Source organism: Sulfitobacter noctilucae, from assembly GCF_000622365.1.
Taxonomy (GTDB): Bacteria; Pseudomonadota; Alphaproteobacteria; order Rhodobacterales; family Rhodobacteraceae; genus Sulfitobacter; species Sulfitobacter noctilucae.
In genome coordinates, this window is sequence record NZ_JASC01000003.1 from 53,656 (window position 1) to 278,164 (window position 224,509).

At 58.6% G+C, this 224,509-nt stretch carries 233 protein-coding genes and 1 pseudogene (2 of these 234 running past the window's edge); 129 read left to right on the forward strand and 105 right to left on the reverse strand.

What is annotated here, in order from left to right; genetic code table 11:
• Positions 1-175: the 5' end (the start) of a glycosyltransferase family 2 protein gene (locus Z945_RS19950; RefSeq protein ID WP_025050559.1), read on the reverse strand. It extends 2,054 nt beyond the left edge of the window; the window shows 175 of its 2,229 coding nt (coding positions 1-175); its start codon is at positions 173-175; the stop codon falls past the left edge of the window.
• A gap of 193 nt (positions 176-368) precedes the next feature.
• On the opposite strand from Z945_RS19950, the gene Z945_RS0102605 reads away from it, so the two are divergent.
• Positions 369-1,379, forward strand: coding sequence for an SDR family NAD(P)-dependent oxidoreductase (locus tag Z945_RS0102605; RefSeq protein WP_025050560.1), 1,011 nt, complete (start codon positions 369-371; stop codon positions 1,377-1,379).
• Between the two features lie 125 nt (positions 1,380-1,504).
• Here Z945_RS0102605 and Z945_RS20435 read toward each other — a convergent pair.
• A pseudogene (locus Z945_RS20435) lies at positions 1,505-1,778 on the reverse strand (IS3 family transposase); the annotation flags it as partial.
• A gap of 425 nt (positions 1,779-2,203) precedes the next feature.
• Here Z945_RS20435 and Z945_RS0102615 point away from each other — a divergent pair.
• The 7 genes from Z945_RS0102615 to Z945_RS0102645 all read left to right on the forward strand — a co-directional run bounded on the left by Z945_RS0102615 (position 2,204) and on the right by Z945_RS0102645 (position 9,421).
• Positions 2,204-2,416, forward strand: a complete 213-nt coding sequence (locus Z945_RS0102615) for a Flp family type IVb pilin (protein WP_037970385.1) — start codon at positions 2,204-2,206, stop codon at positions 2,414-2,416.
• Between the two features lie 70 nt (positions 2,417-2,486).
• Complete coding sequence (locus Z945_RS0102620) at positions 2,487-3,698, forward strand: CpaE/TadZ family protein (protein WP_152541038.1); 1,212 nt, start codon at positions 2,487-2,489, stop codon at positions 3,696-3,698.
• Positions 3,695-5,302, forward strand: coding sequence for a TadA family conjugal transfer-associated ATPase (locus Z945_RS0102625; protein ID WP_241434453.1), 1,608 nt, complete (start codon positions 3,695-3,697; stop codon positions 5,300-5,302). Before Z945_RS0102620 ends, Z945_RS0102625 begins: the two co-directional genes overlap by 4 nt.
• Before the next feature lie 3 nt (positions 5,303-5,305).
• Positions 5,306-6,259, forward strand: a complete 954-nt coding sequence (locus Z945_RS0102630) for a type II secretion system F family protein (RefSeq protein ID WP_025050565.1) — start codon at positions 5,306-5,308, stop codon at positions 6,257-6,259.
• Position 6,260: 1 nt separating this feature from the next.
• Positions 6,261-7,211 (forward strand): type II secretion system F family protein, encoded by a 951-nt coding sequence (locus Z945_RS0102635; RefSeq protein WP_025050566.1) that lies wholly within the window; start codon positions 6,261-6,263, stop codon positions 7,209-7,211.
• Between the two features lie 4 nt (positions 7,212-7,215).
• Positions 7,216-7,650: a TadE/TadG family type IV pilus assembly protein gene (locus Z945_RS0102640; RefSeq protein WP_025050567.1), complete on the forward strand. Its 435-nt coding sequence runs from the start codon at positions 7,216-7,218 to the stop codon at positions 7,648-7,650.
• On the forward strand, positions 7,640-9,421 hold the full coding sequence (locus tag Z945_RS0102645) for a TadG family pilus assembly protein (RefSeq protein ID WP_025050568.1): 1,782 nt from the start codon (positions 7,640-7,642) through the stop codon (positions 9,419-9,421). The genes Z945_RS0102640 and Z945_RS0102645 overlap by 11 nt, the downstream gene beginning before the upstream one ends.
• Positions 9,422-9,434: 13 nt before the next feature.
• Here Z945_RS0102645 and Z945_RS19955 read toward each other — a convergent pair whose 3' ends face one another.
• Positions 9,435-10,055 carry a helix-turn-helix transcriptional regulator gene (locus Z945_RS19955; protein WP_025050569.1) on the reverse strand — a complete coding sequence of 207 codons (621 nt, stop codon included), beginning with the start codon at positions 10,053-10,055 and terminating at the stop codon, positions 9,435-9,437.
• A gap of 365 nt (positions 10,056-10,420) precedes the next feature.
• On the opposite strand from Z945_RS19955, the gene Z945_RS0102655 reads away from it, so the two are divergent.
• The 4 genes from Z945_RS0102655 (at position 10,421) to Z945_RS0102670 (ending at position 15,260) form a co-directional block, all read left to right on the forward strand.
• Positions 10,421-11,515, forward strand: coding sequence for an ABC transporter ATP-binding protein (locus Z945_RS0102655; protein ID WP_025050570.1), 1,095 nt, complete (start codon positions 10,421-10,423; stop codon positions 11,513-11,515).
• 92 nt (positions 11,516-11,607) lie between these two features.
• Positions 11,608-12,720 carry an extracellular solute-binding protein gene (locus Z945_RS0102660; protein ID WP_025050571.1) on the forward strand — a complete coding sequence of 371 codons (1,113 nt, stop codon included), beginning with the start codon at positions 11,608-11,610 and terminating at the stop codon, positions 12,718-12,720.
• 125 nt (positions 12,721-12,845) lie between these two features.
• Positions 12,846-14,363 (forward strand): ABC transporter permease, encoded by a 1,518-nt coding sequence (locus Z945_RS0102665; protein WP_025050572.1) that lies wholly within the window; start codon positions 12,846-12,848, stop codon positions 14,361-14,363.
• Positions 14,364-14,366: 3 nt separating this feature from the next.
• A complete protein-coding gene (locus Z945_RS0102670) occupies positions 14,367-15,260 on the forward strand; it encodes an ABC transporter permease (RefSeq protein WP_025050573.1) in 894 nt (297 codons plus the stop codon).
• Positions 15,261-15,600: 340 nt separating this feature from the next.
• On the opposite strand, the gene Z945_RS0102675 is transcribed toward Z945_RS0102670, so the two are convergent.
• Complete coding sequence (locus Z945_RS0102675; RefSeq protein WP_025050574.1) at positions 15,601-16,023, reverse strand: response regulator; 423 nt, start codon at positions 16,021-16,023, stop codon at positions 15,601-15,603.
• Positions 16,020-17,180: a sensor histidine kinase gene (locus tag Z945_RS0102680; protein WP_025050575.1), complete on the reverse strand. Its 1,161-nt coding sequence runs from the start codon at positions 17,178-17,180 to the stop codon at positions 16,020-16,022. The genes Z945_RS0102675 and Z945_RS0102680 overlap by 4 nt, the downstream gene beginning before the upstream one ends.
• Before the next feature lie 134 nt (positions 17,181-17,314).
• On the opposite strand from Z945_RS0102680, the gene Z945_RS19270 reads away from it, so the two are divergent.
• The 4 genes from Z945_RS19270 (at position 17,315) to Z945_RS0102700 (ending at position 21,887) form a co-directional block, all read left to right on the forward strand.
• Positions 17,315-18,193, forward strand: coding sequence for an alpha/beta hydrolase (locus Z945_RS19270; protein ID WP_025050576.1), 879 nt, complete (start codon positions 17,315-17,317; stop codon positions 18,191-18,193).
• Positions 18,194-18,256: 63 nt separating this feature from the next.
• A complete protein-coding gene (locus tag Z945_RS0102690; protein ID WP_025050577.1) occupies positions 18,257-19,579 on the forward strand; it encodes an aromatic ring-hydroxylating dioxygenase subunit alpha in 1,323 nt (440 codons plus the stop codon).
• Positions 19,561-21,033, forward strand: a complete 1,473-nt coding sequence (locus Z945_RS0102695) for a glutamine synthetase family protein (RefSeq protein WP_241434454.1) — start codon at positions 19,561-19,563, stop codon at positions 21,031-21,033. Before Z945_RS0102690 ends, Z945_RS0102695 begins: the two co-directional genes overlap by 19 nt.
• 86 nt (positions 21,034-21,119) lie before the next feature.
• Positions 21,120-21,887 carry an SDR family NAD(P)-dependent oxidoreductase gene (locus Z945_RS0102700; protein WP_025050579.1) on the forward strand — a complete coding sequence of 256 codons (768 nt, stop codon included), beginning with the start codon at positions 21,120-21,122 and terminating at the stop codon, positions 21,885-21,887.
• An 18-nt stretch (positions 21,888-21,905) separates the two neighbouring features.
• On the opposite strand, the gene mnhG is transcribed toward Z945_RS0102700, so the two are convergent.
• The 8 genes from mnhG to Z945_RS0102740 form a co-directional block, all read right to left on the reverse strand.
• On the reverse strand, positions 21,906-22,295 hold the full coding sequence (gene mnhG / locus Z945_RS0102705) for a monovalent cation/H(+) antiporter subunit G (protein WP_025050580.1): 390 nt from the start codon (positions 22,293-22,295) through the stop codon (positions 21,906-21,908).
• Positions 22,292-22,558 (reverse strand): K+/H+ antiporter subunit F, encoded by a 267-nt coding sequence (locus Z945_RS0102710; protein WP_420911446.1) that lies wholly within the window; start codon positions 22,556-22,558, stop codon positions 22,292-22,294. The genes mnhG and Z945_RS0102710 overlap by 4 nt, the downstream gene beginning before the upstream one ends.
• Before the next feature lie 17 nt (positions 22,559-22,575).
• Complete coding sequence (locus Z945_RS0102715; RefSeq protein ID WP_025050582.1) at positions 22,576-23,076, reverse strand: Na+/H+ antiporter subunit E; 501 nt, start codon at positions 23,074-23,076, stop codon at positions 22,576-22,578.
• A gap of 1 nt (position 23,077) precedes the next feature.
• The gene (locus tag Z945_RS0102720; RefSeq protein WP_025050583.1) at positions 23,078-24,634 is read right to left on the reverse strand and encodes a monovalent cation/H+ antiporter subunit D; all 1,557 of its coding nucleotides are present in this window, start codon (positions 24,632-24,634) and stop codon (positions 23,078-23,080) included.
• Positions 24,631-24,990 carry a Na+/H+ antiporter subunit C gene (locus Z945_RS0102725; protein WP_025050584.1) on the reverse strand — a complete coding sequence of 120 codons (360 nt, stop codon included), beginning with the start codon at positions 24,988-24,990 and terminating at the stop codon, positions 24,631-24,633. The genes Z945_RS0102720 and Z945_RS0102725 overlap by 4 nt, the downstream gene beginning before the upstream one ends.
• A gap of 1 nt (position 24,991) precedes the next feature.
• Positions 24,992-27,874, reverse strand: a complete 2,883-nt coding sequence (locus tag Z945_RS0102730; protein ID WP_025050585.1) for a monovalent cation/H+ antiporter subunit A — start codon at positions 27,872-27,874, stop codon at positions 24,992-24,994.
• A 181-nt stretch (positions 27,875-28,055) separates the two neighbouring features.
• Positions 28,056-28,232 carry a hypothetical protein gene (locus tag Z945_RS20670; RefSeq protein WP_025050586.1) on the reverse strand — a complete coding sequence of 59 codons (177 nt, stop codon included), beginning with the start codon at positions 28,230-28,232 and terminating at the stop codon, positions 28,056-28,058.
• Positions 28,233-28,363: 131 nt separating this feature from the next.
• The gene (locus tag Z945_RS0102740) at positions 28,364-29,476 is read right to left on the reverse strand and encodes a Do family serine endopeptidase (protein ID WP_025050587.1); all 1,113 of its coding nucleotides are present in this window, start codon (positions 29,474-29,476) and stop codon (positions 28,364-28,366) included.
• Between the two features lie 150 nt (positions 29,477-29,626).
• Here Z945_RS0102740 and Z945_RS0102745 point away from each other — a divergent pair, with 150 nt between their 5' ends.
• The 13 genes from Z945_RS0102745 (at position 29,627) to Z945_RS0102805 (ending at position 41,418) form a co-directional block, all read left to right on the forward strand.
• Positions 29,627-30,298, forward strand: coding sequence for a winged helix-turn-helix domain-containing protein (locus tag Z945_RS0102745; protein WP_025050588.1), 672 nt, complete (start codon positions 29,627-29,629; stop codon positions 30,296-30,298).
• Positions 30,298-31,644, forward strand: coding sequence for a sensor histidine kinase (locus Z945_RS0102750; RefSeq protein ID WP_025050589.1), 1,347 nt, complete (start codon positions 30,298-30,300; stop codon positions 31,642-31,644). The genes Z945_RS0102745 and Z945_RS0102750 overlap by 1 nt, the downstream gene beginning before the upstream one ends.
• Positions 31,645-31,728: 84 nt before the next feature.
• Positions 31,729-32,691: an NADPH:quinone oxidoreductase family protein gene (locus Z945_RS0102755; protein WP_025050590.1), complete on the forward strand. Its 963-nt coding sequence runs from the start codon at positions 31,729-31,731 to the stop codon at positions 32,689-32,691.
• 66 nt (positions 32,692-32,757) lie between these two features.
• Positions 32,758-33,270: an SRPBCC family protein gene (locus Z945_RS0102760; RefSeq protein ID WP_025050591.1), complete on the forward strand. Its 513-nt coding sequence runs from the start codon at positions 32,758-32,760 to the stop codon at positions 33,268-33,270.
• A 59-nt stretch (positions 33,271-33,329) separates the two neighbouring features.
• A complete protein-coding gene (locus tag Z945_RS0102765) occupies positions 33,330-34,283 on the forward strand; it encodes an ABC transporter ATP-binding protein (RefSeq protein ID WP_025050592.1) in 954 nt (317 codons plus the stop codon).
• A complete protein-coding gene (locus tag Z945_RS0102770; RefSeq protein ID WP_025050593.1) occupies positions 34,280-35,041 on the forward strand; it encodes an ABC transporter permease in 762 nt (253 codons plus the stop codon). Before Z945_RS0102765 ends, Z945_RS0102770 begins: the two co-directional genes overlap by 4 nt.
• Positions 35,042-35,090: 49 nt before the next feature.
• Positions 35,091-35,888, forward strand: coding sequence for a S49 family peptidase (locus Z945_RS0102775; protein ID WP_025050594.1), 798 nt, complete (start codon positions 35,091-35,093; stop codon positions 35,886-35,888).
• A 173-nt stretch (positions 35,889-36,061) separates the two neighbouring features.
• Positions 36,062-37,000: a calcium/sodium antiporter gene (locus tag Z945_RS0102780; protein WP_037970388.1), complete on the forward strand. Its 939-nt coding sequence runs from the start codon at positions 36,062-36,064 to the stop codon at positions 36,998-37,000.
• Positions 37,001-37,010: 10 nt separating this feature from the next.
• A complete protein-coding gene (locus Z945_RS0102785; RefSeq protein ID WP_025050596.1) occupies positions 37,011-37,790 on the forward strand; it encodes an SDR family oxidoreductase in 780 nt (259 codons plus the stop codon).
• A gap of 287 nt (positions 37,791-38,077) precedes the next feature.
• Positions 38,078-39,943: an excinuclease ABC subunit UvrC gene (uvrC, locus tag Z945_RS0102790; RefSeq protein ID WP_025050597.1), complete on the forward strand. Its 1,866-nt coding sequence runs from the start codon at positions 38,078-38,080 to the stop codon at positions 39,941-39,943.
• Positions 39,944-40,059: 116 nt separating this feature from the next.
• A complete protein-coding gene (gene pgsA / locus Z945_RS0102795; RefSeq protein ID WP_025050598.1) occupies positions 40,060-40,725 on the forward strand; it encodes a CDP-diacylglycerol--glycerol-3-phosphate 3-phosphatidyltransferase in 666 nt (221 codons plus the stop codon).
• On the forward strand, positions 40,725-40,970 hold the full coding sequence (moaD, locus tag Z945_RS0102800) for a molybdopterin converting factor subunit 1 (protein ID WP_025050599.1): 246 nt from the start codon (positions 40,725-40,727) through the stop codon (positions 40,968-40,970). Before pgsA ends, moaD begins: the two co-directional genes overlap by 1 nt.
• A gap of 4 nt (positions 40,971-40,974) precedes the next feature.
• The gene (locus Z945_RS0102805; protein ID WP_025050600.1) at positions 40,975-41,418 is read left to right on the forward strand and encodes a molybdenum cofactor biosynthesis protein MoaE; all 444 of its coding nucleotides are present in this window, start codon (positions 40,975-40,977) and stop codon (positions 41,416-41,418) included.
• 3 nt (positions 41,419-41,421) lie between these two features.
• Here Z945_RS0102805 and Z945_RS0102810 read toward each other — a convergent pair whose 3' ends face one another.
• From Z945_RS0102810 to ubiA, 3 genes are read right to left on the reverse strand one after another with little or no spacing between them, the layout of a single operon-like run.
• Entirely contained in the window at positions 41,422-41,784 is a 363-nt protein-coding gene (locus Z945_RS0102810) for a hypothetical protein (RefSeq protein WP_025050601.1), read from the reverse strand.
• The gene (locus Z945_RS0102815) at positions 41,771-43,678 is read right to left on the reverse strand and encodes an OmpA family protein (RefSeq protein ID WP_025050602.1); all 1,908 of its coding nucleotides are present in this window, start codon (positions 43,676-43,678) and stop codon (positions 41,771-41,773) included. The genes Z945_RS0102810 and Z945_RS0102815 overlap by 14 nt, the downstream gene beginning before the upstream one ends.
• A gap of 59 nt (positions 43,679-43,737) precedes the next feature.
• Positions 43,738-44,700 carry a 4-hydroxybenzoate octaprenyltransferase gene (gene ubiA, locus Z945_RS0102820; protein ID WP_025050603.1) on the reverse strand — a complete coding sequence of 321 codons (963 nt, stop codon included), beginning with the start codon at positions 44,698-44,700 and terminating at the stop codon, positions 43,738-43,740.
• Between the two features lie 11 nt (positions 44,701-44,711).
• On the opposite strand from ubiA, the gene Z945_RS0102825 reads away from it, so the two are divergent.
• The 3 genes from Z945_RS0102825 to Z945_RS0102835 all read left to right on the forward strand — a co-directional run bounded on the left by Z945_RS0102825 (position 44,712) and on the right by Z945_RS0102835 (position 47,460).
• Entirely contained in the window at positions 44,712-45,431 is a 720-nt protein-coding gene (locus Z945_RS0102825; protein ID WP_025050604.1) for a 16S rRNA (uracil(1498)-N(3))-methyltransferase, read from the forward strand.
• Positions 45,432-45,498: 67 nt separating this feature from the next.
• The gene (locus Z945_RS0102830; protein WP_025050605.1) at positions 45,499-46,029 is read left to right on the forward strand and encodes a hypothetical protein; all 531 of its coding nucleotides are present in this window, start codon (positions 45,499-45,501) and stop codon (positions 46,027-46,029) included.
• Positions 46,030-46,089: 60 nt separating this feature from the next.
• Entirely contained in the window at positions 46,090-47,460 is a 1,371-nt protein-coding gene (locus Z945_RS0102835; RefSeq protein ID WP_025050606.1) for a glutamate--cysteine ligase, read from the forward strand.
• Between the two features lie 61 nt (positions 47,461-47,521).
• On the opposite strand, the gene Z945_RS0102840 is transcribed toward Z945_RS0102835, so the two are convergent.
• The 7 genes from Z945_RS0102840 to Z945_RS0102875 all read right to left on the reverse strand — a co-directional run bounded on the left by Z945_RS0102840 (position 47,522) and on the right by Z945_RS0102875 (position 52,819).
• Entirely contained in the window at positions 47,522-48,418 is an 897-nt protein-coding gene (locus Z945_RS0102840) for a DUF805 domain-containing protein (RefSeq protein WP_025050607.1), read from the reverse strand.
• 126 nt (positions 48,419-48,544) lie between these two features.
• Positions 48,545-48,817, reverse strand: a complete 273-nt coding sequence (locus Z945_RS0102845) for a hypothetical protein (RefSeq protein WP_241434455.1) — start codon at positions 48,815-48,817, stop codon at positions 48,545-48,547.
• On the reverse strand, positions 48,814-49,422 hold the full coding sequence (gene plsY / locus Z945_RS0102850; RefSeq protein ID WP_025050609.1) for a glycerol-3-phosphate 1-O-acyltransferase PlsY: 609 nt from the start codon (positions 49,420-49,422) through the stop codon (positions 48,814-48,816). Before plsY ends, Z945_RS0102845 begins: the two co-directional genes overlap by 4 nt.
• The gene (pyrC, locus tag Z945_RS0102855; RefSeq protein ID WP_025050610.1) at positions 49,422-50,702 is read right to left on the reverse strand and encodes a dihydroorotase; all 1,281 of its coding nucleotides are present in this window, start codon (positions 50,700-50,702) and stop codon (positions 49,422-49,424) included. The genes plsY and pyrC overlap by 1 nt, the downstream gene beginning before the upstream one ends.
• Positions 50,703-50,774: 72 nt before the next feature.
• Positions 50,775-51,152, reverse strand: a complete 378-nt coding sequence (locus Z945_RS0102860; RefSeq protein WP_152541040.1) for a hypothetical protein — start codon at positions 51,150-51,152, stop codon at positions 50,775-50,777.
• Positions 51,153-51,330: 178 nt separating this feature from the next.
• Entirely contained in the window at positions 51,331-51,864 is a 534-nt protein-coding gene (locus Z945_RS0102870) for a hypothetical protein (protein ID WP_025050612.1), read from the reverse strand.
• Between the two features lies 1 nt (position 51,865).
• The gene (locus Z945_RS0102875) at positions 51,866-52,819 is read right to left on the reverse strand and encodes an aspartate carbamoyltransferase catalytic subunit (protein ID WP_025050613.1); all 954 of its coding nucleotides are present in this window, start codon (positions 52,817-52,819) and stop codon (positions 51,866-51,868) included.
• Positions 52,820-52,953: 134 nt separating this feature from the next.
• Between Z945_RS0102875 and Z945_RS0102880 the strand changes: the two genes are divergently transcribed.
• From Z945_RS0102880 to Z945_RS0102900, 5 genes are all read left to right on the forward strand, one after another.
• Positions 52,954-53,724: a uracil-DNA glycosylase gene (locus tag Z945_RS0102880; protein WP_025050614.1), complete on the forward strand. Its 771-nt coding sequence runs from the start codon at positions 52,954-52,956 to the stop codon at positions 53,722-53,724.
• Positions 53,717-54,331: a LysE family translocator gene (locus tag Z945_RS0102885; protein ID WP_025050615.1), complete on the forward strand. Its 615-nt coding sequence runs from the start codon at positions 53,717-53,719 to the stop codon at positions 54,329-54,331. Before Z945_RS0102880 ends, Z945_RS0102885 begins: the two co-directional genes overlap by 8 nt.
• Entirely contained in the window at positions 54,328-54,870 is a 543-nt protein-coding gene (gene moaB / locus Z945_RS0102890) for a molybdenum cofactor biosynthesis protein B (RefSeq protein ID WP_025050616.1), read from the forward strand. Before Z945_RS0102885 ends, moaB begins: the two co-directional genes overlap by 4 nt.
• 115 nt (positions 54,871-54,985) lie before the next feature.
• On the forward strand, positions 54,986-56,443 hold the full coding sequence (locus Z945_RS0102895; RefSeq protein WP_025050617.1) for an efflux RND transporter periplasmic adaptor subunit: 1,458 nt from the start codon (positions 54,986-54,988) through the stop codon (positions 56,441-56,443).
• A 3-nt stretch (positions 56,444-56,446) separates the two neighbouring features.
• Positions 56,447-59,845 carry an efflux RND transporter permease subunit gene (locus tag Z945_RS0102900; RefSeq protein ID WP_025050618.1) on the forward strand — a complete coding sequence of 1,133 codons (3,399 nt, stop codon included), beginning with the start codon at positions 56,447-56,449 and terminating at the stop codon, positions 59,843-59,845.
• A 13-nt stretch (positions 59,846-59,858) separates the two neighbouring features.
• Here the strand turns inward: Z945_RS0102900 and Z945_RS0102905 are convergent, their stop codons facing one another.
• Entirely contained in the window at positions 59,859-60,665 is an 807-nt protein-coding gene (locus tag Z945_RS0102905) for a protein-disulfide reductase DsbD domain-containing protein (protein ID WP_241434456.1), read from the reverse strand.
• A gap of 156 nt (positions 60,666-60,821) precedes the next feature.
• On the opposite strand from Z945_RS0102905, the gene Z945_RS0102910 reads away from it, so the two are divergent.
• On the forward strand, positions 60,822-61,391 hold the full coding sequence (locus tag Z945_RS0102910) for a YqgE/AlgH family protein (RefSeq protein WP_025050620.1): 570 nt from the start codon (positions 60,822-60,824) through the stop codon (positions 61,389-61,391).
• Here the strand turns inward: Z945_RS0102910 and Z945_RS0102915 are convergent.
• A complete protein-coding gene (locus Z945_RS0102915; RefSeq protein ID WP_025050621.1) occupies positions 61,388-62,329 on the reverse strand; it encodes an L-threonylcarbamoyladenylate synthase in 942 nt (313 codons plus the stop codon). The two genes, Z945_RS0102910 and Z945_RS0102915, sit on opposite strands and share 4 nt — an antisense overlap.
• 134 nt (positions 62,330-62,463) lie before the next feature.
• Between Z945_RS0102915 and Z945_RS0102920 the strand changes: the two genes are divergently transcribed.
• The 5 genes from Z945_RS0102920 (at position 62,464) to Z945_RS0102940 (ending at position 66,550) form a co-directional block, all read left to right on the forward strand.
• Positions 62,464-64,176: an acyl-CoA dehydrogenase gene (locus tag Z945_RS0102920; RefSeq protein WP_025050622.1), complete on the forward strand. Its 1,713-nt coding sequence runs from the start codon at positions 62,464-62,466 to the stop codon at positions 64,174-64,176.
• Positions 64,176-65,228 carry an MBL fold metallo-hydrolase gene (locus tag Z945_RS0102925; RefSeq protein WP_025050623.1) on the forward strand — a complete coding sequence of 351 codons (1,053 nt, stop codon included), beginning with the start codon at positions 64,176-64,178 and terminating at the stop codon, positions 65,226-65,228. Before Z945_RS0102920 ends, Z945_RS0102925 begins: the two co-directional genes overlap by 1 nt.
• A gap of 6 nt (positions 65,229-65,234) precedes the next feature.
• Complete coding sequence (locus tag Z945_RS0102930) at positions 65,235-65,708, forward strand: DUF6173 family protein (RefSeq protein WP_025050624.1); 474 nt, start codon at positions 65,235-65,237, stop codon at positions 65,706-65,708.
• An 89-nt stretch (positions 65,709-65,797) separates the two neighbouring features.
• On the forward strand, positions 65,798-65,932 hold the full coding sequence (locus Z945_RS0102935; RefSeq protein WP_025050625.1) for an aa3-type cytochrome c oxidase subunit IV: 135 nt from the start codon (positions 65,798-65,800) through the stop codon (positions 65,930-65,932).
• 3 nt (positions 65,933-65,935) lie between these two features.
• The gene (locus Z945_RS0102940; protein ID WP_025050626.1) at positions 65,936-66,550 is read left to right on the forward strand and encodes a hypothetical protein; all 615 of its coding nucleotides are present in this window, start codon (positions 65,936-65,938) and stop codon (positions 66,548-66,550) included.
• On the opposite strand, the gene Z945_RS0102945 is transcribed toward Z945_RS0102940, so the two are convergent.
• Both Z945_RS0102945 and Z945_RS0102950 read right to left on the reverse strand, forming a co-directional pair.
• Positions 66,539-66,865 (reverse strand): AzlD domain-containing protein, encoded by a 327-nt coding sequence (locus Z945_RS0102945; protein ID WP_025050627.1) that lies wholly within the window; start codon positions 66,863-66,865, stop codon positions 66,539-66,541. The genes Z945_RS0102940 and Z945_RS0102945 overlap by 12 nt on opposite strands.
• On the reverse strand, positions 66,862-67,581 hold the full coding sequence (locus Z945_RS0102950) for an AzlC family ABC transporter permease (protein WP_025050628.1): 720 nt from the start codon (positions 67,579-67,581) through the stop codon (positions 66,862-66,864). The genes Z945_RS0102945 and Z945_RS0102950 overlap by 4 nt, the downstream gene beginning before the upstream one ends.
• A 53-nt stretch (positions 67,582-67,634) precedes the next feature.
• Here Z945_RS0102950 and Z945_RS0102955 point away from each other — a divergent pair, with 53 nt between their 5' ends.
• Genes Z945_RS0102955 through Z945_RS0102970 form a run of 4 tightly spaced genes read left to right on the forward strand, consistent with a single transcriptional unit; the run spans position 67,635 to position 71,663 of the window.
• The gene (locus Z945_RS0102955; protein WP_025050629.1) at positions 67,635-68,516 is read left to right on the forward strand and encodes a formate dehydrogenase accessory sulfurtransferase FdhD; all 882 of its coding nucleotides are present in this window, start codon (positions 67,635-67,637) and stop codon (positions 68,514-68,516) included.
• The gene (gene mobA, locus Z945_RS0102960) at positions 68,516-69,118 is read left to right on the forward strand and encodes a molybdenum cofactor guanylyltransferase MobA (protein ID WP_025050630.1); all 603 of its coding nucleotides are present in this window, start codon (positions 68,516-68,518) and stop codon (positions 69,116-69,118) included. The genes Z945_RS0102955 and mobA overlap by 1 nt, the downstream gene beginning before the upstream one ends.
• The gene (mobB, locus tag Z945_RS0102965) at positions 69,115-69,606 is read left to right on the forward strand and encodes a molybdopterin-guanine dinucleotide biosynthesis protein B (RefSeq protein WP_025050631.1); all 492 of its coding nucleotides are present in this window, start codon (positions 69,115-69,117) and stop codon (positions 69,604-69,606) included. Before mobA ends, mobB begins: the two co-directional genes overlap by 4 nt.
• A complete protein-coding gene (locus tag Z945_RS0102970) occupies positions 69,603-71,663 on the forward strand; it encodes a molybdenum cofactor synthesis domain-containing protein (protein ID WP_025050632.1) in 2,061 nt (686 codons plus the stop codon). The genes mobB and Z945_RS0102970 overlap by 4 nt, the downstream gene beginning before the upstream one ends.
• Here Z945_RS0102970 and Z945_RS0102975 read toward each other — a convergent pair.
• Both Z945_RS0102975 and greA read right to left on the reverse strand, forming a co-directional pair.
• Positions 71,660-72,718, reverse strand: a complete 1,059-nt coding sequence (locus Z945_RS0102975; protein ID WP_025050633.1) for a hypothetical protein — start codon at positions 72,716-72,718, stop codon at positions 71,660-71,662. The two genes, Z945_RS0102970 and Z945_RS0102975, sit on opposite strands and share 4 nt — an antisense overlap.
• 14 nt (positions 72,719-72,732) lie before the next feature.
• A complete protein-coding gene (gene greA / locus Z945_RS0102980; protein ID WP_025050634.1) occupies positions 72,733-73,203 on the reverse strand; it encodes a transcription elongation factor GreA in 471 nt (156 codons plus the stop codon).
• A 390-nt stretch (positions 73,204-73,593) separates the two neighbouring features.
• On the opposite strand from greA, the gene Z945_RS0102985 reads away from it, so the two are divergent.
• The 4 genes from Z945_RS0102985 to Z945_RS0103000 all read left to right on the forward strand — a co-directional run bounded on the left by Z945_RS0102985 (position 73,594) and on the right by Z945_RS0103000 (position 78,697).
• A complete protein-coding gene (locus tag Z945_RS0102985) occupies positions 73,594-74,229 on the forward strand; it encodes a DUF998 domain-containing protein (RefSeq protein WP_025050635.1) in 636 nt (211 codons plus the stop codon).
• 86 nt (positions 74,230-74,315) lie between these two features.
• The gene (locus Z945_RS0102990) at positions 74,316-75,965 is read left to right on the forward strand and encodes an electron transfer flavoprotein-ubiquinone oxidoreductase (protein WP_025050636.1); all 1,650 of its coding nucleotides are present in this window, start codon (positions 74,316-74,318) and stop codon (positions 75,963-75,965) included.
• Between the two features lie 157 nt (positions 75,966-76,122).
• A complete protein-coding gene (locus Z945_RS0102995; protein ID WP_025050637.1) occupies positions 76,123-77,841 on the forward strand; it encodes a tetratricopeptide repeat protein in 1,719 nt (572 codons plus the stop codon).
• On the forward strand, positions 77,831-78,697 hold the full coding sequence (locus Z945_RS0103000; protein ID WP_025050638.1) for a 4-(cytidine 5'-diphospho)-2-C-methyl-D-erythritol kinase: 867 nt from the start codon (positions 77,831-77,833) through the stop codon (positions 78,695-78,697). The genes Z945_RS0102995 and Z945_RS0103000 overlap by 11 nt, the downstream gene beginning before the upstream one ends.
• Here Z945_RS0103000 and Z945_RS0103005 read toward each other — a convergent pair.
• The gene (locus Z945_RS0103005; protein ID WP_025050639.1) at positions 78,690-79,688 is read right to left on the reverse strand and encodes a polyprenyl synthetase family protein; all 999 of its coding nucleotides are present in this window, start codon (positions 79,686-79,688) and stop codon (positions 78,690-78,692) included. The two genes, Z945_RS0103000 and Z945_RS0103005, sit on opposite strands and share 8 nt — an antisense overlap.
• Positions 79,689-79,757: 69 nt before the next feature.
• Between Z945_RS0103005 and Z945_RS0103010 the strand changes: the two genes are divergently transcribed.
• From Z945_RS0103010 to Z945_RS20210, 3 genes are all read left to right on the forward strand, one after another.
• On the forward strand, positions 79,758-79,973 hold the full coding sequence (locus tag Z945_RS0103010) for a putative signal transducing protein (RefSeq protein ID WP_025050640.1): 216 nt from the start codon (positions 79,758-79,760) through the stop codon (positions 79,971-79,973).
• Entirely contained in the window at positions 79,970-80,722 is a 753-nt protein-coding gene (locus Z945_RS0103015; RefSeq protein ID WP_025050641.1) for a tRNA1(Val) (adenine(37)-N6)-methyltransferase, read from the forward strand. The genes Z945_RS0103010 and Z945_RS0103015 overlap by 4 nt, the downstream gene beginning before the upstream one ends.
• Before the next feature lie 110 nt (positions 80,723-80,832).
• Positions 80,833-80,997: a YdcH family protein gene (locus Z945_RS20210; RefSeq protein WP_081780940.1), complete on the forward strand. Its 165-nt coding sequence runs from the start codon at positions 80,833-80,835 to the stop codon at positions 80,995-80,997.
• Here Z945_RS20210 and yddG read toward each other — a convergent pair.
• The 5 genes from yddG to Z945_RS0103050 form a co-directional block, all read right to left on the reverse strand.
• A complete protein-coding gene (gene yddG / locus Z945_RS0103025) occupies positions 80,994-81,869 on the reverse strand; it encodes an aromatic amino acid exporter YddG (protein ID WP_025050642.1) in 876 nt (291 codons plus the stop codon). The genes Z945_RS20210 and yddG overlap by 4 nt on opposite strands.
• Before the next feature lie 5 nt (positions 81,870-81,874).
• The gene (gene gcvA / locus Z945_RS0103030; RefSeq protein WP_025050643.1) at positions 81,875-82,807 is read right to left on the reverse strand and encodes a transcriptional regulator GcvA; all 933 of its coding nucleotides are present in this window, start codon (positions 82,805-82,807) and stop codon (positions 81,875-81,877) included.
• A gap of 310 nt (positions 82,808-83,117) precedes the next feature.
• Complete coding sequence (phbB, locus tag Z945_RS0103040; protein WP_025050644.1) at positions 83,118-83,840, reverse strand: acetoacetyl-CoA reductase; 723 nt, start codon at positions 83,838-83,840, stop codon at positions 83,118-83,120.
• A 73-nt stretch (positions 83,841-83,913) separates the two neighbouring features.
• Entirely contained in the window at positions 83,914-85,089 is a 1,176-nt protein-coding gene (locus Z945_RS0103045; protein WP_025050645.1) for an acetyl-CoA C-acetyltransferase, read from the reverse strand.
• 140 nt (positions 85,090-85,229) lie between these two features.
• Positions 85,230-86,069, reverse strand: coding sequence for an EAL domain-containing protein (locus Z945_RS0103050; RefSeq protein WP_025050646.1), 840 nt, complete (start codon positions 86,067-86,069; stop codon positions 85,230-85,232).
• Positions 86,070-86,197: 128 nt separating this feature from the next.
• Between Z945_RS0103050 and Z945_RS0103055 the strand changes: the two genes are divergently transcribed.
• The 6 genes from Z945_RS0103055 to Z945_RS0103080 all read left to right on the forward strand — a co-directional run bounded on the left by Z945_RS0103055 (position 86,198) and on the right by Z945_RS0103080 (position 90,898).
• Positions 86,198-86,782, forward strand: coding sequence for a DNA-3-methyladenine glycosylase I (locus tag Z945_RS0103055; protein ID WP_025050647.1), 585 nt, complete (start codon positions 86,198-86,200; stop codon positions 86,780-86,782).
• On the forward strand, positions 86,779-87,165 hold the full coding sequence (locus Z945_RS0103060) for a nuclear transport factor 2 family protein (protein WP_025050648.1): 387 nt from the start codon (positions 86,779-86,781) through the stop codon (positions 87,163-87,165). The genes Z945_RS0103055 and Z945_RS0103060 overlap by 4 nt, the downstream gene beginning before the upstream one ends.
• A gap of 178 nt (positions 87,166-87,343) precedes the next feature.
• Positions 87,344-87,964, forward strand: coding sequence for a 30S ribosomal protein S4 (rpsD, locus tag Z945_RS0103065; protein WP_025050649.1), 621 nt, complete (start codon positions 87,344-87,346; stop codon positions 87,962-87,964).
• A gap of 132 nt (positions 87,965-88,096) precedes the next feature.
• Positions 88,097-89,197 carry a histidinol-phosphate transaminase gene (hisC, locus tag Z945_RS0103070; protein WP_025050650.1) on the forward strand — a complete coding sequence of 367 codons (1,101 nt, stop codon included), beginning with the start codon at positions 88,097-88,099 and terminating at the stop codon, positions 89,195-89,197.
• Positions 89,181-90,104 (forward strand): prephenate/arogenate dehydrogenase family protein, encoded by a 924-nt coding sequence (locus tag Z945_RS0103075; RefSeq protein ID WP_025050651.1) that lies wholly within the window; start codon positions 89,181-89,183, stop codon positions 90,102-90,104. Before hisC ends, Z945_RS0103075 begins: the two co-directional genes overlap by 17 nt.
• Positions 90,101-90,898 (forward strand): extensin-like domain-containing protein, encoded by a 798-nt coding sequence (locus tag Z945_RS0103080; RefSeq protein ID WP_025050652.1) that lies wholly within the window; start codon positions 90,101-90,103, stop codon positions 90,896-90,898. Before Z945_RS0103075 ends, Z945_RS0103080 begins: the two co-directional genes overlap by 4 nt.
• Here the strand turns inward: Z945_RS0103080 and Z945_RS0103085 are convergent, their stop codons facing one another.
• Positions 90,899-91,903: a DUF2125 domain-containing protein gene (locus tag Z945_RS0103085; RefSeq protein WP_025050653.1), complete on the reverse strand. Its 1,005-nt coding sequence runs from the start codon at positions 91,901-91,903 to the stop codon at positions 90,899-90,901.
• A 67-nt stretch (positions 91,904-91,970) separates the two neighbouring features.
• Here Z945_RS0103085 and Z945_RS0103090 point away from each other — a divergent pair, with 67 nt between their 5' ends.
• The 3 genes from Z945_RS0103090 (at position 91,971) to Z945_RS0103100 (ending at position 95,693) form a co-directional block, all read left to right on the forward strand.
• On the forward strand, positions 91,971-92,501 hold the full coding sequence (locus Z945_RS0103090; RefSeq protein ID WP_025050654.1) for a gamma-glutamylcyclotransferase: 531 nt from the start codon (positions 91,971-91,973) through the stop codon (positions 92,499-92,501).
• Positions 92,502-92,576: 75 nt separating this feature from the next.
• Positions 92,577-93,809: a biopolymer transporter ExbB gene (locus tag Z945_RS0103095; protein ID WP_025050655.1), complete on the forward strand. Its 1,233-nt coding sequence runs from the start codon at positions 92,577-92,579 to the stop codon at positions 93,807-93,809.
• Positions 93,810-95,693, forward strand: coding sequence for a peptidoglycan -binding protein (locus Z945_RS0103100; protein ID WP_025050656.1), 1,884 nt, complete (start codon positions 93,810-93,812; stop codon positions 95,691-95,693).
• A gap of 6 nt (positions 95,694-95,699) precedes the next feature.
• On the opposite strand, the gene Z945_RS0103105 is transcribed toward Z945_RS0103100, so the two are convergent.
• The 3 genes from Z945_RS0103105 to gloB form a co-directional block, all read right to left on the reverse strand.
• Positions 95,700-96,671 carry a M23 family metallopeptidase gene (locus Z945_RS0103105; RefSeq protein ID WP_025050657.1) on the reverse strand — a complete coding sequence of 324 codons (972 nt, stop codon included), beginning with the start codon at positions 96,669-96,671 and terminating at the stop codon, positions 95,700-95,702.
• Complete coding sequence (gene clpA, locus Z945_RS0103110) at positions 96,668-98,989, reverse strand: ATP-dependent Clp protease ATP-binding subunit ClpA (protein ID WP_025050658.1); 2,322 nt, start codon at positions 98,987-98,989, stop codon at positions 96,668-96,670. The genes Z945_RS0103105 and clpA overlap by 4 nt, the downstream gene beginning before the upstream one ends.
• Before the next feature lie 174 nt (positions 98,990-99,163).
• On the reverse strand, positions 99,164-99,931 hold the full coding sequence (gene gloB / locus Z945_RS0103115) for a hydroxyacylglutathione hydrolase (RefSeq protein WP_025050659.1): 768 nt from the start codon (positions 99,929-99,931) through the stop codon (positions 99,164-99,166).
• Between the two features lie 61 nt (positions 99,932-99,992).
• Between gloB and Z945_RS0103120 the strand changes: the two genes are divergently transcribed.
• Both Z945_RS0103120 and Z945_RS0103125 read left to right on the forward strand, forming a co-directional pair.
• On the forward strand, positions 99,993-100,733 hold the full coding sequence (locus Z945_RS0103120) for a methyltransferase domain-containing protein (protein ID WP_025050660.1): 741 nt from the start codon (positions 99,993-99,995) through the stop codon (positions 100,731-100,733).
• A gap of 199 nt (positions 100,734-100,932) precedes the next feature.
• The gene (locus tag Z945_RS0103125; protein ID WP_081780925.1) at positions 100,933-101,757 is read left to right on the forward strand and encodes a class II aldolase/adducin family protein; all 825 of its coding nucleotides are present in this window, start codon (positions 100,933-100,935) and stop codon (positions 101,755-101,757) included.
• An 18-nt stretch (positions 101,758-101,775) separates the two neighbouring features.
• Here Z945_RS0103125 and Z945_RS0103130 read toward each other — a convergent pair whose 3' ends face one another.
• On the reverse strand, positions 101,776-102,687 hold the full coding sequence (locus tag Z945_RS0103130; RefSeq protein WP_025050662.1) for a hypothetical protein: 912 nt from the start codon (positions 102,685-102,687) through the stop codon (positions 101,776-101,778).
• 63 nt (positions 102,688-102,750) lie between these two features.
• A complete protein-coding gene (locus tag Z945_RS0103135; RefSeq protein WP_025050663.1) occupies positions 102,751-104,439 on the reverse strand; it encodes a hypothetical protein in 1,689 nt (562 codons plus the stop codon).
• Between the two features lie 368 nt (positions 104,440-104,807).
• On the opposite strand from Z945_RS0103135, the gene Z945_RS0103140 reads away from it, so the two are divergent.
• The 8 genes from Z945_RS0103140 to Z945_RS0103175 all read left to right on the forward strand — a co-directional run bounded on the left by Z945_RS0103140 (position 104,808) and on the right by Z945_RS0103175 (position 111,191).
• Positions 104,808-105,368 (forward strand): F0F1 ATP synthase subunit delta, encoded by a 561-nt coding sequence (locus Z945_RS0103140; protein ID WP_174412323.1) that lies wholly within the window; start codon positions 104,808-104,810, stop codon positions 105,366-105,368.
• Complete coding sequence (gene atpA, locus Z945_RS0103145) at positions 105,369-106,907, forward strand: F0F1 ATP synthase subunit alpha (protein ID WP_025050665.1); 1,539 nt, start codon at positions 105,369-105,371, stop codon at positions 106,905-106,907. It abuts the gene before it with no gap.
• A gap of 14 nt (positions 106,908-106,921) precedes the next feature.
• Positions 106,922-107,800: a F0F1 ATP synthase subunit gamma gene (locus tag Z945_RS0103150; RefSeq protein WP_025050666.1), complete on the forward strand. Its 879-nt coding sequence runs from the start codon at positions 106,922-106,924 to the stop codon at positions 107,798-107,800.
• Between the two features lie 18 nt (positions 107,801-107,818).
• Entirely contained in the window at positions 107,819-109,243 is a 1,425-nt protein-coding gene (gene atpD, locus Z945_RS0103155; RefSeq protein ID WP_025050667.1) for a F0F1 ATP synthase subunit beta, read from the forward strand.
• A 14-nt stretch (positions 109,244-109,257) separates the two neighbouring features.
• A complete protein-coding gene (locus Z945_RS0103160; protein WP_025050668.1) occupies positions 109,258-109,695 on the forward strand; it encodes a F0F1 ATP synthase subunit epsilon in 438 nt (145 codons plus the stop codon).
• 217 nt (positions 109,696-109,912) lie between these two features.
• Positions 109,913-110,272 carry a hypothetical protein gene (locus Z945_RS0103165; protein WP_025050669.1) on the forward strand — a complete coding sequence of 120 codons (360 nt, stop codon included), beginning with the start codon at positions 109,913-109,915 and terminating at the stop codon, positions 110,270-110,272.
• Between the two features lie 91 nt (positions 110,273-110,363).
• The gene (locus Z945_RS0103170; protein ID WP_025050670.1) at positions 110,364-110,714 is read left to right on the forward strand and encodes an H-type lectin domain-containing protein; all 351 of its coding nucleotides are present in this window, start codon (positions 110,364-110,366) and stop codon (positions 110,712-110,714) included.
• A gap of 147 nt (positions 110,715-110,861) precedes the next feature.
• A complete protein-coding gene (locus tag Z945_RS0103175; protein ID WP_025050671.1) occupies positions 110,862-111,191 on the forward strand; it encodes a hypothetical protein in 330 nt (109 codons plus the stop codon).
• A 6-nt stretch (positions 111,192-111,197) separates the two neighbouring features.
• Here Z945_RS0103175 and Z945_RS0103180 read toward each other — a convergent pair whose 3' ends face one another.
• Entirely contained in the window at positions 111,198-112,217 is a 1,020-nt protein-coding gene (locus Z945_RS0103180) for a ribose-phosphate pyrophosphokinase (RefSeq protein WP_025050672.1), read from the reverse strand.
• 91 nt (positions 112,218-112,308) lie between these two features.
• Between Z945_RS0103180 and Z945_RS0103185 the strand changes: the two genes are divergently transcribed.
• The gene (locus Z945_RS0103185; protein WP_025050673.1) at positions 112,309-112,905 is read left to right on the forward strand and encodes a 2-hydroxychromene-2-carboxylate isomerase; all 597 of its coding nucleotides are present in this window, start codon (positions 112,309-112,311) and stop codon (positions 112,903-112,905) included.
• Complete coding sequence (locus Z945_RS0103190) at positions 112,902-113,708, forward strand: alpha/beta fold hydrolase (RefSeq protein ID WP_025050674.1); 807 nt, start codon at positions 112,902-112,904, stop codon at positions 113,706-113,708. Before Z945_RS0103185 ends, Z945_RS0103190 begins: the two co-directional genes overlap by 4 nt.
• Positions 113,709-113,746: 38 nt before the next feature.
• On the opposite strand, the gene Z945_RS0103195 is transcribed toward Z945_RS0103190, so the two are convergent.
• From Z945_RS0103195 to Z945_RS0103225, 7 genes are all read right to left on the reverse strand, one after another.
• Entirely contained in the window at positions 113,747-114,781 is a 1,035-nt protein-coding gene (locus Z945_RS0103195; protein ID WP_025050675.1) for a threonine aldolase family protein, read from the reverse strand.
• Positions 114,782-115,252, reverse strand: a complete 471-nt coding sequence (locus tag Z945_RS0103200; RefSeq protein WP_025050676.1) for a YcgN family cysteine cluster protein — start codon at positions 115,250-115,252, stop codon at positions 114,782-114,784. It abuts the gene before it with no gap.
• Positions 115,249-116,181 carry a bifunctional riboflavin kinase/FAD synthetase gene (locus Z945_RS0103205; protein WP_025050677.1) on the reverse strand — a complete coding sequence of 311 codons (933 nt, stop codon included), beginning with the start codon at positions 116,179-116,181 and terminating at the stop codon, positions 115,249-115,251. Before Z945_RS0103205 ends, Z945_RS0103200 begins: the two co-directional genes overlap by 4 nt.
• Positions 116,182-116,272: 91 nt before the next feature.
• A complete protein-coding gene (locus Z945_RS0103210; RefSeq protein ID WP_025050678.1) occupies positions 116,273-116,716 on the reverse strand; it encodes a MaoC family dehydratase in 444 nt (147 codons plus the stop codon).
• Between the two features lie 89 nt (positions 116,717-116,805).
• A complete protein-coding gene (locus tag Z945_RS0103215; RefSeq protein WP_025050679.1) occupies positions 116,806-117,678 on the reverse strand; it encodes a TIGR01459 family HAD-type hydrolase in 873 nt (290 codons plus the stop codon).
• Positions 117,679-117,764: 86 nt separating this feature from the next.
• On the reverse strand, positions 117,765-118,685 hold the full coding sequence (locus Z945_RS0103220) for a manganese-dependent inorganic pyrophosphatase (RefSeq protein ID WP_025050680.1): 921 nt from the start codon (positions 118,683-118,685) through the stop codon (positions 117,765-117,767).
• A gap of 74 nt (positions 118,686-118,759) precedes the next feature.
• Positions 118,760-119,113, reverse strand: a complete 354-nt coding sequence (locus tag Z945_RS0103225) for an MmcQ/YjbR family DNA-binding protein (RefSeq protein WP_025050681.1) — start codon at positions 119,111-119,113, stop codon at positions 118,760-118,762.
• Positions 119,114-119,166: 53 nt separating this feature from the next.
• Between Z945_RS0103225 and Z945_RS0103230 the strand changes: the two genes are divergently transcribed.
• Positions 119,167-119,847, forward strand: a complete 681-nt coding sequence (locus tag Z945_RS0103230; protein WP_025050682.1) for a DUF2161 domain-containing phosphodiesterase — start codon at positions 119,167-119,169, stop codon at positions 119,845-119,847.
• Here Z945_RS0103230 and Z945_RS19960 read toward each other — a convergent pair.
• Entirely contained in the window at positions 119,781-121,439 is a 1,659-nt protein-coding gene (locus tag Z945_RS19960) for a Hint domain-containing protein (protein WP_025050683.1), read from the reverse strand. The genes Z945_RS0103230 and Z945_RS19960 overlap by 67 nt on opposite strands.
• A gap of 244 nt (positions 121,440-121,683) precedes the next feature.
• Between Z945_RS19960 and groES the strand changes: the two genes are divergently transcribed.
• The 5 genes from groES (at position 121,684) to Z945_RS0103260 (ending at position 126,395) form a co-directional block, all read left to right on the forward strand.
• Positions 121,684-121,971 carry a co-chaperone GroES gene (gene groES / locus Z945_RS0103240; RefSeq protein ID WP_025050684.1) on the forward strand — a complete coding sequence of 96 codons (288 nt, stop codon included), beginning with the start codon at positions 121,684-121,686 and terminating at the stop codon, positions 121,969-121,971.
• Positions 121,972-122,044: 73 nt separating this feature from the next.
• Positions 122,045-123,697 carry a chaperonin GroEL gene (groL, locus tag Z945_RS0103245; RefSeq protein WP_025050685.1) on the forward strand — a complete coding sequence of 551 codons (1,653 nt, stop codon included), beginning with the start codon at positions 122,045-122,047 and terminating at the stop codon, positions 123,695-123,697.
• A gap of 207 nt (positions 123,698-123,904) precedes the next feature.
• A complete protein-coding gene (locus Z945_RS19280; protein WP_025050686.1) occupies positions 123,905-124,627 on the forward strand; it encodes a sensor histidine kinase in 723 nt (240 codons plus the stop codon).
• Positions 124,628-124,760: 133 nt separating this feature from the next.
• Positions 124,761-125,426 carry a response regulator gene (locus Z945_RS0103255; RefSeq protein ID WP_025050687.1) on the forward strand — a complete coding sequence of 222 codons (666 nt, stop codon included), beginning with the start codon at positions 124,761-124,763 and terminating at the stop codon, positions 125,424-125,426.
• Between the two features lie 120 nt (positions 125,427-125,546).
• Positions 125,547-126,395, forward strand: coding sequence for a DMT family transporter (locus Z945_RS0103260; RefSeq protein ID WP_025050688.1), 849 nt, complete (start codon positions 125,547-125,549; stop codon positions 126,393-126,395).
• Here the strand turns inward: Z945_RS0103260 and Z945_RS0103265 are convergent.
• Positions 126,361-126,816 carry an NUDIX domain-containing protein gene (locus tag Z945_RS0103265; RefSeq protein ID WP_025050689.1) on the reverse strand — a complete coding sequence of 152 codons (456 nt, stop codon included), beginning with the start codon at positions 126,814-126,816 and terminating at the stop codon, positions 126,361-126,363. The two genes, Z945_RS0103260 and Z945_RS0103265, sit on opposite strands and share 35 nt — an antisense overlap.
• Positions 126,817-126,901: 85 nt before the next feature.
• Between Z945_RS0103265 and Z945_RS0103270 the strand changes: the two genes are divergently transcribed.
• A complete protein-coding gene (locus tag Z945_RS0103270) occupies positions 126,902-127,675 on the forward strand; it encodes an alpha/beta hydrolase (protein WP_052862599.1) in 774 nt (257 codons plus the stop codon).
• Positions 127,662-128,804, forward strand: coding sequence for an alpha-D-ribose 1-methylphosphonate 5-triphosphate diphosphatase (locus Z945_RS0103275; protein WP_025050691.1), 1,143 nt, complete (start codon positions 127,662-127,664; stop codon positions 128,802-128,804). Before Z945_RS0103270 ends, Z945_RS0103275 begins: the two co-directional genes overlap by 14 nt.
• Here Z945_RS0103275 and Z945_RS0103280 read toward each other — a convergent pair.
• The 3 genes from Z945_RS0103280 to Z945_RS0103290 form a co-directional block, all read right to left on the reverse strand.
• Positions 128,794-129,861 (reverse strand): 5-(carboxyamino)imidazole ribonucleotide synthase, encoded by a 1,068-nt coding sequence (locus tag Z945_RS0103280; protein ID WP_025050692.1) that lies wholly within the window; start codon positions 129,859-129,861, stop codon positions 128,794-128,796. The genes Z945_RS0103275 and Z945_RS0103280 overlap by 11 nt on opposite strands.
• On the reverse strand, positions 129,854-130,342 hold the full coding sequence (purE, locus tag Z945_RS0103285) for a 5-(carboxyamino)imidazole ribonucleotide mutase (RefSeq protein WP_025050693.1): 489 nt from the start codon (positions 130,340-130,342) through the stop codon (positions 129,854-129,856). Before purE ends, Z945_RS0103280 begins: the two co-directional genes overlap by 8 nt.
• A gap of 81 nt (positions 130,343-130,423) precedes the next feature.
• Entirely contained in the window at positions 130,424-130,648 is a 225-nt protein-coding gene (locus tag Z945_RS0103290) for a YdcH family protein (protein WP_025050694.1), read from the reverse strand.
• A gap of 157 nt (positions 130,649-130,805) precedes the next feature.
• Here Z945_RS0103290 and Z945_RS0103295 point away from each other — a divergent pair, with 157 nt between their 5' ends.
• A complete protein-coding gene (locus tag Z945_RS0103295; RefSeq protein WP_025050695.1) occupies positions 130,806-131,219 on the forward strand; it encodes an Hsp20 family protein in 414 nt (137 codons plus the stop codon).
• A gap of 13 nt (positions 131,220-131,232) precedes the next feature.
• Positions 131,233-131,442: a DUF1150 family protein gene (locus tag Z945_RS0103300; RefSeq protein ID WP_420911445.1), complete on the forward strand. Its 210-nt coding sequence runs from the start codon at positions 131,233-131,235 to the stop codon at positions 131,440-131,442.
• Between the two features lie 114 nt (positions 131,443-131,556).
• Here Z945_RS0103300 and Z945_RS0103305 read toward each other — a convergent pair whose 3' ends face one another.
• The 3 genes from Z945_RS0103305 to trxB all read right to left on the reverse strand — a co-directional run bounded on the left by Z945_RS0103305 (position 131,557) and on the right by trxB (position 136,178).
• Positions 131,557-133,272 (reverse strand): bifunctional sulfate adenylyltransferase/adenylylsulfate kinase, encoded by a 1,716-nt coding sequence (locus tag Z945_RS0103305; RefSeq protein WP_025050697.1) that lies wholly within the window; start codon positions 133,270-133,272, stop codon positions 131,557-131,559.
• 143 nt (positions 133,273-133,415) lie between these two features.
• Complete coding sequence (locus Z945_RS0103310) at positions 133,416-135,107, reverse strand: adenylate/guanylate cyclase domain-containing protein (protein WP_025050698.1); 1,692 nt, start codon at positions 135,105-135,107, stop codon at positions 133,416-133,418.
• A gap of 60 nt (positions 135,108-135,167) precedes the next feature.
• A complete protein-coding gene (gene trxB / locus Z945_RS0103315; protein WP_025050699.1) occupies positions 135,168-136,178 on the reverse strand; it encodes a thioredoxin-disulfide reductase in 1,011 nt (336 codons plus the stop codon).
• Between the two features lie 192 nt (positions 136,179-136,370).
• Between trxB and Z945_RS0103320 the strand changes: the two genes are divergently transcribed.
• A complete protein-coding gene (locus Z945_RS0103320) occupies positions 136,371-136,871 on the forward strand; it encodes an Lrp/AsnC family transcriptional regulator (protein ID WP_025050700.1) in 501 nt (166 codons plus the stop codon).
• 25 nt (positions 136,872-136,896) lie between these two features.
• On the opposite strand, the gene Z945_RS0103325 is transcribed toward Z945_RS0103320, so the two are convergent.
• From Z945_RS0103325 to lgt, 5 genes are all read right to left on the reverse strand, one after another.
• Complete coding sequence (locus Z945_RS0103325) at positions 136,897-137,691, reverse strand: Hint domain-containing protein (RefSeq protein WP_025050701.1); 795 nt, start codon at positions 137,689-137,691, stop codon at positions 136,897-136,899.
• Positions 137,692-138,028: 337 nt separating this feature from the next.
• Entirely contained in the window at positions 138,029-138,172 is a 144-nt protein-coding gene (locus tag Z945_RS20675) for a hypothetical protein (protein WP_169736944.1), read from the reverse strand.
• A 288-nt stretch (positions 138,173-138,460) separates the two neighbouring features.
• Complete coding sequence (gene pgeF / locus Z945_RS0103335) at positions 138,461-139,216, reverse strand: peptidoglycan editing factor PgeF (protein ID WP_025050702.1); 756 nt, start codon at positions 139,214-139,216, stop codon at positions 138,461-138,463.
• Positions 139,213-140,262 carry a class I SAM-dependent methyltransferase gene (locus tag Z945_RS0103340; protein ID WP_025050703.1) on the reverse strand — a complete coding sequence of 350 codons (1,050 nt, stop codon included), beginning with the start codon at positions 140,260-140,262 and terminating at the stop codon, positions 139,213-139,215. Before Z945_RS0103340 ends, pgeF begins: the two co-directional genes overlap by 4 nt.
• Positions 140,259-141,143 carry a prolipoprotein diacylglyceryl transferase gene (gene lgt, locus Z945_RS0103345; protein ID WP_025050704.1) on the reverse strand — a complete coding sequence of 295 codons (885 nt, stop codon included), beginning with the start codon at positions 141,141-141,143 and terminating at the stop codon, positions 140,259-140,261. The genes Z945_RS0103340 and lgt overlap by 4 nt, the downstream gene beginning before the upstream one ends.
• A gap of 94 nt (positions 141,144-141,237) precedes the next feature.
• On the opposite strand from lgt, the gene Z945_RS0103350 reads away from it, so the two are divergent.
• The 4 genes from Z945_RS0103350 to Z945_RS0103365 all read left to right on the forward strand — a co-directional run bounded on the left by Z945_RS0103350 (position 141,238) and on the right by Z945_RS0103365 (position 143,680).
• The gene (locus Z945_RS0103350) at positions 141,238-141,477 is read left to right on the forward strand and encodes an accessory factor UbiK family protein (RefSeq protein ID WP_025050705.1); all 240 of its coding nucleotides are present in this window, start codon (positions 141,238-141,240) and stop codon (positions 141,475-141,477) included.
• Positions 141,478-142,001: 524 nt separating this feature from the next.
• Complete coding sequence (locus tag Z945_RS0103355) at positions 142,002-142,502, forward strand: type III secretion system chaperone family protein (protein ID WP_025050706.1); 501 nt, start codon at positions 142,002-142,004, stop codon at positions 142,500-142,502.
• 31 nt (positions 142,503-142,533) lie between these two features.
• Positions 142,534-143,349 (forward strand): pyrroline-5-carboxylate reductase, encoded by an 816-nt coding sequence (gene proC / locus Z945_RS0103360; protein WP_025050707.1) that lies wholly within the window; start codon positions 142,534-142,536, stop codon positions 143,347-143,349.
• Entirely contained in the window at positions 143,342-143,680 is a 339-nt protein-coding gene (locus Z945_RS0103365; protein WP_025050708.1) for a tRNA-binding protein, read from the forward strand. The genes proC and Z945_RS0103365 overlap by 8 nt, the downstream gene beginning before the upstream one ends.
• Before the next feature lie 14 nt (positions 143,681-143,694).
• On the opposite strand, the gene Z945_RS0103370 is transcribed toward Z945_RS0103365, so the two are convergent.
• Positions 143,695-144,282, reverse strand: coding sequence for a thymidine kinase (locus tag Z945_RS0103370; RefSeq protein ID WP_025050709.1), 588 nt, complete (start codon positions 144,280-144,282; stop codon positions 143,695-143,697).
• Positions 144,283-144,558: 276 nt separating this feature from the next.
• Here Z945_RS0103370 and Z945_RS0103375 point away from each other — a divergent pair, with 276 nt between their 5' ends.
• Both Z945_RS0103375 and arsH read left to right on the forward strand, forming a co-directional pair.
• Positions 144,559-145,020: a hypothetical protein gene (locus tag Z945_RS0103375; protein ID WP_025050710.1), complete on the forward strand. Its 462-nt coding sequence runs from the start codon at positions 144,559-144,561 to the stop codon at positions 145,018-145,020.
• The gene (gene arsH / locus Z945_RS0103380) at positions 145,004-145,726 is read left to right on the forward strand and encodes an arsenical resistance protein ArsH (RefSeq protein WP_025050711.1); all 723 of its coding nucleotides are present in this window, start codon (positions 145,004-145,006) and stop codon (positions 145,724-145,726) included. The genes Z945_RS0103375 and arsH overlap by 17 nt, the downstream gene beginning before the upstream one ends.
• 7 nt (positions 145,727-145,733) lie before the next feature.
• Here arsH and Z945_RS0103385 read toward each other — a convergent pair whose 3' ends face one another.
• The 3 genes from Z945_RS0103385 to Z945_RS0103395 form a co-directional block, all read right to left on the reverse strand.
• Entirely contained in the window at positions 145,734-146,858 is a 1,125-nt protein-coding gene (locus tag Z945_RS0103385; RefSeq protein WP_025050712.1) for a beta-ketoacyl-ACP synthase III, read from the reverse strand.
• 320 nt (positions 146,859-147,178) lie between these two features.
• On the reverse strand, positions 147,179-150,538 hold the full coding sequence (gene carB / locus Z945_RS0103390; protein WP_025050713.1) for a carbamoyl-phosphate synthase large subunit: 3,360 nt from the start codon (positions 150,536-150,538) through the stop codon (positions 147,179-147,181).
• Between the two features lie 211 nt (positions 150,539-150,749).
• Complete coding sequence (locus Z945_RS0103395) at positions 150,750-151,514, reverse strand: alpha/beta fold hydrolase (protein WP_025050714.1); 765 nt, start codon at positions 151,512-151,514, stop codon at positions 150,750-150,752.
• 53 nt (positions 151,515-151,567) lie between these two features.
• Between Z945_RS0103395 and Z945_RS0103400 the strand changes: the two genes are divergently transcribed.
• On the forward strand, positions 151,568-151,942 hold the full coding sequence (locus Z945_RS0103400) for a hypothetical protein (RefSeq protein ID WP_025050715.1): 375 nt from the start codon (positions 151,568-151,570) through the stop codon (positions 151,940-151,942).
• A gap of 3 nt (positions 151,943-151,945) precedes the next feature.
• Here Z945_RS0103400 and Z945_RS0103405 read toward each other — a convergent pair whose 3' ends face one another.
• Complete coding sequence (locus Z945_RS0103405; protein WP_025050716.1) at positions 151,946-152,341, reverse strand: (R)-mandelonitrile lyase; 396 nt, start codon at positions 152,339-152,341, stop codon at positions 151,946-151,948.
• Between the two features lie 102 nt (positions 152,342-152,443).
• Between Z945_RS0103405 and Z945_RS0103410 the strand changes: the two genes are divergently transcribed.
• Together Z945_RS0103410 and Z945_RS0103415 are read left to right on the forward strand one after the other, a co-directional pair.
• Complete coding sequence (locus Z945_RS0103410; RefSeq protein WP_025050717.1) at positions 152,444-153,220, forward strand: SDR family NAD(P)-dependent oxidoreductase; 777 nt, start codon at positions 152,444-152,446, stop codon at positions 153,218-153,220.
• Positions 153,221-153,405: 185 nt separating this feature from the next.
• Positions 153,406-154,455: a fatty acid desaturase gene (locus Z945_RS0103415; protein ID WP_025050718.1), complete on the forward strand. Its 1,050-nt coding sequence runs from the start codon at positions 153,406-153,408 to the stop codon at positions 154,453-154,455.
• 98 nt (positions 154,456-154,553) lie between these two features.
• Here the strand turns inward: Z945_RS0103415 and glyA are convergent, their stop codons facing one another.
• Positions 154,554-155,831, reverse strand: coding sequence for a serine hydroxymethyltransferase (gene glyA, locus Z945_RS0103420; RefSeq protein WP_037970467.1), 1,278 nt, complete (start codon positions 155,829-155,831; stop codon positions 154,554-154,556).
• A 181-nt stretch (positions 155,832-156,012) separates the two neighbouring features.
• On the opposite strand from glyA, the gene Z945_RS0103425 reads away from it, so the two are divergent.
• Entirely contained in the window at positions 156,013-156,774 is a 762-nt protein-coding gene (locus Z945_RS0103425; RefSeq protein ID WP_025050720.1) for an NAD kinase, read from the forward strand.
• 211 nt (positions 156,775-156,985) lie between these two features.
• Positions 156,986-157,183, forward strand: coding sequence for a CsbD family protein (locus Z945_RS0103430; RefSeq protein ID WP_025050721.1), 198 nt, complete (start codon positions 156,986-156,988; stop codon positions 157,181-157,183).
• 57 nt (positions 157,184-157,240) lie between these two features.
• On the opposite strand, the gene Z945_RS0103435 is transcribed toward Z945_RS0103430, so the two are convergent.
• Positions 157,241-158,473: an adenylate/guanylate cyclase domain-containing protein gene (locus Z945_RS0103435; protein WP_025050722.1), complete on the reverse strand. Its 1,233-nt coding sequence runs from the start codon at positions 158,471-158,473 to the stop codon at positions 157,241-157,243.
• A 21-nt stretch (positions 158,474-158,494) separates the two neighbouring features.
• The gene (locus Z945_RS0103440; RefSeq protein ID WP_025050723.1) at positions 158,495-160,390 is read right to left on the reverse strand and encodes a propionyl-CoA synthetase; all 1,896 of its coding nucleotides are present in this window, start codon (positions 160,388-160,390) and stop codon (positions 158,495-158,497) included.
• A 213-nt stretch (positions 160,391-160,603) separates the two neighbouring features.
• Here Z945_RS0103440 and Z945_RS0103445 point away from each other — a divergent pair, with 213 nt between their 5' ends.
• Positions 160,604-161,374: a MipA/OmpV family protein gene (locus tag Z945_RS0103445; protein WP_037970400.1), complete on the forward strand. Its 771-nt coding sequence runs from the start codon at positions 160,604-160,606 to the stop codon at positions 161,372-161,374.
• A gap of 170 nt (positions 161,375-161,544) precedes the next feature.
• Entirely contained in the window at positions 161,545-161,655 is a 111-nt protein-coding gene (locus Z945_RS0103450) for a hypothetical protein (RefSeq protein ID WP_025050725.1), read from the forward strand.
• Positions 161,656-161,703: 48 nt separating this feature from the next.
• Here the strand turns inward: Z945_RS0103450 and Z945_RS0103455 are convergent, their stop codons facing one another.
• On the reverse strand, positions 161,704-163,977 hold the full coding sequence (locus Z945_RS0103455; protein ID WP_025050726.1) for an NADP-dependent malic enzyme: 2,274 nt from the start codon (positions 163,975-163,977) through the stop codon (positions 161,704-161,706).
• A gap of 210 nt (positions 163,978-164,187) precedes the next feature.
• Here Z945_RS0103455 and Z945_RS0103460 point away from each other — a divergent pair, with 210 nt between their 5' ends.
• The 5 genes from Z945_RS0103460 (at position 164,188) to Z945_RS0103480 (ending at position 169,306) form a co-directional block, all read left to right on the forward strand.
• Entirely contained in the window at positions 164,188-164,583 is a 396-nt protein-coding gene (locus Z945_RS0103460) for a cytidine deaminase (RefSeq protein WP_025050727.1), read from the forward strand.
• A gap of 3 nt (positions 164,584-164,586) precedes the next feature.
• Positions 164,587-165,891 carry a thymidine phosphorylase gene (locus Z945_RS0103465; RefSeq protein WP_025050728.1) on the forward strand — a complete coding sequence of 435 codons (1,305 nt, stop codon included), beginning with the start codon at positions 164,587-164,589 and terminating at the stop codon, positions 165,889-165,891.
• A complete protein-coding gene (locus Z945_RS0103470) occupies positions 165,891-167,072 on the forward strand; it encodes a phosphopentomutase (protein ID WP_025050729.1) in 1,182 nt (393 codons plus the stop codon). Before Z945_RS0103465 ends, Z945_RS0103470 begins: the two co-directional genes overlap by 1 nt.
• Positions 167,073-167,205: 133 nt before the next feature.
• Positions 167,206-167,847 (forward strand): uracil phosphoribosyltransferase, encoded by a 642-nt coding sequence (upp, locus tag Z945_RS0103475; RefSeq protein ID WP_025050730.1) that lies wholly within the window; start codon positions 167,206-167,208, stop codon positions 167,845-167,847.
• Positions 167,848-167,938: 91 nt separating this feature from the next.
• Positions 167,939-169,306: an SPOR domain-containing protein gene (locus Z945_RS0103480; protein ID WP_025050731.1), complete on the forward strand. Its 1,368-nt coding sequence runs from the start codon at positions 167,939-167,941 to the stop codon at positions 169,304-169,306.
• Positions 169,307-169,320: 14 nt separating this feature from the next.
• Here Z945_RS0103480 and Z945_RS0103485 read toward each other — a convergent pair whose 3' ends face one another.
• Together Z945_RS0103485 and Z945_RS0103490 are read right to left on the reverse strand one after the other, a co-directional pair.
• Positions 169,321-170,034, reverse strand: coding sequence for an SGNH/GDSL hydrolase family protein (locus Z945_RS0103485; RefSeq protein ID WP_052862593.1), 714 nt, complete (start codon positions 170,032-170,034; stop codon positions 169,321-169,323).
• A gap of 2 nt (positions 170,035-170,036) precedes the next feature.
• Positions 170,037-171,050: a hypothetical protein gene (locus Z945_RS0103490; RefSeq protein ID WP_025050733.1), complete on the reverse strand. Its 1,014-nt coding sequence runs from the start codon at positions 171,048-171,050 to the stop codon at positions 170,037-170,039.
• Positions 171,051-171,140: 90 nt separating this feature from the next.
• Between Z945_RS0103490 and Z945_RS0103495 the strand changes: the two genes are divergently transcribed.
• On the forward strand, positions 171,141-171,608 hold the full coding sequence (locus Z945_RS0103495; RefSeq protein ID WP_025050734.1) for a GNAT family N-acetyltransferase: 468 nt from the start codon (positions 171,141-171,143) through the stop codon (positions 171,606-171,608).
• Here Z945_RS0103495 and Z945_RS0103500 read toward each other — a convergent pair.
• Positions 171,605-173,227, reverse strand: coding sequence for an AMP-binding protein (locus Z945_RS0103500; RefSeq protein ID WP_025050735.1), 1,623 nt, complete (start codon positions 173,225-173,227; stop codon positions 171,605-171,607). The two genes, Z945_RS0103495 and Z945_RS0103500, sit on opposite strands and share 4 nt — an antisense overlap.
• Positions 173,228-173,323: 96 nt before the next feature.
• Between Z945_RS0103500 and Z945_RS0103505 the strand changes: the two genes are divergently transcribed.
• From Z945_RS0103505 to Z945_RS0103530, 6 genes are all read left to right on the forward strand, one after another.
• Complete coding sequence (locus tag Z945_RS0103505; protein WP_025050736.1) at positions 173,324-174,259, forward strand: DMT family transporter; 936 nt, start codon at positions 173,324-173,326, stop codon at positions 174,257-174,259.
• The gene (locus tag Z945_RS0103510; protein ID WP_025050737.1) at positions 174,256-174,903 is read left to right on the forward strand and encodes a sulfotransferase family 2 domain-containing protein; all 648 of its coding nucleotides are present in this window, start codon (positions 174,256-174,258) and stop codon (positions 174,901-174,903) included. Before Z945_RS0103505 ends, Z945_RS0103510 begins: the two co-directional genes overlap by 4 nt.
• A gap of 211 nt (positions 174,904-175,114) precedes the next feature.
• Positions 175,115-175,792, forward strand: a complete 678-nt coding sequence (locus tag Z945_RS19965; protein ID WP_161634069.1) for a Hint domain-containing protein — start codon at positions 175,115-175,117, stop codon at positions 175,790-175,792.
• Between the two features lie 232 nt (positions 175,793-176,024).
• Positions 176,025-176,423 carry a hypothetical protein gene (locus tag Z945_RS0103520; RefSeq protein WP_025050739.1) on the forward strand — a complete coding sequence of 133 codons (399 nt, stop codon included), beginning with the start codon at positions 176,025-176,027 and terminating at the stop codon, positions 176,421-176,423.
• A gap of 275 nt (positions 176,424-176,698) precedes the next feature.
• Positions 176,699-177,370, forward strand: a complete 672-nt coding sequence (locus tag Z945_RS19970; protein WP_161634070.1) for a VRR-NUC domain-containing protein — start codon at positions 176,699-176,701, stop codon at positions 177,368-177,370.
• Between the two features lies 1 nt (position 177,371).
• Positions 177,372-178,409: a type VI immunity family protein gene (locus Z945_RS0103530; protein ID WP_025050741.1), complete on the forward strand. Its 1,038-nt coding sequence runs from the start codon at positions 177,372-177,374 to the stop codon at positions 178,407-178,409.
• A gap of 94 nt (positions 178,410-178,503) precedes the next feature.
• On the opposite strand, the gene Z945_RS0103535 is transcribed toward Z945_RS0103530, so the two are convergent.
• The 8 genes from Z945_RS0103535 to Z945_RS0103570 form a co-directional block, all read right to left on the reverse strand.
• Complete coding sequence (locus Z945_RS0103535; RefSeq protein WP_025050742.1) at positions 178,504-180,705, reverse strand: 3-hydroxyacyl-CoA dehydrogenase NAD-binding domain-containing protein; 2,202 nt, start codon at positions 180,703-180,705, stop codon at positions 178,504-178,506.
• Complete coding sequence (locus Z945_RS0103540; protein ID WP_025050743.1) at positions 180,702-181,205, reverse strand: hypothetical protein; 504 nt, start codon at positions 181,203-181,205, stop codon at positions 180,702-180,704. The genes Z945_RS0103535 and Z945_RS0103540 overlap by 4 nt, the downstream gene beginning before the upstream one ends.
• A gap of 11 nt (positions 181,206-181,216) precedes the next feature.
• Positions 181,217-182,428, reverse strand: a complete 1,212-nt coding sequence (locus Z945_RS0103545; protein WP_025050744.1) for an acetyl-CoA C-acetyltransferase — start codon at positions 182,426-182,428, stop codon at positions 181,217-181,219.
• Between the two features lie 25 nt (positions 182,429-182,453).
• Positions 182,454-183,092, reverse strand: coding sequence for a glutathione S-transferase family protein (locus Z945_RS0103550; protein ID WP_025050745.1), 639 nt, complete (start codon positions 183,090-183,092; stop codon positions 182,454-182,456).
• Between the two features lie 118 nt (positions 183,093-183,210).
• The gene (locus tag Z945_RS0103555) at positions 183,211-184,359 is read right to left on the reverse strand and encodes an acyl-CoA dehydrogenase family protein (protein ID WP_025050746.1); all 1,149 of its coding nucleotides are present in this window, start codon (positions 184,357-184,359) and stop codon (positions 183,211-183,213) included.
• 30 nt (positions 184,360-184,389) lie between these two features.
• Positions 184,390-184,602: a hypothetical protein gene (locus tag Z945_RS0103560; RefSeq protein ID WP_025050747.1), complete on the reverse strand. Its 213-nt coding sequence runs from the start codon at positions 184,600-184,602 to the stop codon at positions 184,390-184,392.
• A 48-nt stretch (positions 184,603-184,650) separates the two neighbouring features.
• Positions 184,651-186,432, reverse strand: a complete 1,782-nt coding sequence (locus Z945_RS0103565) for an acyl-CoA dehydrogenase C-terminal domain-containing protein (RefSeq protein WP_025050748.1) — start codon at positions 186,430-186,432, stop codon at positions 184,651-184,653.
• A 43-nt stretch (positions 186,433-186,475) separates the two neighbouring features.
• The gene (locus Z945_RS0103570; RefSeq protein WP_025050749.1) at positions 186,476-186,877 is read right to left on the reverse strand and encodes a MerR family transcriptional regulator; all 402 of its coding nucleotides are present in this window, start codon (positions 186,875-186,877) and stop codon (positions 186,476-186,478) included.
• Between the two features lie 322 nt (positions 186,878-187,199).
• On the opposite strand from Z945_RS0103570, the gene Z945_RS0103575 reads away from it, so the two are divergent.
• Both Z945_RS0103575 and Z945_RS0103580 read left to right on the forward strand, forming a co-directional pair.
• The gene (locus Z945_RS0103575; protein ID WP_025050750.1) at positions 187,200-187,940 is read left to right on the forward strand and encodes a helix-turn-helix transcriptional regulator; all 741 of its coding nucleotides are present in this window, start codon (positions 187,200-187,202) and stop codon (positions 187,938-187,940) included.
• Positions 187,941-188,058: 118 nt separating this feature from the next.
• Positions 188,059-188,271, forward strand: a complete 213-nt coding sequence (locus Z945_RS0103580) for a hypothetical protein (protein ID WP_025050751.1) — start codon at positions 188,059-188,061, stop codon at positions 188,269-188,271.
• An 18-nt stretch (positions 188,272-188,289) separates the two neighbouring features.
• Here the strand turns inward: Z945_RS0103580 and Z945_RS0103585 are convergent, their stop codons facing one another.
• Positions 188,290-188,685 (reverse strand): MerR family transcriptional regulator, encoded by a 396-nt coding sequence (locus Z945_RS0103585; RefSeq protein WP_025050752.1) that lies wholly within the window; start codon positions 188,683-188,685, stop codon positions 188,290-188,292.
• A 118-nt stretch (positions 188,686-188,803) separates the two neighbouring features.
• On the opposite strand from Z945_RS0103585, the gene Z945_RS0103590 reads away from it, so the two are divergent.
• From Z945_RS0103590 to Z945_RS0103600, 3 genes are read left to right on the forward strand one after another with little or no spacing between them, the layout of a single operon-like run.
• Positions 188,804-189,226, forward strand: a complete 423-nt coding sequence (locus tag Z945_RS0103590; protein ID WP_025050753.1) for a PaaI family thioesterase — start codon at positions 188,804-188,806, stop codon at positions 189,224-189,226.
• On the forward strand, positions 189,223-189,729 hold the full coding sequence (locus Z945_RS0103595; RefSeq protein WP_025050754.1) for a PaaI family thioesterase: 507 nt from the start codon (positions 189,223-189,225) through the stop codon (positions 189,727-189,729). The genes Z945_RS0103590 and Z945_RS0103595 overlap by 4 nt, the downstream gene beginning before the upstream one ends.
• Positions 189,730-191,079, forward strand: a complete 1,350-nt coding sequence (locus tag Z945_RS0103600) for an MATE family efflux transporter (protein WP_025050755.1) — start codon at positions 189,730-189,732, stop codon at positions 191,077-191,079. It begins immediately after the preceding gene.
• Positions 191,080-191,129: 50 nt separating this feature from the next.
• Here Z945_RS0103600 and arsC read toward each other — a convergent pair whose 3' ends face one another.
• Genes arsC through Z945_RS0103620 form a run of 4 tightly spaced genes read right to left on the reverse strand, consistent with a single transcriptional unit; the run spans position 191,130 to position 193,289 of the window.
• Positions 191,130-191,474 (reverse strand): arsenate reductase (glutaredoxin), encoded by a 345-nt coding sequence (arsC, locus tag Z945_RS0103605; protein WP_025050756.1) that lies wholly within the window; start codon positions 191,472-191,474, stop codon positions 191,130-191,132.
• Positions 191,471-192,514 carry a quinone-dependent dihydroorotate dehydrogenase gene (locus Z945_RS0103610; RefSeq protein WP_025050757.1) on the reverse strand — a complete coding sequence of 348 codons (1,044 nt, stop codon included), beginning with the start codon at positions 192,512-192,514 and terminating at the stop codon, positions 191,471-191,473. Before Z945_RS0103610 ends, arsC begins: the two co-directional genes overlap by 4 nt.
• Entirely contained in the window at positions 192,511-192,942 is a 432-nt protein-coding gene (locus Z945_RS0103615; protein ID WP_025050758.1) for a DUF1330 domain-containing protein, read from the reverse strand. Before Z945_RS0103615 ends, Z945_RS0103610 begins: the two co-directional genes overlap by 4 nt.
• Complete coding sequence (locus Z945_RS0103620; protein ID WP_025050759.1) at positions 192,939-193,289, reverse strand: DUF952 domain-containing protein; 351 nt, start codon at positions 193,287-193,289, stop codon at positions 192,939-192,941. Before Z945_RS0103620 ends, Z945_RS0103615 begins: the two co-directional genes overlap by 4 nt.
• A 182-nt stretch (positions 193,290-193,471) precedes the next feature.
• Between Z945_RS0103620 and Z945_RS0103625 the strand changes: the two genes are divergently transcribed.
• Positions 193,472-195,028, forward strand: a complete 1,557-nt coding sequence (locus Z945_RS0103625) for a bifunctional metallophosphatase/5'-nucleotidase (RefSeq protein ID WP_025050760.1) — start codon at positions 193,472-193,474, stop codon at positions 195,026-195,028.
• Positions 195,029-195,497: 469 nt separating this feature from the next.
• Positions 195,498-196,217, forward strand: coding sequence for an SOS response-associated peptidase (locus tag Z945_RS0103630; protein ID WP_025050761.1), 720 nt, complete (start codon positions 195,498-195,500; stop codon positions 196,215-196,217).
• Positions 196,218-196,219: 2 nt separating this feature from the next.
• On the opposite strand, the gene Z945_RS0103635 is transcribed toward Z945_RS0103630, so the two are convergent.
• Together Z945_RS0103635 and Z945_RS0103640 are read right to left on the reverse strand one after the other, a co-directional pair.
• Positions 196,220-196,570: a cupredoxin domain-containing protein gene (locus tag Z945_RS0103635; protein WP_025050762.1), complete on the reverse strand. Its 351-nt coding sequence runs from the start codon at positions 196,568-196,570 to the stop codon at positions 196,220-196,222.
• 118 nt (positions 196,571-196,688) lie between these two features.
• Positions 196,689-197,579: a LysR substrate-binding domain-containing protein gene (locus Z945_RS0103640; protein ID WP_025050763.1), complete on the reverse strand. Its 891-nt coding sequence runs from the start codon at positions 197,577-197,579 to the stop codon at positions 196,689-196,691.
• 98 nt (positions 197,580-197,677) lie between these two features.
• Here Z945_RS0103640 and Z945_RS0103645 point away from each other — a divergent pair, with 98 nt between their 5' ends.
• Positions 197,678-198,901: an acyl-CoA dehydrogenase gene (locus Z945_RS0103645; RefSeq protein WP_025050764.1), complete on the forward strand. Its 1,224-nt coding sequence runs from the start codon at positions 197,678-197,680 to the stop codon at positions 198,899-198,901.
• Positions 198,902-199,011: 110 nt separating this feature from the next.
• A complete protein-coding gene (locus Z945_RS0103650) occupies positions 199,012-201,186 on the forward strand; it encodes a thiamine pyrophosphate-dependent enzyme (protein WP_025050765.1) in 2,175 nt (724 codons plus the stop codon).
• A 50-nt stretch (positions 201,187-201,236) separates the two neighbouring features.
• Here Z945_RS0103650 and Z945_RS0103655 read toward each other — a convergent pair whose 3' ends face one another.
• The 9 genes from Z945_RS0103655 to Z945_RS0103695 all read right to left on the reverse strand — a co-directional run bounded on the left by Z945_RS0103655 (position 201,237) and on the right by Z945_RS0103695 (position 210,002).
• Entirely contained in the window at positions 201,237-202,469 is a 1,233-nt protein-coding gene (locus Z945_RS0103655; protein ID WP_025050766.1) for a mandelate racemase/muconate lactonizing enzyme family protein, read from the reverse strand.
• Positions 202,470-202,622: 153 nt separating this feature from the next.
• Positions 202,623-203,714 (reverse strand): zinc-binding dehydrogenase, encoded by a 1,092-nt coding sequence (locus Z945_RS0103660; protein ID WP_025050767.1) that lies wholly within the window; start codon positions 203,712-203,714, stop codon positions 202,623-202,625.
• Positions 203,715-203,787: 73 nt separating this feature from the next.
• Positions 203,788-205,005 (reverse strand): TCR/Tet family MFS transporter, encoded by a 1,218-nt coding sequence (locus tag Z945_RS0103665; protein ID WP_025050768.1) that lies wholly within the window; start codon positions 205,003-205,005, stop codon positions 203,788-203,790.
• A 4-nt stretch (positions 205,006-205,009) separates the two neighbouring features.
• Positions 205,010-206,335: a lyase family protein gene (locus Z945_RS0103670; protein ID WP_025050769.1), complete on the reverse strand. Its 1,326-nt coding sequence runs from the start codon at positions 206,333-206,335 to the stop codon at positions 205,010-205,012.
• Positions 206,336-206,337: 2 nt separating this feature from the next.
• Positions 206,338-206,721 (reverse strand): 4-carboxymuconolactone decarboxylase, encoded by a 384-nt coding sequence (gene pcaC, locus Z945_RS0103675; protein ID WP_025050770.1) that lies wholly within the window; start codon positions 206,719-206,721, stop codon positions 206,338-206,340.
• Positions 206,714-207,502 (reverse strand): 3-oxoadipate enol-lactonase, encoded by a 789-nt coding sequence (pcaD, locus tag Z945_RS0103680; RefSeq protein ID WP_025050771.1) that lies wholly within the window; start codon positions 207,500-207,502, stop codon positions 206,714-206,716. The genes pcaC and pcaD overlap by 8 nt, the downstream gene beginning before the upstream one ends.
• Positions 207,503-207,523: 21 nt before the next feature.
• A complete protein-coding gene (locus Z945_RS0103685; protein ID WP_025050772.1) occupies positions 207,524-208,495 on the reverse strand; it encodes a threonine ammonia-lyase in 972 nt (323 codons plus the stop codon).
• Entirely contained in the window at positions 208,492-209,316 is an 825-nt protein-coding gene (locus Z945_RS0103690) for an alpha/beta fold hydrolase (RefSeq protein ID WP_025050773.1), read from the reverse strand. Before Z945_RS0103690 ends, Z945_RS0103685 begins: the two co-directional genes overlap by 4 nt.
• Positions 209,316-210,002 (reverse strand): haloacid dehalogenase type II, encoded by a 687-nt coding sequence (locus Z945_RS0103695; RefSeq protein WP_025050774.1) that lies wholly within the window; start codon positions 210,000-210,002, stop codon positions 209,316-209,318. Before Z945_RS0103695 ends, Z945_RS0103690 begins: the two co-directional genes overlap by 1 nt.
• Before the next feature lie 179 nt (positions 210,003-210,181).
• Between Z945_RS0103695 and Z945_RS0103700 the strand changes: the two genes are divergently transcribed.
• On the forward strand, positions 210,182-210,610 hold the full coding sequence (locus Z945_RS0103700) for an FKBP-type peptidyl-prolyl cis-trans isomerase (protein ID WP_025050775.1): 429 nt from the start codon (positions 210,182-210,184) through the stop codon (positions 210,608-210,610).
• Positions 210,611-210,621: 11 nt separating this feature from the next.
• On the opposite strand, the gene Z945_RS0103705 is transcribed toward Z945_RS0103700, so the two are convergent.
• Positions 210,622-211,149: a hypothetical protein gene (locus tag Z945_RS0103705; RefSeq protein ID WP_025050776.1), complete on the reverse strand. Its 528-nt coding sequence runs from the start codon at positions 211,147-211,149 to the stop codon at positions 210,622-210,624.
• A 97-nt stretch (positions 211,150-211,246) separates the two neighbouring features.
• Between Z945_RS0103705 and Z945_RS0103710 the strand changes: the two genes are divergently transcribed.
• Positions 211,247-212,365, forward strand: coding sequence for a THUMP domain-containing class I SAM-dependent RNA methyltransferase (locus Z945_RS0103710; protein ID WP_025050777.1), 1,119 nt, complete (start codon positions 211,247-211,249; stop codon positions 212,363-212,365).
• Positions 212,366-212,495: 130 nt separating this feature from the next.
• On the opposite strand, the gene Z945_RS0103715 is transcribed toward Z945_RS0103710, so the two are convergent.
• The 3 genes from Z945_RS0103715 to Z945_RS0103725 form a co-directional block, all read right to left on the reverse strand.
• Positions 212,496-213,287, reverse strand: a complete 792-nt coding sequence (locus tag Z945_RS0103715; protein ID WP_025050778.1) for an enoyl-ACP reductase FabI — start codon at positions 213,285-213,287, stop codon at positions 212,496-212,498.
• Positions 213,288-213,296: 9 nt separating this feature from the next.
• On the reverse strand, positions 213,297-214,526 hold the full coding sequence (gene fabB, locus Z945_RS0103720; RefSeq protein ID WP_025050779.1) for a beta-ketoacyl-ACP synthase I: 1,230 nt from the start codon (positions 214,524-214,526) through the stop codon (positions 213,297-213,299).
• A 110-nt stretch (positions 214,527-214,636) separates the two neighbouring features.
• Positions 214,637-215,521, reverse strand: coding sequence for an adenylate/guanylate cyclase domain-containing protein (locus Z945_RS0103725; protein WP_025050780.1), 885 nt, complete (start codon positions 215,519-215,521; stop codon positions 214,637-214,639).
• A gap of 206 nt (positions 215,522-215,727) precedes the next feature.
• Here Z945_RS0103725 and Z945_RS0103730 point away from each other — a divergent pair, with 206 nt between their 5' ends.
• Together Z945_RS0103730 and Z945_RS0103735 are read left to right on the forward strand one after the other, a co-directional pair.
• Positions 215,728-217,104, forward strand: a complete 1,377-nt coding sequence (locus tag Z945_RS0103730) for an NAD-dependent succinate-semialdehyde dehydrogenase (RefSeq protein ID WP_025050781.1) — start codon at positions 215,728-215,730, stop codon at positions 217,102-217,104.
• An 86-nt stretch (positions 217,105-217,190) separates the two neighbouring features.
• Positions 217,191-217,787: an SDR family oxidoreductase gene (locus Z945_RS0103735; RefSeq protein ID WP_025050782.1), complete on the forward strand. Its 597-nt coding sequence runs from the start codon at positions 217,191-217,193 to the stop codon at positions 217,785-217,787.
• On the opposite strand, the gene fabA is transcribed toward Z945_RS0103735, so the two are convergent.
• Positions 217,784-218,293, reverse strand: a complete 510-nt coding sequence (gene fabA / locus Z945_RS0103740; RefSeq protein ID WP_025050783.1) for a bifunctional 3-hydroxydecanoyl-ACP dehydratase/trans-2-decenoyl-ACP isomerase — start codon at positions 218,291-218,293, stop codon at positions 217,784-217,786. The genes Z945_RS0103735 and fabA overlap by 4 nt on opposite strands.
• Before the next feature lie 191 nt (positions 218,294-218,484).
• Between fabA and irrA the strand changes: the two genes are divergently transcribed.
• The 3 genes from irrA to Z945_RS0103755 all read left to right on the forward strand — a co-directional run bounded on the left by irrA (position 218,485) and on the right by Z945_RS0103755 (position 220,758).
• Positions 218,485-218,913: an iron response transcriptional regulator IrrA gene (gene irrA / locus Z945_RS0103745; RefSeq protein ID WP_025050784.1), complete on the forward strand. Its 429-nt coding sequence runs from the start codon at positions 218,485-218,487 to the stop codon at positions 218,911-218,913.
• A gap of 15 nt (positions 218,914-218,928) precedes the next feature.
• Positions 218,929-219,723, forward strand: a complete 795-nt coding sequence (locus Z945_RS0103750) for a phytanoyl-CoA dioxygenase family protein (protein WP_025050785.1) — start codon at positions 218,929-218,931, stop codon at positions 219,721-219,723.
• Positions 219,724-219,849: 126 nt separating this feature from the next.
• Entirely contained in the window at positions 219,850-220,758 is a 909-nt protein-coding gene (locus Z945_RS0103755; protein WP_025050786.1) for a hypothetical protein, read from the forward strand.
• Between the two features lie 23 nt (positions 220,759-220,781).
• Here the strand turns inward: Z945_RS0103755 and Z945_RS0103760 are convergent, their stop codons facing one another.
• Complete coding sequence (locus tag Z945_RS0103760) at positions 220,782-221,651, reverse strand: hypothetical protein (protein WP_025050787.1); 870 nt, start codon at positions 221,649-221,651, stop codon at positions 220,782-220,784.
• A 114-nt stretch (positions 221,652-221,765) separates the two neighbouring features.
• On the opposite strand from Z945_RS0103760, the gene miaB reads away from it, so the two are divergent.
• Positions 221,766-223,073: a tRNA (N6-isopentenyl adenosine(37)-C2)-methylthiotransferase MiaB gene (gene miaB, locus Z945_RS0103765; RefSeq protein ID WP_025050788.1), complete on the forward strand. Its 1,308-nt coding sequence runs from the start codon at positions 221,766-221,768 to the stop codon at positions 223,071-223,073.
• Positions 223,074-223,076: 3 nt separating this feature from the next.
• Here the strand turns inward: miaB and Z945_RS0103770 are convergent, their stop codons facing one another.
• Positions 223,077-223,430, reverse strand: coding sequence for a hypothetical protein (locus tag Z945_RS0103770; protein ID WP_152541042.1), 354 nt, complete (start codon positions 223,428-223,430; stop codon positions 223,077-223,079).
• A gap of 549 nt (positions 223,431-223,979) precedes the next feature.
• On the opposite strand from Z945_RS0103770, the gene Z945_RS0103775 reads away from it, so the two are divergent.
• Positions 223,980-224,509, forward strand: partial view of an OmpA family protein gene (locus Z945_RS0103775; protein ID WP_025050790.1) — the 5' portion only. 46 nt of this gene lie beyond the right edge of the window; the window shows 530 of its 576 coding nt (coding positions 1-530); it begins with the start codon at positions 223,980-223,982; its stop codon lies beyond the right edge, outside the window.

The following is a 224,509-nucleotide window of genomic DNA, read 5'->3' on the forward strand; positions in this document are numbered from 1 at the left end:
CGCCATTGACCGCGCCGATCTTCTTGCCACCAAAAGCCGCTCTCACATCACTGGCATCGGTCTTCCGAGTGAAAAAAGCAGTGAATTTTTTTCCTGCCGCGACCGCATCAAGGACCTTAAAGCCGCTCAGATTTCCGTTTTTCAAGACGCGAACCGCAAGTGTCGCTTCTACCATCCTAGGGCCTTTCGGAGTGCAGTCGTTCGTCGAAGTTCTTATAAACTGCGCCTGAAATAACAGACCCACCATGGACCGTCCAGACCGAGGGGGACGGGCCGCCGGTAGCTGGTAATCCTGTAACGGTGCTGACATTAATGTAGGGAAAGCAGTTTAATGCCGCTCCTTTGACAAAGCCAAAATGGGAACCCCTATGACACGCACCGCTCTCGTCACCGGCTCTGCTGGTTTCATTGGTTACTTCACCGCAAAAGCACTTTTGGACCAAGGTTGGCGCGTCATCGGATTGGATGCTTTGAGCGATTATTATGATGTGCAACTCAAAGAAAAACGTCTTGCTATGCTTCAGGAATACGCAGGTTTCACGGCTATCACTGAACGCCTTGAAACGCCAAACGTACTAAGGGATCTCTTTCAAAAACATCAATTCGATGCTGTGATCCACTTGGCCGCGCAAGCCGGCGTGCGTCATTCAATTGATGCGCCGCGCACCTACGTTGAGGCGAATTTGGTTGGCACCTTTGAGCTCCTCGAAGCTGCGCGCGCATTCCCACCCACACATATGTTGCTCGCTTCAACGTCGAGCATCTATGGAGCCAACACCGCGATGCCCTACAAGGAAACTGATAAAGTTGATTTGCAGATGTCGTTCTACGCAGCAACCAAAAAAGCGACCGAGGCGATGGCCCATTCCTATGCCCATCTTTATAGCCTTCCGATAACGATGTTCCGGTTTTTTACAGTGTATGGTCCCTGGGGGCGCCCTGACATGGCGCATTTCAAATTCACCAAAGCGATCTTGAATGGCGATCCCATTGAAATTTACAACCACGGCAACATGAAACGCGACTTTACCTACATAGATGACCTTGTCCGCAGCATTTTGGTGCTTATCAACGTCGTCCCTCCCATGCCCGGGGCAGAGCCGATAGAGGGTGACAGTCTGTCTCCGGTTGCACCATACCGTGTGGTCAACATCGGGACCGGATCACCTTTGCAATTGATGGATTTTATCAAAGCGATCGAAACCGCCGTGGGTATAGAGGCTCAGAAGATATACAAGGACATGCAGCCTGGCGATGTACCCGCTACCTGGGCCGACGCAACTTTGTTGAACACCCTTACAGGTCAAGTAGAAAGCACACCAGTATCGATAGGTATAACGGCTTTTGTAGATTGGTATCGGGAGTACTACGAAGTATAACCGGCTCGCTAGTTTTCCTCGAACGGCGCAATCGTGATAAAGCCTCAAAAAGGCTTGCGATGACCTGCTGAGCAAAATCAACGGAACTGGACCTGTCCCGCTTTAGTGCCGCCCCAAGTGCTCGTTTAAGCCACCTTGCGTTCGAAAGCGACCGGGCTTTTCCAACCCAATGCTGAGTGTCGGCGACGCGGATTGTAGAAGCCATTTATATATTCGAAGATCGCCATCTCGGCTTTCCGTCGCGTTTCCCAAGGATGCCGCCAGATCAGTTCTGCTCTGATGGATTTGAAGAGGTCTCGACAACAGCAGTGTTATAGCAATTGCCATCTTCAGCGCTCGAGTGGCCAAGTCCCGTTTCATCCGATTTGAGAAAGCCCAGCCGATCACGCGACGTGAATGGGGGGCCAAGCCAGCCCCGGCTAAATATGGATAGCGAACAGACGTTGGCTTGGCCCAGAGGTCTGCAGGTATCATGCTTTGCGCAGACAGCGACGGCAGTCCAAATCTTGATTCGTATCTGCCTCGATTTGCGTCTCCGAACCATCGTTTTACTGATCACCCTGGCACACTTTGCGGGCAAAAATAGCTCGGCAATTCTGCGTGCTCTTCGCGCCATTTCATCCCGCCACACTGATGCCGCAAAGCTGACAGAGGGCCACCACACAGAGGTACCGGATCCATACGACTTTGGTATGAAGGACCTAAAACCAAGGGGTGGGACGCGCAGGTTCAGACCATGGGTGGATTTCATAGATCAGGAGTGCATGAGAGCTTCGGGGCAGTACCGGGTTACTTCCGACCCTCCAAACTGAAAGAGACGCACCATGACACTGATACGTACAACACTGAGCAAATCGATCCGCCTTTTCGTGAAAGACGAAGACGGTGCAACCGCGATCGAATACGGTCTGTTCGCCGCGCTGGTCGGCGCTGTGATCGTCGGCACCATCGCGACATTGGGTTCGCAAACCAATGTCGGCTTTGAGAAAATGAGCGACGAGTTGGATACAGCGGGCATTTCTGCACCGACGTCCTAATCGCAAAGGGGTGCGCGGTTTCTCCCTCGCGCACCCTTTGTCGGACATTTCAAACGCAAGGCCTGAGTTCATGACCCTTTCCACCGCCGCATCTTCTCAATCTCCATCTATGGCCGCCTACGTTTGCACAGAGCAGGGGGCTACATTGGCCCGCGCCGTTGCAGAACTGACGGCCTCTGGCGATGGGGCATTGCGTGGCGGCGGGTTGGGCGGGGCAGCGCGGCTCAGTGGCGGCGCGCCGATCGCGCAGATGTTGTTGACAGAGATCGGGAATATGCCGCTCGATGCCGCCTGCGAGAGCGTGACCGAGATTTGCCGCAGCGGTGCCGATGTGATCGTTCTGGGTGACCGGGATGATTTGAGCACCTACCGTGCCCTGCGCCAGGCAGGCGCACTTGAATATTTTGCCTTTCCCATCTCTGCCGCAGAGGTACTGCAGGCGCAGCGGGTCACCCCCGCCAACGATCCTTCACCCATCGCACCGCCCGCGCCGAAACCTGCCTTGAGCATCGGCGTGATAGGCAGCAATGGCGGGGTGGGTGCCAGTACGCTGGCACAAAACCTCGCGTTTCTTGCGGCGGCGCCAAAGGGCGCGAACGGTCGCACTGCTTTGATCGACGCTGACCTGCGCTTCGGCACGCAGGCGGTCGATCTGGACTGCGACGATACGCCGGGCCTGCAAGAAGCGCTGGCAGCACCCGACCGTATCGACGCTACTTTCCTGAGCGCAACAATGCAGCGTGTGTCGGACAACCTGTCCTTTTACTCCCATCAAAGCCACGGCACGCAAGACATCACAGCGATGGAGACAGCATTGCCGCAGCTTATCAAGCCGCTGGGCAATACCTTCGACACGGTAGTTTTCGATCTGCCCCGCAGTTTCGCAGCGCAGTCGACTGCGCTCATGGCGGAGCTGGATGCATTGATCATGGTGATCCCTGCTGGCTATGCCGGTGTGAACGGTGCCAGCCGAATGATCGCGCGGATCAAGGCGCAAGTCCCGGACCTGCGTATTCTGCCCGTCTTGTCGGAACTGCGGTCTGATGCCGGATTGTCCCGCAAAGACATTGCTGCAGGTATCGGACGGGACGTGGTTGCTGTGCTGCCCCGCAGCGATGCGGCGATGAAACGCGCGCAGCGGGCTGCAAAGCCGATGCTGACCGCTCAGCCCCGCAGCCCTTATGCACGCGCACTCGCTCCGCTTTGGGCGCAGGCCAGTACAAAGCCCAGCGCGGCGGATGACAAAGCGAAGCGATCCTTCTTCAAACGGCTCTTCGCATGACCCTACATATGCCCCAGCCCTCCATGCGTGAGGGACTTGCCGAAGTCCTGCGCATCGCCAAACTCATTGATGCTGAGGGATTGACGGATGAGGATCGCGCCAATGCCGCGATTTCTTATGTCATCGAAAACTCTGATAACGCCTGGCCGCTGGCCCTTCAGCGCCAGATCTTGTCGCAAGCTTGCGCGGCGTTGGCGGGAGATGATCAACGAAACGGTGGCGCGCCAAAGGCCGTGACGGCACCGCCGCCCGCGCCTCAAACGCCCGTACCTGTCTCTGCGCCGAAACCGACACCAGCGCCAGCGCAGCCCCAGGCTGCCGCCCGGGTGCAATCGGACGCGCCGGAAAAGCTTCTGGCCCTAGCTAATGAAGTCGTCCGCGGTCTGTCAGAAATTCTCGATTTCTCCGAGCTTGTCTCGAAACCTCGTGGCGAACAGGAAACGCTGATCCGCGAAAGCATCAGCACCCTGTCAGAGGAGCGGAAACTACATCTGAACAGCCGTGAAGTGGCCGATCTGGTCGGCGCTGTCTTGGCGGATATGCTGGGCCTCGGCCCTTTGGAAGCGCTGCTGTCCGACGACAGCATTACCGATATCATGGTGAACGGGCCACATCAGGTCTATGTGGAGCGCGGCGGGAAGCTGGAGCTGACCGGCGTGCGGTTTCGCGACAACGACCACGTCTTTGCCGTGGCCAGCCGGATCGTCGCCGCCGTTGGTCGCAGAATCGACGAATCCCAGCCAGTGGTCGATGCCCGTCTGAAGGATGGCAGCCGGGTAAACGTGGCCGTGCCGCCGCTGGCAATTGATGGGCCGACCATCACCATTCGTAAATTCCCATCCGCCCCTGTGCGGTTGGAAAGACTGGTGGAAGGCGGCAGCCTCTCTGTCCAGATGAGCCGCTTTCTGGCGCTGGCCGCCTATCTGCGGCTTAATGTGCTGATTTCGGGGGGTACGGGGTCGGGCAAAACGACACTGATGAATGCCATGTCGCAGTTCATTCCTGATGGCGAACGACTGGTCACCATCGAAGACGCGGCAGAGCTGCGGTTTCAGCAGCCTCACGTGGTCCGCTTTGAAACCCGCCCGCCGAATGTCGAAGGCACGGGCGAGGTCAACATGCGCGCGCTTGTGCGTAACGCGCTGCGGATGCGACCAGACCGGATCATCATCGGCGAAATTCGCGGGGACGAGGTGCTGGACCTGTTGCAGGCGATGAATACCGGTCACGACGGATCAATGAGCACCCTACACGCCAACTCTCCGCATGAGGCGCTGACCCGCGTTGAAAGCATGGCTGCGATGGCGGGATTTACATCAGGGGGCGCCGTGGTGCGGCGGCAGCTAGTGGATGCCGTTCATCTGATCGTTCAGGTCTCGCGCATGCGTGACGGCAAACGGCGCATCACCTCGATTTCCGAAATAGCCGGTCTGGCGGGTGACACGATTACTTTGCAGGAATTGTTTAGTTTTCGTACCGATCCGGGCAGTACCCGCACGCAAGTGACGGGAGATTATGTGTTTTCCGGCTACCGCCCCAAATTCGCCAGCCGTGCCGCCGACTACGGTGTAACGGACGAGCTTGATGCGATTCTGGGGGGCTAAGCCATGTCCATGACCATCATGATTTGGGGGCTCGGTCTTGCGCTGAACATCGGCCTAATCCTCTTTGGCTTGATCCTCGCAGACCGTCAGCGTCGCTATCATATGGCGCGGTTGCAGCGGGCGCAGGGTCGTACAACGGCCGCGGCGGAAAAACCGGGAAAGGTGCAGAAAAGGGTCTCCTATGCCGAGTTGAGCTTTATGGGCCGGGTGCTTGCGCGGCTTGATGACCAATTGGCACAGACCAGCCTGACCTTGGGCGCCCGCGCGCTTTTGGTGCAGGCCGGGTTGGGTGTGCTGACAATTTTCGCCGGTGGCGTGTTGGGTCTCGGGATGCATCCTGTGACGGCTCTGGTGCTCGCCTTGCTGCTGCCTTGGGGCATTGTGACGATGATACTCAAATCGGCACAAGCGCGGTATCGCCTGACATTCACCGAAGGGTTGCCAGAGGCGCTTGATATCTTTGCGCGGGGGTTGCGAGCGGGCCGACCAGTGTCGGACTCGCTGTCGATCGTTGTAAAAAGCTCCAAAGGGCCACTGGCGCACGAATTCACCCGCTGCCATGACGCCATCTGCATGGGAACTGCATTGCCTGACAGCCTCGACCGTTTGGCGCAGCGCGTCCCCACGCCAGAGGTCTGTTTCTTCTCTGTTGCAACCGCGCTTCAGGCGGAAACCGGCGGCAATCTGATCGAGACAATGGAAAACCTTGCCATGCAGCTGCGCGAGCGTCGCAAGCTGCGCAAAAAGGCGCGTGCGCTGTCGTCCGAGGCGCGGGCAAGTGCAGCAATTCTGGCTTCCCTGCCTTTTGCCGTCTGCCTGCTGATTGCCTTCCTGAACCTTGGCTATCTTGAACCGCTCTATGCCGATGCGCGGGGGCAGGTGATGTCTCTGGTGGCAGTCACAAGCGTGTCGATGGGCGTCTTCATCATGGCACGGATGGGTAAACTAGATGTTTAGCATGGCGCCCGATATCTTCTGGATGGCCTTTTTAGGGTTGGTCGCGGCGATGACGGGTTGTGTTGCCCTATTCGAAATGGAGCGTCAGCGCAGCTTGACCCAAGCGCGCCTGAGCCGCGCGAACGGCACGGCCCAAACGCGGCGCAGCCAGAAGGGCAAGCAAGACCAGCGCAAGTTTCTGGCCGGTTTACGCCATGCTGTAGCGCAGATTGGTGAGCGGCTGGCTGTGGTGTTGGGGGGCGAGGCGCGTGAAACCGCTGCGGATCTGGCATCGGCCGGCTTTCGAAGCCGGGATGCGTTGCTCATCTATGCATTCCTCAAGACGATCCTTCCCTTGATCGCTGTGATCGCGGGGCTGATCTGGTTGTTGCTTAGCTACCCTATCGGGATCGAGATGGTCTTACCGGGGGCTGCGGTGATCGCCACAGCATTGGGCCTGTCCAAGGGTGTCGACTTTGTCCTTGACCATATGCGCAGCAAACGGCTTGACCAGATCCGTCGTGGCTTTCCTGATATGCTTGAGCTTTTAGTGATCTCGTCCGAGGCGGGACTTGGCCCGCAACCTGCTTTGCACCGGGTGGCGTCAGAACTGACGCTCACGCACCCCGCCTTGGCGCTGGAAGTTTTGCAAATGGTGTCCGAGATGCGTTTGACCAATGATCGTCGCGCGGCTTATGCCAAGCTGAATGCTCGTATTCCGTTGCCAGAGATTGGCGTTTTCACCCAAACGCTGGATCAATCCGACACCTACGGTACGCCATTTTCAAGCGCCATGCGCACCCTGATCGCCGAACAGCGCAGCAACCGGTTGATGTGGATCGAGGAAAAGGCCGCACGTCTGCCTGTCTTGATGACCTTGCCGCTGATCTTTTGCATCATGCCTGCGGTTTTTGTTGTGCTTGTGGGCCCGGCTGCGCTGAGCGTCTTCGACAATATCCTGAGCGGAGGCTGATCCGATGCACCTTTCCACTTCCCGTCACAATCTACGCCGGTTTCGCCGCGACCAGTCCGGCGCGGTGGCCGTAGAATTTGTGTTGATCGGCCCAATCCTGTTTGCGCTGCTCTTTGGCATCATCGTGATCGCCTATTTCATGGGGCTCAGCCATTCGGTCAGCCAATTGGCCACAGGTGCCGCCCGCGCTTCTGTGTCAGGGCTGGACGCAGAAGAACGGCAAGATTTTGCGGAAAGCTATCTTGCAGAAGGAAGCAGCCGCTACCCTTTACTGGCGCAGACCGCCATTACCCCACAGGTCACGATTGCACCGGGGCATCCCTCGAACATCACAGTTCAGGTGACCTATGACCTCGATGGATCCATTCTTGATCTGGCGAACGGATTCCTGGGGTTGGATCTGGCGAACATCAAAGGGAGTGCATTCCTTGAATATTGATGCAGTTTTCCTACGCCAGTTCCACCGTGACGAATCCGGTGCTGTTGCCGTCATCGTGGCGCTGCTGCTGGTCGTGCTCTTGGGCTTTACCGCGCTGGGCGTTGATGTGGCCTCGCTTTATCGGGATCGTGCGCGGCTTCAGGCGGTGGGTGACCTGACCGCGATGAGCGCCGTTGCCGCCCCGGATGACGCAACGGCGCGGGCAAGCAAGGCAATGGCACGCAATGGCGGGGAAAAGCCCGAATTGAATAGGCTTCAACTGGGCCGCTTCTTGCGCAATCCCGAAATCCCGCCACAAGACCGTTTCCTGCCCTTGTCCGCAGGGACGCCAGGCATCAATGCGGTTGCCGTCACGTTGGGCGAACGTGCACCGCTGCACTTCGCCAAAATTTTCAGTGATGAGACTGACGTCGGCCTCACCCGCCGGTCGCTTGCGATCCGGACAGGCGCCGTAAGTTTCTCGCTTGGCAGCCATATCGCACGGTTGGACGCCGCGAACCTGAGCGAGGCATTGTCCGGCAGCTTTGGCACTTCCGTGTCGCTAAGCGCCGGCGATGTTGATGTGCTTGCTGATGCAGAGTTTGACATGGGCGATCTTCTCGTGGCGCTGGACAATCTGACCGGGATCGGATCACGCAATCCGGCGGCGATCCTTGAGGCCGAGACGACAGCAGCTGATGTTCTGACCGCCTTGCAAAGCGTTCTTCCCTCCGGTGCTGCCGGGATCCTGGGACCAATCGTTTCTGCTGCGCCGGACACCTCCGTGCCGGTTGCGTCACTCGTTGGCGGGATCGACGTCGATCTGGGCCTGACAGCGGCCGAATTCGCCTCCGAAATTGAAATCTCGCCCGTGGATGTCTTGCGCTCGCTCTTGGGTGCCAATCCTGTCAATCATGGTCTGAACCTTGGTCTTGCTGTTCAAGTGCCCGGCGTTCTGGACACCTCTGTGCAACTTTCCGTAGGAGAGCCTCCGGCGCAGTCAGGCTGGATCGCACTCGGTGAAGAAGGCGTGCAGTTGCATCGCGCTGCGGTACGCCTGCATTCCAACACAGAGCTTTCTGTCAGTCTTTTAGGTGATCTGGGTCTGGGTGTGACAGCCACGGCCCTGCATCTGCCAATCTATCTCGAAGCTGCAGGTGCCACGGCCACGCTCGAGCAGATGACCTGTGCTGGAACAGACCCTGCCGACGTGGTCGCGCGCTTTCGGACAGGGCCAACACCGCTGCACCCGCTGAACGGCACTTCTGTAGCAGCGCTTTATCTGGGTGAATTGCCGGGCAATCAAATGGCAGGTGGGGCGATTGACCCGTCCACGCTGGATTTTGCTGACTTTCTGAACCTTTCGATCCGGGTCAACTTGCTCTTGGTCAATATCGAAATTGACGGACTTACCTTACAGGCGCGTTCGCATGTGGCGTTGGGGCAGTCACAAGAGCAAACCGTGGACTACACCCGCGATGACATTGCGAATGGTCGCATGACACGGCACTTCGCATCGGGTGACCTGCTTAGCACAGGGGTGCAAAGCCTGCTTTCACCCCAGAATACAGAGCTGCGGGTCAAGCCCGGTCAGCAGGGTCTGCTTGGTGAAGTGGTAGGGCCGTTGATCGCGAATGTGCTGGCAATCCTGCCTGAACGTTTGCTGGCATCGGTTGCTGGTCCATTGGATTCAGTGCTGAACGGCACGCTGAATGCAGCCGGTCTGCGATTGGGAGAAGGTGAGCTGACCTTGACCGGACATCACTGCGAACGGGTGCAGCTTGTCCGGTAAAGCAAGGATCAGCTTAATGGGAAGCGCGGACCAGATGCGCAGAATGGGCAGCCGCCGCAGCATTCGGCGCGCGACGCGCGGAACGTCCGACCAAAGGAAGAATCGAACGGGTCAGGATCGGAGTCGGAGCGGCGGCGTCCTCAACCGAAGCACCGGTTTCCTTTGCCATCGCGCAGACTTCGTCGGTGACAAAAGCAATCAGCTGATAACGGGATTCGAGGCCGGATTTGTTATAAATGCTGCCCAACTGCGATTTCACAGTGGCAATCGCACAGCCACGCATTTCCGCGACTTCGCTGTTGGAGAACCCTTTCGCAACAAAAATCGCGACATCCGCTTCTGCCTGCGACAAGCCCCAAACGGGCGCATGACGCGCGATGACAGTCTCTTTTGCGATAGGTTCCTGTGCGCCGGGGGCAAGGCGCATCTTGCGTTGCCCGGTAGTGTAGGACCGCAACCCGATGAAGGAGAGGTAGGCCACACCGGTGGTCAGCACAAAAAACAAGGTAAACAAGGCGACGATACCCGCGAGGTCGACCTGTACTGGGTTCATCACGAAACGTGCAATCAGTAGTGTTTTCATCGCCGCGATAACTGAAATCGTTCCGATGCCCAGTATCAAATAACGTGTCATTTTCACTCTCTCTCATTTGTTGGTTTGGTTCGCACATTTTCTTTAAACAATATGGCAAAATTAAGTTGAATGAGGCAGGGTAACCCTGGCGGGAAAGGCGTTTATTTCTAACGTTTTATGCGTGTGTTCGGCCTTGGTGTCGCTGTCAGTGAACACAGCCAATCGGTCTTGATCGTTCGATTTTTGTTCTCACCGGTGCGCCGATAAATTAGGCAAATTTCGCCATTATCCTCAAGATATTAGAGGCCAGTACGCCCTCTGGAAATTTCGCGTTGTAGAATCTTGGAGGGACGTCCAAGATAGATTCCAATAAATAAACCGCTCCTGCCTCAAGGCAGCGTGGGGTAACAACGGGGAAAAACTTGATGACTTCAACCGACGGGGCTTTTGTTGCCTTTGATCGTGTCCAAAAGAGCTATGACGGCGAAACGCTCGTGGTCAAAGATCTTAACCTGTCCATGCCGAAAGGCGAATTTCTGACAATGCTTGGGCCTTCGGGGTCCGGCAAAACAACCTGCCTCATGATGCTTGCCGGGTTTGAAACAGCGACCCACGGCGACATTCTGTTGGATGGGGTATCTATCAACAATATTCCGCCCCACAAGCGTGGCATCGGCATGGTTTTTCAGAACTACGCGTTGTTTCCGCACATGTCGGTTGCTGAAAACCTCTCTTTTCCTCTGGAAGTGCGCAAGATCGGCAAATCCGAGCGTGAAGAGAAGATAAAGCGCGCGCTGGATATGGTTCAAATGGGCGATTTTGCGGGCCGGCGGCCTGCGCAATTGTCAGGTGGTCAGCAACAGCGGATTGCGCTAGCGCGGGCCTTGGTGTTCGAACCCGAACTGGTCCTGATGGACGAGCCCTTGGGCGCCTTGGACAAACAGCTGCGCGAGACGTTGCAATTCGAGATTACCAATCTGGCGCACGAGCTGGGCATCACCACCGTCTACGTTACACACGACCAGACAGAAGCCTTGACGATGTCCGATAGGGTCGCCGTTTTCGACGATGGCCGCATTCAGCAACTCGCCCCGCCGGACGAGCTTTATGAGCTGCCAGAGAACAGTTTTGTCGCGCAATTTATTGGCGAAAACAACACCTTGGAAGGTGTCGTTCAAGAAATCAAAGGCGAGACCTGCGTGGTCAAGCTCGACAGTGGCGAGATCATCGACGCTGTACCTGTGAACGTCAGCAAAGTCGGCGAGCGTACCAAGGTGTCGATCCGCCCTGAGCGGGTAGAGATCGGGCGCGACCGTTTGGAAGCTGACGCCCATATGCTCAAGGCCGAGGTGCTGGAGTTCATCTATATGGGTGATATTTTCCGCACGCGGCTTCGGGTTGCGGGCATTGATAATTTCATCATCAAAACGCGTAATTCCCCCGACCAGACACGCCTCAAACCGGGTGAGATCGTTGAAATCGGGTGGATGCCTCGAGACTGTCGCGCGCTGGACGCCTAAGCGGCGCTGCGTTCGACACGAGTTAGAGAGTGCGGCCGCCCGGGCTGCGGTCTTGAAAGAACTAACCGGGTAATAATAAACGGGAGATACCAATGAAAACGACTATCACACTGATGGCCACAACATGCCTGACGCTGACGGCCGCAATGGCCAATGCCGACGGTCACATGGCGGGCGAAATGACCATCGTCAGCTGGGGCGGGGCCTATTCTTCGTCACAGCAGAATGCTTATCACGACCCCTATATGGAAAAGACGGGCATCAGCATCATCAACGATGAATCCTCGTCCGAAGCCGTGGCCAAGCTGCGTGCAATGAACGAAGCGGGTAATGTTACCTGGGATCTGGTCGATGTAGAAGCCGCAGATGCGATCCGCCTGTGTGACGAAGGTCTCGCGGTCGAGATCGACGCCGATGAAGTGCTGGCAGCTGCGCCAGATGGAACCTCTGCATCCGATGATTTCGGCGACTCGCTGATCTCCGACTGCTTTATCCCGCAGATCGTCTTTTCGACCACCTTCGGCTATCGCACAGACATGGTGCCAGAGGGCGTTGAACCGCCAAAGGGCGCATGTGACGTGTTCGATCTGGAAACATATCCAGGCAAGCGCGCTCTGAACCGCAACCCGATTGCGAACATGGAATGGGCGCTGCTCTGTGACGGCGTTGCCTACGAAGATGTCTACGACACGCTTGAGACCGAAGAGGGTCAGGCAAAGGCATTCGCCAAGCTCGACACCATCAAGGACCAGACCATCTGGTGGACTGCCGGAGCGGAAACACCACAGCTGCTGGCCGATGGCGAGATCTTCATGGGTTCCACATATAATGGTCGTTTGTTCAGCGTGATTGCAGAACAGGACCAGCCTGTTGGTATGGCGTGGGATTGGCAGATGTTCGATCTGGACGGTTGGGTGATCCCGACTGGCCTGTCCGACGAGCGTATGGCCCGCGTAATGGACTACCTCGAGTTCGCGACAGACACGCAGCGCCTTGCCGATCAGGCCAAGTACATCTCCTACGGTCCCGCCCGTGCGTCTTCCGCGCCGCTGGTCGGTGATCACGCGACACTGGGTATTCCAATGGCCGAGCATATGCCAACGGACCCGGCAAATGCGACCAACACCTTCTACAACAACTACCTGTGGTGGGCAGATTACCGCGATGATCTGGATGCAAAATTCCAGGCATGGTTGTCACAGTAAGCTATTGATTTGTCAGGGCGCAGCATCGGCTGCGCCCTGACCTTCCGTTCCGGAAAACTTACAGACGATACGACAAAACAACGCCGATCCAATCGGCGGACCAGAACCCAACAGGGGACATCTCCATGGCAGAAGACATGCTGGCCGCCGATGGCCGCCCGCTCAAGGCATCTTTGAACCGCGCACTGCGCCGCCAGAAGCTGCGTGCGCTGATGCTGATCGCGCCTCTGTTACTCTTTATCATGGTGTCATTTGTGATGCCGATTTTCGACATGCTGTTCCGCTCTGTCGAGAACCAGATCGTGAGCGAGACCTTGCCGCGTACAACGCTGGCATTGCAGGATTGGGACGCAACCGCCGCACAACTGCCCGATGATCCGGTGTTCGAGGCGATGTATACCGACCTTGTACTGGCCGCTGAATACAAGTCGCACACCCGTCTGGGCAGCCGCCTGAACTATGAAATGACAGGTATTTCATCCCTGTTTCGCAAATCAGGCCGCGCCGTCGGGCGTTTTGATACCGACCGCTACACCGATGCTTTTCAGGAAGCTGACCCCGCTTATGCCGATCCGGCGCAATGGGCAGAATGGATGGCGGATGATGAAATTCGGGCTGAACTGCCGCGCACGGCAGATGCTTATGATGGCTGGGCAAAGATGCTCGTCTCCGTCGAAGACGAACTGCCTGTAGAAGAAGAGCCATGGGATTTCGTTTATACTGCTCTCTATGCAGATGCGCAGGCGGGGGCGGATTTGCCGATCTCTGTCGATCTGTCCGGCGTTGAACCTGTATCTCTGCAGGCGCAATTCGAAGACATAGACGAAGATTGGCTGGATCCGGATGTCTGGCTGACGATCAAACGCTATTCGCCGGATTACACCAGCGGCTATTTCCTGAACTCCGTCGACCTGACAAAAGGTGCTGACGGGATCGAGGCCCGCCCCGAGAATGAACAAATCTACATCACGCTTTTCATCCGTACGATGATCATGTCGATGTCGATTATGGGCATGTGCGTCTTGCTGGGGTATCCGATTGCGTGGCTTCTGGCCAACCTGACGGATCGCACAGCTAACATGTTGATGATACTCGTCCTTTTGCCCTTCTGGACTTCACTACTGGTCCGTACTTCGGCCTGGAAAGTTCTGTTGCAGCAAGAGGGGGTGATCAATGACATCCTCGTTTGGATCGGCCTAGTAGCCGACAATGACCGACTGCAGATGATCAACAACCAGACGGGTACGATCATTGCGATGACGCATATCTTGCTGCCCTTTATGATCCTGCCGCTTTATTCGGTGATGAAGACGATCCCGCCCAGCTATCTGCGCGCGGCCAAATCGCTGGGGGCAACCAACTGGACCGCCTTCTGGCGTGTCTATTTCCCGCAGTCGGTGCCGGGCATCGGGGCGGGGTGTATCCTCGTCTTCATTCTCGCCATTGGCTATTACATCACGCCGGAACTGGTGGGCGGCACCAAGGGGGTCTTCATCTCCAACCGGATCGCCTACCACATTTCCAGCTCGCTGAACTGGGGGCTCGCGGCGGCGCTTGGGACAATCCTGCTGGTGGTCGTGATGCTGCTCTATTGGGTGTACGACAAGATCGTCGGCATCGATAACGTGAAACTGGGGGGCTAATCCATGTCAGGCGTGCCAATATATGCAACCACCGGGCAACGGATCTGGTACTACGGTTTCCGCGTAATCTGCGGGTTGATCTTTTTCTTCCTGATCGCACCCATTCTGGTCATCATCCCGCTCAGCTTCAATGCGCAGGATTTCTTTACATTCACCCCCGAAATGCTGGCTTTCGATCCCGAAGGCTACTCGACCAAGCATTACGAAGACTTTTTCTCCAATTCGGATTGGCAACTCGCGCTCAGAAACTCCCTTAAAATCGCGCCGGTTGCGACGTTGATTTCGGTTTCGCTGGGCACATTGGCGGCTATCGGGCTGAGCCAAAGTCATGTGCCGTTCCGCCGGGGGATCATGGCCATTCTGATTTCACCGATGATCGTACCGCTGATTATCTCGGCTACGGGGATGTATTTTTTCTATTCCAACCCCTATATCCCGACGCCTTTTGGCAAAATCGAACTGCCGTTTACCCTGACCGGGACGTACATTGGTGTGGTGCTTGCGCACGCGGCGCTGGGCATTCCTTTTGTGATCATCACCGTGACGGCGACGCTTGTCGGCTTTGACCGATCCTTGACGCGTGCAGCGGCGAACATGGGGGCCGGGCCGGTAACGACCTTCTTCAAAGTGCAGATGCCATTGATCCTGCCTGGTGTGGTCTCGGGCGGCTTGTTCGCCTTCATCACATCGTTCGATGAAGTTGTCGTGGTTTTGTTTGTTGGTTCCGCAGGGCAAAAAACGCTGCCTTGGCAGATGTTTACCGGTTTGCGCGAACAGATCAGCCCTACCATTCTGGCGGTGGCGACGATATTGATCGCTGTCTCTGTCGTGCTGCTTTTCGTTGTTGAGTTGTTGCGGCGTCGTTCTGAACGTTTGCGGGGTATCACGCCGAGCTAAAGCGCGTGAAATGTGGCGGGGGACAAACCCGTCCCAAGCCGCACCTAGGGCTTTGCAGCTGCCCAAGCCCATTCGTTCAGGTTCATCTTTCAAAAGCACTTACGCCACACCGGCGCGCCTGGCCAAGCTTGGAGGCACAACAAGCACCGTCTTCTCAGCTGCGGGACAGCGATGTCAAAGCGCAGCAGGCCAGTGTGCATCACTGCTCGACCACGATATGTCTGTCCGATAGTCGACAACAGATTGGTCCAAACCTAGCAACGGAAAGAGGCATCTCATTCTTTCCTGCTAGCATGCGGTCTCATCGGCCTAGACTAATTGCGTCATGACCGGCACAGGTTTAGTCAGCTTTCTCCGCGACAAGCGCAGCAAGCTCTATCAGTTGCTCTTGCGTCAGCGGCTTGTTGAGGAAGTCATGCACGATCTTGTAACTTCTCGCGCGTTGCTCATCCTTGGGATAGAGCGACGTTGTCAGCATTACGACGATCGGACAAAGGTTGACGCCAAAGCGCTTGGTCGCCTCTTCCAAAAACTCGAAGCCGTCCATTTTCGGCATGTTTATATCAAGAAGGATCAGATCGGGATTGGGCGTTTCCGGATCGGAGAGATAGGCCAGCGCCTCTGTCGCGTCGACATATTGTAATAAATTGCGCACTAGGCCGGATTTTTGTGCGATGCGTTTATAGATCATCTGATCGAAACTGCTGTCGTCGATCAGCATCAGAGTCTGAAGGGGAAAGTGTTCGCTTTTGGTGTCTTTCATACTTGCGTTAACCTTATTGTAAAGGATGTTCCCTGCGCAGGTCCGGAGGCTACGGCAATATGACTGTCATGGTTCGCCGCAATTCGTTGGCATATGGCCAACCCCAATCCCCGGCCGGAGTATTCAGTCTCCATGTTCAAGCGCTTGAATATGGTAAATATCTCTTCGTGTTTGTTGGGTTCAATGCCGATGCCGTGGTCCCTGATAGTGAGCGCAATCCTGTTGGTGTCCGGCTCTGGAACAGCGGAAATCGACACATCGGGTGCGGAGCCAGTACGGTAAAACTTCAGCGCGTTGTCGATCAGCTGGTTCAATAGCGTATGCAACTGGGCTCTATCCCCAAGAACCGTCGGCATGTCAGACACGGCAATACGTGCGGCACTTGCGCGAATGCGATCCGCGTTCGTGTCGAGGATACTGTGCACAATGTCACCAAGCGCCACAGGTTCGGGGACAACGTCATCATCGACGACCTGCGTATACTTAAGCAGGCTATCCACCAGATCACCCATTTGACCCAGCGTGATATGCGCCATCCTCAGCAGTTCCATCGCATCTTCATCCAGGGACGGTCCATGCGACGCGGTCAGCTCGCTCAGCAGGAGGTTCAGTGTGTTTGATGGTGTTTTCATGTCGTGGGACATTGAATAGGAAAAGGCACGCAGCTCTTTGTTGATGGTAACCGCACGCTGATGCTCAAACCGTGCGCTTTCTTCTGCGGTCTTCTGCAAGGTGATGTCTGTAGCGACACCGATATGGCGGATGACTTGCCCTCTTCGATCACGCTCGAACACCGCATCGTTGGACAAAAGCCAGACCCAACTGCCCTGCTTATGCTTAACTCGGTATTCCAGTTGCAGCACCTCACCATCGTGGAGGCTTTGCAAATGGCCGAAATGCGCAAAAACCCTTTCAAGGTCATCGGGATGACAGAGCATTGGCATCATATCAGCACCCATTGCCTGAACTTCACCAGTGGAATAGCCAAGGGCAGCGCCAATGGAATGGTTCGAATATTCGTTCGACTGGGTTTGATGGTTATAGACGTAGACAATGTTGGGCAGAATATCAGTGACCTTTTGCAGGAAGGGCGCCGCATCCCAAGCGTATATTCCGGCCTGGGCTACTTCTTGCAACATGTGAATATTGTTCGGCATCGCGGTTTTCCCTACAGATTTATTCACATCTAGGCAGATCCTATTAACGCAAAGTGAATGCGACACGGTCTGCGTTCAGATTGTTTAGAAAACCCATTAACATGCTGAATACACGGTTATCGAGGACGCGACCTATGGATGAGAAACTGCGAAACAGCTTGGCTTTGGCGAAAGAAGAACTGGATTTCCAGCTGTCGCCCAGCAAGTCGGCCAAGGATGCCATCGGCGTGCTGAACTGGATGGTCGATCAGACCAGTCTCGCCCTGCAGGACGCGGCGATCCTTGTGCAGAAGGATGCTCCCTACGGCGCTGCAGCACGTCAAAAGCTGGATGTGTTTGCGCCGCACGGTGGCGGCGCGGCACCTTGTTTTGTCTTTTTGCATGGCGGGTTCTGGCAGGAAGGGGACACTTCTGTTTCCGGCTTTGCTGCGGCTAACTTCCTGCAGATGGGGTGGTCCTATGTTTCGGTCGGCTACACATTAACCCCTGAAGCGCGGCTCACTGATATCGTGCAAGAGGTACATGATGCGCTGTCGTATCTGCACACGCACGCGGCCGCTTTGGGCATCGACAAGGCCCGCATCATTTTGGCAGGGCATTCGGCGGGCGGGCATCTGGCTGCTGCAGTGCTGGCCGATGTGCTTGGTCTTGGCGCACATCGTCATCTGGCCGGAGCGGTCGTTATCAGCGGGGTGTTCGAACTTGCCCCGATCGCGCGCTCTTATGTCAATGATTTGGCGCAGATCACGGCAGAGGAAGTCGAGGCGCTGTCGCCAGTCCGATTTGCACCCGCGGCTTCAATCCCGGTGCATATAGAGGTAGGCGCGGATGAACCCGAAGCGTTCCGTTTGCAATCGCAAGTACTGATCGAGACTTGGGCCGCTTATTTGCCGCGTCTGACACATAGCGTTGCAACAGGCCGCGATCACTTTGATGTTTTGATGCCGCTCGCTGATCCCCAATCGGCGCTTGTTCATCGCATTAAATCTATGGTTGTGCCGCCAAATGATTGATTGATTTCAACCGTGTGGCTGCGCAGGATGCCGGACATCAAAGTTAGATGCGGCAGGGACGACATGATCAGTCAAGAGTTGAACGATACCATCACGCGAACAGGGCCGGGCAGCGATGCGGGTGCGGTCTTGCGCCGTTACTGGCAACCCGCCGCACTTCTGGATGAATTGCAGGGCGAGCGCCCTTTGGTACCTGTCACGCTACTGGGCGAAAGGCTGGTTCTGTTTCGCGATAATGAGGGGAAGCTGGGCCTAATCGACCGTCATTGCCCCCATCGGGGCGCTGATCTGTGCCACGGTCGGCTGGAAGACAACGGGCTTCGCTGTCCGTTCCACGGATGGCACTTTGACCGCAGCGGCCAGTGCCTGGAACAACCCGGAGAGCCAGAGGGCAGCCGGATGCACGAAAGCATCCGCACTACGTCTTATCCAGTGGAGGAACGTAACGGCATCATCTTCGCCTACCTAGGACCGGGTGATCCGCCGCCTTTTCCCAACTTCGACTGCTTTCGGGCACCTGACACCCATGTTTTTGCGTTCAAGGGCCTTTGGGAATGTAACTGGCTTCAGGCGATGGAGGTCGGGATCGATCCGGCGCACGCATCGTTTCTGCACCGCTTTCTCAAGGATGAAGATACCGCCGACAGCTATGGCAAGCAATTCCGCGATGCAGCCACTGCCGACACCAACATCCCGATGACCCGGCTTCTGCGCGAGTATACCAATCCCGAAATTACGGTAGAAGAAACCGATTATGGCCTGCGCCTGATTGCCCTACGCCATCTGGACGACACACAAAGCCATATCCGCATCACCAACCAGATCTTTCCGCAGGCGATCTCCATTCCGATGAGTCGCGAGATGATCATTACCCAGTGGCACGTGCCGGTCGATGATGAGCATTGCTATTGGTATTCGATGTTCACCAGCTTTACCGCGCCGGTGGACAAAGAAAAGATGCGGGCCCAGCGGCTGAAGGAACACCGCCTGCCGGATTACGCACCGCTTAAGAACAAGCGCAACAATTACGGGTTCAATCCGGAAGAACAGCGCACGGAAACCTATACGGGCATGGGTATGGACATCAACGTCCATGACCAGTGGGCGGTGGAAAGCCCCGGGCCGATTTTTGACCGCACCAAAGAGCATCTGGGCAAGACCGATGTGGCGATCATCAAATACCGGCGCATGTTGCGTGCGGCGATTGCTGCGGTGAAGGACGGCAAGGAGGACGCTTTGCCGATGCGCGGGGCGGTGGACCCAACCACGATCCAGGGACCAATTTCCAATGATACGATCGGAGATAAGGCGCAGTGGCGCGACGTCTCTTCCCAAAGTGACACCTCGCGGCGGGCAGCTTGTAGCGATTGGGACGCTACCCTGTGACGGACGGGGTCAAGGACCGCATCGCGGGTGGCGCAATCGCCCGTGCAGGGTTGCTCGATAGCGCGGACATTGACCGTTCTGCGGCGTTGGTTGCAGAGGCGGAAGCAGCGGGGCTAGAAACCATCCGTGTGCTTTTTACCGACCAAAACGGCATCCTGCGCGGCAAAACCGTTGTCGCCTCTGCTTTGACCTCGGTCTTGGCTGACGGCCTCGCCGCTCCCTCAACACTTTTGCTGAAGGACACCTCGCACCGAACCGTCTTTCCCGTCTGGCAGGCGGATGGCGATGTGGCTGGGGGCATGCGTGGTGCAGGCGATGTGCTGATGGTGCCGGACCCTGCGACGTTTCGCGTTCTTCCTTGGGCACCGCATTCCGCGTGGCTTCTGTGTGATCTGCGCTACCGCGATGGGGCAGAGATGCCGATGTGCACTCGCGGTATCCTGCGCAACGCGACGGCGCGTTTGGCAGATCAGGCCAAAGCGCTGGTCGTGGGTCTGGAGGTCGAGTTTCACGTCTTTCGCGTCCTTGATCCCCGGTTGGAGCATACCGATGCGACCATGCCGGCCCAACCGCCCATCACCCAGAACATCGCACAGGGCTATCAGTTTCTGACCGAACAAAACTACGATGCGTTGGAGCCGGTGATGGACAGCCTGCGCCGCGCTTTGCAAGGCCTAGGACTACCGATCAGGTCGATGGAGGTCGAGATGGGGCCAAGTCAGATCGAGTTTACCTTCGATCCGGCAGATCCGATGACCCACGCCGATAACATGGTGATGCTGCGCACGGCCGTCAAAGAGATATGCCAGCGGCAGGGCCTTCATGCGACGTTCATGTGCAAACCGGCGCTTCCGAATGCAGCGGCGAGCGGATGGCATCTGCATCAGTCGTTGGTGGACGTGGCCACAGGTGCCAATCTGTTTATGCCTGAGGGACAGGGCATCACAAATACGGCTTCAGCCTGGATCGCTGGGCTTTTAGCGCATGCAGCGGCGGGCTGTCTGCTCAGCACACCTACGGTCAACGGCTACAAACGGTATCAGCCGCATCAGCTTGCGCCGAACCGCATTGTATGGGGGCGCGACAATCGGGGTGCCATGATCCGTGGGCTGATGTCACAGGGTGATCTCGCAAGCAGGATCGAGAACCGGGTCGCCGAACCCACAGCCAACCCCTATTTGCTCTTCGCCAGCCAGATCATCGCCGGTATGGATGGTTTGGCACAAGGTATGCAGGCACCGATGGCGGTCGAAGACCCCTATGATGCGGCGGCGACCGCTTTGCCGGAAAGCCTGTTGGCGGCGATTGAGGCCTTCGGTGCATCGGCTTTGTATCGACAGGCTTTGGGCGGCGATTTTGTCGAGTACCTGTGCCGCATTCGTCGCGCGGAGTGGGACCGCTATCATCTGACGGTCTCGGCCTGGGAGCAGCAAGAGTATTTCAGCCTGTACTGACATCCGCCGTGTTTGCGCCACTGCTTGCGCAGGCTTGGCGTTCATAGTCTAACTCGCATCAGATTTTTGAGAACGGGAGAAACGGGATGGAAATGTGGGCAGGTAGTGTGGCTGTGGTCACAGGCGGGTCGTCTGGCCTCGGGGCTGCAAGTGCCGAAGCTTTGGCGCAGGCAGGGTTCAAGGTGGCGCTGTTCGATCTGAATGAAGAGGCGGGCAAAGCCAAGGCCGCAGAGTTGAGTGGTGGCTTTTACAGCGTCGATGTATCGGATGCCGCCAGCGTCAAAGCCGCGATGGATAAGGTTGTGAGTGACATGGGCATGCCGCGTGTCCTGGTGAATTGTGCGGGCATCGGCCCTGCTGCCAAAACCGTATCGCGTGGAGAACCGCACGATCCGGCGATGTTCGCCAAGGTCATCGGGATCAATCTCGTAGGCTCTTTCATTTGCGGATCAGAGGCGGCAGCGCGCATGGTTGGTGCCGATCCGATGGCCCCTGATGGCGCGCGCGGTGTGATCATCAACACCGCATCCGTGGCCGCATATGAGGGACAAGTGGGTCAGGTGGCCTATGCCGCATCAAAGGGCGGGATTGTCGGTATGACACTACCGATGGCCCGTGACCTTGCAGACAAAGGCGTGCGCGTCTGTACCATCGCACCGGGGTTATTCTTGACACCTTTGTTGCAGGGCCTACCGGAGGATGTGCAAACATCGTTGGGCGCTCAGGTGCCGTTCCCATCGCGGTTGGGCGATCCGGCGGAGTACGGCAAACTTGTTTGCCATATCGTGGACAATCCGATGCTGAACGGAGAGGTGATCCGCCTTGACGGGGCCATCCGCATGGCACCCCGGTAAATCAATCGTGGCGCAGGATTATTCCTGCGCCTTGGTTTCCAGCGCACGATCGGCGAGGGGGACATTCAACGTTGACCATGTATCGTCACGCGGTGGCATTGGAGGCGTGTCACACGAACGTTTGTGGATGTTCACCTTGGCAATGAAATTTGCAGATATGGGTGCCGTCACAAACAGGAACCCCATGATAAGCAACTCGTGAAACGAGCCTTCCGAGAAGACATAGGAATGGATCATCGAGGCCAGCAAGAATGACCCGATCCCGATGGTGCCGACTTTGGTTGGGGCGTGCAGGCGGGTCATAGAGTCATTGAACTTGAGCAAACCGATGGTGCCCACAAGCGCAAACCCTGCACCCAGCAGCAGGCATACCGCCACTGCATATGTTCCGATAATTTGCATACTCATTCGATGATATCCCCCCGCAGTACAAACCGCGCATAGGCAACGGTCGATACAAAACCGAGCATCGCGATGATTAGTGTTACTTCAAAATAGATGCGGCTGCCTTGGGCGATGCCAAGCAAAACGATGAGCCCTATGGCATTCACCACCATCGTATCCAGTGCCAGAATTCGGTCGCCAACACTCGGTCCGATGACCAGACGGATCATTGACATGATCTGTGCTGCGGCCGCCGCGACAAAGGCAATGATAAACGTAATGTTCATGAACTCGGTTGCGGCGCTCATACGAAAATCTCCTTCAGGCGGCGCTCGTAGCGGTGTTTGATATCATCGCGCACCGCATCCGGATCGTCGGTGTGCAGCACATGCACCAAAAGGCTATGGCCTTCGTCCGACAGATCGGCCGATACCGTGCCGGGTGTCAGGGTGATGGTACCCGCCAGCACGGTGATCGCTTCGGGCTGCACCAGATCAAGCGGCACGACAATCCATGCGGGCCGCAGTTTGCTGTTGGGTTTGGTCAGCACGATCCACGCAACTTCGACATTGGCAACCATAATGTCCCAAAGCACGATCAGACAGTAGACCACCATGCGGCCGACCCGGATATTGCCCGGACGTTCGGGCCACCAAACCGCCGTGGTTTTGGTGATCACGATACCAAGAATGATACCGAAAACCACCATTCCGGCGGAAAGCTCGTTTTGCAGCAGCATCCAGATGACAGCCAGCAGCACGGTCAAAAGGGGGTGGGGGAAAAGCCAGCGGAAGGCGCGGGTCATATCAGTGCTCCTCCTCTTTGGTGGCATCGCTCAGTTTGCCGGGGGTGGTCAGCACCTTTTCATCGTAAGGCGCGGGGTCGAACAGATCCGCAGAGGTGCGCTCCATATAGCTGTAGGCCGGACCAGCAAAGATCGTATGCGCGACGAGCAGACATAGCAATCCGCCAACGGCCACATAGGACAGCGCTGCCGGTGCGGGGTCAGCGGGTGCATCGGGTGCATCAGGATCAACGGGAATGCTTTTTGCCTTCCAGAACAGGGTCGATCCGGCACGGGCAAAACCCACAATGCTGATCAGGCTGGAACACAGGACAACAGCCCAGATCCACGTGGCATTCGGCGTCTCAAATCCGGCATCCAGAACCATCAGTTTACCCAGGAAACCCGATAGCGGCGGCAAACCTGTCATCGCAATGGCCGCGACGAAGAACAGTGCCGAAGTAAGCGCCGCCCCGGCGACCGGAGGCATCGCGACAAGGCTCAAGTCTGCCCGGCCAGAACGGACCAGATCGGCAATCAGGAACAGTGCAGCAGCAGCCAGAGTCGAGTGAATAATATAGTAAAGAGCCGCAGTAATCCCCGCCGGGGTGAACATGGCGATGGCCACCATAACCATGCCCATTGATCCGATGACTGAAAAGGCAACCAGCCGGTCCAGTTTGCGGGCGGCCAGCACGCCGATCATGCCAACAGCTAGCGAGGCGAGTGCGGCGGGCATGAGCCAGGTGGTGTGCAGGCCCGAAGTGACGGCGAGGTCTGGTGGAAAGATCATCGTGTAGACCCGGATGATCGCATAGGCACCGACCTTGGTCATGATGGCGAAAAGGGCTGCAACCGGCGCAGGCGCTTCTGCATAGCTGGAGGGCAGCCAGAAGTGCAGTGGCACAATAGCCGCCTTGATTGCAAAGACCAGCAAAAGGAGCACTGCGGCCAGGCGGATGCCCACGGTATCGCCGGCATCAATCAACGCAACCCGTGCCGCCAGGTCAGCCATATTCAGTGTACCTGTCTGGGCATAGATTGCACCCAGCGCGAACAGAAAGAGCGTAGAGCCGATCAGGTTGAACAGCACATACTGCACGCCCGCCCGCAGCCGCACGTCCCCGCCCGAATGGATCATCAAGCCATAGGAGGCGATCAGTAGGACTTCGAAGAACACGAAAAGGTTGAAGAGGTCGCCGGTCAGAAAGGCCCCCATGATCCCCATCAGCTGGAACTGGAACAGCGCGTGGAAATGCCAGCCGCGTTCGTCCCATTTTGATCCGATGGCATAGAGCAAGACAAAGAAAGCCAGAACCGCCGTCAGCAGGACCATAATCGTAGACAGTCTGTCGCCAACCAGAACGATTCCGAAGGGGGCTGCCCAATCGCTCAATTGATAAAGCATGATGGTGCCGTCAGATGTTTCCCACGCCAGTCCGGCGGCGACAGCGATCATAGCCAGAACACCGACAACGGAGAAAGCGCGTTGAATCACGATATGATGGCGCGCGGCCAACACGATAAAGGGGGCCAGCAGGGCGGGCAGAATAATGGGCGCGATGAGCCAGTGGGTCATATGCTGCGCTCCGTCGTGTCTTCATCGTTTATTTCTGGGTCATTCACCCGGTCTTCACCAGCACCAAGATAGGCTCCAAGCGCTATCATCACGACCACCGCTGTCATGCCAAAGGAGATCACAATCGCCGTTAGTACCAACGCTTGCGGCAGGGGATCGGTATATGTCGCCGCATCGGTCAGGATCGGGGGTGCCCCCACGGTCAGGCGACCCGATGCAAAGAGAAACACATTCACCGCATAGGTCAGCAGGGAAATCCCCATGATCACCGGAAACGTGCGCAACCGAAGCGTCAGGTACATGCCCGCTGCGGTCAGGATGCCGATGGCAGAGGCGACAAGCAGTTCAAGTCCCATCTTATGCGCCCTCCATTCTTGGGTTGCTGGGGTCGGCGGGATCCACCTCGTCACGGGACGGGTCGATGTCCATCGGGTGTTCGCTGTCCTTGACATGGGCACGCCGCGCCAACCGCGAGAAGCTTTCGAGGGACAGCATGACTGCGCCAACAACGGCAAGGAAAACCCCGAGGTCAAAGAGCGCAGCAGTGGCCAGCTCGAATTTCTCGAACGGCGGAATGCGGACATAGGTGAAATCGGATGTGAGGAACGGTTTGCCTGCAAACCACGATCCGATGCCCGTCAGACCCGCGATCAACACACCTGCGCCAATAATCCCGTGGTAGGGATACCGCAGCCGCGCAGAGGTCCAGCTGAAACCGCTGGCCATATATTGCATGACCACACCGATTGAGACGACAAGACCTGCAATAAACCCGCCGCCCGGTTCGTTGTGGCCGCGCAGGAAGATATAGAAACCGACCAGCAGAACCACAGGCATGATCACGCGTGTCAGCACGACCATCATCATCGGGTGCCTGTCACCGGCCCGTGGCTGGTCAGGCTTGCGGTTCAGCAACCGCGCACGCACGGGTCCATCTAACAACGACTCTGTCAGCGCATAGATCAGCAGGGCGGCGATGCCGAGCACGATGATCTCGCCAAAGGTGTCAAAGCCGCGGAAGTCGACGAGGATCACATTGACCACATTGGTACCGCCGCCGCCTTTGTAGGAATTGGCCAAGTGGAATTCGGAGATTGGGTTCGCTACCGCGTCCCGCAGCAGAAAGTGATAGGCCATTGCAAAAGTCGCCAGTCCTGCGCCAACCGCGAGCACGCCGTCGCGGGCCCGTTTGAGGACGGAGCTTTCGATTGGTGTCCGGTTCGGCAAGAAGTTCAGGGCGAGCAGCAGGAGGATGATCGTCACCACCTCGACGGTGATTTGTGTCATGGCGAGGTCAGGGGCGCTGAAGAACACAAAACCGACCGAAACCATCAGGCCGACGATGCCGATCAGGATTAGTGACAGCAAGCGGTTGCGATGCAAGAATACCAACCCAGCGGTGGCGGCGACCAGCATGACCCAGCCTGCGATCTCTACCGGCCCTGCGGGTTGAAGGGCGCGGGTCGGGGCACCGCTGATACCTGTAACCCAAGCGTAGTAGCCTGCGACTGTGATCGTGACCGCAGCAATCCCCGCATAGCGAGAGAATGCGCCCGTGTGGATGCCGTGAATAGCCTTTTGTGCCACTGCCACGACCGAGGCGATCAGCGCATCAAAGATCGTCTTGGCTTCGGGGCGCGGTGTGGCGTCCCATAGGCGGAGCAGCGGGTTGAAAAGCGCAACCACGATCAGGCCGCCAACTACCGCCGCAATGGACATGTAAAGCGCGGGCACCAGCCCGTGCCAGATCTTGATGTATTTCACTTCAAGTTCGGCCGTGCCGCCGATCACCGCGTCCGCCACGAGGAAGACGAAGTTCTGCACCAGAAAGGGCGCACAGCCGATCACGACAACGGGCACGATCAGCAAGGCTGGGGGCAACCACATGCCCGCACCGGGATCATGCGGTTTGGCGGGGTAGTCATCGCGCTTGGGGCCAAGAAAGGTATGGCCGATCAACCGGAAGCAGTAGGCCGCAGAAAAGAGGGACCCCAGAACAGCCAGCGCAGGCACCAGCCATGTGGGGCCAAAGAGGGTGGTGTGATACACTTCCTCGAGCATCATTTCTTTGGAAAGAAAACCGTTCAGGAAGGGAATACCCGCCATCGACAGCGCGGCAAGGGTCACAATGCCGAAGGTGATCGGCATCAGATGCCGCAGCCCGCCGAGGCGGCGAATGTCTCGGGTATGCGTCTCGTGATCCACGATGCCCGCCGACATGAAAAGCGCGGCTTTGAACGTCGCGTGGTTGAGGATGTGGAACACTGCCGCCATCGCGCCAAAGGCAGTGCCCGTGCCCAAGAGCATGGTGATCAGGCCCAGATGGCTGACAGTAGAGAAAGCCAGCAAGGCCTTGAGATCATGTTTAAACAGCGCAATCACCGCGCCAAGGACCATGGTGATCAGCCCGGCGGTGGTAACGATGTAGAACCATTCTGACGTCCCCGACAGGACCGGCCAAAGCCGCGCCATCAAGAATATGCCTGCCTTCACCATCGTGGCAGAGTGCAGGTAGGCCGACACCGGCGTGGGCGCGGCCATCGCGTGCGGCAACCAGAAGTGGAAAGGGAACTGTGCGGATTTGGTGAAACAACCCAGCAGGATCAGGATGAGAGCGGGCAGATACAGCGGGCTTTCCTGAATGATATCGCGGTTTTGCAAGATGACGCTCAGATCATAGCTGCCCGCGATATTACCCAAAATCAGCATGCCACCGATTAGGGCAAGGCCGCCCATGCCTGTCACTGCCAACGCCATCCGCGCCCCTTGGCGGCCTTCGGGCAGGTGTTTCCAATAGCCGATCAGCAGGAAGGACGACAGCGAGGTAAGCTCCCAGAAGATGAGCAAAAGCAGGATGTTGTCGGACAGAACGATACCAACCATCGCGCCCTGAAACAGCAGCAGGTAGGTAAAGAATTCGCCCATGTTGTCTTCACGTGACAGATAAAAACGCGCGTAAGTGATGATCAGCAAGCCAATCCCGAGGATCAGCAGAGCAAAGAAAAACCCAAGCGGGTCCAGCATCAGATTGACGTTCAGACCAATCGCGGGAAGCCAGGAAACCCCGGTTTGCACGACCTCTCCGGCCAGAATAGCAGGCAGGTTGGTCAATAGACCAACAAATGCGGCCAACGTGATGGTGAACGTCACACCCGCACAAGCTTGTCTGCCTGCGTTGTTCATCAAACCGGGCAGTAATGCGCCCAGGAAGGGCAGGGCGACGATAAGGAAGAGGGACACGCGAACTCCTGATCTGGGGCCTGAGAGGTTCGGGTATATCTGGGTTACTTGTTGAGGTTTCTCAAGCAAAACCGGACGCAAAACCGAAATTATCGTATTCGCCGGGCTGTCTGGTCAGAATTTACGGGCGAAAGCTCGCAATTTTCCGGCGCTTCAAATCGACCATTGCGCGAAATACGCTCTACTTTTTATCCCGTGCTGCTTTTTCTTCGCGGGTCAGCTTGTTGTTCCATTGATTGTTGCTGAGACCCAGCTCGGCTTTGGGTGGTTTGGTCTTGCCAACGCTTACCTTGCCGCCCTTTTTCAGAAATTCTTCGATCAGGGCTTCATCGGTGGTGGGCTTGGGAACATGTTTCATGACCAAAGCCTAGCGGATGGTCCTCAGGGTGGCAACCAAAGCTGCTGCTTAGAAACAAAAAGACCCCGCGCAAGGCGCTGCGCGGGGTCGAACCCTAGACCGGGGGGGACCGGCGGGTGGGGTCGGCGGTGCTAGGCCGCCTCAGGGGCACGGGTGCCAACTGTTACGTCGACCGTGATCTGCTTGCCTTTTCGGAGCAGCGTAAAGGTCGCATCGGTGTCCGGTGCCATCATGGCAACACTGCGGGTCAGATCGCGCAGATCCTCGACAGCTGTCTCGCCCACAGACAAAATGATATCGCCTTTTTTCAATCCCGCTTTGGCGGCGGGGCTGTCTTCGCTCACAGCCTCGACCACGGCCCCACGGGGCGCGTCATAGCCCAGCACAGTTGCGACTTCTTCGGTCATCGGGCGGATATTCACACCTAGCCAGCCGCGTGCAATCACGCCGTCATCGACCAAATCGGCGACGACCGTTTGCACCAGATCCGACGGCACGGCAAAACCGATACCGACCGACCCGCCGCCGGGCGACAGGATCGCGGTGTTCACGCCGACAACAGCGCCGTCATTGTCAAACAACGGTCCGCCCGAGTTACCTCGGTTGATGGCTGCATCGGTCTGGATGAAATCATCAAACGGGCCCGAGCGGATGTCGCGTGACAGGGCCGAGACGATTCCCGAGGTTACTGTGCCACCCAAGCCAAATGGATTGCCAACAGCGACGACTTCGTCACCGACGCGCAGGTCGCCCGAGGTGCCAAAGGCAACGGTCGGCAGGTCAACGTCAGCGGTGATTTTCAGCACGGCAATATCGGTCATCGGATCGCTGCCCAACACTTCGGCGTCAAAACTGCGTCCGTCGGCCAGCTTGACCTTGACCGTTTCGGCACCGTTCACCACATGATGGTTTGTCACGATCTGGCCGTCAGCCGAGATGATAAATCCCGAACCAAGACCCTGCGCCGGTGCGTTCTGGCCGGGGGCGTCGGGGATCATGTTTTTGAACCGTTCGCGCAGCTGCGGCGGCAGATTGTCTGGCAGGGTTGCGTTTGCTGGTGTGGCCTTGCCGGTCACTTCGATGAACACCACGGCTGGTGACACCTGCTCGACCAGATCGGCATAGCCGCCTGCGGGGACTGCGCCTGCGGTGGAAGGCAGGGCGGTGAGGGTGGCACCTGACAACAGTACAGCTGTGAGGGCGGCGGTTGCGGTGCGCGAGGTGGAGGAAAGAAAGGATTGCATGAAGGATGCCTCTTTTGGTTTGTGACCCCACGCATATGGACGCTCCGCGTTACAGAGGTCTGGGATGTCTTATACAATTTTGTAACGGGGGCTCCTGCTGCGACCGCGAAGTCTATATAGCTTGAACGAAGCAAGAGAACGGCGGCGGCCATGAAGCTATTGGTGATCGAAGACGATGAGACCACAGGATCCTACATCGCGCGGGGTTTGCGCGAGGAGGGGCATGTGGTTGATCTGATCGCTGATGGCAAAGAGGGGCTGATCGCGGCGACCTCTGGTACATATGATGTGCTGGTGCTGGACCGCATGCTGCCTGTGGTCGACGGTCTGACGGTCCTGAAAACCTTGCGGGGTGCAGGCAACCGCGTGCCTGTCTTGTTGCTGACCGCACTTGGCGATGTGGAGGATCGGATCGAAGGGCTCCAATCCGGCGCGGATGATTACCTGTCCAAACCCTTCGCCTTTGGCGAGTTGTCCGCGCGCGTGAATGCTCTGGCGCGGCGCCCGCAAGCGCTTGAGGCTGAAACTGTGCTGCGGGCGGGAGACCTTGAGATGAACCTGATCACCCGTAAGGTCACGCGCGGGGATACCGTGATTGATCTGCTGCCCCGCGAATTTGCGCTGCTGGAACATTTGCTGCGGCGCAAGGGTCGGGTGCAGACCCGGACCATGCTGCTGGAACACGTCTGGGACATCGGTTTTGATCCCGGAACAAATGTGGTGGAAACCCATGTCAGCCGCCTGCGGGCCAAGGTGGATAAACCCTTTGACCGGGAGTTGATCGAAACCGTGCGCGGTGCGGGTTACAGGATCGCCACGTAATGCCCCGTCTGGCGCAACTCTGGCGGTCGATGCCCCTGCGACTGGCTGTGCTGCTGGTGGCCTTGTTCGCCACGGTCAGCCTGCTGAGCCTTGCGGCGAGTTACGCGGTCACACAATCTTCGTTCGAGCAGAGCATCCGTGCGGATCTGCGGCAGGATCTGGCAGGCTTTCGCGCCGCCCCGAACGCCCGTGCCGTGGCCCTGCTGGTCGAAGCCGAGTCGCGTGAGGCAGATCCGAACCGCCTGATCCTGAGCTATATCGCCCCGGGGGGGCGTATCTATGGCAACGGGGCGATTGCCCGCGACGACGCCGGCTTTCAGATATTGTCACTGGACCCCGAGCGTGCCGGTTTCGTCGGCGACTATCTGGCTTTGACGGATACGCTTTATGGCGGATTGATCACTGTCGCTCGCAGTCGGGCAGAAATCGTGGCGCTGCGGGCGGTATTCGTGAATATCCTCTGGATCAGCCTGCTGCCCACGGTTCTGATTGCCTTGTCGGGCGGGCTGATCCTTGCACGGCGGTCAAAACGGCATGTGGAGGTGGTCAGTACGGCGCTGGACCGGATGACCAGCGGCGATTTGGCTGCACGGGTTCAGATCGGGCCGCGTTGGTCGGATGATCTGATGCATCTTGGCGGCAAGCTGAACCAGATGGCGGGCGCCCAGGAAGCGCAGATGAAGGCACTGCGCGGCGTTTCTTCGGATATTGCGCACGATCTTCGCACACCGTTGCAGCGGGTGGCGCTCTATCTGGAAGATCTGTCTGCTCAAGTGCCAAAAGACAGCGAAAGCGCGGATTTGACCGACAAGATCGCGACGGAGATCGACGGCATGACCCATGTGTTTCAGGCGCTGCTGCAACTGGCACAGCTTGAAGCCGGATCAGCACGCGGGCGGTTTGCACCCGTTGATCTCACGGCACTGTGCCACAAGGTTGCGGAGATGTTTGAAGCCAGCGCAGAGGCCGCAGACCACAGGATGGTGCTGGACGTGCCACGCGATAGCGTCACGGTACAGGGTGATGCGGCCCTTCTGGGACAGGTGCTGTCCAACCTCTTCGAAAATGCCCTGCGCCACACGCCTGCGGGCAGCTCCATCACTATTGCACTGACACAGGATGAGCAGGGGACAACCTTGAGCGTGACCGATGACGGACCGGGCATACCTGAGAGTGAACGCGAAAAAGTGCTGCAACGGCTCTACCGGCTGGACCGCAGCCGCAGCACGCCGGGGCATGGTCTGGGCCTGAGTTTGGTCGAAGCGGTGGCCGCTTTGCATGACGCCGAATTTACCCTTGCTGACGCTGCTCCGGGGTTGCGGGCGACATTGCGCTTCGGAGCGTGACGCAGCGAAAACCGGCGGGCCCGACTTGTCATTCTCGCGGCACTCTGACCTTTTGGCGTCTAGCATCTGCCAAGGAGACCGCCAATGCGTGCCATGCAAGTCACCGCTTATGACACCCCTATGATCCTGACCGATATTGACGTGCCGGTGCCTGGCGGGGGCGAGGTTCTGGTGCGGATTGACACCTGCGGTCTAAACTTTGGCGACACGCTGATGATCAAAGGCAGCTATCAGGAAAAACCGCCCTTGCCCTTCACCATCGGGATGGAATTGGCGGGTACGGTGGTGGGCCTTGGTGCAGATGTTCAGGGAATGACAGAGGGTCAGCGCATCGCGGCCTATGCCGGCGCGGGCGGGCTGGCGGAATACGCGGTTCTGCCCGCGCAGGTCTGCGTGCCGATCCCCAATGCGATGACATCGGTCGATGCGGCGGCCTTTCTGGTGGCCTACGGCACCAGCCATGTTGCGCTTGACTACAAGGCCCGCCTGCAACCGGGCGAGCGGTTGCTGGTGCTGGGTGCGGCGGGCGGTGTTGGGCTGACGGCAGTCGAGCTGGGCAAATTGATGGGGGCTGAGGTGATCGCCTGCGCACGCGGCAGTGACAAGCTGGAGATTTGCCGCACGGCTGGCGCCGAACATCTGATCGATTCCGATACGCAGGACATCCGCGAAGTGGTCAAGGCGCTGGGCGGCGCGGATGTGGTCTATGACCCGATTGGCGGTGATCAGTTCAAAGCTGCATTCCGTGCCTGCAATCCCGAAGGACGGCTATTGCCGCTTGGTTTCGCGTCCGGTGACGTGCCGCAGATCCCGGCGAATATCTTGCTGGTCAAGAATATCTCGGTCATGGGGTTCTATCTTGGCGGCTTTGCCAAGCTGAAACCGGGCATTCTGACCGACAGTTTCAAGACGCTGGTAGAATGGTACGTCGCCGCCAAAATCAAACCGCACGTCAGTACGGTCATGCCGCTGGAACAGGCCAACGAGGCGCTTGATTTGTTGCGCAGTCGCAAAGCGACAGGCAAGGTTGTTGTGCAGGTGTCTTGATAGACCGCTTGCCGCTGCCTTGATTGGCAGGTTAATTAGCCCAATCCAACCGACAGGAGTAATCCCATGCAGATGTCCGATACCCGCCAGATCAACGTCCCGCCCGCGCAAGTTTATGCAGCGCTGCTTGATCCCGGGATGTTGCAGCAATGTGTGCCCGGCGCGCAGGACGTTACCGGATCGGTCGAGGATGGGTTCGAGGCAACAGTTGTACAAAAGGTCGGCCCTGTGAAAGCGACCTTCAAGGGCGAGGTGACGATCTCTGATCTGGTTGAAAACAGCTCGCTCAAGATCGACGGTTCCGGCAAAGGCGGCGCTGCGGGCTTTGCCAAGGGCGGTGCCGAGGTGCGGCTGGTGGAGAAAGACGGCGGCACCGAGCTGAGCTATGACGTTGAAGCAAAGGTGGGCGGCAAGCTGGCGCAGCTGGGCAGCCGGATCATCGACGGATTTGCCAAAAAGATGGCCGATCAGTTTTTCCAGAACCTCCAGACCTTGCTTGAAGGCCCTGCCGATGAGGCGGAGCCGGACGCGGACGAATCAGCAGCCAAGAAAGGGTGGTTCGGGCGCTCTAAATCCTGAACCGCTTCGGGCTCATGCGCCGGACCGGATGTTCTTAACCTGCGCTAAAGAGGGCCAGTATGACTACTATCGTCGATATTCAAGACCTGCGGAAGTCCTATAAGGACGGGTTTCAGGCGCTCAAAGGCGTAAGCCTCGAAATTCGCGAGGGCGAAATCCTTGCGCTGCTGGGCCCCAATGGCGCGGGCAAGACCACGCTGATTTCGACCGTCTGCGGGATCACCACGGCGAGCTCTGGCACTGTGACCGTGGGCGGGCACGACATCATCACCGACTACCGTGCAGCGCGTTCGATGATCGGGTTGGTGCCGCAGGAAATCAACCTCGAACCCTTCGAGCGGGTGATCAATGTCGTGCGCTTTTCACGGGGGTTGTTTGGCAAGCGCAGTGATGATGCGATGATCGAAAAGGTTTTGAAGCAACTGTCGCTTTGGGACAAGAAAGACAATCAAATCAGGGAACTATCTGGCGGAATGAAGCGCCGCGTTCTGATCGCGAAAGCGCTCGCCCATGATCCGCGTGTGTTGTTCTTGGATGAGCCCACCGCCGGGGTCGACGTCGAATTGCGCAAAGAGATGTGGGAGGTGGTTGCGGGCCTGAAGGCCGATGGTGTGACCATCATCCTGACCACCCACTATATCGAAGAGGCCGAGGCCATTGCCGATCGTGTGGGCGTGATCGCCAAGGGCGAATTGATGCTGGTGGAAGACAAAGACAAGCTGATGGCGCGCATGGGCCAGAAAGAGCTGGAGGTGCAATTGACCGCGCCCCTGTCTGAAATCCCCGCCGCGCTGGATCCCCACGCGCTGCGCCTGTCGGACAGCGGCGATGCGCTGATCTATACCTATGACACCCGCGCCGAGCGGACCGGCATCACCAAGCTATTGTCCGACGTGGCCCAAGCGGGGCTGACGCTGCGTGACCTGGTCACCCGACAGTCGAGTCTTGAGGAGATATTCGTCACCCTTGTCCACGAGGATAGTGACACAGCCGCCAAAGGAGAGCGCGCATGAACTGGACCGCCATCCGCGCCATCTTTACCTTCGAGATGTTTCGGTTTTTCCGAACCATCGCGCAGAGTTTTCTGGCACCTGTTATCTCGACTTCACTCTATTTCGTGGTCTTCGGTGCCGCCATCGGCAGCCGGATCCAGGAGGTTGAAGGCGTCAGCTATGGCGCGTTCATCGTGCCGGGACTGGTCATGTTGACAGTCATCACACAGTCGATCTCGAATGCGTCCTTTGGTATCTATTTTCCGAAATTCATCGGCACGTTCTCGGAACTGCTGGCAGCACCCATCAGCTTTCTCGAGATTGTTCTCGGCTACGTGGGGGCGGCGGCGACCAAAGCCTTGATCATCGGGATCATCATCCTGCTGACGGCGTTTTTCTTTGTGGATTTCACCATCCAGCACCCGCTGGCGATGCTGGCGTTTTTGCTGCTGACCACCATCAGCTTTGCGCTTTTCGGTTTTATCATCGGCATTTGGGCCGGCAATTTCGAGCAGTTGCAGATTGTACCGTTGCTGATCGTCACGCCCCTGGTGTTCCTCGGTGGGTCGTTCTATTCCATTTCGATGCTGCCGCCGGTCTGGCAAACGATTTCCATGTTTAATCCGGTGGTCTATCTGATCTCGGGTTTTCGCTGGGCCTTCTTTGGTACTGCGGATGTGCCAATCATCACCAGCCTGTTGGCGATCGGGGTGTTCACGGCACTGGCTCTTGGCGTGATCTGGTGGATCTTCCGCACCGGATGGCGCATCCGCGAATAATGCCGGCTGCGCCTTGTTTGCTGCGAACCTGCACTCTACATGTGATTTCATGAGAAACTGGCTGCCCTTCATTAAATCCAATCCGACCGTTGCCGTGATCCGCCTGTCCGGTGCGATCGGTGGGCAGGGGCGTGCGACGCTGAATGACGCCGCCCTTGGACCGGTACTGGAAAAGGCTTTCGCCAAGGGCAAGCCCGCGGCGGTGGCGCTTGAGATCAACTCGCCCGGCGGAAGCCCCGTGCAGTCTTCTTTGATCGGGTCGCGCATCCGGCGTTTGGCAGAAGAAAAAGACATACCTGTCATCGCCTTTGTCGAAGACGTTGCGGCATCGGGCGGCTATTGGCTGGCAGCAGCAGCAGACGAAATCTATGCAGACCCGTCATCGGTTGTAGGGTCCATCGGCGTGATCTCGGCGTCTTTCGGTCTGGACGAGTTTATCAATTCCTACGGGATCAAACGCCGCGTCTATACGGCGGGCCAAAGCAAAAGCATGCTCGACCCCTTCCAACCTGAAAAGGAAGAGGACGTCGCACGGTTGAAGACCTTGCTCGAAGACATTCACAGTAATTTCAAGGATCACATCACCGCGCGGCGTGGTGATCGGCTGGAGAAAGACATCGACTTTTTCACAGGCGAGATCTGGCTGGCCAAACGCGCGGCGGAGCTGGGCCTAATCGATGGTATCGGGCATCTGCGCCCGATGATGAAAGAGCGGTTTGGCGACAAGGTGCAATTCCGGCGCTACGGCGTGCGGCGCGGGTTCCTGTCTCGATTTGGTGCGCAGGTGGTGGAAGACGCCGCTGCCGGCATTGAGGAACGCGCTGCTTTCGCGCGGTTTGGCCTCTGATTCATGGTCGCCAAGATTGTCCTTCTGTTTCTGGTCTTTATGGGTCTGCTTGCTTGGTTTGGCAAAATGCACTGGCTGGGAACAGACAAACTAAGACAGACAAAATGCAGCAGTTGCGGGCGCTACCGGATCGGTAAGGGCCCCTGCAGCTGCGGGAGTAAAAGTTGATGGTTATGCCGTGGATTCTGTCGGGCCTTGGTCTGGTGATCCTGCTTTTGGCGGGGGATGCGCTGGTCAAAGGCGCAGTCAACCTGTCACTACGCCTGGGAATCCCGGCCCTGATCGTCAGCTTGACCATTGTGGCCTTTGGTACATCTGCACCTGAATTGCTGATCTCTGTCAAAGCTGTGGTGGACGGTGTCCCCGGGCTGGCTTTGGGTAATGTGGTGGGGTCAAACACCGCCAATATTCTGCTGGTGCTGGGTATTCCGGCGCTGCTGGCAACGATGCACACATCCGAATGCGACACGCGCAAAACCTTTGCATTTATGATCGCAGCCTCGGTTCTATTCATCGCCCTGGCATTCCGTGGTGTGTTCGATTGGATCGCGGCCGTCGTGCTGTTGGGCGCACTGGCTTTGATGCTGGGCGATCAGTTGCGCGACGCGCGCAATCACCGCAGGTGCGAAGCCTCCGAAGAGGAACCCGAGGGGGCCGATCCTGACATGCCGAAGTGGCAGATTGCGGTATTCCTGTTCTTGGGGTTGATCGGTTTGCCTGTGGGGGCCAGTCTGTTGGTCGACAATGCCACCGTGATCGCCAAGGCTTATGGCGTGAGCGATACGGTGATCGGCCTGACACTTGTGGCCATTGGTACATCACTGCCCGAATTGGCTACCACCGTGATGGCCGCGCTGCGCCGTCAGGCGGACGTGGCGCTTGGCAATGTCATCGGTTCGAACATGTTCAACCTGCTGGCCATCATCGGCATTGCAAGCCTGGTCGGGCCGATACGGGTCGATCCTGAATTCCTGCGCTTTGATCTGTGGGTCATGCTGGCCGCCTCCCTTTTGTTGATCCCCTTCGTCTATATGCACAAAGATATTACGCGTGTCTGGGGGATCGTGCTGAGCGCCCTATATGCTGCCTATCTGATAGTTGTGCTGATCTAAGGAGACACCGATGGGGCGTGCATTGATAACCGGGGCGGGGCGACGTCTTGGTGCCGAAATGGCGGTGTATCTGGCGCGGCGTGGGCATGACATCGCTGTGCACTACGCAAGTTCAGATGATGGGGCGGAACAGACCGCAGCCAAAGTTCGCGCACTGGGACGACAAGCCGCCACGCTGCAAGCTGATTTGTTGGACGAAGCCGAAGCGCAGGCGCTCTTTGGCCGGGCCGTTCAGGCCCTCGGCGGGCCGATTACCTGCCTTATCAATAACGCCTCGGTTTTCGAACATGACACGATTCAGACCGCGACCCGCGAAAGTTGGGACAGGCACATGGGCAGTAATCTGCGCGCGCCGTTTGTGTTGACACAGGCCATGGCTGCGCAAAAGCTGCCAGCCGCGATCGATGAACAGGGTGAGCCGATGGCGCAGGGACTGATCGTCAATATGATTGACCAGCGCGTGCGGAAACTGACACCGGAATTTATGACCTACACGCTCGCCAAAATGGGTCTTTGGGCGCTGACCCAAACCAGCGCACAGGCCCTTGCGCCCGCAATCCGGGTGAATGCCATCGGGCCGGGGCCAACCCTGCAGGGCGCGCGTCAATCGGATGCGCATTTTGCCGATCAACGTGCCAACACGGTTTTGCAGCGCGGGGCGAACCCCAGCGATATTACCGCAGCCTTAGGCTATTTTCTGGATGCACCGGGCGTCACCGGGCAATTGCTTTGTGTTGACGGTGGACAGCATTTGGCATGGGAAACGCCGGACGTTCTGGGTGTCGAGTAGGTAAGTCCGCAAGGAGTTTTGCACGCCGTCGTAAAGGTGTTACATTTCTTCAGCGGTTTCCCTTATAATTCAGGGGCTTGGCAGCTTTCGTAAAAATTTCTTCACCGAAAACAATTGGTTACGTAAGTGCCTAAAAAATAGGCAGTTCAGGGAAGTCAGCCGAATGAAACGGTTTTTCGCCTACCACTCAAACTTACCCGCAGAGTTATCCACAGCTTTCGTGGACAGGTTAACACTTGTTACTGAAGGCGGCATAGTGCAGCAAAACCACAGAATCAGGCCGCTACATGAGCGATGACAGACCACAACAGCCTCTTGGGCATCAGGTAATCCAGAGCTACCTCAAGACGATCGCCACCTCACCTGGCGTCTACCGGATGCTAGATGCCGAAAGCCGTGTTCTGTATGTGGGGAAGGCGCGAAATCTCCGGGCGCGGGTCAGCAATTACGCACGGCGCTCCGGTCACAGTGCGCGGATTTCGCGGATGATCGCGAATACGGCGTCGATGATGTTCCTGACCACCAAGACCGAGACTGAAGCACTGCTTTTGGAGCAGAATCTGATCAAGCAGTTGAAGCCGAAGTTCAACGTGCTTTTGCGCGACGACAAGAGCTTTCCCAACATCCTTGTGACGGCCGATCATGACTATCCCCAGATCAAAAACCATCGGGGCGCGAAGAAGGAGAAGGGGGCGTATTATGGCCCCTTCGCCAGCGCCGGCGCGGTGAACCGCACCCTTAACCAGTTGCAACGGGTATTCCTGCTGCGCGATTGTTCGAACGCCATGTTTGAAAGTCGCACCCGACCCTGTTTGCAACACCAGATCAAACGCTGTTCGGCCCCTTGTGTGGGCAAGATCAGCTCCGAAGACTATCGTCAGACGGTCAAAGACGCAGAGCGGTTCCTGTGTGGCAAGACGACCGACATTCAATCCCGCTTGGCGGGCGAGATGGACGCGGCATCAGAGGCGATGGAGTTTGAACGCGCCGCTGCACTGCGCGACCGGATCAAAGCGTTGACACAGGTGCAGACCGCGCAGGGCATTAACCCCAAGGGGGTGGCCGAGGCCGACATCATCGCGCTGCATCTCGAAGACGGGCAAGCCTGCGTGCAAGTGTTCTTTATCCGCGCCAACCAGAATTGGGGAAACCGCGATTATTATCCGCGCGTGGGTGCTGATGTGGATGCGGCCGAGGTTCTGGAAGCCTTTATCGGCCAGTTCTACGATCAACGCGATCCCCCGCGCCAGTTGATTCTGAGCCATGAGATCGAGAACCCCGACCTTATGGCTGAAGCGTTGACCGGCAAGCTGGGGCGCAAGGTTGAATTGCTGGTGCCACAACGGGGTGAGAAGGCCGAACTGGTCGACGGCGCGTTGCGCAACGCCCGCGAGAGCCTTGCCCGCAAGATGGCGGAAACGGCAACGCAGACCAAACTCTTGAAAGGTTTGGCAGAAGCGTTCGACCTGCCGGCGCCGCCGGGCCGGATCGAAGTTTATGACAACAGTCATATCCAAGGCACCAATGCCGTGGGCGCGATGATCGTTGCAGGCGCGGACGGGTTGATGAAGAACCAGTACCGCAAATTCAATATCCGGGGCGAAGAGCTGACCCCCGGTGACGACTTTGGCATGATGAAAGAGGTACTGACGCGCCGTTTCAAGCGGTTGCTGAAGGAAGACCCCGACCGCAAGGAAGGCCATTGGCCGGATCTGTTGTTGATCGACGGTGGCGCGGGTCAGGTTTCAGCGGTGCGCGAGATCATGCGCGACTATGGGGTCGAAGACATTCCGATGGTGGGGGTGGCCAAGGGGCTGGACCGAGACGCCGGTAAGGAAGAATTCCATCGCACTGGCAAACGCCCGATGGCCCTGCGGCACAATGATCCGGTGCTCTATTTCGTGCAGCGCTTGCGCGATGAGGCGCACCGGTTTGCCATCGGCACCCACCGCGCCAAGCGTGCGAAAGCCGTGGGTGCAACGCCACTTGACGATGTGCCGGGCGTTGGCGCGGGCCGCAAGCGGGCGCTTTTGGCACATTTCGGGTCGGCCAAGGCGGTGGCACGGGCTAATTTGAGCGATCTAAAGGCCGTGGACGGCATTTCGGATTCGCTGGCAGAAACGATTTATGCCTTTTTTCATGAACGCGGCTAGGTGCGGTCACGACATGCGGGCGAGGGGCGCAGGATGAGAGTGCGGACGGTATATAAGGCCAAAAAGAGAAAGGGTTGGTGCTTTTACACCAGCGAGGCGCACTGTAGGGTGGCGCTATGAAGTGGAACCTGCCCAATATCCTTACGCTGTTGCGTCTGATCGCAGCCCCGATGGTGGCAGTCATGTTTCTCTATTTTACGCGGCCTTATGCGGATTGGTTTGCCTTACTGTTGTTCGTCTCTGCCGCTGTGACCGATTGGTTTGATGGCTATCTGGCGCGGGCCTGGAAGCAGGAAACCAAGCTGGGGGCCATGTTGGATCCGATTGCGGACAAAGCCATGGTGGTGATTGCGCTGATGGTGATCATCGGCTTTTCCAGCTGGTCGCCCTGGTTGGTCCTGCCCGCGACTGTCATCCTGTTTCGCGAGGTTTTCGTTTCAGGGCTGCGCGAATTTCTAGGCGATGTGGCAGGCACGTTGAAAGTGACAGCTTTGGCCAAGTGGAAGACCACCTTCCAGATGACGGCAATTGCCGTCTTGTTCAGTCACGGGGTGTTCGAGCATTATCTGGGTATGTCAGTATTTGGAATGGACGAAGAGTTGATCGGCGCGATCCTGAGCGGGGCGGAGGAGGATGTTCTCGGTCTGGGGTGGAAGCTGACGGGCATGGAATGGGCCGGACGTATCGGGCTTGCGCTGTTGTGGATTGCAGCGGCTTTGACTGCGATCACCGGTCTGGATTACTGGTTCAAGGCATTGCCGCATGTGCGGGAGGGGCGTTGATGGATATTCTTTATTTCGCATGGGTACGGGAACGCATCGGCCTGCCGCGCGAAACGGTTGAAACGCAGGCCGGAACCGTTGCTGATCTGGTGGCGGAATTACGGAAACGGGAAGATCGTTATGATCTGGCGTTCTCCGATCTGAGCGCCCTGCGCGTGGCGGTCGATCAAAAGCTCACCGATTTCGATGCGTCCTTGGCCGGTGCGCGCGAGGTGGCGTTCTTTCCACCGATGACAGGCGGATAGGTTCTTGCGGATCTCGGTTCAGGAGAGCCCCTTTGATTTGGGCAAGGAAACCGCGGGTTTCTCTGCCGGGCGTAAGGATATGGGTGCCTTGGTGACCTTTACGGGCGTTGTGCGGGATTTGCCCGGCGACCCCTTGCAGGCGTTGGAAATCGAACATTACCCCGGCATGACCGAAGCCGCCCTGACCGAGATCGCCGAACAGGCGATGGCACGTTTCTCGCTGGGGGATGCATTGGTTATTCATCGCTACGGGCGGTTGGTACCGGGCGAGATGATCATGATGGTTGCCACAGCGGCCCCCCATCGCAACGATGCTTTTGACGGCGCGGAATTCCTGATGGACTACCTGAAATCACGCGCACCATTCTGGAAGCGCGAAATTACGGCGACGGGAGCAGATTGGGTTGCCTCGAAAGCCGAAGACGAAGCCGCGTTGGACCGCTGGTAGCGCTCAGCGTTTGCTTGAGAACGCTTCGCCCGCGGGGGCTGAGGTGTTTGACATGCTCTCGATATAGGCGCGCATTTCTTCGGCCTCGTGGCGCGCATCGCGCAGGCCTTCCATGGCGGCACCCAATTCGGCTTCGGTCTGGGACAGCTGATTGGTCAACTCTGCTTCGCGTTGCTGCAAATAGGTGATCGCCTGATCGCGGGTCTCTTCGGCCTCGTGCAATTCCTGGCTCATCCGGTCCAGTTGGGCCACATCATCCGCAGCCACGCGGGTGAACCTGTGCAAAAGCCAGTTCGCGAACCATCCCAGACAGAAAGCCACAAACAGGATGATCGCTGTAGCGAGGACGAATTCAGTTCTGCTCATCTGACGCACCTTCTTGGGTCGATTCTTCCGTGGTATCGCTGGTTTGCGTCACCGATTCCAGCGTTGTTTGCCCCGGTTCCGATACGGTATCTGGCCGGATCAGGCGAAATTCGATGCGGCGGTTGGCTTCGCGCCCGGCTTCGGTATCGTTGCTGGCAATCGGGTTGTCTTCGCCATAGCCCTGGGCGGTAAATGTGCCGGTCAGAACCCGGCGGGCGCGTAGCTCGTTCAGGACCGATTCCGCACGGCTTTGGCTGAGGGCGAGGTTCATTGTTTCGCGGCCCTGGCTGTCGGTATAGCCTTGGATTTCCAAAGGAAGATCGCCGCAGCGTTTCAGGATTTCCGCGATATCATCCATAATCGAAAGTGCAGAAGAATCTATGGTCGCAGACCCCGGTTCAAAGTTGATCTTGCCTGTGGTCAGGATCGCGCCGATTTCTGCCTCGCATTCGTCAGGCGTGGGCAGGCCGAGCACGGGATCAAGCTTTTCAAGATAGCTGACGTCGATATTATAATCCGCACCGTCGCCCAGTTTGCCGGCCAGAAGGGCCGCAATTTCAGTGCCTGCGTTGGGGTTGCCGGTGTTCCCTGTCACTGACATCGTGTCGGGGGTCATTCGAACGGTCCCATTGCTCAGCGCAGAGAGGGCCTCGAGCCCTGCAAGCACGCGGCCTGCCCAATCCGAAGGCAGCCCTTCGGCGATCCGGGCGGCGGTATAGACATTGTCCGAGCCAAAGCGCGCCTTGGCGTAGCTGCTGGCCAATTCCCGCAGGCCCACGTCGCTGACGCGGCCACGCAATTGCACCTGTCCTTCGGGGCTGAGGGTCGCGGTGAATTCCGGCGGCCCTTCGTTCGGATCCTGAACCTTGGGCAAGGTGGAGCGTAGGGCGAAGACATCCGGCAGCGCGTTTTCAAGTTCGCCCACAACGCGGTCGAACAGCGCCTGGTCCGTGCCCGGCATGGCAGTGAGTGAAATGTCAGCATCGGCAAAGCTGACAGAGCCGCCCTCCAGATCCTTAATCGCAGTGATGGCTTGGGCGACAGCCTCTGACCATGTGGGGCTCGGGACACCCATGCCGACCACGCAGGGCGGCGTGCCCGTGACACCTGCACGAGTTGCTGCGGCGAGAATACGCACACGGGCCTCTTCGGTATCAGCAGAACAGGCATCAAAGCGCGCGCCCTCGTCGTCGATCTCGAAGCGCAGGGTGAAAGGTGTAATGACGGGGCGCGGTGCGGCGATGTCCAGAACCAGTGAGACGGTTGGCGGTGTCGCCCTATTCAGCTTGCGCTCCATCTCGGCCTTTTCTTCGGCACTGTCGGCGTTGGCGGTGATCGACACGCGGCCCGCTTCAACGGAAGCTTTGGCGCTGGGTAGCTGCGCCATCGCGGAAATGGCAAAGGCCAGCGCCTCTTCCCAGCCGTCAGGGGCGGGATAATCGGCTTTCTCCAAGAGATCGGCTACGTTTGTTTCACCCGCCATCTGAGAGAACCGTTCAATCGCTTTCTCGCGGTCGGTGCTGGTGGGGATCAGGCCGATGATAGAAATACCGCTGGCATTGCGCAAAATCTCTGCGGAAAAACGGGGCGGGGCGATGGCGGCTTGCGCTTCGACATCCATTTCATCAATCACACGCGCCGCGTCGACGATAGAGCCTGCGGTGGTCAGCGCCTTAAAGCGGACAGCTTCGGTCGGAGCGATCCCTGCGAGGGTGACTTGGAGGCCGTCGGCTTCGACTTCGGCCCATGTCATGCCTTCCTCGTCAAGCGCATCGCGGACGCCAATTTCGGATGTTTCCTCAATCAGTTGCACGCTGAAGTTCGCGGCCACCAAAGAAACAACGGCGGCGGCAAAGAACGTCATGGCGATGATCAGCAAGGAAGACAGACGCATGAGCGATTAAGATCCTGTTTAGTTTTGTCGTTGATACGCTCCACCGGACCTCGGTGCAATCACGCCAGCAAGGCTGCGGCGAAAAACAACAGCGGTATCATGCCGGTATCACGGTTAACCCGGAACAATTGCAGCATTTTTGCGGGATTGTTGACGTCGATCCCCCGTAGTTGCCACGCCATATGCCAACCCATTGCCCAGGGGCCGCCGAGTGCGAGGACCAGCGCGAGGATAGAGGCATTTGGCATCGCGCTAAAGATTACAGCAAGGCCCATCAGGCTGACAGTCGCCACCAAGAACCAGCGCAACCATTGCGGAGAGTTGTCTCCAAAAAGTCGGGCGGTGGATTTGACCCCGATCAGGGCATCGTCTTCGGTATCTTGGTGGGCATAGATTGTATCGTAGTAGAGCGTCCATGCGATGCCCGCAGCATAAAGGAACACTGCAGGGAAATTCAACGCGCCGGTATGGGCGGTCCAAACCAGCAAGGCACCCCAGTTGAAGGCGAGGCCGAGAAAGACCTGGGGCCACCATGTGAAGCGCTTGGCAAACGGATAGATCGTAACAAGCAAAAGCGACAACACTCCAAGGCCAACCGCCGCCCAATTGAAAGTGAATAGAATCGCCGCGGCCAGTAGACACTGGATGACCATCCATGCGATTGCTCTCACTATGGAAACCTGACCGGAGGGGATCGGCCGCGAACGGGTACGGGCCACTTGCGCGTCAATGTGGCGGTCAGTGATGTCATTCCAGGTACACCCCGCGCCACGCATCAAAAAAGCGCCGATGCCGCAGCCGGCAAAAATCCACAAGTCTTCCCAACGCGGGCTTTGGTCATAGAGGATCGCTAATGCCAGCCCCCACCAGCATGGCAACAACAAAAGCCATGTGCCAATGGGCCTGTCAGCCCGGCTAAGCCGCAGATAGGGGCGGAAGGAGGCCGGCGCATAGCGGTCCACCCAATTGTCCGATGGAGCATCCGCGACCGGGGCATCTGGTGATGGGGGCGTGACTTGCATATATCGGTCCCATGAATGCGAAAATCAGACTTTATGTAGAGCACCCTTTGGGTGCGGGGCAATCGGTTCCTTTGGGCAAGGGACAGGCGCATTACCTTTTTGGGGTCATGCGGCAGACGGTCGGCGGTGCGGTCTTGCTGTTCAACGGGCAAGACGGTGAATGGCGTGCCGAGATTGCGGAGGCGGGCAAGCGCGGTGGCGTGTTGGCCTGCACCGAGCGAACGCGCCCGCTGCAGATGCCGCCCGATCTGTGGTTGATGTTCGCGCCGATCAAAAAGGCGCGTACGGACTTTATCGTCGAAAAGGCGGCGGAAATGGGTGCGGCGCGGATCGTGCCGGTGATGACGGAGTTCACCAATGCAGGCCGCGTGCAGCGCGACCGTTTGCAGGCCCATGCCGTGGAGGCAGCAGAGCAATGCGGTGGCACCTATGTGCCCGAAGTCGCCGAACCAGTGAAATTTCGCGCCCTGCTGGATCGCTGGCAAGCACCGCGTCAGATTATGTTTTGCGACGAGGCACTCGCGGGTGACTCCGCCATCCTGCCGGATGTTATCGGACCCTGGGCGGTGCTGATCGGGCCCGAGGGTGGGTTTTCGGAAGCGGAGCGCACACGACTGCATCGGTTCGACCATGCTCATCCCGTAACCCTTGGCCCAAGAATTTTGCGAGCGGACACCGCGGCAGTGGCGGCGCTGACGGTCTGGCAGCAGCGGTTGGGGGATTGGACATGAGTGGCGTGCGTGTTTTTCAGGCGGTGTCGGGTATTTTCAAAAGGGTGAAGCAGGGGGGCGGCGCATCATGACCTTCTTCTGTCCTGAGGCGCAGGCCGCTGTCTGGCGCTGGCGCGAGGCGATTGCCGGTGGTGTGCTGGCACTATTGGGGTTCTGGCTGGTGTCGGGGCCGGGGTTTTTGCTGGCCGTGCCGGGCTATGCGGCGCTGGGCTGTGGCGTGATGCTGGGCTGGCTGGGCGTGCAGCGCGGGCGGTTTCGCGGTGCAGATGGGGGCGTGGGTGCCGTACAGGTGGACGAAGGACAAGTGAGTTATTTCGGTCCGTTGACAGGCGGCACTGTGGCTTTGCGCGAGCTGGAGAGTCTGACGCTTGATGGTAGGATGTTTCCTGCGCACTGGCGGCTGGTGCAGCGCGGGGGGGACGCGCCGCTGTTGATCCCTGTAAATGCGGCCGGTGCAGAGGCGCTGTTCGATGCTTTCGCCACCCTGCCGGGACTGCGCACCGAACGGATGTTGACCACTCTCAAAGCCGATCCACAAAGTGCTGTCGTTATCTGGCAACGGGATCCGACGCAAAGTTCGCATGCTTTGCTGCATTGACACCTTCACGAATTCCGCCCATCCCTGAGCGTTCAATTCCAAGCTTTCGAGGTCACCTTTATGTCTATTCCTCAATCCGGCGGTGGCCCCATTGAACGCCGCGAGCAACTTGCTGAATTCCTCGCCGAGGGATGCAAGCCGCGCGAAGACTGGCGGATCGGGACCGAGCACGAGAAGTTCGGCTATTGCAAAGATACGTTCAAGCCGCTGCCCTATGAAGGTGAGCGCTCGATCCGGGTGATGCTGGAAGGATTGCGGGACAAACACGGCTGGAGCCCTGTCGAAGAGGGCGGCAAGCTGATCGGATTGGAAAAGGGCGGGGCTAACGTCTCGCTCGAGCCCGGGGGCCAACTGGAATTGTCAGGCGCTCCGCTGGAGACCATCCACGAGACCTGCGATGAGGTGAACGCGCATCTGCGCGAGGTCAAGGATGTGGCCGATGGCATTGGCGCGGGCTTTATCGGCTTGGGGGCTGCGCCCGAATGGACCCATGACCAAATGGATCTGATGCCCAAGGGCCGCTACAAATTGATGAACGACTATATGGGCCGCGTGGGTACCATGGGCCGCGTAATGATGCGCCGGACCTGTACTGTGCAGGTCAATCTTGATTTCGGGTCCGAGGCAGACATGGTGCAAAAGATGCGCGTGTCCTTGGCGTTGCAGCCTGTTGCCACAGCCCTGTTTGCCAATTCACCGTTTTTCGAGGGTAAGCCAAACGGCTATAAATCACTGCGCTCCATGGTCTGGCGCAATCTGGATGCGGCGCGCACAGGCATGCTGCCGTTCGTTTTTGACGAAGGGTTCGGGTTCGAAGCCTGGGTCGAATATGCACTCGATGTGCCGATGTACTTTGTCTACCGCGACGGGAAATATGTAAACGCGCTGGGCATGTCGTTCCATGATTTTCTGGACGGCAAACTGCCCGCGCTACCCGGCGAGACACCGACGCTGAGCGATTGGGCCGACCACCTGACCACCGCTTTCCCGGAAGCGCGTATGAAGAAATACATCGAGATGCGCGGCGCGGATGGCGGGCCGTGGCGCCGGCTGTGCGCCCTGCCTGCATTCTGGGTTGGTCTGATGTACGATCAGACCGCGCTTGATGGGGCGTGGGATCTGGTCAAGAACTGGACGCCTGCGCAGCATGACGCATTGCGCGTTGCCGCTTCGGTCGATGGGCTGCAGGCACAGGTCACCGGCATCAACATGCACGAGATCGCGCGCGAGGCGCTGGCGCTGTCAGAAGCCGGGCTGAAGGCGCGCGCCAAGACGGGCGCGGGGGGCATGGTGCCGGATGAGACACATTTCCTGAACACGCTCAAGGAAAGCGTCGAGAGTGGCAAAGTGCCTGCCGATGAAATGCTCGAAGACTATCATGGCAAATGGCAGGGCGAACTAAGCCGGATCTACGGCGATTACAGCTATTGACGCTAGCCGCTTGCCGGTTGGTAGGGCTGCTATAGTCCGCACCAGTGATTGGGTGCAGAGCTTAGGGGTTCTGCCCCAGAACACGCTGGCGGTATAGGGCTTTGACCTCTTCCGCGCCCGCCTCTCTGCGCCGGGTCTGTTCCTCTGCCGTCTCTTCGAACAGATGCGCATAGCCGGCAAAGGGGTTGTTCTTGTTGTCTTTCTTCTTTTTGTACTGAAGCGCAGACACTACGGCAGGGCCATAGATGTTATCCTGGGTATAGGACGGCAGGATGTTGATGAGCGTGTGCAGGGCCGCTGTCAGGAAAGGCGTGATCACGAGCGTACCGGCCACGAAGACAAAGCCGAAGGTATGACCGCTTTCGCCCTCGATCTCGGTTGTGACACTGCGGACCTCGCGGCGCACATCGACGGCACCGCTATGGGCATAAATTTCGGCCAGCAGACTCGAGACTGCTTCGCTGCCCATGGTTTGAAAGGCCTGCGCAATGGCGAACATTTCCTGCCAGAAAGCTTCGGGTGCGAAAAGGAACAGCATGACGGGATGGATGATATTGCCGATCTCATCGGGGCCATCGCTGATGCCTGTCAGGCTCGATTGCATCATCGCGCCCAGCAAGCCGCACATCAGAACCAGCCCGGAAATCATTGAAATGGCGGGCAAGAGCACCAGAAAGCCTGTTTTGTTCCGGTCATGCAGGCGGCGCATGTTCAGCGAAAGGCGCGGGATCAGCGTGATCAGAAAAATGATGGCGGATTCGTAATAGAGCGGGCTCAGCGGCGGGATGGTTCGGTTGACGAGAAACCCGTAGACCTCCTGCACGTCGCCTTTGAGAGTGATAAAGATGAAAAACCAGATGACTGGTACGACCGCCCAATATTCAAACAGCGTTGCCCGCGACTGGAATTTGAACGCGCGAAACGCAAAGTTCTCATAGTTGGAGAAAAACTCTTTCATCAAAATAGCCCCGTATATGCCAATCTGATTTGAGGGGTAGATCGGGTTCAAGACCTTATTGAGGCAGACGTGTGGTTTTTTCAGTCACTCCCGTTCTGATTGCGCTCGGCAATTCTCTGAACCGAGTCACGCAGACTTTTGGGGTACAAATGCGCGGACGAAAGCAACCACCTTTGCGCTGGGCATTTCGCAGGGGTACAGCTGCGCGCCTTTCGACAGCTCGTACAGGTTCAGGCTGATATAATCACTGCCGCCCAGTTCTTCCGCGACCAGTTTTGTCGCCCGACCCGCGCTGAACAGGCTTTTCGTTGCGATGTAGCGTTTGCCGGATGCCGTGCCGATTGTTGACCCTTCGCGCCATGACGCCAGACGGGCCACCACATCTGCGGGGGGTGTCACCCCTTTTGGCCGATCTTCGGCTCGATGCCTGCCTTGATGCGTTCGATGTTTGCGCGGTGCCGGACATAGAGCAGTACAGTCAGGGCGATGCCAAGGATCAGCATATAGCCATAGCCGGTCAGGACCATCAGGATCGTAGACAGCGAGGCCGCCGCAAGCGCACCCATGGAGGACACGCGTGTCACGGCCACTGCAACCAGCCAGCACAGGCAGCATCCGATGCCAACAGGCCAGGCCAAGGCCAGCATGATGCCGAGGAAAGTGGCGACACCTTTGCCGCCATTGAACTTGAGCCAGATCGGAAAGCAATGGCCCAGCATAGCGGTCAGTGCGGCCAGTTGCGCCGCGTCTTCGCCCGCCATTGCGCGGGCCAGCAGCACGATCACCGCCCCCTTCGCGCCATCCAGTACAAGCGTCAGTGCGGCAGCGGCTTTGCTTCCGGTGCGCAGCACATTGGTGGCCCCTATGTTGCCAGACCCGATTTCGCGCAGGTTGCCCAGCCCCATGAAGCGGGTCAAAATCATGCCAAAGGGGATCGAGCCGGCAAGGTAGCCCAAGACCGCCCAAAGGATCAGAACGGTCAGAGAAGATTCAATCGGTGGCATCACTCGACCTCAAATACAGAACGCCCTGCGACGTAGGTTGACAGCACCTTACCCTGCATGCGTGTCCCGTCAAAAGGGGTGTTGCGCGATTTTGAGCGGAGTGTTGCACGGTCCATGACAAAGGGCGCATTGGCATCGAAAAGCACCAGATCAGCCGGGGCCCCTGCGCTGAGCCGCCCGCCGGGCAGGCCCAGACGGCGGGCAGGATTGAACGAAAGCGCACGCCAGAGTGTGGCGAGATCCATCAGGTCGGCATGGACCAGACGTAGGGCGGCAGGCAGCAGAGTTTCAAGCCCCACGGCTCCGGATGCCGCTTCCTCGAAGGGCAGGCGTTTGGATTCCTCGTCTTGCGGTGTGTGCATCGAACAGATGATGTCGATCAGGCCGCTGGCGACGGCTTCGGCCACTGCAAGGCGGTCTTCCTCGTCACGCAGGGGGGGCTTGAGCTTGAAGAACGTGCGGTAGTCCGCCACGTCCAGTGCGTTCAACGTAAGGTGATGGATGCCAACACCAGCGGTGATATCCAGCCCGTTGGCTTTGGCGCGCGCCAGCGCAGGAAGGGCGCGGGCGGTGGTGATCTGGTCGGCGTGGTACTTGGCACCGGTCATCTCGATCAGCGCGATATCACGGTCGAGGCCCATACGCTCGGCCATGGGCGACACGGCAGGCAACCCGCGCAGCGAGGCGAACTTGCCAGACGTCGCCGCGGCCCCCTTGCTCAGCGTCGGTTCCTGCGGGTGCGCGATGACCAGTGCACCCAGACTTCGGGCATAGGTCAGGGCACGGGCGAAGACCTTGGTATTGCTGATAACATGATCGCAATCGGTAAAGGCCGCGGCCCCTGCATCCATCAGGAAACCGATTTCGGTCATCTCATGGCCCGCGCGCCCCTTGGTCAGGGCGGCCATCGGGATGACATTGACCGGAGCGGCCTCATTGGCGCGGCGGGTCACAAATTCGAGCACTTCGGGGCTGTCGATGGGGGGATCTGTATCGGGCCGCGTGATCATTGTGGTGATTCCGCCAGCCGCCGCCGCCATGCCGGCACTGCGGTAGCTTTCCTTGTGCCGCTCCCCCGGTTCGCAAACCTTCACGCCCAGATCAACGATACCCGGTGCGAGGTATTTTCCCTGACAGTCGATGATTTCGGCGTTATCGGGCAGAACTTCCAGACCCTGCGAAACATCCGTGATCCGGCCGTCCTGAACGCTGAGCGCCCCGTCAAATACATTGCCTGCTTCGGGGTCGATCAACTTGGCATTGATGAAATGCAACGTCATGGCATGCCTTCGGGTTATATCGGTTCGCGCTGTCTTGCCTTAAATGGCGCAGCAAACCAAGAGGGTTTCGTGCTAATGAGGGTCAGGCATCCGGGCCGCGTCAATTTGGGCAGCAGCCTCTGCCGGATAGGCGAGATCGCGCATCACCATGCGCTGACCTGACTGTAGTTTGATGATCACATGGCTGCCAAAGTGCAGACGCACATCAGCCACCTCGGACAAAGAGATCTGCGCACGCCCGTCGATGCTATCATGGATCAGATAGCCTTGGGCGACCTGCCACATATCGGTCCGCATCTGCCGCCAGCGCGTCACGTCTTCCAGAAAAAAACCAGCGGTCAGCACCAGTGCGACCAGGATTCCCCAACTACGGGGCAAATCGAACCAGATCGAAAACGCCAAAGCGACCGCGAGCAGGGCGGCAAAGGTCAGGCCTGCATTGAGCATCACGCGGCGCAAGAACCTTTGCCGCGAGGGAACCCAGCTGAGACCATCAGGGGCTAGGCGATCCAATACATCATTCCAGCAATGCCAAAGGCAACCAGCAGAGCGATCATGGCGATCCGACCGGACATTTTGGGATCAGGCTTGGGTTCTTGCATCAGGGTTCCTTTGGTTTCAGAAGCGATTAGGCCAGCGCCCACCACAGAACGAGCAGCACCAGCAGGATCAGCGCCCCTACGATCAGCGATCCGCCCCGGCTTCGGTCGGACGTTTTGGCGGGCATCACTCTTGCCTTCCCTGTATAGGGTTGCGCGGCGTCTGCTTCCAGCGCGATAGGGGGCGTATCGTCTGCTTCCTGGGCGTAAGTTCCGATCAGCGTGAGAGGGGCCGCAGGTGTCAGGGTCGTAGCATTGCCGCCGAAGGACAGCGAATGGACCAGCATGACCCAGCCATCCAAAGCAGCAAGTCTGCTACTGTCGCGCTGCAGGTCCGCATCGGGTGCGTCGGTGCCTTCACGCAGGTATCCGGCCAACCCCAAATCGCCCAAGTCGCTTACGGCAAAGACTTCGATGCCAGCGGGGTTCAACCCTTTGGCGCCCAGCAACGCCATCTGCGCATCCGGGTCCTTGCTCAGCTTGCGTGCTTCCGAAGCTGGCATCGACAGCGAAAAGACACGGGTGGTGCCCAGTTCGCCTGATTTTACGGGAATGGCTGCCATGTCAGACTTCCTCCAATGCGGGTCGGTTGCTGCGCAGGTTTGCCGCCAGCAAGTCCATCGCAGCCATTCGAACGGCCACACCCATTTCGACCTGATCCTGAATAACGCTGCGGTTGATGTCGTCGGCCAGCGTGCCGTCAATCTCGACGCCGCGGTTCATCGGGCCGGGGTGCATCACAATGGCGTCGGGTTTGGCGTGGGCGAGCTTTTCGGCGTCCAACCCGTAGCGGTGATAATATTCCCGCTCGGAGGGGATGAACCCGCCGTCCATACGTTCCTTCTGGAGGCGCAGCATCATCACCACATCCACATCGCGCAGCCCTTCGGCCATATCGTCAAAGACTTCGACACCGAAGTCCGCGATTCCCGAGGGCATCAGCGTGGGCGGGCCGATCAGGCGGATGCGGTTCTCCATCTTGCCCAGCAGCATGATGTTGGAGCGGGCGACGCGACTGTGCGCAATATCGCCGCAAATGGCGATGGACAGCCGGTGCAGACGCCCCTTGGCCCGCCGGATTGTCAGCGCATCCAGCAGCGCCTGTGTTGGATGTTCGTGCCGCCCGTCGCCTGCGTTCAGCACGGCGCAGTTCACCTTTTGCGCCAGCAAATCCACCGCGCCTGACTGCGGGTGGCGCACCACCAGCAAATCGGGGTGCATCGCATTCAGCGTCATGGCGGTGTCAATCAGCGTTTCGCCCTTTTTGATGGACGACGCCTGCATCGCCATGTTCATCACGTCCGCGCCAAGGCGTTTGCCCGCGATCTCGAAACTGGCTTGCGTGCGGGTGGAGTTTTCAAAGAACATGTTGATCTGCGTGAGCCCGGCCAGCGCGTCGCTGTGTTTGGCAGGTTGTCGATTCAACTCGGCATAGCTGTCGGCCAGATCGAGGATGGTGATGATGTCGGTCTGTGACAGATGTTCGATGCCAAGCAGATGACGGTGGGGATAGGACATATGCGCGCTGACCTCTGGCTGCTGTTGCCTGTCTTATAGAGGGCGCGGCGTCCCGGCGGCAAGGCATGCGCTTGCAATCGGCGGGCCTTGTCTTTGTCATTTAGGTTGCTCCGTTCTCGCGATAAGCTGGGTGCATGGAATCAAGCAGCTTTCAACACGACCGCGCTTTGCTGGACTGGCAGATCGAACTTGGTGCGACCGAGGCGATCTGCGATGCGCCGGTGAACCGCTACGAAGTGCCCGCCGCTGTACCAAAGCCTGCTGCTCCTCAAGCGCCCACAAGCCCTATGGTGCGAACCGCCGCCGCCGATCCAGTAGCGGTGGCCGAAAGCATGGCGGCAGCCGCGCAATCTTTGGCCGATTTGCGCGATGCTCTGGCTGCCTTTGACCATTGCGCCCTGAAAAAAGGCGCGCGCAATCTGGTGTTTTCTGACGGTGTGCCGGGGGCCAAGGTGATGCTGGTGGGCGAAGCACCGGGACGCGATGAAGACCGCGAGGGTCGTCCATTTGTAGGCCGCGCGGGCCAGTTGCTCGACCGGATGCTGGGTGCCATCGACATGGGTCGCACCGACGCGAAAGCGCCGGTCTATATTACCAATGTCCTGCCGTGGCGCCCGCCACAGAACCGCGATCCCAAGCCCGATGAAATCGCCATGATGAAGCCATTCCTCATGCGTCATATCGAGCTTGCTGCCCCGCAGGTGCTGGTGATCGTGGGCAATTGGTCCTGTCAAGCACTTTTGGGCAAGAAAGGCATCACCCGCCTTCGCGGGGAGTGGACGCAAGCCGCAGGACTGCCTGCGCTGCCGATGTTCCACCCTGCATATCTGCTGCGCTCGCCCGAATTCAAACGCGAGGCTTGGGCCGATCTGCTGAGCCTCAAGGCGCGGCTCAGGGATGGTTGATCCGCTCACCCTTGCGGCCTTTGTGCCCGCCGCGCTGATCATGAACCTGACGCCGGGGGCCGATATGATGTTCTGTCTGGGGCAGGGGCTGCGCTCTGGTCCCAAGGCCGCCGTTATGGCCAGTGCGGGTATCTCTGCGGGCGCATTTGTGCATGTGACGCTTGCGGGGTTGGGCCTTGGCGCGGTGATCGCGGCGCACCCCTGGACCTTTGATGTGATCCGCTGGCTCGGTGTGGCCTATCTGCTTTGGCTCGCGGTGCAGGCCTTACGCAATACCGGCCAAGCGCGCGCATCGGGGCCGGGGCTGTCTGTTTGGCGGGCCTTTGGAACCGGTTTGATGGTTAACCTCACCAACCCCAAAATTATCTTTTTCGTGCTTGCCTTTATCCCGCAGTTTGTCGTGCCGGAAGCAGGCAGCGTGGTAGGGCAATTTTTATTGTTCGGGGCGGTGCTGGCCTTGGGTGGTTTCGTGATCAATGCTATCGTCGGAGCTTTCGCCGCGCGGATCGGCCAGACGCCGGGTCGCTTTGCCGCTGCCTTCTCTTGGGTATCCGCTGGAATTTTCGTAACACTTGCCGCCCGACTTGCAGTATTGGAACGCGCATGAGCCGTATTGACGAGACCGCCGAATTTATTCCCGTCCGCATTGCCGTGCTGACCGTGTCTGATACCCGCGATCTATCGCAGGACCGCTCGGGCGAAGTGCTGGTCCAGCGTATCGCAGAGGCGGGGCACGAATTGGCAGAGCGGCATATCCTGCCCGACGAGCGCGACCAGATCGCCGACCAACTGCGCCTGTGGTGTGCGGATGATGCCATTGATGTGGTGATCAGCGCTGGCGGCACGGGGTTAACGGGCCGCGATGTCACGGTCGAGGCACACCGCGATGTTTATGAAAAAGAGATCGACGCCTTCGGTACAGTGTTCACCATCGTGTCGATGCGAAAGATTGGCACCTCTGCGGTACAAAGCCGCGCCACGGGCGGGGTGTGCAACGGAACCTACCTCTTTGCGCTGCCCGGATCGCCCGGCGCGTGCAAGGATGCCTGGGACGAAATCCTGCTGAAACAACTGGATTACCGCCATAAGCCCTGCAATTTTGTGGAAATCCTGCCACGGCTGGACGAACATCACCGTCGAAAATAGAGCCTCGCGATTTTGTGCGACGGAAATTTGCCGCGCCTGCGTATAACAGTTGTCGCTTGGTATTTAATGCCAACCGATTAAATACTTGTGTGACAAAGTCTTGGGACGGATAGAAATGCGGTTCTTGCGGCAAAGCATGATTGGCCTTTTCCTTGCGGCGGCAACGCTGGGACTGCTGGTGTTCTCCGTGAGTTTGATCAGCGGCGCGGTGCAGGAACGCATGGCCGAAGAACCCAAGGCACCGCCCGCACGCGAGCGGGTATTCACAGTCAACGTTGTTACGGCGCAGGCAGAGACAGTGGTGCCGGTCCTCGAAAGCTTTGGCGAAGTGCAAAGTCGGCGGTTACTGGAACTGAGGGCCGCTGACGGAGGTCGCGTCGTCGAACTGGCCGAGGGGTTCGAGGATGGTGGCAAGGTGCGCAAGGGGCAGGTGCTGGTTCGCCTTGATCCCGCAGATGCGCAATCAGCGGTCGACCGTGCGCAAAGCGATGTGGCTGATGCCCTGGCCGAAGGGCGCGATGCAGCGCGGTCGCTGACGCTGGCACAAGCTGAGTTGGACGCCACGCAAGACCAGGCGGTTTTGCGTGAACGCGCGTTCGAGCGGCAGCGGGGTTTAGCAGATCGCGGCGTGGGCACGGCTGCTTTGACCGAAACCGCCGAACTTGCGGCTTCTGCCGCGCGGCAGGCGGTTGTCTCGCGCAGGCAGGCCGTGGCGCAGGCGGAGGCGCGGTTGGACCAAACCGAAACCCTTCTGGCGCGTGCCCGCATTGCACTGGCAGAGGCGGAACGGCGCTTGAAAGATACAACCCTGACTGCGCCGTTTGACGGTACTTTGTCAGCGACAGATGTGGTCGAAGGGCGGCTGGTTTCAGCCAACGAGCGTTTGGCTGAGTTGATTGATCCTCAGGATCTTGAAGTATCGTTTCGCCTGTCCACCGCGCAATATGCGCGGCTGCTGGATGACACGGGCGCGTTGATCCGCGCTGATGTAAGCGCGACGCTTGATGTGGCCGGTGTCGATCTGGAGGCCAAGGGCCGTATCAGCCGTGCCAGCGCAGCGGCGGGCGAAGGTGCGTCAGGGCGTCTGATCTTTGCAGCCCTTAGCGATGCAGTAGGCTTCAAGCCTGGCGATTTTGTGACCGGGCAGGTGCAGGAACCTGCGTTGGACAATGTCGTGCGCCTGATGGCTTCGGCAGTTGATGCGAGCGGCGAGGTTCTGGTGTTAGATAACGAGAACCGACTGGAAGCAGTCGCCGTGTCGGTACTGCGGCGGATCGGTGATGAAGTCCTGGTGCGTGGCCCGATACTCGGTCGGCAGGTGGTCGAGGCGCGTTCGCCGCTGTTAGGCGCGGGCATTTCGGTGAAACCTATCCAACGCGACGCCGCGGACACCGCCCCCACCGAGCCTGAGATGCTGGAACTTACAGAAGAGCGGCGTGCCCGCCTTGTGGCCTTTGTCGAAGGCAACAACCGCATGCCCGACGAAGCGAAAGCCCGCGTACTGGCGCGTTTGGCAGAGCCGCGGGTCCCCGCCAACATGGTTGCGCGGATCGAAAGCCGGATGGGGGGCTAAGGGATGGCACGTGCGATGCCCAAGGCGGCAGGGGGTATCCTGTCCTATTTTGTCCGGCACCGCACAGCGGCCAATCTATTACTGGTCCTGCTGCTGGTTTCCGGCATCGTGGCGACGCCCAACATGCGTGCGCAGTTTTTTCCCGACGTGATCGTTGATAACGTGACCGTCACGACCATCTGGGACGGCGCTGGCGCTGATGATGTAGACACTGCCATTGTACAAGTGCTGGAACCCGCGCTTCTGGCGCTTGAGGGGGTTGAGGGCTCTAACAGTACATCACGCGAAGGCCGTGCTACGGTCAGTCTGGACTTCGAACCGGACTGGGACATGTCCCGCGCCGCAGCGGATGTGCAGACTGCCGTGGATGCCATCACCACCCTACCGGAAGAGGCCGAAGAACCGACTGTGCGGCGCGGTGCCTGGCGCGACAGGGTAACGGATGTGGTGATCACCGGCCCTGTCGCACCCGAGCAATTGGGCCGTTTCGCTGATGAATTTGTAACCCGGCTTTTTGCCGCCGGAGTGACGCGTACCACGATACAAGGGGTCGCCGCGCCACAGACCTTGGTCGAGGTGCCGTCGTCGAAACTGATCGCCTATGATGTAACGATGGGCCAGATCGCCGCTGCGATTGCGGCCGAAGTCGATGCAGACCCGGCAGGCGATGTGACGGGCGCGAATGCCCGTGTACGCACAGGCACCGCCAAACGAAGCGCGCAGGAAATATCAGGCATTGTGCTGCGCTCGAACCCTGATGGGTCCAAACTGACAGTAGGCGATGTGGCGATTGTCCGCTCCGAAGGGGTGGACCGCAATCAGAAGTTCTTTGTCGGGCCGAACCCCGCAATGTCGGTGCGCGTGGACCGTTCTGACAAGGGTGATGCCATCGGCATTCAGGAATCGGTCGAAGAGGTCGCGGCTCAGTTGCAAGCCAGCTTGCCCGCGTCGGTTACGCTTGAACTGATCCGTACCCGATCAGAGGCGATCACCGGGCGTTTGAACCTTCTGATCGACAATGGATTGATGGGGCTCGCCCTTGTTGTTGGGCTGTTGTTCTTGTTTCTCAATGCCCGCACGGCATTCTGGGTTGCTGCAGGTATTCCCGTCGCGATGGGGGCCGCGATTGCCCTAATGTATTTGGGCGGGATCACGCTGAATATGATCTCACTGTTCGGTCTGATCATAACGCTGGGGATCGTGGTCGACGATGCCATTGTGGTGGGCGAACACGCAGATCACAGGTACCGGCAATATGGCGAAAGTCCGATGGAAGCCGCCGAAAATGCAGCGGCGCGTATGGCGATGCCGGTCTTTGCGGCGACGCTGACCACGGTGATTGCCTTTTTCGGGCTGGTCGTCGTGGGCGGGCGCTTTGGTGATCTGATCCGCGACATTCCTTTTACCGTGATTGCGGTGCTGACCGCCTCGCTGGTGGAGTGTTTCCTGATCCTGCCCAATCACATGGCCCATGCAATTGCTTCGGCAAACAAGGACCATTGGTACGATCTGCCCAGCCGTGTGGTGAACAGTGGCTTTGTCTGGATGCGCGAGACCCTGTTTCGGCCCTTGATGGCCGGGGTGATCCGGGCGCGGTATGTGGTGCTGGCTGGCGTGCTTGCGGTGCTGGCCTCACAGGTTGCCCTGTTTATCTCGGGCGATGTGCAGTGGCGCTTTTTCAATGCGCCGGAGCGGGGATCAGTCACCGGCAACTTCATGATGACCGAAGGAGCGACCCGCGAAGACACGCTTGAGATGATGCGCGAAATGCAGCGGGCGACCGAAGAGCTTGGTGCTGAATACGCCGAGCGCTATGGTGCCAATCCGCTGGATTATGTGATCGCGCAGATCGGCGGCAACACCGGCTATGGTCTGGCCGGGGCGGATGCCAAAGACGCCGATCTACTGGGCGGCATTTCGATCGAGCTCATTGACGCTGATCTGCGCCCCTATTCCAGCTTTGCCTTTGTGGGCGAGTTGCAGGATCGTGTGGTCAATCACCCGATGGCCGAAACTGTCAGCTTTCGCGGCTGGCGCTCTGGCCCCGGCGGTGATGCGTTAGACGTGCAGTTTTACGGTGCGGATACAGATACGCTCAAGGCCGCGTCAGAAGACCTACAAGATGCGTTGCGCCAATTCCCCGAAGTCAGCGCTGTGCAGGACAATTTGGCCTATGACAAGGAAGAGTTGATCCTTGATCTGACCCCTCAAGGGCAGGCGCTTGGCTTTACCATCGACGCGCTGGGCACGACCCTGCGGCACCGCTTGGGCGGGATCGAGGCGGCGACCTATCCCGACGGGCCGCGTTCTGCCACGATACGCGTTGAACTGCCCGAGGGCGAGTTGACGGCAGACTTCCTGGACCGCACGCAGATGCGCACGCCTGAGGGGCAATATGTGCCGCTGGCCGATATCGTCAGTGTCGAGCGGCGCACCGGTTTTTCGACGGTCCGGCGCGAGAATGGCATCCGGCTGATCTCGGTCACGGGCGACATATCAGAGGATGATCCCGCCCGCGCCACCGCGATCGGGGAAGCGCTGGAAGGCGATATACTGCCGCGCATCGCTTCCGAGCGGCAGGTTGAGTTTCGCATCGCAGGCCTGAGCGAACAGGAGGATGAATTCCTCAGCGATGCGCTGACGGGTCTGATCCTGTGTCTGACGGGCATCTATCTGGTACTGGCGTGGATATTTGGCAGTTGGTCACGGCCCACGGTCGTCATGGCAATCATTCCCTTCGGATTGGTCGGGACAATCTATGGCCATCATCTATGGGATGTACCGCTGAGCATGTTTACAGTGGTGGGTCTGCTGGGCATGACCGGGATCATCATCAACGATTCTATCGTGCTTGTCCGAACCATTGACGAATATGCCGAAACCCGGGGCCTTGTGCCGTCAATCATTGACGGGGCAGCGGACCGTTTGCGGCCCGTACTTCTGACCACGCTGACCACCGTATTAGGTATGGCACCGCTGCTTTATGAACAAAGCCAGCAAGCACAGTTTCTGAAGCCTACCGTGATCACGCTCGTTTACGGACTGGGCTTTGGCATGCTGTTGGTCCTGCTCGTAGTGCCCGCATTGATCGCGGCGCAGCATGATGTGGCGCGCCAGATCGGGGCGATGCGCCGGGGGTTGCGCGCGCCTGTGCGCTCGATGCGGATAGGGTTACTGGCGCTATGGGCGGTGTTGTTGGGATGGGGCGCACTGACGCTGGGCTGGGCCGCTTGGTTCGGAACATTACATCCTTGGGCAGCGCAGACCTTCCCGATGTTTGGCACCATGTCACCAGTCGTCGCCGGACTCTTGCTCTTTGTTCTGGGTGCGGCTGTGGTGGCTTTTCTGGGCTACGGGGTCGCGGGCATCACCTTTGCGGCGCGCCGGAAACGGGCCGCCTGAGAACCGCGTAGCTTCAGCCTGCTGTGCAGCCCTTGATATCGACTGCATGTTTTGACCCAAGTACTGTGAATCGGATCGCCGAACGGTCAAGCGCCATCGTCGTACCTGCGCCGGGGATCATTTCCCCGACGGCGATCAGACTGTTGCCGTTGCGGGTCACATCTGTTTCGCTCATCCACATGCCCGATTGGCCGGGCTCAATGATCACGACTTCGCCGCGCCCAGCAGAGGACATATCCAACCGCGCCGTAATCTCGAAGCCTGCTTCAGTCGGGCGCAGACTGCAGGTCGCACCACGTACACCGGCCTCCTTCGCGCTCAGCGGTCGGGAGGCAAGCGCACCGGCGATAGCGGCGGTCGGTTTGCCATTTGTGCTGCGCAACTCAAGGTTCAGCTGCATCTGATGCGGCACGCAGATGTCACTGCAAACACCCAGTTCAAGATCAAGTGCAAGGGTCATCGGTGCGCCCGCTGTGTGGGGCGCAAGTGCGAGTGGAAGCACGACCTGATCGGAATAGCCAATCGTGCGCATGCCGGCGGTGGCAAAGACCTCGGGCCGGGGCCAGGTGATACCCACAGCACGCAGGTTGTCAGAGCCGGACCAGTCGAATGACGGCGGGATACCAGCATCACCGGGTGCACGCCAATAGGTTTTCCACCCCGGTGCCAGCGTCAGCTTGATCGCGGCAACCCGCGTGCCGTCAGGTTGTTGCCAACCTTCAAGGATCTGGCCTGTGATCGGCACAGTAAATGTGTCGCTGGCTTGAAGCGGCAAAGCGCTTGCACAAGCGAGGGTGAGGGCAGTGGCGAGCATTTTCATCATCGCGCTTTGATGCGTCAAAGCGAGACCGGTGCCAAGTCACGAATGCTTTAACGATGTTTCGTCGCAAAGGCGATTTCCCTTCGACGCGCCCTTGTCAGTCCTGCGTTGCCCATGCATCCTTTAGGTCACATCTAACCCGGAGACTGTCTTTCTATGACCTCACCCGCACTTGATCTGACTGGTAAATTACTGATCGCGATGCCGGGCATGGGGGATCCGCGCTTTGCGCATACGGTCATCTTCATGACGTCCCATACCAAAGAGGGCGCGATGGGGTTGGTGATAAATAGACCTGCCGACGGGATGCGGTTCAAAGACGTGATGGATCAGCTTTCATCCGATGTTGGTCCGTCGACCCCTGCAATGGCGGTGCATCTGGGCGGTCCGGTCGAAACCGGGCGCGGCTTTGTGCTGCATTCGGATGACTATCTTTCGGCGCTGAATACCCTCGGGGTCAGGGGCGGTTTCGCGCTGACGGCGACGCTGGATATTCTGGAGGACATCGCGCAGGGCAACGGACCAAAGAAAGCCATCCTTGCCATGGGCTATTCCGGCTGGGGGGTAGAGCAGTTGGAGGGTGAATTGGCGCAGAACGGCTGGCTGACGGCGGATGCCACGCCGGAACTGGTGTTCGATTTACCGGATACAGAGAAATGGTCCGGCGCGCTGCAGTCACTCGGGGTGGACCCTCTTTTGCTGTCTGCGGATGCGGGGCGGGCCTAGCGCGGGGCGGCAGCTCGTGCCAGCCGATCATTGATCGCGCGGCCAAGTCCTTGCATTGGGATCGGAGCAACAGCAATCGGGAGCGCCCGCGCATCGAGTTGGTGGAGGTGATCGAACAGGTTGGCAGCCGCCTCAACCAGATCACCCGTAGGTGAGAGGTTTAAGGCACCATTGACATCACCGAACCCCAACATGAGTTCGCCAGGTTGAGCCTCCAAGGCGTTCAGGCGTACGGTAGCAGCAGGCGCATAGTGCGATGTCATCTGACCGGGCGCTGTGATCGCGTCGCTATCCGCAGAAGAGGCTAAAGTCCGGCCCAAAATCTGCTCGATCGCTTCATGGGCCAATCCGCCGGCCCGAAAGAGGGTAGGGCCTTCTGTAAGACCGATGATGGTGCTTTCCATCCCGACCGCACAGGCGCCGCCGTCTACCACGGCGGAGATACGTCCCGACAGGCCGCTGATCACATGCTGTGCTGTTGTCGGGCTGATCCGGCCTGAAGGATTTGCGGACGGGGCCGCGATTGGCCCGCCGAAGGCTTGTAACAAGGCTTGCGCCGTGGGGTCGGCAGGCACGCGCAGGGCTACGCTGTCCAGTCCAGCGGTCACGAGCGAGGACAGCCCATGATTTGTTGCAAGCGGCAGGACCATTGTCAAAGGGCCGGGCCAAAAGGCATCGGCCAATGCCTGCGCCGTATCCGACCAAAGCACAAAGTCCTGCGCTTGCGAAACCCTTGCCACATGCACAATCAGCGGATTGAAACTTGGCCTGCCTTTTGCCTCGTAAACCCGTGCAACGGCCTCTCCGTTGCGCGCGTCTGCACCAAGCCCGTAAACAGTCTCTGTGGGGAACGACACCAGCGCACCCTCGCGCAGCAGGTCAGCAGCGCGGACAATGCCTGTGGCATCGGGAAGCAGTGTTTCGGTCTGGATTGTCATATGGTCGACTTGGGCCCCGTGACGCGGCGTTTGGATTGCTTGAAGGGGCTTGCCCCTTATGGTTTGAATGACGAGCCATTAACAGGGCTGCGTCCGGCGTGCCAGCCGCGACCGCCCTTTGGAGGAGACAATATATGACCTACCGGGCTGCCGTAAATGACTACCGCTTCTTGATTGATCATCTGCTGGACGCCGATGCGCTGCGCCAGACCGAGCTTTTCTCAGAAGCGACGGAAGACGTAACTGCCGCGATCCTGTCAGAAGCGGGCAAGATGTGTGACGAGGTATTGGCCCCGCTGCAACGCCCCGGTGATCTGCATCCCGCGCGGCTGGAAAACGGCGTGGTTCGGACGTCGCCCGGGTTTAACGAAGGGTTCAGAGCGATTGCAGATGGCGGTTGGATCGGAATGTCGGCAGATCCCGAATATGGCGGCATGGGGCTGCCGATGATCCTGACCAGTGCGGTTAACGAGATGATGAGCGGTGCCTGCCTGTCGCTGCAACTGGCCCCGATGCTGACCCAAGGCCAGATCGAGGCGCTGGAGCATCACGCTTCGGACGCGCTGAAGGCGATGTATCTGCCAAAGCTGACGTCTGGCGAATGGACCGGCACGATGAACCTGACAGAACCGCAGGCGGGGTCGGATGTGGGCGCGTTGAAGTCCAAGGCCGTGGACAATGGGGATGGCACCTATGCTGTGACGGGGCAAAAGATCTATATCACCTGGGGCGATCATGATGTGGCCGAGAATATCTGCCATCTGGTGCTGGCGCGGATACCCGGCGCGCCCGAAGGCACGAAGGGCATCAGCCTGTTTCTGGTGCCCAAGTTCATTCCCAACGAGGATGGTACGGTTGGCCCCCGCAACGGTGTGAGCACCGTCAGCCTCGAGCATAAGCTGGGTCTACACGGATCCCCCACCGCCGTGATGCAATATGACGATGCAACCGGATGGCTGGTCGGGCCGGAGCAGGGCGGCATGGCTGCGATGTTCTCGATGATGAATAACGCGCGGCTGGGCGTCGGGACGCAAGGCATCGGCGTGGCCGAGGCGGCGTTCCAGCACGCGCTCAGCTATGCGCTGGACCGCAAGCAGGGGCGTACTCCGAATGAACCGTCTGGCAGCATCATCGGCCATGCGGATGTGCGCCGGATGCTGTCGACGATGAAAGCTGAAATCTTTGCGGCGCGGGCCATTGCGATCAATTGTGCCTATGCCATCGACCGCGCAAACGCCGAAAAGGATGCGGCGTGGTCGGCCCGTGCCGCGCTGCTGACCCCCATTGCCAAGGCCTTTGGCACGGATGTCGGTATCAAAATGGCCGATATGGGCGTGCAGGTGCATGGCGGCATGGGCTTTGTCGAAGAAACCGGTGCCGCGCAATTCTTGCGTGATGTGCGCGTGACCTCGATCTACGAAGGCACCAACGGCATTCAGGCGATGGACCTTGTAGCCCGTAAAATGATGGACGGGGGTGAGGCGGCGATGGCCCTATTTGACGAAATGGAAGAGGAAGTCGAGGCCGCCCGCGCGCGTTTTCCCCGCATGTCGGAGGCGGTCTGGCAATCTATCGAGAGCATGCGCGAGGCGACCGAATGGCTGGTGGCGCAAAGCGATATGAACGACCGTTTTGCTGGCGCGGTGCCCTACCTGATGGGCTTTGCCCGCGTGCTGGGCGGTCAATTGCATCTCAAGGCGGCGATGGCTGACCCCGATGGGCCGCGGGCCCATCTCGCGCGGTTCTATATCCACTGGCTGCTGCCTGAACATGAAGGCATGTTGGTACAAGCTCAAACCGGTGATGAGACTCTATATGCCATCACACCAGAGGCATTGTCCGCCTGATGCCTGATATTGCCCCCGCCGGTCTGCGCTATCCCTGGGATACTCCGCCTGCGCATGGAACCGAAGCCATCGAAGTCGCTCCCGGTGTGCTCTGGCTGCGGATGCCGCTGCCAATGAAGCTCGATCACGTCAATATCTATGCCTTTGACGAGGGCGACCACTGGACGGTGATCGACACCGGCTTTGCGTCGAAGACGTCCAAAGGGATTTGGGCGCAAGCGATGGCCGGCCCCTTGGGCGGCAAGCCTGTGGGCCGGGTTGTGGTCACCCACCACCATCCCGATCATATCGGGCTGGCAGGCTGGTTTCAGACCGAACACGGGGCCGAACTGGTGACCACCCGCACCGCATGGCTGACGGCACGGATGCTGACCCTGGATGAACAGACAGTCGCCCCTGTCGAAACGCTCGATTTCTACCGGTTGTCCGGCATGGCTCGGGAAATGCTTGATAAACGCGCCACGGACCGGCCTTTCAACTTTTCCGATATTGTGGCTCCTCTGCCGTTGGGTTTCACCCGGATCAAACAAGATGACACCATTCGTATCGGCGGGCGTACATTTGACGTGCATATGGGCAATGGCCACGCCCCCGAACACGCAACGTTCTGGAGCCAGGACGACAACCTTGTGATCGCCGGAGATCAAATTCTGTCCTCGATCAGTCCTAATGTGGGCGTCTATTCAACCGAGCCTATGGCTGACCCGATCGGGGAGTGGTTGGAAGCCTGCGAACGGCTTGCGCCCCTGGCGCGTGCAGATCATCTTGTGCTGGGTGGGCACAAACTGCCCTTTACCGGGTTGCCCAAACGCATGGAGCAGTTGATCGAGAATCACCACAGCGCATTGCGCCGGTTGCTCGACTCGATCGCCGAGCCGAAAGCGGCATCCGAATGTTTCGGCACGCTGTTCAAGCGCAAGATCGGTGAGCCGGAATATGGGTTGGCGCTGGTTGAATCGGTGGCGCATCTAAGCCACCTTCACCAGACAGGCCTTGCCACCCGCAGCCTGCGGGACGCAGATGGTGCATGGGTCTATCAGCGCAAGGGATGATGCGGCATGGATGATCAGATCAAGACAGCGGCCGAAGCGGCAGAGGCCGATGCATTGCCGCGTTTGTATGAAACCCATACCGACCCGGACCAGCGGTGTGCCAGCACCGACCAGATGCCGAAGAGTGTTAAAGACAAGCCGGTGAGCCAGAAAAGCCCGGCGCAATGGGCTTACGAGCGTACGGTGCTCTACCTCAAGAACTTCGAGGAACAGCTTGATAACGAACACGAAGTTGCAATGGGTTTTACCGGAGGCAATGCAGGTGTGCTGCGGATCGAGGGCATGGGATATTTCGACCCCGACATCGTAACTTTTTATGGTAGTGATCCTGCGGGCGGACGTACCCAGCTTGTGCAGCATGTCAGCCAGCTGAATGTGTTGTTACGTGCACTTCCCAAAGCGGTTGAGGGGAAGGCCCCGAACCGGATCGGTTTTCGACTGGTTCAGGATCTGGAAGACGCGTCCAAGCCAACAACCTGATTCCATGAAAATGGGACGTTTTGACAGCGTGACAGGGGCCACAAAGTAGGGTACTCAGCACGAAATTCGATAGCGTAAGGGACAAGACTATGGCCGATCACGAACATGGCAGCATGGACACCAAAGTGCAGGAAAAGACGTTTGATGACTTCATGTCATTCGTTACCAAAACCACCATTGTCATCGTGGCCTTGCTGGTTCTGATGGCGTTGTTCATCCGCTAATCCATGTCCATTGCAAAAGGGATCGCCGCCGGACTGGCGGCGTTGCTTCTGTTGGGGGCATGCGGGGCGGATAATAATCCCGACAGCCCGCCACAAGAGGTCGCTGCGGCGGCTTTCCGCAGTGCAGCACCCCCATCATTGACCATCTTTACAATGGTGAACAACCGCACCGGCGATGGCGGGCATACGTCCCTTTTGATCAATGGCTCGCAGCAGGTCATCTTTGATCCGGCAGGCTCGTTCCGCGATGATCGCCTTGCCGAGCGGGGGGACGTGCTTTTCGGTATGACGCCCGGCTGGGTGCAGGCCTATAAGTCAGCCCATGCGCGCGCCGCGTTTCATGTGGTCGAACAGAAGATCCCGGTCACCGGAGCACAGGCCGAACAGGCCCTGCAACTGGCGCTTGCGAACGGGTCTGTTCCAGGCGGATTCTGCGCCAGCTCGATCGGCAGGATCCTGCGGCAAATTGATGGCTTCCAAAGCATCGACAGCACGTTTTTCCCCGTGCGTCTGATGGAACAGATCGAAACCCTGCCCAATGTCACCACCACTCGGCTTTATGAGAACGACAGTGGTCAGGTGATCGACGCGTTGCGCGCGTCACAGCTAGCCCAGTAAATACAGCATCGCGTACAGGGTCAGCCCGCCCGAGATCATTGCGCCGAGCACGTTCTTGGTGATGAGCCCTACTGCCAGCGCGACCGCAGCAGCGGCAAGGCGGGCGGGGTCAGGTTCACCACCCGTGGCGCTTGGCCAGAGCACCTGAGGTGCGATCAAGGCCGGCAACACAGCCACCGCCGTATAGCGCAGATGTCGCAACAGCCAGGGCGGCATGGCGCGTTCTCCGACCATGCCGGTAAAGACAAAGCGGAGCATAAAGCTGCCCAAGCCCAGCCCGATGATCACGATCCAAAGTGTTGTCTTGTCGATCATGGTGCTGTTTGTCCTTTGGTTTCCAAGCGCTTTTCCAAACGCGCTCCGGCGATCATTCCCGCCAGCCCCGCGATGATGATACCCAGTGAATAGGGCACGCTTGCGCACAACAGGCTGACCACAACCGCGACAAAAGCCGCGACTACATGGGGCAGGGTTCGGAACATCGGTGCAATCATCGCCAGAAATGTGATCGGAATGGCAAAATCCAGCGCCCAGCTGTCTGGTACCTGCGCCCCCAGCAGCGCACCGACGCCTGTGAATATATACCAAAGTGGCACCACAGGTGTGACCGCGCCCAAGAAATAGCCAACCCGCTCTGGCACTGTCATTTGCGGCTCTTTCTCGAATTTGGCAATGCCTACGATATAGGATTGGTCAACCGTGAGATATGCGGCCAACGCCCGCTGCCAGATAGGGGCCGCGCCGATGTAAGGGGTCAGCGATGCCGAATACATCGCCATGCGCAGGTTCACCGCCAGCGCAGAGGCCAGCACAACAATGGTCGGCGCGTTTTCCTGCATCAGTTGAAGGGCGGTGAATTGCGCGGCCCCTGCGATGACGACGATGGAAAAGGCCAGGGTCTCGAACACGGACAACCCCGCTTCGACAGCCAGCAAGCCAAAGAGCGTGGCGAAGGGGATGATCACCAGAATGAATGGTGAGCCGTCGATTACGCCCCTGACATAGGCTGATTTTGCTGTGGTGGTGCGCATATGAAAACCCTAGATTGCTCCCATGTCGTAGCGGCTAGCCAAGGGGGTTACAATTGGCACAAGATCCCGATGTGAGCGATTTTCTCATTGCACCCGACCCGCAGGCGCCCCGGTTGACCCGGGCGGTAAGCGGGCAGGACGAGAATGGCAATGAAACGCAACTGCGCGTGGTCGAAGAACGGCCGCTGACCATCTTCCTCAACAGTCAGGAAATTGTCACCGCAATGACCATTGGGGACTATCCGGCCTATCTGGCGCTTGGCTTTCTGCGCAATCAGGGGATGTTGCGCGCGGATGATGATGTAACAGGCGTGGACTACGATGAAGAGCTTAAGACAGTTGTGGTGCGCACTGCCCGCGCCACCGACTATGAAGACAAGATGAAGCGCAAGACGCGGACCTCCGGCTGTGCGGTCGGGACGGTCTTTGGCGATATGATGGAGGGGTTGGAAGGGCTGACCCTCCCGAATACGCCGGTGCACAGTTCTTGGCTTTATGCGCTGTCCGCGCGGATCAACCGCACGCCCTCTCTCTATCTAGAAGCAGGGGCCATTCATGGGACCATTCTGTGCCAAGGCGACCGTGCTCTGGTCTATATGGAGGACGTAGGACGCCACAATGCAGTTGATAAAATCGCGGGCTGGCTGCTTTCCGAGGGTGTCTCGGCTGATGATAAAATTCTCTATACCACGGGCCGACTGACCTCTGAGATGGTGATCAAAACGGCAATGATGGGCATCCCCGTGTTGGCGTCACGCTCGGGGTTCACGGCATGGGGCGTCGAAATAGCCCAGCAAGTGGGTCTGACGCTGATCGGGCGAATGAAGGGCAAACGCTTTGTCTGTTTGAGCGGTGAGCAACGGTTGGTCCGCGATGCCGATCCCACACAGGTCGCGGATGAACCACGTCGCGCCGGGCGCAAGGGGGCGGTCTGATGCAGCAGCCTTTAGGCGTCATTCTGGCCGGAGGGCAGGCCACGCGCATGGGCGGCGGCGACAAGGGGCTGTTGCAGCTTGGCGGCGAAACCCTGCTGCACCGCGTGATTGACCGGCTTGAACCGCAGGTGGCCGGGCTGGCCCTGAACGCCAATGGCGATGCGGCACGGTTCGAAGATTTTGGTCTGCCCGTGCTGCCAGATTCGATTGAGGGGTTTGCCGGACCGTTGGCAGGGGTATTGGCGGGGCTTGATTGGGCCGCGTCTCAAGGGGCCGAGAGTATTGTCACTGCGGCGGCGGACACCCCGTTTTTCCCTTGCGATCTGGTGCCGCAACTGCTGCTTGCAGGCGAAGTCATGACGCACCCGCTGGTCCTTGCCGCCACACCAGACACGGTGAGTGGCACAGCGCGGCACCCGACATTCGGACTGTGGCCGGTGGCACTGCGTGATGATCTGCGCGAAGCATTGCAGCACGGTTTGCGCAAGGTGGTGATGTGGACGCAACAGCACGGCGGGCGCGAAGCCTTGTTTCCGCAAGAAGCAGCGTTTTTCAATGTGAACACCCCAGATGATCTGGCGCAAGCCGAGGGGATGTTATGAAGATTTACGGTGTCGTAGGCTGGAAGAATGCCGGGAAAACAGGCTTGATGGAGCGTTTGGTGACAGAGATCACCGGTCGTGGCATCACCGTGTCGACGATCAAACATGCGCATCACACCTTTGATGTGGATCAGCCCGGCAAAGACAGCTTTCGCCACCGTACTGCCGGTGCGACCGAGGTTCTGCTGGCTTCCAAAACCCGCTTTGCCCTGATGCACGAACTGCGGGACGAGGAAGAGCCAGCGCTTGCTGATCTGTTGCAAAGGTTATCTCCCGTCGATCTGGTGCTGATTGAAGGTTATAAACGCGATGCGCATCCCAAGATCGAAGCGCATCGTGCGGTGACCGGCAATCCGCTGCTGGCCCCGGATGATCCATCGGTGCGGGCGGTGGCCAGTGATGTGCCGCTTGATTTGGACCGTCCGGTCTTGGATTTGAACAACACAGAACAAGTGGCTGGTTTCATTCTATCCGAGGTCGGGCTGTGAGGGGCTTTGACACCATCGTTATGGTTGATTGGTCAAGCGGCAATGATACCGGTCCGCGTCCGCGGAAAGATGCGATCTGGGCCGCAGTAAACCGCAACGGCGCCGCGGAGGCACCGGTGTATCTGCGCAATCGATTGATGGCAGAGGAATGGCTGACCGCGCTTTTTGACCAGGAACGCGCGGCGGGACGGCGGGTGCTGGCGGGTTTCGATTTTCCTTTTGGATATCCCAAAGGATTTGCCGCTGCGCTGACCGGATCAGCGGACCCGCTGACTGTTTGGGACTGGTTTGAAGCGCGGGTGGAAGACACGCCCAAACACAACAACCGGTTTGATTTGGCTGGACAGGTCAATCTGGCGCTGGGAGGAGGCAAAGGCCCCTTTTGGTTCAATGGTTTGCAGCGCGATATAAACGGGCTGGCGCGGCGCAAGGACGAATATAGCAACCCTTTCCCAGACAAACGACAAAGTGAGCAGCGTACCAAAGGCGCGTTTACCTGTTGGCAGATGGGGGGCGCGGGTGCCGTTGGGGGGCAGGTCTTTACAGGTTTGCCGATTTTAGCCCGGCTTCGGCGCAAATATGACGCGGCGGTTTGGCCATTCATGGCTTTGGACAAAGACATCGCGCTGGTGGAAATATGGCCATCACTGACGGTGGGGCCGGCACCGGACGATCAAATCAAGGACGCCTGGCAGGTGCAGGAAGTTGCGCGACAAATTGCAGCTCTTCCTGAGGACCGGCTGGCTGAAATGCTCACGGTGGACGCCCCGGAAGAAGGCTGGATTTTCGGCTTGGGCTATGAGGCAGAACTGAAAGCACCCGTCTTGCAGAACGATTGTTTCGCCCTGCCGCCCGGTGTGCATTGGACCCCGGTAGATGAAGCATTGGCGCTTTTGCAGGGTCGTCTGGCGCCGGTTTGCGGGGTAGAGACTTTGCCGCTTGGTCAGGCTGCTGGCCGTCTTCTGGCCGAAGACGTGGAGGCGCAGCGCGCCAATCCGCCGCTGCCCAATACGGCAGTGGATGGCTACGGCTTTGCCGGTGGGCGGGGCGCGGGTGCGCATGATCTCCCACTGGTCAAAGGCCGTGCTGCAGCCGGGGATGCGCCTGTCGTGGTGCCGTCGGACCATGCCATCCGCGTCCTGACGGGGGCTGCTCTGCCCGAGGGAGTGGACACCGTCATCTTGCAAGAAGATGTGAAGGTCGACGCTGATCGTTTGCTATTTACGGGCCCGATCAAGCAGGGGGCCAACACGCGCAAGGCTGGTGAGGATGTCGATGCGGGGGAGGTCTTGTTGCATGCGGGGCGAAGGCTGACACCGGCGGATCTCGCCCTCGGTGCGGCCACGGGGAATGACCATATTAGTGTGCGCAAGCATCTGCGGGTTGGTGTGCTGTCAACAGGGGATGAGCTTGTTGATCCGGGGACGCCTGCCAAAGATGGTCAGATTTACGATGCCAACCGCCCGATGCTGTTATCGTTGATTGCCCAGTTCGGTCATGCCCCTGTCGATCTGGGCCGTGTCCAAGATGACCGGTCCGCGCTGCGCGATGTATTGGATCAGGCTGTGCCACAAGCCGATGTCATCCTGACCAGTGGCGGCGCATCGGCGGGGGATGAAGATCACGTCTCGGCCTTGCTGCAAGAGGCAGGAGCAATGGACTTATGGCGGATTGCGGTCAAACCGGGGCGGCCTTTGGCGCTTGGGATGTGGCAGGGAAAGCCGGTCTTCGGGCTGCCGGGTAACCCTGTTGCCGCGCTCGTATGCGCTTTGATCTTTGCGCGACCGGCGCTTGAGGTGCTGGCGGGAGGGCACTGGCGCGCGCCGCAAGCGTTCAATGTACCAGCGGCATTCACCAAGTCCAAGAAGGCCGGGCGGCGCGAATATCTGCGCGCAAGGATGAAAGACGGCGCGGCAGAAGTGTTCGGCTCTGAAGGGTCGGGCAGGATCAGCGGGCTATCCTGGGCCGAAGGGCTGGTCGAATTGCCCGAACCGGCCATGCAGGTTGCACCCGGCGATCCGGTCCGGTTCATTCCTTACGCGAGCTTCGGACTTTAGTCGAAGGTACCAGCGCAGCGGCCAAGTAGCATGAAAGCGCGGGCGGTCCTTGTGTCCGCCATTGCTGAAATCTCGCTGTCTGATGCGTTCTGTTCAAATTCCGCAAAGGTCTTGTCAAACCGGCGCAGGAAATGATGTGCGGCGTCGCGGAAAATTGGGTCTTGCTTCATACGGGCGTTTGTCAGCGCCAACGATGATCGGTCGCGGATGCCGCCCAAGGGCGCAATTGCGCGCCCCCGAGCGCCCTGTGCGAAGTGGCGCCAAATCTCGGGGCGGGCGCGGTCGGGGCGCAGGTCGTCCATATAGATGCCGTCTTGGCTCATCAGCGTCAGGATATCCTGTGCGGCCTGTACCAGTTGCGAGGTCAGCCGGTCCTTGAGCGCTCGACGCAGGGCAGTGAAACCCTCTGTGTCATCGGCGGTTTCTGGGAAGTTCAGGGCACGGATGAAATCGTCATTCGACAGGATCGGGGCCATGTCGATGGCTTGTGTGCCCAATTCCAGCGCGGGTTGATCGTCTGTAAGGCTTTGCGTCGGGGCCGGCTTCGCGCGCGCTGGCTCGTCGCGGCGCGACTGGAAGGTTGCGAGCGCGGTTTCGGTTTTGCGAGCGGCGGCGGCGATCTCGTCGAGCTTGCGCGAGACGGAGGGTTCCGAGCGCAGGTGATTGCCCTGTTGCTGGCTCAGGTACGCCTGCCGGATCGCATCAATAGCGGATTGCAGCCGCTGGCTCTCTTCACGCATTACGCGGCTCGCTTTGGCAGCTGTCGCAGCGACCCAGATCATGGCGACTGGCATGAAAATCGCCAACATGGTCATCAAAAAGCGCAGGGAGTCCGACCCGTTCTCGGATGTGCCTTCTTCGCGCAGGATCAGGAAAAAGAACGCAGCCCCCAAGAGCCAAATGGCACTAAGCACCAAGGCCACCACTTCGATGGAGGTGATGGTTTCGGGGCGCTGATTGTCATAGATGCCGAGTGGTGTGGCGCGCGCGACAGAAGGGCCCGCCGTGGACGAGGCGGGTTGATCTTCCGGTGCGGGTTGCGATGGGTCAACCACGTCTCAATTCCTTGTCAGGCATATACGATTTTGAGAACCTCATAGGATCTCACACCTCCGGGTGTGCGGACTTCGACAGAATCGCCTTCTTCCTTGCCGATCAACGCCCGCGCTATGGGGGATTTGATGTTCAGAAGACCGTCCTCGATCTTGGCCTCATATTCGCCCACGATCTGATAGGTTTTTTCTTCATCGGTGTCTTCATCGACCAGCGTCACCTTGGCCCCGAATTTAATCGCCCCGGACAGCTTGGCAGGGTCGATCACATCGGCCAGTGAAATGGCACCTTCCAACTCTTTCACGCGACCTTCGATGAAGGACTGCTTTTCCTTGGCGGAATGGTATTCGGCGTTCTCGGACAGGTCGCCGTGCTCGCGTGCTTCTGCGATCGCCTTGATGATTGCAGGGCGTTCCACTGTTTTGAGTTGCTTAAGCTCGGTTTCCAGGGCCGAGTGTCCGGCCCGTGTCATCGGTATCTTTTCCATCGCCGTCTATCCAAGTGATCGGGGGCCGTCGCGCATTTTCACGCCGCATGGCCATTACAGTCAGGTTGACGATTACCTGACCCAAAGTGCCATGCAATTGCAAGTGCCATCGGGGGCTTGGGCAAGGACAGGCCGTATGGTGTCTTTCACAGGCCAAAATGAGGTTCAGGGGGATGGGGGGCACCATATAGATTTTTATGTTCGACGAAAGTTGCGAATTTAAGCGCCTCTTATGACTTTCATTGCTGCCGTTCCTCCATCACCAGATTGGCAAGGACCCCGCCGAAATAGATGCACTATCGCCAAGGGGAATGACCGTAAGGCGCGTCTCCTACGGAACCTTTGCTGCAAAGCTGACGTTGGGTTCGCATCAGACACATCGGAGATTTTATGCTGTCCTCGGACCACCAAAACCTCGCGCCGGGGTTCCTGAATTCGCTTGTCTGGATCATCTTTCTGGGCGCGATAGGTTTGATTGGTGGCAACATCATCGGATCAATTGTTGTGCCCGATCACGACTGGGTCGCGGATACGGTCAGCGATCTGGCCGCCGGACGGTACGAGATCATCCAAGACATATCCCTCTATGGATTCGCGGCGACGCTTACGGCACTGGCACTCGCTTGTGCACATCTGCATAATGGTTCGGCGCGGTGGAGCTTGCTGACCTTTGCACTGGTCTTGTTAGCGCTTTGCGTTGTGATCATCGGGGCGCGGAACGAGTATGGCGACGGTGACAACGACGGGATCGTGATACACATCTATGTGGTTTACGCCTTGGGTATCCTTTTCGCCGCAGCATTCGCGCTAATGGCGGTTGAAGGCGCAAGGATAGCGCCCTTTATGGTTCCTTTGTCGTGGGTCTGTCTTATTCTCTGGGCGATCGGTGCGCCGGTGTTCTTTATGCTATCGACTGCTTTTGATGGTGCATGGGAACGCGGGCTTGGTGTCATCACGGTCGTTTGGGCGCTGGGCTTTGCCTTTGCCCTGCGGCAATTTGCGCGTAAAAACAGTGCTGATGCTTGACAAATATCACCCCACGTCCCGATTGCATTGCGGTCCGCCGTGGTTTAGCTGCAACTGGATGATTTTGCTCTGAGGGAATTTCAATCATGGCCGAGACCGAACGCGAAGCAATGGAATACGATGTCGTCATCGTCGGAGCTGGCCCTGCCGGTTTGTCCGCCGCGATCCGGCTTAAACAGTTGGACGCTGATTGCAATGTGGTGGTGCTTGAAAAAGGATCCGAAGTGGGCGCGCACATCCTGTCGGGTGCGGTGCTGGACCCGATCGGCATCGACCGGTTGATTCCTGACTGGAAAGAGCGCGGCGCGCCGATCACCGTGCCTGTGAAAGAAGACAACTTTTATTTGTTGGGCGAGGCTGGACAGTTGCGTGTGCCTAACTTCCCGATGCCCCCACTGATGAACAACCACGGCAATTACATTGTCTCGATGGGGAATGTGTGTCGTTGGATGGCGGAACAGGCCGAAGAACTGGGTGTCGAGATTTTCCCCGGCATGGCCTGTTCCGAGATTGTCTATGGCGAGAATGGTGAAGTCAAAGGTGTCGTTGCAGGTGAGTTCGGCAAGAACCCCGATGGGACTAAAGGTGACGGTTACGAGCCTGGCATGGAGTTGCACGGTAAATATGTGTTCCTTTCAGAAGGCGTGCGCGGCAGCCTGTCCAAGCAGGTGATCGAAAAGTTCGATCTGGGGAAGGACAAAGAGCCGCAGAAATACGGCCTTGGAATGAAGGAAATCTGGGAGATTGACCCGGCCAAGCATAAAGAAGGCACTGTGACCCACACGATGGGCTGGCCTTTGGAGAAGAAAGCGGGCGGCGGTTCGTTCATTTACCACCTTGATAACAATCAGGTCTATGTCGGTTTTGTGGTCCACCTTGGCTACAAAAACCCGCATGTCTTCCCCTACATGGAATTCCAGCAGTTCAAACATCATCCAATGGTGGCGGAGTTGCTGAAGGGCGGCAAGCGTGTCGCCTATGGCGCACGGGCCATCACTGAAGGGGGGTGGCAGTCGATGCCGAAAATGACGGCCCCCGGTGTGGCTTTGCTGGGCTGTTCGGTCGGTATGGTGAATGTGCCACGCATCAAGGGCAACCATAACGCCATGCTGTCCGGTATGATCGCGGCGGAAACCGCGCATGAAGCGATCAAGGCGGGCCGTTCGGGCGATGAATTGCCAGAGTACGAAGCAGAGGTGCGCGCGGGTGCCATTGGTCGCGACCTTAAAAAAGTCCGTAACGTCAAGCCGTTGTGGTCAAAGTTCGGGCTGACCGCGTCGCTCGCCATCGGCGGGTTCGACATGTGGTTCCAAACGCTGTTCGGCGCGTCGCTCTTAGGTTCGATGAGCCATGGGAAGTCCGATGCTGAGGCGACAGAGCCTGCCGCCAAGCACAAAGAGATTACCTATCCCAAGCCTGACGGCAAGCTGAGCTTTGACCGGCTGACCAATGTGGCATTCTCCTTTACCAATCATGAAGAGAACCAGCCGGCGCATTTGAAGCTGAAGGATGAGTCCCTGCCGGTTGAAGTAAACCTGCCCGTCTATGCCGGTCCATCAGCACGGTATTGTCCTGCGGGCGTCTATGAATACGTTGGAGAAGGCGCTGACACCAAGTTCCAGATCAACTTCCAGAACTGCGTGCATTGCAAAACCTGCGATATCAAAGACCCCAAGCAGAACATCGTGTGGACGACGCCACAAGGTGGCGATGGGCCGAATTACCCAAACATGTGATCGCGTTCGCGGCACGGGTTTAAAAGGCGGGGCAGGTCCCCGCCTTTTTCGTGTCTGGCGCAGCGTTCCGCTCACATAGATGTCATGCCCCCCACGTCCCATTGCGCTTGGGCCAAGACATGTTAGCTTTGCGCAAAAGCAGATGAGGCGGTTTACGATGTATAAAAGAATGCTCACCGGCGTGGCCGCTGCCTTGTTGATCAGCACGGCCATTGTTCCCCGAGCCGCCGCACAGTCCGAAGCGGGTGGATATCTGGCGGGTCGGCATGCCGCGGTCAACAGCGACTTTCGCGAGGCTGCACGCTTCTACACCCAGGCACTTGCGCAAGACAGTGGCAACGTCGAACTGCTGGAAAGCACGGTGCTGTCGCTGATCTCGCTTGGTGAGTTGGAGAAAGCGGCACCTTTGGCGCGGATGCTTGAGGAAAAAAACCAGACCTCGCAGGTCGCGCGGTTGGCAATGATCGCGGATATGGCGCAATCCGAAGACTTTGCAGCTCTGATCTCAAGTGAGACCACAACAGACGGGATCGGCCCTTGGGTTGACGGGCTTGTCAAAGCCTGGGCGCAGGTCGGTGCGGGCGATGTCACCTCTGCGCTGGCATCTTTCGATGCGTTAAGCGAAGAAGCGGGTCTGGAAGGCTTTGTGATGTACCACAAGGCATTGGCGCTGGCGAGCGTCGGTGATTACGAAGGGGCCGAGGCGATCTTTGCCGCGACAGGGGCTGGTGCTGCGGGCCAGACACGCCGGGGGGTGATGGCGCATGTCGAAGTGCTGGCACAGCTTGAGCGATACGAGGATGCGCTGGAAGTCCTAAGCACAAGTTTCGGTGACGCCACGGATCCCGAGCTGGAGCGTATGATCAGGATCCTTGAAGCGCGTGAACCGATGCCCTTTACCCATGTCGAGGATGCAAAATCCGGCATTGCCGAGGTTTTCTTTACTTTCGCGGCGGTGCTGCGTGCTGAATCAGCGGCAGATAACTATGTCCTGCTCTACGCCCGCATCGCGCGCTATCTACGCCCGGATCATGTGGATGCGCTTTTGCTGACGGCAGGGTTGTTGGAAACGCTTGATCAGAATGCATTGGCGATCGAGGAATACGGCTCTGTCTCCGCCGATGACCCTGCCTTTCATGTTGCTGAATTAGGTCGGGCAGATGCCCTGCGTCGAAGCGGCAAAGACGATCAGGCTATCGAGGTTCTTCAACAGCTGGCCCGTACCCATGGTGATCTGGCAGTGGTGCATTCCACCTTGGGCGATATGTTGCGGGGACAAGACGATTATGACGCGGCCATCGCCGCCTATGACCGTGCGATCGAACGCGCCCCGGAGACAGCACCTGTACGATGGGTGCTCCACTATTCGCGTGGTATCGCGAACGAACGCGCTGGCAATGACATCGAAATGGAAGCCGATTTCCGTGCCGCACTCGCACTGAACCCCGAACAGCCGCAGGTTTTGAACTATCTCGGCTATTCGATGGTCGAACAGAACCGCAATCTCGAAGAAGCGCTGAACATGATCGAACGCGCGGTCGCTGCCAGCCCCAGCAGCGGATACATCGTCGACTCGCTGGGCTGGGTGTTCTATCGGCTCGGCCGCTATGAGGAAGCTGTGGTCCAAATGGAACGCGCGGTCGAGCTTTTGGCAGTCGATCCGGTGGTGAATGACCATTTGGGTGACGTCTATTGGGCGGTGGGCCGAAACCGCGAGGCCGAGTTCCAGTGGAGCCGCGCATTGTCCTTTATCGAAGAGGACGACGCGGATGGCGAAGCGGACCCCCTACGCATCCGGCGCAAGCTCGAGATCGGATTGGACGCGGTGTTGGAAGAAGAAGGCGCGCCACCCCTGAAGCTGAGCAATGACATCTAGAGGCTTTGCACCGGCCAAGATCAATTTGGCGCTGCATCTGACGGGTCTGCGGGACGATGGCTATCATCTGCTCGACTCGCTTGTGGTATTTGCCGATGTCGGTGACCGCATTGAGGCCGTGCCGGATGACACCCTATCCCTGACCGTCGCTGGCCCTTTTGCCAAGGGTGTGCCTGTAGATGGCAGCAATCTGGTTTTGAAAGCGGCACAGCGGTTGCGCGATCTGCGCGGCCTGACCAGAGGGGCGGCGCTTCACCTTGATAAGTATCTGCCGCATGGTGGCGGTATTGGCGGCGGTTCTTCCGATGCGGCGGCCACCATTCGCGTTTTGGCGGACCTATGGGATGTGCACCCGCTGACAGCGCAGGAAGCGCTGCCCTTGGGCGCTGACATTCCGGTCTGTCTTGCCGCGCCCCGGCCCATGTTCATGCGCGGCATCGGTGATGTTCTTGAGCCGGCGAATGGTGTGCCCGAAGGTTGGCTGGTCCTCGTCAATCCCGGTGTTCCAGTTTCGACGCAGGATGCGTTCAAGGTGCATGATGCGTTGTATCCAGTGGAAAATCCGCCGTTAGCAGACTTCTGGTTCGATAAGGATTTGGTCAAATTTGAAACCTGGCTTTTGGGGGAGCGCAATGATCTGACCAAGGTCGCGTGTGACGACCAGATTGCGCCAGTTATAAGCAAGGTTCTGGAGTCGCTACAAAGCTACACAACCATCGCGGAAATGTCGGGGTCGGGCAGCACATGCTGGGGGTGGTTCCGCACACGCAAAGCCGCCGAAGATGCTGCTGATGGCTTGTCTCGCCAGCACCCTGAATGGTGGGTGCAGGCCGCGGGGATCACCGGGTCTAGCTGATCCGGCTCACCACATAATCGGCCAGATCAATCAGCATGTCCTTGATGTCGTGGGCGGGCAGGGGGGCGAGTGCTGCCTTGGCCTTGTCCGCCCAAGCCAGTGCATCCTGTCGCGTCGCAGCCAATGTGCCGTGCTTGTCGAGCAGCACCAAGGCGTGATCAAGATCGCCATCTTCCTGACGGCCTTTTTCAATGGTGCGCACCCAGAAAGCGCGCTCTTCGGCATCGGCTTTTGCAACGGCTTTGATCACTGGCAGTGTCAGCTTGCGCTCGCGGAAGTCATCGCCCACATTCTTGCCCGTCGCACCAGTATTGCCCTGATAATCCAGAAGATCATCAACAATCTGGAACGCGATCCCAAGCGCATCTCCATAATCGAACAGTGCTTGCACCTGAGCATCCGGCGCTTCGGCGATGACACCGCCGACCTCTGTCGCTGCGGAGAAGAGCGCGGCGGTCTTGCCACGCACCACTTGCAGGTAAACGCTTTCATCCGTTGCCAGATTGCGCGCCGCCGTCAGTTGCAGCACCTCACCTTCGGCAATGGTCGCCGCGGCGTTTGACAAAATCTGCATCACCCGCATCGACCCCGGTTCAGTCATCAGCTGAAAAGATCGTGCAAAGAGGTAATCGCCCACCAGCACCGAAGACTGGTTGTCCCACAACAGGTTCGCCGTCGGCCGCCCGCGCCGCTGTTCGCTTTCGTCTACCACGTCGTCGTGTAGCAGTGTCGCAGTGTGGATAAACTCAACGGTGGCAGCCAGGTGCACATGGTAAGGGCCGTCATAGCCGCACATCCGCGCCGCTGCCAATGTCATCAGGGGGCGCAGACGCTTGCCTCCGGCCTCAACCAGATGCGCGGTCACTTCGGGGATGCGCGGCGCGTGTTTTGACGCCATCCGCTCGCGGATCAACGCAGTCACCTTGTCCATGTCGTCGGTCAGATGCGCGGCGAGGCGATCATGGGGTTTGGCGATTGTGTCCGTGTTCATCCAGATGACCCTATCTGTTGCTTACTGCTGTGGCTCGACAAAACGGGCAATATGGCCCACACCGTTGATATGAAGGAACTATTACGCACCACAGACATGACGATTATTGCCTTTGCCCAAGCGCTTCTTCGGGGGGAGGATATAGACTGCTTCGAGATGGACGTAAACATGAGCGTCCTTGAGGGCGGCATCGGAATTTTTCCGCGCCGATTGATGGTGCACCCCGATCAACATGATGCGGCGACACGTGTGTTGCGTGACAACGACATCCCGTTAGGCCTGTGACCGAATTGGACGAAGGCGATCTGACCCACGATGCCTTTCTGGGTGGGCTGCTGCACCTCTACCAGTCCCGTCAGGGGTATCGCGCCGGAATTGATGCGGTTCTCCTAAGTGCTTGTGTTCAAGCGAAAAAAGGTCAGCGCGTGTTGGAGCTGGGCTGCGGTGTCGGTGCGGCGGTGCTGTGCCTCGGGGCCCGCGTGCCGGGGCTTGTGCTAACAGGGGTCGAGCGGGATCCGCGTTTTGCAGCCCTTGCACGTCGTAATGGCAAGGAAGGGCTGGAGGTCGTTGAAGCGGATCTTGCCGCGTTGCCTGCCGATCTTCGCCAGCGACAATTTGACCACGTTCTGGCCAATCCGCCCTATTATGACAGAGCGGCCTCTGTTGCATCGGACGATGCAGCGCGCGAGGCTGCACATGGCGCAGAAACGCCGCTTGCGGTTTGGGTCCGCACGGCGGCCAGGCGGTTGGCCCCGAAAGGCCAGATGCATTTTATCCATCTGACAGAGCGCTTACCGGACCTTCTGGCGGCTTTGCCTTCGGGGATGGGCAGTGTCGAAGTACAGCCTTTCGCATCGCGAGAAGGCCGCGCACCCGATCGCATCATTTTGCGGGCGCGTAAGAACGGGCGTGCGGCCTTTAAGCTGCACCCCACAAAGGTACTGCATAACGGGAATCATCATATAGGTGGGCCTGACAGCTATGAGCCGGAGATTGCGGCGGTCCTTCGTGACGGGGCCGCGCTGGATTTTTAAGCGGCGTTAAGCGGATAGTAACCAACTACCGGCCTATGCTGCACAGCGGCGTGACAGAAGCGCCCGTTTATGATTCACTCAAGATCTAAACATTCATCATGGAGGATTATATGGCTCTTACTGCACATCTGGAGACCCTCAAGCGGAAGCACCAGGCGATGAGCGAGGCCGTCGAGACGGCACAACGCGCCCCCGGTGTCGATGATCTGGAAGTTGCAACCATGAAGAAAGAAAAGCTGCGGTTGAAAGAGGAAATCAGTCGGCTTTCGAGTTAGGTTAAAGTTTTCTGACGACGGCTGGCGCGTGCAGCGATCAAAGCACCGCCAGTGATTAACAGCGTCGCCCAAAGCAAATTCATGCTTGGGGCGGCCACTCCAGCCAGTACCAGCACCAGCGTCGAGAGCAACGGTGCCGCATAAGAGCTTGTTCCAAGCAGTTGGATATCGCCCTGCTTGACCCCTATATCCCAGACGAAAAATGCCAGCCCGACGGGGCCAAGGCCCAAACCCAGCACTGACGCCCAGCCAAGCGCTGTATCAGGCAGGACCGTCTGCTCGAACATCAGATGCAGCGGCAATGACAGCGCGGCGGTGGCAAGACAGAACACCGCAACAGTGGCCGTCGGCGCGTCACCCAAACGGCGTGACAACACGGAATACCCGGACCAGGTCAGCGCACAGAGAAACGCGAGCGCGTAGCCGCCGGCGTATTGCGAGGCAAAGCCCGCGTCACCGCCGAGCAAAAGCACCCCTGCACCGATAAACCCGATAGCCGCGCCAATCAAATGCCCGGACCGCAGACGTTCCCCCGGCAGCAGACCAGAGAAGATGACGATCAGTAGCGGCCAGAGATAGGCAATCAAGCCCGCTTCAGCAGCGGGTGCCAGACGCAACGCCGAGAAGTACAGCGCATGGTAGCCGAAAAGTCCAATGGTCCCAAAGAGGTATACCTTGAACGGTATCCGCCGCAGATTTGGTAGTGCACCGGTCGCGCCTGCCCAGATCAGCCCCAGCGTTCCGCCGATCGCAAAGCAGAGCGTGTTCAGTAACAGGGGCGGCACGGGGGCAGAGCCAACAGTAAAAAGCGCGAGCAGCGCCCAAAGCAGCACAGCGATAAAGCCGATGGCGGTGGCGCGGTTCTGTGTCATGTGGGTTATTTCCTGTCCAGCATGCGCATGGCGTTCGAGATATGCGCGGTCTTGTCTATTTCACGGAAAATCCATTGACGAAAGGCTTCGATTTGGGGGCGTGTCTCGCTGCCTTCGGGACAGAGAAACCGGAACCGGGCACCCGTTCCCAGGGCGGTGCCGTAAGGGGCCACCAACCGCCCCTCTGCTAGGTCCTTAATCACCAAAGCGCGGCGGCCAAGGGCAACGCCGGTACCGGCGAGGGCTGCGTCAAGGGCGTGATCTGCCTGTGAGAACTTTGGCCCGTTTGGGATCAAAGGCGGGATACCCATCGCCTTTGACCATGCGGCCCAATCGGTAGGCGGGTCTAGAAAATCCATCGATTCGTCCGTCAGCAGCACCGCAGAGGAAAGACTGGCGGGAGTGGGGTATTTGCTGGCCAGTTCCGGCAGCATCACAGGCGTGACCCATTCTTCTGCAAGCGGGATCGAATAAAGCCCCGGATCGGGTCCGTAGCCAAAGCGGATCGCCACATCGACATTGTCCCGCGCCAGGTCCATCGCCCGTAGCGAAGCCGCAAAGCGCAGTTCGATCTCGGGATGTTCCTGCGCGAATTCAAACAAGCGCGGGGCCAGCCATTTGGCGGTAAAGGCTGGGCCTGCCGTCACCGTCAGCGATTGGTGGTCTTGTGTGCGCTGCGCCGCACGCCAGCCGCGGGTCAGCAACTCGAAGGCCTCTTTGGCATCAGGTGCCAGGGCGCGGCCCGCATCCGTCAACTCTACTGCGCGGTTGAGGCGATTAAAGAGAGAGGCCCCCAAATGATCCTCCAGCGATTTCATTTGGAAGCTGAGGGCGGCGGGTGTCACGTTCAATTCTTCGGCTGCTTTGGCAAAGGACATATGCCGCGCTGCAGCGTCAAAGGCGCGAAGGGCGGTGAGGGGGGGCAAGTGTGCAGGCATGTCAGTTAAGTACAGCTTAACTTAATCGTTGGAAAGTCTCGTTTGTCAGATGGCAGGCATAGGCGCATATATATCTCAATTGAGAAACACTGATGCCACAGCGCAAAGGATTTGAGCCATGACCGAGGCGACGACAAACCGAATAACCCGCAACGCAATGTTGAACGCACATGAAGAACGTGCCGCCGCGATGAAGGCCGCATGGGCTTGGTTCCGGGGCAAAGCTTCCCGCTGAAGTCTGCAGGCTTCTTACGGGATAAAAAAAGGGCGGCTCGTTCAGAGCCGCCCTTTTTATTGGCAGTGCGCCAGATCAGACAAAGAATTGCGCACCGTTGGCCGAGATGGTCGAGCCGTTGATAAAGCCCGCGTCATCGGCCACGAGAAATTTCACCGCACGCGCGATTTCTTCGGGTTCGCCAAGACGGCCCGCAGGGATCTGTGCGATGATGCTTTCACGCACTTTTTCAGGGACGGCCATTACCATATCCGTGCCGATATAGCCGGGGCAGATTGCATTGGCGGTGATGTTGGCGCGTGCGCCTTCCTGGGCCAGGGATTTGACGATACCCAGATCGCCTGCTTTGGTCGCGGCATAGTTCACCTGGGCGAATTGACCCTTCTGACCGTTGATCGAGGAAATCACAACGATCCGACCGAACTTGCGCTCGCGCATGCCGGGCCAGACGGGGTGCACAGTGTTGAACACGCCGGTAAGGTTCGTGTCGACCACCTCGTGCCATTGTTCGGGCGTCATCTTGTGGAAAGGGGCGTCGCGGGTGATGCCCGCATTTGCAACGACCACTTCGATCGGGCCAAGGTCGGCCTCTACTTTGGCAATACCTTCTTTGGAGCTGTCATAGTCAGCCACATTCCACTTGTATGTCTTGATGCCCGTCTCTTCGGTAAAGGCGGCGGCGGCATCGTCGTTGCCCGCATAGGTCGCAGCAACGGAATAACCTGCTTCTTTCAATTCTTTGGAGATGGCGGCACCGATACCTCGGCTGCCTCCGGTTACAAGTGCGACGCGGGACATAGGTTTCCTCCGGTTGGTAATGTTATTGCTTCTTGTATGTTGAGCGCGCAACTATGTTGCGCGCTCAATCTGTTTAGGGGCGCTCAAGGCACATGGCAACACCCATACCGCCACCGATGCACAAAGTGGCCAGACCTTTTTTGGCATCGCGACGCTTCATCTCAAACAGAAGGGTATTTAGGATGCGCGCACCGGAGGCGCCGATGGGGTGCCCGATGGCAATCGCACCACCGTTGACGTTGACGATTGAAGGGTCCCAGCCCATGTCTTTGTTCACGGCACAGGCCTGTGCGGCAAAGGCTTCATTCGCCTCGACCAGATCAAGGTCTTCGGGCTTCCAGCCGGCTTTTTCCAGCGCTTTGCGGGAGGCATAGATCGGGCCAACGCCCATGATCGACGGGTCCAGACCCGCAGTGGCATAAGAGGCAATTCGCGCCAGCGGTTCGATGCCGCGCTTTTCGGCTTCATCAACGCTCATGAGCAAGGCGCCCGCGGCACCGTCGTTCAGGCCCGACGCATTTGCTGCGGTTACGGAGCCATCCTTGGTGAAAGCGGGGCGCAGTTTCTGCATTGCTTCCATAGTGGCACCGTGGCGGATGTATTCGTCCTGATCCACAACGATATCGGCTTTGCGCCCGGGCACGGTATAGGCGACAATCTCGTCGGCAAAACGGCCAGCCTTTTGCGCGGCTTCGGCCTTGTTCTGTGAAGCGACAGCGAATTCATCTTGCTGGTCGCGGCTGATTTGCCATTTCTCGGCAACGTTTTCGGCTGTTTGGCCCATGTGGTAGCCATTGAACGCGTCCCAAAGGCCGTCTTTGATCATCGTGTCGATCAGCTTCATGTCGCCCATCTTTTGTCCGGCGCGCATGGATTGTGCATGAGGGGACATGGTCATGTTTTCCTGACCACCAGCTGCGACAATGTTGGCATCGCCCAACTGGATATGCTGGGCACCCAAAGCAACAGCACGCAGGCCGGATCCGCAAACCTGGTTGATTGACCACGCAGCAGCTTCCTGCGGCAGACCGGCGTTGATGTGCGCCTGACGTGCGGGGTTCTGCCCCTGCGCGGCGGTCAGCACCTGACCCAAAATGGTTTCCGAGACATCTGCGGCATCAACACCGGCGCGGGCGATGAGTTCTTTTAGCACGGCAGCACCCAGATCATGGGCGGGGGTGTTGGCGAAGGCCCCCCCAAAACTGCCGACGGCGGTGCGTGCGGCGGATGCGATGACGACATTAGTCATAGATGTGCGTTCCTCTTTGCTTGGCAGAGGAACAAGTGACCCGCCGTGCAACTTTGGCACTGCGCGACTCCCCCACCTTCTGCGGGAAAGTCTACATGATGCGCTTCTGACCGGCAACAACGCCGGTTTGCCGTTGGGGGTCAGCCGGCCTGCGCATGCGCTTTGGGCAACCACGCAGGCTGCGTTGTTGGAGCGCTGAAAAAATACCCTTGTAGACAGTCGACGCCCATTTCTGTCAGCAGTGCCGCATCAGCGGCGGATTCGACGTTTTCCGCCACCGTCAGCATGTCGAAATGTACAGCGATGGACAGGAGCGCTGCGGTGATGGCGCGGTTGTCGGGATTGCCAGCAATGCCTCGTACGAATTGGCCGTCAATCTTGAGGATGTCGAAGTAGAAGTCCTTGAAATAACGGATTGCGGTATACCCGGCACCGAAATCATCCAAGGCAAAACAGACACCATGGGGCTGAAGTTCGTCCATAAAATCGACGACAAGCTCCGGCACCTGCATGGCAGACCCTTCCGTAATCTCCAAGATCAGGCGTTCACCCAAAGTAGGGTCTTGTTTCAGATGGCGGTGCAGCATTTTGTTCCATGCGCTGAATCCGATGGACCGGGCGGACATGTTGATTGCCAAGCGCAGGCCGGGGTTCTGGCGCAAAGACTGAAGCCCCATGCGCAGGGCCAGCACGTCAATTTCACGGCCCAACTCTGTATCTTCAATTGCAGGCATGAATTCGCGTGCCGGAATCACGCGTCCGGTGGGGTCGAGAACGCGAATCAATCCTTCGTAAAAGGCAACTTTGCTATGGTTGCTGGCGCGCATAACCGGCTGGTAGGCCAAAAGGGTCTGCCGGTGGGCAACAGCCTCGGACACCATTGAAATCGTGTCGTTGTCTCGCTGGGAAACAGCAAAGCTAAGCGGATTATCCGCCCCCGGCGGGACATCGGCACGAAGACGTTTGAAACGGCTGACCACGGTGATTTACTTTCGATTGTTGCGCAGCCAACATGGCGGCGAAGTGATAATTCGGTGTTAAAGCCGGAATTTGTGATGATTTGTAACCGTCCCGACATGGACCGGTTCTGACACAGCGGAGAGCGATGATGGAGCGATGCGGCTGGGCAGGGCCTGAAGAGATTTACGAACGTTATCATGACACTGAATGGGGCGTGCCCGAATATGACAGTCGCGCCTTGTGGGAAAAGCTGATCCTTGACGGATTCCAGGCGGGGCTAAGCTGGATCACGATTCTGAAGAAACGCGAAAACTTTCGGTCAGCATTTAAGGGTTTCGATCCGAATGTGATCGCCGGCTGGGGAGAGCCGGAAGTGCAGCGTTTGCTGGGCGACGCGGGGATCATTCGCCACCGGGGCAAGATCGAGGCTACGATCACCAATGCCCGTGCCTGGCAGCGGGTTGAGCAGCGCGTGGGGTTTGACCGTTTCATGTGGGGTTATGTCGGCGGCACCCCGTTGCAGAACGCCTGGCCGACGTTGGCAGATGTCCCTGCCAAGACGGCGTTGACCGAAAAAATTTCAAGGGATTTGAAGAAAGAGGGGTTTAAATTCTGCGGCCCGACAATTGTCTATGCGTGGATGCAGGCTTGCGGGTTGATCAACGACCATCTGGTAACCTGCCCGCAGCGCGCCACCTGTGCGACACTCGCCAGACAGGAGCCTGTATTATGACCCAAAACCCCGATGCCAATACAGCCACTGCCAAGGCATTCTACGAGATGATGTTCAATGAGCGTCGGCCGCGTGCAGCCATCGAGCAGTTTGCGGGCGATGTCTATATCCAGCACAACACCCATGTGGGCGACGGCAAGGAGGCGTTCATCGCCTATTTCGAACGGATGGCCGCCGACTATCCCGGCAAACATGTCCGCTTTGTGCGAACGGTTGCCCAGGATGATCTGGTCGTATTGCATTGCCATCAGACCTGGCCGGGTTCAGATGATTATGCCGGTATGGATATCTTTCGGTTCGACGGGCATGGTAAAGTGGTAGAGCATTGGGATGTGTTGCAGGTCATTCCGGATCATTCCGTGAACGATAACGGGATGTTCTAAGGCCTGCCTGATCGTTACCCCTTCAGCATCTCGGTTTGGCCCATTGACTCCTCACCGTACCGCCGTATAAGCGCGACTTCATTGGTGTTGGTGGGCCTCGCAAGAGGACTCCTGTCGGGCTTCGGCCAGAGGACAACGCCCTTTACCGTCCCTCGGGACACTTTAAAGGAGAACAGCCGTGACCAAACGCACCGCTGCCAAGCACAAACTCGATCGCCGCATGGGCGAAAACATCTGGGGCCGTCCAAAGTCACCAGTCAACCGCCGCGAATACGGCCCCGGCCAGCACGGCCAGCGCCGCAAGGGCAAGATTTCCGACTTCGGTATCCAGTTGCGCGCCAAGCAGAAGCTCAAGGGCTACTACGGCGACCTGACCGAAAAGCAGTTCCGCCGCATCTACGGTGAAGCCGAGCGTGTCAAAGGCGATACCGGTGAGAACCTGATCGGTTTGCTGGAGCGTCGCCTGGACGCGGTTGTCTACCGCGCGAAGTTCGTGGCGACAGTTTTCGCCGCACGCCAGTTCGTGAACCACGGCCACGTCCGTGTGAACGGCAAAAAGGTGAACATCCCTTCCTACCGCGTTAAAGAAGGCGACGTTGTAGAAGTGCGCGACCGTTCCAAGCAGATGGTTGCCCTGCTCGAAGCCACACAGCTGGCCGAGCGTGATGTGCCCGATTATATCGACGCAGACCATTCCAAAATGACCGCGACCTTCGTGCGCACGCCTGCGCTGGGCGATGTGCCATATCCGGTCATGATGGAACCCAACCTCGTCGTGGAATTCTACGCGAAGAACTAAGCTTCGCCGAACACTTCCAAGCCAAAACGAAAGGCTGCGACGGGAAACCGCCGCAGCCTTTTGCGTTTCATGCTGGCAGCAGGCGTACCGTCCCGCTAAAACACAACCAAACCGCATAAAAGGTGCAGGGAAATGAACCAGATCACACCGCAACCGGGCATCTTGGATATCACGCTTTACCAAGGCGGGGCAGCGCATGTGGCGGGGCTGGACAATGTGGTCAAGCTGTCGTCGAACGAAAATCCGCTGGGGCCGAGCGAAGCCGCGGTTGAAGCCTACCGTCGTGCAGCCTTCTCTCTGCACCGGTATCCTTCGTCGGATCATGCTGGTCTGCGTGGTGCGATTGCCGGAATTTACGATCTGGATGCTGATCGCATCATCTGTGGTGCCGGGTCGGACGAGATCATTGCCTTTTTGTGCCAGGCCTATGCCGGGCCGGGGCGCGAGGTGATCCACACCGAACACGGGTTTGGCATGTACAAGATCAGCGCCCTGGCCGCAGGGGCCACGCCGGTCGAAGTAAAAGAACGCGAGCGCGTCACGGATGTTGACGCTATCCTTGCCGCCTGCACGGATAAAACCGCGCTGGTTTTCATGGCCAATCCGAACAACCCTACTGGCACAATGATCGGTGCGGCAGAGGTTGCGCGATTGGCGGATGGTTTGCCACCTCAAGCCATTCTGGTGCTTGATGGTGCCTATGCCGAATATGTTGAGGGCTACGATGGCGGTGCCGCACTGGTAGATTCCCGCCAGAATGTCGTGATGACGCGGACATTCTCCAAAATATACGGGCTGGGCGGTCTGCGGATCGGGTGGGGCTATGCGCCTCAAGAGATCATTGATGTGCTCAACCGCGTGCGGGGCCCCTTTAACCTAAGCCAGGCGGCGTTGGATGCGGCGGAAGCAGCGGTGCGTGATACGGCCTATGTCGCCCATTGCCGGACCGAAAACGCCCGCTGGCGGGGATGGTTGGCCGATGCTTTGGCCGAGATGGGTATCCCGTCGGATGTCTCATGCGCCAATTTCGTGCTGGCACGGTTGTCATCGCGCGATGAAGCAGAAGCATGCGATGCCTATCTGAAAACCCAAGGCCTGATTGTGCGGCTGGTGGCGGGGTACAACCTGCCCAATTGTCTGCGGATCACTGTGGGCGACGAATCCAGTTGCCGCCGCGTGGTCCATGCCGTGCGCCAGTTCAAAGAAGGGCCGGGCGATGTCACAAATATATGACCGCGTTGCGCTGATCGGGCTGGGGCTGATTGCTTCCTCAATGTTCTGGGCGATGAAACGCGACGGGCTGGCAGGTGAAGTCTCCGGTTTCGCCCGCTCGGCTGAAACAAGAGACACCGCCCGCGAAATCGGGCTGTGCGACCGGGTCTGCGACACCCTAGGCGAAGCCGTGGCAGATGCGGACCTGATCATCCTCTGCGTCCCGGTGGGCGTGATGGGCGCGGTTGCAGCCGAGATTTCGCCATTTTTGAAAAAGGGGGCGACAGTCACGGACGTAGGGTCGGTGAAGTCTGATGTGATAGCAAAGGTCGGCCCGCACATCCCTGAAGGTGTTCACTTTATTCCCGGCCATCCCTTGGCCGGAACGGAACACTCTGGTCCGCGCTCTGGCTTTGCAGAACTGTTTGAAAACCGCTGGACCCTGCTGGTGCCGGTCAAAGATACCGATCCTGCCGCAACTGCAAAACTGCGCAGCCTTTGGGAAGGTATGGGCGCGCTTGTCGATGAGATGGATGCCGAACACCACGACCTTGTGCTGGCCGTGACCAGCCATGCGCCGCATCTGATCGCCTACACTATGGTCGGCGTGGCCGATGACCTGCAGCGCGTAACGGATGAAGAAGTGATTCAGTATTCCGCCACGGGTTTCCGCGATTTCACCCGGATTGCGGCCTCTGACCCCACCATGTGGCGCGATGTCTTCCTGAGTAACAAGGACGCGACGCTGGAAATCTTAGGCCGCTTTACCGAAGAGCTGTTCGCGCTTCAACGGGCGATCCGGCAGGGCGATGGCGATCACCTGCATGCCTATTTCACACGCACGCGGGCCATCCGGCGAAGCATTATCGAAGCGGGACAGGACACCGCAGCGCCTGATTTCGGGCGCGGCGGGACGCCCAAGCGATGATCCGTTTGGCGGCTTTCGCCATTGCGCTTTGCGCAGCGCAGACGGCGATGGCCGGCGATCCGGCGACTTCACTCCGTCCCATGCCGCGTGGTGGAAAGCCGGCACAACTGTCGGTGACTTTGGCACCCGCGGGGGCTATTACCCAGCCCGAACAGTCCACCGCGCAGGAAAACGCCAAGAAGCGAGGTGGATTGTTTTCGTCGCTGCGTCCTTTGTTCCGAACCAAGAAGGTTGCGCGGGAGGGGCGTGTTCAGAAAGAGCTGTTGCGCAAAGGCGCGGTGTGCGGCGATCCGGCCATTCAAGGCGAGGTGGTCGGTCGTGTGACAGGCAAGATCCGCGGCTGTGTGATCGAAAATGCAATACGGGTGCGGTCTGTCTCGGGTGTGGCGTTGAGCCAGAAGTCGGTGATGGATTGCCGCACTGCTGATGCCTTGAAGACCTGGCTCGACGGCTCCGCTAAACCCGCGCTGGCGAAAAGCGGTGGAGGGCTGAAGTCCTTGCGGGTTGCGGCGCATTACGCCTGCCGAACCCGGAACAACCAGAAGGGTGCAAAGCTGTCCGAACACGGCAAGGGCCGCGCCATTGATATCTCGGCCTTTCGCCTGCATGACGGGACGGATGTGACCGTGCTGAAACACTGGAACACCCAGCGCTTTGCATCTGCGATGCGGCGAATGCACAAGGGGGCCTGCGGACCATTCGGTACGGTCCTTGGCCCCAATGCCAACCGCTATCACCTCGATCATTTCCACTTCGATACAGCACGCTACCGCTCCGGTAGCTACTGCAAGTGATCAGCGCAGAATGAACTTGGGCGCAGGGCCAAGGTTGATGGGGCCAAGGAACAAGCGGCCTTCACGAAAGCTGAAGGCAAGATCAAGGTCGGCGGGGTTGTCCGAGTTGCTGGCGATTGCCTGAATGACAAACTCTGCCTGACCGGTTTCTTCAGAGCGTATAATCTCTGTTTTCTTCAGAAGTTCAAGTGCTTGCCGCCAGTTCTTAATGCTTAACATGAGGTCTCCGTCGGGCGTTCCTTCGGTGTCTATCTGCACATCTCCGACAAGGGCGATCCTAAATTCGCCCCAGCTGAAATCAAAGTCGTTTACAGTGATCTGGCGCGGCTGAGGTCGTCGCGATTCGAGCGCCATGCGGTCAATGGGCCGGTCAAAGCGGGCTGTAATGTTGGCGGTAAATGTCTCGAAGGTGAGCGACCAATCATCCGGCAAGTCCAGCCCTGCACGCAATAGACCGCCGGGAGAAAAGTCAGCGGCGTTCAGAGCAAATTCATAGACAGTATGGTCGTCTTTATCCTGCGTGACATTGGCGGTAAAATCATCAGCGCTCAGCAGATTGCCCTGACGCGTGTTCACTTGCCAAGGCCCACTTTGCGCGGTCAATCGTTCCAGTTCCAAGGCAGTGCCGGGGTGCAGGTTCAGGTCGGCCGCGGTGTCCTGCGCACGCAAGATATAGGTCGTATCACCCACTCCGAAATCAATCGGCGCACCGGATAGGACAAGTGTCATATCACCGGGCCAATAGGCGGGCATTGATACGCGCAGATCGGGGGCGTCAACGTGCAGGCCGGTCGCGGAGTCTGTCAACGACACTGCTGTCAGATCGGTTTGGAGCGCCAGCGGAAATCCTGTCACATCAACTGCGGCGGCCTGTGCCTCCCACCCTTCGGTGCGGCGGTCTTCCAACCAGCGGACCACACCGCGCTCCAATGCCGTCGCTGCCGCAAACCACCATCCACACCACAACAGAGCCAGAACAACGATGATCTTCACAAGTCGGCTCACCCGCAATACCCCTTTAACTCAACGCGCAGATACGGTTTACGCAGACCAACAGCAAAGGACCAGTGCGATGGCGATGTGGGTATTCGGATACGGATCACTTTTGTGGAACCCCGGTTTTCCCGTGGCCGAAAGCGTGATCGGCACACTGCCGGGCTATGCGCGGTCCTTCTGCATGCGGTCGATCCACCATCGCGGGACCGAAGAGGACCCCGGGCTGGTGCTGGCATTGGATGAACAACCTGATCATGCGTGTAGCGGCATGGCGCTGCGGGTGGCCGAGGGGGAAGAAGAGAAGACGCTGGCGTATCTACGCGAGCGGGAGCTTGTTTCTGCCGCCTATCTTGAGAAAAATCTCGATGTCATGCTGGAAGACGGGCGCATCGTGACGGCGGTCGTCTATGTGATCGACGAAAGTCACGGGCAATATTGCGGGGGGCTGCCCTTGGAAGATCAGGCGCAGATCATCGCCCATGCGGTAGGCGGGCGCGGGCCGAACACGGAATACCTCTACAACACGGCAGAGCATCTACAGCAGGTAGGCCTGCAGGATCCGGATCTTGATTGGCTACACGCACGGGTGAAAAGCCTTGTTTCATAAATCCTTGGCGCATAGCGTCAAAAAAAGTGTAATCTTTATCCAGAGCAGTAAATTCGGGTCAGGAGCAACGACCTAATGGCGCAAACAGAGCGCACAACACGACCGCAGTTTTCCCAGCCCGTACGTCAGATTTCTCTGATGCTAATTGTGCTCGGGCTGACCGGCTTTGGTGCCTTTCTGGCGTTGCCCTCGGTCTATCCGATATTCGCGGCTAACCCCTATTTGAACGGCGTGATCGTGCTGGTGTTCTTCATCGGTGTGTTGGCTTGTTTCTATCAGGTTTATCAGTTGATCGGATCGGTCCGCTGGATTGAAAACTTCGCCTCTGACGCGCCGAACCCGGAGACTGTCGCGCCGCAGCTTTTGGCCCCCTTGGCTTCGCTTCTGCGGACGCGAGGCGCACGCATGCAGGTGTCTGCGACCTCGACACGTTCAATCCTCGATTCCGTTTCCACGCGGATCGACGAGGCGCGCGAAATTACGCGTTATATCGTCAACATGCTGATTTTCCTCGGTCTTCTGGGAACGTTCTACGGCCTTGCCACCACCGTTCCTGCCGTGGTCGACACCATCCGCAGCCTTGCCCCCTCCGAAGGCGAAGATGGCGTGGATGTGTTTTCCAAACTGATGACCGGGCTTGAAGCACAGTTGGGTGGCATGGGCGTGGCCTTTGGGTCCTCGCTTTTGGGCCTGGCCGGATCACTGGTTGTCGGTCTGCTGGAGCTCTTTGCGGGCCACGGGCAAAACCGCTTTTATCAAGAGCTTGAGGATTGGTTGAGCTCGATCACACGCGTGGGCTTTAGTGCGGGCGAGGACGCCACGGGGGAGCAGGCTGCGATGGCCGGCGTGGTCGATCACATGGCCGAGCAAATGACAGAACAAATGGCAGGGTTGCGCGATCTTTTTGGCGGTTCCGATGCCAGCCGTGCGGCGATGGATGAGAAGGTCGGGAAACTGGCTGATGCCGTTGATCGCATGACAGAGCGCATGGAAAAGGCCGAACGGCCCGCTGACGGCGCGGCAATGGCGGCTGCGTTGGAGCGAATTGCAACTGGGCAGGACCGTCTGATCGGTGCCATAGAAGAACAGGGCGGCGAGGGGATGGATGCAGAGAGCCGGATGCGCCTGCGCTCCATCGACGTCCAAATGCTGCGCATTCTTGAAGAGATTTCAGCCGGACGGCAGGAAACCATGTCCGAGTTGCGGCATGATATTTCATTGTTGGCCAAAGCCATGTCGGCACCGCGCCCCGTCGCGCCGCCGCGCCGGGTGCGCACGCCGGATCGTTCAGGCGGAGAGGAGGGCTAAATGGCTCTCTCACGTCGGACGGGGGCGCGATTCCAAAGTTCGATCTGGCCGGGGTTTGTCGATGCGATGACCGGCCTTTTGCTGGTTCTGATGTTCGTGTTGACCATCTTTATGGTGGTGCAGTTTGTTCTGACCGAACGGATCACCGGGCAGGAAACCGAGCTTGACGTGCTGTCCGGAGAAGTAGCGGCGCTGGCCCGTGCCTTGGGACTGGAAGAGCAGCAAACAGCCCAGTTGCAGGCACGGATGGGGGCGCTGAATGCATCCTTGAATACTGCGCAAGATCAGTTGAGCCAGCAAGAGGCCCTGATCGCGTCGCTGACGGCCCAGCGTGAGGAACAGGCGGCGGCGCTGGACGCGGCACAGGGGCAAATTACAGAGTTCGAGGCGCAGGTTGCGGGGCTTTTGGCGGCGCAGTCGGCGGATGCCGATCGCATTGCCGGGCTGGAGAACCGGGAAGCGGAGCTGCTGAGCGCGCAGGAGGCGCTCAATTTGGCACTGGCGACTGCGCGGTCCGAAGTGGATGCTCAGGCCGAGGCCGCACGGCTTGCCGCTGCGCGGCGCGAGGCGCTGGACGCGCTTGTGCTGGACTTGCGCAGCAGAGCGGCAGAAGCCGAAGGGCAGGTCGCTGAACTGCAAGGGGAGCTGGCTGAGGGGGCGGAGGCATTGAGCGAGACCGAAGCCGCCCGTTTGGCCGAAGCCGCCGCGGCGGAAGCTTTGCGGGCCCGGCTCGAGGATGCAGATGCAGAACTTACAGCCATGACGCTCAGGCTGGAAGCGCAGCGCAAAGAGGCGGAAGAGACGCTGACCCTGCTGGCCTCAGCACGGGCTGCCGAGGGGGATTTGGATGCACAGTTGTCGCAAGCCTTGATCCGGCTCCAAACGGCTGAGGCACAGGCGCAAGAAGGCGAGACCGCGCAACAGAGTTTGGCATCGGCTGAGGAACAGCTTGCCGCATTGCGGGCAGCCGTAGCCGAGCAGGAGGCTGCAGCGGCTGACCTGGCCGCTGACCGTGAGGCTTTGCAAGCGCGACTTGAAGCAGCAGTTGCGGCACGGCTGGCCGCAGAAGAAACGGCAACCGACGAAAGCACGCAGGCGGAGAAGCAGGCCGCTTTGCTCGCAACGGCGCGAGACGCCTTGGCGCAGGAAGAAGAGACAAGCGCCGCTGCCCAGCGACAAACCGAGCTTCTGAACCAACAGGTTGCGGCATTGCGCACCCAGTTGGGCAACCTACAATCCTTGCTGGATGATGCCGTGGCACGGGATGCGGCACAGTCGGTCGAGCTTCAGTCTTTGGGCAGTGAATTGAACACGGCGCTTGCTCGTGTTGCCGCAGAGGAACGTCGCCGTGCAGAACTGGAAGCGGCAGAGCGCGCCCGGTTAGAGGCCGAAGCGTTAGCCTTGCGGAATCAGACCAAAGACCTTGAGCAATACCGGTCTGAATTCTTCGGTCGCCTGCGTGACGTGCTGGGCGCGCAAGAGGGCGTGCGGATTGAGGGCGATCGCTTTGTCTTCTCGTCCGAGGTTCTTTTTCCACCCGGCGGTGCCGTGCTGTCCCGCGAGGGGCGCCAGGAAATTGCGAAAGTCGCCGATATATTGCGCAGCGTCGCGGGTGATATTCCGCCCGAGATTGATTGGGTGATCCGGGTGGATGGCCACACGGATGACGTGCCGCTGTCCGGTGTTGGTGCTTTTGCGGACAATTGGGAGTTAAGCCAGGGGCGCGCTCTCTCTGTGGTCAAATATATGATTAATTTTCTGGGGATACCGCCGGAGCGTTTGGCTGCAAATGGCTTTGGCCAATACCAGCCGATTGCGACGGGCGACAGTGATGCCGCGCGGGCGCAGAACCGCAGGATCGAGCTCAAATTTACTGAAAAGTAATGCGGTTTACCTGATCTCGATCATGGTGTCGGCGGTGCTGATTGCGATGCCGTCGCGCAGTAGTATCGCGCGACCGGTATAGGTGCCTGTAGGCCAGATCGCGCTGCCGCGTCTGCGTTTGCCAATGGCGCGAAATGCCTGCGCGTGATTGCGTTTCAACCGGGTATCGCGGCTAATGACCTCACCATCGGGCCCGCTGATTTCCAAACGTACAACATCGTCCTCTAGCGTACCGAAGCTGAAGCCAAAGACCACAAGCGCCGGAGCATCGGGTGCAAGGCTGGCGGCACCGGCTGTGCCTGCTTTGACATCAGCATAGTCGGGAATCGCCTGCGCCAGCCCGACCTCCAGTATGCCGCCGGGGGTATAGGCGGGGGTGTCTGCCCATAGAGTACTGTCCCCGGGGGTGGCGCAGGTCAGCGTGCCATCGGGATCGAACGGATCGACCGGCTTCCCGCCCTGCCGGACTGATAGATGCAAGTGTGGGAATTCAGCGCGGCCGGATTGCCCGATCTGGCCCAGCACTTCGCCTGCTTTGACCTCTTGCCCGTTGCGGATCGCGATAGAGCCTTGTTTGAGGTGGCAATATTGGGTTTCCCAACCGCCGGGGTGCACCAGAACGACGCCGTTGCCACATTCTTTTCCTTCGATCCCGTCTGCAGTGTCTGCGCTGTAGCCCGCATCGGACATACCGTCGCGGAACCCGCGCACGCGCCCGTCAGCGGCGGCGATCACATCGACGCCTTCCGCCATATCTGCGCGGGTGGGGAGGGCGAAATCGGTGCCTTTATGCCCATCGTAGCTGAGGCCACGGCACTGGAAATCCGTGAACCCTTTACCGGGATCGCGGTCCATGTATTGCTGAATATAGCAGGTGTCGCCCAGCGTGCAGTCCACAGGGAGCTGCAGGGTCAAACCCTCCGCCGTGGCGATGCCGGCGAAGGGAAGGGACAGGGCCAAAAGGCCCCGTTTGATCATTCTGCAGTCAGAAGCGGTGGCTTGTCACCGGACAGCTGGCGCTTTTCGGGATCGAGGATAGTCAGATCCAGCTCGCCCTTCTTTACGCCAACCTTGACCACACCGCCTTTGGCCAGTTTGCCGAACAACAGCTCTTCGGCCAAAGGCTTCTTGATGTACTCCTGAATAACGCGGCCCAGGGGGCGCGCACCCATTTTGTCATCATAGCCCTTGTCCGCGATCCACTCTGCTGCCTTCGCGCTCAGTTCAAACGTCACATTGCGATCCATCAACTGGGCCTCAAGCTGCAGCACAAACTTCTCGACCACTTTCAGGATCACCTCTTTCGGCAGAGCCGAGAAGCTGATCACCGCATCCAGACGGTTGCGGAACTCCGGCGTGAATGTCCGCTCGATCGCGGCTTTATCCTCGCCTGTGCGGCGGTCGCGGCCAAAGCCGACGGCTTCTTTTGCCTGTTCGGATGCACCGGCGTTCGACGTCATGATGATCACGACATTGCGGAAATCAACGGTGCGTCCGTTGTGATCTGTGAGCTTACCGTGGTCCATGACCTGCAGCAGGATGTTGTAGACATCCGGATGCGCCTTTTCCATTTCGTCCAGCAGCAGAACACAATGTGGATGCTGATCCACACCATCGGTCAGCATGCCACCCTGATCAAAGCCAACATAGCCGGGAGGGGCACCGATCAGACGTGAAACGGCGTGTTTCTCCATGTATTCCGACATATCAAAGCGCAGCAATTCGACACCCAGCGTATCGGCAAGCTGTTTGGCAACTTCGGTTTTACCCACGCCAGTAGGACCGGCGAAGAGGTAGTTGCCGATGGGCTTTTCAGGCTCACGCAGGCCCGCGCGCGCCAGCTTGATCGCTGAAGACAGGGCATCGATTGCATCATCCTGGCCAAACACCACCCGCTTCAGCGACGCTTCAAGATCTTTCAGCACGACAACGTCGTCCTTGCTGACCGTCTTGGGCGGAATACGTGCGATCTTGGCGACCACAGCTTCGACCTCTTTGGTGCCGATCGTCTTGCGACGCTTGGACGCGGCGATCAGGTGCTGCGCAGCACCGGCTTCATCAATCACGTCAATCGCGCTGTCAGGCAGTTTGCGGTCGTTGATATAGCGCGAGGCCAGTTCGACAGAGGTCTTGATTGCATCGGAGGTATATTTCACCCCGTGATGTTCCTCAAAGTAAGGCTTCAGACCTTTCAGGATCTTCTGTGCGTCTTCCACCGAAGGCTCGTTCACGTCGATCTTCTGGAACCGGCGGCTAAGTGCACGGTCCTTTTCGAAATGCTGACGGAATTCTTTGTAGGTGGTAGAGCCCATGGTGCGCAGCTTGCCGCCCGCAAGAGCGGGTTTCAGCAGGTTTGACGCATCCATTGCGCCACCGGAAGTCGCGCCAGCACCGATCACTGTGTGAATCTCGTCGATGAAGAGAACCGCATCTTCGTGGTCTTCCAGTTCGGTGACCACAGCTTTCAGCCGCTCTTCGAAATCGCCACGGTAGCGTGTGCCAGCCAGCAGAGCACCCATGTCGAGCGAGAAAATTGTCGTATTTTCCAGCACTTCTGGCGTTTCGCCGGCGACGATCTTGCGTGCCAAGCCCTCTGCGATGGCGGTCTTCCCGACACCCGGATCGCCAACCAACAGCGGATTGTTCTTGCGGCGGCGGCACAGCACTTGAATGCACCGCTCCACTTCGCTGTCGCGGCCGATCAGGGGGTCAATGTCGCCTTCGCGGGATTTGGCGTTCAAGTCCACGCAGTATTTCTCAAGCGCGGTCTCTTTCTTGTCGCCTTCTGTAACGCCTTGCGCTTCTTCTTCATGCTCCGGGGCACCGGCCACGGGCCGCGCTTCGCCATAGGCAGGATCTTTGGCAACGCCATGCGCGATATAGTTGACCGCGTCGTAACGGGTCATTTCCTGCTCTTGCAGGAAGTAGGCCGCGTTGCTTTCGCGTTCTGCAAAGATGGCGACAAGCACGTTGGCACCGGTCACTTCGGTCCGGCCGGACGATTGCACATGGATCGCCGCGCGCTGGATCACGCGCTGGAAGGCCGCCGTGGGCACAGCTTCGGATCCGTCGACGTCAGTCACCAGATTACTAAGGTCTTCGTCGACGAATTCGGCGAGCGTGTCACGCAGCTCGTCCACATCGACAGAGCAGGCTTTCATCACCTGCACCGCGTCGGGTTCGTCAATCAGTGCCAGAAGCAGATGTTCCAGCGTTGCGAATTCATGTCTGCGTGCATTGGCCAGCGCCAATGCGGAATGAATTGCCTGCTCAAGTGTGGTCGAGAATGAAGGCACGCTCGTGCTCCTTATCCTTGGGGCCGGTGAGGGGGCTGCGGGATAACAGTGCCCTCGACCAGCTATGGCCTCTTATCGTTAGAGTTTGGTTGATACGGGGCAGTCTTCAAGCATTTTCTTAAAAAAGATGATCACAATTCCCAGTATCGCCGTGTTTTGCCACATATGTCGCAGTCAGAAGTTGTCCTTGCGCTTGCGGATTTCTGCAAAGACGTCTGCGTCGGTGGCGGTTTGCATCCCTAGGTTGCTGCGGATGCCCGTATCGCCGGGGCGCAAGAAGGGATTTGTGTCAAGCTCGGTTGAGAGTGTCGATGGCACGGTCGGCTGGCCCTTTTCGCGGGCGGCGCTGATCGCCTTGGACCTTGATATAAGAGCAGGATTATCCGGATCAATGGTCAGGGCGAATTTCGCGTTGGATGCCGTATACTCATGGCCAGAGCAAATCACTGTCTCCGCCGGCAGGGCCATCAATTTTTGCATGCTGTCCCACATCTGGGCCGGTGTGCCTTCGAACAGGCGACCACACCCCAGCGCCATCAGGCTATCCGCAGTGAAACAAACCTCTGCGTCAGGTACATAAAAGGCGATGTGGTTGATCGTATGGCCGGAGACGTCAAAGATTTCCGCCTTCAACGCGCCGAGGGTCACGGTATCGCCCTCTGACACAGCAATATCAAGGTCGGGCAAGCGACCTGCGTCGGCCTTCGCACCAACAACCTCAGCTGGGTATTCGGCAAGTACCTCGTCCAGACCCTGTACGTGATCGGGGTGGTGATGGGTCAGCCATACTTGTGTGAGCGTCCACCCTTGTTTGGCCAGTTCCGCTTTGATCGGTGCCGCTTCGGGCACGTCAATCAGAGCGACCGCCCCGCTGGCATGATCGCGCAGCAGAAAGGCATAGTTGTCGGACAAGCAGGGGATGGTGATCAGATCAAAGGGCATGGCGCAATCCTGTGGTGTTGATATGCTGCCATCAGAGTGACACCGCAAAGGCTGGGCTGCAATGCACCTTGATGTGCAGGATCTGCGTAATTTCTATTACCGCAACGCGCTGGGTCGTGCCGCGCAGAAAAGCCTGCGGGGCCGGCTGCTTGAGTTGTGGCCGGAAGCCAAAGGGCAAACTGTGGTGGGCTTTGGCTTTGCCGCACCTTTGCTGCGGCCCTACCTTAAGGACGCACGCCGTGTGATTACCCTGATGCCGGGGCCGCAAGGGGTGATGCCCTGGCCTGCAGGCATGCCGAATACCTCCGTGCTGACCGAAGAAACACTCTGGCCGATCGAGACAGGCCATGTCGACAAGCTTGTGCTGCTGCACGGGCTTGAAACCTGCGAACGGCAGGCCGATCTGCTTGAGGAATGTTGGCGGGTGCTGGGGCCGGGGGGCAAGGCTCTCTTTATCGTGCCCAACCGCGCGGGTCTTTGGGCGCGGCGGGACAAGACGCCCTTCGGCTATGGCCGACCCTATTCACCGGGGCAATTGGATATGCAGCTGAAAAAGCACCAGTTTTTACCCGAGCGTCATGTCGGAGCGCTTTACCAATGGCCTTCCAACCATCGCATCTGGATGAAATCGGCGGGCCTGTTCGAGCGGGTGGGCCGCAGCGTTCCCGCAATCTCGGCCGGGGGGGCGTTCATGGTGGAGGCGACCAAGTTGGTCTATCCGCCCAAAGGCACGCGCGCCCGTGAACGCAAGCGCGTCAGCATATTGGACGGGCTGTCCGAGCCGGCGGTAGGACGGGCGTAGCGGGGCGGTCGCAGGGGGGGGCCGAACGTCGAGGTATCCGGTTACTTGCCCAATGCGTGATCATCAGTTCGAAAACCTCAGAAGAATTGCATCTAGGATCATGGGGACACGCCAATGCAAAAGTCCGCTTCTCCTTTCAAACCTACTGGCCTTCCGGCGTTTATCCTTTACGCTCTTATTGGAAAAGGGAGGATTTACCATGAACGATCAATCACAAAAGGGACTGGGGAGCGGCTTTCACATTCCGGATCCCACCAATCTGCCGACGCTCAAGGGTAGTGTATCGGATGCGGAATGGGATCTGCGGGTACAACTTGCTGCGACCTACCGGCTTTGTGCGTTGCATGGCTGGACGGATTTGGTGTTCACCCATATCTCCGCGCGGTTGCCGGATGAGGAAGGGGAAGAGCGTTTCCTGATCAATCCCTACGGCATCATGTTCGATGAGATGACTGCGTCTTGTCTTGTCAAAATCGACCTGGAGGGCAACATTTGTCAGGACACGCCGTATTTCATCAATCCTGCGGGCTTTACCATTCATTCGGCAATCCATGCGGCGCGTGAGAACGCAGGCTGTGTGATCCACGTGCACACGCCTTACGGAGTCGCGGTTTCTGTGCAGAACGAAGGGTTGCGGCGCTATACGCAGTTTTCGATGATCGTGAACAACGATCTGGCCTATCACGACTACGAAGGTATCGCGTTGGAACTGGATGAACGCGAGCGGATTGTGAACGATCTGGGCGACAAAAACCTTTTGATGTTGCGCAACCACGGCACACTGACCGTCGGTCCGAATTGTGCAATCGCGTTTCTGCGGATGTACTTCCTGGAAAACGCCTGCAAGACGCAGATTTTTGCGCAGTCGGCAGGCACGGATAATCTGCACGAAGAATCGCAGGCGATGGCCGATACGGTCCAGGCGCAATCGGCGGGGGCATTTCAGCCGGGATCGGGCGACAATTTGGTCTGGCCGGGGTTGATGCGCAAACTCAACCGCAACAATCCGGGCTATGACCAGTAGAAGCTGCCGCGTCTAAGGTCAGCCGGCAAGCACAGCACTTGTCACGCTGAGGATCTCGCGGTTCGACGCGATCATGGGTTCTTCGTTCAGGTCATCGAGCCGGGATAAGGTGGAGCCGTCGAATTCAGTGAAGCGTGTGCCCTGATCCAGTAGGGCCAACCGCTCCACGTCGACATCGGTGTCTACACCTTCGGCGATGGCCTGCGCTTGTGCGGCTGTCAGCCCCATAACGTCCGGCCCTGCGAGCAGCACCAGCGTATAACGCGAGATGAAGTCGGTCGCGCCGCCGCCGGCTCCGCTTTCGACTTGGATCAAATGGAGATTGCCCTCAACCGATGGGTCCACTTCGATCACCACAGCATCATCAGTGTCTGACACGTCAATCTGGCTTCCGGGACGCGATCCTGCTGGTAGGTTGTCGATACCTGCTTGGGTCACTTGCAGCGTCACTTCGTCAGCATCAATGTCTTCAGTATCGGTTTCCTCAAAGATGATGTCAGGAACGGCATCACCGGCTAAATTAGGGCGGGTCTCGACCAGATCGCCAAAAACGGGATCGCCCATGGATACATCGCTGTTCAGGCCAATGGTGATTACATCCGCGCCTGCACCGGGGGTGATTTCATAGCGGTCCTCTGTCTGCGCCACCGTGATCGTGTCGTCCTGGCTGGACCCCGCAACCGCGAACACGCCCGCGTTTTCGGTTTCCGTCACATCAGGGCTGGTGATAACGCCGTCCGTTTCCATGCTGACTGCCTCTGCGGCATCGAGCACAGGGGTTTCATCCTCTGACGGTGCATCGGTGATCGGCGTTTCCGGTAATAGCCCGTCATCATCGGGTGCTACATCGTCCACGTCGTCCAGATCATTCGCAATCGGAATGGCAATCAGGCCAAGGGCCAAGAGCGGCACAAGCAGCATTTCCAGCATTTCAGTCCCTTTCCGGATAGCAGATCAGTGACCGATCTAGGTTAACAAAGCCCTAGCGTCTGACTAGAAGCCAAAGAACGCGGGGTTCAGGCCTGCGTTGGAGATGATGGTGTTTATGTCATCTTCTTCCGCATCAGGGTCAGAGCCATTGCCTCCGGTGGTTGTCATACCGCTGCCCGCGCCTTGGTCCGCGGTGTCATCATGCGATGAAATAGATGCCCATTCGATATTAGCAGTGATCTGCGGGTTGTCGTTGATGAAATTCTTGAGCCATATCTCATTCCCGTCGCCCGTTGAGGTGCTTTCGACCAAGTCGTCGCCAAGATAGATCTCCGCAAGGACGTTCGCTGTGGAAATGCGAGCTAGTCCCTGGTTCGCGATCTGGTCAACTTCAGTTGCAGAGAGGCCCGTCTGTGTCGATGCGGTCTGGACAATAAACGCACGTTTCGTAGAGACACTATCGCTGCCGTCTACATCGTCGCCCTCATGGAAGAACAAGTGGAAAGCACCGTTTGCGTTTTGGTTGAACTCGAAATGCAAAGTATCATTTGGGTTCGTCAAACCGACCTCGGCTACATGCATGCCGACATCATTGCCGTTGACTTCGATGGTGATGTCAGTGCTGTTGTCGAAGGCTCTGGTCAACAGGTGTTCGGTCACGAACGTACCATCCGCGGCTTCGAATGTCTGTGTGTCAATTGAGTTCAACCCCATTGCGGTGCTCTCAATCTGGCTGTTCAGTCCTGCTGTCACGGTGATAGTCTGGACGTTGTATTCGATCGCAAAGGTGTGCTCATCATCATAGCCAACGTCGATCGCATTCGGTGCGTCTGGTGCAGTAACCGTGAAAGCCGGGCTTTCGCCGGAGGCGCTTTGATCTTGCTCAGACAGGACCAGATTATCGGATATTTCGGTTCCATCCTCGCCTCGCACCGTTACCAGATTGACCGGCTGACGGGCCTCTTCGGCCGCGATTTCATCCAGAATACGCTGCGCTTCCAACTCGTCGGCAATCACTAGCGGATCGCGGAATTCTTCGCCCATCGGGGGACCAGGCACATCGTCGTCGGACCCGTCTTCAGCGTAGCCGTTGCCAAATGTCTCAATGCCCAGCCCGGTCACAAAGTCACGATACACAGCAGAGGCCTCGTCGATGGGCTGTGCGGTATCCAATCCCTCGAGGAATTCCGCAATCTGCGCGTTGGTCTCTTCATCAACCTCGCCAATCGGCACATAGGCCCGGATCAGATTGTTACGCGTGGTTGTGTCGTATTCCTTCTCCTCCTCCGGCTCATCGGCATCGGCAGGCTCATCCGCACCAGCATCGGCATCGGCGATGGACTCGGGCGTCTCGGCTGATGTGTTCTCAAGCGAGAGGATTTCGATGCCGAGTCCCGTCACAAAGTCTCGGTAAGCACTTGCAGCTTCATCAATGGGCTGCCCCGGATCCAATGCATCAAGGAAATCAGCAATCTGTGCGTCGGTCTCTTCATCAAGCTCGCCAGTCGGCACGTATCCCTGAATCAGTGAGTTGCGCGTCGTGTTATCGTACTCTTGCACTTCGTCCTCGGCAAGATCGTCAGAGAACCCGCTGGCCGCATCAAGAAAATCAGCACCTTGGAGATCAAGATCTGTCGTGATCTCTTGGTCCTGGCCATCATCGATCTGATCCGGATCAACGTCGTCATCACCACCGGTGAAAGCGACGGCCAGGCCGACCGAAAACAGAGACAACAATCCTATGGCAAACATGCTGCACATCCTCATCTGAACGGCCCGGTACGAACGAGGGCCCCTTGCTTAATTTTTATGTGTTCTGACGGGGAAAAGGGGCCTGAGTAGGGCGAATACGGGCAACGATAAGGCAAGAATCGTATCTTTGTTTCGCATAAACATCGTAGGGTGCCACAATTCAGGTGGTTGTCCCTTCGGTATCGGGGTGCCTAGTAAATATACTTACAGCGGGTCACATCACTGCACGTTACTGTGTTGCGGCCCTCGAAACGCTCTGCTAAACGGCCCCTGATTTAGACGTCTTGAACCTTTTTCAAGCCGCGCCAACGAACCGGTGACGCGACTTACTATTCGTGTATCCGGCCTGATTGAATGAGAGGATGGACGTGTCCGAAACAGCTTCGATTTCCACCGGCATTGCACAGCGCTATGCGTCTGCGGTCTATGAGATCGCCAAAGACGGCAAAGCAGTCAAAGCCATCGAGACCGATCTTGATGCATTGCAAGGCGCGCTGAATGACAGCGAAGACTTTCGCAACCTGATCCATTCCCCGATCTATACCCGCGATGAACAGGGTGCCGCGATTACCGCGCTGGCCAAGAAGATGAAGCTGTCGGAAACGATGGCCAACACGCTTTCGCTGATGGCCGCCAAACGCCGCTTGTTTGTCCTGCCTGCGCTGGTACAGACCCTGCGCGACACAATTGCTGCCGACAAGGGCGAGGTCACCGCCGAGGTGGTGTCTGCCAAAGCGCTAACCAAGGCGCAGTCGGACAAGCTGGCCAAATCGCTTAAGGCAAGCACAGGCAAAACCGTTTCACTACAAACCTCCGTGGATGAGTCACTCATCGGCGGGCTTATCGTCAAAGTGGGCTCCAAGATGATCGACACGTCGATCCGCTCGAAGCTCAATTCCCTCCAGAATGCAATGAAAGAGGTCGGATAAATGGGTATCCAAGCTGCAGAGATTTCTGCGATCCTGAAAGACCAGATCAAGAATTTCGGTCAAGAAGCAGAAGTTGCCGAAGTTGGCCGTGTGCTCTCCGTCGGTGACGGTATTGCGCGTGTGTATGGTCTGGACAACGTTCAGGCTGGCGAAATGGTCGAATTCCCCGGTGGTATTCAGGGCATGGCCCTGAACCTTGAAGCCGACAACGTTGGTGTTGTTATCTTCGGTTCCGACCGCGACATTAAAGAAGGCGACACCGTCAAGCGCACAAACTCCATCGTGGACGTGCCAATCGGCAACGAGCTGCTGGGACGTGTTGTTGACGGTCTGGGTAACCCGATTGACGGCAAGGGCCCGATCGGCGCGACACAGCGCGGTATCGCCGACGTTAAGGCACCGGGCATCATTCCACGTAAGTCGGTTCACGAGCCGATGGCGACCGGTCTCAAGGCCGTTGATTCGATGATCCCGATTGGCCGTGGCCAGCGCGAGTTGATTATTGGTGACCGTCAGACTGGTAAGACAGCCGTTGCGCTTGACGCGATGCTGAACCAGGCACAGGTCAACGCCGCCGCAGAAGGCGACGAAAGCAAGAAAATGTACTGTGTGTACGTTGCGATCGGTCAAAAGCGCTCGACCGTGGCGCAACTAGTGAAGCGCCTCGAAGAATCCGGTGCGATGGAATATTGCATCGTGGTTGCCGCTACCGCGTCCGAGCCTGCGCCGATGCAGTTCCTCGCACCCTATGCCGCGACAGCCATGGCGGAGTTCTTCCGCGACAATGGCCGTCACGCGCTGATCGTTTATGATGACCTGTCCAAGCAGGCCGTGTCTTACCGTCAAATGTCCCTGCTGCTGCGTCGCCCACCAGGTCGCGAAGCTTATCCTGGCGACGTGTTCTACCTTCACTCCCGTCTGCTTGAGCGTTCCGCGAAGCTGGGTGATGATGCGGGCAACGGCTCTTTGACAGCCCTGCCAATCATCGAAACGCAAGGTGGTGACGTTTCCGCATTTATTCCTACAAACGTGATCTCGATCACCGACGGTCAGATCTTCTTGGAAACAGAATTGTTTTACCAGGGCATCCGTCCTGCTGTGAACACAGGTCTGTCGGTTTCTCGTGTGGGTTCATCCGCTCAGACCAAAGCGATGTCTTCTGTCGCGGGTCCGGTGAAACTGTCCCTCGCTCAGTACCGCGAGATGGCCGCTTTTGCTCAGTTCGGTTCCGACCTTGACGCCGCGACACAGCAGCTGCTGAACCGTGGTGCGCGTCTGACCGAGCTGATGAAGCAGCCACAGTATTCACCACTGTCCAACGCCGAGATCGTCTGCGTGATCTACGCAGGTACGCATGGCTACCTCGACAAGCTGCCTGTGGATCAGGTCGGCCGTTGGGAGCAGGGCCTGCTGGCGCATCTGCGTGGCAAACATGCCGATCTGCTGAAAGACATCACCAACAACGACCGCAAGGTCAAAGACGAGTTGGAAGATAAAATCAAAGCAGCGCTTGATTCCTACGCCGCTGACTTCGCTTAAGGAGAGAGAAGCCAATGGCAAATCTCAAAGTCCTTAAAAACCGGATCGCGAGCGTGAAATCCACGCGCAAGATCACGAAAGCCATGCAAATGGTTGCCGCGGCGAAACTTCGCCGCGCGCAGGAAGCTGCGGAAATGTCGCGCCCCTACACAGAGCGTTTTAACGCTGTGATGGCTGGGCTCGCCGCTTCTGTTGGCGGATCTGATTCCGCGCCCAAGCTGCTATCTGGCACGGGGTCGGACAACGTGAACCTTTTGGTCGTCATGACGTCCGAGCGGGGATTGTGCGGTGGTTTCAACACAAACATTGTGAAGAAAGCCAAGACACATATCCAAAAGCTGCTTGCCGCGGGCAAAGAGGTGAAAATCCTTACTGTCGGCAAGAAAGGTCGTGACCAGCTGAAACGTGACTATGCCGACCATCTGGTGGGGCATGTGGATCTGACAGATGTGAAGCGCCTGAGCTATGCGGATGCACAGGGTATTGCCCGTGACGTTCTGGGTCGCTTTGATGCGGGCGAATTCGACGTGGCTACGTTGTTCTACGCTGAATTCGTGAACGTGGTCAGCCAGATCCCGCAGGCCAAGCAGATCATCCCTGCAAGCTTTGAAGAAGGCGAAACCGATGGGGGCGCAACAACCCTTTTCGATTACGAACCTTCCGAAGAAGCGATCCTTGCAGATCTTCTGCCGCGCGGAGTCGCCACGGCGATCTTCTCGGGTCTTCTTGAAAACGCTGCCTCCGAGCAGGGCGCGCGGATGTCCGCAATGGACAACGCGACCCGTAACGCGGGCGAGATGATCGAGAACCTCACGATCGAATACAACCGTTCCCGTCAGGCCGTCATCACGAACGAGCTGATCGAAATCATTTCCGGCGCGGAAGCGCTGTAAGCAAACCGGAGAAACGACATGGCAAATGCAGTCGGCAAAATCACCCAGGTCATCGGCGCCGTCGTTGACGTGCAGTTCGAAGATAACCTGCCAGAGATTCTGAACGCTCTGACCACAGAAAACAATGGCAGCCGCCTTATCCTTGAGGTGGCACAGCATCTTGGCGAAAATACGGTTCGCGCCATTGCGATGGATGCGACCGAAGGCCTCGTGCGCGGCGCGAAAGTCGTAGACACAGGTGCCCCCATTCAAGTGCCCGTCGGCAAAGCCACGCTTGGCCGCATCCTGAACGTGACCGGCGACCCTGTTGACGAGAAGGGTCCAGTGAACACGGACGAGACACGCGGCATTCACGGTGATGCGCCAGCATTTGATGCACAGTCCACCGAGACAGAGATCCTGACCACAGGCATCAAAGTAATCGACCTTCTGGCCCCCTATACCAAAGGTGGTAAGATTGGTCTGTTTGGTGGTGCCGGCGTTGGCAAAACCGTTTTGATCATGGAACTCATCAACAACATCGCCAAGGTGCACTCCGGTGTGTCCGTGTTTGCGGGTGTGGGTGAGCGGACACGTGAGGGTAACGACCTTTACCACGAGATGATCGAATCCGGCGTTATCGTGCCTGATGATCTGGCGTCGTCCAAGATTGCCCTGGTCTATGGCCAGATGAACGAGCCTCCAGGTGCGCGTATGCGTGTGGCCCTGTCCGGTCTGACATTGGCCGAGCAGTTCCGCGACGAATCCGGTTCGGATGTTCTGTTCTTCGTGGACAACATTTTCCGCTTCACTCAGGCCGGTTCCGAAGTGTCCGCTCTGCTGGGTCGTATTCCTTCCGCTGTGGGCTATCAGCCAACACTGGCGACGGACATGGGCGCGATGCAGGAGCGTATCTCCTCCACCAAGAACGGCTCGATCACTTCTGTTCAGGCCGTTTATGTGCCTGCGGATGACTTGACCGACCCCGCACCTGCGACATCCTTTGCGCACCTCGATGCGACAACGGTTCTCGACCGTGCGATCTCGGAAAAAGGCATCTACCCGGCTGTGGACCCTCTTGGTTCCACATCGCGTCTGCTTGATCCACAGATCATCGGTGAAGAGCACTACAGGGTTGCGACAGATGTGCAGCAGGTTCTGCAGCGCTACAAATCGCTTCAGGACATCATCGCGATCCTCGGCATGGACGAACTGAGCGAAGACGACAAACTGGCCGTGGCCCGTGCTCGCAAGATCGAGCGCTTCCTGTCCCAGCCGTTTGACGTTGCGAAAGTGTTCACAGGCTCTGACGGTGTTCAGGTCCAGCTGGAGGACACAATCGCGTCGTTCAAAGCCGTTGTTGCTGGCGAGTATGATCACCTGCCAGAAGGTGCTTTCTACATGGTAGGCGGCATCGACGAAGTGAAGGCGAAAGCCGAAAAGATGGCCGCTGACGCCGCCTGATAGGAGCAAACGCAATGGCAGACACGATGCAATTCGATCTGGTGTCGCCCGAACGGCGGCTGGCCTCTTTGCAGGTCACTTCTGTCCAGATCCCTGGCGCTGATGGTGATATGACGGCGATGGAGGGGCATTCCCCCACCATCACCACATTGCGCCCCGGTATCTTGACCGTCGACGGTCCTGATGGGACGACAGAATATGTCGTGACCGGTGGATTTGCGGAAATCCGCGCTGATGGCGTGTCGGTTCTGGCCGAGCAGGCTTTGGCAAAAGGCGACATGACGCAAGAGCATCTCGACCAGATGATCGAAGAAGCCAAGACGATGTATTCAAACGCGAAAGAGGCGTTTGATAACCAGCCTGGCCCTGTCGATGACGCAGCCAAGTTGCTATCGGACATGGTTGCGATGGGTACACATATTGGTCTTGATCCGAAGTCGCCAAACTTCTGATCTTGTCTCTATCTGAGTTTTGAAGAAGCCCTGCAATTTGTGGGGCTTTTTTCTATTGATGTAGGCGAACGCTCGTAGATAGGGGCGTGCGGGGCTGGATCACGTTGTCGCCGTCCGAAGCATTTCCACAAAACGGTCAGATTGTGAACGACTTGGCACCCCAGTTGCGGTGCAGGCTCGGATTCCATCCCGGCTCGAATGCAGAAAGCTGAACCCTATGAAAAACCTGGCGCTTCTCTTTGTGTTGGCTCTGCCGCAAAGCACCTCCGCGCAGCCTTTCAGCGAAAGCATGGCGGATTGTGCTTCTGTGTATCAGAACGCAGCGCAATGGGTCAAAACGGACGACAGCGCAGACCGCCTAATGTCTGCGGCCGTCTCTTGGGCAGAAGCTGCTGTGAAGCAATCATATGCCGAAGGCCAGCCCACAACAGCTGAGGCGGTTTGGGAGAAAATCGACCGGAAAACAGAGGGCTGGGAGGCAAAAGGGCACAAAGTTTTCTTCACTCAGGATTTCCGCGACTGGACCCAATACTGTCGGAGTTTCGCCAAGGCGCAAGGCATAGCACTCAATCCCTGATGGGCGTCAAGCCGTGGCTTTCCCTTTCGGCCCCTGACGTAGTCAGCTATCTTATTCCAATAATACACAGATTTCAGGCCCAATATCGATTATGAAGAAGCTTAGAAGCCATACCACCGGGGTCGACAGCGGCGATGTGATCCTGTTTTCGGATTATGAAGACGGCGGCGAAATGTGGACCGGGCGCGGCCAACGCGAACGTCGCCGTCATATCAAATTCTCTGAAGAGTATAAAACGCCGCCAACAGTACAGCTTTCGCCCTCCCTGTGGGATCTGGATGCGGCCACAATTATGCGTGCCGATATAGCGGCAGAGTCCGTAACAAAATCGGGCTTCGATATGGTATTCCGCACATGGGGCGATACCCGCATTGCCCGCATCCGCATCGCATGGATGGCGATTGGGGAAATGTCGGAATTGGACGATTGGGACGTGGTTTAGGGTCTGAATGCCAGATCTGTTGAAGACTATTGAAAATAAACCTCGCACTATTCTACAGTCTGAATTTTAGGGACTTGAGCGAGTATCACCCCCTAACCTAGGTTAATTCGAAAACCATTTTGTGAAGAACTTTCTAAGGAGCGGACAATGCTTAAACACGTATTTCCAATTTTTGCTTGTGCGATTGCACTAACTTTTTCCACACCAATGCGGGCCGCAGAGCTGTCGGACTGCAGTTACAAAGGTGCTATTGCGGGCCGGACTGCGACGATAGGGGTAAAAAGCGGTCAGCCGGTCTCCTATAAGTGGGGCAGTTATAGAGCGAAAAGCGTGTCTCAGAGCGGATCCACTATCGTTATCGATCAGGCATCCATAAAAGACGTAAAAGCCGGCGCCACTCAATCGGGAAAGCCGGCTTTTCAAGGGACTTGGGATTTTCAAGGCAAGAAGAGTCCGGTTACTTTCATCTGTAACTAGGTAACTTTACTCCGGCGTGTACATCCCGTCATAGATCGGTCCCAGGGTGTCGGCTTCGAACAGCGATGACACACTCGTACCGTTCCAGATGTTCAGGATCGCCTGCGCAAAAATCGGCGCGGTTGGCACGATACGGATGTTCGCGGCTTTCTTGATTTCATCGGTAGGGGCGATGGAATCTGTGATGACCAAAGATTTCATAACCGAATTGGTCACCCGCTCCACTGCCGGACCGGACATAACGCCGTGCGAGATATAGGAGTGCACTTCCTTGGCACCGTTTTCCAAAAGCACCTCTGCCGCCTTGCACAATGTGCCTGCGGTATCACAAATATCATCCACGATCAGGCAGGTTTTCCCCGTTACGTCGCCGATCACTGTCATTTCTGCAACTTCGCCGGGCTTTTCGCGTCGCTTATCTACAATCGCGAGGGGCGAATTGATCCGTTTCGCCAGTTCGCGTGCCCGTGCCACGCCGCCCACATCAGGCGAGACCACCATCAGATCGCCCATCTGGTCCTTGAAGGCGTGTTTTATATCAAGCGCAAAGACCGGCGAAGCATAGAGGTTATCCACAGGAATATCGAAAAAGCCCTGAATTTGCGCGGCGTGCAGGTCCATTGTCAGTACCCGTTCGATGCCTGTACCCACCAGCATATTCGCCACCATTTTGGCGGTGATGGGGGTGCGGGCCTTGGTGCGGCGGTCCTGACGGGCGTATCCGAAGTAAGGCAGTACGGCGGTCACCCGCGCGGCGGAGGACCGGCGCAAGGCATCTGCCATGATCAGCAGTTCCATCAGGTTATCGTTGGCAGGGTTCGATGTGGACTGGATGATGAACATATCCTCGCCACGGACGTTTTCGAAGACCTCGACGAAGATCTCACCGTCATTGAACCGTTCGACCCGCGCATCGACTAATCCGACATTGACCCCCCGGTGAAGCGACATGCGCCTTGCGATAGCTTTGGCCAACGGCATGTTGGCGTTGCCGGAAATCAGTTTCGGCTCGGAAGTGCGTGACATAGGGGCTCCGTGGCAGCGGTATGTGACAGAATCGTGACGTTGAACCTCGCTTAGCACGCAGCTACGGTGCCGCAAACCCAAGGAGGTCCAAATGGCCCAGATCGACTATTTTTTCGCGACACTGTCCCCCTATTGCTATCTTGCTGAACAGCGGTTGGAAGCCGTCGCTGCCAAACACGGCGCGACGATCAACTACAAACCTTTCGATATTATCGCGGGCTTCGGACGCACCGGCGGGCAATCCCCCAAAGACCGGCACATCAGCCGCATCGAATATCGCGCACAGGAGTTGCCGCGTCAGGCGAAAAAGCTGGGGCTGAAGTTCAATCTGAAGCCTGCGCATTGGCCGACGAATGGCGCGCCCGCTGCCTATGCTTTTATTGCTGCGCAGAACGCGGGGGGCGGTGATCTGGGGGCGCTGGCTCATGCCATCTTCCGTGCTGTTTGGGCTGAAGAAGAGGATATCGCGCAAGATGATGTTATTCGCGCCTGTTTGACCGAAGCGGGATTTGATCCGGCGCTCGCAGACAGCGGGATGCTGGAAGGGGCCGAAACCTACGCCCGCAACCTCGAAGAGGCGGTGGAACGGGGTGTTTTTGGCGCACCGTTCTATATTGTGGGGGATCAAAAGTTCTGGGGGCAGGACCGTATCGAAGATCTCGACCTTCATCTTGCGGGTGAATTGTGACAGCGCAGAAAGGGTTTGTGCCGCATATCACCACCATCGGCACCGGAGACCGCCCGGCAGTGGCGCTGCATTGCACAATGGCCTTTGGTGGTGCGTGGAAAGGGCTGTCCGCGGCTTTGCCACAGCTGAGCATCTCGGCACCCGATATGCCCAGCCACGGCCGCAGTCCCGATTGGGACGAGCAAAGCGATTTTACACGCACGGTCTATGAAGGGGCGCTGGCGGCTTTTCCTCAAAGCGGTCAGGTCGATGTGATTGGCCATTCCTTTGGCGCGGCGACCGCCTTGCATTTGGCCGTCACCCATCCGACACGGCTGCGCAGTCTTACCGTGATCGAGCCTGTGTTCTTTGCCGTCGCGCGCGAAGACCATCCCGAAGCGATAGAGGCATACGACGCTGTCGCCCAGCCGTTCCAGGCGGCGCTGCAGGCCGGAGACCGTGAAGCCGCTGCCCGGGAGTTTAACCGTCAATGGACCAGCGACGCCCCTGACTGGGAAGATTTGCCAGAGCGGAGCCGCGCGGCGATGGCACGTGCGGTCCATGTCGTGCCGGGGTCTCGCGCTTATCTTTATGATGATGATGCTGGGCTGCTGGCACCGGATGCATTGCCGGCCTGCACGGTCCCCACGCTTATCATCCGCGGAGAGCATGCCCATCCGGCCATCATCGCGACGAATGATGGTCTGGCGGCAAGGATGCCAAATGCGAGCCAAGCAGTGGTCGCGGGCGCGGGCCACATGGCCCCGATAACCCACCCTGTCGCAACGGCTGCCGCTATCTTGCCATTGCTGGAACGCAGCTAGTCTAGCCAGCCGCACCTTTGGGGTCCCTGAGGTGCGATTCAGAAATGACTGAGGAAGCTGTCGATCTGATCGCGGGTGACGGACCAGTCACAAACCAGTCGTGCGGCGATCGGCTCGTCAGGATCGCCCTCCAGCGTGGCCCCCCAAAGGTAGTATTTCGCACCGGCGTTCTGCATCTTTTGATGCACTTTGCGCGGCCAACTGGCAAAGATCATATTCGCCTTCGGTTCATGCAGGAATGACGCACCGCGAGAGCGCAATCCATCGGCCAGATAGGCCGCGTTGGCGTTCGCCTCTTGCGCGATCTGCAAAAAAGCATCGTCTTGCAGGTAGCCTGCCATTTGAGCTGACAAAAAGCGGTGTTTGGAAAACAGATGCGCCCCCCGCTTGCGGCGCAACTCGAACTCCCAAGCCTTGGACGGGTCAAAGAAAACAACGGCTTCGACCCCCATGCAGCCATTTTTGGTGCCACCAAAGCTGACCACGTCTACGCCTGCTTTCCACGACATTTCCGCCGCCGAGCACCCCAGAGAGACCATCGCATTAGCAAAGCGCGCCCCGTCCAGGTGCACAGGCAAATCGTGGCGCTTGGCCACTGCTGTAAGTGCGCTCAGCTCTTCCAGCGTATGAACGGACCCGCGTTCGGTCACCTGAGTGATCGAGACCGCACCGGGCTGCGCTCCATGCACATTGCCGACTGCCTGACCGGCGATCGCAGCTTCGAGCGCGTCCGGCGTCATCTTATCGTTCGTGTCGATCAACGTTAGCTTTGCGCCCCCTGCATAAAACTCCGGAGCGTTGCACTCATCCATCTGAATATGCGAGACTTTTGAGCAGAACGTCGTCTGCCACGGCTGCGTATAACAAGCCAGCGCAAGCACATTCGCTGCGGTGCCTGTTGCCACCAGATAGACCGCCGCCTCGGGTGCTTCGAACACCTCGCGTATGCGATCACGGACCTCGTCCATGATCTCGTCTTTGCCGTAGGGCATCTGGTGCGCGGTGTTTGCGGCGATCACCCGGTTCATGACCGACGGGTGGACGGGTCCGGCATTGTCTGAAGCAAAAAACATCTAAAGCGGCTCCTCGATAATATAGTCTTCCCATTCCTCGAACGGTGTATCGAATTCGGACACCGTATTGCCTTGCACAGAGATGCCCGCGTCATGCACAGACTGCGCCGTGCCACTGATCAAAGGATGCCAGTCGGGCAGGGGCTTGCCTTGCCACAACAAGCGGTACGCACAGGTGCGCGGCATCCAATAGGCATGGGTGTCCAGATTATCGGGCTTAAGCACGATGCAATCGGGCACAAATTGATGGCGGTTCTCGTAGTGGGTACACCGACAACTGGCATCATCAAGAAGACGGCAGGCCACACGGGTCAGTGCGACCTCTTCGGTGTCTTCATCCTCCAGCTTGTTCAGACAGCATTTGCCGCACCCGTCGCAGAGCGCTTCCCATTCGGTAGGTGACATCTTGGTCAACGGCTTCTTTTCCCAGAAGCGCGGTGCAAGCCCGTTGTGGGGGATCGGATCTGTCATAAAGCCGCCAGAATGGCGCGGGCCTGCGCGCTGTCGGCGTCCATCTGCGTGATCAGCGCTTCAAGACTGTCGAAATTCTCTTCGCCCCGAAGGTGTTCGACCAGGGCAACGGATAGTGGAGCGCCATACAGATCGCCTTTGAAATCGAAAACGAAGGTTTCGAGGTTGGCTTTGTTCTCGCCAAACATGGGCCGTACGCCAAGGCTGGCGACGCCATGATAGCTGCCCTTGTGAGGTCCCTCCAACACATCGACGAGGACAGCGTAGACGCCAAATGCGGGCTGGTGCAGGCCGTCGATGGACATATTGGCAGTCGGATACCCCAACTCCCGCCCGCGCTGTTCACCGGTAATCACGGGGCCGTCAATCCGGTGCCAATGGCCCAGCATTTCGGCAGCTTTCCGCGGCTCTCCCGCTGTCAACGCAGTACGGATGGCGGTTGAAGAGACAGTCTGATCGGCGTTTGTCATAAGGGGGGCAATAGTGACGCCAAACCCCATCTCTTTCCCAAATGCTTCAAGATCCTGCGCCGTGCCTGCGCGGCCCTTGCCGAAACAGAAGTCTGAGCCGACCACCACGTGACGCAGTCCGAGCCCATCGCGCAAAACATCGCGGACGAATTCTTCGGGTGTGAGCGAGGCTAGTCCCTTGTTGAACTTCAATTCATACAGCCGCTCAACCCCGACCTTTTCCAGCCGGTGCGCCCGCGCTGTGGGGCTCATCAGGCGGAAGGGTGGCGCATCGGGCGCAAAGTATTCACGCGGATGCGGCTCGAAGGTGACGATGCCCAGCGGTGCTTCGGGCATAGCCCCTCGCGCCAAATCAATGACCGAAAGATGCCCCTGATGAACGCCATCAAAGTTTCCGATGGCAGCAGTCGCCCCCCGGTCAGCATCGTTCACAAATTGATAATCACGGATGATACGCATGGCCAAATCAGTAGCCGTGCCATCTCAGAAGGGCAAGACGCCCTGCTTCACCCTTTTTCAAATACCCGCCACACCGGTAGCAGCCAGCGCATCAATCGAATTTGCGCGACGGGGCCAATACCGTGGCCTCTCCGATCAAGACCTTCTTACCGTCGACCGAGCAGTGGCAGTCCATTTTGACACGGCGCTTGGAGAACTCGATGTCGGTCACTTTGACCTCGGCATAGACCATGTCGCCGGGGCGCACGGGCGCGAGAAACTTCAAGGATTGGCCCATGTAGACAGTACCGTGGCCCGGCAGCTGCTCACCGATCACCGCAGAGATCAGGCCGGCGGTCAGCATGCCATGCGCGATGCGCCCCTCGAAAATCGTGTCGCGTGCATATTCGTCGTCCAGATGCACAGGATTATGATCGGTGGAAATCTGCGCGAACATCTCGATATCTTCATCAGTTACGACCTTACGCAGATAGCGCATCATGCCGATTTCGATGTCTTCAATACAGATTGTGCCGCGCGGAAGATTGTCCAACATTTTTCACTCCTGAGTAATAATCTGCTGTCTAGTATCTAAAAGTTGTAACTTAATTACTTTGCAGGCGCAGAAAAGCAAGGGGAAAATAACTATCTCAGGAACCCGATTGTGTAGGTCGGAGCGGACATTTCTTTTTCAAGATAGGCGCTTAGAGCTGTTTCATCAGGTTGCCGAACAGTTTTGGTTTCTTCTGCGGCCAAACCGCCGGAGATGAAAAGGGAATCGATATCCTCTCCCATTGCGCCAGCGACGTCGGTCAATACACCGTCGCCGATGCACAAAACACGCTCATCAGCCACGGGTTTGCCCAGTGCGGCAAGGCGGCGGCGTGCGAGATCGTAAATCGGCGGATGGGGTTTCCCGAAATAGAGGCTCTCTCCACCCATTTCGGTGTAGAGGCGGGCCAGAGCGCCTGCGCACCATTCGCGTTTCTCGCCGCGATCCACGACGATATCGGGGTTGGCACAGAGAAGTTTCAACCCCTTCTGCTTGGCATAGAGAAACTGCGGGCGCATCACATCGGGGTCAGCCATCGGGTCTTCCGGCCCCGTGCAAACAATACCTTCGGCTTCCTCGAGCGGCACCTGCTCCATTTCGACAGGATCGTCCAACAGGTTCATTGGTTGAAAGAATTTCTCCTCACCGGGTTGGCCGATGAACCAGACTTTCTTGCCTACGGCGCCCTGAAACATTGCGGAACGCGCTGAATCGCCGGAGGTGGCGATGGTGTCCCATGCGTCATCCGGCACGCCGAAATGTGTCAGTTGTTTTTCAACGCCAGCCCGGGGGCGCGGCGAATTGGTAAGCAACACAACCTTGCCGCCCGTTGCCCGGTATTTCTGCAACGCGGCGCAGGCATCCGGGAACGCAGTAACGCCATTATGCACACAACCCCAAAGATCGACGAAAAGCGCATCATATTGTGCGGAAATTTCGGAAAGGGTTTCGATAATCCGGGTCATGGCCTGCTCCATTTTGATATAGAGCAGGCTTAGGGGATTTGACCGTCGGATGGAATAGCGTCGGGCGGCATGCCGCCCGGGCTGGCTTACATTTTAAGGTTGGGAATGATCTGCTTTTTGCGGCTCATCACGCCGGGCAGAACGACAGTGTCGCCCGAAACAGTCACATCAAAGCTTTTCTCCGCGATGGATTTCACGGTGTCATTGGGGACCAGCAGCGTGGCTTCCTCGTTCAGGATGTCCACGATGAACAGCAGCACTTCGGCGGCGTCATCTTCGGATGCGACAGTCGGCATTGCTGCCATCAGTGCATCTTTGCGGGCCAAGAGCGGAGCAGGTGAGGTGGTTTCCAAAACCGAGACCCGCAGACCAGTACCGTCCAGATCGAATTCCTTGCTGTCCATGCGAAGCAGTTCGGCTTCGGAAAAGGACGAAACGTCGGATTTGGCTGCGAACATCTGTGCGGCATAGTCAGAGATGTCGACGCCCAGTTCTTCGGCGATGGACCAAGCGATGGCTTTGTCTTCCTGAGTGGTGGTCGGGCTGCGGAATTCCAGCGTGTCGGACAGGATACAGGACAGAGCCGCACCTTTGATCTCGCTTGGGGTCTGTGCCCAGTCCTTGCCGATCATCTTCCACATGATCGTTGCCGTACACGCGAGCGGCTGGATGTTGATCTCGATCGGTGAACGCGTCTCAAGGCCGGCAACCAGACGGTGGTGGTCGATGATACCAGTGATGTTGGTGTCATTGATATTGTCGGGAAGTTCGGCGGGATTGTTGGTGTCCACGATGACAACATCTGTATCCGCTTCCAAACCGTCGAGAATCTCTGGCTTATCAAGGTTCCAATGGTCCAGCATGAACAGGGCTTCGGTGTTCGGCTCGCCCCACAAAACTGGCTTGGCCTCAACGCCTTTGATGTGGTCCAGATACCAGGCCCAGATGATGGGGCTGCCGGTGCTGTCGGTGTCGGGATTCTTGTGGCCAAAGACGAGAGTGGTCATGGGAGCTGTCCTTTGCTGGGCATATCGTTTGCGCGCCTTATAGGAGCGGTCAACGTTATTGTCACGTCTCTCTCTTAGAGCCCTAGTTCGCTGCGTTTTTTGCGCGTCAACTTGGCCATCACCATGTCATAGGAGGCCTGGATATGCTCGCGCAGGCTGTCATCGGACAGACCCGGAGCATCGTAGTGCTGTATCCATTTCAGGCCCCGCGACGCCATATAAGGGGCAGGGCGCAGGCCGGGACTGTCTGACAAAATTTCGAACGCCATATCGGACGCTTTGAAGGTCACGGTTGCCCCGGTCCCACCCATGCCAATCACGGCAAATACTTTGCCACCGATCTTGTAGACGTCCGCATCGCCCCACTGCACCACATGGGTGACGTGGGGCAGGCCCGCACAGAAATGCTTCAACTCTGTTCGTGTCATGGGCGCAGGTTAGCGGGTTGGCCTGTGCATGCAAATGGGTCAATTATGGTGTCATGACAAAACCCCGCGAAACCGATCTGTATCCGCCGATCAAGGCGTTCCTTGAGGATCAGGGCTATGTCGTGAAATCCGAAGTGGGCGCGGCTGATGTGGTCGCGGTGCGGGGGGCGGAGCCGCCTGTGGTGGTGGAGCTGAAGCTGGGTTTTTCGCTGACGCTGTTTCACCAATGTGTGGCGCGACTGTCCGTAAGCGATGAGGTTTATCTCGCCGTGGCGCGGGTGCCGGGCAAACGCTTTGCCAAGGCAGTCAAGGAGAATACCGCGCTGGCGCGACGGCTGGGGCTTGGGCTGATCACCGTGCGGCTCAAGGACAGCCTGGTCGAGGTGCATTGCGATCCGGGGCCATACGTCCCGCGCAAGTCCAAGAAGCGTCAGGCGCAGTTACTTCTCGAATTTGCGCGACGGCAGGGCGACCCGAACGACGGCGGGCAAACGCGGGCGGGGCTGGTCACGGCCTATCGGCAGGATGCACTGAAACTGGCGGTCTATTTGTTTGAGGTCGGTGCCAGCAAAGGCGCGGATGTAGCGCGGGAAACAGGTGTTTCAGTGGCCACGCGGATGATGCGCGACAACCATTATGGCTGGTTCGAGAAGGTGGAGAAGGGAGTTTACGGGCTGGCCCCGGCGGGTGCGAAGGCCGTTCTGACCGCGGGGAAGGTTTTAGGGACAGATTGATCCGCCAAACGCCCCAGCTCGGTATGGCAGAATGAGGTTTCCCTCAGCTCTGCACGGCTGAGCAAAGGACGGCAGCGGCGTTTGTGTTGATGAAGAGGCGTCAAATTCGAGATGCCATCCAACGGAATGATCCCCGGTGCTGACGTTTTGCAATAGTAGCTTTCGGTCCATACTCCTTCGACGTTCACCAGCTCGTGGCGGGCCAACAGAATATGAATGTAGCGAATTGCATTCGGACGGTTGTTTTGCACCCGCGCAACCTTTTTTCGATCGGTCAGATGTATGGCACGGATCAGTGATCTCCCGTCTTGAAGCGCAAAGGCATGTTGCCGGGATACATGCATGCGGGCAAAGGGTAGGCCATCGCCGAATGCGCCCTTTTCAATAACGACAGGGCGCAGGTTCTTTTTGCTCCGGATCAGATTTGCGGACAGTCGGGTGCTGAGAAGGGCCAGTACAGGTTGCGTGCCGCGGTCCGCGGTGATCACCAGATCACCCTGCTGTAACGCGCCCAGAGGCCGATACCCGCACGGTGTAAGAATGCGCGCGTGCGGTGTGAAACACGTCATGGACCAGATGGCCGGGTTTCCGTTCTGCGCAGGCGTATATTCGCCGCTGGTTACAAGCTGGTTTCTAAGATCGCCCTCGCTGTCAGGGGCGGTGCCGGGGGCAAAATCGAGGGTGAGCGAATCGTCGTTGTTTCCGGCGAAGGTCAGCTGCCAAGTGTCTTCGTCGATCTGGAAGAATTCGACACTGCTCGGGGGGGTGCTTCCGATGTAAATGAAATCATCCTCTCCCTCAAAATCAAAGGCGAAGTCATGACCCAGTCCCGGCTCGAACCGCACGACATCGCGATCTGATTCTGTCGGATCGGTCGGGCCGCCGCCGGCATTGCGGTCCATATAATAGGAATCGCTTCCGCTTCCGCCGTCGAAGTAGTCGCCGCCGCTCCCGCCATAGAGACTGTCATCGCCTGCATCACCATACAATGCGTCGGCACCTTCGTGGCCCTGAAGAGAGTCGGCACCGTCCCCGCCATGAAGTGTATCGTCGCCTTGCTGTCCGAGCAGGGTATCATTGCCGGTTCCACCCAAAGCTGAATCGTTGCCTGCGCCGCCATCCAGGTTGTCTGCCTCCGATCCACCTTGAAGCGCGTCGTCACCTTCGCCACCTTGCAAGTTATCAAAGCCCGCGCCGCCCGAGATGGAATCATTCCCTGCTTGACCTACTAGCCAGTCGTTTCCGGCCCCGCCCGAAATGCTGTCGTCATCACCGCCGCCGTATATCTCATCATCGCCCTCCTCTCCGCTAAGGGTGTCCTGACCGCTGTTGCCATCCAGCGTATCTGCGCCTGTGCCCCCGCGGATGCTGTCATTGCCGCTGTTGCCATCAAGGCTGTCATCCCCTGAGCCGCCATCAACGGTGTCTGAACCGGATCCAGCATAGACCTTGTCGTCGCCATCGCCTGCGGAAATGCTGTCGCTGTCGCCATTGCCGTGGACCGTGTCATTGCCGCCGGCACCAGAGATAGTGTCAGCGCTATCGCCCGCCACTATACTGTCGTTGCCGTCTCCACCGTTGAGTGTCGCCATTACAGACCCTTTGCTTGTACCGGAACGCAGGTGTAGGGCAGGCGACTGAAACAATGTGTTGATGAGGCCAAGTTTCGGCAGGCAAGTCTGCTTAGAATTTTTCTCAACCTGTCTGTTGACACCAATCCCAGCCATCCCTAGCTATGCGTCGTTATCACTCAGACCACATGAGTGCTAACGCCTGATCTGCTCACAACAGGGCAGCAGGCCGGGTGAAACCTTTGAGCCTTAAGGAGCTACAAAGATGGCATTGAAACCGCTTCACGACCGCGTGCTGGTAAAGCGCACAGAAAGCGAAGAGAAAACCGCAGGCGGCTTGATCATTCCTGATTCCGCCAAGGAAAAGCCCTCCGAGGGTGAAGTTGTGTCCGTGGGCGATGGCGCCCGCAAGGACAGCGGCGAACTGATCGCACCAGCGGTCAAGGCAGGCGACAAGATCCTGTTCGGCAAATGGTCCGGCACCGAAGTTACCGTAGACGGTGAAGAGATGCTGATGATGAAAGAGAGCGACATCATGGGGATCATCTCCTGATTGGAGTGATCGGTGCGCGGTACCGCGCATCTCAGGATTGACGCTTAATTCAACAAGATAATGGAGAATACAAATGGCAGCTAAGGACGTCAAATTTGACACCGATGCCCGCAACAAAATGCTCAAGGGTGTGAACATCCTGGCAAATGCGGTAAAAGTCACCCTCGGCCCCAAAGGCCGCAACGTGGTTCTGGACAAATCGTTCGGTGCCCCACGCATCACCAAAGACGGTGTTTCCGTGGCCAAAGAGATCGAGCTTGAAGATAAGTTCGAGAACATGGGCGCGCAGATGGTCAAGGAAGTTGCTTCCCGGACCAATGACGAAGCAGGCGACGGTACAACAACCGCGACTGTTCTGGCTCAGGCCATCGTCAAAGAAGGCATGAAGTCTGTTGCCGCCGGCATGAACCCGATGGACCTCAAGCGCGGCATCGACATGGCAACCGTCAAGGTTGTTGAAGCGATCAAAGCGGCGGCACGCCCAGTGTCCGACAGCGACGAAGTTGCTCAGGTCGGTACGATCTCTGCCAACGGCGAAAAAGAAATCGGCCGCCAGATCGCAGACGCGATGCAGAAAGTCGGCAACGAGGGTGTCATCACCGTCGAGGAAAACAAAGGTCTGGAAACAGAAACAGACGTCGTCGAAGGCATGCAGTTCGACCGCGGTTACCTGTCCCCATACTTTGTCACCAACTCTGACAAGATGACTGTTGAGCTGGAAGACGCGATCATCCTGCTGCACGAGAAAAAGCTGTCTTCCCTGCAGCCAATGGTTCCACTCTTGGAGCAGGTCATCCAGTCCCAGAAGCCTTTGCTGATCATCGCAGAAGATGTTGAAGGCGAAGCGCTGGCAACTCTGGTTGTGAACAAGCTGCGCGGCGGTCTGAAAATCGCGGCAGTCAAGGCACCTGGTTTTGGCGATCGTCGCAAGGCGATGCTGCAGGACCTCGCGATCCTCACAGGCGGTCAGGTGATCTCCGAAGATCTGGGCATGAAGCTTGAGTCCGTGACCATGGACATGCTGGGTTCCGCCAAGAAGGTCTCCATCACCAAAGACGAAACCACTGTTGTGGACGGCGCTGGTGATAAGGCCGAGATCGAGGCACGTGTTGCCCAGATCCGTAACCAGATCGAAGAGACCACGTCTGACTACGACCGTGAAAAGCTGCAAGAGCGTGTTGCCAAGCTGGCAGGCGGTGTTGCTGTGATCCGCGTTGGCGGCATGACAGAAGTTGAAGTGAAAGAGCGCAAAGACCGCGTTGATGATGCACTGAACGCGACACGTGCCGCTGTTCAGGAAGGTATCGTTGTGGGTGGTGGTGTTGCCTTGATCCAGGGTGCCAAGGCACTTGACGGTCTGTCCGGTGACAACAACGACCAGAACGTCGGTATTTCTATCGTGCGCAAGGCGCTGGAAGCACCGCTGCGCCAGATCGCTGAAAACGCAGGCGTCGACGGTTCCGTTGTTGCGGGCAAAATCCGCGAAAGCGACGACCTGAAGTTCGGCTTTAACGCACAAACCGAAGAATATGGCGACATGTTCAAATTCGGCGTGATCGACCCTGCCAAAGTTGTGCGCACTGCATTGCAGGACGCAGCTTCCATCGCGGGTCTGCTGATCACCACCGAAGCTATGGTTGCTGATCGTCCGGCTAAAGATGGCGCTGCTGCTGGCGGCGGCATGCCTGACATGGGCGGCATGGGCGGCATGGGCGGCATGATGTAAGACGGTCCTTTCAGGATCGCCTTCGCCCGCGTCATTTTCATGAGAAAATGCCGGGCTGCTTAGCAACCGCAAATACGAGGGCGCAGCTGTAATGGCTGCGCCCTTTTGCATAGGCAGCCGACGAAAGCAGAGATTTCGCGTAGAGCGTTAAGACAGCTGCAACGGATAGAAGCTATGGGTGAGGCCCGCAGACCAGTGTGAGCCGTTATGACACCAGAGTTAGAGCAGACAGATCCGGTGCCGCCGGCGTCCGGTGGCACTTCCAAAGATATTGACGATTTCATTTATCTGATCAGCCATGATGTGCGGGCCTCAGTGCGTGCCTTGTTGGAATTGCCACAGTGGATTGCAGAAGATCTTGAGGAATCCGGCTTCAAGATTGAAGGGCCGGTCGCAACCTCGATCGAGATGATGAACCGCCATACGGGGCGGCTTGACCGGATGCTGGTGGACCTGCTGACCTTTTCGCGTGTCGGTCGCATGCAAACGGTGCGTGAGGTGAATTTCAATGAAGCATTGGATCAGGTGCTCGAGGCGATGATACTGCCGACGGGGTTCAAGGTCGCCCGTGCGCTGGAGTGCGAGAATGTGATCATGGGCGACCGGGACGTCCTGACCCTCTTTGATGCCTTGCTTCAGAACGCCGTCAAACATCACGACAGGACTGAGGGCCATATCTCTGTGACTAGCACTTTTATAGATGGTGCTGTCGCGCTGACCGTCGCAGATGATGGGCCTGGTATTCTGCCTGAATATCACGAAAGGGTTTTTGGTCCGATGACAACGTTGCGCCCCCGTGACGAGGTGGAAGGCAGCGGTATGGGACTTGCCAATGTGCGCCGGATCGCGACCCATTATGGCGGCACGGCACGATTGATTTCAACGCCTGATACCCGCGGCTGTCAGGTAGAGGTGCGATTGCCGCTGTAGACCACGCGCCACGTACTTGAGCCGATGCATCGAAAGCGCCGTAAATTCGCCATAGTTTGGCAGGTGCTCTTAAGGGTTCCTCAGCATTTCGGGGCAATTCTTGAGACATAGAGATCAACCAAGGATGGTCCAAATGCTACATACGAACACGAATTCTTCCTCCTACCCCGGCATCGTAGGGATGCCGCAAGATTTGCGGGTGCTTTTGTTGGATGACAGCAACTTTGACCGCGCCCGGATCAAACGCCTGTCGCAAAAGACGAAGATGGGTATTCACATGGATGAAGTGGATAGCATCGCGGCGATGGACGTCGCGGTTGCCCGCGAAAATTACGATCTGATCCTCATCGATTATCGCTTGCCCGAAGGCGACGGGATGCAGGCGTTGGAACATGTCATGCGTACTGATCTGAACAAAGACGCAGGCAAGATCATGATCACGGGCGATGGCTCCAGAAATACCGCGTTGCAGGCGATGCGAGGTGGATACCATGATTTTCTAAGCAAGGATGACATGGACGTTGACGGTCTTCGTAATGCGATGATGAACGCGCTGAGCGTCGCGCGGGAGCGTCAGCATATGATCCTGCAAACGCTGCAGCAGACGGAGATCATACGTCAAGGGCTGCTATCGGCGTTGAAAGACAGCGAAGTGCAAGGGAATGTCGTATCCTTGCTGCGCGAAAACATGATCGGTATGGGTGCCGGAAACGATACCCTGCGCAATCGTTTCGACATCGCTGATATGGACTCATTCCTCGCGGGTTTAGGGGATGAGGACGAGTTCATCTTCCACTGAACTTCGCGAGGGTAAGGCTACCGTTCGCGACCCAGTGGGCGGCTCCTAATTTTTGGCACGCCCGTTTTTCAAGGCGTAGCAACCTCTTGGCCTGTCAGCTTTTACCGGCTAAGCCAAAGCATGCGCCTTGCTCTTGCCATTACCCTTGCCATGATCGCCTTTGCGGCAAATTCTGTGCTTACCCGCATGGCCATTGAGGGCGGGCATATTGATCCTTCCGGTTTCGCAATCGTGCGCGTGGTTTCTGGTGCGGTGGTTTTGGGGATGGTGGTCTCCTTACGCGGTGGCGGGCTGCCGCTTTTGCGGCGCAACCGCATCCCCGGGGCGCTTAGTCTGGCGGTGTATATCGTGGGGTTTTCATTGGCCTATCTCACGTTGGATGCGGGGCTTGGAGCACTTATTCTGTTCGGCGTCGTCCAGATCACGATGTTCGCGCATAGTATCGCGACCGGTACCCGCCCCGGTATGCGTCAATGGACCGGTGGCGCAGTGGCCTTTGCGGGGTTGGTGGTCGCGCTTTGGCCCGGGCCGGGCAGCACTGTCGAACCTATCGGGGCGCTGTTGATGGTCTTCGCTGGATTGGGATGGGCCGCTTATACAATTCAGGGCCGCGGTGCGCGCGACCCGCTTGCCGCGACATCTGCAAACTTTCTGCTCTGCGTTCCCATCCTTCTGATTTTGCTGACGGGCACGGGCCTGCGCTTTGCGCCGACCGGCGTGGCGTTGGGCATCCTTTGTGGCGGGCTGACGTCGGGTCTGGGGTATGCACTTTGGTACGCTGTACTGCCTCGGATCGACGGGGCCACGGCCGCCATTGTTCAACTGAGCGTTCCGGTGATTGCAATTTTTGCGGGCGTGGTCCTGCTGGGAGAGGTCGTAACCGTGCCGTTGATCCTTGCAACCGTGCTCGTCGTCGGTGGGATTGGCTGGTCGGTCAGCGCAAGAGCAGTTCCAGCGGATCGTAGCTGATACCGCCGCCAGGACCAAAAGCCAGAGCGCGCAGGCTGTCGGGTTTGTGGCGATATGTTTGCAGCTCCGCCTCCGTTAGCCAGTACCACTTGTCGACGATCCGGTCAGGATCTTGCCAGGTCGGGTCAATCTGCGCGGTGCCGCTTAACGCGCAACGAAAATAGATATCGACCTGATGAAAGGCCGTACCAGGATCGTGAAATTCGTTTACCATGCACGGGTCGCCCACCTCGACAGACAGACCGGTTTCCTCATAAAGTTCACGACGCAGATTGTCGGGGAGGGAACTGCCGGTTTCCACACCGCCACCGGGCAGGCACAACAGATCGCTCTGCCCATCGGGATAGGCATTGACCAGCAGCAGCCTGTCCTGGTGCACAATGACCGCTCGCACGGCAAGTCGGGGTGATTTGGGGCGCATCGGCTGACTTTCGCAAAGCTTTTGACGCATAGCATTTCACAGTGCAGGAATTCAGTCTATCTGAACAGACATGAGATATCGCATCATGATCATCGCCGCCCTTATCGGGCTGACCGCGTGTCAAACGCAAGCGCAGGACCGTTGCGTTGTCTTGCTGCATGGTCTGGCGCGAACCGAGACGTCCTTCGCATTGATGGAAGCAGCATTGGAGACCGAAGGCTATCGGATTGTACGCCCTGGCTATCCCTCGACCGAAGAACCGGTGGAGAAATTGACGAAACAAACAGTGCCAGCCGCCGTTGCGGCCTGCGGCACGCCGAAGGTGGATTTTGTGACACACTCAATGGGTGGGATTCTGCTGCGCCAGTATGTGGCCGAAGTGGGTGCCGACCGCGTAGGACGTGCCGTCATGTTGGGGCCGCCTAATCAGGGGAGCGAAGTCGTCGATGAGATGGATGATATCGCGGCTTTTGACTGGTTGAACGGACCGGCGGGACAACAAATGGCGACGGGGGCAGAGGGGCTGCCGCGCCAACTGCCTCCGGTGACGTTCGCACTGGGGGTGATCGCCGGATCACAGTCCCTCAATCCTTACTTCTCCAGCATTCTGCCGGGACCGGATGACGGCAAGGTTTCTGTTGCCTCTACCAAGGTGGCCGGGATGCGGGATCATCTGGTTTTGCCTGTGACCCACACCTTTATGATGAACAATCCGCAAGTGATCGGGGAAACCATGGCGTTCTTGCGCGACGGTAAATTTGACCGGTCGATGACATGGTTTGATGGGGTGCTTGATTCCATCGGATGTACCGATGGGGAATGTCTGCCCGGAGTGGAGTCTGCGGATGCCAAACCTTGATATGACCGGCGCTGACGTTCTGCTGCCGGAGGGTGTGGTTCAGTCCACGCTTTCCTTTGCAGACGGGATCATTGTCCCAGATACCGTGGGCCATAAGGTTGATCTGACCGGCTATCTGGTGCTGCCCGGCATTGTGGATTTGCATGGTGACGGGTTCGAGCGGCATCTGGCCCAGCGGCGCGGCGCGATGAAACAGATGGATGCGGGTTTGATCGCCTGCGAGGCGGAACTGGCGGCCTGCGGTATCACCACGGCCGTGCTGGCACAATTTGTCAGTTGGGAAGGAGGGATGCGCGGACTTGAATTCGCCGACCGCGTGTTTCGCGCCATCCGCGAGACGAATGCGGCGGTCGTGACAGACCTACAGGCCCAGCTGCGGTTTGAGACGCATTTGCTGGAGCTATATGACGGGTTACCTGCGAAGTTGGCGGACTGGGGCGTCGGATACGTGGTTTTTAATGATCATCTGCCACACGACCGCCTACGCGAAGGCAAGCTGCCGCGCCGTTTGAACGGGCAGGCGTTGAAGGCGGGGCGCAGCCCGCAAAAGCACCATGATTACATGATCGCGCTGCATGAACGACAGGCGGAGGTGCCTGCGGCACTGGATACGCTGTGCCCTCAACTCGCGGCGATGGGCATACACATGGGTAGCCACGATGATGCGACCTCTGAGACCCGCGCGGATTGGCGGTCGCGGGGTGTGACACTCGCAGAGTTTCCTGAAACGCTGGCTGCAGCAGAGGCGGCGCATGGGGCAGGGGATTCGGTGATTATGGGCTCACCCAATGTGGTGCGCGGTGGGTCGCACAACGGGAACCTGTCTGCCATCGACTTGATCGCGATGGGGTATTGTACGGCGCTGGCCTCTGATTACCACTATCCGTCACCGCGCCGTGCCGCTTTGATGCTGGTGGATGCTGGCATTTGTGACCTTGCTGGGGCTTGGGGCTTGATCTCCTCCGGCCCTGCGGCCGTGCTTGGCCTGTCAGACCGAGGCAACTTGGCACCCGGAAAGCGGGCAGATTTCGTCGTGTTGAACAAGCGCAGTCGTAGGATCGCCGCCACTTTTGCAGGCGGGCAGGTGTCCTATATGTCAGGCGCAATTGCGGACCGGTTTATCGGCTGATCCGGTTGACGTGGCCCATTTTGCGGCCCGGCTTGACCTCGGCCTTTCCATACAGATGCAAAGCCGTATCCCGCTCTTGTGCCAGCGTAGGCACACGGTCCATATCATCGCCGATCAGGTTTTCCATCACCACGTCCGCGTAACGTGATCCATCGCCCAAGGGCCATCCAACGATGGCCCGAATGTGCTGCTCAAACTGATCGACGGTGCAGCCGTTTTGCGTCCAGTGGCCCGAATTATGCACACGCGGGGCGATTTCGTTGACGATCAAGCCATCAGTTGCAACGAAAAGCTCGACACCCAGAACGCCGACATAGTCCAGTCTATTCAGTATATTACCAGCCATCAGGACGGCATCGGTGCGCTGGGCGGTATTCAGACGCGCAGGTACGGTGGTGGTGTGCAAAATGCCGTCGCAGTGCACATTTTCGCCGGGGTCAAAGCAGGCGACCGCGCCGCCGCTGCCGCGCGCCGCGATGACCGATACCTCATGGGTGAAGTCAACAAACCCTTCCAGCACCGCTGGCGCATCGTTCATATCAGCCCAGGCTTTTGCAGCATCCTCCGTGCTGCGCAACCGGGACTGACCCTTGCCGTCATAGCCGAAGCGGCGCGTTTTGAGGATCGACGGGGTACCAATCTGTGCGACCGCCTCTTCCATGCTCTTTGCATCAGTTACGTCTGCAAAAGGGGCAACGCGCAGGCCCAACCCTTGCAGAAACTCCTTTTCCGTCAACCGGTCTTGCGAAATACGCAGCGCCTCGCGGCCCGGGCGGATCGGCACCATCTGCTCAATGAGATCAAGCGCTGCGGTGGGGACATTTTCGAACTCGAAGGTCACAACATCACAGCTTTCGGCAAAGCGGCGCAGGGCGTCGTGATCCTCATAGGCGGCGGTGGTCACTTGATCGGCCACATCGCCTGCGGGGGGATTGGTACCAGGCTCAAAGATGTGCGTCTTGAAGCCAAGCCGTGCTGCTGCGACCGACAGCATCCGGCCCAATTGTCCGCCGCCCAAAATACCGATGGTGCTGCCTGTGGGGAGAGGTTCAGTCATCGCTTGGCACCTCCGGGATCGACGCGCTGAGGGCGGCACGCCAGTCATCCAGTCGCTTGGCGAGGGCCGCATCCTGAAGCGCGAGAATACCCGCAGCCATCAATGCGGCATTGGCAGCCCCCGCTGATCCGATGGCCATTGTCGCCACGGGAAATCCGCGTGGCATCTGCAGGATGGAATAGAGCGAATCGACCCCGGACAGGGCTTTGGTTTGTACAGGCACGCCGATCACCGGCACGCGGGTTTTGGATGCCATCATCCCCGGCAAATGTGCGGCCCCGCCAGCGCCCGCGATGATCACCTGCAAACCGCGATCAACAGCGGTTTTGCCATAGTCCCAAAGCCGGTCGGGTGTGCGATGCGCCGATACAATCCGGCTTTCAAATCCGATGCCCAGTTCATCAAGCAGTACGGCCGCCTCGCGCATGGTGGACCAATCCGATTGTGAACCCATGATGATACCGACGGGAGGAGTGGTCATAATGTGTGCCCTTTGGCTGGAGACTGGAAGGCCGCACTATACCCACGCAGAACCGCAGGGCAACGCGGGAAACTGCACGGTTCAGGCGATAATATCAGGTGTCAACCGATCCTCGATTTGCGAAATCAGATCCTTCAGCCGCAGCTTGCGCTTCTTCAGGCGCTGGACCGTCAGCTGATCAGCTGTCGAGCGCTCTGATAGGGCCGAGATCGCCTCGTCCAGATCACGATGCTCGCGGCGAAAGACTTCAAGTTCGACGCGCAAAACCTCATCGGTTTTCATCGACAGATCAGAAGAGGCGTTCATAAACAGATGATTCCATTATTTTTCTTACCATTATTATAGGTGTTCACCTTGCTTGCGCATAGCCCTTGCGCAAGCGTAGCGCCGCCCCCATATTTGATTGAGGGTCGCCATAACGGGGCCCGCATTGACTGTCGCTTGCCGAAAAAGGACGTGTCGCATGACGAAACTGACGCTTGCCTCCTATCCCCATATGTTGGGATTTGAACAGCTTGAGCGTGTGCTGGAACGCACGGCCAAGTCGGGGAACGAGGGCTATCCGCCCTTCAACATCGAACAAACATCTGATTTCAGCTATCGCATCACCTTGGCCGTAGCGGGATTTGGCGAAGATGACCTCTCGATCACAGTAGAGGATCGGCAATTGGTTATTCGAGGCCGGCAAACCGATGACAGCGATCATCGGGTGTTTTTGCACCGAGGAATCGCCGCGCGACAGTTCCAACGCAGCTTTGTACTGGCCGATGGTGTGGACGTGGGCGAGGCGCAGATGGAGAACGGTCTGCTGCATGTGGACTTGACCCGCGCCAAACCAGAGACAGTTGTACAGACTATAAAGATTAAGAAAGGGTAGGACGATGCAAGACATGAACTCCCAAACGAGCGACCGGACGGTCTATGTGAAAACCATTGCCGTGTCTGATTTGCCGCGCGAAGTGCGCGACCAGGCTGAAGGGCTCAAGATGCTTTATGCGGTGCACGACGCGGAAGGCCAGCAACTGGCGCTGGTCGGTGATCGCAAGCTCGCGTTTCATCTGGCACGCGAACATGACTACGCGCCGGTGATGGTACATTAAACGTCAATTTGAAATTCTACGTCAGGATGCAACGCGCATTTGGCAGAACGAATGAAAAAGCGCAGCCTGTATCGGGCTGCGCTTTTGCGTTTTACTTCTGATCCGCAGGCAACCTTAGCCTGAGATCAGACCCATGCTTTCAAGCTTGAGCAATACCTGATGGGCGCAATTGTCGACATCAACGTTCTCGGTCTCAACGCTCAGTTCCGGATCCTTGGGTACATCGTAAGGGTCCGAAATGCCGGTGAATTCCTTGATCTTGCCTTCACGCGCGAGCTTGTAGAGACCTTTGCGGTCGCGGCGCTCGCATTCTTCGATCGACGTGGCGACATGCACTTCGACAAAGGCACCAAAGGCTTCGACGTCCTCGCGCACCGCACGGCGGGTGGTGGCGTAGGGCGCGATGGGCGCACAGATCGCGATGCCGCCGTTCTTTGTGATTTCGCTTGCGACATAGCCGATGCGGCGGATGTTCAGATCCCGGTGTTCCTTGCTGAACCCAAGTTCCGAGCTGAGGTTCTTGCGCACAATATCACCATCCAGCAGCGTCACTGGGCGGCCACCCATTTCCATCAGCTTGACCATCAGAGCATTGGCGATGGTGGATTTGCCGGAACCGGAAAAACCGGTGAAGAACACGGTAAAGCCCTGCTTGTTGCGTGGTGGCTTTGTACGGCGCAGTTCTTTGACGACCTGAGGGAAAGAGAACCACTCGGGGATTTCCAGACCTTCCTGCAGACGGCGGCGCAATTCGGTGCCGGAGATGTTCAGGATGGTGACATCATCCTTGTCCTTGATCTCGTCCATGGCTTCGTATTGTGCGCGTTCGTCGACCCAGACCATGTGTTTGAAATCGACCATCTCGATGCCCATTTCTTCCTGATGCTCGCGGAACAAATCCTGTGCATCATAAGGACCATAGAAATCTTCGCCCGCTGAGTTCGAACCGGGGCCTGCGTGGTCGCGGCCTACGATGAAGTGCGTACAGCCGTGGTTTTTTCGGATCAGACCATGCCAGACCGCTTCGCGCGGGCCGGCCATGCGCATGGCAAGATTCAGCAAGGACATCGTGGTCGTAGCCGCAGGATACTGGTCTAGTACGGCCTCATAGCAGCGCACGCGGGTAAAGTGGTCAACGTCGCCCGGCTTGGTCAGGCCGACAACCGGATGGATCAGCAGGTTGGCCTGCGCCTCGCGGGCAGCGCGGAAGGTCAGTTCCTGATGCGCACGGTGCAGGGGGTTGCGGGTCTGGAAGGCGACAATCTTGCGCCATCCGACTTTGCGGAAATAGGCCCGCAGTTCGTTAGGCGTATCGCGGCGGGCGCGGAAGTCATAGTGGACAGGCTGCTGGATGCCGGTGACGGGACCGCCCAGATAAACCTTGCCGGCCTGATTGTGCAGGTAGTTCACCGCCGGATGGGCGTCATCATCTGCGCCAAACACCTTTTCGGCCTCACGGGCTTTGTTTGGCTCCCAACGGTCCGTGACGGTCATTGTGGCAAGGATCACACCTTCCTGATCCCGCAGGGCGATGTCTTGCCCGATTTCCAGCTTGCCTGCAAAATCTTCGGAGACATCGAGCGTGATCGGCATGGGCCACAGGCTGCCGTCGGTCAGGCGCATGGTTTCGACAACGCTGTTGTAATCAGCTTCTGACAGGAACCCTTTGAGCGGGTTGAACCCGCCGTTCATCAGCAGCTCCAGATCGCAGACCTGTCGGGGGGACAGATCGTGGCTGACCAGATTGGCCGCTTCGGATTTCATCTTCTGCGCCGAATCGTAGGACACATAAAGCTCCGGAATCGGAGCGAGGTTCGCCAGATAACTCATATTTGTCTCGTTTCTTACCAATGACGTCAGGGGCCGCTTTGCTGCCCCTATGCCGCGTGATTACGGTCAAAGTCTAGCTAGAGAGAGGCTCTTTTCCGAAAAAGGGGGGATTTTCGCGCAGGATTGTTGGTCTCACGCCGCGATCAGGCGCGCCAAGGAGCTTTGGCTTGGGTCAAAGTCGTACGCAGTCCGCTCGCGTCCTTCACCGGCAGCGCGTGCAGCGGGACGCTGACGCCCCGCAACGTGAGCGACACCATCTGTTCGGTCTGCACCTCGATCCCCGCAGCCTGCAATAGCGGGGCTGAGATCAGCGCCTGAACTTCGTGCTCTTTTGTTGCCCCCTCAATCCGTGACGCCGTGTTGACCGTATCCCCGATTAAGGTGCGCGGCGCCTGTCCGGCGGCACCAATTTCACCCAGCACCACATCGCCCAGATGGGCACCGATGCCGATAGCAACGGGGCTTTGCCCTTCGCGGCGCAGGGTGTTGTTGAACTGTTCCAAAGCCTGCGCAATTCCCTCGATCGCGGCAAGCGCGGCCCGGGCGGATGTCGCAGCGTCCTTTGTCTCAAACAGAGCAAGAAAACCGTCGCCCAGATATTTGTCGACGCTGCCACCAGCGAGGTTGATCGTTGGCACAACGGCATCGAAAAACCGGTTCAGAAGGAACACAACGTCATAGGGCAGTTGTCCGGTCGTTCGCGCCGTAAAGCCGCGCATATCGAGGAAAAGCAAAGCCAGCTCTTTCTCCTCGCCCTGACTGGCATGGTTGCGAAAGGTGCTTTTGCCGTCGGGCTGGAACACCCGGAAGACTTGCATAGGGTGCATCGGTTTGATTTGGCAGGCAAGCCGTGTGCCCTCGCTGGCACCTACCGCAGCAAGGCTCCGGGCTTCGGCTTGGCTGGCGGGATGTAAAAGATCGGCGCCTTCTTCGACCACCACGCGGCAGGTAGTGCAGCGTCCCCGGCCCCCGCATAGTGATGCATGGGGAATGCCGCGCAACCGCGACATTTCCAACAGGGTCAAACCCATCGGCGCGGAGATCTGCGGTCCTCCGACATAGCTTATGGTAACAGACCGCCGCCGCCTGCGCAGGTATTTGACGAGATAGGCCAGCGCCACCAGCACCACGATCGCCCCCCAAAGCCAGCGCAGCTGACCCGTCCAACCTATAAGCGTGCCAAAGGTTTCTGCGTCGGGAAAGTTGAATGCCGTCAACATTGCATTGCGCTGATCGGGTTCGGCAAAGGCGGCTTGCACACGCCGCCCTTCTACCAGGAATCCCGCTAGGGCAAAGGCCGGTACCAGCGTCGCACCGCCGATGAGCGCTGGCAGGGACCGCCGCCACCAAGCCTTGCCCCGCAACCAGAAGTGCAGGCCGACACAGCCGTGCACCCAAACGACCAGCAACAGCAGGCTTTGTTTCCAGCCGTCCGCCGTGCCGTAAAGCAGGAGCATGATATACCCCATCTCGTCGTTCACATTGAAAAGTTCATGTGCGGTGCGGGTGTGGATCAGATGCGCCACCAGCAGGATCGGGATCACGATACCAAGCGCGATTTGTAGAGCCTCCCACGCGGGCATCCGCAAGGTGCCGCGCCGCGCGAGCTTTACGAGCACGAGGCTCATATGCAGGGCGAAGGCACCATAAATCAGAATGCTGCCCAACAGGCTTCGGATGACAATCTGCCGCCAGTCTTGTGCCGCATCCATCCAGACCGGCGAAAACAATCCCAGTCCAATGTTCAGGAAATGGGTGAGCGCATAGGCGAAAAGAACCAACCCGCTGGCGATGCGCAACCGCGTGGGCCAAGTGCCGCGCCACAGATCGTTCATAAGTTGCCCCCTGTCAGCCTTGAGAATGGGCGGGCGGGCAGGGGGCCGTCAAGCTTTGGCTTATTCGGCCACTTTTGCGCCGTAGCCCAGCGGCAGGGATGTGTCCTTGCCGCCTTCAATGTCAACATCTTCGCCGACTTCTGCCAGAAAACGCTCCGCTTCCAGCGCTGCCATACAGCCCATGCCAGCAGAAGTGACGGCTTGGCGGTACTTGTGATCGGTCAGATCGCCCGCGGCAAACACGCCCGGAATGGAGGTTTCGGTGCTGTCAGGCTTGGTCACCACATATCCGCCCATATGGGTTTCCAGCGTGTCCTTGACCAGTTCATTTGCAGGCGCATGGCCGATGGCCACAAATACACCTTTGCACGGAATGTCTGTGATCTCGCCGGTTTTGGTGTGCTTGACCTTGATCCCCTCAACGCCCAGCGGGCTGTCGGTGCCATAGACTTCCGCCAACTCGTGGAACCAGAGCGGTTCGATCTTGGGGTTTTTCATCAACCGGTCGATCAGAATCTTTTCCGCACGCAATTCATCGCGGCGGTGGATCAAGGTGACTTTGGACGCGAAATTGGTCAGGAACAGTGCTTCTTCCACAGCCGTGTTACCGCCACCAATCACGACGATCTCTTGGCCGCGATAGAAAAAACCGTCGCAGGTGGCGCAGGCGGACACGCCAAAGCCTTTGAATTTCTCTTCAGTCTCCAGCCCCAGCCATTTCGCCCGTGCCCCCGTGGCAAGAATGACCGCATCGGCTACATAGGTTGTGCTGCTGTCGCCTTTGGCGTGAAACGGACGGCTGCTCAGATCCAGATCAGTGATGATATCGCCGATGATCTCGGTGCCCATTGCTTTGGCATGGGCTTCCATACGGACCATCAGATCGGGGCCCTGCACTTCGGTATCGCCGGGCCAGTTTTCGACTTCGGTAGTGGTGGTCAACTGGCCGCCGGGCTCGATGCCCTGCACCAATATGGGGTCCAGCATGGCACGGCTGGCATACACACCAGCGGTATAGCCTGCGGGGCCGGAGCCGATGATCAGAACCTTCGTCTTGCGCGTGTCAGCCATGTGGCCACCCCCGATAGATGTGTTGCGTTGGGGGTGATATAGACCTGCCTGAAGCGTACTTAAACCCCCAGAACCATCGCAAACCTATGCTGAAGCGTTTGGCCCTACCATAAGAATATTGCGCAGTTGCGAAACAATATTGCGCCTGATAGCGGCGCTGCTATAAGAATCGCAAATTGAAAGGGGCATCGAATGACAGGTACGCGGCTTGATCCGATCGACCGGAAAATTCTGGCTGAGCTTCAGTCGGATGGGCGGATGACCAATGTCGAACTTGCAAAGCGGGTCGGCATTTCGGCCCCGCCCTGTCTGCGCCGTGTACGCACGCTGGAAGAGCAGGGCTTTATTCGTGGCTACCATGCTGAGGTGAACGCCCGCACTCTGGGTTTTGAGGTGCAGGTCTTTGCGATGGTGGGCCTGGCCAGTCAGGCCGAAACGGACCTGAGCGCTTTTGAGCAGAAGTGTCGCGAATGGCCGCTGGTGCGCGAGTGTCACATGCTGAACGGTGAGGTGGATTTCATCCTGAAATGTGTCGCACCTGATCTGTCGTCGTTTCAAAGTTTTTTAACAGGCGATCTTTTGACCACACCGAATGTGGAAAGCGTCAAGACCAGCCTTGTCATTCGCGGGGCAAAGGATGAACCCGGTGTGCCTTTCGATGTGCTGGAAAAGCGGTTGGAAGTCGCCCCCTGACATAAGGTGCCGGAGGGCGTATGCTTTAACCGATAATGTCGGTTTCCAATGTTTCTTCGGGCGCGCGGGGATGGGCCAGCGGACCGAAATCCGTGATATGGGCGATACGGGGGAACATACCGAGGAAACGGTCGCGTAGAGAATGCGAGACGCTGCGGGCTGCGTTGGCACCGGGATGAAAGGTTTCCATCTCGACCCCGCCCGCGTTGATTGCGGCATGGCGATCAAGACAGATGTGGAACAGGCGAACGGGCGTCGGAGGGACCACCTCGATCACATTCACACCGTCAAGAAACTCGCGGACGGGTGTCAGAAGCCGTTTTTCACCGGCTTCAGAGCGTAGACGATGCGGCGTATGCAGAATACGCGCAGCGGGACCGACCGTCAGAAATGTATTCGGGCGGCCTTGTCCAAAGGTATCGGCCATCACCCGCAACAACGGCGTGCGGCGGCCCGCGTCAGCGGGTGAAAAGCTGCTGGACCCGATCCAGACCAGCTTGGCCGGTTCCCCCGTGGTGGTGTTGACCATATCGCCCGGCTGTAGATCTTCGATGGCCACATCACCCTGCGGTGTGGCGATCAAAGTGCCGCGTGCGAATGCCGAAAAGGCGCTGTCGAACAAAGGAATGGCAGGAGCTTTGTCCTGTCCGATGTGCAGCGTATTGTCTGCCCGCAGTGCAGCGATCTCAAAGCTACGCATCGGCAGCGGTGGTACGGCGTTCAGACCGCGATCAGACGGATTGGAGCGCAAAGGCAGACCTCGCAGACCGGAGGGCGTTGGAGGGATGGGGCGAGAGCCCCGAGTAGCAGTCAGTGTCATGCGATCACCTTTTCTCAGGTTGGTCACATCCGTGTCGGCCCCCACCGACAAGCACGGAAATAACGAGATGTCATTTCGGTTTTTCTATGACACCTAAATTGCCTAAAAGAGGGCGATTGTCAAAGTTTGCGAGACATTAGAGCCGCATTTAGGCCTAATTTGCCTTAGTTTCGCGTCTCTGTTTCCTCAATTCCAATTGGATTTGCCACATTTGACGGAAACGAAACGACCCCGGCTGCGAATCGACGCAAGCCGGGGTCGTGTGGATACATATTTTCTCATTACCTGTGAGATCGCCTGGGGGGAGGCTTTACAGGGGAGGCAATATGTCTGGGGATCAGGCGGCCTTGTGCTGCTTGTCAGCTTGCTTGCGCTTGGCGATAAAAGCCGCCCGACGGGTGCCGCGGGCCCAAGGCATAACGGTGTCTTCTTTGGCAGCTGCTGCGACGATGCCTTTGATGAAGCGTGTGTTCGTTTTCATGGTTCTGATCCTCGGTGTGATTCTGTGGGCTGTGCCGCCCTTTGATTGAGGATAAATATGCAGGGGCAATCGGGCCGGTTTTTGGCAATATGGAAGTTTTTAGGAATATTCGAAGAGCCGATTTGCTGGGTTTATGGCTGCGGTGCCGTATTTGTCCTAACGCGCTGATTTCTAATAGAAAATGCAGCTCCGGTTCACCAATAATCCATATTTCGGAGGATTGTTTCTGTCTTTGCATCGTCGCAGTTAGGCAGCTTAACGGCAGGTTTTGCCCCATTTGCGCCCAGATTAAAGCGTGATTGCCGAGATCAGGCGGCCATAGTCGGCCTCTTGGGCATGGGTGGTCCGCCGGTAGGAATAGAATCGGTCAGGATCGCTGTAGGTGCAGTGCCGCGTCCATTCAGCCGAGCCGATCCCGGCAGCCCGCAACCGCGCCAGGCCAAAGCCGGGCAGATCGAACTGCATCCGGTCCTCTTTGCCGTTTGCAAAGAAACGGCTGTTCTCGGGATCACCGGCGATGAAGTCTTCAAAGAACTCCGGTCCAACTTCATAGGCCTGCTGGCTGATGCAGGGTCCAATGACCGCGGCAATATTTTCGCGCTGCGCGCCGATTTCGATCATTGCGTCAATTGTGGCATCCAGCACGCCGTCCAGCGCACCGCGCCAGCCCGCGTGGGCGGCACCGATCACGCCTGCGTCGGCATCAGCAAAAAGCACCGGCTGGCAATCGGCTGTCAGCACGGCAAGCGCGATGCCGGGCGTATTGGTGACCATGCCATCCGCTTTGGGCCGTTCGTCCAGCGGTGATGTGACCGTTACCACATCCGCTGAATGGACCTGATGTATACCTGTCAGGTGATCCGCTGCTACGCCCATGGCGTCGGCAACACGTGCGCGGTTGATGGCGACAATCTCCGTCTGATCCGAACTGCCATGTCCGCAATTCAGCCCTGCGAACACACCTGAGGACGCCCCGCCGCGCCGGGTAAAGAACCCGTGTCGCAGCGCCGACAGGCTGTCACTGGTCAGTATCTCAAGCGTCACGGCTGCACCCCCGGTGGCGGTACGCTGTCCTTGCCGGTCAGCGCCATTACTTTGAACAGGTTTCCCATTTCTGCCGGGTGCGTCAACCGCCGATGCGCGGCGATATGGCTGTCGCGCGCAGGACCGCTTAGTTTGAGGGCCAAAGCCTGAGCCCGTGCCGTGATGCCAAGCCGTTCCAGAAAGACGCCTTGAGGTGTCAGCGCCGACACGGTGCAGCCGGTTGCCGCTTCGGCCAAAGCGCTGAAATTCACATGTGCGGTCAGATCGGCCTGTCCCGGTGTCTCTAGCGGACTAACCTTTTCATGGCTGCGCAACGCCTGAAGCGTATCACCCTTGGTCTGCCAATCGCCGTAGTCGATAACGAGCGCGGTACCGCCGTGATCGCGCAGGCGCTGCGCAATCGGGTCCATCGTCGGGGCGAGCGCTGCGCAGGTCTCCACCAGATCCCCGGCTTCCGCATCAGGCAGGGCGGGTTGGGGTTGCACAGGCCCAAGGCCAAAGACCAGTTGATCGCCGTCAAGCCCGACCTGACGTTCACGCCACCCGCCACCGTCGCACAGAAACTGGCGGATCGGCAGCACGTCAAAGAATTCATTGGCAATCAGAAAGAGCGGTTTCTGCGGCAGTTCCTCGACACTGTCAGCCCAGTGCACTTCTGTCCCCTCCAGCGTCTTGGCTTGCGCGCTTTTCAACGCTGGCGATGCTTCGACTAACACCATTTGCGCGGCGGCCAGAAAACCCGGCACCCGCGCACAGGCTCGCAAAGCGTCAGCCATCAGCGTACCGCGACCGGGGCCCAGTTCGGCCAGAGTAAAGGGGGAGGGTGCCCCGCTGTCCATCCAGCTTTGTCCCAAGCTGAGGCCAATGAGCTCACCAAACATCTGGCTGATCTCGGGCGCGGTGGTGAAATCACCCTGAACGCCCAGCGGATCGCGCGTGGTATAGTAGCCAAGCGTTGGATGCAGGAGGCAGGTCGTCATGTATTCGTCGATCCGCATCGGCCCCTGAGCCGCAATTCGCCCAACGATATGGTCGTGCAAACTCATGTAGTGCGGCGGGCGCGGAGAATGAAATAGACGCCGACCAGGATCATCGGGATACACAACAGCTGCCCCATGGTCAGCCCGTACCCACCCGATTGAAGGGCCAGACCCAACGGATTGCCTTCGGATACAAACTGCGCATCGGGCTGGCGCACAAATTCGACGATGAAACGCGCGGCACCATATCCGGCCAGAAAGGTGCCCACAAGCAGACCTTCACGTTTCAGCGCACCGCGGCGCCAAGCCATCCAGACCAGCAGCCCGCCCAGAACCAGCCCTTCTAGCGCTGCTTCGTAAAGCTGCGAGGGATGGCGCGCGCAAATACCAGCGACTTCGGGACAAAACTGTGCAGCCTGCGTGGGAAAAGCGACCCCCCAAGGCAAATCCGTGGGTCTGCCCCACAGCTCTGCGTTGATGAAATTTGCGATGCGGCCCAGAAACAGACCTGGCGCAAGGCCCAGCACCACCATGTCGCCTGTGGAAATGGTGCGCAGCTTGTGCACTTTCGTGAAGAGATAAGCCGCGAGAATGACCCCGATCGCCCCGCCGTGGAACGACATCCCGCCTTCCCACAGCTGCAAAATGCGCAATGGATTGGCAAGGTAGTAACTGGCCTGATAAAACAGCACATAGCCCAGTCGCCCGCCAAGGATCACGCCAAGGATGACCCAGAACAGCAAGTCTTCGATCTGGGCGGGCGTCATTACAGGTTTTAATCCGGTCCACAGCCGCGGCGTGCGCACGGCCGCCACCACCAGCCGCCAACCCAGCACGATGCCCACAATATAGGCCAGGGCATACCAGCGCAGAGCGAACTCCATACCAAAGAGCGAAACCGAAAATATTTCGGGCGAGATGTTGGGAAAGGGGAGCATTGCGATCATGACGCCGATTGAGACGGGATAACGCGGGAAGTCAACCTTGCCTGCGCAGCCTACCGCCCCCATATAAGGGTTAACCAGATACCGGAGGCCGATCATGCAGACCCGCAACAAATTTTTCGACGATATGTCCCAGATCATGACGAACGCCATGGGCGTCGCACAAGGGGCCAAGGACGAAGCAGAAAATGCCATGAAGGGTCTGATGGACCGCTGGCTTGCAGACCGTGATTTCGTAACCCGCGAAGAATTTGATGCGGTGCGCGCGATGGCGCAAAAAGCGCGCGAAGAGAACGAGGCGCTGAAGGCCCGACTGGACAAATTGGACGCCAAATAAAGGGCGTTTTCTGCGACTTGTACGATGGCTGGCTGATTGCGATGCGGTATGAACAGCTTGAGGCCGGTCAATCACGGCCGAGCAGGTACTGATGATTGAAGGGGTGAGCTTGAGCTATCTGCTTGATGGCCCTATGGCTCACGATCGCCTTGCTCCATGACGCAGCCCAGATGGTTCAGGGCGTCGTTGACGCATTCGCGCGACTGAAACTGAGAGAATGCCAACAAGCCAGTTCTTGCAGGAAAAGACAGTGTTAAGCCGCGCAGCAATATCGGGCACCTGTCCAAACGCCGAGGTACCCGAATGACGAGTTTGATCAACTCCTGAGCAAATCTTGCATCCAGCGCAAGCTAATCCACAAGATATTGCAGTTATCCCCAGAAAAGGGGGTTGCCAGATGCCCTGCTTTGGCTTCACCATATCTTGTATAGGCGGTTGTCAAGACAGCGGTCTATTGTGCAGGCATCCAAGTCTGGTGTGGCGCAGCCGCTATCCGGGCTTGGACATCAAAAAGAGGTGTCGAAATGACCCTGACCGAGCAGTACGTTGAAGAAGACATTCACCCCATTGATATTGTCGAGAACCTGGCGGCTTATCACGACTGGGACTTTGATCGCATTTCCGACGAACAGATCGCAATGGCTGTCGAAGGCCAATGGCGCACGTATTCCATCACGTTGGCCTGGTCCGCGTTTGACGAAACTTTGCGGCTTATTTGCACATTCGAAATGGACCCGCCAGAGGAGAAATTGCCCGGTCTGTTCGAGTTGTTGAACTCTGTAAATGATCAATGCTGGGCTGGCGCTTTTACCTACTGGGCCGAACAAAAGCTGATGGTCTATCGCTATGGATTGGTCTGCGCGGGCGGCCATGATCCGAGCGCTGAACAGATCGACACGATGATTGGTGCTGCGGTGATGTCGGCAGAACGCTATTATCCGGCCTTGCAATTGCAGGTGTGGGGCGATCAATCCCCCGCCGAGGCGCTTCAGGTCGCCATTGCAGAGGCCTACGGTCGCGCGTAACACTGCCCCCGAATAATCGGGGGTAAATACCATGAAAGACAGCCGTATCGCCAAAGAGGGCCTTGTGCTTTTGGGCTGTGGCAAGATGGGATCGGCCATGCTGGAAGGCTGGCTGGCCCGCGGCTTGCCGACCTCATCGGTCTGGGTGATTGATCCCTATCCCTCTGACTGGCTCAAATCTTCGGGCGTACATCTGAATGCAGACTTGCCTGCCACACCCGCCGTGGTTCTGGTTGCCGTGAAGCCCCAGATGATGGCCGAAGCCCTGCCGACGCTCAAAGCCATGGGGAATGGCGATACGCTTTTTGTCAGCGTCGCTGCGGGCACGCCAATCTCGTTTTTCGAAACCGCGCTGGGCGATCAGACACCGGTCGTCCGCGCCATGCCCAATACGCCTGCGGCCATATCGCAGGGCATCACTGCGATCGTGGCAAACGCGGTCGCGGGCGATGCATCGCTGGACGAAGCCGAAGCCTTGCTAAGCGCGGTGGGAGCGGTGGTCCGGCTGGAGAATGAGGGGCAGATCGATGCGGTGACTGGGGTCAGCGGATCAGGTCCGGCCTATGTGTTTCATATGATCGAAACGATGGCCGCTGCGGGCGAGGCCGAAGGACTGCCCGCTGCACTGGCGTTGCAACTGGCGACCGCCACGGTCGCGGGGGCGGGCGCATTGGCGGCGCAATCGGGCGAGACGCCCGGCCAATTGCGCGTGAATGTGACCTCGCCGAATGGCACCACGCAGGCGGCCCTAGAGGTGCTGATGAATGAGAAAGACGGCTTTCCGACGTTGTTGAAGCGCGCGGTCAAGGCAGCAGCAGATCGGTCAAGGGAGTTGTCGCATGGGTGAGATTGCATTTGACGACTTCATGAAGGTCGATGTGCGCGTCGGTACCGTGATCCGCGCAGAGCCTTTTCCCGAAGCCCGCACTCCGGCGATTAAGCTGTGGATCGATTTCGGTGGCGAGATCGGAGAGCGCAAAACCTCTGCCCAGATTACTGTGCATTATGAGCCCGAAGCGCTGGTGGGGCGTCAGGTGATGGCGGTGGTCAACTTTCCACCGCGCCAGATCGGGCCTTTCATGTCAGAGGTACTGGTGCTGGGCCTACCGGATGAAACGGGTGCGATTGTTTTGCTGTCGCCGGATCAGCCGGTGCCGGATGGCGGGCGCATGCACTAGCGGCAGTTGCCGCGCTAAGGTGCCGTGTCGCCCACCGCTTCGCGCCAATGGCGGCGGCAGAGTGAGACATAGGTTTCATTGCCGCCGATCTGCACCTGTGCACCGTCCCTGATCACGGCACCTGCCGCATCTGTGCGTACAACCATCGTAGCCTTCTTACCGCAATGGCAAATGGTGCGCACTTCGCGCATTTCGTCGGCCAACGCCAGAAGAGTGGCGGAGCCCGGAAAAAGCGCGCCGCGAAAATCAACGCGCAGGCCGAAACACATGATCGGCACTTTCAGATCGTCGACCGCGCGCGCCAATTGCCACACCTGTTCGGCTTCCAGGAACTGCGCTTCATCAACAAAAATACAGGCACAGGGGCCGCTTGTCATACGCGCCCTAATCTTGGCGAACAGGTCTTCGCCGGGGGCATATGTATCGGCCTCCTGCCCGATCCCAATGCGCGAGGCGATGCGCCCCTCGCCTGCGCGGCCATCGAACTGGGCCGTCAGCAGATAGGGTACCATGCCCCGTTCGACATAGTTATGCGCCGCTTGGAGCAATACAGTCGATTTACCGGCATTCATGGTTGAATAATGAAAGTAAAGTTTTGCCATGCGGGTTGTTATGCCAAGCGGGCCGATACCTTCAAGCCTTGAGCGACGCTAAAAAAGCGCACGCCGCCACTGCTTGGGTCCATGTGTGCGGCAAGGACCAAGCGGCGGCGTACACCCCTAAACACTCCCACCCGAAAGAGGGATACTCGTTCAGCCTGCGAACCTATGCAGGTGGGGTACAAATGGCATTTACCCCAAGTGCGATTAATGGGAAAAGTATTCCAGCATTCCCCACGTCCGATTGCGGGGCAGGACCGAATTCAAGGATTTTCGCATATGGCCAAGATCGCCAGCTATTTGAAAAAGCACACCGAGGCGCTGGTCAAGGATGTCGGGATCGAGCCTGCATGCACTGTGACGGGCAAATCCAAGGCCACGTTGGGACGCTATTATTCGGATAGTGATGAACATGCGGACCGTTTCATGCCCATCGACGCTGTGGCCCAGTTGGAAGAGGTCGCAAGCTATCCTCATGTCACGGCGGCTTTGGCCGAACTTGGTGGCATCGGGCTGAACTTTGAGCGGAAGCTGTCGAATTCCGACAAACGCAGCAGCGTGAATTCGGATGTCATCGCATTGAGCCAGCGCTTTGCGATGTTGATGGCCGAATACCAGCAGTCGATGGAAGATGGCCGGATCAGCGTGAACGAAGCCAAAAGGCTGCTGAAGGAAACATCATTGCTGCAGCAGGTTTTGGTAGACATGAAGCTGAACTTGGAAGATGAAAGTGGCAACTGACCTTCCGGCGCTGCGGGCGGATCAACTACCTGAAATTGATGTCGATGCGCTGAAAGCGCCGGATGATCCGGGGCATAAGCCACGTATTCTGTTGCTTTATGGGTCGCTACGCCCGCAAAGCTACTCGCGCCGCGCAGCCGAAGAGTCCGCCCGGATCCTCGAGCTGCTGGGCTGTGAAACCCGGATGTTTGATCCCACCGGTCTGCCCTTCCCGGATGGGGCAGAGCCGGACCATCCTAAGGTCGTTGAACTGCGCGAGATGGCCGTCTGGGCCGAAGGCATGGTCTGGTCCAGCCCCGAACGGCATGGGGCCATGACGGGGATCATGAAATGCCAGATCGACTGGCTGCCATTATCCTTGCAGGGGGGTATCCGCCCGACGCAGGGCAAAACGCTTGCCGTCATGCAGGTGTCTGGCGGATCGCAATCCTTCAATGCCGTGAACCAAATGCGAATCCTAGGCCGCTGGATGCGGATGGTCACCATCCCGAACCAATCCAGCATTCCGAAGGCCTGGCTGGAGTTCAACGGCGAGGGACGCCTGGCCGAAGGATCATTCTACGCGCGAATCGTGGATGTCATGGAAGAGCTGGTCAAATTCACCTGGATGGTGCGCGGACGCAGTGACTATCTGGTTGATCGGTATTCAGAGCGGGTCGAAAGCGTTGAAGAAGTGCACAAACGGGTGTCTTTGAAAAAGGTCTAGGTCCGCATCACCCGTGTTTTTGCACGATGACCGAACCCACCGAATACCCTGCGCCGAAGGAACAGATCAGGCCGGTATCGCCGTCTTGAAGATCGTCGGAATATTTCGAGAAGGCGATGATCGACCCTGCCGACGACGTGTTGGCGTAGTCCTGCAGAACATTGGGCTGTTCGCCCGGTTCGGGTGTCCGGCCCAACACTTTGCGCCCGATGAAATCGTTCATCGATTTATTGGCCTGATGCAGCCAAATGCGTTTCAGATCAGCGGCTTCGACATTGGTGTCGGCCATATGAGATGCGACGTGGTCGGCCACCATCGGCAGGACTTCCTTGAACACTTTGCGCCCGTTCTGCATGAATTGCATGTCGCGGCGGTCGGCGACGCCGTCCGGACGCGAGCGGCGCAGGAAGCCGTTGTTGTTGCGGATATTGTTCGAGAATTCGGTCGCACATCTCGTTGATTTGACCTCAAAATACGCACCCGTGGCGTCTTCGGCGCGTTCGATCAGGGTGGCGGTTGCAACATCACCAAAGATGAAATGGCAATCGCGGTCGCGCCATTCGAGGTGGGCGGAGCAGATCTCGGGGTTCACAACAAGTGCGGAGCGGATCGAGCCGCTGCGCACCATGTCCGCAGCCGCCTGAATGCCGAAGGTGGCAGAGGAGCATGCAACGTTCATATCGAAAGCGAAGCCGTTGATTTCCAACAAATCCTGTATCTCGATCGCCACTGCAGGATAGGCGCGTTCGAGGTTGGAAGCGGCACAGATGACCGCGTCCACATCGGCGGCAGTCTTGCCTGCAGCCTTAAGCGCTTTGTTGGCCGCATCTAACGCCATTTCGGCCATAAGGCTCGGCTCATCATCGCTGCGCTGGCGCAGCAGCGGATGCATCACCTTCGGGTCGAGGATGCCCGTCTTATCCATCACATAGCGTTGTTCGATGCCGCTTGCCTTGAAGATGAACTCTTCCGAGGAATGCTCCTTGGCCACGATCGTACCCGCCTCAATCGCATCGGCATTTTCAGCATTGTACAGATCGACGTAGGCGTTGAAGGTCTCAACCAATTCGGCATTGGTGACGACCGCGTCCGGAGTGAAGACGCCTGTACCGGTGATGGCGGGTGTATACATCTGAATTCCTTCACTTTTTACCGCAGTGACCATAAGGGGGTTCGCCCATTGCTAAACCTTATAACAATTGTCACACAATGTGCATCGGACGTACACCGCAGGTGTGTCTATTGGTGTTATGGAGTTTTAACGAAAGGATCAGAAGGTCGCTACACGAAATGTGACGAGGAGGGCTCAAGCCCGCGCTGCGCACTTTTGATAGAATGCGCTTAAGGACAGCCTACCCGGCGGCGGGGAAAGCAACTCGTTACCCTGAAGCGAGCACCGGATCCCGGACCGCCAGTCACTGTATAGCTCCGCAGGTGACGCGTTTTGACGCGCTAGCCCTGCAACGCCTTCACACCAATCTCATCCTCTGCCTGCGCTTTGATCGCGAGCGCGGCGGCATAGGCCCCCGCAGCTGTCGTAAAGTAGGGAATCTTGTCGAAGAGTGCGATGGAGCGGATGGATTTGCTGTCCTCAACCGCCTGCGCGCCTTCGGTGGTGTTCAGGACGAGATGGATGCCGCCGTCTTTCATCAGATCGGTGATGTCAGGTCGGCCCTCGTAAACTTTGTTTACCGTTTCGCAAGAAATGTCATGCGAGGCTAGCCATGTCGCGGTGCCGCTGGTTGCGACGATCTTGAAATCTTGCGAGAGGAGGATTTTCGCGGCTGAGATCATCTCGTCGGTTTTGTCCATGTCCTTGATCGACAGGAAGGCCGTGCCGCTGCGCGGCAGCATCGTGCCTGCGCCCATCTGTGCCTTGAGGAAGGCGCGAGGGAAGTCGCGATCCCAGCCCATGACTTCACCAGTGGAGCGCATTTCGGGGCCAAGCAATGTATCAACGCCGGGGAAGCGGGCAAAGGGAAGGACGGCTTCCTTGACAGAGAACCAAGGCATATCGGGACTGGCCAGAGTCATCGGGTCGCCCAGTGGTAGCACATCAGAATAGGCGGCCTGCTCGGGGTAGGGCGCGCGCAGCGGGAAGTTGCTGAGCGGTTCACCCGCCATGATGCGGGCAGCGATGGAGGCGATTGCCGAGTCGGTGGCTTTGGCAACAAAGGGCACTGTGCGCGACGCGCGGGGGTTTACCTCGATCAGGTATACTTCACCATCTTTGACGGCGAATTGGATGTTCATCAGGCCAACGACATTCAGGGCCAACGCCAAAGCTTTGGTTTGCTTGGTGACTTCATCAATAATGGATTGGTCAAGAGAGTAAGGAGGAAGCGAACAGGCGCTGTCGCCGGAGTGGACGCCGGCCTCTTCGATGTGCTGCATGATGCCTGCAACATGGACGTCTTTGCCGTCACAAAGGGCGTCTACATCCAGCTCGACGGCACCGGAGAGATAGCTGTCGAGAAGCACAGGGCTGTCGCCCGAAACGACCACAGCAGAGGAGATGTAACGCTCGAGACTGGCCATATCGCGCACGATTTCCATGGCGCGGCCACCTAGGACATAGGAGGGACGGATCACGAGGGGAAAGCCGATCTCTTCGGCAATTTTCAAGGCTTCAGCGTCTGTCGATGCAATGCCGTTGTGCGGCTGCTTGAGGCCAAGCTGCTGGACGAGCTGCTGAAAACGTTCGCGGTCTTCGGCCAGATCAATAGCGTCCGGCGTGGTGCCAAGAATCGGGATGCCCGCCTCCTGCAAGGCGTTGGCAAGTTTCAACGGGGTCTGGCCGCCGAACTGAACGATAACGCCGTGCAATGTACCGTTTTCCTGCTCGACGCGCATGATTTCCATCACGTGTTCGAAGGTCAGCGGTTCAAAGTACAATCGGTCCGAAGTGTCGTAGTCGGTGGAGACCGTTTCAGGGTTACAATTGACCATGATGGTTTCATAGCCAGCATCCGTCAGCGCATAGCACGCGTGACAGCAGCAGTAATCAAACTCGATGCCCTGGCCAATTCGGTTGGGGCCACCGCCGAGGATAACGACCTTTTTGCGGTCGGACGGACGCGCTTCGCATTCTACGTCGCCCATCATCGGGGCCTCATAGGTGGAGTACATATAGGGCGTTTGCGCTTCGAACTCCGCGGCGCAGGTATCGATGCGCTTGAAAACGGCGGTGACGCCCAGCTGGACGCGGGTACTGCGGATTTCGGTTTCCGTCTGGCCGGTGAGTTTGGCAAGGCGGGCGTCTGTGAAGCCCATCATCTTGAGACGGCGCAGACCGGCCTCATCGGTGGGCAGACCTTCGGTTCGCACATTCTCTTCGGCGTCGATGATCTCGCGGATACGATCCAGAAACCACGGGTCGAACATGGTGACGCCGTGGATATCGTTGTTCGACATGCCGTGGCGCATGGCTTGGGCGATGGTCAGCAGCCGGTCGGGAGTTTGCTTCGAGATCGCCTTGACGATGGCGGCCTTGTTCTCGGGCGCATCCGACGGCGCGTCGGCGTTGAAGCCCGCGATGTCGATTTCGTCGAAGCCGGTTAGCCCTTGCTCCATCGACGCGAGCGCTTTTTGCAGGCTTTCGTGGATCGTGCGGCCTATAGACATCGCTTCGCCAACGGATTTCATCGCTGTGGTCAGATACGGCTCGGAACCGGGGAATTTCTCGAAGGCGAATTTCGGGATTTTCGTGACGACATAGTCGATGGTCGGCTCAAAGGACGCAGGGGTCACGCCGGTGATGTCATTGTCGAGCTCGTCCAGGGTAAAGCCGACGGCAAGTTTCGCGGCAATCTTGGCGATCGGGAAACCCGTGGCCTTGGACGCCAGCGCGGAGGACCGCGACACGCGCGGGTTCATTTCGATCACGACCATGCGGCCATCGACCGGATTCACGGCCCACTGCACGTTGGAGCCGCCGGTTTCCACGCCGATTTCGCGCAGCACGGCGATCGAGTGGTTGCGCATGATCTGGTATTCTTTGTCCGTCAGAGTAAGCGCCGGGGCCACGGTGATGGAATCGCCTGTGTGCACGCCCATCGGGTCGACGTTTTCAATGGCGCAGACGATGATGGCGTTGTCGGCGGTATCGCGCACCACTTCCATCTCGAATTCTTTCCAACCGAGCAGCGATTCGTCGATCAGGATCTGGCCCACAGGAGAGGCATCCATGCCTGACCGGCAGTAAAACTCGTAATCTTCCCGGTTATAGGCGACACCGCCGCCGGTACCGCCCATTGTAAAGGCGGGGCGGATGATCGCGGGCAATCCGATTTCTTCGAGGTCCTTGAGGGCGAGAGCAACGCCCGCCGCGAGGTCTTTTTTGCCGTCTGCATCTTTCGGCGCGGTGCAGATCGTGGCCTTGGGATTTTCGATACCAAGGCGGTCCATCGCGTCGCGGAACAACTTGCGGTCCTCAGCCATTTCGATGGCTTCGCGTTTGGCACCGATCATCTCGACGTTGAATTTTTCCAATACACCCATTTCTTCAAGCGCCAGAGAGGTGTTTAGCCCTGTTTGGCCACCCATGGTGGGCAAAAGCGCGTCGGGACGCTCTTTTTCAATGATCTTGGCAACGATTTCAGGGGTGATGGGTTCGATATAAGTGGCGTCAGCCAGCCCCGGATCGGTCATGATGGTCGCGGGGTTGGAGTTGACGAGGATGACGCGGTAGCCTTCCTCTTTGAGCGCTTTACAGGCTTGGGCACCGGAGTAATCGAATTCGCAGGCTTGTCCGATCACGATAGGCCCTGCACCAATGATCATGATCGATTGGATATCGGTACGCTTTGGCATCGGAGACCCCCGTAAAATGCAAGTTAGTCGCGCGCTGCCGCGCGTAAGGTCAAAGTGTCTGCGTTATAGGGACGGTGCGTTTGGGTGCAAGGGGATTTGGGGCTTTGCTCCGTCGATCATAGATCGACAGATTTTTCTGTAAGGGGCTCTGCCCCGTCGATCAAAGATCGACTCCCCGCGGGATATAAGGCCAAAAAGAGAAAGGGGAGCCTCAGGCGTCGAGATATGCGCGCAGGGTTGCCTCGAAGGCCCGGGGGTTTTCCGCGTGGAGCCAATGACCGGTGTCCGGAATTTTCGCGAATCGGGCCTTCGGGAAAAGGGACTTGATCAAGGGGCGGTGTTCGGCGCGGACGTAATCGGAGTTGCCACCTGATAGGAACAGAGTGGGGCCGTCGAAAGGGCCAGTGAGGTCTTTGGGCCAGCCCATGATCTGAGGCATTTGGTCTTCGAGTGCATCTAGGTTGAGCCGCCAGGATTTGTTTGGCACGTCAAGGGATTGGGTGAAGAAGCTTTGCAGTGCAGGCTCGACGCCTGCGGCACCCAGTTGGTCAAGCGCGTCGGACCGGCGGGTGAGGCCCGCCAGATCCACCGTGCGCATGGCGTCGATCATGGGTTGCTGGCTATGGGTATAGGCGGTCGGGGCAATGTCGGCGACGATCAGTTTGCGGATCAGATGCGGTTGGGTGAGCGCCAATGCCATCGCCGCTTTGCCGCCCATCGAGTGACCGCACAGGTCAGCCGGACTGCCGGTTTCGATGATCAGCTCGGCGAGGTCTGCGGCCATGTCGGCATAACTGTGCGATGTTTCGCGCGGGCTGGTGCCGTGGTTGCGCATGTCCGGGGTGATCACGCGCCGGCTGTCCGAGAGGCGTTTGGCGATGACCCCCCAGTTGCGGCCCGAGCCGAAAAGGCCGTGAGCGATGATCAGGTCGGGTGTGCCGGGGCGGGCTTCCCCATGTTCGGAATAGCTGAGCATATGTCAGAGGTAGCGGGATTGCGGCGACAGCACCAGTGCGATTAGAAGGTGCCATGAACGAAGCCAAGGATATCGCCCGTAAGGTGGCGCAGGTTCAGGACCTGTTGACCGAGAAGTTCCGGGTCAAGCAATTGCCTTTGCCCAAGATGGTCGCGCGTGTGGGCCGCCGTCTGCCGCGCGGCATGCAGGCGCGGGCCGCTGTGCTGAGCGATGCAGAACGTCTGGCAGGCCATCCCAAACTGGCGCGGCAGCTTGACCAGCGGTCGGTGGGCCAAGCGCACACTGAATTGGTCGCCTATTTACAGGGCATCGACGTTGCAGATCGCCGCAAGGGTCAAATACTGGGCGTGGCAGGTGTGATCGTTTTCAATTTGCTGATTATCGTGGTTGCCTTTGTGGCCTGGCTCTGGTGGCGCGGCTATCTTTAGGTTTCAGGCGTTGTAATCGTCCTCACTGACGGGTTCGAGCCAGTCGGCGGCGGACCCATCTACCTGTTCTTGCAGCGCGATATGCGTCATGGCGGTGTCCGGCGCGGCACCGTGCCAGTGTTTTTCTCCGGGCTCGAACCAGATGACATCGCCAGGGGTGATGCGCTGGACCGGCTCGCCCTGTTTTTGGGCAAGCCCCGCGCCTGCGGTCACAATGAGGGTCTGGCCCAAGGGGTGCGTGTGCCAGTTGGTGCGCGCGCCTGGCTCGAAAGTGACAGCGATGGCATTGAGCCGCGCCGGTGCAGGGGCAGAGATCAGCGGGTCCATACGCACAGTGCCTGTAAAGTAATCTGCGTTTGGTGTGTTCGAGGGCCGGGAGCCTGCGCGGTGAATGATCACGGGGTGTTTCCTTTGACGGGCTGCTCTGTCAGAGCCAGACAGGTTTGGTATTCGGGGCGATGTGCCCCTACAGTAGACTGTGGACACAAGAAGGGACAACCTATGAGCACGACAGCTTTAATCACCGGGGCCTCTTCGGGCATTGGCGCGGCATTTGCACGGTATCATGCGGCGCAGGGCGGTGATTTGATCATCACGGCGCGGCGCGAGGAAGCGTTGCGGGCTTTGAAACAGGAGTTGGAGGGCGCACATGGCGTTACCGTCCATGTTTTTGCTCTGGATCTGGGCGAACCGGGCGGTGCCGAGGCGCTGTATGATCAGGTCAAAGCAGCCGGGGTGCAGGTGGATATTCTGATCAACAATGCCGGTTTTGGCGGGCAGGGCAAACATGTGGATCGCCCGCTGGAGGATGAGATGGCTATGATCGACCTGAATGTTAAAGCGCTTGTGGCCCTGACGCACCGGGTGGCACGCGACATGGTGGCACAGGGAGGCGGCAAGATTTTGCACGTCGGGTCTACTGCGGGGTTCATGCCGGGTCCGTATCAGGCTGTCTATTTTGCAACGAAAGCCTTTGTGCAGAGCTTTTCTCAGGCGCTGGATCAGGAGCTGCGCGCCAAGGGGGTGACATCGACCGTGCTGGCGCCGGGTTATGTGAAAACGGGGTTTGCGGATCGTGCTGATCTGGGCGGCACAAAGCTGGTGGCCGGGGGCGGCAAAAGCCCCGAAAGTGTGGCCAAGCACGGCTATGATGCGATGATGCGTGGCGATCTGGTGACGGTGAATGAGCGGGGATTGGGGTTCTTGACCAACTGGATCATTCCGCTGCTGCCGCGCCGAAGGGTGTTGAAAATGATCCGGGATATGCAGGTGAAGTGAGGGCTAAGCGGCTGGGTTCTTGGCGCGGTGACGTTGGTGTGGGCACCGCCCCTGCATCGAGGCCGAAAATCACGGCATCGTTAACTCTTCATCAATGCACGACCGGATAGGTATGTGATTTAGCGTTGTTCGCGGGGAGCTTTCGTTTATCAAGGCCCTCAACAACGACAAAAAAAAGCAGGCACATGGCTGAAAATCTGAAAAAATCCGCGTCTGAAGACGCACCAATCGACGCGCGCCAGTGGGTCAAGGTTCTGTCAAAGTATCGGGAGCCGGACACATTGCGCAGTTCGTTCGAACTGGCGCTGACGGTGGGGCCCTTCGTAATCCTTTGGGCGCTGGCGTGGTGGTCGCTGTCGATCAGTCCTTGGCTGACCTTGGTAATTTCGCTCTGCAATGCCGCATTTATTCTGCGCCTTTTTGCGATCCAGCATGATTGCGGGCATTCCGCATTCTACAAGAACCGCCTGATGAGCGACTGGCTCGGCCGGGCGCTTGGGGTCGTCACGCTAACGCCCTATGACGTGTGGCGGCGTACCCATTCCATTCACCACAGCACCTCGGGCAATCTGGGGCGGCGTGGGATTGGCGATGTGCATACGCTGACGGTGGCCGAGTATCAGAGCTTGTCGCCGTTCAAACAGTTGATCTACCGTCTATACCGGCATCCTGTAGTCCTGTTCGGTTTAGGGCCGGGGTATCTGTTTTTCCTGCAAAACCGCGTACCCTTGGGCCTTATGGCGCAGGCACGGTATTGGGTGAGTGCAATGGGGACCAATCTGGCAACATTGGCAGTGCTTTTGATCATCCTGTATTTCGGTGGGATCATGCCAATCCTGCTGATCTTCTTGCCCTCAACACTTTTGGCGGCCACGGCCGGGGTCTGGCTGTTTTATGTGCAGCACCAGTTCGAAACGACCCATTGGGAAGACGAAGCGGAATGGGATTTGCACGATTCCGCGCTGCATGGATCATCGCATTACGTGTTGCCGTCCGTGCTTCAATGGCTGAGCGCGAACATCGGGATCCATCATGTGCATCACTTGTATAGCCGCATCCCGTTCTACCGTCTGCCTGAAGTGTTGCGCGATCATGCGGTGCTGGCGGATGGCAACCGGATGACGATGCGCGAGAGTTTTGCCAATGCGCGTCTCCACCTATGGGATGAACACTCCAAGAGGTTGCTGTCGTTTTCGCAAGCGCGTCGTGCATGGCAGGCGCGACAGGCGGTCTGACTTTGGCGGCACTGTTTGCCCGCCTGAAATGAGCGAAATAGAAAAGGCCCCGTGCATCACTGCCGGGGCCTTTGTCGTTTGATAGGTGCGAATACCGATTAAAGGTTCGGATACATCGGGAAGCGGGCGCACATGGCCTCGACTTCGGCTTTGACCTTGGCTTCGACGGCGGCGTTGCCCTCTTCGCCATTGGCGGCCAGACCGTCGACCACTTCGATGATCCAATCGGCAATCTGGCGGAACTCGTCCTCGCCAAAGCCGCGGGTGGTGCCCGCAGGAGAGCCAAGGCGGATGCCGGAGGTGACCATCGGCTTTTCAGGATCAAACGGCACTCCGTTCTTGTTACAGGTGATATGCGCGCGTCCCAGAGCTTTCTCTGTAGCGTTGCCCTTTACGCCTTTGGGGCGCAGATCGACCAGTAGTACATGGGTATCGGTACCGTGGGTGACAGTATCCAAACCGCCTTTGATCAACTGATCGCTCAGTGCCTGCGCATTTTTGATCACCTGGCTAATGTAGGTCTTGAACTCGGGGCGCAGTGCCTCGCCAAAGGCGACGGCTTTGGCCGCGATCACATGCATCAACGGGCCACCCTGAATGCCGGGGAAGATGGCGGAATTGAACTTTTTCGCCAGTGCTTCATCGTTGGTCAGGATCATGCCACCCCGCGGGCCGCGCAGGGTTTTGTGCGTGGTGGTGGTGGCCACATGCACATGCGGGAAGGGGTCGGGATACTGGCCCGCCGCGATCAGACCTGCGAAATGTGCCACGTCCGCCAGAAGATAGGCACCAACTGAATCGGCAATCTCGCGCATTTTGGCAAAATCGATCTGACGCGGAATGGCCGAACCGCCCGCGATGATCATCTTGGGCTGGTGTTCCGTGGCAAGGCGCTGAACCTCGTCGTAGTCCAGCAGGTTGTCTTCCTTGCGCACACCATACTGTACGGCATTGAACCATTTGCCCGACTGGTTGGGCCGTGCGCCATGGGTCAGGTGACCGCCAGCGTCCAAAGACATGCCAAGGATCGTATCACCCGGCTGCAACAAGGCCTGAAACACGCCTTGGTTGGCCTGCGAGCCGGAGTTCGGCTGGACGTTTGCATAGGCGCAGCCAAACAGCTTGCAGGCGCGTTCGACGGCCAGATCTTCGGCCACATCGACCCATTCGCATCCGCCATAATAGCGCCGGCCCGAATAGCCTTCGGCGTATTTGTTTGTCATCACCGAGCCTTGTGCTTCGAGCACGGCAGCAGAGACGATGTTTTCCGAAGCGATCAATTCGATTTCGTTGCGCTGGCGGCCCAGTTCTCCGGTGATGGCGGCCATCAGGTCGGGATCGGTGTCGGCCAGCGACGAGGTGAAGAAGTCCTTCATGGGCAGATCTTTCATGGTGCGGTCCTTTTCAGTATCACTTTTACCCGGTTTCGTATCGGAAACCGTACTTATCGGGAAGGCGTGAAAGCGACGCAGAGTAAGAATACTGCGGCGGCGCTGGCAGGATCGGGTGGAATGTGGTTGTCTGCGTGGAACTTGGCGACCATCGGAAACAAATGTCATGACCCTGAAAATCGCCTTTGCGGCCAGCCCTGCCACCGTTGCCCAAACTGCGCGGGCGGCTTTGATCGGACGTTATGGTGATGTGCCACCTGCGGAGGCGGATGTGATTGTGGCGCTGGGCGGCGATGGTTTCATGCTGGAAACGCTGCATGACACTCAAAAACTCGCGGCACCGGTCTATGGTATGAACCGGGGGACCATCGGTTTTTTGATGAATGTCTACAGCGAAACCGATCTTGTGCACCGGCTGGAGCAGGCCGAGCGCGAAGTGATCAACCCGCTGGCGATGAAGGCCACCCATATGGATGGTTCGGTGTCAGAGGCCTTGGCAATCAATGAGGTGGCGCTGTTGCGTGAAGGGCCGCAGGCGGCAAAGCTGCAAATCCGCATCGACGGACGGCTGCGGTTGGAAGAACTGGTATGTGACGGCGCGCTTGTCGCGACACCTGCGGGATCGACAGCCTATAACTATTCCGCTCACGGTCCGATCCTGCCGATCGGGGCGGATGTGCTCGCGCTGACAGCGATGTCGGCGTTCCGGCCCCGGCGTTGGCGTGGGGCGCTTTTGCCCAAGGGTGCGGTGGTGCAGTTTGACGTTTTGGAGCCGGAGAAGCGCCCCGTGATGGCAGATGCCGATGGCACGTCGCACCGCGATGTGGTCACGGTCCAGATACGGTCAGAGCCGTCTATCAAACATGAGATCCTTTTTGACCCCGGGCACGGGTTGGAAGAGCGTCTGATCTCGGAACAATTTACCTGAAGCACCTGCACTGCGACCCTCGTTAAGTTGTCGCGGCTATCAATAGCACAGTGTGGGTAAGTCCGCCAAAAATCCGGTTAAGCGGTTCATCACCCGAGTTTCAAATAACTAGCAGGTCCGATGGAACCATCCACGATGGGCCTGCGTTTGTACTGCAAGAAGGCGATGAGAAAGATCATCGTAAATTTGAAGCAGTATCAAGGAGATGACCATGAACTGGGATGAAGTAAAAGGCAACTGGAAGCAGATGACTGGCTCAGTAAAAGCGAAATGGGGCGAGTTGACCAATGATGAAATCACAGAAGCCGATGGTGACCGCGAAGTGCTGGTCGGCAAAATCCAAGAGCGTTACGGTATCGCCAAGGATGAGGCGGAACGCCAGGTGGATGACTTCATGGCAAGCCGTTAAACGAACGGAAAACGAGATAATTAAGCGGCTCCCTTTCGGGGGCCGCTTTCTTTTTGCCTAGTCCAGTGTAAATAATTCCTGACGGTCGCTTACGCCGCGTAGGCGGTATTGACCGAGCGACACCAGATCGGGGCGTTCTTTCAAAAGCGATTGGGCAACTGCGGAGGAGATGATGATGCTTTGGTCTAGGGCGGAGGTCATGCCCAGAATACGAGCGGTTGTATTGACCGCTGGACCAATCACAGTGAAATCCAGCCGCGTCTTACCGCCGATATTACCATAGAGCACATCACCCGCATGCAGGGCGAGTGTGAAGCCGGTTGTGGCAAGCCCCTCTTTGCTGCGCCTTGCGTTCGCGGCATCAAATGCTCCTCGCAGTTCGACCGCGGATTGAACGGCCACACCGCGGGCATCGGGGATGCCGGTCATGTCAAAGATGGCAAGCATGCCGTCGCCCATGAACTTGAGAACATTGCCGCCATTGCGTTCGACCGTTTCGACGGCTTCGGCGAAATAGTCGTTCAGCAATTCGATGATCGCTTCGCCCGGCAGGGTTTCGGACAATTTCGTGAAGCCTTGCAGGTCAAAATACCAGATCACCGCCGGGATTGTTTCGGACGACCCTCGTGTGATGGCGCCCGACAGCACACGGCGGCTTGCATCGCGACCCATGTAGGCGGCGGTGATATCTTCGGCCATCAAGCGATTGCCGCCGCATTTCAGTGTAAGGGACAAGGGCGGCAGCAACTGGCGCAATGCATCAAGATGTGCATCGGAAAAGCCACCGGGCGCATCGCTGGCCATTGAAATGATCATCCCTTCCTCGCCCGCGAAGGACGTGACGGTGCTTGGATCAGAGTTCAGAAAGGACCGTTTTACCGCAAAATAATCCGTGCTGCCGTTGTCGCGCAGATTGTCATAAATCGGAAAGCTCAGCGCCGGATCAGGATCGGTCAGACGTTGGCGCAATTCGGGGATCGGGTGGGTCATCAGATAATACAGCGGGCTTTGCAGCCATTCTTCAGCGGCCTGATCTGAGCGTTGGTAATCAAAGCGTTCGCTGTCGGTGTCGCGGTGCCAACGAAAGGCAACCGACCCGATTTCAGGGTGATGGGCGCGCACCGTCAGGTTTACCCTTTGCAGGGGTATGCCGATGGTGACCAGCCGAATGCAACATTCCTCCAGCCAAATCTCAACGGGTGTATTCGACAGACCCTGCTGGATCAGCCACTCGGTCAGGTCCGCCAGCGCTGCGGTCATCTCGAAGCTGTCAGCAGTCGGCGCGGCCATTCCGTATGCCCCTTCAGTCAGTTAGCTTTCCTTGGCATAGCCGATTTCCTGCAAGGATGCCCTGATTTCGTTCAGGACTTCAGGATCGTCAATTGTGGCGGGCATCTTGAAGGTCTCGCCATCGGCGATCTTGACCATAGTGGCGCGCAAGATCTTGCCCGAGCGGGTTTTGGGCAGGCGGTCGACCACCAAGGCCAATTTGAACGCGGCCACCGGGCCGATCTGGTCGCGGATGCGGGCAACACATTCTTTTGTGATTTCTGAATGGTCACGGTTCACGCCTTTGGTCAGACAGACAAAGCCCATCGGGGCTTGGCCCTTCAGGCCGTCCGCCACCCCGATCACCGCACATTCGGCGACGTCCGGGTGCCCTGCGAGGACTTCTTCCATTGCGCCGGTGGACAAGCGGTGGCCCGCGACATTGATCACATCATCAGTGCGGGCCATGATATATAGGTATCCGTCCTCGTCCATCATGCCCGCATCGCCGGTCTCGTAATAGCCGGGAAAGGTGCTGAGGTAGGATTGCATAAAGCGGTCCGTGGCGTTCCAGAGCGTGGGCAGGGTGCCGGGGGGCAGGGGCAGTTTAATGGCAATTGAACCCAACTCGCCCGGTTTTTGCGGTTGACCGGTTTCATCAAGAATATGCACGTCATAGCCCGGCATCGGCACCGTGGGTGATCCGATTTTGACCGGCAGCGCTTCAAGCCCCGCAGGGTTGCCCGCGATGGTCCAGCCGGTTTCGGTCTGCCACCAGTGGTCATAGACCGGCACATCCAGAATTTCTTGGGCCCATTCGATCGTATCAGGGTCAGCGCGTTCACCGGCCAAATAAAGGGCGCGTAGATTGGACAGCTCGTATTTCTTGCGGAATTCGCCCTTGGGGTCTTCGCGTTTCACGGCGCGGATGGCCGTTGGCGCGGTAAAGAAACTGCGCACATTATGCTCTTCGATCACGCGCCAGAAGGTGCCGGCATCGGGCGTGCCCACCGGCTTGCCTTCAAACAGCACCGTGGTGTTACCCGCGATCAGTGGCGCGTAGCAGATGTAGGAATGGCCCACGACCCAGCCCACGTCGGACGCCGCCCAGAACACATCGCCCGGATCGCAATTGTAGATGTTCTTCATCGTCCAGTTCAGCGCGACCAGATGCCCGCCGGTGGCGCGGACCACGCCTTTCGGCGCACCTGTGGTGCCGGAGGTATAGAGAATATAGGCCGGAAAATTGCCTTCGACGGGAATGCAGGCGGCCTTGAGACAGCCTTCCTGCGCTTCGAACCAATCCACATCCCGCCCGTCGATCATCTCGCAGCGGTGTTCCTCGCGCTGATAGATCAGGCAAAAGTCGGGTAGGTGGTTGGCCTGCTGCAACGCGCCGTCGAGCAGGGGTTTGTATTCGACAATCCGGTTCGGCTCCAGCCCGCAAGAGGCGGCGATAATCGCTTTGGGGCGGCAATCATTGATGCGCACGGCAAGCTCATTGGCTGCAAAGCCACCAAAGACCACCGAATGAATGGCCCCCAAGCGCGCACAGGCCAGCATCGCCTCGATCGCCTGCGGGATCATCGGCATATAGATGATGACCGTATCGCCCTTTTCCACACCGCGCGTCGCCAGCGCTCCGGCGAGGTCTGCAACACGTTCCTGCAACTTTTTGTAGGTGATCTTTTCTTTTTTGCCGGTGATCGGGCTGTCATAGATGATGGCGATCTGATTGCCGCGCCCGCGTTCCACATGGCGGTCGACCGCATTGTAGCAGCCATTGACCATGCCATCCTCGTACCATTCATAGAGGTTGTCACCATGATCCGTCAGCGCCTTGGTGGGTTTGACCATCCAGTCAATCGCATCCGCCTGTTTGAGCCAGAAAGCCTCTGGATCCTTCTGCCAGTCGGCGTATGTTTCGCGATATCCCATGGTCGTCCTCCCCTAATCTTTCTTCCTTCTTTGTTAGGCAGAGCAGGGCACCGGGGCAAGCCTGAGGCGCAGGCGGCAGGGCTGTTGTGCATAGAAGTTTGCAAGATATGGCCCGATTTAGTGCAGTTCTTGACCACATGGCAGCGAATGTTCTTTTCATGGTGCAAGAACATGCTAGATGGCACAACAACCTGTTTATTCGGAGTCTGTTTCATGCGGTCTACTTGTCTTTTCGCCCTATCTGTCGCCGCTGGACTGTCAGCGGCCTTGCCTGCCATGGCGCAGGATCGGTCCTTCAACTTCGCCCTGCGCGGCGGTGTGTCGGCGATCCCCTCCTATCCCGGCTCGGATGAATATGAGGCGGCACCTGATCTGGGCTTTACCTTCGGCTCGCTGACATGGGGCGGTCGTACCATCGGCAACGGCGCATTCGCGGAACCCGATACCGGTCTGGCGTTTCGTGGTGCGTTGAAGGTGATTGGTGAGCGGTCTGCGGATGATAATCCCGAGCTAGCCGGATTGGCAGACATCGATGCTGCCGTTGAACTGGGCTTTGGCGTGGTTTACCGCCAACGGACCTGGCAGGCATTTGGCGAGGTCCGTCAGGGGTTTGGCGGGCATGAAGGTGTCACGGGCACCATCGGTGCCGATGCCATCTTCCGGCCGAATGATCGTCTGACCATTACTGCAGGCCCGCGCGTGAGCCTTGGCAACGACGAATTTGCATCGACCTACTTCGGTGTGACGGGTGCGGAAGCAGTGGCTTCCGGCTTTGACGCATTTGATGCACAGGGTGGCGTTCTGGGCGGTGGTTTTCAAGTGCACGGCATTTATGAGTTGAGTGACAGCTGGGCGTTGGAAAGCACGCTGAGCTATGAAAACCTCAAGAACGACGCCGCAGACAGCCCGATCACCATGAACGGTTCCGATGATCAGTGGCGTATTTCTGTGGGTCTGACACGGGCGTTTACATTGCGCTTCTGATTGCTTTGAGCTGATCTAAGATTTTAGGGCTGTGCAGTTCGCGCGGCCCTTTTTCTTGTCGTAAATCATTCGTCTTGTCGAAAATGCGATAGTAGCATCTTGGCAGGGGTTTTACTGTCAAATCAGGAACGGCATCCCGCCGGTCCACCGTCATGACAGGGTTCACGACAATGGGTGACAAGATCGCCAACAAGAAGAAACTGGCCAAGCAATCCGCGAAACCAGCTCCGCAAGCCGCTAACACCGTCGCAGAAATCAAGACAGCGACCCCGCGCAAATAGCATCACGGCAGAATGCCGCCCCGAGTTGATCGGGGTGGCGTTTTACTGTCAGCCGTAATGCGCAACAGGGGTGCCCGCGATGGCACCCATGTTCAGCAAACCGCGCGCTGTGATCGAAGGGGAAACGATATGAGCGGCGTTGCCCATGCCCATCAGGATCGGTCCGACTTCCAACCCGCCGCCCTTCATCTTCAGAATGTTCCGAACACCGGATGCGGCATCGGCATGGGCAAACACCAGCACATTCGCAGCTCCCTCCATGCGGTTGCCGGGCAATTGCCGTTCGCGCAACTCGGCATCCAATGCCGTGTCGATGTTCATTTCGCCCTCATAGCAGAAATCAACACCTGCGTCGTCCAACATACGTATGGCTTTGCGCAGCCGTCCGCCCGTGCCATCGCCCTGATTGCCGAACTGGCTTTGAGAACACAGGGCGATCTTGGGCTCGATCCCGAAGCGGCGCACATGCCGCGCGGCACCACAGGCGATTTCGACAATCTGTTCGGGCGTGGGATGCAGATTGACCTGTGTATCAGCAACGAAAAGCGGTCCGTCTTCGAGAATCATCATCGACAGCGCGCCTTGGGGCCGCAAACCCCCTCGGCCCAGTACCTGCTCGACATAGTTCAGGTGCCAGCGGAATTCACCGAAAGTGCCGCATATCAAACTGTCGGCCTCGCCTCGGTGCACCATGACCGCGCCGATTGCGGTGGTGTTTGTCCGCATCACGGCCTTTGCAATATCGGGCGAGACGCCGCGCCGGCACATCAGGTTGTGATAGGTCTCCCAATAGTCGCGGTAGCGGGGGTCGTTCTCGGGGTTGACCAGATCGACGTTGTCGCCCAGCCGCAAGTTCAGTCCAGCCTGTTCGATCCGGCGTTGAATCACCTCGGGGCGGCCAATGAGAATGGGGGTTTCGACCGTTTCCTCGATGATCGCCTGCGCGGCCCGCAGCACGCGCTCGTCTTCGCCTTCGGCAAAGACCAGTTTGCGCGGCGAGGCGCGGGCGGCCTCGAAGACGGGGCGCATCAGCAGGGCAGATTTGAAGACCGACCCATCAAGCTTTTGTTTGTAGGCCTCCAGATCATCCAGCGGTCGAGAAGCCACGCCCGTTTCCATCGCGGCACGCGCCACGGCGGAGGAAACAACGCCGATGAGGCGCGGATCGAAGGGTTTGGGGATCAGGTATTCAGGGCCGAATGTCATGCTTTCACCCTGATAGGCGGCGGCGGCCTCGGCCGAGGTGGTGGCGCGGGCGAGGGCGGCAATGCCTTCAATACAGGCAATCTTCATCTCGTCGTTGATGGTGGTGGCCCCGACATCGAGTGCGCCGCGAAAGATGAATGGAAAACACAGTACGTTATTGACCTGATTGGGGAAATCCGACCGGCCTGTGGCGATGATCGCATCTGGTGCCACGGCGCGAGCCAAATCGGGCAAGATTTCCGGCGTGGGGTTGGCGAGTGCAAAGATGATCGGGCGCTTGGCCATCTCGCCCACCATTTCGGGCGTCAGAACGCCGGGGCCGGATAGGCCCAGAAACAGGTCCGCATCGGGGATCACATCATCCAGCGTGCGCAAATCGGTGTCCTGCGCGTATTCGGATTTGATCGGGTTCATGTCGATCTCGCGGCCCGTGTGGACCAGCCCGTGAATGTCGCACAGCCAGACATTCTCGCGTTTGACGCCTAGTTTCAGCAGCATGTTGAGGCAAGCGATGCCCGCCGCCCCGCCGCCCGTCGAAACGATCTTGATATCTTCGAATTTCTTGTTCGCCACATACAGTGCGTTGGTCACGGCGGCACCCACGACAATGGCGGTGCCGTGCTGGTCGTCGTGAAACACGGGGATGTTCATGCGTTCGCGGCAAATCCGTTCGACCGTAAAGCAATCGGGTGCCTTGATGTCTTCAAGATTGATCGCGCCAAAGCTGGGTTCCATTGCACAGACAATGTCGGCCAGCTTTTCGGGATCAGGCTGATCCAGTTCGATATCAAAACAGTCGATGTTCGCAAATTTCTTGAACAGAACCGCCTTGCCTTCCATCACCGGCTTGGACGCCAGCGGGCCGATGTTGCCAAGGCCCAGTACCGCTGTGCCATTGGTCACCACTGCGACCAGATTGGCGCGCGAGGTGTAGAGCGCAGCAGTAGAGGGGTCGTCCTTGATCTCCAGGCAGGCTTCGGCCACGCCGGGGGAATAGGCCCGCGCCAGATCGCGGCCATTCGCCAGTGGCTTGGTCGCGCGGATCTCCAGCTTTCCGGGCTTTGGAAAGGCGTGATAGTCAAGCGCTGCCTGCCGCAGATTGGACTTTTCTGACATGAGTGGAAGCTCCCTGAAGTATATAGTTTAGCGTTAAACTACTTTTATTACGCCCATAGGCTACCGCGAAAGTGGCATTGGGCTGCAGTTGGGCCGGTGGCCGGTCAAGGTCAGACTACGCTCAAAACAGTAGCGGGGAAAGGAGAGGTGTTTTTGACCCTCGAATCTTTTGAATCTCTTTCCTATAGTTGGCCAGCTAATGGGGGCGATATGGCCAGTGAACTGAAACAACAGGCGACTGCGGTGCGCGAACGGGCTTACGCGCCCTATTCAAATTTCAAAGTGGGTGCCGCCATTCGGGGGGCATCGGGGACAGTCTATGCGGGCTGCAATGTCGAAAATGCCGCCTACCCGCAAGGCACTTGTGCCGAAGCCGGGGCCATCGCCGCGATGGTCGCCGCCGGCGAGGCAAAGCTGACAGAGGTTTATGTGATCGCTGGTAGCGCGCGTCCGGTGCCGCCTTGCGGAGGGTGCCGTCAAAAGCTGGTCGAGTTTGGCGCGGGGGACGTACCCGTTACGATGGCGACGACAGGTGGCGTTGAAGAGAAGACCACATTGGCTGATCTCTTGCCAGGGGCCTTTGATGCGGCCTTTCTGGGAGAGTAACCCATGAATGCCCGCGTTATTTTGGCAAAGCTGCGTCACAAGCAAACCCCTACCCGGCAAGAGCTGACATGGATGGCGAACGGTTTGGCTGATGGCAGCGTTAGCGATGCGCAAGCGGGTGCCTTTGCAATGGCGGTATGCCTGAATGGACTATCGGATGTGGGCCGCGTCGCGCTGACGCTCGCGATGCGGGATTCGGGTCGCGTGCTGAATTGGAACATGGACGGCCCGGTGGTAGACAAACATTCTACAGGTGGAGTGGGGGATTGCGTGAGCCTTCTGCTGGCCCCCGCGCTGGCAGCTTGCGGCGCCTATGTGCCGATGATTTCGGGGCGTGGGTTGGGGCATACCGGCGGCACACTGGACAAGCTCGAATCAATCTCTGGTGTCAACACGCAGATGGATGAAGAACAACTACGCGCCGTGGTGCGTCAGGTGGGCTGCGCCATCGTCGGTTCGACCCGCGACATCGCACCGGCAGACCGGCGGCTTTACGCAGTGCGGGATGTGTCTTCGACGGTCGATTCGCTTGATCTGATTACCGCGTCCATCCTGAGCAAAAAGCTGGCCGCCGGGGTCGAGGGACTGGTGCTGGACGTCAAAGTGGGCAGTGGTGCCTTCATGAAGACTTTGGAAGAGGCGCAGGCCCTGGCCGAAGCCCTGACCAAGACCGCAAACGCTGCGAAATGCCGGACGACGGCTGTGATCAGCGATATGAGCCAGCCTTTGGTGCCAAGCCTGGGCAATGCGCTGGAAGTGGCGGAAGTGATGCGCCTGCTGACCGGAGAAGGGCGCGGCCCGATTGTAGATGTAGCGGCTGCGTTGGGCGGCGTGTTGCTGGCCAACGCGGGACTGGCGCAGGATGTGCAGGAAGGCGCGGATGCCGTGGTGCATGCGATCCGTAAAGGGTATGCCGCAGAGCGGTTTGCGCGGATGATCTCGGCCCTGGGCGGTCCGGTGAATTTCGTCGAAGACTGGCGGCGGTTCCTGCCCGAGGCCACCGTCATTCGCGAAGTCACCGCCCCACGGGACGGCTATGTTGCGAAGATTGACGGCGAGGCGCTGGGCTTTGCCGTGGTGGGTCTTGGCGGTGGACGCGTACGTGAGAGCGACAAGATCAATCCGGCTGTCGGCCTGTCGAACATGGTGCGGCTGGGCACCCGTGTGGCACGGGGTCAGACTTTGGCGGTAGTCCATGCCGTGCGTTCCGACCAGGGGGATCAGGCGGCACGCGCGGTGCTTGATGCGATTACTTTAAGCGGTTCGCGCCCCAAGGTGCCTGACCTGATCCTTGAGCGGGTGGGCTGATGCCGCGTGCCTTTCTGGTGGTCATGGATTCGGTCGGCATTGGCGGGGCACCGGATGCGGCCGAGTATTTTAACGGGGATCTGCCGGACACAGGGGCCAATACGCTGGGCCATATCCACGCCGCTTGTGCGGCTGGCGAGGCCGAAACTGGTCGAAGCGGACCACTGCATATACCAAATTTGATGAAGCTGGGCATGGGTCACGCGATGGCGCGGGCGGTTGATGCGCCTTTGCCCGAGACCCTAGCGCAAGGCGGCTGGGCGGCGGCGAGCGAAGTGTCACGCGGCAAGGATACCCCATCGGGGCATTGGGAGCTGGCGGGGTTGCCGGTACCGTGGGATTGGAACTACTTTCCCGACACATCGCCTGCATTCCCCGCAGAATTGAGCGCCTTCGTGGCCGAAGCGGCGGGCACTGCGGGCATCCTCGGCTATGTGCATGCCTCCGGCACCGCCATCATCTCGGATCTGGGGGCGGCGCATGTCGAGACCGGATGGCCGATCTGCTATACTTCCGCGGATTCCGTGTTTCAGATCGCCGCGCACGAAGAAAGCTTTGGGCTGGAACGGCTGCTGGCGCTCTGTGAGGCCGTCGCGCCGCGTTTGCATGCGATGAAGGTGGGGCGGGTGATTGCGCGGCCTTTTGTCGGGCAGGCTGGTGCCTTTACGCGGACTGCAAACCGGCGCGACTATGCGATTACGCCGCCCGCACCGGTGCTGAGCAATTGGGTGCAGGACGCCGGCCGTCGCGTTTATGCTGTCGGGAAGATCGGTGACATCTTTTCGATGCAGGGATTTGATGAAGTTCGCAAAGGGCCGGACGCGGTCTTGATGGAACATCTGCGCGATCTGGTGGCAGAAGCCGAGGAAGGATCGCTGACATTCGCCAACTTTGTGGAATTCGACAGCCTTTATGGGCATCGCCGCGATGTGGCGGGCTATGCACGGCAGCTGGAATGGTTCGACGCCGAGATTGGCCGCGTGATGTCCGAGCTTAGGGCGGGGGATATCATGGTGCTGACCGCCGACCACGGGAATGATCCGACCTGGCCGGGCACGGACCATACGCGGGAAAGAGTGCCGGTGCTGGTCGCAGGCAGCGAGGCCGGACCGTTGGATGTGCGGTGGTTCAGCGATGTTGCGCGGCTGGTCGCGGATCATCTGGGTGTGGCACCGGGATAAGGCGTCGCTGGGGCTCTGCCCCGGCAGCAAGCTGCCCCCCCGCGGGATATAAGGCCAAAAAGAGAAACGGGGACTGCTTGCGGCGACCTGCGTTTCGGGCCACAACCTGAGCAGATATAAAGGAGTGCTGTTGATGTCTGATCTTGATGCCCATTTGACCGTGGTGGATCATCCGCTGGTGCAGCACAAGCTGTCGATCATGCGGGATAAGGAAACTTCCACTGCCGTATTTCGCCAGCTTTTGCGAGAAATTTCGCAGCTCTTGGCCTATGAGGTGACGCGCGGTTTGCCGATGACCACCAAGCGGATTGACACACCGATGCAGGCGATGGACGCGCCGGTGCTTGATGGCAAAAAACTGGCGTTGATCTCTATTCTGCGGGCCGGAAACGGGTTGCTGGACGGGGTGCTGGAGCTGATCCCTTCGGCGCGGGTCGGGTTTGTCGGACTATACCGCGATGAAAAGACCCTTCAGCCGGTGGAGTATTATTTCAAGGTGCCGGAAGGGCTGGATGATCGACTGGTGATTGCCGTCGATCCGATGCTGGCCACGGGCAATTCATCCGCCGCGGCAATCGACCGTTTGAAACAGGCGGGTGCCACCAACATCCGGTTCCTATGCCTGCTGGCTGCCCCAGAAGGAATCGCCCGGATGAAAGAGGCACATCCCGATGTGCCCATCGTCACGGCAGCCGTTGACGATGCATTAAATGACCTGGGCTATATCATTCCGGGTCTGGGTGATGCGGGTGATCGGATGTTCGGAACGAAATAATGCGTTGAAATGAGCTTCCGGCGTACCGCGGACGCTGGACTTGGGGCGCAGGCTGAGGCATCTTTAACTACATATGGTGTGGGGGCACGGAATGAGACTTACCAAATTACTATCTGTCGTTGCAGCAGTCGCTGGCTTTGGGTTCGGTGCGGTGCCGGTTGCGCAGGCCCAAATCAGCAAACAGCAGCCCGCAGAATTCCCGTCAAGTTCGTATAAGGGCAAGCAATATGTGGACAGCCAGGGCTGCGTTTTTATTCGGGCGGGAATTGACGGAAACGTAAGCTGGGTGCCGCGCATGTCGCGGGATCGCAAGACGGTATGTGGCTTTAAGCCAACCGGTGGGGCAAGATCGGCTGTTGTCGCGGCACCAGCGGCGGCGGCCCCTGTGCAGATCACTGTCGATACACCGCCCGCGGCTGCAGCGCCACGCCCCGCACCACGTCGGGTGGCAGCGCCCGCGCCGCGCCGCGCAGCACCTGTTGTTGTGCGCCAGACCGCAAAACGTCCGGCCCCCAAAAAGCGCGTCGTCAAAGCAGCCCCACGGGTCGTTGCACCGAAGCCTGCGCCTGTTGCGCGCCAAACCACCAGAATTATCGCGGGTGGTAGCCCCTGCCGTGGCGCCTCGGCGATATCGCAGCAGTATATGCGTGGTGCAGGGGTCCGCTGTGGCCCGCAAACGCAGCCTATCGTTGGCAATCGTGCACCTGTAACGGCACCGCGCAGTTCTGTGCAAGTGACACCCAAGGCGATTCAGCGGCATTATGGCTCGGTTGCGTCCACAGCCGGGGTCACATCGACCACACGGATCGCTCCCAAGCATGTGGTGAAAAACCGGATCAACACTCGCAATGTCAGCGTTCCCAAGGGGTACCGCGAAGTCTGGGATGATGACCGTTTGAACCCCAAGCGGGCCGAACAAAACCTAGCCGGACGATCCGACATGTTGCTGGTCTGGACCCAAACCGTGCCGCGCCGTTTGATCAATCAGACGACCGGGCGCGATGTGACGGCTTCGGTGCCGCTGGTCTATCCCTACACCAGCATCGCCCGGCAGGAGCGTGAACTGGGCAAGGTTCAGATCATGCAGCGCAATGGCCAGACCGTGAAGCGGATCAAACGTCATGCGCATGCGGCCCCTGTTGTGCGCCAGCCAGTTTATTCGTCCCGCTCGACGCCCAAGGCGGCGGCACCCAAGCAGGTACGTCGGGCTGCTGCACCTTCCAAAGCATTGGCAGGCAAGCGGTTTGTTCAGGTCGGGACCTTCGCCAATGCCGCGAACGCCCAGCGCGCCGCTCAGAACATCGCACGCATGGGAATGCCCGCGCGCATCGGCAAAGTCCGGAAGGGTTCGCAGCGGTATATGACGGTGCAAGCAGGGCCCTTCCACGGTGCGAACGCACTGGGCTCAGCGATGAACCGCCTGCGCGGTGTGGGCTACCGGGACGCTTTTGCACGCTGAGCTTACAGCTCTTTTCACCTCAGCTTTGGCCAGTCGGAGATGATCCGGCTGGCCATTTCTTTTGCCCAGAGGGCATAGAGATTTGGACCGGGATGAAAGCCGTCCGTTGCCATCAGGCCGGAATCAAGCGTTGTGTTGAACGGCACAAGCGTGCAGTCGTTGCGCGTAGCGATCAGTTTTTCGCGTTGCCGTTCAAGGCGGTCAGCGTGTCGCCCCAAGGTCCAGCGCAGAGGATCAGGTAGCAAGGGAAACCTGCCCAGCGGGGCCATGCCGGTGACGTAGATTTGCCTTGGCTGATAAAGGTGCTGCACCCGGTCAAACAGGGTGTTTTGCTGGCGCACCCATGTTGCTGCGGGGATCAGGCGGGTCACATCATTCACGCCAAGTGCGGTAATCACCACGTCGCCGGGGCGCGATTGCGCCAGCTGCAGGCGGGCAATCGTGCTGCGGGTGGTGGCACCCGTCAGGGCATCAAGGTGCCATTGCACCGTAAACGCAGTACCCAGCATGTTGACCAATTGACCGCTTAATGCCTCAGACTGCCGGGCGACGCCGACACCAGCGGCGGAACTGTCTCCGATGATTGTCAGCCGCAAGACAGGACCGGCCCCGAAGGTGCCTTCGCGCGGGCCTGCGGCTTCAGGCAGGCTTTGCGCGGTTCGACGTACCCGCATCGCCTGCGCCATCAGCACAGGAGACATCAGAGCGCGGAAAGCCGTGTCCAGCACGCTCAGCCGCCACAGATCGCTTGCAAGCGCAGCCAGTTGGCGTCCGACATCAGCGGTTCTGTCAGTTTTCCGTTCATCGGATCGCCTTCAATCAGGTTGATCGTCGTCTCGCCGGTAATGTCGCGGGCATAGGCATAGGGCGTGCTGCGCAGGGAAGCACGTTCAAACCGCGCAATTTGCGCGGCGATGTCAGGGTCTTCAGGGGTCTTTGTGATCAGGTATTCTGCGTATGTATCGAGCGCGGCGGGAGAGACATCACCGGTTGTCAGCAGGCGGAAATTTTCGCGCAGGCCGGTGACGCGCAGCAATTCACGCAGCGGGTCATTGCTGTCGCGTCGCGCCTGTTCGGAGACAATATATCCCGCTGCAATATCCGGTTCTTCAAAATCCTCGATCACGCTGCGGTTCAGCACGATGATATTACCGGGCAGGTGCAGGCTGTCGCGGGGCATCGCGGGGGTAACAATGACCCGTCCAGCCCGCAGGCGTGCGGTAAGCAGCGCCAAGGCGGCCTGCCCCCCGGCATCAGTACAGGCAGGGCCCGATACACGTTCGATCCGTGTCAAAAGAGCCGCGCCCATAGCGGTGCGTTTCACTTGTGGCACGACAGTCAGCGTATGATCCAGCAATGCGCCCGGTAGCCAGAAAATCGCAAGCCAGAGCACCACAAGCGAGGAAACCAGCATACCGGCCCAGCGCAGGCGACCGGGGCGGGGGCGCGATTTTTCGATGGCTTTGCGCAGCGTTTCGATGGCCTCGATCATTTCGGCCTCGGCTTCTGCAAATTCGAGCGTTTCACCGGGGTCGCCATCGGGATGGAATATGGCCGGGCGCGTGCCCGGATTGGCCCGCTCCACGGCCGCCAGTGACCAATGGGTGACCGGCTGGCTTTTAAGGTCGATGATCATCAGCGTCGCGTCCCCGATCGAGACGATGACCTCGCGCCGCTGCTCATCCGGGCTGGCCCGCCAGAGGGCCGTGGCCTCCAGCCGTGCATATTTGGTCAGGGCGGTCATCGGGGTCTTGGTCTGCTTTCCTCTTTTCGCATACTTTAACAGCCATAGGCCCGGCGGCAATGGGCATGGGCGCAGGGAAGGAACAAGCGAATGCAGATTGAACCCGCGCGCGCGGCAGATATTCCGGCTATTGCCGCACTGTGGCACGCGGGCTGGCATCAGGGTCATGCGGCGGTCGTACCAGCCGCCCTCGTGGCCTGTCGTGTACCGGAGGAATTTGCAGCCCGCAGTGCCGAACGGTTAAGCCAGACGTATGTAGCGCGGGGGGCGGATGGACTGATGGGCTTTTTCATGGTGGAGGGCGATGAGCTTTATCAGTTCTATGTCGCTGCTGCATCTCAAGGGCAGGGCGTTGCTGCCCGCATGATGGCGGCGGCCGAGACAGCTTTGGCCGGGCGGCGGGCCTGGCTGGCCTGTTCTATCGGCAATGACAGGGCAGCGGCGTTCTATGCCAAGGCCGGTTGGCTCAAAGGCCCGGTGCAGATCTATCCCACGGAGACCGCGCAGGGGACATGCGATGTTTCTGTCTGGCGGTTCGAGAAAGACTTGCGCGGCTAAAGGTCAGCAGCCGTTTTGCGCAACTCGAACTTCTGGATTTTCCCGGTCGAGGTTTTGGGCAACTCCTGAAACACCACGCGTTTTGGGGCCTTGAACCCGGCAAGCGTTTCACGGGCAAAGGCGATCATGGCCGCCTCGTCCCCGCTGGTGCCTGCTTTCAACTCGACAAAAGCGCAGGGAACCTCGCCCCATTTATCATCGGGTTTGGCCACCACGGCGGCAAGGTTCACATCCGGATGGCCCATCAACACGCCCTCGACTTCGACGCTGGAGATGTTTTCCCCGCCCGAAATAATGATGTCCTTGGCGCGGTCAGCGATCTGGATGTAGCCGTCGGGATGCTGCACCGCCAGATCGCCGGAGTGGAAATAGCCGCCTGCAAACGCCTCTGCTGTGGCCTTAGGGTTCTTGAAATACCCTTTCATCACAGAATTGCCGCGGATCATGATCTCGCCCTGGGTTTTGCCATCCATCGGGGTCTGACCCATCTTGGGATCGGTGACGGTGATGTGATCCATCATCGGCATCGCCACACCCTGACGCGCTTTGACTGCGGCGCGGGCGGCTTGATCAAGCTGGTCCCAATCTTCCGGTCGCCACAGACATTCGGTGACATGGCCGTAGGTCTCGGTCAGCCCGTAGACTTGGGTCACGTTAAATCCCAGCTGTTCGATTTTGGAGAGGGTGGCGGGGGCGGGCGGCGCACCGGCGGTGAACACCTCAACGGTGTGGTCAAAGCTGCGGCGTTCGGCATCGGGGGCGTTCACGATCGTGTTCAGCACGATAGGCGCACCTCCGAAATGGGTCACCCCTTCGTCCGCAATGGCGTCATAGATATTAGCCGCTGTAATATCGCGACAGCACACCAGCGTGCCGCCGATCAGCGGCATCATCCATGTGTGGTTCCAGCCATTGCAGTGAAACAGCGGTACGATCTGCATGAACACTGGATGCAGCACCATGCGCCAGCTGATTACCGTGCCCATCGTCATCAGGTAAGCGCCCCGATGGTGATAGACGACACCTTTGGGCCTGCCTGTGGTGCCTGAAGTGTAGTTAAGCGCAAGGCTTTCCCATTCGTCTTGCGGCATGATCCAGTCGAACGCCGCATCCGCGCCTGCCAGCACGTCTTCGTAAAGCGGATGACGGCCCTTGGCGGGCAGCTCTGGGTCCGCCACTTCGATGATCTCTGGCGGTTGCCCCTCCATCTTTGCGCAGGCGGTTTCGACCAAGTCTACAAATTCGCTATCGACCAGTACCACCTTGGCTCCGCCGTGATCGAAGATATAGCTGACGGTGCCCACATCGAGCCGTGTGTTGATGGTGTTCAGCACCGCACCACAGGCTGGCACGCCGAAATGCGCTTCGGCCTGCGCAGGTGTGTTCGGCAAAAGCGTCGCGACCACATCGCCGGGTTTGACGCCCATAGCGGCAAGAGCAGCGGCAAGGCGGGTGCAGCGGGCATAATAGTCGGCGTAGTTCACGCGGTGATCGCCATAGATCACGGCAGGACGATTGGCAAACACGGATGCGGCGCGGCGCAGATGCGACAGCGGGGTCAGGGGTACATGATTTGCCGCACATTTATCCAAGCCGGTTTCGTCGCTCATCCACCCCATGTCGCTTCCTCCGTCATTGCGCGTCGCTCTGGCGGTTGAGTATTGCGGCGGGATCGTGACATTGAAAGAGTGATTATCGTTTTAAAGGGCTACAGAGTGGACAATGACAGCATCAAACCCGGTCTGGCCGCGGCATCTGTGCTGGCGGGGATGTTCACGCTGGGGCTGACGGATAATTTTGTTCCCTACATTTCCGAGCGCGGATCGTTGTGGCAGTTCCATTTGGTCCGCTCTGTCATGGCGTTTGTGGTTCTGGGCTGTGTTGTTCTGCTGGGCTACGGCAGTTTCCGTGCCCGCAGACCAATTGCAGTGGCAGGGCGCAGCCTGTTTCAGGCGGGTGCGATGCTGATCTATTTCGGCTGTCTGTCGGTCCTGCCCATCGGGGTTGTGGTTGCGGGGCTGTTCACGGCTCCGTTGTTTGTGGTGCTGATCACGGTGCTGGTGCAGCGCCAGCGCGTAGGGCCATTTCGCTGGGGCGCGGTTGTCGCAGGGTTCATCGGGGCGCTGATGGTGATCCGGCCCGATCCCGCAGCGCTTGATCCGGTGGCGTTTCTGCCAATCCTCGCCGGGCTTCTGTATGCCATCGGCGCTGTGGCGACCCGTACCTGGTGCGAAGGAGAAAGCACGCTGACCCTTACCGCCGGATTTTTCGGCATGCTGGGTGTCTTTGGTCTGATAGGGGTTTTTGTGGTCTCGGGCGATGCGCCAGCCGGGCATTCAGGCTTTGTGCTGCGGTCCTGGGGGCCGCTTGATGCGGCAATGCTGTTCTGGTTCGCGGTTCAGGCGGTCGGCTCGCTCATCGGCATCGCGCTAATCTTTCGCGGCTACCAGATGGGGGAGGCAAGCCGTGTCGCCGTGTTTGAATATTCGCTTCTGGTTTTTGCCAGCTTCTGGGCTTGGGTGCTGTGGGGGCAAGGCGTGCCGCCGCTCGGGCTGGCAGGCATGGGGTTGATTGCAGCGGCAGGGGCGGGGATTGCTATCCGCTCGGATCAGCCCATCGCCTCGGGCCGCATGCCAAAGGTGTCGCCGTGATCATCAGCAAGGGGCGGTCCTATATCTTTGTGCACATCCCCAAGACCGGGGGCACCTCGCTGGCGCTGGCGCTGGAAGACCGTGCGATGAAGGATGACATTATGCTGGGCGATACGCCCAAGGCACGCAATCGTCGAAATAGAGTGAAGGGCATCCAGACATCGGGGCGGTTGTGGAAACATTCCACATTGGCAGACATTAACGGACTGGTGAGTGTGGAAGAGATCGCGCAGATGTTCACCTTTACGCTGGTGCGCAACCCGTGGGACCGGATGGTCAGCTACTACCATTGGCTCAAGGAGCAGAGCTTTGACCATCCGGCGGTCGTGTTGGCCCGGCGTACCAGTTTTGAGGCCTTCCTGCGCGATCCGGCAATCCAGGCCGCTCAACGCAACTGGCCTGCGTCCCGCTATATGGCTGATCTCAACGGCACCGAGCGAAGTTCCAGCTACATCCGGCTCGAGCATTTCGCTCAAGACGCCGAACCCCTGATCGCGCATCTGGGGTTCGACCTGCAACTGCCACGCGAAAACCGATCTGCCCGGTCAGAGAACTTTCGGGATTATTATTCAAGCGCGCTGCGCGAGATCGTGGCTGATTGCTGCGCCGAGGATATCGCGCGATTCGGGTACAGTTTTATCTAGTTTCCCTTTGCGCGTGATTTGTTGCGGACACCCAATTACCCGCTGCGCCGGACCTAATTCTGTCGAAACCCGCAGAACTGTTGCCCGAAGCGATACCAATGCCCCATTTGCGCCGCTTTCACGGCCACTCTCGAACAAGAGAATCGCTCCAATTGGTTTCAGTTAATGCAACAGCGCCCTGCCACGGCGCATCACCATGGGGATGGTAGATATGTTTGGATGGAAGACAAAAACGGCCGCGATGCCACAGCGCACAGCGGAAATGACAGGTGCCTATGATGGTGGCCTGAGCGCACAGACACACGGCCTGATGGCCGGCACCAAGCTGGCGTCCAATCTGGGCTGGCGCGCGATTGAGGCGTTGGCGGTGGGTGATGCAGTACTGACTTTCGACAACGGCATGCAGCAGATCGTCGAGATCCGCCGCCAGACTTTCTGGCTGGATGCGCCTGACACAAACCCTGCCAACTGGCCGGTGATCGTGCCCGTGGGCGCTTTGGACAACCGCGAGCCTCTGACGCTTTTGGCCGATCAAGGTGTGATCGTGGAAAGCGATGCCGCCGCAGAGACCTTTGGCGATCCTTTCGCAATCGTGCCCGCCCATGTGCTGGACGGCGTGCGCGGCATCCACCGTGCAGCACCAGCCGAAAAGGTCGAACTGATCGCGATCTATTTCGAGAATGAAGAAGTGATCTACGCCGAAGGCGGCGCGCTGATCCACTGCCCGAAATCCACTATGACGCTGGATGCGTTCCTGAATGCCGATCCGGCGGCCTATGACGTGCTGTCCACGCAGGACGCGGCGTTTCTGGCGGAATGTCTTGCGGTCGAAGACCAGATGCTGGCCACTGGTGGCTGGGTTGACGGTCAGGCAGCGGTGCACTGCTGATGTGATCTTTCGTGTCGCCCGGGGGCAGGGCGGCACAGCAAGCTATTCCCCATAGTGGAGAGGGGTCGTGTGAGAGGCACGGCCCCTTTTTTGTGCCTCCTGCACCCCGACATGACACGTTGACGGTAGCATTTGATAGATTAAGCTGAATTCCAAAGTATTTGAACGTCTTTGACGCGAGCGGGGGTAGATGGCCACTGTGACGAATGTCCGTCTTCGGCAAGCACCGCAAATGGCGCTTGAGAAACCTCAAACCAGCCGGATCGTTCTTTCTGCGTCTCAGATGCGTTACAGCGCGCGACGTTGGCACGCGGAGAACCCCGAGTTTACCCTGAACATTCTCACGCAGATGGGCCGGTGCAAAACGCCCCAGACCCGCGAACAGGCGATGGCCTTTCACAGCGAAGCGCTTGCCGTTGGGTTCTGGTCTAAAAAGGACATCGTTCAATATGTTGTGGCCTGCCTACATGCCAAGGGAAGCATGTGCGATGTGGCGTCTTTTCGTCGGTTTATTGAGAATTATACCGAGGCCGACCAGGACATCATGCAGGCCTTTATCGACAGCCAGCCGATACACTATTGGACCTACGTTTCGGAAAAAGGGTCTGTTGCCAGAAGGGATTCGGAATGAGTGAATGTGAGACCGCGCTTGGGCCAGGTCTGGCCGCCTACCAGGAACTCACGGATGCGGGACGGTTTTGTGATCTTGCGGACTTCGATGACAATTTGGCCAGGATATGCCGGGGAGCGTCAGGTGAAGTGCGCAACCGGGCCTTGGCCGCCGCTGACAAACGGATGTTGTGCGCGGTATTGTGTTGTTGCAACAGAAGACCTGCTGTCAGTCAGACCAACAGAAACCAGTATCAGACGTGTGCCGACCGCACCCTTTCAGCCGCGGAGCAGTTCATGGGAAACGACAGTCGGTTCAAACCGGAGGTCAGCTATAACATGCGCACGAATCCTCCAACGCCGCTGATGGAAAGGTCAATCTTCGGGAACGATACAACAGACGCGATTGATTGGACACGAGGCGGTATTGAGCATATCAAGAACCGGATCGGACAGGACGGGACACCCTATCAGACAGGCGATGCCCGGCGTCCTGACGTTATCATTGTCCGGGATCCCGAATCGCCGCCCGTTCAGACCAATATAACGCGTGTCGTCGAGTTCAAATTTCCGGGCGACTCCTTCAGCGACGAACAACGTGCAAATTATCAACGAATTGGGGGCATGCCCCCGCTGGAATTGAACGTCGAAGAATGCGATTGCGCCGATGATGATGAAACCCGGGGGCAGGTTGCGCTGGTAACTGCGGCGCAGGATGTAACAGAGAATGACCGCTCGCTGCTATCGCGGATCGGGTGGGGGGCCCTTGGCACCGTGGCGGCAATAGGGACCGCCATTATGGCGATTGTGCCGCTTGATGGGCCTGCGGGTGAAATTGCTTTGGGCGCTGGCACTGCGGCGGCTTTCGGTCGGGCCTTCGCCGCGACTGGCTGGACACTGGCGCGCCAGCGCGCCGCTGCCACTGTGGCCACGCAAAGATGGCAGACAATCTTTGGAGGAGGTTTCTAACGTGACAGACCCCGAGCTGAACCCATTTGACATCCTGAACGCCATCGAAATCCCGGTGCCCGTCGGCAAAACCACCTACGTCGGTGGACGTGTATGCTTTGCGATGATGTTTTTTCTGTCGGCGCAGGGCGACGGTTCAATCCCCGCGCGTCTGGTGCGGGCCGAAGCGCGGGTGCGAGAGGTCTTCGGGACCGACTGCTACGATTTTTGGACCGCGCAAGAGCCGTTTCGGCCCACACCAGTCAAGACGACACCACCGCCGGACCTTGGAACTTTGCATGACGATTTTGTCGCCAATGACGCTCAAAGCAAGACCGGCGCTTTCAATTTTAAGCTTTGGACCGGGCGGCGGGATGGCAAGGCACCACCGACCCAGATGGTCAGCTATTTCTACGAGCGTGCGCATGAGCAGGAGGCCTATGCCGAATATGACATGGCCGAGACCTTTCAAGTCAATATCCCGCTGCCGACGATTGAGGAGATGAACCAGCCAAGTTTCCTCCAACAGCTTTTTGCAAGTCTGTGCGAAATCCTGCGGCCGTTATCGGCTGTGGGGGGGCTGTGCCTTGCCACGCCCTTGTCGGCGGCGGTGTTGCAAGACCGGCAGCACCTGCTTTATCCGCTGCTGAACACGCACCCCGGCCTGTTGGTCGGGCAGGCGCTGGATATGGCCGCAGGCACCAGATTCCGGATGAGTGCTGTGAACTGGCTGACAGCGGTGCATGCTGATTTGCTGGACCTTTGCGGCGGCGCGGATGAGGTCAGGGGGGCGCTGTCACTCGATGGGTTTCATACCAAAGACTTCGCAGACGGCGGGCTGCTGATACAGGCTGGCCCATCGCCGCAGGGGGGGGACACCACACAAGGCATTGGCATCCCGCATTACGGTGAACTTGCCCGCGCTCTGGAGCCTGCCCGGTTGCAGTTCGAAGGGCGTATCCCGCATGTTCCGGCCTACGGGCCGGAGGACGTGCTTTACGCACCTGATCTGCTGGCGAAGACCCAGAATGCGTGGCTGGCGCGGTTCGACCACATGTAGATCGCCGCAACAACGGGCGCGGGGCATAGCTCTCACAAAAAAAGGGGCACCGAAGTGCCCCTTTGATCGTTCTGCAGTTGTGTCAGCGTGTTGCTTAGGCGGCCTGCGCCTCGCCGCCGAAACGGTCATAGAAGCTTTGGTTCTTGGCCGCCATTTCGCGCAGCAGGTCAGGGCATTTGAAACGCTCACCGAATTGCGCTTCAAGCTGGTCACAGCGTTCAGCAGCATAGGGCGTGCCAATCATGTCGAGCCATGAGAACGGACCGCCGGACCAAGGCGCAAAGCCCCAGCCGAGGATCGCGCCGACGTCGCCCTCGCGGATGTCCATCAACACGCCTTCTTCCAGCGCACGCACAGCTTCCAGCACCTGCACGAACATCAAACGGTCCTGAACGTCCTGCAGCTCGGGCTGTACTTCGGCTAATGGATATTTGTCGTGCATGCCTTTCCAGTAGCCCAGACGCTTGCCCTTTTCGTCATAGTCGAAATAGCCTGCCTTGGTTTTGCGGCCCAGACGGCCCTGTTCTTCCAGCCAGACAATCAGGTTGTCGGCCTCGGAGCTTGGATAGGCGTTGCCCATTGCAGCCTTGGTCGCCCGCATGATCTTGGTCGCCAGATCGACAGAGGTTTCATCGCCCAGCTGCACCGGACCCACGGGGAAGCCCAGCATCTGTGCGGCCTGGTCGATGTACCACGGGGCCACACCTTCGGTGATCATGCGGTTTGCTTCGCCGCCGTAGGGGATGATACAACGGTTCGCGTAGAAGAAACGCGCGTCATTGACCACGATCGGTGTCTTGCGGATCTGGCGCACATAGTCGAGCGCCTTGGCAACCGCACGGTCGCCGGTTGCCTTGCCTTTGATGATCTCAACCAACGCCATGCGTTCCACAGGGCTGAAGAAGTGGATGCCGATATATTGCTCCTGACGGCTGGAGGCCTTGGCGAGCTCGGTGATCGGCAGGGTCGAGGTGTTCGAGGCAAAGATGCAATCCTCGGGGATCACCGCTTCGACCTTTTGGGTCATTTCGGCCTTAACTTTGGGGTCTTCGAACACCGCTTCGATGATCAGATCACATCCTTTGAGCGCGTCCAGATCAGGGGTCGCGTTGATCAGCGCCAATGCGGCTTCTTTCTTCTCGACGGTGCCTTTCTTGCGGGCGATGCCCTTGTCGAAATAGGCCTCGGCATAGGCTTTGCCCTTATCGGCGGCGGCCTGATCACGGTCGATCAGCACCACTTCGATGCCTGCTTGCACCGATACCAGTGCAATGCCCGCACCCATCATGCCGGCCCCCAACACGCCCAGTTTCTTGACCCGTTGATCCGGAATGCCTTGAGGGCGCACCGCGCCTTTTTCCAGCGCTTCCTTGTTCAGGAACAGCGAACGGATCATGGCAGAAGACGAGGGGTTCATCAGCACGGAGGTGAACCAACGGGCCTCGATCTTCAGGGCCGTGTCGAAAGGCACCAGTGCCCCTTCGTAGACTGCCGAGAGCAGGGCTTTGGCAGCAGGAAATGCTCCTTTGGTCTTGCCGTTAATCATGGCGTTGGCCCCGACGAAGGTCATGAAACCGGCAGGATGGTAGGGGGCACCGCCGGGCATTTTGTATCCCTTGGCGTCCCATGGTTTGACCAGATCGGCGTCTTTGGCATTCAGCACCCATTCCTTTGCAGCAGCAACCGGGTCGGCCACCACTTCGTCAATGGTGCCAGCTTTGACAGCGGCGGCAGGGGCGAGCATTTTGCCTTCAAGCAGCAGCGGTGAGGCCGCCATTGCACCCAGTTTGAAGCTCAGGCGCGTTGTGCCACCGGCGCCGGGAAAGATACCGACGAGAATTTCGGGCAGGCCGATGCGGGCCTTGGGATTGTCTGCGCAAAAGATGCGGTGCGTGGCCAGAGGCAGCTCAAGGCCGATGCCAGCGGCAGTGCCGGGCAGGGCGGCTGCGATCGGCTTGCCGCCTTTGTTGGTCTTGGAGTCCATGCCGGCGCGTTCGATCTTGCGCAGCAGGGTATGCATGCGCATCGTGCCCTCAAATAGGCCCTTTGCCGGATCATCGCCTGCGTCTTCGCGCATTTTTGCCAGCAGGTTCAAGTCCATGCCACCGGCAAAAGAGCCTTCCTTGCCAGAGGTGATCACGATGCCTTTAACAGCGTCATCAGCCAAAGCTGCGTCAATGTGGGCGTCCAGTTGCGAAAGTCCGTCAATGGACATCACATTCATGGATTTGCCTTCGACGTCCCATGTGATGATGGCAACGCCATCGGCGTCTGTTTTCATAGTGAAATCGGTCATATCGGGTTCCTTTCCGACTGAATTTTAAGATCAGACACGGGCGGCTGCCTGTCCACGTGCACGAGGATGCCAAAAGCACCTGCTTTGTTCGCGACCATGTTCAGGCAGCTTGCTTCGCGCCATATTTTGTCTGTACCCCGCACCAGGCGGAGTTGATTTTGGTAGGGTTCTATCACCCGGTTGGCACCCCGCATGCGGTGGCTGATGTGGGAGCCTGTGATTTCATCGTCGCCGACGAACCGCGCGTCTTGTGCAATCCTTACCAGATCCGTGATGCCTTCGGCCGTCAGACAGGTGCGGAAGTCGTGGAACATCTGTTTGGCATCCTCGGCAGTCTTGGCGATGAAACGGTTGGACATGGTGACAACTTCATGCGGGAAACGCAGGTTCTGGGCAAAATCCTCGAACCGCCCGGCCAACAACGCGCGGGTCAGCGTATCAAGATGACGCTGATACACCGCGAGCGCTGCGGGATCGGTGCTGTTCGAAGACTGGCTCATGCTGTCCGCGCTTACATCCGTTCGATGATCGTGGCTGCCCCCATGCCGGACGCAATGCAGAGCGTTGCAAGGCCGACCTCTTTGTCCTGCCGCTCAAGTTCGTCCAGCAGTGTGCCGATGATCATCGCGCCCGTGGCACCCAGGGGGTGGCCCATCGCGATGGAGCCACCGTTCACGTTCACCTTGTCATGATCGACGCCGAATTTGTCCATGAACAGCATCACGACTGCGGCAAAGGCTTCATTGACCTCAAAGAGATCAATGTCACCAATATCCATACCGTTATCGGCGAGGATTTTATTGGTCGCAGGCACGGGACCGGTCAGCATGATGGTCGGGTCTGTGCCGATCTTGGTGGTTGCACGGATGCGGGCACGCGGCTTCAGGCCATGCTCTTCGCCAAACTCCTTGTTGCCGATCAGCACAGCGGCGGCACCGTCCACGATACCGGACGAGTTGCCCGCGTGGTGGATGTGATTGATCTTTTCGAGATGCGGATACTTCAGCCGCGCTACGGCATCAAAGCCGGGCATGACCTCGCCCATCTGCTGGAAAGCAGGATTGAGCGCACCCAGCGACTGCATGTCGGTCTGCGGGCGCATGTATTCGTCGTGATCCAGAATGCTCAGCCCATTCTGGTCGCGGATGGTGATGACGGAGCTTTTGAACCGGCCCTCGTCCCATGCCTTTTGTGCGCGCTGTTGAGAGGCGACAGCAAGCTGGTCCGCATCGTCGCGGCTGTAGCCGTATTCGGTGGCGATGATGTCGGCGGAGATGCCTTGCGGTACAAAATACTGCTCCATCGCGAGGGTCGGATCGACCGCAATCGCGGCCCCATCGCTACCCATTGCCACGCGGCCCATCATCTCGACGCCACCGGCGATGTAGGCTTTGCCGGCACCACCTTTTACCTGGTTGGCGGCCAGATTGACGGCTTCCATGCCCGAGGCACAAAAGCGGTTGATGGCAAGTCCGGGAATACGCTCATCCAGATCAGAGGCGAGAACAGCGGAACGGGCCAGACAGCCGCCCTGTTCCATCACTTGTGTGACGTTGCCCCAGATCACGTCCTCGACGGCATGACCTTCGAGGTTGTTGCGGTCTTTCAAAGCGTTCAGGGTTTGCGACGACAAACGCAGGGCAGTCACTTCGTGCAGCGCACCATCCTTGCGGCCTTTGCCACGTGGGGTGCGGATTGCGTCATAGATATAGGCTTCGGTCATGGAGGATCTCCTTTGGAAGGGTTGTTCAGGCGCGGTCAGCGGGGCTGCCGGGCATCAAATCATAGGGGGCTTTCCAGCCCGGTGTGTCGGACAGACGCGTGAGCCACGCGTCGATGTTGGGCCATTCGCTTCGGTCGAAACCAAAAGGTTCAGGGTAATAAAGGTAGCCGCAGCAGGTCATATCGGCGTTTGTCAGGCTGTCCCCGACAATCCAGTTCCGTCCCGCGAGGTGGTCGTCCAGCACAGCGTAGGTGCCTTTGAGGCGGGCCAGATGAAAGCCGATGACCTCTTTGGGTTGTTTGTCTTCGGGCAGGAAATTCATCAGGAACCGCGTAACGCCCGCCATGGAGCTGAGCTTGTGGTTGTCCCAGAGCACCCAGCGCAGAATCTCGCGACGTTCCTCGGCGTTCCGGCCGCCATGCTTGCCGGACTTCTCGGAGACGTAGTCTTGAATGATACCGGACTGCGTGAGTTTTACGTCGCCGTCGATCATCACCGGCGCTTCGCCCATGATATTCAAGTTGCTCTTGAATTCAGCAGTACGGCCCGCGCCGTTGAAAAAGTCGATCTTGACCGGTTCCCAGTCCAGCCCGGAAAGTTCCAACGCCAATGCGGCCTTGTAGGAATGGCCGGATTCGCCGAAGCAATGTAGTTTGATGGTCATGGGTCGGTCCTTGCTGTTGCTGGTGTGTCGGGTATTTTTAAAAAGGTGAAATGGGGCGATGCACCCTGTCTTCACCCTTTTTCAAATATCCGACGCTGTCTTTTGCGGCAGGCGCGCGTCACAAGTTGCGCGCAATCAGTTCCTTCATAATTTCGTTGGTGCCGCCGTAGATGCGCTGGACGCGGGCGTCGGTCCACATTTCGGCGATGGCATATTCTTGCATAAACCCGTAGCCGCCATGCAGCTGCAAGCATTCGTCCAATACTTCGCCCTGGGTATCCGTCAGCCAGTATTTGGCCATTGCGGCGCGGTCTACGGTCAGTTCGCCGCGCAGGTGTTCGGCCATGCATTGATCAAGGAAAGCGCGGGCCACGGCGGTTTTGGTTTTGCATTCCGCCAGCTTGAAGCGGGTGTTCTGGAATTGGGTCAGCGGGCCGCCGAAGGCTTCGCGTTCTTTGCAGTATTTGATGGTGCGTTCGACGGCCCCTTCCATCGCACCCACGGCTTCGCAGGCGATGATCAGACGTTCTTGCGGCAATTGCTGCATCATCTGGTAGAAGCCCTGGCCTTCCTGCTGGCCGAGAATGTTTTCAGGCGGAATTTCCACGTTGTCAAAGAACAGCTCTGACGTGTCTGAGGCGTGTTTGCCGATCTTGTCGAGGTTGCGGCCCCGCTGAAAGCCTGCAGCCCCATCGGTTTCCACAACCACCAAAGACACGCCTTTGGAGCCTTCCTCGGGGTTTGTCTTGGCCGCTACGATGATCAGATTGGCGTGTTGGCCGTTGGTGATAAAGGTTTTCTGCCCCGACAGGCGGTAGGCATTGCCCTCACGCACGGCCTTGGTCTTGATCGCCTGCACATCCGATCCGGTAGAGGGTTCGGTCATTGCCAAAGCGCCGACCATTTCACCCGACGCCATCTTGGGCAGCCAGCGTTTTTTCTGATCTTCAGTGCCATAGGCCAGAACGTAATGCGCGACGATGCCGGAATGGATGTTGTTGCCCCAGCTGGCCAGATTGGCGCGTGCGCTTTCGATAAAGATCGCGGCGTCGTGCCCGAAATCACCACCCGCGCCGCCGTATTCCTCGGGGATCGACGCGCAAAGCAGACCGAGCGCACCGGCCTCTTGCCATATGTCGCGGTCCATTTCCGACTGATTGCGCCATTTCTCGAACTTGGGAGCCCATTCGGTGTTGATGAAATTCGCCGTCATCTCGGCAAGCATCTGGTGCTCTTCGGTCATCCAGATGGATTTTGGCGTGGTCATGTCTTTCATCGTGTCCTCCCCCAAGGTCGCTTAACGTTTCCGGTCTTCCAACTCGGCGTTGAACAACCTGAGCCTTGCGGTCAGGTTTTCCTCGTTCATCACCGACCCGAAATTCTCGAACAGAAAGGACAGGGCCTCACCTTCGTCCAGCCCTGCTTCGGCGCTAAATCTCTTCAAGGCGCGGTAGCCGTCTTCGGTCATGGCGACGGGAAAGCGGCGGGTCAGGCGAAAGCGTTTGGGCACAAGTCTCTCCGGATTGAGCGGGGCGGGGCAGGCCCCGCCACCCCCAGCTTAGAAGTTTGCCGCGTCCAGCGCCATCACTGTGTCGGCACCCGATTGGATGCGCGTCAGGTGCAGCGCCGTGGCAGGCAGTTGGCGTGCCATATAGTAGCGGCCTGTGGTCAGTTTGGTCTCGTAGAACACCGCGTCAGAGGTGCCAGCGTCAAGCGCGGTTTTTGCCGCCAGACCCATCTTGGCCCACATCAGGCCAAGGCAGACCTGGCCAAACATATGCATGAAGTCATTCGACCCCGCCAAAGCATGGTTCGGATTTTTCATCCCGTTCTGCATGAAGTACATGCCAGCCGCTTGCAAATCCTTGCTGGCGGCTTTCAGCGGTTCCATGAAGTCCTTGTCGAATGCCGCATCCGCGCCTCCGTTGTCCTTGATGAAGGATTTGACCAGATCAAAGAAGGCCATAACGTGCTTGCCGCCATCCTGAGCCAGCTTCCGACCCACCAGATCAAGTGCCTGAACGCCGTTTGCACCTTCGTAGATCATGGCGATACGTGCGTCGCGGGTGAACTGGGACATGCCCCATTCTTCAATATAGCCGTGGCCACCGTAGACCTGCTGAGCCTTTACGGTCATGTCATAGCCGACATCGGTCAGGAACCCTTTGATCACCGGCGTCAGCAACGACACCAGACCATCAGCATCCTTGTCACCCGAGCGGTGAGCCGCGTCGATCATGGTGGCACCCCAGAGGATAAACGCACGTGCGCCTTCGACAAAGGATTTCTGTTCCATCAAAGAACGGCGGATATCGGGATGCACAATCAGCGGATCGGCTGGTTTGTCGGGGGCTTCGGCTCCGGTGACAGCGCGGCCCTGCAAGCGGTCCTTCGCATATTCCAACGCGTTCTGATACGCGACGTCGGCCTGAGCCAGACCCTGCATGCCGACACCCAGACGGGCTTCGTTCATCATGGTGAACATGGCGCGCATGCCTTTGTGCTCTTCGCCCAGAAGGAAGCCGGTGGCTTCATCGTAGTTCATCACGCATGTAGAGTTGCCGTGGATACCCATCTTGTCCTCGATGGAGCCGACAGTCGCGCCGTTACGCTCGCCCAACGAGCCGTCTTCGTTCACGTTGAACTTGGGCACGATGAACAGAGACACGCCCTTGATGCCTTCGGGGCCGCCTTCGATCTTGGCCAGCACCAGATGGATGATGTTGTCGGCCATGTCATGCTCACCCGAAGAAATGAAGATTTTCTGACCGGTGATCTTGTAGCTGCCATCCGGCTGAGGCGCGGCTTTGGTGCGCATCATGCCCAGATCGGTGCCGCAATGCGGCTCTGTCAGGTTCATGGTGCCGGTCCAGTCACAAGAGACCATCTTGGGCAGGAAGGTATCTTTCTGCTGGTCGGTCCCATGTGCAAGGATCGCCGATGCCGCACCGTGGGTCAGACCCTGATACATGGTAAAGGCCTGGTTTGCCGCCGAAAACATCTCTCCTACGGCTGAGCCGATAACCTGCGGCATGTTCTGCCCGCCATATTGCTCTGGCATGTCCAGACCGGGCCAGCCGCCTTCTTTCACTTTCTCAAAAGCGTCCTTGAATCCGGTGGGCGTGTAGACCACGCCATTCTCCAGACGGCAGCCTTCGGTGTCACCGATCACGTTCAGGGGGGCGATGACCTCGGATGTCAGCTTGCCCGCTTCTTCAAGGATGGCAGACGTGAAATCGGGTTCCAGATCATCATAACCGGGCGTCTTGGCTTCGGAGATTTTCAGAACGTCGTGCAGTACGAACTGCATATCCCTCGTGGGTGCTGTATAAGATGGCATGGTGGCTCTCCCTGATGGTGTGTCGGTGGACGTGCGGCGGGGTTTATTCAGCAGCAGTCCGTGTTTGCTTCATGGAGGCAATCATCTTTTCCCCCCATTTGAGTTGTTCTTTCAGATCATCAATGGCCGCATCCATTTCCTGACGCTGGGATTCAAGATCGGCCAGGCGGTCGCGGGCGATGTCATAGGCGCGGGTGATCTGGGTCTGTTGCTGGTCACCCTTATGATAAAGGTCGAGCAACTGCCGAATTTCCTCGAGGCTGAAGCCAAAGCGCTTGCCGCGCAGGATCAGCTTGAGCCGCGCGCGGTCGCGCTTGGTGAACAGACGCTTCTGGCCCTGACGCTCTGGAAACAGGAGCTCCTTAGCTTCGTAGAACCGCAAAGTGCGGGGCGTTACTTCGAATGCGTCGCACATTTGGCGGATCGTCATCATATCGGTCGTCATCTCTCATACTCTCATCAAATGGATACAACAGCTGTGTTTCTGACGCCGATGTGTGATGCTTGAAGCCGCCATACAATACCTGTTCACGTTGACGTAACTGGGACGTCACGTCACATTCAAAGTTGACGTAGCGGATGCGAAGGTAACGCAGTCGTAGTGGTTCGGAATGGCTTGGTGCCATGTCGTTTAGGACCGGACGATTAAGGAAACATGCTGCGCTGCGCATAATCATTTCTATTTGAGCGTGAAACGCTGGGCGCTTGTAGGATGGTGCGTTAGAAAAGTTGCAGCAGGGCGGAATCATCGGCATCAAGGAGGCGCAATGGCACAGAAATTGTCGATTGAGTATTTCGTCACCATGTGTGGTGGGGTGACACGGCTGGCAGATTTGTGGTCGCTCAGCACAGAGTATCTTGGGTCGCAGGGCATCAGGATCGTCGACTACAATACAACTGAGCGGGTACGGCAGGGCACTCATTTCTCACACATCGTGCAAAAAGGGTTCCCGGATGCCTGGGTCAAGCACTACGTTATGGAAAGATTGCGCCGGTTTGATCCGATCCCCAAAACCGCTATGCGGTTACAGCGCCCGTTCCTGTGGTCACAGACCGGAAGCTTCTGGGCATTGCGCCCCGAGCAGCAGGACTTTTTAGAAGAGCGCGCACGAAACGTACCCGGCGACGGTCTGGTGATCCCGGTGTACGGCCCCAATATGTTGAACGCCTGCGTTGGTTTCGGGTTCGGAGATCGGGTCCCTGACCTGTCGGACCGCGAGATTTTCAATTTTCAGACTGTCGCGCAGATGGGGCATCTGCGCTACTGCGAAATCACACGGGAGCGCCGGCAAAAGACAGACCTTTCTCCGCGCGAGATTGATGTGCTGCGCTGGATTGTGCGCGGCAAAAGCAATTCTGTCATAGCGGAAATATTGGGCATCTCGCGGCATACTGTGGACACAATGACCCGGCGGATGTTTGATAAACTGCATGTACACGACCGGACGTCTGCCGCGGTGCTTGCCATGGGGTCGGGTTTGATCGACAGACCGATAGATACCGATTGATCGGGACATTTCCGGTCCGGGTCAGATGTGGCGCAGTTGCGTGACATGCCACAGTGCGATTTGTGGAGTAGGTCGCTGCGAATTCTCTCCCATTCCTAGTTTTTCCAGAAAGCGCGTCATGCCCCAACACTTCTATGGTCCCGATCCGTCGGATGCAGCGCGGCTTCGTGCGCTTGCTGACCTGCGTCAGGCGACAGCGCTGGTCGAGACAGCGGCCTTTGATCTGGCCGAGCGTATTCCCAGCCATCTGGTTGCCGATTTGATGATGGCCGCCGCCCAGATCGACCGGCTGGCGGCCAAGATCAGCCCGACATCCGGACATACAAACTAGGCTCTCGCAGTCCGCGCGTCAGGCGCCGGAACGTGCGCTTGCCATATCAGCAAGGGCCGCAGCGGTATCTTCGCGGGATTGGCGCAATTCATCGATGGCTTCTTCCAACTGGGCGCGTTGGTCTGCCAGTTCAAGCAACTGTCTGTCCGCGCTTTTCAACCAGGCCTGCATCTGGGCCTCGGTGCCGTCTTTCTCGTAAATCATCAGCCATTGGCGGATGCCCTCAAGGGCAAAACCGAATTTGCGACCGCGCATGATGAGTTTCATCCGGGCAATTTCACGCGGTCCATAGAATCGGGCGCGGCCCTCGCGGTCCGGCTGAAGCAGTTCGATGTATTCGTAATAGCGCAGCGTGCGTGGTGTCACGTCGAATGCAGCGCACATTTCTTTGAACGTCAAACGATCATCTGCCATGCTTGTCCCCTTTCCGGAAGCATAAGCTAGGACGATGCAGAGGCAAGCGCAACAGGTCCCCTTGCCCTTGCCCGAACAGGGGGAGATAAAGGGCCAAAGTGCCCAAAGGACCACCCATATGTCGAATAAAATTAAACTTGCGGGGCAGTTCATTCAGGCTTTGCCCCACGCGGTAGCGCTTGGCATGACACTGGATGATCTCGATGCGGGTACTGCGGTTCTTTCCATGCCTTACTCGGAGAAAATCATTGGCGACCCGCGAACAGGCGTTGTGCACGGTGGTGCCGTCTCCGCTTTGCTAGATACCTGCTGTGGTGCTGCAGTGATGAGCCATCCAAGCAATCCACCCGGCACTGCAACAATCGACCTGCGTATCGAATATCTGCGTGCGGCCACACCGGGACAGCGGATCACGGCGACGGCAACCTGCTATCACGTCACCCGCTCGGTCGCCTTTGTGCGGGCCACGGCCACGGATGAGGACACGGACGTGCCGGTCGCGATGGCCACGGGCACCTTTACAGCGGGGGCAAGTGCATGATCAAACGTCCTGAGCCTGTGCAAATCGTCAAACAACGTCGCGACGGGGTGCTGAAAGCGCTCGTTGAGGGTGTGCCCTACATCCAGTTTCTGGGAATTGAATTTGAACGTCGCGGGGACGAACTGACGGCGATCCTGCCTTTCAAAGAAGAGCTGATCGGCAATCCGATCCTGCCCGCGCTGCATGGCGGGGCAACCTCGGCCTTTCTGGAGGTGACAGCGATCATTTCGCTGAGCTGGACAAATTTGTGGGAACGGATGGAAAGCGGGGCGCTTGAGACCGAGAACATTGATCACAACCACCTACCACGCATGCCCAAGACAATCGACTTTACGGTGGATTACCTCCGGTCGGGGCTGCCGCGCGATGCTTACGCGCGCGCGCGCATCACCCGCGCAGGACGCCGCTATGCCAGTGTGACGGTCGAAGCGTGGCAGGATAACCGCAGCCGTCTGTACGCGCAGGCTACCGGGCATTTCGTGATGCCGCGGCAGGAAAGCTAGGTGGCGGCACCGGCGGGCGCAGAGCGCCCGGCAGCCCCTCAGATCACCCATCGCCGTGTTCTGAACATCGCTTTGCCGATTGTTCTGTCGAATGCCACTGTGCCGATCCTTGGGGCGGTAGACACCGGCGTGGTCGGCCAGATGGGGTTGGCAGCGCCCATCGGTGCCGTGGGCATCGGGGCCATCATACTATCGGCGTTCTACTGGGTTTTCGGGTTTCTGCGCATGGGCACTGTTGGCCTGACCGCGCAGGCCGCCGGGAACGAGGATGTGCCCGAAGTCGCGGCGCTTCTCACGCGGGGCCTGCTGATTGGGCTGGGCGCTGGCGTCGCAATCATCATGCTGCAAGCATTGTTATTCTACGCGGCCTTCGCAGTTTCGCCTGCATCGGCAGAGGTCGAGAGGCTCGCCCGTCAATATATGGCGATCCGCATCTGGTCCGCGCCCGCGGCCATCTCGCTTTATGCGATCACCGGCTGGCTGATCGCACAGGAGCGGACGCGGGCGGTGCTGGTCATTCAGCTTTGGATGAATGGCCTGAATATCGTTTTGGATATCTGGTTTGTCATGGGGCTGGGCTGGGGCGTGCAGGGCGTGGCCTTTGCCACATTCCTTGCGGAATGGAGCGGTGCGGCCATGGGGCTGTGGTGCTGCCGTGCCGCCTTTGCCGGGCCGCACTGGCGCAATTGGGTACAGGTGTTCGACCGGATACGATGGGTGCGGATGGCCAAACTGAACACCGACATCCTGATCCGCTCACTCTTGTTGGAGGCGATGTTCGTCTCCTTCATGTTCATGGGGTCCGACCTGGGCGATGTGACCCTCGCGGCCAATCAGGTTCTGATGCAGTTCTTGATGATCACCGCCTTCGGCCTTGACGGGTTTGCCTTTGCAGCCGAGGCGCTGGTCGGCCATGCGGTTGGTGCACGGCAGCGCGCAGCCCTCAGACGGGGGGCGGTGATGGCGTCTTTCTGGGCCGGCATCACGGCGCTCCTGCTCACGGTGGCATTCTGGATGCTGGGGCCGATGATCATTGATCTGATGACCAAAGCGCCCGAGGTGCAGACCGCCGCGCGTGTGTATCTGCCCTATCTGGTGCTGGTGCCGCTGGCAGGAGTGGGGGCCTTTATGCTGGACGGCATCTTTATCGGTGCCACAAGGTCGCGGGACATGCGCAACATGATGGCAGTGTCCTTTGCCGTCTATGTGGTCGCGGTGCTGACCCTTGTGCCGTCTTTGGGCAACCACGGGCTGTGGTCTGCGATGCTGATTGCTTTCGTGGTGCGCGGATTGACGCTGTGGCTGCGGTATCCGGCGCTTGAACGTTCTGTGATTGCTGCTGTGCGTTAGCCATTCGTTGTATGATCATCGTCTATCAACCGTGGTCCATATAACCCTGATCAGACCAATTGCAGCACGTCTTCGGGAGGGCGGCCAATAACGGCTTTGGTGCCGGTCGAAGCAAGGGGCCGTTCGATCAGGATCGGATGCGCCGCCATCGCGGCGACCGCATCAACGTCGCTCATGTCTTTGGCGAGACCCAGCTCGCGAAACAGCTTCTCGCCGGTGCGCATCATCTGCATGGCGGGGATGCCGCCGAGCGCCTGCCGCATGGCTTCGATCTCATCGGCGCTGGGCGCGTCTTCGAGATAGCGCCGGACCTGCACATCAGCACCGGCGTCCTGTAACAACGCCAATGCTTGCCGCGATTTAGAGCAGCGCGGGTTGTGCCACAGGGCGATCATGCCCACGCCTCTTTGCGGCAGCCGACTGCATCGGCCACGGTGGCGAAGCCGTCCTTTTTCAGCAGAGCCTCCAAACCTTTGGGTATATCCGACGCCAGCGAGATCCCGCCGTACACCAGCGCGGTATAAAGCTGAACGGCAGAGGCCCCGGCGCAGATTTTGGCATAGGCGTCTTCGGCAGTAGCAATGCCGCCCACACCGATCAGCGGGATGTCCGTCAGACGTGCCAACCGCGCCAGAATGCGGGTGGATTTGTCAAAGAGCGGCCTGCCGGACAGTCCGCCTGCCTCGGCGCGGTGCGGCCCGTGTAACCCTTCGCGGTCGAGCGTTGTGTTGGTGGCGATGATCGCCGCGACCCGCGCGTCCTGCGCCACCTGCGCCACGTCGGCCAGTTCGGCTTCGGTCAGGTCAGGTGCGATTTTCAGGAAGACCGGCGTGGCCCCGCGCACATCCATTACGCCTTCCAGCAAAGCGGCCAAAGCGGCTTTGCCCTGCAAATCCCGCAGCTTCTCGGTGTTGGGAGATGACACATTGACCGTGGCGAAATCCACATGATCGCGGGCGGCGACCATCACGGCGGCGAAATCGGCAGCGCGGTCCGTGCTGGTCTTGTTGGCCCCAAGGTTCAGTCCTACCGGCACGCCAGCGCCGCGCCGCGCCAGCCGGTCGCAGATTGCCTGCGCGCCTTCGTTGTTAAACCCGAAACGGTTGATCGCGGCACGGTCTTCGGTCAGACGAAAGAGCCGTGGTTTGGGGTTGCCGGGCTGGGGCAGGGGCGTGGCGGCCCCCACTTCGACAAAGCCGAAACCGCTGCGCGACAGCGGCGCAATCGCTGTGGCGTTCTTGTCGAACCCGGCAGCAAGGCCCACGGGGTTGGGCAAGGTGATGCCGGCGAGCGTGGTTTTCAAACGTGGCGTGGTAATGGGCCCCGGCGTTGGCGTGAGGCCCAGTTGCAGTGCACGGATCGCAAGGCCATGGGCGGCTTCGGGATCCAGCTTGCGCAAAGCGGCCAGACCAAGCCTTTCCATGAGAGCTGTCATCCGAAGACGTCCCCGACTTCGGCACCCTGGGTGCGGATCAGCCGTGATGTGGCAACGGCGGCTTGGCGGTGGACCACGGCGCGTTGATATTCGGGGTCGGATATCATCGCGAGAAACGCATGGGCATTCGGGTACTGCGCAATGAACATCGCATCCCATGTCTCGTCCGAGGGACCGATCAGCGTGGCTTCGAAATCACCGCGCCACAGGATCGCGCCGCCAACTTTCTTCAACACAGGACCACTGTGTGTGCCGTAATGCGCATAGGCTTCGGCACCGCTCAACCCGTCGCGGGCCAGTTCGTGATCGCCGGGGTAGTTTGCCTTGTCGTTAAATTTGACAAGGTTCAGCATGTTGAGCGGTGTCTCGCGGTCCAGTGCCTTGAAGGCATCAAACTGGGCGCGGTCGGGATCCAGATATACTGTCATTGGCTGGCCTCTTCTAATCCTGCGGGGAATTCATGTGCGCCGTCTACCAGCGGCAAGGGCTGAGCCCAAACCACATCGGCGAGCGTCATCTTTCGGTAAAGGTGCGGAAACAATGCATCGCCGCGCGACACTTCCCATTTTAATGCATCGCCTGCTGCATCGGCATCCACCGCGACCAGAAACAGCCCCTCCGCACCCGCAAAATGCTTGGCGGCGGTTTCGGCAGCCTGCGCGGCGGTCGAAAAGTGGATATATCCATCCGCCAGGTCGATCGGCGCGCCCTCGGTCTCGCCTCGGGTGCGGAGGTCCTGCCATTCATCGACGCGAAAAATCTTGAAAATCAACATAACAACGGTGATGCCCGCCCCCTTGCCAATGGTCAAGCCGCCGATCCTGTAGCGGCGCGCAAATCCTGCGCGCATTTCGGGCAATGGGACCGCTAACGCAACGGCAGGGGGGCATATCTTCTTTGACAGGATTGCAGGCGAGGGCCACCATGCTCTCATAGATTCCATTTGGGGGAAAACCAATGAAACGATTCCTAACCAGTGTTGCAGCCCTTGGCCTGATGGCCGGTGGCGCGTCGGCGGACTACACACTGACAATTTTGCATACCAACGATTTTCACGCCCGGTTCGAGCCGATCAGCAAATACGACGGCCCCTGCGCGGCAGAGGACAACACCGCGGGCGAGTGTTTTGGCGGCTCTGCCCGTCTGGTGACCGCAATTGCGGACGCGCGGGCCCGCAGCAACAATGCGATCCTGGTGGATGGCGGTGACCAGTTTCAGGGCACATTGTTCTATACCTATTACAAGGGTGCACTGGCGGCCGAAATGATGAACAAGATGGGCTATGACGCGATGACCGTGGGCAACCACGAATTCGACGATGGCCCGGAAGTCTTGCGCGGCTTCATGGATGCGGTCGACTTTCCGGTGCTGATGTCGAATGCCGATGTGTCCGCCGAGCCGCTGCTGGCCGACACGCTTGCGAAATCCGCGATCATCGAACGTGGCGGCGAACGGTTGGGCCTGATCGGTCTGACGCCGCAAGACACCGATGAACTGGCGTCACCCGGTGACAATATCACATTCTCCGATCCGGTTGCGGCGGTTCAAGGTGAAGTGGACAAGCTGACCGCAGAAGGTGTGAACAAAATCATCGTGTTAAGCCACTCTTCTTATGCAGTGGACCAACATGTTGCGGCGGAAACCACAGGTGTGGACGTGATTGTTGGTGGCCATTCCAACACGCTGCTCAGCAACACAAACGACCGCGCTGAAGGGCCGTACCCCACGATGGTTGGGGATACGGCGATTGTGCAGGCCTATGCCTACGGCAAATTCCTGGGCGAATTGAATGTCACCTTTGACGAAGCAGGCAAGATCACGGAAGCCAAAGGCGAGCCGCTGGTCCTTGATGCGGCTGTCACCGAGGATTCGGGCACCGTAACACGCATCACAGAGGCCGCAGGACCGCTGAACGAAATCCGCAATCGTGTGGTTGCTGAAACCGCCGAAGTGATCGGTGGGGACCGCGATGTCTGCCGCGCCATGGAATGCACCATGGGCAACCTGATTGCCGATGCGATGCTGGCACGGGTCGCTGATCAGGGCATCCAGATTGCGATCCAGAACAGCGGCGGTATTCGTGCGTCCATCGATGCGGGCGAGGTGACGATGGGCGAGGTGCTGACCGTGCTGCCGTTCCAGAATACGCTTTCAACCTTTCAGGTGACCGGTGAGGTGTTCCTTGCCGCGCTTGAAAACGGTGTTTCCCAGGTCGAAGAAGGTGCGGGCCGCTTCCCCCAGGTGGCCGGCGTGACCTTTGCCTTTGATGCCAAGGCAGAAGCCGGTTCGCGGGTAAGCGACGTGATGGTTGACGGCATGCCGCTGGATCTGGCGGCTACATACGGTGTTGTCTCCAACAACTACGTGCGCAATGGCGGTGACGGCTATGCGATGTTCAAGACGGCGGACAATGCCTATGACTTCGGCCCGGATCTTGCGGATGTCACGGCGGAATTCATTGCAGCCAACGCGCCCTACACACCCTATACGGACGGGCGCATTACAGAGAAGTAAGGCCGCTTTTCTTGCAATAGTTCAAAGGGGCGCATCCGTCTGGATGTGCCCCTTTTGCGTGTCCAGTTTCTCCGTTTGCTCCGACGCGGCGTCGTTCAGAGATTCTTCCGCTGTCTGAAGACTGGATGTGCGGGCGGCGGTGATCGGTTAAAAGTCCGACTTGCTGGCATCTGCGACCACGTCGCGGCGGCTGATGCGCCATAGGGCATATAGCATTACCATTTCGTGCGAGACCGAGGTGACGATGAACAAGGCGCGGATGCTGACTTCGGAAATGGCCCAGCCCGCGATAGCAGCGCAGAGATAGGTAGAAACAGTCGCATGGCAGGGGGCCTAGACACAAGGCGGCATCGTCACCATGTCAGAAGCCGTCAAGGAGGTGAAACAGCCTGCTTCAATTTTGCGAAAGCGTGGCGATTGTCTTAGGATGGCACCTTAACGTCATGCCGTAGGCGAAGGAGACCAGATCATGTGTGGACGTATGGCCGTGACCCTGCCACCCGACGCCATGGCACAGATTTTTACTGCCTCGCCCGCAAATGATCTGCCGCAGGTGCCCAATTACAATGTGTGTCCGACCAATCAGGTGCATATTGTCACGGCAATAGCCGAGGAAGGCTCGGAAGCGCCGCAGCGAAAGCTTGGATCAATGCGCTGGGGGCTGGTGCCGAAGTGGTACAAAACGGTGTCAGACGGACCATTGCTTATCAACGCGCGCGCTGAAACTCTCGCGGAGAAACCTGCTTTTCGCGATGCTGCACGCCAGCGACGAGGGCTGATCGTTGCCAGTGGCTTTTACGAATGGACGAAAGACGCAGAAGGCGGCCGGGACCCGTGGTTCATTACCCGGCGGGACGGTGCGCCATTGGCGTTGGCTGCCGTATGGCAGAATTGGACGTCGCCCGAAGGCGAGGGAATGGCAACCTGCGCTGCCATCACCACCAAGGCAAACGCCCCGATGCACGCCATACATCACCGCATGCCTTTGATCATAAATGAACAAGACTGGCCGCTCTGGCTTGGCGAACGCGGAAAGGGCGCGGCCCGCTTGATGACACCTGGCGCAGATGACCTGCTTCAGTGGCACCGCGTGGACCGCGCTGTGAATTCTAACCGCGCTTCAGGACCGGCGTTGATCGAACCGCTGGCATCAGGGCCCAGCGCCCCGCCATCCGTCGGGCCTGATTAGGATCAGTCGGACGTGACGGGCGCCTCGGAAAAGACGATCTCGCCTGTGGCCGTTTCAGCCGAACCGCTGATGCTGCTGAACGTAGAAGGCGTCGTGGGGGTCAGGTTCAGGCTGTAGGACCCGTTGACAGGGATCGAGTCGGACGACCAGGCTTCGTCGGGCCCCCCGACAACATGCGCACCGTCGCTACGGTTGCGGAAAATGATGTTATCGCCCGCCGTGGCAAAAACCACCGACGGGAAATAGCTTCCGTCGACGATCAGGACTTCGATGTTATCGGCGTGTGCCGCACCGGCCCCGAAGGTCAGCATGGCAGCAGCGGCGCAAGCGCCTTTGCAGAAAGAATTCAGCATCTAAATGCTCCTTGTAACGGCCCCACCCGGTCACAGACAAATTGTCATTAACCCTGAATTGCGGCAGAAATTTGACCGATTGCCGTATTTCGGGCGGCAAATGTCCAAATCTTGGCCGTTATGCGCCACCCGCCTGTGTCGCCAGCCAGTGGCGAAAGGACAAAAGAGCGGCTCCTTCGCTCCGCGCTTCAGGCCACACCAGATAATAGCTGCCGATGCTTTGCGTGGTCTGGTCGGAGGCGAGGGCCAACTGGCCGTCACGCAAATAGGGGTCGGCAAAAAACGTGGGCAACAATGCCACGCCCAGCCCGTGGATTGCCGCCTGTGCCATGGTCGAGAACTGGTCGAATACCATACCGGTGGGCGGATCTGCTTCGACCCCCAAGGCCGCCAGCCAGCGTGTCCATCCTTTTGGTCGGGTCTCAAGATGCAGCAGCGGCAGGTTCAGCATATCGCCTGCGTTGGCCATCGGCGTCATCAGCAGATCGGGCGCGCAGACCGGCACAACGGTTTCGGGCATCAAAGGCAGATACCGAACGCCGGGCCAGTCTTCGTGCCCGAAGTGGATCGCGGCATCGAAGGCGCTGTCCTGAATGGCAAAGGGCCGCAACCGCGTGCTGAGATTTACAGTAACTTCCGGATGCCCTTGGGCAAAGTCGCGCAGACGCGGGGCCAGCCAATGCATGCCAAAGGCAGGCAGAATGGCAAGGTTCAATGTGCCCCCCGTGGGGTTCGTGCGAGCCGAAACTGATGCCTGTGCCAGCCGACCAAGGATCTCGCGCACTTCGGTCACATAGTTTTGCCCCGCCGTTGTCAGCGTCAATTGCCGTCCTTGCCGGGCAATCAAAGCCACATCCAATTGTTCTTCAAGTGTCTTGAGTTGGCGGCTGATCGCGCTTTGTGTGAGAGACAGTTCCGTGGCAGCCGCGGTAGCACTGCCAAGTCGGGCCACAGCCTCGAACGCAAGCAGCGCGGAGATGGACGGCAGGAAACGACGCGGCGCAATCATATGATTTTTTCTCATACATCCAGAACAAAGCAGCGATAGTCTTTTATGCTGAAATTTGCAATAAGAGGGTAAATCAAGCTTTCTGAGGAGGAACCGCAATGAACGCCGAAGCCCCCATTCTACGCGCCAAAGATGCCCCGGATCTGGGCACATTCGACTGGGCCGATCCCTTTCGCCTGGACAGCCAGCTGACCGAAGACGAACGTATGATCCGCGACAGCGCCCACGCCTATGCGCAGGAAAAGCTGCAACCGCGCGTGATCGACGCTTTCGCGAATGAAATAACCGACGAAGGCATCTTCAAGGAAATGGGCGATATGGGCCTTCTTGGCGTCACCATCCCCGAGGAATACGGCGGGCTGGGTGGCAACTATGTCTCTTACGGTTTGGTCGCGCGCGAGGTCGAGCGGGTGGATTCGGGGTATCGCTCGATGATGTCTGTGCAGGCCAGTCTCGTGATGTACCCGATCTACGCCTACGGCTCGGAAGCGCAGCGCAAAAAGTATCTGCCCAAACTGTGCACAGGCGAGTGGATCGGTTGCTTTGGTCTGACGGAACCCGATGCTGGTTCCGACCCTGCGGGCATGAAAACCCGCGCGGTCAAGACAGCCAATGGCTACAAGCTGACAGGGTCGAAAATGTGGATCTCGAATGCGCCGATCGCGGATGTATTTGTGGTCTGGGCCAAGTCCGAGGAACATGGCGGCAAGATCCGCGGGTTCGTTCTGGAAAAAGGCATGAAAGGCCTCAGTGCGCCGAAGGTGGGCAACAAATTGTCACTTCGCGCCTCGATCACCGGCGAAATTGTTATGGACGGTGTGGAAGTGAGCGAAGAAGCGTTGCTGCCGCATGTGTCCGGTCTGAAAGGCCCCTTCGGCTGTCTGAACCGTGCGCGTTACGGCATTTCCTGGGGCGCGATGGGCGCTGCCGAATTCTGCTGGCATGCTGCACGCCAGTACGGTCTGGACCGAAAACAATTCGGCAAGCCTTTGGCGCAGACACAGCTGTTCCAGAAGAAACTGGCCGATATGATGACCGAAATTTCGCTGGGTCTGCAAGGTTCGCTGCAAGTGGGCCGTCTGATGGACGAAGCCAACGCCGCACCCGAGATGGTTTCCATCGTCAAGCGCAACAACTGCGGCAAGGCACTGGAAGTGGCCCGTCATGCCCGTGATATGCATGGTGGCAACGGCATTTCAGGCGAGTTTCAGGTCATCCGTCACATGATGAACCTTGAGACCGTGAATACATACGAAGGCACCCATGATGTGCACGCGTTGATTCTGGGGCGCGCCCAAACCGGCCTTCAGGCGTTTTTCTAAAGCCTGCGCTACGGTATATAAGGCCAAAGAGAGCGAGGGGTGCCCCTCTCTCTTTTTGGCCTGAAATACCGCCGCCGGAGGCATAAAGTTCTTTGGAGCGACGTCAGACCTTGGACCGCGTATCTATCGTACATGACAATTTCCTGCGCCGCGTTGCCGCGCAGGATTTTCCCGTGGGGCAAGCCGATAGCGCTGCGCTTGACCCCGGTATGGCGCTGGATCTCTATCGCAGCCAGGTTCTGTCCCGTGCGCTTGACCTGCAAAGCCGGGTGATGCAAAAGGCCGGGCAGGGGTTCTATACAATTGGCTCCTCCGGTCACGAAGGCATGGCGCTTTTGGGCGAAGTCCTGCGCGTCGATGACATCGCTTTTCTGCACTACCGCGATGCCGCGTTCCAGATTGCGCGCGCGGCCAAGGCGGGTCAGGCAGATATGATGCGGGACATGCTGTTGTCCTTTGCTTGTGCGGCAGAAGAGCCAACCAGTGGTGGGCGGCATAAGGTGCTCGGCTCGCGCGCGCTGATGATACCGCCACAAACCTCGACCATCGCCAGCCATCTGCCAAAAGCCGTCGGGGCCGCCCATTCCGTTACATTGGCCCGGCGCAACCGGCCTGAACATGCGATTTTGCCGCGGGATGGTTTGGTGATGTGTTCTTTCGGGGATGCGTCGCTGAATCACTCCACCGCGCAGGGTGCGATCAATACTGCCGGCTGGACCGCCGTCCAGGGCGTGCCGCTGCCGCTGTTGTTTGTCTGCGAGAACAACGGGATCGGCATTTCCACAAAAACGCCAAGCGGTTGGGTTAAAGCCTCCATGTCGGCCCGACCCGGGCTGAAATATTTTGAAGCCGATGGCTTGGATGTTTTCGCCGGTTTTGCCGCAGTCAAAGCCGCCGCCGATTGGGTGCGGACGCACCGCAAGCCCGCGTTTCTGCACCTGCGTACTGTGCGGCTATACGGACATGCGGGGCCGGACGTCGTGACCTCCTATCTGCCCAAGGCGGAAGTGGAAGCGGATGAGGCACAGGATCCGCTTCTGTATTCCGCGCGCGGACTTGTAGCGGGCGGAATGGCTCCGGATGCTGTGATCGACGTCTATACGCGGACGCTCGAGCAAGTGGCGACAGCCGCTGAGGAGATGCAGGACATCCCGCGCCTGCAATCGGCGTCGCAAGTCATGGCGAGCCTCATTCCGCCAAAGCGCAGTGTTACAATCGCCAACGGACCGAGTCCCGAGAAACGGGCCGAGGTCTTCGGCTCTGATATGGCGCAGATGGATCAGCCACAGCCAATGTCGCGACTGATCAACTGGGCGCTGCATGATCTGATGCTCAGCCACGACGAAACCCTGCTGATGGGCGAGGATGTGGGCCGCAAGGGTGGCAACTACGGCGTCACGCAAAAGTTGCACGCGCGCTTCGGTCCGGCCCGCGTGATCGACACGCTGCTGGACGAGCAAAGCATTCTGGGGCTTGCCATCGGTCTGGCGCACAACGGCTTTATCCCGATGCCCGAAATCCAGTTCCTCGCCTATTTGCACAATGCCGAAGACCAGTTGCGGGGCGAAGCGGCAACCTTGCCGTTCTTCAGCAATGGCCAGTGGAGCAATCCGATGGTCGTGCGCATCTCGGCGCTGGGCTACCAAAAGGGCTTTGGCGGGCATTTCCACAACGACAACTCCCTTGCCGTGCTGCGCGATATTCCGGGGCTGATTATCGCCTGTCCGTCCACGGGTGACGAGGCGGCACAAATGCTGCGGACCTGTCACCAACTGGCGCGTGAAGAACAGCGTGTGGTTATTTTCGTCGAACCTATCGCGCTTTATCCAATGCGGGATCTGCTCGCGCCGGGGGATGGCGGCTGGATGCGGCACTATCCGACAAGCGACAGCCACATCCCGCTGGACACGGTAGGTGTACACGGGGATGGCGACGATCTGGCCATCGTGACTTACGGCAACGGCCATTATTTGAGCCGTCAGGCGCAGCATGATCTGGCGGAAGCAGGGATCGCGGCACGGGTTATTGATCTGCGCTGGTTGGCGCCACTACCCGAAGAAGCGCTGATTGCAGCCATCGGTGCACGGCCCGTGCTGATTGTCGACGAATGTCGCCGCACGGGTGGGCAGGCCGAGGCGCTGATGGCCATGATGGCTGAGCATAAAGTGGAACGCTTCGCGCGTCTGACTGCCGAAGACAGCTTTATTGCGACCGGCCCGGCCTATGGCGCGACTTTGCCCTCTCGCGAGGGGATCGTGGCCGCAGCGCATGCGCTTTTGCGCTGATCGCAGCCGCCCGATGAGGCTTTCTGCAATGGCGTATCCGCGCTCAGGCCTTACTCGCTGGGCGCAGGCGCTCCCCCCTCGAAATTGTTGCCATTGACGTAATCGCAAGGCGCATCCTGCATTTCCAGATGAAGACCATCCCCTGTGTAGGGATGCGCGCGGGCAAGCGCTTCGTCCACCTCAATCCCCAGACCGGGGGCGGTGGGAGCGGGGATGAACCCGTCTTCGACGCTGATGCTGCCTTTGATCAGTTGATCATGGAACGGCGTTTCAATGGTTTCGGCCATTAGTAGGTTAGGGATCGAAACGCCGAAATGGATGTTGGCCGCCCATTCAACGGGGCCTGCATAAAGATGCGGGGCCATCTGCGCGTTATAGACCTCGGCCATGGCGGCGACCTTCTTCATCTCCCAGATGCCGCCAGCACGTCCCAGTGCCGGCTGCAGAATCGTCGCCGCACCCGAGCGCAGAACAGGGGCAAACTCTGCCTTGGTGGTCAACCGCTCGCCGGTAGAGATGGGGATACGCACGGCCCTGGCGACTTTCACCATTTCGGCCACATTGTCCGGCGGGATCGGCTCTTCATACCACAGCGGACTATAGGGTTCGATCGCCTGACCCAGTCGAATGGCCCCTGCGGTGGTGAACTGCCCGTGGGTGCCAAACAGCAAATCGGCACGGTCGCCCACCGACTCGCGGATGGCCTTGCAAAAGGCCACCGACTGGCTGATGTCGCTCATCGCGGGCATATGCCCGCCGCGCATGGTGTAGGGACCGGCCGGATCAAACTTTACGGCGGTATAGCCGCGCGCCACGCAATCGGCAGCGGCCTCGGCGGCCATTTCGGGCGATGTCCAGAAATCCGCCAGATTGTGCTGCGGCAGCGGGTAGAGATAGGTATAGGCCCGCACCCGCTCGTTCATCATCCCGCCGAGCAACGCATAGATAGGGCGGTCCCGGTCCTTGCCCAGAATGTCCCAACAGGCGATCTCCAGCCCTGAAAACGCCCCCATCACCGTCAGATCAGGACGCTGTGTGAACCCCGATGAATAAGCGCGGCGGAACATGCGCTCGATGTTCTCGGGATTTTCGCCCTGCATATGCCGTGCAAAAACATCCTCGATCACCGCGCGCATCGCTTCCGGCCCAACGGAGGACGCATAACATTCCCCCCAGCCGGTCACGCCGGTGTCGGTCGTCACCTTGACCAATATCCAATACCGCCCGCCCCAACCGGGCGCTGGCGGGGCAGTGATAATCACATCCAGGTCTTGCAGCTTCATGTCGCCCTCTCTGGTGACTGAACAACATCCGCCACCCCGTGTTTTCTCTTTTTGGCCTTATATCCCGCGGGGTCTGGCTTTTGTGCGCCATTGGGACAAGCCCAATGGACGACGGCAGAGCCCCTGTTCCCCAGCAGCAAACTAAAGCAAACCTCAGCGATTAAACATAATCACATTCCGACGCGCAGCACCGGTCTTGGTATCTGCAATCGCTTCATTGATCTGGTCCAAGCTCCAGCGTCCCGAAATTAACTCGTCCAGCTTCAACCGGCCTTGCAGGTACAAATCCACCATCCACGGAATGTCGCGCTGGATCACCACGTCTCCCATCTTGGAGCCGACCATCCCTTGCCCCATTGCCGCCAGCATCACCGGCTCGAATTCCGACGTGGCACCGGAATGCGGCATCCCTACCATGATGACCTTGCCGCCCATGCCAAGGTATTTCGGTGCATCGTTATAGGCCGGAATAGCACCCACGGTCACGATGACCGCATCGGCACCGCGCCCGCCCAGGGCCTTATAGCTTTCCCGCCACGGCTTGGCCCCCGTGGCCAACACGCCGTGGGTCGCGCCGAATTCCTTGGCGATCTCCAGCTTGTCCTCGCTCATATCCACCGCCACGATGCGCCGTGCGCCAGCGATCCGCGCACCCTGAATGGCGTTCAGCCCGACACCGCCCGCACCGATCACCACAACATCCTGACCTGCGGTCAGCCCGGCGGCATTGACCACCGCACCCACGCCGGTGATCACACCGCAGGCGATCAGAGCGGCGGCGTCTTTGGGAATGTCATGGCTGACTTTCACAACCTGCGCCTGTTCCACCACCACTTTCTCGGCAAAAGCGCCAGAGGCCATTGCCTGATGCAGCTTGCCGCCGTCAGCTGTTTTCAACGGCCCCTTGTCCCCGTCATACGGGGTTTCGCAGACCGTGGGCTTGCCGCCTGCGCAGGAGGCACAGGTGCCGCAGGCACGGATCAGGGTCACGATCACACTGTCGCCCACCGCAAGGCCGCGCACATTCGCTCCGGTGGCGCTGACGCGGCCTGCCGCTTCATGCCCGTAGACTGCCGGCAGCGATCCGCCCCATGCGCCCTCGGCAAAGGAAATGTCCGAATGACAGATCGCCACGGCATCCAGCGTGACCTCAACCTCGCTGCCCTCAGGCGCACGCAAGTCTACGTCTTCAATGACAAGCGGTTCGCCGAAGGCATGGGCGACGGCGGCTTTGATATGGGGCATGGGGCAGTCTCCTGTGATGTCAGTACTCAGGCTGACGCTGATAGCGCCGTGGTGCAAGCAAGGATGCGACGGGTTATGTCGCTTGTGACGCCACGTCGGCACTGGTGGGACGCAGGATAAACAGGACCATCGCCAGCACCATCAGACCGGCGGCCAACAAAAAGGGTGCACCGGGCAGATAGATCGCCGCATCAGGCCGCGTGAAGGCGGCAAAGCTGGCGGTCATCGCCAGGGGCGACAGGATCATTGCCAATGAGGAGGCTGATGTCAGCGCGCCTTGCAGTTCGCCTTGCGCGTTGTCCGCCATCCGGCGCGACATGATGCCTTGCAGCGCGGGCGGAATGATACCAGCCAGCGCCGCAATGGGTGTCAGCATCAGCGTCACCAGCCCCGAGGATATCAGCGCGATGCAGCAATAGGTGCCCACGGCGAACAGATGGCCAATGACCACGGTGCGCTGCTCGCCCAAGCGGTTGATCGAATGTTGGATCACAAAAGCTTGAACCAGCGCCATCGTCACGCCGAACAGGCCCAGCGACATACCGATCATAGACGGCGACCAGTCAAAGCGCGCCTGGCCGAAGTAAGCCCAGACCGATGGATAAACTGCAAAAGCGACATGGTAGAGGAAATAGACAAAGAGCAGTTGTCGCACACCGGGCAGTTTGCCCAATTGCCGCAGGGTGCCGACCGGGTTGGCGCGGCGCCAATCAAAGGCGCGTGCGCGGATCGGATCCAGCGTTTCCTTCAGGATGAACCAACCGAAAAGAACATTGGCTGCAGCCAGCATCGCTGCCGCCCAGAAGGGCGCACGCGGCCCGAATTCGGCCAGCACGCCGCCGATCAACGGCCCCAGCACGAAGCCCGCGCCAAAGCTCGCGCCGATCAGGCCAAAGTTTCTTGTCCGCTCGGCAGGGGGCGAGATATCGGCCATATAGGCCGCCGCGGTGGCTTGCGTTGCGGCTGTAATCCCGCCGATGATGCGGCCCGCCAGCAGCAACCAGATGCTGCCTGCCAGCGCCATCACGACATAGTCCGCGGCCATCACCGCAAGCGAGATCAGCAAGACCGGACGCCTGCCAAAGCGGTCTGACAGACCACCCAACACAGGGCTGAACAGGAATTGCATCACTGCAAATGAGGTGGCCAGCATACCGCCCCAAAGAGCGGCCTGGCTCAACCCGCCGCCGTTCACCTCCCGGATCAGATCGGGCATCACTGGGATGATCAGCCCGATGCCCATTGCGTCGATCATCACCGTGATCATGATAAATAGAACGGCTGGACGCATGGGGTCAGAGCGCCGCGGCGCGGGCGGCAAAGGTCTTTGCCTCATCCGCCGCACGGCCCATGCCCGCAGCCGGGTCAAACAGACTTGCGGGCAGGTCCGGATAATCGGCGAGGGCAAGTTGGGGCAGGGGGATGCGCTTGTCACGCGCATCAAGGCACAGCGCCTTTGCTTTGGCCTGTGCCTCTGGTCGGGGCATCAGATCGGCAAGGGCGAAACTCAGCGCTTCGGCGTGAATCAGGCCCAGATTGCCTTCGAGTGCTGCATGCATCTGTACCGGATGCGGGGTCAGTCCGCTGCTCAGCGCCTTGGCGTGTTGCAAGGCGCTGGCCAGACAGAGCGCCAGTTGAGGTACCACCATCCATTCGGTGAACCACGCTGCCCCGTCGCGCTGGTGCTGATGCACCGCCGCGGACTGCAGGCTCGCCCGCGCTCCGGTGAAATGATGGCTTAGCGCCACCAAGGCCGAGGGGCGCACTGGGTTTTGCTTTTGTGGCATGGTCGAGGAAGCACCACTGCCGCCAAGAGCCACTTCACCGGCTTCAGAGGCAGTCAGACCGATCAGCGTCTGGCCCATATGCGCCAGCGTCGCCATGATTTGGCCTTGCCAATCGGCAATGCGCAGCAGGGGCGTGCGGTCGGTGTGCCAACTGCGGCCCGGATCGCGCAGGCCAAGGCCCTGCGCCAAAGCCTTGCGGCTATCGGCGGCATCCGGCCCCAGAGCCGATGATGTCCCCGCCGCGCCAGATAGCGAGACCAGCAGCGATGAAGCCCGCAAGGGCTCAAGAGCAGTCAGCGCGTCTAGCAGGGGTGTGCCGAATTGCGCCAGCACAGCGCCCCAGGAGGTCGGCGTGGCATGCTGGCCATAGGTGCGGGCAGGCATCGGCAGGTGGGCGTGCTCGGCCGCACTTTTGCCCAGCGTTGTAATAATCTCGCGCAGGTCCGCCTCGGCCAGGGCGAGCGCCTGGCGCAGGCGCAGCATCAGACCGGTGTCGATGATGTCTTGCGAGGTCGCGCCCCAATGGACGTATTGCGCATGCTCGGGCGCGTTCATCTCGGAGCGAAAGGCGGCGACCAGACCCGGCACGCTGACGCCGTTCTCGCCCGTAGCTTTGGCAATGGCACCGGGGTCCACGGCAATCTCCAGACTGGCGCGGTGGATCGCGGTGGCGGAGAGTTCGGGGATCAGGCCCTGGGCACCCTGCGCCTTGGCCAATGCACCCTCGACCAGCAGCATGGCGCGGATGGCAGCACTGTCCGAAAACAGCCGTCCCGCCTCTCCGGTGTCAAATAGATGCGTAAAAAGAGGGCTGTCGAAAACGCTGGCTGACATGGTTATCCGTTCGTTTGATCAAGGTCCTGCCAGACCCGCTTGGCAATTTTCAGGGCGTGGTTCGCCTTTGGCACACCTGCATAGATGGCGACATGCTGAAAGGCTTCTGTAATGTCGCTGCGGCTGGCGCCGGTTCGGGTGGCCGCGCGGACGTGCATCTCGATCTCGTCGAAATTGCCCGTGGCCGCCAGCAAGGCCAGCGTCAGCATAGACCGCTCGCGCCGCGGGATCGCGTCCGAGGCCCAGACGGTGCCCCAAGCCCCTTCGGTAATCAGGGTTTGAAAGGCCAGATCATCGGCGGTCTTGGCGGCTTCGGCGCGGTCCACATGGGCATCGCCCAAAACCTCGCGGCGCACCTTCATGCCACGGGCAAACCGCTCAGACATGGCCGGTGCTTTTCATGAAGTCGGTCAGGACCTGTGCGTATTCCACGGGTTGTTCAACGCAGGGCAGATGGCCGGCCTTACGGATCAGGTGAAATTTGGAGCCGGGAATCAGATCAACGGTTTCACGCACCAGATCGGGCGGAGTCGAGCCGTCTTCGGATCCAGCAATGCCCAGTGTGGGCAGACGCAAGCCGGAGGTAGGCGTATAGAAATCTGTGCCGGAAATCGCTGCCGAACAGCCTGCATATCCGGCGTCCTCGCCGCGCACCAGCATGTTGCGCCACAACTCCAGTTCCGGTGTGGCGCGGAACTGGTCCGAGAACCACCGCTCCATCACAGCGTCGGCCAGCACTTCGACCCCGCCGGATTTGACGGCTGCGATGCGTTCGTCCCACATGGCGGGTGTGCCGATCTTGGCCCCGGTGTTAGAAAGCACCATGGCGCGAATAAGATCCAACCTCTTCGTGGCCAGCCCCTGTGCAATCATGCCGCCGATGGACAGGCCTACGAAAAGGCAATTCTTGACCTTGAGGTGGTCCAGCAACCGCTCCACATCCGTAACAAGGCCGCCCATCGTATAGGGACCCTCAGGGCAGGAAGACAGGCCGTGCCCGCGTTTGTCATAGCGTATCAGGCGCAAGCCTGCAGGCAGCAGAGGCAGAATGGGATCCCACAGCCGCATGTCGGTGCCAAGCGAGTTGGCAAAAACCACAGTCGGCCCATCGTCCGGGCCATCCACGCGGTAGTGCAGGCGTACATCGCCGGTGTCGAAAATCTTCATGGTTTCTCCCCCCTTTTTTGGTCAGTCCAGCGTGGCCAATGCGCGGGCGAACATCGCCGCATCCACATTGCCGCCTGACACGGTCACAATCACGTGATCGCCCTCAATCTCTTCCTTGCGGAAGAGGGCCGCTGCAAGGGCGGCGGCCCCACCCGGTTCGGCCACGATCTTGAGCCGATTAAAGGCGTGAGCCATGGTTTGCAGTACCTCGTCCTCGGTCACCACCAAACCGGGGCCGACAAGCCGTTGCATGATCGGAAAGGTCAGATCACCGGGCTGGCGCGAGATGATCGCGTCGCAGATGTTGCCTGAGGTACGAGCGTTCTGCTCGATCTTGCCGGACCGCAGGGAACGGGCCACGTCGTCGAAACCTTCGGGCTCGGCGGGACGCACGCGTAGGCCGGAAGCCTCTGCCTCAAGCGCCAGCGCGATACCGGAGGTCAGCCCACCGCCACCGCAGCAGACAATCACCTCGGCCTGGGTCACGCCTTGGGCTGCGGCCTGTTCGGCAATCTCCAACCCGCAGGTGCCTTGGCCCGCGATCACTTGCGGCTCATCGAAGGGTTTGACCAGCGTCAAACCCCGCTCTTCGCTGATCCGCGCGCCGATCTCCTCGCGACTCTCACTATCGCGGTCATAGAGCACGACTTCGGCACCATAAGCGCGGGTATTTGCGATCTTGAGGGCAGGGCTGTCGCTGGGCATGACGATAACAGATGGCACCCCATGCATCTTCGCGGCACAGGCCACGCCCTGTGCGTGGTTGCCGCTGGAAAAGGCAATGACGCCACGCTGGCGGACCTTTGGTTCAAGCGCCGAGAGGGCCGCCCATCCGCCGCGAAACTTGAAGCTGCCGGTGTGTTGCAGGCATTCCGCCTTGACCCAAACACGGCGGCCCGCGATCTCGTCAATGAAGGGGGAATTGAGCAAAGGTGTGCGCCGGACGTGGCCCTCAAGCCGCGTGGCAGCGGCGCGGATCATCTCGATGTTCATTGCATCTGTTCCGTCCATTTGTGCAGCGCAGCGAGTGCTTCGGGTTCGTCCAGAAAGGGAATGTGGCCGCGCCCCGGTACGCTTGCAAGCACCATATCAGGGCGGTGGTTTTGCATTTCCCCAACCGTCTGGGCGCTGAGCAAGGTCGAGTTTACCCCGTGGATCAATGCCACAGGCAAGCCTTCCAGCGCATCAAAGAACGGCCATAGGTCAGGCGAAGGCCCCTCCATCGCGGCCAGCACAGCGTCGCGCAGTTTTGCATCATAAGTGATCGCCAGCCCGCTGTCCGTCTCGACGTAGTGTTTCACGGCTTCTTCCATCCAGCGGCTGTCAGGCACGCCTTCAAACTCGGGAAAGGCGCGGGCCATTGCGGCGGCGGCTTCGGAATGGGTTTTGGCGGCAGGCGCGCGACCGATGTAGTGGCGGATCACATCAAAACCTGCGGCGTCAATCACCGGACCCACATCGTTCAGTGCCACACCCAACAGGCGGTCCTTGGCCATGGCGGCCAGCCCCATCGCTTGCAATCCGCCCCGCGAGGTCCCGAGGATGGCGGTGCTCTCCAGCTTCAGATGATCCAGCAATTCGATCACATCGCGGCATTCCACCGGGAGGGCATAGTTCTGCCAATCGGGATCACGCTGCGACTGGCCACGTCCGCGGGCGTCAAGTTTGATCAGGCGGTGCTCGGCCAGATGGGGCGTCACATAATCGAAATCGGCCGTCGTCCGGGTCAAACCCGCAAGGCAAAGGATCGGCAGGCCGGTACCTTCATCGGTGTAGTAAAGGGACAGCCCGTCAGAAGTTGTAAAATGCGGCATCAGGCACCTGCCAGGGCCGGGATGCCCGTGAGGTCCGTGAGCACATGAGCGGGGGTCCAGGGCAGGCGGTCCATTGGCTCTCCCCCGCGATTGACCCATGCGGTATCAAATCCGTATCCCGTGGCCGCCGCCGCGTCCCACCCGTTGGAAGAGACAAACAGCACCTCGTCTTTGGCGCAGCCGAAGTGAACCCCGACCAGATCGTAGACCCGTGCGTCCGGCTTGAAGATGCCAACGCTTTGCACCGAAAGGGCCGCGTCCAGCACCGCGCCGATGCCAGCGGAGTTGATTGCCCCCTCCAGCATGTCAGGTGACCCGTTCGACAGGATGGCCGTGTTCATTCCCGCATCTTTCAGTGCTGCGAGCATGCTTGGCACCTCTGGATAGGCCTGCAATTCCCAGTAAAGTGCCAAGAGGCGTTCGCGCAATGCCGGATCGCCCGCATGGCCGGTCTTTTCCAGCGCCCAGTCCAGGCCGTTTTGCGTGACCTCCCAAAAATCTGTATGGGCATCCGCCACAGCGCGCAGCCACGAATAGGCCAGTTGCTTTTGTCGCCAATGTTCAGCCAGCACCTTCCAGTCGTCTTTGATGGCGGCAAAGTCAGGCTCTGACGCCGCATGGCGCGCAGCGGCCCCCACATCGAACAGCGTACCGTAGGCATCGAAAACACAGGTGGTGATAGGCATGTGCGGGCTCCTTTTCCCAGGCCAGCTTGGCATGGTGCGAGACCGTACAAAAGCCCTGAAATTGTACCAAGGGGGCGGGGTTTACATCAGGGGGCTGCTTTGACAGTTTGGCGCAGAACCGGAGCACCTGCGCAGATACGCGGCCTCCGCCCTAATCCCCTTACATACCGGAGAGACATATGACTGAGGTCAAATCAGGCGATACTGTCGCCATTCACTACACTGGCACTTTGCTGGACGGCACCACCTTCGACAGTTCCGAAGGTCGCGATCCATTAGAATTTGAAGTCGGGTCGGGGACAATCATCCCCGGTCTGGATACTGCCTTGCCGGGCATGACCGTGGGCGACACCAAGGTTGTCAAGATCGCCTGTGAAGATGCCTACGGGCCGCTTAACCCGGAAATGCGTCAGGCTGTCCCGCGCGAGGGTATTCCGGCAGACATCCCGCTTGAGATCGGTACGCAGCTGCAGATGCAGACGCCTGACGGGCAGGCAATGCCGGTGATGGTGGTTGAGGTGGACGAAGCGACGGTAACGCTCGATGCGAACCATCCGCTGGCCGGCAAGGATCTGCAGTTCGATATCGAATTGGTAAAAATAGCATAAGAAACGGGATATTACCGGCTGATCTTCAAGTCTTGCATTAAGCCCTGAAGCGCGTCGGTAGTTCCTTGAATTCCGCCGATCTGCCCGTCTTGCAGCGGGCGGGTCGGTCTGGTTGCCGAAGGCGGCACGACGCGCTTGAATGTGGTCGAAGTCCCGCTCGCCGCGCCCGGCCTGTTCACTTTTATACGGTTTCCCTGACTATTGTCCCGGGTGGCAGGTGCCTGGACTTCAGAGGGGGGCGCAGTGAACTGCATAGGAGCCGCCTGCATCACTTCCTTGAGATCGGGGTTCTGAAGCATGTCGCTCAGCTGGCTCTCGTCGGTTTGCACCACGGCCTGATCGGTTTTCCCCATCACTCTCATGCCGGCATCGGTAACAGCAGTGAACAGGGCCATGCGCAACTGCGGCTCGCTGCGCAGTGTCACGGCGACAAGAATCATCAACATAAAGCTGAGGATTTTGGCCCAGAACAGCGCCCGCTGTCGCCGGATCCGGCGCGATTGCAGAACCTCGAATGTGTAGTTCTCCGAAAATGTCATAGGGGACGGATGCCCGATGATCTGGGCACAATCAGGGCTGCGCGATGAAATTCTCTTGCCCCTCGCGGCTGGTCTGCTTTGCCGCTAAGAGAGAGCTATGGAACAAGACGCAACTTTTGAAATCATGCTGGTCTGCGCGCCGGGTCTAGAAGCGCCGCTCCTAGAAGAAGTGACAGAACTGGGCTTTGGCACCCCGGTGCAAGTGCCGGGCGGCGTCACCATTCAGGGCGACTGGGCAGACGTATGGCGTGCCAATCTGCAACTGCGCGGGGCGGTGCGAGTGTTGGCGCGAATTGGTTCCTTCATGGCGTTTCATCTCGCGCAGCTCGACAAACGAGCGCGCAAATTCCCCTGGGGGGATATTTTGCGGCCCGATGTGCCGGTCAAGGTGCAGGTGACCTGCAAGGCGTCCAAAATCTATCACGCAAAAGCGGCCAGTCAGCGGATCGAGACCGCGCTGACCGACAGCCACGGGATCACACTGGCCGAGGATGCGGCGCTGGTCATCAAAGTGCGCATTGACGACAATCAGGTCACGATCAGCCTAGATACCAGTGGCGAGCCACTGCACCGGCGCGACCACAAGGAAGCTGTGGGCAAGGCCCCGCTACGCGAGAATATGGCCGCGATGTTCTTGCGCCAGATGGGTTTTGACGGCGATATGCCGGTGGTGGACCCGATGTGCGGTTCGGGCACTTTTCTGATCGAGGCGGCAGAGATTGCGGCTGGATTGCAACCGGGGCGCAGCCGCCGTTTTGCGTTTCAGGATCTGGCGAACTTCGACGCAGAAGCCTTTGATGCAATGCGGAAAGATGGTCGTGGGACGCAGGCGCGACACCTGTTCTTTGGCTCGGACCGCGATGCTGGTGCGGTACGCAATGCCACGGCCAACGCGGCACGGGCGGGCGTGTCAGATTGGACGCAATTTGCCTGTCATGGCGCACAAGAGGTGCGGCCGCCCGAAGGTATGAAGCCGGGGCTGGTGATGGTGAACCCGCCCTATGGAGGGCGGATCGGGAACAAGAAACTCCTTTACGCGCTATACGGATCATTCGGGCAGACGATGCTAAGTCATTTCAAGGGCTGGCGGGTGGGGCTTGTCACGTCAGAGCCGTCGCTGGCCAAGGCGACCGGCCTGCCGTGGCAACCTCAGGGACAGGCAATTGCGCACGGCGGTATGAAGGTCTGGTTGTGGCACACGCCACCTTTGCGCTGATGGGCGGCTTTCCCAAAAGGAACAAATCGACGCGTCATGGGGGCTTCTAGGCCGCCATAAATTATAGAAAAGCGATTTTCGCGTTACTTATCTACAGGTAACTAAAACCGAACCCGGCATCTTGCGCCGGTTACAGATGCTCTGCCTGTGGCATCCCCAGAATGTGAAACCCACCATCCACGCGAATGATCTCGCCCGTGGTACAGGCCCCTGCGTCCGAGGCAAGATAGACCGCTGTACCACCCACCGCTTCCAATGTCGCATTGGCCCGCATTGGCGCATTCTGGTCGGTGTGCTTGTAGGTCTTGCGCGCGCCGCCAATCGCGGCACCGGCCAGTGTTTTCATGGGGCCGGGGCTGATCGCGTTGACGCGGATGCCTTCGGGGCCCAGATCATTGGCCAGATAGCGCGTGGCGCTTTCCAATGCGGCCTTGGCAACTCCCATGACATTGTAGTTCGGCACCACACGGTTGCTGCCTTGATAGGTCAGCGTCATCAGCGTGCCGCCGTTCTCGACCATCATCGGATGGGCGCGGCGGGCGATTTCGATAAAGCTGTAGGCAGAGATATCGAGCGAATGTTTGAAATTGGCGCGGGAGGTGTTCAGGAACCGTCCCGTCAATTCAGATTTGTCTGAAAAAGCAATGGCATGCACGACGAAGTCAATCGTGGGCCAGCGATCGGCCAACTGGCTGAAGGCCGTGTCGAGAGACGCGTCGTCAGTGACATCCACGTCGACCATAAAGTCCGATCCGACCGATTCAGCCAGCGGTTTCAAGCGGCTGCCAAAGGCTTCGCCCTGATAGGTGAAAGCCAGTTCGGCACCCGCCTCAGCCATCGCTTTTGCGATGCCCCAGGCGATGGAGCGTTCGTTGGCGACGCCCATGATCAGGCCGCGTTTTCCTTTGAGCAGGTCAGACATCTTGTGATCCTATCCGTTGTATTTCGACAGGATCATTGATCCGTTGGTGCCGCCAAACCCGAATGAATTGGTCATGACGGAATCGAGGCCTGCGTTGTCCACACGGGATGTGGCGATCTCGGAAGGATCCAGTGCGGGATCAAGCGTTTCGACGTTGATCGAAGGTGTGATGAAGTCGTGCTTGAGCATCAAGAGGCAGAAGATTGCTTCCATCGCGCCAGCGGCACCCTGTCCGTGACCTGTCATTGATTTAGTCGAGCTTACTGGTGGGGTTGATCCCTGACCGAACACCCGGCGAACCGCTTCGATTTCGCCCACATCCCCCACGGGCGTCGATGTTCCATGTGCGTTGATATAGCTGACCTTGCGACCCTCGGGCAGGGTTTCAAGCGCCAGTTGCATCGCGCGTGTGCCGCCTTCGCCGGAAGGGGCGACCATGTCATGGCCGTCTGACGTCGCGGCAAAGCCGGTGACTTCGGCATAGATCGTGGCACCGCGGGCCAGCGCGTGATCAAGGCTTTCCAATACCACGATGCCGCCACCGCCAGTGATGACAAAGCCATCGCGGTTGGCGTCAAAGGCGCGGGAAGCCTGTACAGGCGTGTCATTGTATTTGCTGCTCATCGCGCCCATCGCGTCAAAGAGGCATGACAGCGTCCAGTCCAGCTCTTCGCCACCGCCGGCGAACATCACGTCCTGCTTGCCCAACATGATCTGCTCGGCCGCGGACCCGATGCAGTGCAGAGAGGTCGAACAGGCCGAGGTGATGGAATAGTTGATGCCCTTGATCTTGAAGGCCGTCGACAGGTTCGCGCTGATGGTCGAGGACATGCACTTGGGCACGGCAAAGGGGCCGATCCGCTTGGTGGCCCCTGTTTTGTCCACGATGTCATGAGCGGTTTTCATGGCCGAGGTCGAAGGACCACCGGAGCCTGCAATCAGCCCGGTGCGCGGGTTGCTGATCACATCCTCGCCCAGACCCGCATCGGCAATCGCCTGTTCCATCGCAAGATAGGCATAGGCCGCACCGGGCCCCATAAAGCGCAGGGTGCGCTTGTCGATATGCTGCGATACATCAATCTTGAGTGTGCCTGCGACCTGAGAGCGGAAACCGTGTTCGACCATCTCCGGGCTAGTCTCGATGCCGGACTTCCCTGCCTTGAGTGCGGCTGTGACCTCTTCGGCGTTGTTCCCGATGGATGAGACAATACCCAAACCTGTGACGACAACTCGCTTCATATGCAAACCTCTGCTTCGGTGCGGCGCATGGGCGGCGCTCCTTTGATACATTTCAACCTATCTAGGACAGCAGGCCGCAGCGGCGCAAGCGGTTAGGCCGCAAGGGGCGGTCAAGCACCGTAATCGGGGCGCAGGTCGTTAGTGGCGTAACGGATCACCGAAGTCGCAAGGTCGCGGTCGTGGGTGCCCACCAGTACCACGCCTTCACCGCTCAGCGGTATGGAGCGGCGTTGCAGGCTGAATTCCTGACCGTCAGCCGTGATCACCGTGCTGCCGGAGGAACTGTGATCGGTGTATTCGAGCTGCGCTGCCCGCAATTCGAAACTGCCATGTTTGCGTGACACCCACGGATGTTCCAGCACGGCATCGCATGCGGTTGATCGCCCGACCGTCAGGTTGTCACCTGCCGTCAATGTCCAAGTCGCATCGCCACAGGCCAATGCGACAGATTCCGTGCGTGAGGTTTGCACGTTGTCGGAATCTGCGAACAGGACCGTCTGCTGGCTCAGGTCACTGACGGCAAAGGAATGGACCTGCGTCGCCTCGCTTTTGCCTTTGAGCGTGATTCCCCCCATCGCCACGCAAAGCGCGCGATTGCGCTCGGACAATTGCGTAAACAACGTATCTCCCAAAAGCACTTCGCCCGGTTTTGCGAGTGTGGCCAGCCGAGCAGTCACGTTGATCGTATCGCCATAGACATCGGTGTCCTGGGTCAGGATGTCGCCGCAATAGGCCCCTGCATGCACGCCCAGTCCTTCGCCCCAGTCCGTTTCAATCATCTGGCGGGCGGCCGTGAACACCTCGTCGGCACTTTTGAAAAGACTAAGCGTGTCATCCCCCTTTGACTTTATGCAATGGCCGCCGCTGGCCCGGATAATCTCGCGCATGCTGGTCAGGATCGCGCTGATCTGCGCCAAGGCGTCATTGCCGGTTTGCGTATCATAAAGCCGTGTGCTGCCGGTAATATCGGCAATCAGAACATGGGCTTTGGCCATGGCGATCAGTCTCCGCGGTGAAATGGATGATATGCAATGGTGCGACCTTAAGTTTCCCGGGCGTTCTGTGCAATCGTCTTGCGGCAGGCCAGCGCCGGGAGGATAGCAGCGGTTTGTCGTAATGGGAGGTACTGAGGTTTGCAGACGTGATGGAACTTTGTGGGTTGCTGACATGTTCATTGCCCAACAGATGAAAGGACTCTCACATGTCAAAGATTGAAACCATCAATCCCGCCACAGACCAGCCGATCAAAAGCTACCCCAAAATGAGTGAAGCCGAGGCGATCAAAACGGTAGAGGCGAGCCACGCTGCATTTCTGGAATGGCGCGGAAAGACACATGAAGAACGCGCGCCATACCTTCTGGCCATTGCAGAGAAACTGCGCGACCATGCAGATGAACTGGCGCAATTGATGACCGACGAGATGGGTAAATTGCTGCGCGACGGCAAGACCGAAGTCGAGCTTTGCGCGAAGATTTTCGAATATACGGCCAAAAATGGCCCGGAGGCGCTAGCTGACGAAGAACGCACGCATGGCAAGGGCCAACGCGGCGTCGTCACGTATCAGCCCATCGGTGTGATCTACTCGATCCAGCCGTGGAACTTTCCGCTTTATCAACCCGTTCGCGTGCTGGCGGCCAATCTAATGGCAGGTAACGGGTGTGTGCTTAAGCATGCATCTATCTGTACCGGAAGCGGCCTGCGTCTGCGCGAGATTTGTATCGAAGCAGGCCTGCCTGAAGATCTGTTCGGTGTTGTGCTGATTGGCCACGATGTGAGTGATAAGCTGATTGAGCACAAATTGGTGCGCGGCGTGACCATGACCGGCAGCGATGCCGCGGGGCGGCACATCGGTGCCACAGCGGCAAAAGCTTTGAAAAAGACGGTGCTGGAACTGGGGTCAAATGACGCCTATCTGGTACTTGAAGATGCCGACATTGAAACGGCCGTGAAATTTTCTGTGATCGGGCGGCTTTATAACAATGGGGAAACCTGTGTGTCCGCGAAACGTTTTGTTGTTGCAGACAAGGTGTATGATGCCTTCACCGATGCTTTTGTCGCGAAGATGAAAGAGATCGAGATGGGTGACCCCAAAGAAGAAGCGACCAAGTTGGGGCCGCTTTCTAGCCAGGATCAGTTTGAAACTGTGCGTGACCAGGTTGAGAAAAGCGTCAAGGCAGGCGCAAAGGTTCTGTGTGGCGGTGACGTCCCGGACCGTGATGGTGCGTACTATCCTGCGACTGTTTTGGGTGACGTTGCGCCCGGTATGCCAGCCTATGACGATGAAATCTTTGGGCCTGTCGCTGCTGTCATTCGTGCCGAGGATGACCAAGACGCAATGCGCATCGCTAATGACAGCCGGTATGGCCTGGGCGGTGGCATTTTCTCCAAAGACGAGGAACGCGCCCTGAAACTGGCACGTGAGCATTTTGACACCGGCATGGTGCGTATCAATTCGTTCGGTGCCGCAGATCCGAACATGCCCTTCGGCGGCGTGAAGGATTCAGGCTATGGCCGTGAGCACGGCGGCTTTGGCATGAAGGAATTCGTCAACGCCAAGTCTGTGTTCCTGCCGTCCTGACCCACATCATTTTCCCACTTTAGACATGGCGGCGCGAGAGCGCTGCCTGCCGCCATTAATACCTCAAGGAGCTTAATATCATGAGCATGAATGTTCTTGTCGCCGGATCGACCGGCAAAACCGGCCGCCAATTGGTCGCCGACATCGCCCAAATGGGTCACACGCCCGTCGCACTAGTGCGTGACGGGTCTGATACCAGTGTCCTGCCAAAGGGGACAGCCCAGCGCAAAGGGGACCTGACAAATCTGACGGATGACATTTGCGCCGACATGGACGTGGTGGTTTTTGCGGCAGGTTCAGGTGGCGATACGGGATCCGATATGACGGACAAAGTCGATCGCGACGGTGCGATGCGACTTACGGATATCGCCGCCAAGGCGGGCGTTTCGCGTTTCGTGATGCTCAGCTCGGTCGGTGCGGATGCATCGAACCCCGAGGGCGACTTAGCCCATTATCTGAAGGCAAAGCATGATGCGGATGAGCACCTGAAAGCGTCGGGCCTTTCCTATGCCATCCTGCGCCCGGTGGCCTTGACCGATGACGGGCGTTCGGATGGCATCAAGTTGGGATCAGACGTGGACAAATCTGCCAAAGCAAGCCGCGCAGATGTGGCAGCGGTCCTTGCCGATGCCGCGGTGAACGGCACCTATGATGGGAAGGCGCTGGATATGCAGTCAGCCTAGCTTTCGCTCAGCGCGACTTTCATATCTTTCACCTGATAGATCACCTCGCCGTCGGCTTCCACGATGCCGTCGGCGACACCCATTGTAAGCCGCCGTGTCTGGATCGCCTTGGTGAAATCGATCTTGTAGGTCAACACCTTGCGGTCAGGCCGCACCATGCCGGTCAGTTTTACCTCGCCTACGCCCAGCGCATAACCGCGCCCCTGCCAGCCGCGCCAGCCGAGGTTGAAGCCGGTCAATTGCCATAGACCGTCAAGACCCAGACAGCCGGGCATGATGGGGTTGCCGGGGAAATGGCAGTCAAAGAACCATAGATCCGGCGTGATATCGAATTCCGCTGTAATATGCCCTTTACCATGCGCGCCGCCATCCGCTGAAACATCGGTGATCCGGTCCATCATCAGCATCGGTGGCGCAGGAAGCTGCGCGTTGCCGGGGCCAAAAAGCTCACCTGCGGCGCATTTCAACAGACCTTCTTTGTCAAAGCTGGTGGGGTAATCGGCCATTCGAGCTCTCCTGCAGGTAAGGTATTGGAACGGGTTTACCTATCGCGCGGGTTCATCGCAAGGGCAGGGCAGGAAAGCTGCGATGGCAAGAGACACACAAACATGCACTCAAATGCCACTTTCCTGATTTGCAATTGAAAACTGGCTGCAAGCTACCCTATATTAAGGACACAGAGAAAGCGGAGCGATCCATGACATTAACGCAACACGAAAACGGCACACGGTGGCTGGAAGCGGCAGGCGTACGTCCGACGCGGCAGCGTGTGACGCTGGCAGGGTTGCTTGTGGGGGATGGGCAGCATCGCCATGTCACAGCAGAAAGTCTGTTTGACGCCGCAAAAGGGCAGGGCGATTCAGTATCGCTGGCCACGGTCTACAACACACTGCGGGCTTTCTGCGATGCCGGGTTGTTGCAGGAAGTCACGGTTGATGGCTCCAAGAGCTATTTCGATACAAACACACATGACCATCCGCATTTCTTCTGGGAAGATGACGGTCGGCTGACCGACGCGCCGTCTGACCAACTGGTGATCACAGGTTTGCCCGACGCGCCCGAAGGGGCAGAGATTGCATCGGTTGACGTTGTGATCCGCCTGCGTCGCAAAGGTACGGCGGGCTAATCCCCGCTTCCCGGTTTGGTGCATCCGCTCGTTTCCCAAGACCAGATTGATGTTTACCAGCGCGATGGGGTCGTGCTGATCAAAGGGTTGTTTGCCGATCATGTTGAGCAGTTGCGGGCCGGTGTGGCGCGGAACATGGATGATCCCGGCCCATACGCTTCAAACAACGATAAAGCGGGCGAGACCGGACGGTTTTTTGACGACTATTGCAATTGGCAGCGGATCCCCGAATTCGAACAGGTGATCCGCACCTCTGCCGCCGCAGAAGTCGGTGCGGCCTTGATGCAAAGCGATCGGGCGCAATTGTTCCACGATCATGTGCTGGTCAAAGAACCGGGCACATCCATGGCCACGCCCTGGCATCAGGACGGTCCCTATTATTTTGTCGAAGGGCGTCAGACCGTCAGTTTCTGGTCGCCGCTTGATCCTGTGACCGATGCCACCCTGCGTTGTGTCGCGGGATCGCATTTGTGGGAAAAGCCGGTGCTGCCGACGCGCTGGGCAAAGGGCGATGCCTTTTTCGATCCGGCACCCTATATGCCCGTGCCCGACCCGGATGCGGAGGGCATGGATATCCGCGAGTGGGACATGGCACCGGGGGATGCGGTGGCGTTCAACTACGGTATCCTGCATGGCGCGCGGGGCAATACCGCTGCCGCCCGCCGCCGCGCATTTTCGCTGCGGCTGGTCGGAGATGATGCGCGCTATGTAGAACGGCCAGGGCCAACCTCGCCTCCCTTTCCGGGACATGACATGACTGCGGGTGATCGTTTGCGCGAAGACTGGTTTCCTGTCCTCCGCACCAACTAGATGTGCGCCTGATCACAGGCGGCGTTGCATTGATCCGTGATCTGCGGCTAGCTTTTGGCAGGGCACCTTTATTTTAAGCCCGACCCTTTCAAGCTCGGTTTTCCTACAGCTATTTCGGAGCACATCATGCCCAATGAAGTCGAAACCTTCGTCAAGGATTTTAAAGCCACCAAGAAGCGTTTGAATGAACTGTCGCCAAAAGAAGGCGAAAAGATCAAAAAGGCCATGGTGGCCAATCTGGAGAAAACCTGGGACGCCGAAGATGCGATGAAAGAAGCAGTGATCGAGGCGCGCACAGCGGGAGTGCCGGGCAAGAAATCCGCACCCTTTCTGAAGCACGCCAAGGTGACCAAACCCTTCAAGACATGGCAGGCGGCGCTGAAAATCTATCACGCGGATCTGGACAAATTAGAGGCGTTCACCAAGGAGGCCAAAGAGTTGAACGCGGAACTGACAAAGCGCGTAACTACCGTTGAGAAGGATTTAAAGAAAGGCGGCGGTACAGCGGATATTCCAACGATGGCCACCATCAAGGAAGCCAAGCGCGCTTTGCCCGAGTTGAAAAAGGCCGAGAATATTCTCGGATCGACCAAAAGCTTTATGGTGATGTACGGGCTGAATATGCAGCGAACGGTGGACGCCATCGTCAAGCAAGCTGTCGATTCAGTGACGCCCAAGGAATTTCCCGAACCGCTCGCCGATGCCAACCGTGCCAAGACCGAGAAGACGGTCGATGGTCATAGCAAAAAGATCAAGTCGGCCTGCGACGGAGCCAAATCGGCGCTCGAAGAGGACAAGATCAAGGTTGCTGAGAAACTGATAAAGGACGCGGAAAAGCTGCTTGAGACGCTGGCAGGATTCGAGAAGGAAGCGAAGCTGACCAAGACCAAGATGAAGGACGAGGTGAAGGCGGATGAGAAGTCGAAAAAGCTTCAGGCGCTGATGAAGAAGATCGGCATGGGCTACAAGACGGCAGCGGGGCAGGTTGATGAAGTCCAGAAAGAGTTGAAAGAAAAGACCAAGGCGGCGCGGTGATTTTGAGATAGAATTGGCCGGGCCTAAAACCACTGCCCCGGTTCCATCAGCCCCAGATCAAGCAGCTGACGCGAGTGCCACTCAAACGGTGCTGAATTGTGCCATTTGAAGGTCTCGATCTCGTATTTGCTGCCGGGGTTGCTTTTCAGCGCTTTGGCGGTGCGGAACGAGCAGATCGCCGTGGTGATATTGTGGTGCCACGGGCAGGCATATGTGTTGTATTCTTCGTCGGAAAACGTGTGGTCCCAGCGGATTTTCAGCCCCTTTTTGGCGCGAAAAAGCGGAATTCGGTCGATCTTGCGGCGTACGGCAGGGACGTGTTCTTCGTAACGCCAGCGCAGGCCGCCGAAGAAATCGAGTTGCCGTTCCTTGGGGTGGTCGTGGTTGTCGGCGTCCAGTCGCGCCAGCGCATAATAACCTGATCGGTCCAGATGCGCCCGGTCCAGCGAGACTGCATTGGGGTGTTGGTGCAGGTCATCGGAATAGAGGTCGATGACATAAGCCAGCATTGCATCACGCCGTTCTTCGGTATGGTAGGTCAGCATTTCGATGACATTGCGCGTCTCGCAGAACGGGAAAAACAGGTATTCCGCATTGTAGCAATAATAGACCCATTGCCCGGCCAGAGGCTCCATCAGGGTGTTGATCGCGGTTTCCAAAGCATCCTCAGCGGACGTGTTATAATCAACCCGCAGCACGGTTTCCTGTAGGTCGCGCGGCAGGTCAAAGATTGCGGGCATCAGCGCGATGATCGCGGCAAAGCCCATCTGCTCATGGTGGCGCAGGGTTGTGTCGATCTCGACATCGTCCTCGACCATGACAATCGCAATCGGCCCTTTGGCAAGGGTTGCGCGTTCAGCGGCGATCATATCGGAAAGGCTGGCGTATTGCATGGCACCTCAACAGCTCTTGTTTTGCACCAGAATCGGTCAATTCGCTGTGCATTGCAAGCGTCGGGTCGCGCTGCTAAACCGCGCTTGATTTCCAGCAACCTCCGGAACCTTGCCATGTCAGCGCCTAAAAAGCTCTTTATCAAGACCTATGGCTGTCAGATGAATGTCTATGACAGCGAGCGCATGGCCGAGGCGATGGGCGGGCAGGGCTATGTCGAAACCGACCGTGCCGACGATGCTGATATGATTCTGCTCAACACATGCCACATCCGCGAAAAGGCGGCGGAAAAGGTCTATTCCGAATTGGGGCGTTTGAAACCGCTCAAGGCGCTGAAGCCGGACCTCAAGATCGGGGTGGCCGGCTGTGTGGCGCAGGCTGAAGGGGCCGAGATCATGCGCCGTCAGCCCGCGGTCGATCTGGTGGTCGGCCCGCAAAGCTATCATCGCCTGCCTCAGATGGAGGAACGTCTGAGCCGGGGCGAAACCGCGCTCGACACCGATTTTCCGGAAGAAGACAAATTCGATCACCTCAAATCCCGCCCCAAAGCGCGGCGCGCACCTGCGGCATTTTTGACTGTGCAGGAAGGATGCGACAAGTTCTGCGCATTTTGCGTGGTGCCCTATACCCGTGGTGCCGAAGTCAGCCGACCCGCGCCACGCGTGATGCAGGAGGCCCGCGAACTGGTGGAGCGCGGCGTGCGCGAGGTGACGCTGTTGGGCCAGAACGTGAATGCCTATCACGGTCATGAGGGCGGTCTGGCCGGATTGATCCGTGATCTGGCGGGGGTCGATGGGCTGGAGCGGATCCGCTACACCACAAGCCACCCCAACGACATGGATGATGCGCTGATTGCGGCCCATGCCGAGGTACCCGAATTGATGCCCTATCTGCATTTGCCGGTGCAGTCGGGCTCGGACCGTATTCTGAAACGGATGAACCGCAGCCATACCGCCGAAAGCTACTTGCGGCTGATCGAGCGTATTCGCGCCGCACGCCCCGACATTATTCTATCAGGTGATTTTATCGTGGGCTTCCCCGAAGAAACCGATGCGGATTTCGAGGCAACGATGGAATTGGTGCGGCAGGTGCGTTACGGCTATGCCTATTCGTTCAAATACTCCACACGGCCCGGCACGCCTGCGGCAGAGCGGCCCTTGGTCGACGCCGATGTGGCAGATGATCGCCTGCAGAGATTGCAGGCGCTGATCACGGGCCACCAGCATGACATCCAACGTGAGATGGTCGGTCGCGAGGTGTCGGTGCTGATTGAACGCAAAGGCCGCGAGGCGGGGCAGATGGTCGGCAAGTCCGAATACCTGCACTCCGTCCATATTCTCGACTGCGCGGCCCAGATTGGCGATATCGTCCGCGTCCGGGTAATCGAAGCCAAAACCAACTCGCTTGCATCGGTTCTGGTCTGAGCTTTAGTAGTTGTGCTTGCGGTGCGAGGCGCGGTCGTACCAGATGCGTTCCATTGTGGTTTTAAGCGCTGCTGGATTGCCCACAAGGCGCTGATCGCGGCAGACCCGCTCGCCAATCGCCTGCGCGGTTGAAAAATCGTATCCGACCGACACCAGCGAGTCGATGAAAACCGCATTTGGACGATCCCAGATCACTTCTTTCCAAGGGCCGCGAAAGCAGCTGACAACGATCTGGTGGCCGGTCGGGCCGTATGCACCATGGTGATGATGTTTGGCACCGCCGCCAGCGTTGGCCATCGCAGGCAAACTGACTGCGGTAGCGATAGCGATAGCGATAGAACAGATTTTAATGAACATATTGGCCTCCCCAGGTCCGCGCCGGCGCATCATCCGGCCAGAAAATTGTCGAACCGTCGACGCCGCAGGCGAATGTTCTGAGCACTGTCGAGGTCTGACAGATCAAGCGTTACCGAGGCGCCCCCTGCTTTCCAAGTTATTTCGTTAACAAATGGTTAATACGCATGAATTGCACCTGTTATCGCCGCAGTTCCGACTGTTTGAACCAGCGAGTCCTGTAGCAAACAGCGAAATTTCCACCCCGGCGGGAAAGAAGATTTCATCTAATTGGCCAGCGCCCCTGACACAGAATCGGTGGCGGTATTTCCACCGGGTCGCGTAGGGCGACCGAAAATATTGATCGTTGGACTACCTTTAAGCCCAATGTGTTCGGGTCGGATTGCGTGAAAAACCAATGATCCCCATGTGTTTACTGTGAAATTAAACACTAAATGTAGATATCAGCGCTTCACAGCGCCGAAAATATTACCTAACGTATGCCGATAAGCGGGGCGTCCACACGTTGGGACGGGGATGTCTTTCGTGGGGGAATGATAAAAGGAAAATGCTGTGGTGAACACAATCTCCAAAGCGATCCGCGCGGTGGCGACGCTGTCACTTGTTGCGGCGATCGCGCTGCCGGCATCATTTGCGGATGCACAAACACGTTCGCAGGGTGGACGGGACAAGGGCGTGTACACGCCAACCATCTGGGTGGATCCCGATGGCTGCGAACACTGGGTCATGGATGATGGTGCCGAAGGCTATATGACACCTCACACCAGCCGTCAGGGCATTCCGGTCTGCCGCCGGGGCAATGTCTGTGGCGTGATGAACTCGGATCAGTTTTTTGCCACGGACAGCTACCGCATTCACAAGGCGGGCAAGCGGCGTCTGGCCAATTTCTTCCAAACCACAGGTGCTGTTTCCTATATTATCACCGGCCACACCGACAGCCGCGCCTCTGATGCGTACAACATGAAGCTGAGCTATAACCGGGCCAATGCGGTTGCGGCGATTGCTGCTGCGACAGGCGCACGGATTGCCGATGTGCGCGGCTACGGCGAACGCATGCCGGTGGCTGCCAATAATTCCGCTCA

Bases quoted from the DNA above. Each gene is read 5' to 3' on its own strand.
- Z945_RS0102605 (WP_025050560.1), top strand. From the start codon at position 369: ATGACACGCACCGCTCTCGTCACCGGCTCTGCTGGTTTCATTGGTTAC.
- Z945_RS0102615 (WP_037970385.1), top strand. From the start codon at position 2,204: ATGACACTGATACGTACAACACTGAGCAAATCGATCCGCCTTTTCGTG.
- Z945_RS0102620 (WP_152541038.1), top strand. From the start codon at position 2,487: ATGACCCTTTCCACCGCCGCATCTTCTCAATCTCCATCTATGGCCGCC.
- Z945_RS0102625 (WP_241434453.1), top strand. From the start codon at position 3,695: ATGACCCTACATATGCCCCAGCCCTCCATGCGTGAGGGACTTGCCGAA.
- Z945_RS0102630 (WP_025050565.1), top strand. From the start codon at position 5,306: ATGTCCATGACCATCATGATTTGGGGGCTCGGTCTTGCGCTGAACATC.
- Z945_RS0102635 (WP_025050566.1), top strand. From the start codon at position 6,261: ATGGCGCCCGATATCTTCTGGATGGCCTTTTTAGGGTTGGTCGCGGCG.
- Z945_RS0102640 (WP_025050567.1), top strand. From the start codon at position 7,216: ATGCACCTTTCCACTTCCCGTCACAATCTACGCCGGTTTCGCCGCGAC.
- Z945_RS19955 (WP_025050569.1), bottom strand. From the start codon at position 10,055: ATGACACGTTATTTGATACTGGGCATCGGAACGATTTCAGTTATCGCG.
- Z945_RS0102655 (WP_025050570.1), top strand. From the start codon at position 10,421: ATGACTTCAACCGACGGGGCTTTTGTTGCCTTTGATCGTGTCCAAAAG.
- Z945_RS0102660 (WP_025050571.1), top strand. From the start codon at position 11,608: ATGAAAACGACTATCACACTGATGGCCACAACATGCCTGACGCTGACG.
- Z945_RS0102665 (WP_025050572.1), top strand. From the start codon at position 12,846: ATGGCAGAAGACATGCTGGCCGCCGATGGCCGCCCGCTCAAGGCATCT.
- Z945_RS0102670 (WP_025050573.1), top strand. From the start codon at position 14,367: ATGTCAGGCGTGCCAATATATGCAACCACCGGGCAACGGATCTGGTAC.
- Z945_RS0102675 (WP_025050574.1), bottom strand. From the start codon at position 16,023: ATGAAAGACACCAAAAGCGAACACTTTCCCCTTCAGACTCTGATGCTG.
- Z945_RS0102680 (WP_025050575.1), bottom strand. From the start codon at position 17,180: ATGCCGAACAATATTCACATGTTGCAAGAAGTAGCCCAGGCCGGAATA.
- Z945_RS19270 (WP_025050576.1), top strand. From the start codon at position 17,315: ATGGATGAGAAACTGCGAAACAGCTTGGCTTTGGCGAAAGAAGAACTG.
- Z945_RS0102690 (WP_025050577.1), top strand. From the start codon at position 18,257: ATGATCAGTCAAGAGTTGAACGATACCATCACGCGAACAGGGCCGGGC.
- Z945_RS0102700 (WP_025050579.1), top strand. From the start codon at position 21,120: ATGGAAATGTGGGCAGGTAGTGTGGCTGTGGTCACAGGCGGGTCGTCT.
- mnhG (WP_025050580.1), bottom strand. From the start codon at position 22,295: ATGAGTATGCAAATTATCGGAACATATGCAGTGGCGGTATGCCTGCTG.
- Z945_RS0102710 (WP_420911446.1), bottom strand. From the start codon at position 22,558: ATGAACATTACGTTTATCATTGCCTTTGTCGCGGCGGCCGCAGCACAG.
- Z945_RS0102715 (WP_025050582.1), bottom strand. From the start codon at position 23,076: ATGACCCGCGCCTTCCGCTGGCTTTTCCCCCACCCCCTTTTGACCGTG.
- Z945_RS0102720 (WP_025050583.1), bottom strand. From the start codon at position 24,634: ATGACCCACTGGCTCATCGCGCCCATTATTCTGCCCGCCCTGCTGGCC.
- Z945_RS0102725 (WP_025050584.1), bottom strand. From the start codon at position 24,990: ATGGGACTTGAACTGCTTGTCGCCTCTGCCATCGGCATCCTGACCGCA.
- Z945_RS20670 (WP_025050586.1), bottom strand. From the start codon at position 28,232: ATGAAACATGTTCCCAAGCCCACCACCGATGAAGCCCTGATCGAAGAA.
- Z945_RS0102740 (WP_025050587.1), bottom strand. From the start codon at position 29,476: ATGCAATCCTTTCTTTCCTCCACCTCGCGCACCGCAACCGCCGCCCTC.
- Z945_RS0102745 (WP_025050588.1), top strand. From the start codon at position 29,627: ATGAAGCTATTGGTGATCGAAGACGATGAGACCACAGGATCCTACATC.
- Z945_RS0102750 (WP_025050589.1), top strand. From the start codon at position 30,298: ATGCCCCGTCTGGCGCAACTCTGGCGGTCGATGCCCCTGCGACTGGCT.
- Z945_RS0102755 (WP_025050590.1), top strand. From the start codon at position 31,729: ATGCGTGCCATGCAAGTCACCGCTTATGACACCCCTATGATCCTGACC.
- Z945_RS0102760 (WP_025050591.1), top strand. From the start codon at position 32,758: ATGCAGATGTCCGATACCCGCCAGATCAACGTCCCGCCCGCGCAAGTT.
- Z945_RS0102765 (WP_025050592.1), top strand. From the start codon at position 33,330: ATGACTACTATCGTCGATATTCAAGACCTGCGGAAGTCCTATAAGGAC.
- Z945_RS0102770 (WP_025050593.1), top strand. From the start codon at position 34,280: ATGAACTGGACCGCCATCCGCGCCATCTTTACCTTCGAGATGTTTCGG.
- Z945_RS0102775 (WP_025050594.1), top strand. From the start codon at position 35,091: ATGAGAAACTGGCTGCCCTTCATTAAATCCAATCCGACCGTTGCCGTG.
- Z945_RS0102780 (WP_037970388.1), top strand. From the start codon at position 36,062: ATGCCGTGGATTCTGTCGGGCCTTGGTCTGGTGATCCTGCTTTTGGCG.
- Z945_RS0102785 (WP_025050596.1), top strand. From the start codon at position 37,011: ATGGGGCGTGCATTGATAACCGGGGCGGGGCGACGTCTTGGTGCCGAA.
- uvrC (WP_025050597.1), top strand. From the start codon at position 38,078: ATGAGCGATGACAGACCACAACAGCCTCTTGGGCATCAGGTAATCCAG.
- pgsA (WP_025050598.1), top strand. From the start codon at position 40,060: ATGAAGTGGAACCTGCCCAATATCCTTACGCTGTTGCGTCTGATCGCA.
- moaD (WP_025050599.1), top strand. From the start codon at position 40,725: ATGGATATTCTTTATTTCGCATGGGTACGGGAACGCATCGGCCTGCCG.
- Z945_RS0102810 (WP_025050601.1), bottom strand. From the start codon at position 41,784: ATGAGCAGAACTGAATTCGTCCTCGCTACAGCGATCATCCTGTTTGTG.
- Z945_RS0102815 (WP_025050602.1), bottom strand. From the start codon at position 43,678: ATGCGTCTGTCTTCCTTGCTGATCATCGCCATGACGTTCTTTGCCGCC.
- ubiA (WP_025050603.1), bottom strand. From the start codon at position 44,700: ATGCAAGTCACGCCCCCATCACCAGATGCCCCGGTCGCGGATGCTCCA.
- Z945_RS0102825 (WP_025050604.1), top strand. From the start codon at position 44,712: ATGAATGCGAAAATCAGACTTTATGTAGAGCACCCTTTGGGTGCGGGG.
- Z945_RS0102830 (WP_025050605.1), top strand. From the start codon at position 45,499: ATGACCTTCTTCTGTCCTGAGGCGCAGGCCGCTGTCTGGCGCTGGCGC.
- Z945_RS0102835 (WP_025050606.1), top strand. From the start codon at position 46,090: ATGTCTATTCCTCAATCCGGCGGTGGCCCCATTGAACGCCGCGAGCAA.
- Z945_RS0102840 (WP_025050607.1), bottom strand. From the start codon at position 48,418: ATGAAAGAGTTTTTCTCCAACTATGAGAACTTTGCGTTTCGCGCGTTC.
- plsY (WP_025050609.1), bottom strand. From the start codon at position 49,422: ATGCCACCGATTGAATCTTCTCTGACCGTTCTGATCCTTTGGGCGGTC.
- pyrC (WP_025050610.1), bottom strand. From the start codon at position 50,702: ATGACGTTGCATTTCATCAATGCCAAGTTGATCGACCCCGAAGCAGGC.
- Z945_RS0102870 (WP_025050612.1), bottom strand. From the start codon at position 51,864: ATGGCAGCCATTCCCGTAAAATCAGGCGAACTGGGCACCACCCGTGTC.
- Z945_RS0102875 (WP_025050613.1), bottom strand. From the start codon at position 52,819: ATGTCCTATCCCCACCGTCATCTGCTTGGCATCGAACATCTGTCACAG.
- Z945_RS0102880 (WP_025050614.1), top strand. From the start codon at position 52,954: ATGGAATCAAGCAGCTTTCAACACGACCGCGCTTTGCTGGACTGGCAG.
- Z945_RS0102885 (WP_025050615.1), top strand. From the start codon at position 53,717: ATGGTTGATCCGCTCACCCTTGCGGCCTTTGTGCCCGCCGCGCTGATC.
- moaB (WP_025050616.1), top strand. From the start codon at position 54,328: ATGAGCCGTATTGACGAGACCGCCGAATTTATTCCCGTCCGCATTGCC.
- Z945_RS0102895 (WP_025050617.1), top strand. From the start codon at position 54,986: ATGCGGTTCTTGCGGCAAAGCATGATTGGCCTTTTCCTTGCGGCGGCA.
- Z945_RS0102900 (WP_025050618.1), top strand. From the start codon at position 56,447: ATGGCACGTGCGATGCCCAAGGCGGCAGGGGGTATCCTGTCCTATTTT.
- Z945_RS0102905 (WP_241434456.1), bottom strand. From the start codon at position 60,665: ATGAAAATGCTCGCCACTGCCCTCACCCTCGCTTGTGCAAGCGCTTTG.
- Z945_RS0102910 (WP_025050620.1), top strand. From the start codon at position 60,822: ATGACCTCACCCGCACTTGATCTGACTGGTAAATTACTGATCGCGATG.
- Z945_RS0102915 (WP_025050621.1), bottom strand. From the start codon at position 62,329: ATGACAATCCAGACCGAAACACTGCTTCCCGATGCCACAGGCATTGTC.
- Z945_RS0102920 (WP_025050622.1), top strand. From the start codon at position 62,464: ATGACCTACCGGGCTGCCGTAAATGACTACCGCTTCTTGATTGATCAT.
- Z945_RS0102925 (WP_025050623.1), top strand. From the start codon at position 64,176: ATGCCTGATATTGCCCCCGCCGGTCTGCGCTATCCCTGGGATACTCCG.
- Z945_RS0102930 (WP_025050624.1), top strand. From the start codon at position 65,235: ATGGATGATCAGATCAAGACAGCGGCCGAAGCGGCAGAGGCCGATGCA.
- Z945_RS0102935 (WP_025050625.1), top strand. From the start codon at position 65,798: ATGGCCGATCACGAACATGGCAGCATGGACACCAAAGTGCAGGAAAAG.
- Z945_RS0102940 (WP_025050626.1), top strand. From the start codon at position 65,936: ATGTCCATTGCAAAAGGGATCGCCGCCGGACTGGCGGCGTTGCTTCTG.
- Z945_RS0102945 (WP_025050627.1), bottom strand. From the start codon at position 66,865: ATGATCGACAAGACAACACTTTGGATCGTGATCATCGGGCTGGGCTTG.
- Z945_RS0102950 (WP_025050628.1), bottom strand. From the start codon at position 67,581: ATGCGCACCACCACAGCAAAATCAGCCTATGTCAGGGGCGTAATCGAC.
- mobA (WP_025050630.1), top strand. From the start codon at position 68,516: ATGCAGCAGCCTTTAGGCGTCATTCTGGCCGGAGGGCAGGCCACGCGC.
- mobB (WP_025050631.1), top strand. From the start codon at position 69,115: ATGAAGATTTACGGTGTCGTAGGCTGGAAGAATGCCGGGAAAACAGGC.
- greA (WP_025050634.1), bottom strand. From the start codon at position 73,203: ATGGAAAAGATACCGATGACACGGGCCGGACACTCGGCCCTGGAAACC.
- Z945_RS0102985 (WP_025050635.1), top strand. From the start codon at position 73,594: ATGCTGTCCTCGGACCACCAAAACCTCGCGCCGGGGTTCCTGAATTCG.
- Z945_RS0102990 (WP_025050636.1), top strand. From the start codon at position 74,316: ATGGCCGAGACCGAACGCGAAGCAATGGAATACGATGTCGTCATCGTC.
- Z945_RS0102995 (WP_025050637.1), top strand. From the start codon at position 76,123: ATGTATAAAAGAATGCTCACCGGCGTGGCCGCTGCCTTGTTGATCAGC.
- Z945_RS0103000 (WP_025050638.1), top strand. From the start codon at position 77,831: ATGACATCTAGAGGCTTTGCACCGGCCAAGATCAATTTGGCGCTGCAT.
- Z945_RS0103005 (WP_025050639.1), bottom strand. From the start codon at position 79,688: ATGAACACGGACACAATCGCCAAACCCCATGATCGCCTCGCCGCGCAT.
- Z945_RS0103010 (WP_025050640.1), top strand. From the start codon at position 79,758: ATGAAGGAACTATTACGCACCACAGACATGACGATTATTGCCTTTGCC.
- Z945_RS20210 (WP_081780940.1), top strand. From the start codon at position 80,833: ATGGCTCTTACTGCACATCTGGAGACCCTCAAGCGGAAGCACCAGGCG.
- yddG (WP_025050642.1), bottom strand. From the start codon at position 81,869: ATGACACAGAACCGCGCCACCGCCATCGGCTTTATCGCTGTGCTGCTT.
- gcvA (WP_025050643.1), bottom strand. From the start codon at position 82,807: ATGCCTGCACACTTGCCCCCCCTCACCGCCCTTCGCGCCTTTGACGCT.
- phbB (WP_025050644.1), bottom strand. From the start codon at position 83,840: ATGTCCCGCGTCGCACTTGTAACCGGAGGCAGCCGAGGTATCGGTGCC.
- Z945_RS0103045 (WP_025050645.1), bottom strand. From the start codon at position 85,089: ATGACTAATGTCGTCATCGCATCCGCCGCACGCACCGCCGTCGGCAGT.
- Z945_RS0103055 (WP_025050647.1), top strand. From the start codon at position 86,198: ATGGAGCGATGCGGCTGGGCAGGGCCTGAAGAGATTTACGAACGTTAT.
- Z945_RS0103060 (WP_025050648.1), top strand. From the start codon at position 86,779: ATGACCCAAAACCCCGATGCCAATACAGCCACTGCCAAGGCATTCTAC.
- hisC (WP_025050650.1), top strand. From the start codon at position 88,097: ATGAACCAGATCACACCGCAACCGGGCATCTTGGATATCACGCTTTAC.
- Z945_RS0103075 (WP_025050651.1), top strand. From the start codon at position 89,181: ATGTCACAAATATATGACCGCGTTGCGCTGATCGGGCTGGGGCTGATT.
- Z945_RS0103080 (WP_025050652.1), top strand. From the start codon at position 90,101: ATGATCCGTTTGGCGGCTTTCGCCATTGCGCTTTGCGCAGCGCAGACG.
- Z945_RS0103090 (WP_025050654.1), top strand. From the start codon at position 91,971: ATGGCGATGTGGGTATTCGGATACGGATCACTTTTGTGGAACCCCGGT.
- Z945_RS0103095 (WP_025050655.1), top strand. From the start codon at position 92,577: ATGGCGCAAACAGAGCGCACAACACGACCGCAGTTTTCCCAGCCCGTA.
- Z945_RS0103100 (WP_025050656.1), top strand. From the start codon at position 93,810: ATGGCTCTCTCACGTCGGACGGGGGCGCGATTCCAAAGTTCGATCTGG.
- Z945_RS0103105 (WP_025050657.1), bottom strand. From the start codon at position 96,671: ATGATCAAACGGGGCCTTTTGGCCCTGTCCCTTCCCTTCGCCGGCATC.
- gloB (WP_025050659.1), bottom strand. From the start codon at position 99,931: ATGCCCTTTGATCTGATCACCATCCCCTGCTTGTCCGACAACTATGCC.
- Z945_RS0103120 (WP_025050660.1), top strand. From the start codon at position 99,993: ATGCACCTTGATGTGCAGGATCTGCGTAATTTCTATTACCGCAACGCG.
- Z945_RS0103125 (WP_081780925.1), top strand. From the start codon at position 100,933: ATGAACGATCAATCACAAAAGGGACTGGGGAGCGGCTTTCACATTCCG.
- Z945_RS0103130 (WP_025050662.1), bottom strand. From the start codon at position 102,687: ATGCTGGAAATGCTGCTTGTGCCGCTCTTGGCCCTTGGCCTGATTGCC.
- Z945_RS0103135 (WP_025050663.1), bottom strand. From the start codon at position 104,439: ATGTTTGCCATAGGATTGTTGTCTCTGTTTTCGGTCGGCCTGGCCGTC.
- atpA (WP_025050665.1), top strand. From the start codon at position 105,369: ATGGGTATCCAAGCTGCAGAGATTTCTGCGATCCTGAAAGACCAGATC.
- Z945_RS0103150 (WP_025050666.1), top strand. From the start codon at position 106,922: ATGGCAAATCTCAAAGTCCTTAAAAACCGGATCGCGAGCGTGAAATCC.
- atpD (WP_025050667.1), top strand. From the start codon at position 107,819: ATGGCAAATGCAGTCGGCAAAATCACCCAGGTCATCGGCGCCGTCGTT.
- Z945_RS0103160 (WP_025050668.1), top strand. From the start codon at position 109,258: ATGGCAGACACGATGCAATTCGATCTGGTGTCGCCCGAACGGCGGCTG.
- Z945_RS0103165 (WP_025050669.1), top strand. From the start codon at position 109,913: ATGAAAAACCTGGCGCTTCTCTTTGTGTTGGCTCTGCCGCAAAGCACC.
- Z945_RS0103170 (WP_025050670.1), top strand. From the start codon at position 110,364: ATGAAGAAGCTTAGAAGCCATACCACCGGGGTCGACAGCGGCGATGTG.
- Z945_RS0103175 (WP_025050671.1), top strand. From the start codon at position 110,862: ATGCTTAAACACGTATTTCCAATTTTTGCTTGTGCGATTGCACTAACT.
- Z945_RS0103180 (WP_025050672.1), bottom strand. From the start codon at position 112,217: ATGTCACGCACTTCCGAGCCGAAACTGATTTCCGGCAACGCCAACATG.
- Z945_RS0103185 (WP_025050673.1), top strand. From the start codon at position 112,309: ATGGCCCAGATCGACTATTTTTTCGCGACACTGTCCCCCTATTGCTAT.
- Z945_RS0103195 (WP_025050675.1), bottom strand. From the start codon at position 114,781: ATGTTTTTTGCTTCAGACAATGCCGGACCCGTCCACCCGTCGGTCATG.
- Z945_RS0103200 (WP_025050676.1), bottom strand. From the start codon at position 115,252: ATGACAGATCCGATCCCCCACAACGGGCTTGCACCGCGCTTCTGGGAA.
- Z945_RS0103205 (WP_025050677.1), bottom strand. From the start codon at position 116,181: ATGCGTATCATCCGTGATTATCAATTTGTGAACGATGCTGACCGGGGG.
- Z945_RS0103210 (WP_025050678.1), bottom strand. From the start codon at position 116,716: ATGTTGGACAATCTTCCGCGCGGCACAATCTGTATTGAAGACATCGAA.
- Z945_RS0103215 (WP_025050679.1), bottom strand. From the start codon at position 117,678: ATGACCCGGATTATCGAAACCCTTTCCGAAATTTCCGCACAATATGAT.
- Z945_RS0103220 (WP_025050680.1), bottom strand. From the start codon at position 118,685: ATGACCACTCTCGTCTTTGGCCACAAGAATCCCGACACCGACAGCACC.
- Z945_RS0103225 (WP_025050681.1), bottom strand. From the start codon at position 119,113: ATGACACGAACAGAGTTGAAGCATTTCTGTGCGGGCCTGCCCCACGTC.
- Z945_RS0103230 (WP_025050682.1), top strand. From the start codon at position 119,167: ATGACAAAACCCCGCGAAACCGATCTGTATCCGCCGATCAAGGCGTTC.
- Z945_RS19960 (WP_025050683.1), bottom strand. From the start codon at position 121,439: ATGGCGACACTCAACGGTGGAGACGGCAACGACAGTATAGTGGCGGGC.
- groES (WP_025050684.1), top strand. From the start codon at position 121,684: ATGGCATTGAAACCGCTTCACGACCGCGTGCTGGTAAAGCGCACAGAA.
- groL (WP_025050685.1), top strand. From the start codon at position 122,045: ATGGCAGCTAAGGACGTCAAATTTGACACCGATGCCCGCAACAAAATG.
- Z945_RS19280 (WP_025050686.1), top strand. From the start codon at position 123,905: ATGACACCAGAGTTAGAGCAGACAGATCCGGTGCCGCCGGCGTCCGGT.
- Z945_RS0103255 (WP_025050687.1), top strand. From the start codon at position 124,761: ATGCTACATACGAACACGAATTCTTCCTCCTACCCCGGCATCGTAGGG.
- Z945_RS0103260 (WP_025050688.1), top strand. From the start codon at position 125,547: ATGCGCCTTGCTCTTGCCATTACCCTTGCCATGATCGCCTTTGCGGCA.
- Z945_RS0103265 (WP_025050689.1), bottom strand. From the start codon at position 126,816: ATGCGCCCCAAATCACCCCGACTTGCCGTGCGAGCGGTCATTGTGCAC.
- Z945_RS0103270 (WP_052862599.1), top strand. From the start codon at position 126,902: ATGATCATCGCCGCCCTTATCGGGCTGACCGCGTGTCAAACGCAAGCG.
- Z945_RS0103275 (WP_025050691.1), top strand. From the start codon at position 127,662: ATGCCAAACCTTGATATGACCGGCGCTGACGTTCTGCTGCCGGAGGGT.
- Z945_RS0103280 (WP_025050692.1), bottom strand. From the start codon at position 129,861: ATGACTGAACCTCTCCCCACAGGCAGCACCATCGGTATTTTGGGCGGC.
- purE (WP_025050693.1), bottom strand. From the start codon at position 130,342: ATGACCACTCCTCCCGTCGGTATCATCATGGGTTCACAATCGGATTGG.
- Z945_RS0103290 (WP_025050694.1), bottom strand. From the start codon at position 130,648: ATGAACGCCTCTTCTGATCTGTCGATGAAAACCGATGAGGTTTTGCGC.
- Z945_RS0103295 (WP_025050695.1), top strand. From the start codon at position 130,806: ATGACGAAACTGACGCTTGCCTCCTATCCCCATATGTTGGGATTTGAA.
- Z945_RS0103300 (WP_420911445.1), top strand. From the start codon at position 131,233: ATGAACTCCCAAACGAGCGACCGGACGGTCTATGTGAAAACCATTGCC.
- Z945_RS0103305 (WP_025050697.1), bottom strand. From the start codon at position 133,272: ATGAGTTATCTGGCGAACCTCGCTCCGATTCCGGAGCTTTATGTGTCC.
- Z945_RS0103310 (WP_025050698.1), bottom strand. From the start codon at position 135,107: ATGAACGATCTGTGGCGCGGCACTTGGCCCACGCGGTTGCGCATCGCC.
- trxB (WP_025050699.1), bottom strand. From the start codon at position 136,178: ATGGCTGACACGCGCAAGACGAAGGTTCTGATCATCGGCTCCGGCCCC.
- Z945_RS0103320 (WP_025050700.1), top strand. From the start codon at position 136,371: ATGACAGGTACGCGGCTTGATCCGATCGACCGGAAAATTCTGGCTGAG.
- Z945_RS0103325 (WP_025050701.1), bottom strand. From the start codon at position 137,691: ATGACACTGACTGCTACTCGGGGCTCTCGCCCCATCCCTCCAACGCCC.
- Z945_RS20675 (WP_169736944.1), bottom strand. From the start codon at position 138,172: ATGAAAACGAACACACGCTTCATCAAAGGCATCGTCGCAGCAGCTGCC.
- Z945_RS0103340 (WP_025050703.1), bottom strand. From the start codon at position 140,262: ATGAGTTTGCACGACCATATCGTTGGGCGAATTGCGGCTCAGGGGCCG.
- lgt (WP_025050704.1), bottom strand. From the start codon at position 141,143: ATGATCGCAATGCTCCCCTTTCCCAACATCTCGCCCGAAATATTTTCG.
- Z945_RS0103350 (WP_025050705.1), top strand. From the start codon at position 141,238: ATGCAGACCCGCAACAAATTTTTCGACGATATGTCCCAGATCATGACG.
- Z945_RS0103355 (WP_025050706.1), top strand. From the start codon at position 142,002: ATGACCCTGACCGAGCAGTACGTTGAAGAAGACATTCACCCCATTGAT.
- proC (WP_025050707.1), top strand. From the start codon at position 142,534: ATGAAAGACAGCCGTATCGCCAAAGAGGGCCTTGTGCTTTTGGGCTGT.
- Z945_RS0103365 (WP_025050708.1), top strand. From the start codon at position 143,342: ATGGGTGAGATTGCATTTGACGACTTCATGAAGGTCGATGTGCGCGTC.
- Z945_RS0103370 (WP_025050709.1), bottom strand. From the start codon at position 144,282: ATGGCAAAACTTTACTTTCATTATTCAACCATGAATGCCGGTAAATCG.
- Z945_RS0103375 (WP_025050710.1), top strand. From the start codon at position 144,559: ATGGCCAAGATCGCCAGCTATTTGAAAAAGCACACCGAGGCGCTGGTC.
- arsH (WP_025050711.1), top strand. From the start codon at position 145,004: ATGAAAGTGGCAACTGACCTTCCGGCGCTGCGGGCGGATCAACTACCT.
- Z945_RS0103385 (WP_025050712.1), bottom strand. From the start codon at position 146,858: ATGTATACACCCGCCATCACCGGTACAGGCGTCTTCACTCCGGACGCG.
- carB (WP_025050713.1), bottom strand. From the start codon at position 150,538: ATGCCAAAGCGTACCGATATCCAATCGATCATGATCATTGGTGCAGGG.
- Z945_RS0103395 (WP_025050714.1), bottom strand. From the start codon at position 151,514: ATGCTCAGCTATTCCGAACATGGGGAAGCCCGCCCCGGCACACCCGAC.
- Z945_RS0103400 (WP_025050715.1), top strand. From the start codon at position 151,568: ATGAACGAAGCCAAGGATATCGCCCGTAAGGTGGCGCAGGTTCAGGAC.
- Z945_RS0103410 (WP_025050717.1), top strand. From the start codon at position 152,444: ATGAGCACGACAGCTTTAATCACCGGGGCCTCTTCGGGCATTGGCGCG.
- Z945_RS0103415 (WP_025050718.1), top strand. From the start codon at position 153,406: ATGGCTGAAAATCTGAAAAAATCCGCGTCTGAAGACGCACCAATCGAC.
- glyA (WP_037970467.1), bottom strand. From the start codon at position 155,831: ATGAAGGACTTCTTCACCTCGTCGCTGGCCGACACCGATCCCGACCTG.
- Z945_RS0103425 (WP_025050720.1), top strand. From the start codon at position 156,013: ATGACCCTGAAAATCGCCTTTGCGGCCAGCCCTGCCACCGTTGCCCAA.
- Z945_RS0103430 (WP_025050721.1), top strand. From the start codon at position 156,986: ATGAACTGGGATGAAGTAAAAGGCAACTGGAAGCAGATGACTGGCTCA.
- Z945_RS0103435 (WP_025050722.1), bottom strand. From the start codon at position 158,473: ATGGCCGCGCCGACTGCTGACAGCTTCGAGATGACCGCAGCGCTGGCG.
- Z945_RS0103440 (WP_025050723.1), bottom strand. From the start codon at position 160,390: ATGGGATATCGCGAAACATACGCCGACTGGCAGAAGGATCCAGAGGCT.
- Z945_RS0103445 (WP_037970400.1), top strand. From the start codon at position 160,604: ATGCGGTCTACTTGTCTTTTCGCCCTATCTGTCGCCGCTGGACTGTCA.
- Z945_RS0103450 (WP_025050725.1), top strand. From the start codon at position 161,545: ATGGGTGACAAGATCGCCAACAAGAAGAAACTGGCCAAGCAATCCGCG.
- Z945_RS0103455 (WP_025050726.1), bottom strand. From the start codon at position 163,977: ATGTCAGAAAAGTCCAATCTGCGGCAGGCAGCGCTTGACTATCACGCC.
- Z945_RS0103460 (WP_025050727.1), top strand. From the start codon at position 164,188: ATGGCCAGTGAACTGAAACAACAGGCGACTGCGGTGCGCGAACGGGCT.
- Z945_RS0103465 (WP_025050728.1), top strand. From the start codon at position 164,587: ATGAATGCCCGCGTTATTTTGGCAAAGCTGCGTCACAAGCAAACCCCT.
- Z945_RS0103470 (WP_025050729.1), top strand. From the start codon at position 165,891: ATGCCGCGTGCCTTTCTGGTGGTCATGGATTCGGTCGGCATTGGCGGG.
- upp (WP_025050730.1), top strand. From the start codon at position 167,206: ATGTCTGATCTTGATGCCCATTTGACCGTGGTGGATCATCCGCTGGTG.
- Z945_RS0103480 (WP_025050731.1), top strand. From the start codon at position 167,939: ATGAGACTTACCAAATTACTATCTGTCGTTGCAGCAGTCGCTGGCTTT.
- Z945_RS0103490 (WP_025050733.1), bottom strand. From the start codon at position 171,050: ATGACCGCCCTGACCAAATATGCACGGCTGGAGGCCACGGCCCTCTGG.
- Z945_RS0103495 (WP_025050734.1), top strand. From the start codon at position 171,141: ATGCAGATTGAACCCGCGCGCGCGGCAGATATTCCGGCTATTGCCGCA.
- Z945_RS0103500 (WP_025050735.1), bottom strand. From the start codon at position 173,227: ATGGGGTGGATGAGCGACGAAACCGGCTTGGATAAATGTGCGGCAAAT.
- Z945_RS19965 (WP_161634069.1), top strand. From the start codon at position 175,115: ATGTTTGGATGGAAGACAAAAACGGCCGCGATGCCACAGCGCACAGCG.
- Z945_RS0103520 (WP_025050739.1), top strand. From the start codon at position 176,025: ATGGCGCTTGAGAAACCTCAAACCAGCCGGATCGTTCTTTCTGCGTCT.
- Z945_RS19970 (WP_161634070.1), top strand. From the start codon at position 176,699: ATGGGAAACGACAGTCGGTTCAAACCGGAGGTCAGCTATAACATGCGC.
- Z945_RS0103535 (WP_025050742.1), bottom strand. From the start codon at position 180,705: ATGACCGATTTCACTATGAAAACAGACGCCGATGGCGTTGCCATCATC.
- Z945_RS0103540 (WP_025050743.1), bottom strand. From the start codon at position 181,205: ATGAGCCAGTCTTCGAACAGCACCGATCCCGCAGCGCTCGCGGTGTAT.
- Z945_RS0103545 (WP_025050744.1), bottom strand. From the start codon at position 182,428: ATGACCGAAGCCTATATCTATGACGCAATCCGCACCCCACGTGGCAAA.
- Z945_RS0103550 (WP_025050745.1), bottom strand. From the start codon at position 183,092: ATGACCATCAAACTACATTGCTTCGGCGAATCCGGCCATTCCTACAAG.
- Z945_RS0103555 (WP_025050746.1), bottom strand. From the start codon at position 184,359: ATGACCACGCCAAAATCCATCTGGATGACCGAAGAGCACCAGATGCTT.
- Z945_RS0103565 (WP_025050748.1), bottom strand. From the start codon at position 186,432: ATGCCATCTTATACAGCACCCACGAGGGATATGCAGTTCGTACTGCAC.
- Z945_RS0103570 (WP_025050749.1), bottom strand. From the start codon at position 186,877: ATGACGACCGATATGATGACGATCCGCCAAATGTGCGACGCATTCGAA.
- Z945_RS0103575 (WP_025050750.1), top strand. From the start codon at position 187,200: ATGGCACAGAAATTGTCGATTGAGTATTTCGTCACCATGTGTGGTGGG.
- Z945_RS0103580 (WP_025050751.1), top strand. From the start codon at position 188,059: ATGCCCCAACACTTCTATGGTCCCGATCCGTCGGATGCAGCGCGGCTT.
- Z945_RS0103585 (WP_025050752.1), bottom strand. From the start codon at position 188,685: ATGGCAGATGATCGTTTGACGTTCAAAGAAATGTGCGCTGCATTCGAC.
- Z945_RS0103590 (WP_025050753.1), top strand. From the start codon at position 188,804: ATGTCGAATAAAATTAAACTTGCGGGGCAGTTCATTCAGGCTTTGCCC.
- Z945_RS0103595 (WP_025050754.1), top strand. From the start codon at position 189,223: ATGATCAAACGTCCTGAGCCTGTGCAAATCGTCAAACAACGTCGCGAC.
- arsC (WP_025050756.1), bottom strand. From the start codon at position 191,474: ATGATCGCCCTGTGGCACAACCCGCGCTGCTCTAAATCGCGGCAAGCA.
- Z945_RS0103610 (WP_025050757.1), bottom strand. From the start codon at position 192,514: ATGACAGCTCTCATGGAAAGGCTTGGTCTGGCCGCTTTGCGCAAGCTG.
- Z945_RS0103615 (WP_025050758.1), bottom strand. From the start codon at position 192,942: ATGACAGTATATCTGGATCCCGACCGCGCCCAGTTTGATGCCTTCAAG.
- Z945_RS0103620 (WP_025050759.1), bottom strand. From the start codon at position 193,289: ATGTTGATTTTCAAGATTTTTCGCGTCGATGAATGGCAGGACCTCCGC.
- Z945_RS0103625 (WP_025050760.1), top strand. From the start codon at position 193,472: ATGAAACGATTCCTAACCAGTGTTGCAGCCCTTGGCCTGATGGCCGGT.
- Z945_RS0103630 (WP_025050761.1), top strand. From the start codon at position 195,498: ATGTGTGGACGTATGGCCGTGACCCTGCCACCCGACGCCATGGCACAG.
- Z945_RS0103635 (WP_025050762.1), bottom strand. From the start codon at position 196,570: ATGCTGAATTCTTTCTGCAAAGGCGCTTGCGCCGCTGCTGCCATGCTG.
- Z945_RS0103640 (WP_025050763.1), bottom strand. From the start codon at position 197,579: ATGATTGCGCCGCGTCGTTTCCTGCCGTCCATCTCCGCGCTGCTTGCG.
- Z945_RS0103645 (WP_025050764.1), top strand. From the start codon at position 197,678: ATGAACGCCGAAGCCCCCATTCTACGCGCCAAAGATGCCCCGGATCTG.
- Z945_RS0103655 (WP_025050766.1), bottom strand. From the start codon at position 202,469: ATGAAGCTGCAAGACCTGGATGTGATTATCACTGCCCCGCCAGCGCCC.
- Z945_RS0103660 (WP_025050767.1), bottom strand. From the start codon at position 203,714: ATGCCCCATATCAAAGCCGCCGTCGCCCATGCCTTCGGCGAACCGCTT.
- Z945_RS0103665 (WP_025050768.1), bottom strand. From the start codon at position 205,005: ATGCGTCCAGCCGTTCTATTTATCATGATCACGGTGATGATCGACGCA.
- Z945_RS0103670 (WP_025050769.1), bottom strand. From the start codon at position 206,335: ATGTCAGCCAGCGTTTTCGACAGCCCTCTTTTTACGCATCTATTTGAC.
- pcaC (WP_025050770.1), bottom strand. From the start codon at position 206,721: ATGTCTGAGCGGTTTGCCCGTGGCATGAAGGTGCGCCGCGAGGTTTTG.
- pcaD (WP_025050771.1), bottom strand. From the start codon at position 207,502: ATGAAGATTTTCGACACCGGCGATGTACGCCTGCACTACCGCGTGGAT.
- Z945_RS0103685 (WP_025050772.1), bottom strand. From the start codon at position 208,495: ATGAACATCGAGATGATCCGCGCCGCTGCCACGCGGCTTGAGGGCCAC.
- Z945_RS0103690 (WP_025050773.1), bottom strand. From the start codon at position 209,316: ATGCCGCATTTTACAACTTCTGACGGGCTGTCCCTTTACTACACCGAT.
- Z945_RS0103695 (WP_025050774.1), bottom strand. From the start codon at position 210,002: ATGCCTATCACCACCTGTGTTTTCGATGCCTACGGTACGCTGTTCGAT.
- Z945_RS0103700 (WP_025050775.1), top strand. From the start codon at position 210,182: ATGACTGAGGTCAAATCAGGCGATACTGTCGCCATTCACTACACTGGC.
- Z945_RS0103705 (WP_025050776.1), bottom strand. From the start codon at position 211,149: ATGACATTTTCGGAGAACTACACATTCGAGGTTCTGCAATCGCGCCGG.
- Z945_RS0103710 (WP_025050777.1), top strand. From the start codon at position 211,247: ATGGAACAAGACGCAACTTTTGAAATCATGCTGGTCTGCGCGCCGGGT.
- Z945_RS0103715 (WP_025050778.1), bottom strand. From the start codon at position 213,287: ATGTCTGACCTGCTCAAAGGAAAACGCGGCCTGATCATGGGCGTCGCC.
- fabB (WP_025050779.1), bottom strand. From the start codon at position 214,526: ATGAAGCGAGTTGTCGTCACAGGTTTGGGTATTGTCTCATCCATCGGG.
- Z945_RS0103725 (WP_025050780.1), bottom strand. From the start codon at position 215,521: ATGGCCAAAGCCCATGTTCTGATTGCCGATATTACCGGCAGCACACGG.
- Z945_RS0103730 (WP_025050781.1), top strand. From the start codon at position 215,728: ATGTCAAAGATTGAAACCATCAATCCCGCCACAGACCAGCCGATCAAA.
- Z945_RS0103735 (WP_025050782.1), top strand. From the start codon at position 217,191: ATGAATGTTCTTGTCGCCGGATCGACCGGCAAAACCGGCCGCCAATTG.
- fabA (WP_025050783.1), bottom strand. From the start codon at position 218,293: ATGGCCGATTACCCCACCAGCTTTGACAAAGAAGGTCTGTTGAAATGC.
- irrA (WP_025050784.1), top strand. From the start codon at position 218,485: ATGACATTAACGCAACACGAAAACGGCACACGGTGGCTGGAAGCGGCA.
- Z945_RS0103755 (WP_025050786.1), top strand. From the start codon at position 219,850: ATGCCCAATGAAGTCGAAACCTTCGTCAAGGATTTTAAAGCCACCAAG.
- Z945_RS0103760 (WP_025050787.1), bottom strand. From the start codon at position 221,651: ATGCAATACGCCAGCCTTTCCGATATGATCGCCGCTGAACGCGCAACC.
- miaB (WP_025050788.1), top strand. From the start codon at position 221,766: ATGTCAGCGCCTAAAAAGCTCTTTATCAAGACCTATGGCTGTCAGATG.
- Z945_RS0103770 (WP_152541042.1), bottom strand. From the start codon at position 223,430: ATGTTCATTAAAATCTGTTCTATCGCTATCGCTATCGCTACCGCAGTC.